The sequence below is a fragment of the Pseudomonas sp. RC2C2 genome, assembly GCF_018390435.1.
GTDB classification, from domain to species: Bacteria; Pseudomonadota; Gammaproteobacteria; order Pseudomonadales; family Pseudomonadaceae; genus Aquipseudomonas; species Aquipseudomonas donghuensis.
In genome coordinates this window covers 806265-1029452 of sequence record NZ_JAHBAX010000002.1, presented here as the reverse complement: position 1 = coordinate 1029452, position 223188 = coordinate 806265, and the positions used below count along the sequence as shown (strand labels likewise).

The 223188-nt window shown below is 62.8% G+C and carries 226 protein-coding genes, 2 pseudogenes and 2 riboswitches (2 of these 230 running past the window's edge); of the genes and pseudogenes, 118 read left to right on the top strand and 110 right to left on the bottom strand.

Annotation, left to right across the window (positions count from 1 at the left end; all coding sequences use genetic code 11):
• Positions 1-199: the end of a site-specific integrase gene (locus KHO53_RS23470; RefSeq protein ID WP_010220464.1), read on the top strand. It extends 761 nt beyond the left edge of the window; the window shows 199 of its 960 coding nt (coding positions 762-960); its start codon lies off the left edge, out of view; its stop codon occupies positions 197-199.
• Positions 200-222: 23 nt separating this feature from the next.
• On the opposite strand, the gene KHO53_RS23465 is transcribed toward KHO53_RS23470, so the two are convergent.
• Together KHO53_RS23465 and KHO53_RS23460 are read right to left on the bottom strand one after the other, a co-directional pair.
• Positions 223-1386: a glycerate kinase gene (locus tag KHO53_RS23465; RefSeq protein WP_100783265.1), complete on the bottom strand. Its 1164-nt coding sequence runs from the start codon at positions 1384-1386 to the stop codon at positions 223-225.
• Between the two features lie 110 nt (positions 1387-1496).
• Positions 1497-2597, bottom strand: coding sequence for a sugar diacid recognition domain-containing protein (locus tag KHO53_RS23460; RefSeq protein WP_213570982.1), 1101 nt, complete (start codon positions 2595-2597; stop codon positions 1497-1499).
• Positions 2598-2758: 161 nt separating this feature from the next.
• On the opposite strand from KHO53_RS23460, the gene KHO53_RS23455 reads away from it, so the two are divergent.
• Positions 2759-4093, top strand: a complete 1335-nt coding sequence (locus KHO53_RS23455) for an MFS transporter (protein ID WP_036995653.1) — start codon at positions 2759-2761, stop codon at positions 4091-4093.
• Between the two features lie 143 nt (positions 4094-4236).
• Positions 4237-5244: an aldo/keto reductase gene (locus tag KHO53_RS23450; protein ID WP_036995654.1), complete on the top strand. Its 1008-nt coding sequence runs from the start codon at positions 4237-4239 to the stop codon at positions 5242-5244.
• Here KHO53_RS23450 and KHO53_RS23445 read toward each other — a convergent pair.
• The 3 genes from KHO53_RS23445 to KHO53_RS23435 all read right to left on the bottom strand — a co-directional run bounded on the left by KHO53_RS23445 (position 5222) and on the right by KHO53_RS23435 (position 10302).
• Entirely contained in the window at positions 5222-7801 is a 2580-nt protein-coding gene (locus tag KHO53_RS23445; protein ID WP_213570980.1) for a hybrid sensor histidine kinase/response regulator, read from the bottom strand. The two genes, KHO53_RS23450 and KHO53_RS23445, sit on opposite strands and share 23 nt — an antisense overlap.
• Positions 7731-8894, bottom strand: coding sequence for a nitric oxide-sensing protein NosP (nosP, locus tag KHO53_RS23440; RefSeq protein WP_010220471.1), 1164 nt, complete (start codon positions 8892-8894; stop codon positions 7731-7733). The genes KHO53_RS23445 and nosP overlap by 71 nt, the downstream gene beginning before the upstream one ends.
• Positions 8895-9120: 226 nt before the next feature.
• Positions 9121-10302: a porin gene (locus tag KHO53_RS23435; RefSeq protein WP_010226532.1), complete on the bottom strand. Its 1182-nt coding sequence runs from the start codon at positions 10300-10302 to the stop codon at positions 9121-9123.
• Positions 10303-10653: 351 nt separating this feature from the next.
• Between KHO53_RS23435 and KHO53_RS23430 the strand changes: the two genes are divergently transcribed.
• Together KHO53_RS23430 and KHO53_RS23425 are read left to right on the top strand one after the other, a co-directional pair.
• The gene (locus KHO53_RS23430) at positions 10654-11724 is read left to right on the top strand and encodes an enoyl-CoA hydratase/isomerase family protein (protein ID WP_036995660.1); all 1071 of its coding nucleotides are present in this window, start codon (positions 10654-10656) and stop codon (positions 11722-11724) included.
• Positions 11725-11740: 16 nt separating this feature from the next.
• Complete coding sequence (locus tag KHO53_RS23425; RefSeq protein ID WP_159388637.1) at positions 11741-12892, top strand: acyl-CoA dehydrogenase family protein; 1152 nt, start codon at positions 11741-11743, stop codon at positions 12890-12892.
• 84 nt (positions 12893-12976) lie between these two features.
• Here KHO53_RS23425 and pedF read toward each other — a convergent pair whose 3' ends face one another.
• Entirely contained in the window at positions 12977-13414 is a 438-nt protein-coding gene (gene pedF / locus KHO53_RS23420) for a cytochrome c-550 PedF (RefSeq protein ID WP_010226528.1), read from the bottom strand.
• 260 nt (positions 13415-13674) lie between these two features.
• Here pedF and exaA point away from each other — a divergent pair, with 260 nt between their 5' ends.
• Complete coding sequence (gene exaA / locus KHO53_RS23415) at positions 13675-15546, top strand: quinoprotein ethanol dehydrogenase (RefSeq protein WP_026001516.1); 1872 nt, start codon at positions 13675-13677, stop codon at positions 15544-15546.
• Between the two features lie 111 nt (positions 15547-15657).
• Positions 15658-16296 carry a pentapeptide repeat-containing protein gene (locus KHO53_RS23410; RefSeq protein WP_213570978.1) on the top strand — a complete coding sequence of 213 codons (639 nt, stop codon included), beginning with the start codon at positions 15658-15660 and terminating at the stop codon, positions 16294-16296.
• On the opposite strand, the gene KHO53_RS23405 is transcribed toward KHO53_RS23410, so the two are convergent.
• A complete protein-coding gene (locus KHO53_RS23405) occupies positions 16293-16919 on the bottom strand; it encodes a response regulator transcription factor (protein WP_010226522.1) in 627 nt (208 codons plus the stop codon). The two genes, KHO53_RS23410 and KHO53_RS23405, sit on opposite strands and share 4 nt — an antisense overlap.
• Positions 16920-17081: 162 nt before the next feature.
• On the opposite strand from KHO53_RS23405, the gene KHO53_RS23400 reads away from it, so the two are divergent.
• The 12 genes from KHO53_RS23400 (at position 17082) to KHO53_RS23345 (ending at position 30530) form a co-directional block, all read left to right on the top strand.
• Positions 17082-17747: a response regulator transcription factor gene (locus KHO53_RS23400; protein ID WP_213570975.1), complete on the top strand. Its 666-nt coding sequence runs from the start codon at positions 17082-17084 to the stop codon at positions 17745-17747.
• A 548-nt stretch (positions 17748-18295) separates the two neighbouring features.
• Positions 18296-19357 carry a 3-deoxy-7-phosphoheptulonate synthase gene (locus KHO53_RS23395; RefSeq protein ID WP_100783269.1) on the top strand — a complete coding sequence of 354 codons (1062 nt, stop codon included), beginning with the start codon at positions 18296-18298 and terminating at the stop codon, positions 19355-19357.
• Between the two features lie 111 nt (positions 19358-19468).
• Positions 19469-19750, top strand: a complete 282-nt coding sequence (locus tag KHO53_RS23390; RefSeq protein ID WP_010226518.1) for a peptidylprolyl isomerase — start codon at positions 19469-19471, stop codon at positions 19748-19750.
• 94 nt (positions 19751-19844) lie between these two features.
• Positions 19845-21698, top strand: coding sequence for an extracellular solute-binding protein (locus KHO53_RS23385; protein WP_213570973.1), 1854 nt, complete (start codon positions 19845-19847; stop codon positions 21696-21698).
• A complete protein-coding gene (locus KHO53_RS23380) occupies positions 21695-22753 on the top strand; it encodes a microcin C ABC transporter permease YejB (protein ID WP_213570971.1) in 1059 nt (352 codons plus the stop codon). The genes KHO53_RS23385 and KHO53_RS23380 overlap by 4 nt, the downstream gene beginning before the upstream one ends.
• A complete protein-coding gene (locus KHO53_RS23375; protein ID WP_159388635.1) occupies positions 22753-23775 on the top strand; it encodes an ABC transporter permease in 1023 nt (340 codons plus the stop codon). The genes KHO53_RS23380 and KHO53_RS23375 overlap by 1 nt, the downstream gene beginning before the upstream one ends.
• A 30-nt stretch (positions 23776-23805) precedes the next feature.
• Positions 23806-25197: a sigma-54 interaction domain-containing protein gene (locus KHO53_RS23370; RefSeq protein ID WP_213570969.1), complete on the top strand. Its 1392-nt coding sequence runs from the start codon at positions 23806-23808 to the stop codon at positions 25195-25197.
• A 278-nt stretch (positions 25198-25475) separates the two neighbouring features.
• Complete coding sequence (locus KHO53_RS23365) at positions 25476-26867, top strand: GntP family permease (RefSeq protein ID WP_010226512.1); 1392 nt, start codon at positions 25476-25478, stop codon at positions 26865-26867.
• A gap of 10 nt (positions 26868-26877) precedes the next feature.
• A complete protein-coding gene (gene hbdH, locus KHO53_RS23360) occupies positions 26878-27648 on the top strand; it encodes a 3-hydroxybutyrate dehydrogenase (RefSeq protein ID WP_213570967.1) in 771 nt (256 codons plus the stop codon).
• A gap of 56 nt (positions 27649-27704) precedes the next feature.
• Positions 27705-28184 (top strand): serine protease inhibitor ecotin, encoded by a 480-nt coding sequence (eco, locus tag KHO53_RS23355; RefSeq protein WP_010226508.1) that lies wholly within the window; start codon positions 27705-27707, stop codon positions 28182-28184.
• A 73-nt stretch (positions 28185-28257) separates the two neighbouring features.
• Positions 28258-30219: an acetoacetate--CoA ligase gene (locus KHO53_RS23350; RefSeq protein WP_213570965.1), complete on the top strand. Its 1962-nt coding sequence runs from the start codon at positions 28258-28260 to the stop codon at positions 30217-30219.
• Between the two features lie 35 nt (positions 30220-30254).
• Positions 30255-30530 carry a peptidylprolyl isomerase gene (locus KHO53_RS23345; RefSeq protein WP_007932676.1) on the top strand — a complete coding sequence of 92 codons (276 nt, stop codon included), beginning with the start codon at positions 30255-30257 and terminating at the stop codon, positions 30528-30530.
• On the opposite strand, the gene KHO53_RS23340 is transcribed toward KHO53_RS23345, so the two are convergent.
• Complete coding sequence (locus tag KHO53_RS23340; RefSeq protein WP_036995672.1) at positions 30527-30787, bottom strand: DUF1652 domain-containing protein; 261 nt, start codon at positions 30785-30787, stop codon at positions 30527-30529. The genes KHO53_RS23345 and KHO53_RS23340 overlap by 4 nt on opposite strands.
• 274 nt (positions 30788-31061) lie before the next feature.
• Between KHO53_RS23340 and KHO53_RS23335 the strand changes: the two genes are divergently transcribed.
• The gene (locus KHO53_RS23335; RefSeq protein ID WP_213570963.1) at positions 31062-33407 is read left to right on the top strand and encodes an autotransporter family protein; all 2346 of its coding nucleotides are present in this window, start codon (positions 31062-31064) and stop codon (positions 33405-33407) included.
• Here the strand turns inward: KHO53_RS23335 and KHO53_RS23330 are convergent.
• Complete coding sequence (locus KHO53_RS23330) at positions 33404-34030, bottom strand: LysE family translocator (protein WP_036995674.1); 627 nt, start codon at positions 34028-34030, stop codon at positions 33404-33406. The genes KHO53_RS23335 and KHO53_RS23330 overlap by 4 nt on opposite strands.
• A 142-nt stretch (positions 34031-34172) precedes the next feature.
• On the opposite strand from KHO53_RS23330, the gene KHO53_RS23325 reads away from it, so the two are divergent.
• Together KHO53_RS23325 and KHO53_RS23320 are read left to right on the top strand one after the other, a co-directional pair.
• The gene (locus tag KHO53_RS23325; protein ID WP_213570961.1) at positions 34173-34991 is read left to right on the top strand and encodes an AraC family transcriptional regulator; all 819 of its coding nucleotides are present in this window, start codon (positions 34173-34175) and stop codon (positions 34989-34991) included.
• 79 nt (positions 34992-35070) lie between these two features.
• Positions 35071-35697 carry a LysE family translocator gene (locus KHO53_RS23320; RefSeq protein ID WP_159388628.1) on the top strand — a complete coding sequence of 209 codons (627 nt, stop codon included), beginning with the start codon at positions 35071-35073 and terminating at the stop codon, positions 35695-35697.
• Here KHO53_RS23320 and KHO53_RS23315 read toward each other — a convergent pair.
• Positions 35675-36370 carry a metallophosphoesterase gene (locus KHO53_RS23315; protein WP_100782740.1) on the bottom strand — a complete coding sequence of 232 codons (696 nt, stop codon included), beginning with the start codon at positions 36368-36370 and terminating at the stop codon, positions 35675-35677. The genes KHO53_RS23320 and KHO53_RS23315 overlap by 23 nt on opposite strands.
• A gap of 85 nt (positions 36371-36455) precedes the next feature.
• Here KHO53_RS23315 and KHO53_RS23310 point away from each other — a divergent pair, with 85 nt between their 5' ends.
• Both KHO53_RS23310 and KHO53_RS23305 read left to right on the top strand, forming a co-directional pair.
• The gene (locus KHO53_RS23310; protein ID WP_213570959.1) at positions 36456-36980 is read left to right on the top strand and encodes a DUF3016 domain-containing protein; all 525 of its coding nucleotides are present in this window, start codon (positions 36456-36458) and stop codon (positions 36978-36980) included.
• A gap of 73 nt (positions 36981-37053) precedes the next feature.
• Positions 37054-37335: a hypothetical protein gene (locus tag KHO53_RS23305; protein ID WP_010226486.1), complete on the top strand. Its 282-nt coding sequence runs from the start codon at positions 37054-37056 to the stop codon at positions 37333-37335.
• 10 nt (positions 37336-37345) lie between these two features.
• On the opposite strand, the gene KHO53_RS23300 is transcribed toward KHO53_RS23305, so the two are convergent.
• The 7 genes from KHO53_RS23300 to KHO53_RS23270 form a co-directional block, all read right to left on the bottom strand.
• The gene (locus KHO53_RS23300) at positions 37346-37873 is read right to left on the bottom strand and encodes a DUF2867 domain-containing protein (RefSeq protein WP_213570957.1); all 528 of its coding nucleotides are present in this window, start codon (positions 37871-37873) and stop codon (positions 37346-37348) included.
• 12 nt (positions 37874-37885) lie between these two features.
• Positions 37886-38311: a bleomycin resistance protein gene (locus tag KHO53_RS23295; protein ID WP_010226483.1), complete on the bottom strand. Its 426-nt coding sequence runs from the start codon at positions 38309-38311 to the stop codon at positions 37886-37888.
• Positions 38312-38448: 137 nt separating this feature from the next.
• Positions 38449-39438 carry a fimbrial protein gene (locus KHO53_RS23290; protein WP_213570955.1) on the bottom strand — a complete coding sequence of 330 codons (990 nt, stop codon included), beginning with the start codon at positions 39436-39438 and terminating at the stop codon, positions 38449-38451.
• A gap of 26 nt (positions 39439-39464) precedes the next feature.
• Positions 39465-40193: a fimbrial biogenesis chaperone gene (locus KHO53_RS23285; protein ID WP_213570953.1), complete on the bottom strand. Its 729-nt coding sequence runs from the start codon at positions 40191-40193 to the stop codon at positions 39465-39467.
• A gap of 114 nt (positions 40194-40307) precedes the next feature.
• Positions 40308-40514 carry a YceK/YidQ family lipoprotein gene (locus KHO53_RS23280; protein ID WP_026001512.1) on the bottom strand — a complete coding sequence of 69 codons (207 nt, stop codon included), beginning with the start codon at positions 40512-40514 and terminating at the stop codon, positions 40308-40310.
• Between the two features lie 71 nt (positions 40515-40585).
• Positions 40586-40993 (bottom strand): acyl-CoA thioesterase, encoded by a 408-nt coding sequence (locus tag KHO53_RS23275; protein ID WP_010226479.1) that lies wholly within the window; start codon positions 40991-40993, stop codon positions 40586-40588.
• A 4-nt stretch (positions 40994-40997) separates the two neighbouring features.
• Positions 40998-41903 (bottom strand): LysR family transcriptional regulator, encoded by a 906-nt coding sequence (locus tag KHO53_RS23270; protein WP_036995680.1) that lies wholly within the window; start codon positions 41901-41903, stop codon positions 40998-41000.
• Positions 41904-42019: 116 nt separating this feature from the next.
• On the opposite strand from KHO53_RS23270, the gene KHO53_RS23265 reads away from it, so the two are divergent.
• The 4 genes from KHO53_RS23265 (at position 42020) to KHO53_RS23250 (ending at position 46352) form a co-directional block, all read left to right on the top strand.
• On the top strand, positions 42020-42439 hold the full coding sequence (locus KHO53_RS23265) for an ester cyclase (protein WP_010226477.1): 420 nt from the start codon (positions 42020-42022) through the stop codon (positions 42437-42439).
• 3 nt (positions 42440-42442) lie between these two features.
• The gene (locus KHO53_RS23260; RefSeq protein ID WP_213570951.1) at positions 42443-43486 is read left to right on the top strand and encodes an SDR family oxidoreductase; all 1044 of its coding nucleotides are present in this window, start codon (positions 42443-42445) and stop codon (positions 43484-43486) included.
• A 314-nt stretch (positions 43487-43800) separates the two neighbouring features.
• Entirely contained in the window at positions 43801-45177 is a 1377-nt protein-coding gene (locus KHO53_RS23255; protein ID WP_036995681.1) for a pyridoxal-phosphate dependent enzyme, read from the top strand.
• On the top strand, positions 45174-46352 hold the full coding sequence (locus tag KHO53_RS23250; protein ID WP_010226471.1) for a cystathionine gamma-synthase: 1179 nt from the start codon (positions 45174-45176) through the stop codon (positions 46350-46352). Before KHO53_RS23255 ends, KHO53_RS23250 begins: the two co-directional genes overlap by 4 nt.
• A gap of 51 nt (positions 46353-46403) precedes the next feature.
• Here KHO53_RS23250 and KHO53_RS23245 read toward each other — a convergent pair whose 3' ends face one another.
• Both KHO53_RS23245 and KHO53_RS23240 read right to left on the bottom strand, forming a co-directional pair.
• Positions 46404-46640, bottom strand: coding sequence for a PLD nuclease N-terminal domain-containing protein (locus KHO53_RS23245; RefSeq protein WP_213570949.1), 237 nt, complete (start codon positions 46638-46640; stop codon positions 46404-46406).
• Positions 46641-46835: 195 nt separating this feature from the next.
• Positions 46836-47249 carry a CBS domain-containing protein gene (locus tag KHO53_RS23240; protein WP_036995683.1) on the bottom strand — a complete coding sequence of 138 codons (414 nt, stop codon included), beginning with the start codon at positions 47247-47249 and terminating at the stop codon, positions 46836-46838.
• 626 nt (positions 47250-47875) lie between these two features.
• On the opposite strand from KHO53_RS23240, the gene KHO53_RS23235 reads away from it, so the two are divergent.
• Positions 47876-48241, top strand: coding sequence for a hypothetical protein (locus KHO53_RS23235; protein ID WP_213570947.1), 366 nt, complete (start codon positions 47876-47878; stop codon positions 48239-48241).
• A gap of 109 nt (positions 48242-48350) precedes the next feature.
• Here KHO53_RS23235 and KHO53_RS23230 read toward each other — a convergent pair whose 3' ends face one another.
• Positions 48351-48560 carry a DUF2158 domain-containing protein gene (locus KHO53_RS23230; RefSeq protein WP_010226463.1) on the bottom strand — a complete coding sequence of 70 codons (210 nt, stop codon included), beginning with the start codon at positions 48558-48560 and terminating at the stop codon, positions 48351-48353.
• A gap of 176 nt (positions 48561-48736) precedes the next feature.
• Here KHO53_RS23230 and KHO53_RS23225 point away from each other — a divergent pair, with 176 nt between their 5' ends.
• The gene (locus KHO53_RS23225; RefSeq protein ID WP_213570945.1) at positions 48737-49165 is read left to right on the top strand and encodes a hypothetical protein; all 429 of its coding nucleotides are present in this window, start codon (positions 48737-48739) and stop codon (positions 49163-49165) included.
• Positions 49166-49200: 35 nt separating this feature from the next.
• Here KHO53_RS23225 and KHO53_RS23220 read toward each other — a convergent pair whose 3' ends face one another.
• On the bottom strand, positions 49201-50724 hold the full coding sequence (locus tag KHO53_RS23220; RefSeq protein ID WP_213570943.1) for an MFS transporter: 1524 nt from the start codon (positions 50722-50724) through the stop codon (positions 49201-49203).
• Between the two features lie 192 nt (positions 50725-50916).
• On the opposite strand from KHO53_RS23220, the gene KHO53_RS23215 reads away from it, so the two are divergent.
• The 5 genes from KHO53_RS23215 to KHO53_RS23195 all read left to right on the top strand — a co-directional run bounded on the left by KHO53_RS23215 (position 50917) and on the right by KHO53_RS23195 (position 55347).
• Positions 50917-51798: a LysR family transcriptional regulator gene (locus KHO53_RS23215; protein WP_213570942.1), complete on the top strand. Its 882-nt coding sequence runs from the start codon at positions 50917-50919 to the stop codon at positions 51796-51798.
• A gap of 133 nt (positions 51799-51931) precedes the next feature.
• Positions 51932-52153, top strand: a complete 222-nt coding sequence (locus KHO53_RS23210; RefSeq protein WP_010226457.1) for a hypothetical protein — start codon at positions 51932-51934, stop codon at positions 52151-52153.
• 231 nt (positions 52154-52384) lie between these two features.
• Complete coding sequence (locus KHO53_RS23205) at positions 52385-52801, top strand: hypothetical protein (protein WP_213571274.1); 417 nt, start codon at positions 52385-52387, stop codon at positions 52799-52801.
• Between the two features lie 91 nt (positions 52802-52892).
• Positions 52893-53822: an AraC family transcriptional regulator gene (locus KHO53_RS23200; protein ID WP_213570941.1), complete on the top strand. Its 930-nt coding sequence runs from the start codon at positions 52893-52895 to the stop codon at positions 53820-53822.
• A 481-nt stretch (positions 53823-54303) separates the two neighbouring features.
• Entirely contained in the window at positions 54304-55347 is a 1044-nt protein-coding gene (locus tag KHO53_RS23195; RefSeq protein WP_213570940.1) for a fimbrial protein, read from the top strand.
• Positions 55348-55375: 28 nt separating this feature from the next.
• On the opposite strand, the gene KHO53_RS23190 is transcribed toward KHO53_RS23195, so the two are convergent.
• From KHO53_RS23190 to KHO53_RS25730, 7 genes are all read right to left on the bottom strand, one after another.
• Complete coding sequence (locus KHO53_RS23190) at positions 55376-55585, bottom strand: hypothetical protein (RefSeq protein ID WP_213570939.1); 210 nt, start codon at positions 55583-55585, stop codon at positions 55376-55378.
• Positions 55586-55705: 120 nt separating this feature from the next.
• On the bottom strand, positions 55706-56134 hold the full coding sequence (locus KHO53_RS23185) for a hypothetical protein (RefSeq protein ID WP_213570938.1): 429 nt from the start codon (positions 56132-56134) through the stop codon (positions 55706-55708).
• Between the two features lie 93 nt (positions 56135-56227).
• Positions 56228-56794, bottom strand: a complete 567-nt coding sequence (locus tag KHO53_RS23180; RefSeq protein WP_502937712.1) for a lysis system spanin subunit — start codon at positions 56792-56794, stop codon at positions 56228-56230.
• The gene (locus KHO53_RS23175) at positions 56791-57339 is read right to left on the bottom strand and encodes a glycoside hydrolase family 19 protein (protein ID WP_213570937.1); all 549 of its coding nucleotides are present in this window, start codon (positions 57337-57339) and stop codon (positions 56791-56793) included. The genes KHO53_RS23180 and KHO53_RS23175 overlap by 4 nt, the downstream gene beginning before the upstream one ends.
• A gap of 176 nt (positions 57340-57515) precedes the next feature.
• Positions 57516-58370, bottom strand: a complete 855-nt coding sequence (locus KHO53_RS23170) for a hypothetical protein (RefSeq protein ID WP_213570936.1) — start codon at positions 58368-58370, stop codon at positions 57516-57518.
• A gap of 9 nt (positions 58371-58379) precedes the next feature.
• A complete protein-coding gene (locus KHO53_RS23165) occupies positions 58380-59423 on the bottom strand; it encodes a hypothetical protein (protein WP_249684649.1) in 1044 nt (347 codons plus the stop codon).
• Positions 59424-59427: 4 nt separating this feature from the next.
• The gene (locus KHO53_RS25730) at positions 59428-60075 is read right to left on the bottom strand and encodes a DUF1983 domain-containing protein (RefSeq protein WP_349628588.1); all 648 of its coding nucleotides are present in this window, start codon (positions 60073-60075) and stop codon (positions 59428-59430) included.
• A gap of 146 nt (positions 60076-60221) precedes the next feature.
• Between KHO53_RS25730 and KHO53_RS23155 the strand changes: the two genes are divergently transcribed.
• On the top strand, positions 60222-60683 hold the full coding sequence (locus tag KHO53_RS23155; protein ID WP_213570935.1) for a hypothetical protein: 462 nt from the start codon (positions 60222-60224) through the stop codon (positions 60681-60683).
• Positions 60684-60764: 81 nt separating this feature from the next.
• The gene (locus tag KHO53_RS23150) at positions 60765-61061 is read left to right on the top strand and encodes a hypothetical protein (protein WP_213570934.1); all 297 of its coding nucleotides are present in this window, start codon (positions 60765-60767) and stop codon (positions 61059-61061) included.
• Positions 61062-61080: 19 nt separating this feature from the next.
• On the opposite strand, the gene KHO53_RS23145 is transcribed toward KHO53_RS23150, so the two are convergent.
• A complete protein-coding gene (locus KHO53_RS23145) occupies positions 61081-62067 on the bottom strand; it encodes a fimbrial protein (RefSeq protein ID WP_213570933.1) in 987 nt (328 codons plus the stop codon).
• Between the two features lie 217 nt (positions 62068-62284).
• Between KHO53_RS23145 and KHO53_RS23140 the strand changes: the two genes are divergently transcribed.
• The 3 genes from KHO53_RS23140 to KHO53_RS23130 are packed head-to-tail and all read left to right on the top strand — an operon-like array spanning position 62285 to position 63515.
• Positions 62285-62473, top strand: a complete 189-nt coding sequence (locus tag KHO53_RS23140) for a hypothetical protein (RefSeq protein ID WP_213570932.1) — start codon at positions 62285-62287, stop codon at positions 62471-62473.
• A 50-nt stretch (positions 62474-62523) separates the two neighbouring features.
• Positions 62524-63087: a Mu-Gp12 family protein gene (locus KHO53_RS23135; protein ID WP_249684648.1), complete on the top strand. Its 564-nt coding sequence runs from the start codon at positions 62524-62526 to the stop codon at positions 63085-63087.
• Between the two features lie 14 nt (positions 63088-63101).
• The gene (locus KHO53_RS23130) at positions 63102-63515 is read left to right on the top strand and encodes a hypothetical protein (protein ID WP_213570930.1); all 414 of its coding nucleotides are present in this window, start codon (positions 63102-63104) and stop codon (positions 63513-63515) included.
• A gap of 27 nt (positions 63516-63542) precedes the next feature.
• Here the strand turns inward: KHO53_RS23130 and KHO53_RS23125 are convergent, their stop codons facing one another.
• Positions 63543-63779 carry a hypothetical protein gene (locus tag KHO53_RS23125; RefSeq protein ID WP_213570929.1) on the bottom strand — a complete coding sequence of 79 codons (237 nt, stop codon included), beginning with the start codon at positions 63777-63779 and terminating at the stop codon, positions 63543-63545.
• 104 nt (positions 63780-63883) lie between these two features.
• Between KHO53_RS23125 and KHO53_RS25725 the strand changes: the two genes are divergently transcribed.
• Together KHO53_RS25725 and KHO53_RS23115 are read left to right on the top strand one after the other, a co-directional pair.
• Complete coding sequence (locus KHO53_RS25725; RefSeq protein ID WP_249684647.1) at positions 63884-65218, top strand: DNA methyltransferase; 1335 nt, start codon at positions 63884-63886, stop codon at positions 65216-65218.
• Positions 65219-65310: 92 nt separating this feature from the next.
• The gene (locus KHO53_RS23115) at positions 65311-65700 is read left to right on the top strand and encodes a hypothetical protein (protein ID WP_213570928.1); all 390 of its coding nucleotides are present in this window, start codon (positions 65311-65313) and stop codon (positions 65698-65700) included.
• A 62-nt stretch (positions 65701-65762) separates the two neighbouring features.
• Here KHO53_RS23115 and KHO53_RS23110 read toward each other — a convergent pair whose 3' ends face one another.
• Complete coding sequence (locus KHO53_RS23110; protein WP_213570927.1) at positions 65763-65984, bottom strand: hypothetical protein; 222 nt, start codon at positions 65982-65984, stop codon at positions 65763-65765.
• A 124-nt stretch (positions 65985-66108) separates the two neighbouring features.
• Between KHO53_RS23110 and KHO53_RS23105 the strand changes: the two genes are divergently transcribed.
• From KHO53_RS23105 to KHO53_RS23090, 4 genes are all read left to right on the top strand, one after another.
• The gene (locus tag KHO53_RS23105) at positions 66109-66321 is read left to right on the top strand and encodes a hypothetical protein (protein WP_249684646.1); all 213 of its coding nucleotides are present in this window, start codon (positions 66109-66111) and stop codon (positions 66319-66321) included.
• 73 nt (positions 66322-66394) lie between these two features.
• On the top strand, positions 66395-67345 hold the full coding sequence (locus KHO53_RS23100; protein WP_249684645.1) for a tyrosine-type recombinase/integrase: 951 nt from the start codon (positions 66395-66397) through the stop codon (positions 67343-67345).
• 71 nt (positions 67346-67416) lie between these two features.
• On the top strand, positions 67417-69003 hold the full coding sequence (locus tag KHO53_RS23095) for an ABC-F family ATPase (RefSeq protein ID WP_010226270.1): 1587 nt from the start codon (positions 67417-67419) through the stop codon (positions 69001-69003).
• 150 nt (positions 69004-69153) lie between these two features.
• On the top strand, positions 69154-70344 hold the full coding sequence (locus tag KHO53_RS23090; protein WP_159388541.1) for an MFS transporter: 1191 nt from the start codon (positions 69154-69156) through the stop codon (positions 70342-70344).
• Here KHO53_RS23090 and KHO53_RS23085 read toward each other — a convergent pair.
• Together KHO53_RS23085 and KHO53_RS23080 are read right to left on the bottom strand one after the other, a co-directional pair.
• Positions 70338-71369: an alpha/beta hydrolase family protein gene (locus KHO53_RS23085; protein WP_213570926.1), complete on the bottom strand. Its 1032-nt coding sequence runs from the start codon at positions 71367-71369 to the stop codon at positions 70338-70340. The genes KHO53_RS23090 and KHO53_RS23085 overlap by 7 nt on opposite strands.
• 140 nt (positions 71370-71509) lie before the next feature.
• On the bottom strand, positions 71510-72121 hold the full coding sequence (locus KHO53_RS23080) for an FMN-dependent NADH-azoreductase (RefSeq protein ID WP_010222058.1): 612 nt from the start codon (positions 72119-72121) through the stop codon (positions 71510-71512).
• A gap of 128 nt (positions 72122-72249) precedes the next feature.
• On the opposite strand from KHO53_RS23080, the gene KHO53_RS23075 reads away from it, so the two are divergent.
• Together KHO53_RS23075 and KHO53_RS23070 are read left to right on the top strand one after the other, a co-directional pair.
• Positions 72250-73158, top strand: a complete 909-nt coding sequence (locus KHO53_RS23075) for a LysR substrate-binding domain-containing protein (RefSeq protein WP_036995812.1) — start codon at positions 72250-72252, stop codon at positions 73156-73158.
• A complete protein-coding gene (locus tag KHO53_RS23070; protein WP_010222055.1) occupies positions 73151-73510 on the top strand; it encodes an MmcQ/YjbR family DNA-binding protein in 360 nt (119 codons plus the stop codon). The genes KHO53_RS23075 and KHO53_RS23070 overlap by 8 nt, the downstream gene beginning before the upstream one ends.
• Here the strand turns inward: KHO53_RS23070 and KHO53_RS23065 are convergent.
• Positions 73503-73949, bottom strand: coding sequence for a DUF1294 domain-containing protein (locus KHO53_RS23065; RefSeq protein WP_213570925.1), 447 nt, complete (start codon positions 73947-73949; stop codon positions 73503-73505). The two genes, KHO53_RS23070 and KHO53_RS23065, sit on opposite strands and share 8 nt — an antisense overlap.
• 1 nt (position 73950) lies before the next feature.
• Positions 73951-74781: an undecaprenyl-diphosphate phosphatase gene (locus tag KHO53_RS23060; RefSeq protein ID WP_036995815.1), complete on the bottom strand. Its 831-nt coding sequence runs from the start codon at positions 74779-74781 to the stop codon at positions 73951-73953.
• Between the two features lie 300 nt (positions 74782-75081).
• On the opposite strand from KHO53_RS23060, the pseudogene KHO53_RS26080 reads away from it, so the two are divergent.
• Both KHO53_RS26080 and KHO53_RS26075 read left to right on the top strand, forming a co-directional pair.
• A pseudogene (locus KHO53_RS26080) lies at positions 75082-75858 on the top strand (cache domain-containing protein); the annotation flags it as partial.
• A gap of 123 nt (positions 75859-75981) precedes the next feature.
• A complete protein-coding gene (locus KHO53_RS26075) occupies positions 75982-76716 on the top strand; it encodes a methyl-accepting chemotaxis protein (RefSeq protein WP_374045277.1) in 735 nt (244 codons plus the stop codon).
• 79 nt (positions 76717-76795) lie between these two features.
• On the opposite strand, the gene KHO53_RS25820 is transcribed toward KHO53_RS26075, so the two are convergent.
• Complete coding sequence (locus KHO53_RS25820; RefSeq protein ID WP_257792413.1) at positions 76796-76930, bottom strand: hypothetical protein; 135 nt, start codon at positions 76928-76930, stop codon at positions 76796-76798.
• Positions 76931-77166: 236 nt separating this feature from the next.
• On the opposite strand from KHO53_RS25820, the gene pnuC reads away from it, so the two are divergent.
• The 8 genes from pnuC (at position 77167) to fapF (ending at position 84055) form a co-directional block, all read left to right on the top strand.
• Entirely contained in the window at positions 77167-77733 is a 567-nt protein-coding gene (gene pnuC, locus KHO53_RS23050; RefSeq protein ID WP_010222050.1) for a nicotinamide riboside transporter PnuC, read from the top strand.
• Complete coding sequence (locus KHO53_RS23045) at positions 77730-78254, top strand: AAA family ATPase (protein ID WP_159388538.1); 525 nt, start codon at positions 77730-77732, stop codon at positions 78252-78254. Before pnuC ends, KHO53_RS23045 begins: the two co-directional genes overlap by 4 nt.
• A gap of 325 nt (positions 78255-78579) precedes the next feature.
• On the top strand, positions 78580-79017 hold the full coding sequence (fapA, locus tag KHO53_RS23040; RefSeq protein WP_213570924.1) for a functional amyloid chaperone FapA: 438 nt from the start codon (positions 78580-78582) through the stop codon (positions 79015-79017).
• Between the two features lies 1 nt (position 79018).
• Positions 79019-79591: a fibril amyloid subunit FapB gene (gene fapB, locus KHO53_RS23035; RefSeq protein ID WP_010222047.1), complete on the top strand. Its 573-nt coding sequence runs from the start codon at positions 79019-79021 to the stop codon at positions 79589-79591.
• Between the two features lie 52 nt (positions 79592-79643).
• Positions 79644-81197, top strand: a complete 1554-nt coding sequence (gene fapC / locus KHO53_RS23030) for an amyloid-like fimbrin subunit FapC (protein WP_036995819.1) — start codon at positions 79644-79646, stop codon at positions 81195-81197.
• A gap of 64 nt (positions 81198-81261) precedes the next feature.
• A complete protein-coding gene (gene fapD, locus KHO53_RS23025) occupies positions 81262-81942 on the top strand; it encodes a fibril amyloid maturation endopeptidase FapD (protein WP_010222045.1) in 681 nt (226 codons plus the stop codon).
• A gap of 33 nt (positions 81943-81975) precedes the next feature.
• The gene (fapE, locus tag KHO53_RS23020; RefSeq protein WP_010222044.1) at positions 81976-82728 is read left to right on the top strand and encodes a fibril amyloid subunit FapE; all 753 of its coding nucleotides are present in this window, start codon (positions 81976-81978) and stop codon (positions 82726-82728) included.
• A gap of 46 nt (positions 82729-82774) precedes the next feature.
• A complete protein-coding gene (fapF, locus tag KHO53_RS23015) occupies positions 82775-84055 on the top strand; it encodes a fibril amyloid transporter FapF (protein WP_010222043.1) in 1281 nt (426 codons plus the stop codon).
• A gap of 49 nt (positions 84056-84104) precedes the next feature.
• Here the strand turns inward: fapF and KHO53_RS23010 are convergent, their stop codons facing one another.
• From KHO53_RS23010 to KHO53_RS23000, 3 genes are all read right to left on the bottom strand, one after another.
• On the bottom strand, positions 84105-85430 hold the full coding sequence (locus tag KHO53_RS23010) for a sigma-54 dependent transcriptional regulator (protein ID WP_010222042.1): 1326 nt from the start codon (positions 85428-85430) through the stop codon (positions 84105-84107).
• A gap of 232 nt (positions 85431-85662) precedes the next feature.
• Entirely contained in the window at positions 85663-86022 is a 360-nt protein-coding gene (locus KHO53_RS26070) for a carbohydrate-binding module family 14 protein (RefSeq protein WP_189638163.1), read from the bottom strand.
• Between the two features lie 50 nt (positions 86023-86072).
• A complete protein-coding gene (locus KHO53_RS23000; protein ID WP_213570923.1) occupies positions 86073-86378 on the bottom strand; it encodes a hypothetical protein in 306 nt (101 codons plus the stop codon).
• 192 nt (positions 86379-86570) lie between these two features.
• Here KHO53_RS23000 and KHO53_RS22995 point away from each other — a divergent pair, with 192 nt between their 5' ends.
• Entirely contained in the window at positions 86571-86837 is a 267-nt protein-coding gene (locus KHO53_RS22995) for a DUF1652 domain-containing protein (protein ID WP_100782718.1), read from the top strand.
• A gap of 111 nt (positions 86838-86948) precedes the next feature.
• Here the strand turns inward: KHO53_RS22995 and KHO53_RS22990 are convergent, their stop codons facing one another.
• The 4 genes from KHO53_RS22990 to cobW form a co-directional block, all read right to left on the bottom strand.
• Positions 86949-87518 carry a vWA domain-containing protein gene (locus KHO53_RS22990; protein WP_397386664.1) on the bottom strand — a complete coding sequence of 190 codons (570 nt, stop codon included), beginning with the start codon at positions 87516-87518 and terminating at the stop codon, positions 86949-86951.
• A 95-nt stretch (positions 87519-87613) separates the two neighbouring features.
• Complete coding sequence (locus KHO53_RS22985; protein ID WP_213570922.1) at positions 87614-88615, bottom strand: magnesium chelatase ATPase subunit I; 1002 nt, start codon at positions 88613-88615, stop codon at positions 87614-87616.
• 1 nt (position 88616) lies between these two features.
• A complete protein-coding gene (cobN, locus tag KHO53_RS22980) occupies positions 88617-92378 on the bottom strand; it encodes a cobaltochelatase subunit CobN (protein WP_213570921.1) in 3762 nt (1253 codons plus the stop codon).
• Positions 92379-92381: 3 nt separating this feature from the next.
• Positions 92382-93449: a cobalamin biosynthesis protein CobW gene (cobW, locus tag KHO53_RS22975; protein ID WP_010222033.1), complete on the bottom strand. Its 1068-nt coding sequence runs from the start codon at positions 93447-93449 to the stop codon at positions 92382-92384.
• A gap of 96 nt (positions 93450-93545) precedes the next feature.
• A riboswitch (cobalamin riboswitch) is annotated at positions 93546-93743 on the bottom strand.
• Between the two features lie 59 nt (positions 93744-93802).
• Positions 93803-94031: riboswitch (cobalamin riboswitch) on the top strand.
• 98 nt (positions 94032-94129) lie between these two features.
• Here cobW and KHO53_RS22970 point away from each other — a divergent pair.
• The 6 genes from KHO53_RS22970 (at position 94130) to KHO53_RS22945 (ending at position 97269) form a co-directional block, all read left to right on the top strand.
• Positions 94130-94315 carry a CbtB domain-containing protein gene (locus KHO53_RS22970; RefSeq protein WP_010222032.1) on the top strand — a complete coding sequence of 62 codons (186 nt, stop codon included), beginning with the start codon at positions 94130-94132 and terminating at the stop codon, positions 94313-94315.
• Positions 94316-94326: 11 nt separating this feature from the next.
• A complete protein-coding gene (locus tag KHO53_RS22965; protein ID WP_213570920.1) occupies positions 94327-95019 on the top strand; it encodes a CbtA family protein in 693 nt (230 codons plus the stop codon).
• Between the two features lie 2 nt (positions 95020-95021).
• Positions 95022-95423 (top strand): cobalamin biosynthesis protein, encoded by a 402-nt coding sequence (locus KHO53_RS22960; RefSeq protein WP_159388533.1) that lies wholly within the window; start codon positions 95022-95024, stop codon positions 95421-95423.
• 27 nt (positions 95424-95450) lie between these two features.
• Positions 95451-96197 (top strand): precorrin-4 C(11)-methyltransferase, encoded by a 747-nt coding sequence (cobM, locus tag KHO53_RS22955; protein WP_213570919.1) that lies wholly within the window; start codon positions 95451-95453, stop codon positions 96195-96197.
• A gap of 43 nt (positions 96198-96240) precedes the next feature.
• Positions 96241-96486 carry a DUF1272 domain-containing protein gene (locus tag KHO53_RS22950; protein ID WP_036995828.1) on the top strand — a complete coding sequence of 82 codons (246 nt, stop codon included), beginning with the start codon at positions 96241-96243 and terminating at the stop codon, positions 96484-96486.
• A gap of 117 nt (positions 96487-96603) precedes the next feature.
• Positions 96604-97269, top strand: coding sequence for a TenA family protein (locus KHO53_RS22945; protein ID WP_010222026.1), 666 nt, complete (start codon positions 96604-96606; stop codon positions 97267-97269).
• Between the two features lie 20 nt (positions 97270-97289).
• On the opposite strand, the gene KHO53_RS22940 is transcribed toward KHO53_RS22945, so the two are convergent.
• A complete protein-coding gene (locus KHO53_RS22940; RefSeq protein WP_010222025.1) occupies positions 97290-98204 on the bottom strand; it encodes a site-specific integrase in 915 nt (304 codons plus the stop codon).
• Positions 98205-98385: 181 nt separating this feature from the next.
• Positions 98386-99177, bottom strand: coding sequence for a hypothetical protein (locus KHO53_RS22935; RefSeq protein ID WP_213570918.1), 792 nt, complete (start codon positions 99175-99177; stop codon positions 98386-98388).
• A 132-nt stretch (positions 99178-99309) separates the two neighbouring features.
• On the opposite strand from KHO53_RS22935, the gene KHO53_RS22930 reads away from it, so the two are divergent.
• The gene (locus tag KHO53_RS22930; RefSeq protein WP_036995830.1) at positions 99310-99957 is read left to right on the top strand and encodes a DUF1345 domain-containing protein; all 648 of its coding nucleotides are present in this window, start codon (positions 99310-99312) and stop codon (positions 99955-99957) included.
• Here the strand turns inward: KHO53_RS22930 and KHO53_RS22925 are convergent.
• Positions 99883-101139, bottom strand: a complete 1257-nt coding sequence (locus tag KHO53_RS22925) for a pyridoxal phosphate-dependent aminotransferase (RefSeq protein ID WP_010222022.1) — start codon at positions 101137-101139, stop codon at positions 99883-99885. The two genes, KHO53_RS22930 and KHO53_RS22925, sit on opposite strands and share 75 nt — an antisense overlap.
• A gap of 308 nt (positions 101140-101447) precedes the next feature.
• Between KHO53_RS22925 and KHO53_RS22920 the strand changes: the two genes are divergently transcribed.
• Entirely contained in the window at positions 101448-101708 is a 261-nt protein-coding gene (locus KHO53_RS22920) for a DUF1652 domain-containing protein (RefSeq protein WP_010222021.1), read from the top strand.
• Here the strand turns inward: KHO53_RS22920 and KHO53_RS22915 are convergent, their stop codons facing one another.
• From KHO53_RS22915 to KHO53_RS22875, 9 genes are all read right to left on the bottom strand, one after another.
• A complete protein-coding gene (locus tag KHO53_RS22915; protein ID WP_159388529.1) occupies positions 101709-103793 on the bottom strand; it encodes a putative bifunctional diguanylate cyclase/phosphodiesterase in 2085 nt (694 codons plus the stop codon). It abuts the gene before it with no gap.
• A gap of 286 nt (positions 103794-104079) precedes the next feature.
• Positions 104080-105570, bottom strand: coding sequence for an efflux transporter outer membrane subunit (locus KHO53_RS22910; RefSeq protein ID WP_100782708.1), 1491 nt, complete (start codon positions 105568-105570; stop codon positions 104080-104082).
• Positions 105567-108674, bottom strand: a complete 3108-nt coding sequence (locus KHO53_RS22905; RefSeq protein WP_036995836.1) for an efflux RND transporter permease subunit — start codon at positions 108672-108674, stop codon at positions 105567-105569. The genes KHO53_RS22910 and KHO53_RS22905 overlap by 4 nt, the downstream gene beginning before the upstream one ends.
• Before the next feature lie 118 nt (positions 108675-108792).
• Positions 108793-111888 (bottom strand): MdtB/MuxB family multidrug efflux RND transporter permease subunit, encoded by a 3096-nt coding sequence (locus KHO53_RS22900; RefSeq protein WP_213570917.1) that lies wholly within the window; start codon positions 111886-111888, stop codon positions 108793-108795.
• A complete protein-coding gene (locus KHO53_RS22895) occupies positions 111885-113168 on the bottom strand; it encodes an MdtA/MuxA family multidrug efflux RND transporter periplasmic adaptor subunit (RefSeq protein WP_036995838.1) in 1284 nt (427 codons plus the stop codon). Before KHO53_RS22895 ends, KHO53_RS22900 begins: the two co-directional genes overlap by 4 nt.
• A gap of 253 nt (positions 113169-113421) precedes the next feature.
• On the bottom strand, positions 113422-113922 hold the full coding sequence (gene tpx, locus KHO53_RS22890) for a thiol peroxidase (protein ID WP_010222015.1): 501 nt from the start codon (positions 113920-113922) through the stop codon (positions 113422-113424).
• A gap of 160 nt (positions 113923-114082) precedes the next feature.
• The gene (locus KHO53_RS22885; protein ID WP_010222014.1) at positions 114083-115360 is read right to left on the bottom strand and encodes a serine/threonine transporter; all 1278 of its coding nucleotides are present in this window, start codon (positions 115358-115360) and stop codon (positions 114083-114085) included.
• A 221-nt stretch (positions 115361-115581) separates the two neighbouring features.
• Complete coding sequence (locus KHO53_RS22880; protein WP_213570916.1) at positions 115582-116775, bottom strand: amino acid aminotransferase; 1194 nt, start codon at positions 116773-116775, stop codon at positions 115582-115584.
• A 198-nt stretch (positions 116776-116973) separates the two neighbouring features.
• Positions 116974-117999: an Ldh family oxidoreductase gene (locus tag KHO53_RS22875; RefSeq protein ID WP_213570915.1), complete on the bottom strand. Its 1026-nt coding sequence runs from the start codon at positions 117997-117999 to the stop codon at positions 116974-116976.
• A 150-nt stretch (positions 118000-118149) separates the two neighbouring features.
• Here KHO53_RS22875 and KHO53_RS22870 point away from each other — a divergent pair, with 150 nt between their 5' ends.
• The 7 genes from KHO53_RS22870 to KHO53_RS22840 all read left to right on the top strand — a co-directional run bounded on the left by KHO53_RS22870 (position 118150) and on the right by KHO53_RS22840 (position 124759).
• Positions 118150-119019 carry a MurR/RpiR family transcriptional regulator gene (locus KHO53_RS22870; protein WP_010222011.1) on the top strand — a complete coding sequence of 290 codons (870 nt, stop codon included), beginning with the start codon at positions 118150-118152 and terminating at the stop codon, positions 119017-119019.
• 31 nt (positions 119020-119050) lie between these two features.
• Complete coding sequence (locus KHO53_RS22865; RefSeq protein WP_213570914.1) at positions 119051-119809, top strand: transporter substrate-binding domain-containing protein; 759 nt, start codon at positions 119051-119053, stop codon at positions 119807-119809.
• Between the two features lie 104 nt (positions 119810-119913).
• Complete coding sequence (locus tag KHO53_RS22860) at positions 119914-120633, top strand: ABC transporter permease (protein WP_010222009.1); 720 nt, start codon at positions 119914-119916, stop codon at positions 120631-120633.
• Entirely contained in the window at positions 120630-121340 is a 711-nt protein-coding gene (locus KHO53_RS22855) for an ABC transporter permease (protein WP_213570913.1), read from the top strand. The genes KHO53_RS22860 and KHO53_RS22855 overlap by 4 nt, the downstream gene beginning before the upstream one ends.
• A 25-nt stretch (positions 121341-121365) precedes the next feature.
• Entirely contained in the window at positions 121366-122607 is a 1242-nt protein-coding gene (locus tag KHO53_RS22850) for an NAD(P)/FAD-dependent oxidoreductase (protein WP_213570912.1), read from the top strand.
• A gap of 18 nt (positions 122608-122625) precedes the next feature.
• A complete protein-coding gene (locus KHO53_RS22845; RefSeq protein WP_026001246.1) occupies positions 122626-123414 on the top strand; it encodes an amino acid ABC transporter ATP-binding protein in 789 nt (262 codons plus the stop codon).
• A gap of 199 nt (positions 123415-123613) precedes the next feature.
• Positions 123614-124759 (top strand): acetyltransferase domain-containing protein, encoded by a 1146-nt coding sequence (locus KHO53_RS22840; RefSeq protein WP_213570911.1) that lies wholly within the window; start codon positions 123614-123616, stop codon positions 124757-124759.
• Between the two features lie 38 nt (positions 124760-124797).
• Here KHO53_RS22840 and KHO53_RS22835 read toward each other — a convergent pair whose 3' ends face one another.
• Positions 124798-125091, bottom strand: a complete 294-nt coding sequence (locus KHO53_RS22835) for a hypothetical protein (protein ID WP_010222003.1) — start codon at positions 125089-125091, stop codon at positions 124798-124800.
• Positions 125092-125252: 161 nt separating this feature from the next.
• Positions 125253-125675: a homoprotocatechuate degradation operon regulator HpaR gene (hpaR, locus tag KHO53_RS22830; RefSeq protein ID WP_010222002.1), complete on the bottom strand. Its 423-nt coding sequence runs from the start codon at positions 125673-125675 to the stop codon at positions 125253-125255.
• 366 nt (positions 125676-126041) lie between these two features.
• Between hpaR and KHO53_RS22825 the strand changes: the two genes are divergently transcribed.
• Positions 126042-126857, top strand: coding sequence for a gamma-glutamyl-gamma-aminobutyrate hydrolase family protein (locus tag KHO53_RS22825; protein WP_213570910.1), 816 nt, complete (start codon positions 126042-126044; stop codon positions 126855-126857).
• Positions 126858-126941: 84 nt separating this feature from the next.
• On the opposite strand, the gene KHO53_RS22820 is transcribed toward KHO53_RS22825, so the two are convergent.
• On the bottom strand, positions 126942-127646 hold the full coding sequence (locus KHO53_RS22820; protein WP_213570909.1) for an MOSC domain-containing protein: 705 nt from the start codon (positions 127644-127646) through the stop codon (positions 126942-126944).
• Between the two features lie 144 nt (positions 127647-127790).
• On the opposite strand from KHO53_RS22820, the gene KHO53_RS22815 reads away from it, so the two are divergent.
• Positions 127791-128177: a hypothetical protein gene (locus KHO53_RS22815; RefSeq protein ID WP_213571266.1), complete on the top strand. Its 387-nt coding sequence runs from the start codon at positions 127791-127793 to the stop codon at positions 128175-128177.
• A 28-nt stretch (positions 128178-128205) separates the two neighbouring features.
• Here the strand turns inward: KHO53_RS22815 and KHO53_RS22810 are convergent, their stop codons facing one another.
• Positions 128206-129150, bottom strand: coding sequence for a DMT family transporter (locus KHO53_RS22810; protein ID WP_100782705.1), 945 nt, complete (start codon positions 129148-129150; stop codon positions 128206-128208).
• 150 nt (positions 129151-129300) lie between these two features.
• Between KHO53_RS22810 and gcvA the strand changes: the two genes are divergently transcribed.
• Positions 129301-130170, top strand: coding sequence for a transcriptional regulator GcvA (gcvA, locus tag KHO53_RS22805; RefSeq protein WP_213570908.1), 870 nt, complete (start codon positions 129301-129303; stop codon positions 130168-130170).
• A 39-nt stretch (positions 130171-130209) separates the two neighbouring features.
• Here the strand turns inward: gcvA and KHO53_RS22800 are convergent, their stop codons facing one another.
• The 4 genes from KHO53_RS22800 to KHO53_RS22785 form a co-directional block, all read right to left on the bottom strand.
• Positions 130210-132684, bottom strand: a complete 2475-nt coding sequence (locus KHO53_RS22800; RefSeq protein ID WP_502937706.1) for a TonB-dependent siderophore receptor — start codon at positions 132682-132684, stop codon at positions 130210-130212.
• A 54-nt stretch (positions 132685-132738) separates the two neighbouring features.
• The gene (locus KHO53_RS22795; protein ID WP_213570907.1) at positions 132739-133713 is read right to left on the bottom strand and encodes a FecR domain-containing protein; all 975 of its coding nucleotides are present in this window, start codon (positions 133711-133713) and stop codon (positions 132739-132741) included.
• On the bottom strand, positions 133710-134216 hold the full coding sequence (locus KHO53_RS22790; RefSeq protein WP_026001245.1) for a sigma-70 family RNA polymerase sigma factor: 507 nt from the start codon (positions 134214-134216) through the stop codon (positions 133710-133712). The genes KHO53_RS22795 and KHO53_RS22790 overlap by 4 nt, the downstream gene beginning before the upstream one ends.
• Before the next feature lie 104 nt (positions 134217-134320).
• On the bottom strand, positions 134321-135682 hold the full coding sequence (locus KHO53_RS22785; protein ID WP_010221992.1) for a M16 family metallopeptidase: 1362 nt from the start codon (positions 135680-135682) through the stop codon (positions 134321-134323).
• A gap of 201 nt (positions 135683-135883) precedes the next feature.
• Here KHO53_RS22785 and KHO53_RS22780 point away from each other — a divergent pair, with 201 nt between their 5' ends.
• Positions 135884-136162 (top strand): DUF7693 family protein, encoded by a 279-nt coding sequence (locus tag KHO53_RS22780; RefSeq protein WP_010221991.1) that lies wholly within the window; start codon positions 135884-135886, stop codon positions 136160-136162.
• Positions 136163-136235: 73 nt separating this feature from the next.
• Here the strand turns inward: KHO53_RS22780 and KHO53_RS22775 are convergent, their stop codons facing one another.
• The 3 genes from KHO53_RS22775 to KHO53_RS22765 all read right to left on the bottom strand — a co-directional run bounded on the left by KHO53_RS22775 (position 136236) and on the right by KHO53_RS22765 (position 138248).
• Complete coding sequence (locus KHO53_RS22775) at positions 136236-136823, bottom strand: hypothetical protein (protein ID WP_213570906.1); 588 nt, start codon at positions 136821-136823, stop codon at positions 136236-136238.
• A 17-nt stretch (positions 136824-136840) separates the two neighbouring features.
• Positions 136841-137452, bottom strand: coding sequence for a hypothetical protein (locus KHO53_RS22770; RefSeq protein ID WP_010221989.1), 612 nt, complete (start codon positions 137450-137452; stop codon positions 136841-136843).
• An 85-nt stretch (positions 137453-137537) separates the two neighbouring features.
• The gene (locus KHO53_RS22765) at positions 137538-138248 is read right to left on the bottom strand and encodes an SDR family oxidoreductase (protein WP_159388521.1); all 711 of its coding nucleotides are present in this window, start codon (positions 138246-138248) and stop codon (positions 137538-137540) included.
• Positions 138249-138430: 182 nt separating this feature from the next.
• Here KHO53_RS22765 and KHO53_RS22760 point away from each other — a divergent pair, with 182 nt between their 5' ends.
• Positions 138431-139018: a LysE family translocator gene (locus KHO53_RS22760; RefSeq protein WP_036995850.1), complete on the top strand. Its 588-nt coding sequence runs from the start codon at positions 138431-138433 to the stop codon at positions 139016-139018.
• On the opposite strand, the gene KHO53_RS22755 is transcribed toward KHO53_RS22760, so the two are convergent.
• The gene (locus KHO53_RS22755) at positions 139007-139792 is read right to left on the bottom strand and encodes an AraC family transcriptional regulator (RefSeq protein WP_036995851.1); all 786 of its coding nucleotides are present in this window, start codon (positions 139790-139792) and stop codon (positions 139007-139009) included. The genes KHO53_RS22760 and KHO53_RS22755 overlap by 12 nt on opposite strands.
• Positions 139793-139797: 5 nt before the next feature.
• The gene (locus KHO53_RS22750; protein WP_010221984.1) at positions 139798-140334 is read right to left on the bottom strand and encodes a helix-turn-helix domain-containing protein; all 537 of its coding nucleotides are present in this window, start codon (positions 140332-140334) and stop codon (positions 139798-139800) included.
• 159 nt (positions 140335-140493) lie between these two features.
• Here KHO53_RS22750 and KHO53_RS22745 point away from each other — a divergent pair, with 159 nt between their 5' ends.
• The 3 genes from KHO53_RS22745 (at position 140494) to KHO53_RS22735 (ending at position 143886) form a co-directional block, all read left to right on the top strand.
• Positions 140494-141276: an aldolase gene (locus KHO53_RS22745; RefSeq protein WP_010221983.1), complete on the top strand. Its 783-nt coding sequence runs from the start codon at positions 140494-140496 to the stop codon at positions 141274-141276.
• A 36-nt stretch (positions 141277-141312) separates the two neighbouring features.
• On the top strand, positions 141313-142197 hold the full coding sequence (locus KHO53_RS22740) for a dihydrodipicolinate synthase family protein (RefSeq protein WP_010221982.1): 885 nt from the start codon (positions 141313-141315) through the stop codon (positions 142195-142197).
• A 159-nt stretch (positions 142198-142356) separates the two neighbouring features.
• Positions 142357-143886 (top strand): catalase, encoded by a 1530-nt coding sequence (locus KHO53_RS22735; RefSeq protein WP_010221981.1) that lies wholly within the window; start codon positions 142357-142359, stop codon positions 143884-143886.
• Here the strand turns inward: KHO53_RS22735 and KHO53_RS22730 are convergent.
• A complete protein-coding gene (locus KHO53_RS22730) occupies positions 143855-144886 on the bottom strand; it encodes an AraC family transcriptional regulator (RefSeq protein ID WP_010221979.1) in 1032 nt (343 codons plus the stop codon). The genes KHO53_RS22735 and KHO53_RS22730 overlap by 32 nt on opposite strands.
• Positions 144887-145056: 170 nt before the next feature.
• On the opposite strand from KHO53_RS22730, the gene KHO53_RS22725 reads away from it, so the two are divergent.
• From KHO53_RS22725 to KHO53_RS22715, 3 genes are read left to right on the top strand one after another with little or no spacing between them, the layout of a single operon-like run.
• The gene (locus tag KHO53_RS22725; RefSeq protein ID WP_036995856.1) at positions 145057-146241 is read left to right on the top strand and encodes an acetyl-CoA C-acyltransferase family protein; all 1185 of its coding nucleotides are present in this window, start codon (positions 145057-145059) and stop codon (positions 146239-146241) included.
• A gap of 14 nt (positions 146242-146255) precedes the next feature.
• The gene (locus KHO53_RS22720; protein ID WP_010221977.1) at positions 146256-147104 is read left to right on the top strand and encodes a 3-hydroxybutyryl-CoA dehydrogenase; all 849 of its coding nucleotides are present in this window, start codon (positions 146256-146258) and stop codon (positions 147102-147104) included.
• 11 nt (positions 147105-147115) lie between these two features.
• Positions 147116-147709, top strand: a complete 594-nt coding sequence (locus KHO53_RS22715; RefSeq protein WP_010221976.1) for a TetR/AcrR family transcriptional regulator — start codon at positions 147116-147118, stop codon at positions 147707-147709.
• Between the two features lies 1 nt (position 147710).
• Here KHO53_RS22715 and KHO53_RS22710 read toward each other — a convergent pair whose 3' ends face one another.
• From KHO53_RS22710 to KHO53_RS22685, 6 genes are all read right to left on the bottom strand, one after another.
• A complete protein-coding gene (locus tag KHO53_RS22710) occupies positions 147711-147959 on the bottom strand; it encodes a PAAR domain-containing protein (RefSeq protein WP_145959295.1) in 249 nt (82 codons plus the stop codon).
• A gap of 81 nt (positions 147960-148040) precedes the next feature.
• Positions 148041-148418, bottom strand: coding sequence for a response regulator (locus tag KHO53_RS22705; RefSeq protein WP_213570905.1), 378 nt, complete (start codon positions 148416-148418; stop codon positions 148041-148043).
• A 53-nt stretch (positions 148419-148471) separates the two neighbouring features.
• Positions 148472-149698, bottom strand: coding sequence for a hybrid sensor histidine kinase/response regulator (locus tag KHO53_RS22700; protein ID WP_010221974.1), 1227 nt, complete (start codon positions 149696-149698; stop codon positions 148472-148474).
• Positions 149692-150267 carry a chemotaxis protein CheB gene (locus KHO53_RS22695; RefSeq protein ID WP_036995859.1) on the bottom strand — a complete coding sequence of 192 codons (576 nt, stop codon included), beginning with the start codon at positions 150265-150267 and terminating at the stop codon, positions 149692-149694. The genes KHO53_RS22700 and KHO53_RS22695 overlap by 7 nt, the downstream gene beginning before the upstream one ends.
• The gene (locus tag KHO53_RS22690; protein WP_213570904.1) at positions 150264-151085 is read right to left on the bottom strand and encodes a CheR family methyltransferase; all 822 of its coding nucleotides are present in this window, start codon (positions 151083-151085) and stop codon (positions 150264-150266) included. Before KHO53_RS22690 ends, KHO53_RS22695 begins: the two co-directional genes overlap by 4 nt.
• A complete protein-coding gene (locus tag KHO53_RS22685; protein WP_213570903.1) occupies positions 151082-154564 on the bottom strand; it encodes a response regulator in 3483 nt (1160 codons plus the stop codon). Before KHO53_RS22685 ends, KHO53_RS22690 begins: the two co-directional genes overlap by 4 nt.
• Positions 154565-154860: 296 nt before the next feature.
• On the opposite strand from KHO53_RS22685, the gene KHO53_RS22680 reads away from it, so the two are divergent.
• Both KHO53_RS22680 and KHO53_RS22675 read left to right on the top strand, forming a co-directional pair.
• Positions 154861-155232, top strand: coding sequence for a response regulator (locus KHO53_RS22680; RefSeq protein WP_010221970.1), 372 nt, complete (start codon positions 154861-154863; stop codon positions 155230-155232).
• Positions 155233-155284: 52 nt separating this feature from the next.
• Positions 155285-156604, top strand: a complete 1320-nt coding sequence (locus KHO53_RS22675; RefSeq protein ID WP_213570902.1) for a glycosyltransferase — start codon at positions 155285-155287, stop codon at positions 156602-156604.
• On the opposite strand, the gene cobF is transcribed toward KHO53_RS22675, so the two are convergent.
• Positions 156570-157319: a precorrin-6A synthase (deacetylating) gene (gene cobF, locus KHO53_RS22670; RefSeq protein ID WP_010221968.1), complete on the bottom strand. Its 750-nt coding sequence runs from the start codon at positions 157317-157319 to the stop codon at positions 156570-156572. The two genes, KHO53_RS22675 and cobF, sit on opposite strands and share 35 nt — an antisense overlap.
• A 72-nt stretch (positions 157320-157391) precedes the next feature.
• On the bottom strand, positions 157392-158681 hold the full coding sequence (locus tag KHO53_RS22665) for an OprD family porin (protein ID WP_010221967.1): 1290 nt from the start codon (positions 158679-158681) through the stop codon (positions 157392-157394).
• 365 nt (positions 158682-159046) lie between these two features.
• Between KHO53_RS22665 and KHO53_RS22660 the strand changes: the two genes are divergently transcribed.
• Together KHO53_RS22660 and gloA are read left to right on the top strand one after the other, a co-directional pair.
• Positions 159047-159406, top strand: a complete 360-nt coding sequence (locus KHO53_RS22660; protein WP_036995862.1) for a histone-like nucleoid-structuring protein, MvaT/MvaU family — start codon at positions 159047-159049, stop codon at positions 159404-159406.
• Between the two features lie 216 nt (positions 159407-159622).
• Entirely contained in the window at positions 159623-160144 is a 522-nt protein-coding gene (gene gloA / locus KHO53_RS22655; protein ID WP_010221965.1) for a lactoylglutathione lyase, read from the top strand.
• Between the two features lie 273 nt (positions 160145-160417).
• Here gloA and KHO53_RS22650 read toward each other — a convergent pair whose 3' ends face one another.
• Positions 160418-161830 (bottom strand): purine-cytosine permease family protein, encoded by a 1413-nt coding sequence (locus KHO53_RS22650; RefSeq protein ID WP_036995863.1) that lies wholly within the window; start codon positions 161828-161830, stop codon positions 160418-160420.
• Positions 161831-162154: 324 nt separating this feature from the next.
• Between KHO53_RS22650 and KHO53_RS22645 the strand changes: the two genes are divergently transcribed.
• The 3 genes from KHO53_RS22645 to KHO53_RS22635 all read left to right on the top strand — a co-directional run bounded on the left by KHO53_RS22645 (position 162155) and on the right by KHO53_RS22635 (position 164132).
• Positions 162155-162640, top strand: coding sequence for a flavin reductase family protein (locus tag KHO53_RS22645; protein ID WP_036995864.1), 486 nt, complete (start codon positions 162155-162157; stop codon positions 162638-162640).
• A 94-nt stretch (positions 162641-162734) separates the two neighbouring features.
• Positions 162735-163778, top strand: a complete 1044-nt coding sequence (locus tag KHO53_RS22640) for an LLM class flavin-dependent oxidoreductase (RefSeq protein WP_213570901.1) — start codon at positions 162735-162737, stop codon at positions 163776-163778.
• Between the two features lie 105 nt (positions 163779-163883).
• Positions 163884-164132 carry a hypothetical protein gene (locus tag KHO53_RS22635; protein WP_010221961.1) on the top strand — a complete coding sequence of 83 codons (249 nt, stop codon included), beginning with the start codon at positions 163884-163886 and terminating at the stop codon, positions 164130-164132.
• Positions 164133-164148: 16 nt separating this feature from the next.
• On the opposite strand, the gene KHO53_RS22630 is transcribed toward KHO53_RS22635, so the two are convergent.
• Complete coding sequence (locus tag KHO53_RS22630) at positions 164149-164364, bottom strand: DUF3079 domain-containing protein (RefSeq protein WP_010221960.1); 216 nt, start codon at positions 164362-164364, stop codon at positions 164149-164151.
• 174 nt (positions 164365-164538) lie between these two features.
• Here KHO53_RS22630 and KHO53_RS22625 point away from each other — a divergent pair, with 174 nt between their 5' ends.
• Genes KHO53_RS22625 through KHO53_RS22610 form a run of 4 tightly spaced genes read left to right on the top strand, consistent with a single transcriptional unit; the run spans position 164539 to position 167631 of the window.
• The gene (locus tag KHO53_RS22625; protein ID WP_213570900.1) at positions 164539-165069 is read left to right on the top strand and encodes an iron transporter; all 531 of its coding nucleotides are present in this window, start codon (positions 164539-164541) and stop codon (positions 165067-165069) included.
• Positions 165070-165390 carry a cupredoxin domain-containing protein gene (locus tag KHO53_RS22620; RefSeq protein WP_213570899.1) on the top strand — a complete coding sequence of 107 codons (321 nt, stop codon included), beginning with the start codon at positions 165070-165072 and terminating at the stop codon, positions 165388-165390.
• A 19-nt stretch (positions 165391-165409) separates the two neighbouring features.
• Positions 165410-166264 carry an FTR1 family iron permease gene (locus tag KHO53_RS22615; RefSeq protein WP_036995867.1) on the top strand — a complete coding sequence of 285 codons (855 nt, stop codon included), beginning with the start codon at positions 165410-165412 and terminating at the stop codon, positions 166262-166264.
• Positions 166252-167631 carry a 4Fe-4S binding protein gene (locus KHO53_RS22610; RefSeq protein WP_213570898.1) on the top strand — a complete coding sequence of 460 codons (1380 nt, stop codon included), beginning with the start codon at positions 166252-166254 and terminating at the stop codon, positions 167629-167631. The genes KHO53_RS22615 and KHO53_RS22610 overlap by 13 nt, the downstream gene beginning before the upstream one ends.
• On the opposite strand, the gene KHO53_RS22605 is transcribed toward KHO53_RS22610, so the two are convergent.
• From KHO53_RS22605 to KHO53_RS22550, 12 genes are all read right to left on the bottom strand, one after another.
• Positions 167628-169247, bottom strand: coding sequence for a methyl-accepting chemotaxis protein (locus tag KHO53_RS22605; protein ID WP_213570897.1), 1620 nt, complete (start codon positions 169245-169247; stop codon positions 167628-167630). The two genes, KHO53_RS22610 and KHO53_RS22605, sit on opposite strands and share 4 nt — an antisense overlap.
• A 12-nt stretch (positions 169248-169259) precedes the next feature.
• On the bottom strand, positions 169260-169955 hold the full coding sequence (locus KHO53_RS22600; RefSeq protein WP_100782692.1) for an anaerobic ribonucleoside-triphosphate reductase activating protein: 696 nt from the start codon (positions 169953-169955) through the stop codon (positions 169260-169262).
• On the bottom strand, positions 169952-170119 hold the full coding sequence (gene nrdD, locus KHO53_RS25815; protein ID WP_010221953.1) for an anaerobic ribonucleoside-triphosphate reductase: 168 nt from the start codon (positions 170117-170119) through the stop codon (positions 169952-169954). The genes KHO53_RS22600 and nrdD overlap by 4 nt, the downstream gene beginning before the upstream one ends.
• Positions 170120-170151: 32 nt before the next feature.
• The gene (locus tag KHO53_RS22590; protein ID WP_010221952.1) at positions 170152-172164 is read right to left on the bottom strand and encodes a ribonucleoside triphosphate reductase; all 2013 of its coding nucleotides are present in this window, start codon (positions 172162-172164) and stop codon (positions 170152-170154) included.
• A gap of 172 nt (positions 172165-172336) precedes the next feature.
• Entirely contained in the window at positions 172337-173329 is a 993-nt protein-coding gene (gene moaA / locus KHO53_RS22585; protein ID WP_036995871.1) for a GTP 3',8-cyclase MoaA, read from the bottom strand.
• 10 nt (positions 173330-173339) lie between these two features.
• Entirely contained in the window at positions 173340-174257 is a 918-nt protein-coding gene (locus KHO53_RS22580; RefSeq protein ID WP_159388516.1) for a peptidylprolyl isomerase, read from the bottom strand.
• Between the two features lie 10 nt (positions 174258-174267).
• Positions 174268-174948 (bottom strand): respiratory nitrate reductase subunit gamma, encoded by a 681-nt coding sequence (narI, locus tag KHO53_RS22575; protein WP_100782690.1) that lies wholly within the window; start codon positions 174946-174948, stop codon positions 174268-174270.
• Positions 174941-175696 carry a nitrate reductase molybdenum cofactor assembly chaperone gene (gene narJ, locus KHO53_RS22570; protein WP_159388515.1) on the bottom strand — a complete coding sequence of 252 codons (756 nt, stop codon included), beginning with the start codon at positions 175694-175696 and terminating at the stop codon, positions 174941-174943. The genes narI and narJ overlap by 8 nt, the downstream gene beginning before the upstream one ends.
• Before the next feature lie 2 nt (positions 175697-175698).
• Positions 175699-177237: a nitrate reductase subunit beta gene (narH, locus tag KHO53_RS22565; protein WP_010221946.1), complete on the bottom strand. Its 1539-nt coding sequence runs from the start codon at positions 177235-177237 to the stop codon at positions 175699-175701.
• 11 nt (positions 177238-177248) lie between these two features.
• Positions 177249-181016, bottom strand: a complete 3768-nt coding sequence (locus KHO53_RS22560) for a nitrate reductase subunit alpha (RefSeq protein WP_213570896.1) — start codon at positions 181014-181016, stop codon at positions 177249-177251.
• Positions 181017-181086: 70 nt separating this feature from the next.
• The gene (locus tag KHO53_RS22555; RefSeq protein WP_036995877.1) at positions 181087-182484 is read right to left on the bottom strand and encodes a NarK family nitrate/nitrite MFS transporter; all 1398 of its coding nucleotides are present in this window, start codon (positions 182482-182484) and stop codon (positions 181087-181089) included.
• Positions 182471-183766 carry an MFS transporter gene (locus tag KHO53_RS22550; protein ID WP_010221942.1) on the bottom strand — a complete coding sequence of 432 codons (1296 nt, stop codon included), beginning with the start codon at positions 183764-183766 and terminating at the stop codon, positions 182471-182473. Before KHO53_RS22550 ends, KHO53_RS22555 begins: the two co-directional genes overlap by 14 nt.
• A 316-nt stretch (positions 183767-184082) precedes the next feature.
• Between KHO53_RS22550 and KHO53_RS22545 the strand changes: the two genes are divergently transcribed.
• The 3 genes from KHO53_RS22545 to KHO53_RS22535 all read left to right on the top strand — a co-directional run bounded on the left by KHO53_RS22545 (position 184083) and on the right by KHO53_RS22535 (position 187301).
• The gene (locus KHO53_RS22545) at positions 184083-185885 is read left to right on the top strand and encodes a HAMP domain-containing protein (protein WP_010221940.1); all 1803 of its coding nucleotides are present in this window, start codon (positions 184083-184085) and stop codon (positions 185883-185885) included.
• On the top strand, positions 185882-186529 hold the full coding sequence (narL, locus tag KHO53_RS22540) for a two-component system response regulator NarL (RefSeq protein ID WP_010221939.1): 648 nt from the start codon (positions 185882-185884) through the stop codon (positions 186527-186529). Before KHO53_RS22545 ends, narL begins: the two co-directional genes overlap by 4 nt.
• A gap of 94 nt (positions 186530-186623) precedes the next feature.
• Positions 186624-187301: a Crp/Fnr family transcriptional regulator gene (locus tag KHO53_RS22535; RefSeq protein ID WP_010221938.1), complete on the top strand. Its 678-nt coding sequence runs from the start codon at positions 186624-186626 to the stop codon at positions 187299-187301.
• 21 nt (positions 187302-187322) lie between these two features.
• Here the strand turns inward: KHO53_RS22535 and ubiT are convergent, their stop codons facing one another.
• From ubiT to norR, 7 genes are all read right to left on the bottom strand, one after another.
• A complete protein-coding gene (gene ubiT, locus KHO53_RS22530; protein WP_010221937.1) occupies positions 187323-187793 on the bottom strand; it encodes a ubiquinone anaerobic biosynthesis accessory factor UbiT in 471 nt (156 codons plus the stop codon).
• Positions 187787-188677, bottom strand: coding sequence for a U32 family peptidase (locus KHO53_RS22525; RefSeq protein ID WP_100782687.1), 891 nt, complete (start codon positions 188675-188677; stop codon positions 187787-187789). Before KHO53_RS22525 ends, ubiT begins: the two co-directional genes overlap by 7 nt.
• Positions 188678-188687: 10 nt before the next feature.
• Positions 188688-189683, bottom strand: coding sequence for a ubiquinone anaerobic biosynthesis protein UbiU (gene ubiU, locus KHO53_RS22520; protein WP_010221935.1), 996 nt, complete (start codon positions 189681-189683; stop codon positions 188688-188690).
• Between the two features lie 132 nt (positions 189684-189815).
• Positions 189816-191051 (bottom strand): molybdopterin molybdotransferase MoeA, encoded by a 1236-nt coding sequence (locus KHO53_RS22515; protein WP_213570895.1) that lies wholly within the window; start codon positions 191049-191051, stop codon positions 189816-189818.
• Positions 191048-191602 carry a molybdenum cofactor biosynthesis protein B gene (gene moaB / locus KHO53_RS22510; protein ID WP_213570894.1) on the bottom strand — a complete coding sequence of 185 codons (555 nt, stop codon included), beginning with the start codon at positions 191600-191602 and terminating at the stop codon, positions 191048-191050. Before moaB ends, KHO53_RS22515 begins: the two co-directional genes overlap by 4 nt.
• A 90-nt stretch (positions 191603-191692) precedes the next feature.
• Positions 191693-192340, bottom strand: a complete 648-nt coding sequence (pdxH, locus tag KHO53_RS22505; RefSeq protein WP_036995879.1) for a pyridoxamine 5'-phosphate oxidase — start codon at positions 192338-192340, stop codon at positions 191693-191695.
• Positions 192341-192421: 81 nt separating this feature from the next.
• Positions 192422-193942, bottom strand: a complete 1521-nt coding sequence (gene norR, locus KHO53_RS22500) for a nitric oxide reductase transcriptional regulator NorR (RefSeq protein WP_213571262.1) — start codon at positions 193940-193942, stop codon at positions 192422-192424.
• A gap of 174 nt (positions 193943-194116) precedes the next feature.
• Here norR and KHO53_RS22495 point away from each other — a divergent pair.
• Positions 194117-194557: pseudogene (locus KHO53_RS22495) on the top strand (hemerythrin domain-containing protein); the annotation flags it as partial.
• 132 nt (positions 194558-194689) lie between these two features.
• Here KHO53_RS22495 and KHO53_RS22490 read toward each other — a convergent pair.
• On the bottom strand, positions 194690-195127 hold the full coding sequence (locus KHO53_RS22490; protein ID WP_010221927.1) for a CopD family copper resistance protein: 438 nt from the start codon (positions 195125-195127) through the stop codon (positions 194690-194692).
• A 17-nt stretch (positions 195128-195144) separates the two neighbouring features.
• The gene (locus KHO53_RS22485) at positions 195145-196335 is read right to left on the bottom strand and encodes an NnrS family protein (RefSeq protein ID WP_213570893.1); all 1191 of its coding nucleotides are present in this window, start codon (positions 196333-196335) and stop codon (positions 195145-195147) included.
• Between the two features lie 358 nt (positions 196336-196693).
• On the opposite strand from KHO53_RS22485, the gene KHO53_RS22480 reads away from it, so the two are divergent.
• Both KHO53_RS22480 and KHO53_RS22475 read left to right on the top strand, forming a co-directional pair.
• On the top strand, positions 196694-197377 hold the full coding sequence (locus tag KHO53_RS22480; RefSeq protein WP_100782683.1) for a Crp/Fnr family transcriptional regulator: 684 nt from the start codon (positions 196694-196696) through the stop codon (positions 197375-197377).
• Complete coding sequence (locus KHO53_RS22475) at positions 197374-197565, top strand: hypothetical protein (protein ID WP_010221924.1); 192 nt, start codon at positions 197374-197376, stop codon at positions 197563-197565. Before KHO53_RS22480 ends, KHO53_RS22475 begins: the two co-directional genes overlap by 4 nt.
• On the opposite strand, the gene KHO53_RS22470 is transcribed toward KHO53_RS22475, so the two are convergent.
• The 6 genes from KHO53_RS22470 to KHO53_RS22445 form a co-directional block, all read right to left on the bottom strand.
• Positions 197562-199400 (bottom strand): nitric oxide reductase activation protein NorD, encoded by a 1839-nt coding sequence (locus tag KHO53_RS22470; protein ID WP_213570892.1) that lies wholly within the window; start codon positions 199398-199400, stop codon positions 197562-197564. The two genes, KHO53_RS22475 and KHO53_RS22470, sit on opposite strands and share 4 nt — an antisense overlap.
• A 75-nt stretch (positions 199401-199475) precedes the next feature.
• A complete protein-coding gene (locus tag KHO53_RS22465; protein WP_010221922.1) occupies positions 199476-200903 on the bottom strand; it encodes a cbb3-type cytochrome c oxidase subunit I in 1428 nt (475 codons plus the stop codon).
• Between the two features lie 3 nt (positions 200904-200906).
• On the bottom strand, positions 200907-201347 hold the full coding sequence (locus KHO53_RS22460) for a c-type cytochrome (protein WP_010221921.1): 441 nt from the start codon (positions 201345-201347) through the stop codon (positions 200907-200909).
• A 90-nt stretch (positions 201348-201437) separates the two neighbouring features.
• Positions 201438-201674, bottom strand: a complete 237-nt coding sequence (locus tag KHO53_RS22455) for a cytochrome C oxidase subunit IV family protein (RefSeq protein ID WP_036995882.1) — start codon at positions 201672-201674, stop codon at positions 201438-201440.
• Positions 201675-201683: 9 nt separating this feature from the next.
• On the bottom strand, positions 201684-202262 hold the full coding sequence (locus KHO53_RS22450; RefSeq protein WP_213570891.1) for a cytochrome c oxidase subunit 3: 579 nt from the start codon (positions 202260-202262) through the stop codon (positions 201684-201686).
• A complete protein-coding gene (locus KHO53_RS22445) occupies positions 202246-203040 on the bottom strand; it encodes a CbbQ/NirQ/NorQ/GpvN family protein (protein WP_036995884.1) in 795 nt (264 codons plus the stop codon). Before KHO53_RS22445 ends, KHO53_RS22450 begins: the two co-directional genes overlap by 17 nt.
• 199 nt (positions 203041-203239) lie before the next feature.
• Here KHO53_RS22445 and KHO53_RS22440 point away from each other — a divergent pair, with 199 nt between their 5' ends.
• From KHO53_RS22440 to KHO53_RS22390, 11 genes are all read left to right on the top strand, one after another.
• A complete protein-coding gene (locus KHO53_RS22440) occupies positions 203240-204928 on the top strand; it encodes a nitrite reductase (protein WP_010221917.1) in 1689 nt (562 codons plus the stop codon).
• A 24-nt stretch (positions 204929-204952) separates the two neighbouring features.
• Positions 204953-205267 carry a c-type cytochrome gene (locus KHO53_RS22435; protein WP_010221916.1) on the top strand — a complete coding sequence of 105 codons (315 nt, stop codon included), beginning with the start codon at positions 204953-204955 and terminating at the stop codon, positions 205265-205267.
• A 19-nt stretch (positions 205268-205286) separates the two neighbouring features.
• Positions 205287-205610 (top strand): c-type cytochrome, encoded by a 324-nt coding sequence (locus tag KHO53_RS22430; RefSeq protein WP_010221915.1) that lies wholly within the window; start codon positions 205287-205289, stop codon positions 205608-205610.
• Positions 205607-206785: a cytochrome D1 domain-containing protein gene (locus KHO53_RS22425; protein WP_213570890.1), complete on the top strand. Its 1179-nt coding sequence runs from the start codon at positions 205607-205609 to the stop codon at positions 206783-206785. The genes KHO53_RS22430 and KHO53_RS22425 overlap by 4 nt, the downstream gene beginning before the upstream one ends.
• Before the next feature lies 1 nt (position 206786).
• The gene (locus KHO53_RS22420; protein ID WP_213570889.1) at positions 206787-207245 is read left to right on the top strand and encodes an Lrp/AsnC family transcriptional regulator; all 459 of its coding nucleotides are present in this window, start codon (positions 206787-206789) and stop codon (positions 207243-207245) included.
• A complete protein-coding gene (gene ahbB, locus KHO53_RS22415; protein ID WP_213570888.1) occupies positions 207242-207751 on the top strand; it encodes a siroheme decarboxylase subunit beta in 510 nt (169 codons plus the stop codon). The genes KHO53_RS22420 and ahbB (KHO53_RS22415) overlap by 4 nt, the downstream gene beginning before the upstream one ends.
• The gene (locus KHO53_RS22410) at positions 207744-208187 is read left to right on the top strand and encodes an Lrp/AsnC family transcriptional regulator (protein WP_100782680.1); all 444 of its coding nucleotides are present in this window, start codon (positions 207744-207746) and stop codon (positions 208185-208187) included. Before ahbB (KHO53_RS22415) ends, KHO53_RS22410 begins: the two co-directional genes overlap by 8 nt.
• A complete protein-coding gene (gene ahbB / locus KHO53_RS22405) occupies positions 208162-208662 on the top strand; it encodes a siroheme decarboxylase subunit beta (RefSeq protein WP_213570887.1) in 501 nt (166 codons plus the stop codon). Before KHO53_RS22410 ends, ahbB (KHO53_RS22405) begins: the two co-directional genes overlap by 26 nt.
• Positions 208663-208677: 15 nt before the next feature.
• Positions 208678-209856 carry a heme d1 biosynthesis radical SAM protein NirJ gene (gene nirJ, locus KHO53_RS22400; RefSeq protein ID WP_010221909.1) on the top strand — a complete coding sequence of 393 codons (1179 nt, stop codon included), beginning with the start codon at positions 208678-208680 and terminating at the stop codon, positions 209854-209856.
• 72 nt (positions 209857-209928) lie between these two features.
• Complete coding sequence (gene cobA, locus KHO53_RS22395; RefSeq protein WP_213570886.1) at positions 209929-210759, top strand: uroporphyrinogen-III C-methyltransferase; 831 nt, start codon at positions 209929-209931, stop codon at positions 210757-210759.
• On the top strand, positions 210756-212240 hold the full coding sequence (locus KHO53_RS22390) for a nitrite reductase (RefSeq protein ID WP_213570885.1): 1485 nt from the start codon (positions 210756-210758) through the stop codon (positions 212238-212240). The genes cobA and KHO53_RS22390 overlap by 4 nt, the downstream gene beginning before the upstream one ends.
• Here KHO53_RS22390 and hemN read toward each other — a convergent pair.
• The 3 genes from hemN to KHO53_RS22375 all read right to left on the bottom strand — a co-directional run bounded on the left by hemN (position 212237) and on the right by KHO53_RS22375 (position 215475).
• Complete coding sequence (hemN, locus tag KHO53_RS22385; protein WP_213570884.1) at positions 212237-213622, bottom strand: oxygen-independent coproporphyrinogen III oxidase; 1386 nt, start codon at positions 213620-213622, stop codon at positions 212237-212239. The genes KHO53_RS22390 and hemN overlap by 4 nt on opposite strands.
• Entirely contained in the window at positions 213609-214943 is a 1335-nt protein-coding gene (locus KHO53_RS22380) for an oxygen-independent coproporphyrinogen III oxidase (protein ID WP_051636777.1), read from the bottom strand. Before KHO53_RS22380 ends, hemN begins: the two co-directional genes overlap by 14 nt.
• A gap of 88 nt (positions 214944-215031) precedes the next feature.
• The gene (locus tag KHO53_RS22375) at positions 215032-215475 is read right to left on the bottom strand and encodes a CopD family copper resistance protein (RefSeq protein WP_010221903.1); all 444 of its coding nucleotides are present in this window, start codon (positions 215473-215475) and stop codon (positions 215032-215034) included.
• Positions 215476-215658: 183 nt separating this feature from the next.
• Here KHO53_RS22375 and KHO53_RS22370 point away from each other — a divergent pair, with 183 nt between their 5' ends.
• From KHO53_RS22370 to KHO53_RS22350, 5 genes are all read left to right on the top strand, one after another.
• The gene (locus KHO53_RS22370; protein ID WP_010221902.1) at positions 215659-216084 is read left to right on the top strand and encodes a DUF1810 domain-containing protein; all 426 of its coding nucleotides are present in this window, start codon (positions 215659-215661) and stop codon (positions 216082-216084) included.
• Between the two features lie 185 nt (positions 216085-216269).
• A complete protein-coding gene (locus KHO53_RS22365; protein ID WP_010221901.1) occupies positions 216270-218009 on the top strand; it encodes a dipeptidase in 1740 nt (579 codons plus the stop codon).
• Between the two features lie 45 nt (positions 218010-218054).
• On the top strand, positions 218055-218789 hold the full coding sequence (locus KHO53_RS22360) for a hypothetical protein (protein WP_223253864.1): 735 nt from the start codon (positions 218055-218057) through the stop codon (positions 218787-218789).
• 157 nt (positions 218790-218946) lie between these two features.
• Positions 218947-221550, top strand: a complete 2604-nt coding sequence (locus KHO53_RS22355; protein WP_213571260.1) for an autotransporter family protein — start codon at positions 218947-218949, stop codon at positions 221548-221550.
• A complete protein-coding gene (locus KHO53_RS22350) occupies positions 221547-222473 on the top strand; it encodes an alpha/beta fold hydrolase (RefSeq protein ID WP_502937794.1) in 927 nt (308 codons plus the stop codon). The genes KHO53_RS22355 and KHO53_RS22350 overlap by 4 nt, the downstream gene beginning before the upstream one ends.
• Positions 222474-222601: 128 nt before the next feature.
• Here KHO53_RS22350 and KHO53_RS22345 read toward each other — a convergent pair whose 3' ends face one another.
• On the bottom strand, positions 222602-223188 hold the 3' portion of the coding sequence (locus KHO53_RS22345) for a carbohydrate kinase family protein (protein ID WP_036995895.1). Its footprint extends 322 nt past the window's final position; 587 of the gene's 909 nt are visible here — the last part of the coding sequence; its start codon lies beyond the right edge, outside the window; the stop codon is at positions 222602-222604.

The window sequence follows — 223188 nt, the reverse complement described above, 5'->3', positions numbered from 1 at the left end:
ATATACCGGTCACTCGCTACGCCGCGGGTTTGCCACCTGGGCCAGCAGCAATGGCTGGGAGCTCAAGGCGCTGATGAGCTATGTCGGCTGGAAGGATGCCAAGTCGGCGCTGCGCTATATCGATGCCTCGGTGTCGTTTGGCGAGCTGGCGCTGCTCGAAGGTGGCAGCACCGCTGGGCTACTGACGGATCAGGCTTAAAACAGAGAGTGAAGGTGCTGGCCTCATCGCGGGTCAAGCCCGCTCGCACAGGTCTTGCGGGCGCAATTCCACAGGCGGGCAATGTCGCGGGCCCGCGCCTGGAGCAAGGCTGGTGCATTGGCACAGGCCGCCTCCAGGGTCATCGGCCCGCTGGTCAAGGCAAATGCGGCGTCGATGCCGTGGGCGTACAGCTGTTCGTAGCCATCCCCCAGCGTGCCGGCGATCACCACCACCGGCACGGCGTGGCGCCGCGCCACCCGGGCCACGCCGAACGGCGTCTTGCCGCGCAGGGTTTGCGCGTCGAAACGGCCTTCGCCGGTAATCACCAGGTCAGCCCCCTGCACCGCCGCCTCCAGCCCGGCCAGTTCCGCCACGACCTCGATCCCCGGGCGGAAGGCGGCCTGCATGAACGCCTTGGCGGCAAAGCCCATGCCGCCGGCCGCGCCACATCCGGGAAAATCCCGCACGTCGGTGCCCAGCAGTTGTGCGCAGTGATCGGCAAAGTGCCCAAGGGCCTGGTCCAGGGCTTCTACCTGCTCGGGGCTTGCGCCCTTTTGCGGGCCGAAAATCGCTGACGCGCCATTGCTGCCACACAGCGGGTTGTCAACGTCCGCGGCGACTTCCAGCTGTACATCAGCCAGACGCGAGTCCAGCGCGCTGGCGTCGATCCGGGCAAGCCGAGCCAAGGCCAGGCCGCCGTCGGCCAGCGGCTGATGATCAGCATCGAACAACCGCAGGCCCAGCGCACGCAGCATGCCGCTGCCGGCGTCATTGGTCGCACTGCCGCCGATGGCCAGGATGATCCGCCGGGCACCGGCATCCAGTGCCGCGCTGATCAGCTGGCCGGTGCCGAAGGTGCTGCTGCGGCACGCATCGCGCTGATCGAGGCGAAGCAGTTGCAAGCCGCTGGCGGTGGCCATTTCGATGATCGCCGTGTGGCTCTCGGCCAGCCAGCCCCAGCCCGCCTCCACCGGCTCACCCAGCGGCCCGCGCACCTGCAGGCTGCGCAACTCGCCAGCACAGGCGGCAACGATGGCCTCCATGCTGCCCTCACCGCCGTCGGCCATCGGGCACTGGACCAGTTGCGCCTGCGGCAATACCTGGGCAATACCTGCGGCAATGGCCGCAGCCACACCTTCAGCGCTGAGGCTGTCCTTGAACGAGTCGGGGGCGATGACGATTTTCATGGGGGTCTCCTGATCCAGATGCCTGCATGCTGACAGCTGGGCCTTCATCGGGCGTCGGTCGAATGCACAAAAACCGCCGCGCTTTGTTTGGCACTTGGCCAAAGCCGGTGTCAGCTACCGGCCGGCAGCAACTGCAAGCCCAGGTACAAGCTGAGCATCCCTTCCAGCCGCAACGGGTCGACCTCGCTCAGCTCGGCGATGCGTTCCAGGCGGTAGCGCAGGCTGTTGCGGTGAATGCCCAGGGCGTCGGCACAGGCCTGGCTCTGGCCATCATGGGCGCACCAGGCGCGCAGGGTGGCCAGCAACTGGCCGCTGTTGTCCTTGGCGCGGATGCGCTGCAGCGGTTCGAGCACTTCGTCCAGGGCGTCATCGTTGCGGTGGCGCCACAGCAGGGCCGGCAGCCGATAGCGGCTCAGGGTCAGCACGCGCTCCGCCGGCAGCACTTCACGCCCATAGGCCAGCAGATCACGCACCCGGCGGTAGCCGCGGCGCAATTGCTCCAGGCTTTGCGTCGCCGTCCCAGCGGCCAGGCCCTGGACCTGCCAGCCGTGACGCTGCAGCCGCTCAAGCAATTTCAACTCATCCAGGGCGACGCTGGCGGGCCGGCACCATAACAGCGATTGGCGTGCCGGGCTGACGCACCAGCTGTCTGGATAGCGGCTCATCAACCAGCTGGCCAGCGCTTCAGCGGGAGGCCCGGCATCCAGTTCGAACAGGCAGGGAATGCGCGGCAACTGCGGCTTGAGCCCGAGCTGCCGGGCTTCATCGACCAAGCGCGGCGAGTCGCCAGAGCCTCCCAGCAACAAGGCCAGCAAGTCATCACAACGTTGCCGCCGCCACTGTTGCTCGACCTGCAGATGACGCTGGGCCAGGAGCATTTCGGCGGTCATGCGCACCAACTCGCCATAGGTACGCAACTGCTGCGGATCACCGGTCAGGCCAAGTACGCCGATCAGCCGCCCGTCGAGAAACAGCGGCAGGTTGACCCCGGGCTGCACGCCCTTCAGGCACTTGGCCGCGTCCACGTCGAGCTCGACGATACGGCCGTTGGCCAACACCAGCTGCGCACCCTCATGGCGGGTGTTGATGCGCTCCGGTTCGCCGCTGCCCAGGATCAGGCCCTGGCTGTCCATGACGTTGACGTTGCACGGCAGGATCGCCATCGCCCGCTCGACGATGTCTTGTGCCAGGTCATGGTCCAGTTCGAACATGGGAGGATCCTTGTTGTCGCAATGATTGGTCCGGGGCACAGCAGGCCAGGCGAAATGCTGTGCAAAAGCACAAAGACAGCCACGGCCCGCTCACCGAGACTCGTCGCAGCAGCCGCCTTGACGCAGGTTGCGGCGATAAACATAACAACAGAGAGAGAATCATGTCATACAGCCCTGCCCCTGACCAAGGCCAAGACGTCACCCGCAATGCGCTGTATCGGCGCATTACCCTGCGGCTGATTCCGTTCATCTTCATCTGCTACCTGTTCAACTATCTGGACCGGGTCAACGTCGGCTTCGCCAAGCTGCAGATGCTCGATGCACTCACGTTCAGCGAAACCATCTACGGCCTGGGTGCCGGGATCTTCTTCATCGGCTACGTACTGTGCGGCCTGCCCAGCAACCTGGCACTCAATCGCTTCGGCCCACGGCGCTGGATCGCGCTGATGATGATCGCCTGGGGCACGCTGTCGACCTGCCTGCTGTTCGTCACCACGCCGATGGAGTTCTATGTGCTGCGCCTGTTTACCGGCGCTGCCGAAGCGGGCTTCTTCCCCGGCATCGTGCTGTACCTTTCGCGCTGGTTCCCGGCGGCCCGTCGCGGGCGGATCATGGCCCTGTTCATGTCGGCGATCCCGGTATCCGGGCTGCTCGGCGGGCCGTTCTCGGGCTGGATTCTCAATCACTTCGCCGCCGGTCAGCATGGCCTGGCCGGCTGGCAGTGGATGTTCCTGATCCAGGGCCTGCCCACCGTGCTGCTGGGCTTTCTGGCGATTTTCCTGCTCAGCGATGGCTACGCCAAAGCTACGTGGCTGAGCCCGGCCGAGCGCCAGATGATCGAGGCCGACCTCAAGGCCGATGCCGCCAGCAAGCCGGTGACGAGCAGCGACAGCCTGCTGTCGGTGTTCGCCAATCCGCTGATCTGGACCTTCGGTTTCGTCTACTTCTGCATCCAGAGCGGCGTCTACGCGATCAACTTCTGGCTGCCGTCGATCATCAAGAACCTGGGCTTCAGTGATGCCTTGCTGATCGGCTGGCTGAGTGCGATCCCCTACCTGCTGGCCGGGGTGTTCATGCTGCTGGTCGGACGTTCGGCAGACCTGCGCAACGAGCGGCGCTGGCATTTGGTGGTGCCGATGCTGATGGGGGCACTGGGGCTGCTGATCGCAGTGAACTTCGCTCACAGCCCGGTGATCGCCATTATCGGCTTGAGCATCGCCACCATGGGCGCCCTCACCGGCCTGCCGATGTTCTGGCCGATGCCGACCGCCCTGCTCAGCGCCGGCACTGCCGTGGCGGGCCTGGCGATCATCAACTCGGTCGGGCAGATGGCCGGCTTTCTCAGCCCCTACCTGGTCGGGTTCATCAAGGACCAGACCGGCTCCACCGATGCCGCGCTGTATTCGCTGGCGGGGTTGATTGTGTTTGGCAGCCTGGTGGCGTTGCGGGTTTCGCGGGTGCGGGCTTCCGGGACGGTGGCTGAGCCGGCGAACTGATCAACTGCGCGGCGCTGCTATCGCTGGCAAGCCAGCTCCCACAGGTTCCGGTGATGTGGGAGCTGGCTTGCCAGCGATGCTTTTAATCCCTCGGCGAACTGTGTAAAACAGATCGAATTCCAACCGCGAAGGGACTTTCGATCATGATCTACCGTCCTCTGGGCCACAGCGGCCTGCAGGTGTCAGCGCTGACCCTGGGCAGCATGATGTTCGGCGAGCCGACCAGCACCGAAGACTCGCTGCGTATCATCGACAAGGCCTGGGACCAGGGCATCAACTTCATCGATACCGCCGACGTGTACAACGCCGGGCGTAGCGAAGAAATCGTCGGCGAGGCCATCGCCCGCAACCGCCAGGGCTGGATCCTCGCCTCCAAGGTCGGCTTCGGCCCCGCCGAGGGCCTGCCCAACCGCAGCGGCCTGAACCGCAAGCATATTTTCAATGCCATCGACGCCAGCCTGACCCGGCTGGGCACCGATTACCTGGACATCTATTACCTGCACCGCGAAGACCATAGCACCCCGCTGGAGGTCAGCGTCAGCGCCATCGGCGACCTGCTGCGCCAGGGCAAGATCCGCCACTGGGGCGTGTCCAACTTCCGTGGCTGGCGCATCGCCGAAATCTGTAACCTGGCCGAGCGCCTGGGCGTGGCCAAGCCTGTGGTCAGCCAGCCGCTGTACAACATCGTCAACCGCCAGGCCGAGCCCGAGCAGCTCACCGCCGCCGCTTACCATGGCCTGGGCATCGTGCCGTTCAGCCCGTTGGCCCGTGGCGTGCTCAGCGGCAAGTACAGCCCCAATTCCAACCCCGATGCCAACAGCCGCGCCGGGCGCCAGGACAAGCGCATCCTGGAGACCGAATGGCGGCCCGAATCGCTGGAAATCGCCCAGAAGATCCAGGCCTATACCCAGGCCAAGGGCATCGGCATGGTCGAGTTCGCGATTGCCTGGGTGCTCAACAACCAGCTGATCAGCTCGGCCATTGTCGGCCCGCGCACCGAAGCCCAGTGGGACACCTACAGCGGCGCCCTGGCGGTGAAGATCACGGCTGAAGACGAAGCCTTCATCGATTCGCTGGTCACTCCGGGCCACGCCTCGACCCACGGCTACAACGATGCCGCGCACTTCGTCAGCGGGCGCCTGGCGCGCTAAGTTCGCTGCCGAGCAGGTGGCTGATGGCAGCCTTGAGCCTCATCGGCCGCACCGGCTTGTGCATCAGGGTGTGGCCCTGCTCGCGCACTTGCTGCTTGAGCTCGTTGCTGTAGTTGGCGGTGATCATCAACGCGGCCAGCGGCACACGCCGTTGGGCGTTGATCGCCGCCACCGCATCGACGCCATTGCGGCCGTTGTCCAGGTGATAGTCGGCGATCAACAGGTCGGCGTCGGCGCGGTCGGTCGCCACCTGACGCGCCAGGTCCTGTTCGCTCAAGGCAGTTACCACCTCGCACCCCCACTGCTCCAGCAAGGTGCGCATCCCCGCACAGATCGCCGCGTCGTTATCCAGCACCCAGATGCGTGCACCCTCCAGGCGTTCGCGCAGCGGCTCACTGAGGTCAGGCTCCACCGCTCTTTGCGGTGCCCGTTGGCTTTGCGGTACGCCAATGGCAAACACCGAGCCCTTGCCGGGCACTGAACGCAACTGCAGGCGATGACCGAGAATACCGGCGATTTTGTCGACGATCGCCAGGCCAAGCCCCAATCCGCGATCCTGGTCCGGACGCTGGATATCACCACGCTTGAACTCCTGGAAGACTTCCTCACGGCGGTCCTCGGCGATACCGATGCCGGTGTCCCAGACTTCGATCCACAGCGTCGCGCCACGACGCCGGCAACCAAGCAGCACGCGTCCACGCGGAGTATAGCGAATGGCATTGCTGAGCAGGTTGCGCAGGATCCGCGCCAACAACTGGATATCGCTGTGCACGCTCAGGCGGCACGGCACGTAGTCCAGGCGCAGGCCTTCACTGGCGGCGGCATGGGCATATTCGGCGGCGAGGTTGTCGAGCAGGTCACTGACCGCGAAAGTCGCAAGGTCCGCCTTGATCACCCCGGCATCGAGCTTGGAGATGTCCACCAGGGTGCCCAGCAGGTTCTCGACATCATCCAGCGAGTTGCTGACGTTGCGCACCAGCGCCGGGTTGGCGCTGCTTTGTTCGAGCAAAGCGCTGGTGAACAGCCGCGCGGCGTTCAAGGGTTGCAGCAGGTCATGGCTGACGGCGGCGAGAAACTTGGTCTTCGACAGGTTGGCCTGCTCGGCCTCCTGTTTAGCCTTGCTCAGTTCGGCGGTGCGTTCACGCACTCGCACTTCGAGGTTCTGGTAAGCCTGGTGCAAGGCCACGGCGGTGCGCCGGCGCTCGGTAATGTCGCGGATCAGCACGAAGATCCCGACCACCTCGCCATTGGCCAGGCGATTGGGCACGTAGGAGCGCAGCATGTAGCGTTCCTGGCCGTTGACATGGGTTTCGGCGCATTCGAACGTCACGCTTTCGCCGGCCAGGGCCCGCTGGATGTAGCCCTCCAGGCGCTGATAGTGCTCCGGGCTGTGCACCTCGCGCAGGCTCTGCCCAAGCATCACCCCCGGCGGCCAGCAGTACCACTGCTCGTACACCTTGTTGGTGAACTCGTAGACCAGCTCGGCATTGAGGTAAGCGATCAAGGCCGGAACATGGTCGGTGATCAGGCGGATCCAGCGCTCGCTTTCGCTCAGCGCTTGCGCGTGCTGGTAACGCTCGGTGATGTCGGTGAAGGTGTTGACGAAGCCGCCGGTGGGCAGCGGGTGGGTGCGGATCTCGAGCATGCGGCCATCGAACAGGCGTTGTTCCCGTTCATGCACGCAACGGCCATTGCCGTCGCGACTGGCCGGGGTCAGCAGGGCCAATTCGCTGTCGGCGATCACCTCGGCAAAACTGCGGTGCGCAGCGATTGGCGCCAGGCCGCTGAGCTCGAGAAAGCGCCGGTTCCACAGTTCCAGCACGCCATCGGCATTGACCATGGCCACGCCCTGGGAAAGGTTGTCGACCGCCCGTTGCAGCAAATAGGATTTCTGCGCCACCGCCTGCTCACGGCGCCGGGTTTCGCTGTGCTTGACCTCGGTGATATCGGTGAACAGCATCACCCGCCCGCCGTCGCGGGTCGCCCGCTCGCTGACCTGCAGCCAGCGTCCGCCTTGCAATCGGTACAGCAGGTGATCGTCATTGGCGCCGCGTTGCTCTTCGCTGAACAGGCCGCTGCTGTGCATCAGGCGCTTGACCTCGGCCAGGCGCATGCCGCTGATGATGCGGATACGGCTGCCTGCCCAGAACGCCTTGAAGCGGCTGTTGAACAGCACGATGCGCAAGTCCGGATCGAACAGCACGAAAGCGTCGGAAATACTCTCTATGGCATCGACCAGGTACTGGTGAGCGGTCTCGGCGCGCAAGCGCGCATCGCTGAGCAGGTGGTTGCTGGCCTTGAGTTCGACCAGGGTCTGGTTCAGGGCATCGGTGCGTTCACGCACCTGTTCGGCCAGCACCACCGAATGCTGAAACGCCGCATAGGAATCGTCCGGCCGCGCCGCCCCCGACTCCAGGCGTTCGATCAGTGCGGCGTTGATCCGCAGCAGCTTATGGTTGGCCCGCTGCAGCTCGGCCAAGCGCAGGTCACTGCTGTCGCTGGCCACGGGGCCGTCCGATGGCAACGCCGGTGAAGGTCTGGTTGATGTGCATGCCATTGAACTGTTCTCCATAGGAGTTAAAGCCCAGCACCCGCTGGCGGCGCAGGAAACTGCCGACTTCGGCCAGGCTGTCGCTGCCTTCCAGCTCCAGGCGGCGCAGGAAGCAATCGCAGCCGATGGCCAGCAACAGCGGCCCGAGGCGCTCACGCAGCCCGTCGAACAGGCCTTCAAGGTTGGGCAACAAGGGGCCGGGACGCATGGCGGTGAGGACGATGCCGTTCTCTACCGCGCAGTAGAAGCTCAGGCTCAGGTCCTCGTGGACCTGCTGAATGGCACGTACGTAGTAGCGCTCGTTGATGCGCACCGCCAACGGGTGGGCGGCGAAGGTACGGTGGTTGATCTGGCTGACCGGCACACCGATCAGTTGCGCGTATTCCAGCGCGGCAGGCTCGGCATTGAGCTCGTAGACCCGGCGCAGGTTGCGGTCGGCGCGGGTGACCACCAGTTTCTCCGTGCGAGGTTCGATGTGATGGGTGGTGAACACCTCGAAGTCCAGCCAGGTATTGACCAGCAACACCACGGCGGCGCCGCTGCGAAAAGCACCGTCGAAATAGACGTGGGTGTGGTTGAGGTAATTGTCATCGCCTGCCGAGCCGCCAAAATGCGGAATATCGCCCAGCGCCGCACTGAGCGCCGCCAGGACCATCTCCTCGCGGCTGGACAAGCCGTCGAGCAAGGTCAGGGCAAAGCTGTGGCCCTTGATCGGTGCCAGGGTATTGCTGCGGCACTCGCCCACCAGCCGCTCGACCGTGGCTTGTGCCTGGATCAGGCTGAACGCCGGCATGGCGTCGATGAGTCCGGCGGCAATCGAGAACTGGCGGTGATCGAAGCCCAGGGCGGTGATGCAGCCCCGGCCATAGCCGTCGGGGGTCAGTTCGCCGGCGCTGGTGCAACCGGCCAGGCGAATGCCGCCAAAGCTCTGTTGCAGCGCCTGGGCCAGGGCCGGCAGATCGTACTCGGCGGAGCAGAAGAACAGCACGAAGCCCAGGTGCGGGTGCAGCAGCTGGCTGGCCAGCTCCTGGGCGGCGAGCTCGGCGGCGCTGGCCCGCGACACGGCACTGATCACCCCCTCGGCTTGAAACTGCTGCATGGCTGCCTCCTGGGTGGGCATTGATGGATGCAGGCAGTTTATGGAGGCTCGGGAGCGGGCCGAATGCTACTTGGGTACTGGGTGTGGGTGGCATTGGTTGTAGAACGGAACCTGTGGGAGCTGGCTTGCCATGCACATAACGCGGCGCCTGGATTACGACCGCTGCGCGCTCGATCGCCGGCAAGTCCGGCTCCCACAGGATTGGCAGTGCTCCCAGGCCTTGTGTTTACCAGGTCAGCACCGCCCCCACGGCAAAGGTATCGGTATCCTCGTTCTGCGCATCGCCCTCATGCCCGTCGATCTCGAACTGGTTGTACTCGGCCACCAGCTTGAGGTTGTCGTTGATGTCATGAAACAGCGCGATACCGCGGGTTTCATAATCGGCGCCGGTGTTCACTGCGCCGTTGCCGTCATCCTTGGTCTTGCCGTAGGACAGCGCCACACGGTTCTTGCCGACCTTGTACGAGCCCTGCAGCAAATAACCCTTGCTGTCGACTTCACGCAACGTGGCCTCACCGGCGTTGTTGGTGAAAAACGGGTTGATGCCCTTGGCGGTAAAACCCGAGCCGGTCAGGGAAAAGCCACCCACCTTGGCCTGCACGCCATAGCCCAGGCCTTTGGAGGTGACCGAATCAACCCGGCTGTCGGTGTTGTCCGAGGTCTGGTAGGTGCCGTTGAGCCAGCTGTAGAGCTGCACCCCGCCCAGGTCGAACTGGTAGGTGATCTCGCTCTCGGTACGCGGGTTTTCCTGGTAGGCCTTGCCCACCGCGCTGTCGTCGTTGGTATCGACCGGGTCCATGATCCCCACGGCAATGCGCAGGCCTTCCATCACCGGTGTGCGGTAAGTGATCTGCGAGGTCGGGAACGGGTACGGGTAACCGCTGCCGATGTTGCCGAACGACACGCCGCCGCCATCGACCAGGCCCAGGGTGTCACTGACCTGGCCATAACCTGCGAGCAGCTCATCAAGGAGGATGTTGGAGCGGGCGAACAGGCCGAAGTCCTTGCCGATCAGCACCTCGCCCCACTCGGGGTTGGCCACGGTGCCGTAGAACTGGCGCACGTCGATGGCGGTGTCGGTGCCGTTGGTTTCGCTGTCATTGATGGTCACCCAGAACGAGGCGCGGCCACCGAGCTTGAGGTCATCCACCTGGCGGGTCATGTTGAAGCCCAGGTAGTTGGGCAAAAAGCCCATTTTCACCCGCGACTGTCGACGGTCGTACTGCTCCCCCGCCCGATCGACGTCGCTGTTGACGTAGAAGGCGTTGATATAGCCGTCGGTGGAAAAGGTCGTCTGCTCCTTGTCGTAGAGCATGATTTCGGCATCGGCCAAGGGGCTCAGACTCAAGGCGACAAGGCTGGTCAGCAAGGGCAGGAAACGGCGATTGGCATTGTTATTGTTGTGCATGGCGCTCTCCGCAAACGGGGGGACGAATGTCGGAGGCGATTATCGAAACCCTCGCCAGGCAGCCATACGCTGCCTTGGCACCGGCCGGGTGCTGCTTTGGCGGCGCGGGCCTGGCTCCCCGCAGGCGGAACTACTCCTCTGGCCTAAGCCCTTGCCCACCGGTGCCACAAGGCTAAAGTGGCAAGACCCGGTGCGTTAGGCGCAATCGGCCATGCAAAAATGCAGACTCAGCCTGCAGATTTACGGATTGTATTGGGCAATTTTGCACTGATAGGATCCTTCGATCCTCTAGCGCCTATCCAGACCGTGTTAAAACACGTGGAAAATCAATAACAAAGCAGGGAGACAGCGATGACCGCGCACGCTCAAGCGCCAACCGACGCCCATGTACTGGCCGAGGTTCGCAACCATATCGGTCACTTGACCCTCAACCGCCCCGCCGGCCTCAACGCCCTGACCCTGGACATGGTGCGCAGCCTGCAACGCCACTTGGATGCCTGGGCCAGTGACCCGCAGGTGCAGGCCGTGGTGCTGCGTGGCGAAGGCCCGAAAGGTTTCTGCGCCGGCGGCGACATCCGTTCGCTGTACGACAGCTACAAGGCCGGCGACAGCCTGCACCGGGATTTCTTCGTCGAGGAATACGCCCTCGACCTGTGCATCCACCATTACCACAAGCCGATCCTCGCCTTGATGGACGGCTTCACCCTCGGCGGCGGCATGGGCCTGGCCCAGGGGGCCGATCTGCGCGTGGTCACCGAGCGCAGCCGCCTGGCCATGCCGGAAACCGCCATCGGCTACTTCCCGGATGTCGGCGGCAGTTATTTTCTTTCGCGCATTCCTGGCGAGCTGGGCACCTACCTGGGGGTCAGCGGCGTACAGGTGCAGGCGGCCGATGCGCTGTACTGCGGCCTGGCCGACTGGTACCTGGACAGCAGCAAGCTGGCCAGCCTCGATGAACGCCTCGACACCCTGAGCTTTGGCGAACACCCGCTCAAGGACCTGCAAAGCGTGCTGGCCAAGCTTGGCACCCAGGTGCTCGAAGACGCGCCATTGGCCAGGTTGCGCCCGGCCATCGATCACTTCTTCGCCCTGGCCGATGTCGGCAGTATCGTAGAGCAATTGCGGGCAGTCACCGTGGCCGACAGCCACGAATGGGCGGTGAAAACCGCCGACCTGCTGGAAAGCCGCTCGCCTTTGGCCATGGCCGTGACCCTGGAGATGCTGCGCCGTGGCCGCCACCTGGGCCTGGAAGACTGCTTCGCCATGGAACTGCACCTGGACCGCCAGTGGTTCGAGCATGGCGACCTGATCGAAGGCGTGCGCGCACTGATCATCGACAAGGACAAGCAGCCACGCTGGAACCCCACCACCCTCGCCGGCCTCAACCGCCAGCGCGTGGATCAATTCTTCGAAGGCCTGTGAGGCCTGGAGTACGCAGATGCAAGACCTGGAACTGACTGAAGAACAGATCATGATCCGCGACATGGCTCGGGATTTCGCCCGCGGCGAGATCGCCCCCCATGCCCAGGCCTGGGAAAAGGCCGGCTGGATCGATGATGGCGTGGTGCAGAAGATGGGCGAGCTGGGCCTGCTCGGCATGGTCGTGCCCGAGCAATGGGGCGGCAGCTACACCGACTATGTCGCCTACGCCCTGGCGGTCGAGGAGATCGCCGCCGGCGATGGCGCCACCGGCGCACTGATGAGCATCCACAACTCGGTGGGCTGCGGCCCCCTGCTCGCCTACGGCAGCGCCGAGCAGCAACAGACCTGGCTCGAACGCCTGGCCAGCGGGCAAGTGATCGGTTGCTTCTGCCTGACCGAACCGCAGGCCGGCTCCGAGGCCCACAACCTGCGCACCCGCGCCGAACTGCAGGGCGATCACTGGGTGATCAATGGCGCCAAGCAGTTCGTCAGCAATGCCCGCCGCGCCGGGCTTGCCATCGTCTTCGCGGTGACCGACCCGGAGCTGGGCAAAAAAGGCATCTCAGCGTTTCTGGTGCCCACCGATAACGAAGGCTTCGTGGTCGATCGCAGCGAACACAAGATGGGCATCCGCGCCTCCGACACCTGCGCGGTAACCCTGAACAACTGCCGTATCCCCGCCACCAATATGCTCGGCGAACGCGGCAAGGGCCTGGCCATTGCCCTGTCCAACCTCGAAGGCGGCCGTATCGGCATTGCCGCCCAGGCCCTGGGCATTGCCCGCGCGGCGTTCGAGGCGGCGCTGCTGTACTCACGCGATCGCATCCAGTTCGGCAAGCCGATCAACGAGCACCAGAGCATCGCCAACCTGCTGGCCGACATGCAGGTGCAGATCAACGCCGCGCGGCTGTTGATCCTCCACGCCGCGCGCCTGCGCAGCGCCGGCAAGCCGTGCCTGAGCGAGGCTTCACAGGCCAAGCTGTTCGCTTCGGAGATGGCCGAGCGGGTGTGTTCCAAGGCGATTCAGGTACACGGTGGCTATGGGTATCTGGAGGATTATCCGGTCGAGCGCTATTACCGCGATGCGCGCATTACCCAGATCTACGAAGGCTCCAGCGAGATTCAGCGCATGCTGATTGCGCGGGAGTTGAAGCACTACACCCTGTAATCACGACCTACTGTAGGAGCGGGCTTGTCCCGCGATAGCGATTCAACAGTGATATCGCATCGCGGGACAAGCCCGCTCCTGCAGTCACTCTTCGACATGCACGCTGTCGAGGTAGCTGCGCACCGCCCATAGTGCTTCCTGGCTCAGGTAGTCGGCCATCTTCGGCATGTACACCCGGCCATCGCGTACCGCGCCGTTGCGCACCCGCTCGACGAACCACTCATCACCGGCAGCGCCTTCGTCAAGCAAGCGCAAATCCGGGGCGATGCCACCGGACTTGGCCTCCAGGCCGTGGCAGGCGGCGCAGTTCTGGTTATAGGCCGAAGCGCCGATCGACACCGCCTCGTCATGGTCCTTGCTGTTGCGGTAAGGGTTTTCTGCGCGCCACTGATCACCGAGCTTTTCCAGGTTACCGGTATTGACCGCGGTCGGCGTGACGTTGCCATGGGCGAAAGCCCCGGCGCTGCTCATCAGGCCGACACCGACGATCAGGCTCAACCAGGCGTGTTTTGCTGTTTTCATTGTTCTGCCCTCGACTGCTGTTTGCACGCAAGAACCTCTCGGCTGAAAGGTTGTGCCGGCATCTTAGGAAGGCCCTGGCAAGGGCCCCATGCTGCTTTGGTGGTCGCAGCCTCCTCCCTTGGTAGTAGCGCTTGTGGGGTAGTGCCAAATCATGCCCGGATTGGGAAGTTTTCCCGCTAAGACCGGGAGTTTTTCCGTATCGATCGCGCCCTTGGCGTTCCAGTCTATGCAGGCCAAAACCTTCATTGGGAACTCCAACCATGACAATAAGATCGTTACCCGCCGCGCTTTCTCCGCTGTCTGCCGCCGTGCACACCGTCCTCCTGCTGGGCAGCCTGGCCCTGACCCCGCATGCCCTGGCGAAACCGGTGAGCTGGGAAGACATCGCCGACGACCACAAGAGCACCAGCAACGTGCTGCAGTACGGCATGGGCACCAATGCCCAGCGCTGGAGCCCGCTGGCCCAGGTCAACGACCAGAACGTGTTCAAGCTGACCCCGGCCTGGTCGTACTCCTTTGGCGACGAGAAACAACGCGGCCAGGAGTCCCAGGCCATCGTCAATGACGGGGTGATCTACGTCACCGGCTCCTACTCGCGGGTATTTGCCCTCGATGCCAAGACCGGCAAGCGCCTGTGGACCTACAATCATCGCCTGCCGGACAACATTCGCCCGTGCTGCGACGTGGTCAACCGCGGTGCCGCCATCTATGGCGACAAGATCTACTTCGGCACCCTCGACGCCCAGGTCATTGCCCTGAACAAGGACACCGGCAAGGTGGTGTGGAAGAAGAAGTTCGGCGACCACAGCGCCGGCTACACCATGACCGGCGCCCCGACCCTGATCAAGGACCAGAAGAGCGGCAAGGTGCTGCTGATTCACGGCAGCTCCGGCGACGAGTTCGGCGTGGTCGGCCAGTTGTACGCCCGCGACCCGGAAACCGGCGACGAGGTGTGGATGCGTCCCTTCGTCGAAGGCCACATGGGCCGCCTGAACGGCAAGGACAGCACCCCCACCGGCGACGTCAAGGCACCGTCCTGGCCGAACGACCCGAGCACCGAGTCCGGCAAGGTCGAGGCCTGGAGCCATGGCGGCGGCGCCCCGTGGCAGAGCGCAAGCTTCGATGCCGAGACCAACACCATCATTGTCGGCGCCGGCAACCCGGGCCCCTGGAACACCTGGGCGCGCACGTCCAAAGACGGCAACCCGCACGACTACGACAGCCTTTACACCTCCGGCCAGGTCGGCGTCGACCCGAGCACCGGCGAGGTCAAATGGTTCTACCAGCACACGCCCAATGACGCCTGGGACTTCTCCGGCAACAATGAACTGGTGCTGTTCGACTACAAGGACAAGGACGGCAAGCAGTACAAGGCCACCGCCCATGCCGACCGCAACGGCTTCTTCTACGTGGTCGACCGCACCAACGGCAAGCTGAAGAACGCCTTCCCGTTCGCCGACAACATCACCTGGGCCAGCCATATCGACCTCAAGACCGGCCGCCCGGTAGAAAACCCCGGCCAGCGCCCGGCCAAGCCCGAGCCAGGGCAGACCAAGGGCAAGCCGGTGGAAGTGTCGCCGCCGTTCCTCGGAGGCAAGAACTGGAACCCCATGGCCTACAGCCAGGACACCGGCCTGTTCTATGTGCCGTCGAACCAATGGAAAGAGGAATACTGGACCGAGGAGGTCAACTACAAGAAGGGCTCGGCCTACCTGGGCATGGGTTTTCGCATCAAGCGCATGTACGAGGACCACGTCGGCTCGCTGCGCGCCATGGACCCGACCACCGGCAAGATGGTCTGGGAGCACAAGGAACGCCTGCCGCTGTGGGCCGGGGTACTGGCGACCAAGGGCAACCTGGTGTTCACCGGTACCGGTGACGGCTACTTCAAGGCCTTCAATGCCAAGACCGGGGAGGAGCTGTGGAAATTCCAGACCGGCAGCGGCATCGTCTCGCCGCCGATCACCTGGGAACAAGACGGTGAGCAATACATCGGCGTGACCGTCGGCTACGGCGGCGCGGTGCCGTTGTGGGGCGGCGACATGGCCGAGCTGACCAAGCCGGTGGCCCAGGGTGGCTCGTTCTGGGTGTTCAAGATCCCCGCCTGGGACACCAAGACGGCCCAGCGCTGATTTGACGCCCTCTCGCCGGCAAGGCCGGCTCCCACAGTGGATCGGTGCATACCAAACCCTGTGGGAGCTGGCTTGCCAGCGATTGCTATCGCCCAGCCCCAGGAGATCCCCATGAAATACCTCCCGCTACTGCTCACCCTGGCCTGCACCCCTGCCCTCGCCGACGACGACACGCCCTTGACCATCAACGGCTGCACCATCGCCCAGGAAAGCCAATGCCCCAATGCCAACCTGCGCAATGCCGACCTCAGCAACCAGGACCTGCGCAAGATGAACCTGGCCGGTGCCGACCTGCGCGGGGCGAACCTGCGCCATGCGCGCCTGGACCTGTCCAACCTGGAAAAAGCCCAATTGCAAGGCGCCAACCTCACCCGCGCGAGCCTGCAGCAAAGCAACCTGCGCCTGGCCGACCTGCGCGACGCCAAGCTGGTTGCGGTACAGGCCTGGGGCATGTTCGCCCAGGGCGCCAACTTCGAGAACGCCGACTTGAGCGCCGCCTACCTGGAATTCGCCCGCCTCTCCGGGGCCAAACTGCACCGCAGCAAGCTGCAGGCCGCCGACCTGGAAATGACCTGGTTGAGCAAGGCCGACCTCAAGGGCGCCAACCTTGCCGATGCCAACCTGCAAGAAGCCAAGTTCGGCGAAAGCAATCTGGAGCAGGCCGACCTGCGCGGCAGCCGCCAGCATTACGCCAACTTTCAGGACAGCAACATGGAAGGTTGCCAGGGTTGCCCGAAAACCTGGGACTAAGCGGCGATACGCAGCAGGCCCGCCTCAATCGCCAGGTGCACCATTTCGGCGTGTGAGGCGACCTGCAATTTGCTTTTGAGCAGGGTCAGGCAGTTGGATACGGTCTTGGCGCTGATGCACAACTGCTCGGCGATCAGCCGGGTCGGCATGCCCTTGGCCAGCATCAGGAAAATTTCGGTTTCGCGCAGGCTCAAGCCTTGCAGGCGCGTACTGCCCCCCTGGCAGGCCAGGTCGGTGGCCAGCGCCTGCTCGATGTAGGCATGCCCGGACAGCACCCGGCGTACCGCTTCAAGCAACACCGCAGGCCCCGCCGCCTTGGACAGAAAGCCACAGGCGCCCGCCGCCATGGCCTGACGTACCAGGCCAAGATCACTATGCTCGCTGAAAAACAGCACGCGCAGCTGCGGCCAGCGCTGGCGCAGGCGCCGGGTGGTTTCCAGGCCGCTGATGCCGGGCAGGCCGAAGTCCATCAGCACCAGCCCCGGCAACTGCTCGCCAACCTTGTGCAGGGCCTCTTCACCACTGGCCGCTTCGATGATCGGCATGCCGTCCAGGCCCTGTTGCAGCGTAGCGGCCAGCCCCAGGCGCAGCATGGGGTGATCGTCGACCAGCAAAATGGCCATGGCGTGGTGCTCCTGCAGTTTTATCCCATGCTAGAACGCACGCCTGGGCGCTCGACTACTACTTTGGTACTGTTTTACTTGTCGATGGTCGCATTCCCAAAGCGTTGCACCTGGCCTGTAATGAAGGGGTGCAGCACAACCACAACAATAAGGTGCAAAGCCATGTACAAGATTCTGATCGCCGACGACCACCCGTTGTTTCGCGAGGCCATCCACAATGTCATCAGCGATGGCTTTCCCGGCAGCGAGGTGATGGAAACCGCCGACCTCGACAGTGCCCTGGCGATCACCGGCGATCACGATGACCTCGACCTGATCCTGCTCGACCTGAACATGCCCGGCATGCACGGCCTGGGCGGGCTGATCAACCTGCGCAACGAGGCACCGACCATCCCGGTGGTGATCGTTTCGGCCGAACAGGACAAACAGGTGGTCCTGCAGGCCATCACTTACGGCGCCGTCGGCTTTATCACCAAATCCTCGCCGCGCTCGCAGATGACCGAGGCCATCGAGCAGATCCTCAACGGCAACGTCTACCTGCCGCCAGACATCATCCGCACCCAGAAGAGCAGCCACCGGCGCAGCCAGGGCGAACACCATGGCTTTGCCCCGGAACTGCTGCAGGCCCTGACCCGCAAGCAATTGCTGGTGCTCGAACGCATGACCAAGGGCGAGTCGAACAAGCAGATCGCCTACAACCTCGACATCGCCGAAACCACGGTCAAGGCTCACGTGTCGGCGATTCTGCGCAAGCTCAATGTGCACAACCGCGTGCAGGCGATCCTCAGTGCCGGCGACATCGACTTCACCGCCTACCTGCGGCGATAGCCCTGGCATATCGCATTCATGCAAATTAGCCATTGAAACCACGGTAACGCCTGAAGTAAGCTCGGGAACATCAACTGGAGAGTCACATGTCGCACACACCCCTCACTCACGCTTGCAGCACCGGTCGCTTGTCGCGCCCTGTGGCGGCTGTCGAGTGCGCGACGGCCTCACCGGCTCGATTTTATTTTGGGTATTGGTTTAGCCACAGGCGCCGCTGATACCCACACCGGCGCCCACACTCAAGGGGCCGCCGAACACGAGAATACTCAACCCCCGGTCGGCTCCCCGACCGGGGGTTTTGCGTTTCAGGCCCCCGGCAACTAGCGAATCACATTGAGGAACAGTACATGAACTACGTCACCTACCACCCTTACCCAAGCTTTAGCGCCTGGCGATTTAGCCAATCCCGTTCGGGCCAGCCTGCCGCCTCCGATCGGTCACTTGTTGGTGGCACGCACACACATGACGCCAATCCGGCCATCTGTCGAACACCTCGATAGGGCCGACAGCGCGGGCCAGACCCCGCCATCCGCCCAGGGAACCAGAACATGCAATCGTCCAACCTCGCTCTGCCACTGTCCGAACCCACTGCTGCCAACAGCGCCGTCAGCCAACGCCTGCCGAGCCCGCTGCTGCTCAAGCAGCAAATGCCGCTTACCCCTGCCCTCACCGCCCAGGTCGAAGCCCATCGCCAGGCCGTACGTGCCATTCTCGATGGCGAAGATCAACGCCTGCTGGTGATCGTTGGCCCCTGCTCGCTCCATGACCCCCGTTCGGCCCGCGAATACGCCCAGCGCTTGGCGCGCCTGGCCATCGACGTCAGCGACCAGATGCTCCTGGTAATGCGCGCCTACGTCGAAAAGCCGCGCACCACCGTCGGCTGGAAAGGCCTGGCCTACGATCCGCACCTCGATGGCAGCGACGACATGCACGGCGGCATCGCCTTGTCCCGCGGCCTGATGCTGGCCATGCTCGAGCGCGGCCTGCCGGTTGCCACCGAGCTGCTGCAACCCATGGCCGCCGGTTACTTCGATGACCTGCTGAGCTGGGCGGCGATTGGCGCACGCACCACCGAATCGCAGATTCACCGCGAGATGGTCAGCGGCCTGGGCCTGCCGGTCGGCTTCAAGAACGGCACCGACGGCGGCGTTGGCATTGCCTGCGATGCGATCCGCAGCGCCGCGCACAGCCATCGGCATTTCGGCATGGACGTGCAAGGCTACCCGGCGATTGTCGAAACCCTGGGCAACCCTGACACCCACCTGGTGCTGCGCGGCGGCAACAAGGGCCCGAACTACGACCGCCAAAGCCTCGCCCTGGCCCGTCAGGGCCTGGCCAAGGCCGGTGTGACGCCGCGGATCATGGTCGATTGCAGCCATGCCAACAGCGGCAAGGACCCATTGCGCCAACCGGCGGTGTTCAACGAAGTACTCGAGCAGCGCCTGCAGGGCGACACCTCGCTGGTCGGCATGATGCTTGAAAGTCACTTGTTCGATGGCTGCCAGGCGCTGGGCGCGCAACCGCTCAAGTACGGTGTGTCGATTACCGATGGTTGCCTGGGCTGGGATTCGACCGAACGCTTGCTGCGTGAGGCGGCCGAGCGCTTGTGAGCCGCCCACAACGGTAGGAGCGGATTCATCCGCTCCCACTCCAGGCCGTCGGTGGTGCGGCGACACCGCATTTGCGTTAGGCTTGGGGTTTTACCCCAAGGAGCCACTCCCATGGCCAAAGCCACTGCCCGTCACATCCTGGTTGCCACCGAAGACAAGTGCAATGAACTGAAAGCCCAGATCGAAGCCGGCGCCGATTTCGCCGAGATCGCCAAGGCCAACTCCACCTGCCCGTCCAGCCGCCAGGGCGGTGACCTGGGCTCGTTCGGCCCGGGCCAGATGGTCAAGGAGTTCGATACCGTGGTGTTCAGCGCACCGGTCAACACCGTGCAAGGCCCGGTGAAGACCCAGTTCGGTTATCACCTGCTGGAAGTGACCAGCCGTCAGGACTGATCGCTGCTGTACAAACCGGCCCCCCAGGGCCGGTTTGTTTGCCCAGGTGACCTGCTAAGCTTCAGCCACAGTCGTGGTTCAGGTGGTCAGGCGCATGCGAATTGCTCCCTTCCCCTTGCTGTTGTTGATCTTCGGCCTGGCCCTTGCCTGGTCGTGCGCTGCCATGTCAGCCCCTGGTCACGCCTTGACCGTCTATGATGAAGCGCCACGCTACCCGGCTGGCTTCCAGCACTTCAGCTACGCCAACCCCGACGCGCCCAAAGGCGGCAGCCTGCGCCGCTCGGCCATCGAGATCGGCCAGTTCGACCACCTCATTCCCTATATCGACAAGGGCATCGGCGTTGCCGAGGTCGATGGTTGGCTGTACTCGCCGCTGGCCGTGCGCTCGCAGGACGAGCCCTACACGGTGTATGGGCTGGTGGCGCAAAAGCTTGAGCGCGATCCCGACGGGCACTGGCTGCGCTTCTATCTTGACCCTCGAGCGCGCTTTGCCGATGGCCAGCCGATCCGCGCCGAGGATGTGCGCTACACCTTCGAGCTGTTCATGCGTGCGGGCAATCTCAGGTACCGTACCCAGTTCGCCGACGTTGATGGGGTCAAGGTAGAAAACCCGCGGCAGATCATCTTCCACTTCAAAAGCAACCAGAACCGTACCCTGGCCCTGGACCTGGCGACCTTGCCGGTACTGCCCGAGCACTGGTGGAAAGACCGCGACTTTGCCAATGGCGCAGGCTTCGAAGCACCGCTGGGCAGCGGCCCGTACAAGGTCGGCCGGGTCGACAACGGCCGCAGCATCACCTTCGAGCGCGACAAAAGCTGGTGGGCCCGCGACCTGCCGGTCAACCGCGGCCGCTACAACTTCGACCAGTTGCGCATCGAGTACTTCGGCGACACCGAGGTGGCGCGTCAGGTGCTGCGCGGCGGCGGTTTCGATTACAACCGCGAGTTCTCCGCCACCGCCTATACCCTCGGCTACGCCAGCCCGGCGCTGGACGATGGCCGCCTGCAGCGCGCGCACCTGGCCAAGGATGCACCGCAGGCCGCCCAGGGTTTTGTCTTCAACCTGCAGCGGCCGGTGTTCAAGGACCGTCGGGTGCGTCAGGCGCTGGCCCTGCTGTGGGACTTCGAGTGGAGCAACCGGCAGATGATGCGCAACCTGTACATTCGCCAGCAGAGCTTTTTCGCCAACAGTGACCTGGCGGCGCGCAGCGTGCCCGATGTGCAGGAGCTCAAGTTGCTCGAACCGTTGCGCGGGCAGGTGCCCGACGAGGTCTTCAACCAGGTGTTCGAAGCGCCGCGCACCGACGGCTCGGGGCTGATTCGCGACAAGCAACTGCAAGCGCTGGCACTGCTCGAGGCGGCTGGCTGGAAACCCCAGGGCGATCAACTGGTCAACGCCCAGGGTGAACCGCTGACGTTCACCTTTCTCAATGGCCAGGCCGGTTTCGAACGCCTGCTGCTGCCGTGGAAGCGCAACCTGGCGCAGATCGGCATCACCCTGGAAATCCGCCGTATCGACGCCTCGCAGTACGTCAACCGCCTGATGGCCCGCGACTATGACCTGATCGTCAGCGGCTATCCGGTATCACCGTCGCCCGGGCTTGAGCTGTACAACTATTTTGGCTCGGCGGCGGCCAGCGACCCTGGCTCGAACAACTACATGGTCTTGCAGGACCCGGCCGTGGACCGTCTGCTCGACGGCCTGGTCAAGGCGGCGAGCAAGGCTGACATGCTGCGTCATGCCCATGCCCTGGACCGGGTGCTGAGCTGGAACTACTACTGGATTCCCAACTATTACCCACCTGGCTCATCCACCGTCTGGTGGAACCGCTTCGGCCTGCCCGAGGTGCAGCCGAGCTACGACGAAGGCCTGGACAGCTGGTGGGAAGTCAGCCCGACGCCGCTGACCAACGCACAGATGGCCGAGCGCCTGGGGAGCCCGCCGTGATCGGCTACATCCTGCGCCGTCTGCTGCTGATCATCCCGACCTTGTTGATCATCCTGCTGGTCAATTTCGTCATCGTCCAGGCCGCGCCGGGCGGCCCGGTCGAGCAGGCGGTTGCACGCCTGCAGGGGATCGGCGGCGGTGCGCCCGGGGCCAGCGCCGAAACCCTGCACACCAGCTCACGCGCCAGCCGCGGCCTGGACCCCAAACTGCTGGAAGACATCAAGCGCCAGTACAGCTTCGACAAGTCGGCGCCCGAGCGCTTATGGCTGATGCTCACGCAATACGCCCGGCTGGACTTCGGCGCCAGCTTCTTTCGCGGTGCCAAGGTCACCGATCTGATTCTGGAGAAGATGCCGGTGACCTTGTCGCTGGGCTTCTGGGCCACCCTGATCACCTACCTGGTGTCGATCCCCTTGGGGATTCGCAAAGCGGTGCGCCACGGCAGCGCCTTCGATGCCTGGAGCAGCAGCCTGATCGTCATCGGCTACGCCCTGCCCTCGTTCCTGTTCGCCCTGCTGCTGATCGTGCTGTTCGCTGGCGGCACTTCGCTGAACTGGTTTCCGGTGCGCGGGCTGGTCTCGGAAGACTTCGACCAGCTCAGCCTGCTGGGCAAGCTCGCCGACTACTTCTGGCACCTGGTGCTGCCGGTCGGCGCGCTGGTGATCGGCGGCTTTGCCACCCTGACCCTGCTGACCAAGAACGCCTTTCTCAACGAGATCACCCGCCAATACGTGATCACCGCACGGGCCAAGGGCCTGAGCGAGCAGCGAGTGCTGTACGGGCACGTGTTTCGCAATGCCATCCTGCTGGTGGTGGCCGGCATCCCCCAGGCCCTGATCAGCGTGTTCTTTGCCGGCTCCCTGCTGATCGAGGTGATCTTCTCCCTCGATGGCCTGGGGCGCATGAGCTACGAGGCGGCGGTGTCGCGGGATTATCCGGTGGTGTTCGGTTCACTGTTCATCTTCACCCTGTTTGGCCTGCTGGTACGGCTGATCGGTGACCTGTGCTACACCCTGGTCGACCCGCGTATCGATTTTGCCACGAGGGCACGCTGATGCTTCGCCTGTCGCCGGTTTCACTCAGGCGCCTGCAGCGTTTTCGGCGCAACCGTCGCGGCTGGATTTCGTTGTGGCTGTTCGGCCTGCTGTTGCTGGTGAGCCTGGGGGCCGAGCTGGTGGCCAACGACAAGCCGTTGCTGCTGGGTTATCAGGGGCAGCTGTATTTCCCGGCGTTCAAGCGCTATACCGAGCAACAGTTTGGCGGTCAGTTGCCGTTCCAGGCGGATTACCGCAGCCAATACGTACGCCAACTGATCGAGGGCCAGAACGGCTGGATGCTGTTTGCACCGGTGCCCTTTAGCGCCGATACGCCGAACTACGATTTGCTGGTGCCCACGCCCAGCCCGCCGTCCACGGTCAATTGGCTGGGCACCGACGACCAGGCCCGGGATGTGCTGGCGCGAGTACTGTATGGCACCCGGGTGTCGATTCTGTTTGCCCTGGCGCTGACCGCCATCAGCACGCTGATCGGCATCGCCGCCGGCGCCTTGCAGGGCTATCACGGCGGTTGGGTCGACCTGATCGGCCAGCGCCTGCTGGAGGTCTGGTCGGGCCTGCCGGTGTTGTACCTGCTGATCATCCTCAGCGGTTTTGTTGAGCCGAACTTCTGGTGGTTGCTGGGGATCATGGCGCTGTTTTCCTGGCTGGCGCTGGTGGATGTGGTGCGCGCCGAGTTCCTCCGTGGGCGCAACCTCGAGTACGTGCTGGCCGCCCGCGCCCTGGGCCTGCCCGACCGCGGGGTGATCCTGCGGCACATTTTGCCCAACGCCATGAATGCCACCCTGACCTACCTGCCGTTCATTCTCACCGGTGCCATCACCACCCTCACCGCCCTGGATTTTCTCGGCTTCGGCATGCCCGCCGGCAGCGCTTCGCTGGGCGAGCTGGTCACCCAGGGCAAACAGCACCTGCAGGCCCCCTGGCTGGGCTTTACCGCGTTTTTTGCCCTGGCGCTGATCCTGTCGCTGCTGGTGTTCATTGGCGATGCCTTGCGCGAAGCCTTCGATCCACGGGCATAATCGCAGCCTTTACCCCCGGCGGAGCGGCGCATGCAGGACAGTGACAGCCTCAAGGACTACCAGCAGGTGCGCCTGTTGGCGATTCGTTCGCTGTTCGAAATCATCGAGCAGTCCAGCGAAGGCACGATCATCGTCGACCGTGATGCGCGCATCGTCTGGATGAACGAGCGCTATGCCCGGCGCTTTGGCCTGGACGACGCCAGCAGTGCGATCGGCCAACCGTGCGAGAGTGTCATCCCCGGCAGCTTGATGCGCGAGGTGGTGAGCAACGGTCGGCCGATCCTGCTGGACATGCTCGACACCCCGAAAGAGCCGCTGGTGGTGATGCGCCTGCCGGTGCACGACAGCAGCGGCAAGCTGATCGGTGCCATCGGTTTTGCCCTGTTCGACGAATTGCGCAGCCTTTCGCCGCTGCTCAAGCGCTACGCCAGCATGCAGCAGGAGCTGGCCTCGACCCGCTCGTTGCTGCGCGCCCGCCAGGCCAAGTACAGCTTTGCCCAGTTCATCGGCACCAGCGCCGCCAGCCTTGAGGTCAAGCGCCGCGCCCGGCGTGGCGCCAGCAGTGATTCGCCGGTGTTGCTACTGGGTGAAACCGGCACCGGCAAAGAGCTGCTGGCCCATGCCATCCACGCGGCCTCGGCGCGGGCGCACAAAGCGTTTGTCAGCATCAACAGCGCGGCAATCCCCGAGACCCTGCTTGAAGCCGAATTTTTCGGCACCGCCCCGGGCGCCTTTACCGGCGCCGAGCGCAAGGGCCGCCCGGGCAAGTTGCAGATTGCCGAGGGCGGCACGCTGTTTCTCGACGAGATCGGCGACATGCCCTTGCCACTGCAGAGCAAACTGCTGCGCGTGTTGCAGGAGAAGGAGTACGAGCCGGTCGGTTCCAACCAGGTGATCCACAGCGATGTGCGGATCATTGCCGCGACGTCCACCGACCTGCAGGCGGCGATGGCCCGTGGCGAGTTTCGTGCCGACCTGTACTACCGGCTCAATGTGCTGCCGATCCAGGTGCCGCCGTTGCGTGAGCGGCTGGACGACCTGCCGGCCTTGAGCGAGGCGATTCTTGAAGAACTGGGCAGCCAGCACGAACTGGAGGACCCGGCCCAGGCACTGCTGGCCCGGCATGCCTGGCCGGGCAATATCCGCGAGCTGCGCAATGTGCTGGAGCGGGCGACCTTGCTGGCGGATCAGCCGCGCTTGAGCGTGGGTGATGTACAGGCGGCGTTGGGCGCCCTGGCGCCGCTGCAGGTCCAGCTGCCACCGCTGAGCTACAAGCAGGCCTGTGCCGATTTTGAGCGCCAGCTGCTGGAGAACACCCTGGCGCGCTGTGCCGGGAATGTGCCGGAGGCCGCGCGGCAGCTGGGGTTGGGGCGCTCGACGTTGTACAAGAAGTTGCTGGCGCTGGGGATAAAATCTCATTAAATAGAATTGTGTCTCCATATAGAGACGAACACCTCTCCCCATGGGAGCCGGCCTTGCCGGCGATGCAAGGCGTAGCCTTGCCAGGTTTTGGGCTGCTTTGCAGCCCATCGCCGGCAAGGCCGGCTCCCACAAGACCTGTCTCCATACAGAGACATACTTATTGAAACCCATTCAGAAATTAAATTTATACGTTTAAATTCAATAACTTATAAACATGGCACGATTCCCGCTATCTCCTTCGCACCAACAAAAACAAGATGCACCCAAGGAGACACTCGATGAGTGTGATCATCGCCCTGGCAGCCCTGGCGCTGCTGATGCTGGCTGCCTACCGTGGTTATAGCGTTATCCTCTTCGCCCCCATTGCCGCCCTTGGCGCGGTGCTGTTGACCGACCCTGCGGCGGTCGCCCCGGCCTTTACCGGGGTGTTCATGGAAAAGATGGTCGGCTTTATCAAACTGTACTTTCCGGTGTTCCTGCTGGGCGCCGTGTTCGGCAAGCTGATCGAGCTGTCGGGCTTCTCGCGCTCGATCGTCGCCGCCGCGATCCGCCTGCTCGGCACCCGCCAGGCCATGCTGGTGATCGTGCTGGTCTGCGCGCTGCTCACCTACGGCGGCGTGTCGCTGTTCGTGGTGGTGTTTGCGGTGTACCCGTTTGCTGCCGAAATGTTCCGCCAGAGCAACATTCCCAAACGCCTGATCCCGGCGACCATCGCCCTGGGCGCGTTTTCCTTCACCATGGACGCCCTGCCCGGCACCCCGCAGATCCAGAACATCATCCCCAGCACCTTCTTCAACACCACCGCCTGGGCCGCGCCCTGGCTGGGCCTGATCGGCACCCTGTTCGTGTTCTGCACCGGCATGCTGTACCTGCAGCGCCAGCGCAACAAGGCCCAGCGCACCGGTGAAGGCTATGGTTCGGCGCTACGCAACGAGCCGGAAACCGCCGCCGACCTGAAGCTGCCCAACCCATTGCTGGCGCTGTCGCCGCTGCTGTTGGTGGGGGTGATGAACCTGCTGTTCACCCACTGGATTCCGGCCTGGTACGGCAAGACCCATACCTTGAGCCTGGCGGGCATGAGCACGCCGGTGCAGACCGACATCGCCAAGCTCACGGCGATCTGGGCGGTGGAGGCGGCCTTGCTGCTGGGTATCCTGCTGGTGCTGGTGACAGGCTTTGGCGCGATCAGAAGCCGTCTGGCCGAAGGCAGCAGAAGCGCGGTCAGCGGCGCCTTGCTGGCAGCGATGAACACCGCCTCGGAATACGGCTTCGGTGCCGTCATCGCTTCACTGCCAGGTTTTCTCGTGCTCGCCGACGCCCTGCGCGCGATCCCCAACCCACTGGTTAACGAGGCGATTACCGTCACCCTGCTGGCCGGTATCACGGGTTCCGCCTCCGGCGGCATGAGCATTGCCCTGGCGGCGATGTCCGACAGTTTCATCGCCGCCGCCAATGCCGCCAACATTCCCCTTGAAGTGCTGCACCGGGTCGCGGCCATGGCCAGCGGCGGCATGGACACCCTGCCGCACAACGGTGCGGTGATCACCCTGCTGGCCGTCACCGGCCTGACCCACCGCGAAGCCTACAAGGATATTTTCGGCATTACCCTGATCAAGACCCTGGCGGTGTTCGTGGTGATTGCTACGTTCTATGCCACCGGTATCGTCTAAGGAGCACCCTATGCGTCTCAACAGCAAGACAGCAGTAGTCACCGGATCGACCAGCGGCATCGGCCTGGGCATTGCCCAGGCATTGGCCAAGGCCGGCGCCAACCTGATCCTCAACGGCTTTGGCGATGCCAGCGCGGCCATCGCCGAAGTGGCCCGCTTCGGTACCCGGGTCGGTCATCACCCGGCGGACCTTGGCGACGTTAAACAGCTCGAAGCGCTGTTCGCCTATGCCGAGCGCGAGTTCGGCGGCGTCGATATTCTCGTCAACAATGCCGGCATCCAGCATGTGGCGGCGGTTGAAGACTTCCCGGTGGAGCGCTGGGATTCGATCATCGCCGTCAACCTCTCGGCCGTGTTCCATGGCACCCGCCTGGTGCTGCCGGGCATGCGCGCGCGCAACTGGGGGCGGATCGTCAACATCGCGTCGGTGCACGGCCAGGTCGGCTCCACCGGCAAGGCCGCCTATGTCGCCGCCAAACACGGGGTGGTGGGCCTGACCAAGGTGGTGGGGCTGGAAACCGCCACCAGCAATGTCACCTGCAACGCCATCTGCCCGGGCTGGGTACTCACCCCGCTGGTGCAGAAACAGATCGATGACCGCGCCGCCAACGGTGTTGATCCGCAGCGGGCCCAGCATGATCTGCTGGCCGAGAAGCAGCCGTCGTTGGCCTTCGTCACTCCCGAACACCTGGGTGAGCTGGTATTGTTCCTCTGTAGCGAGGCTGGCAGTCAGGTTCGTGGCGCTGCCTGGAACATCGATGGCGGCTGGCTGGCCCAGTGACGGGCAGCCTCAACACCTGGCTGCCGCATCGTCTTTTTTACCTGCAAGGAGGCCTTATGCGCCCACTCTCCCTCACCGCGTTGTTCACCCTGACCCTGGCTGCCGCTACTTCGCTACAGGCCGCCAGCCTCAAGGATGTTGCGCCCTACCCCGAGGCCGAAAAAGGCTTTACCCGCCAGGTGATCCAACTGCCAAAGCAGGCTGACGAGTCGGCCTACAAACTCGAAGTGCTGGCTGGCAAGCAACTGGAAGTCGACTGCAACCGTCAGCACCTGGGCGGTAACCTGGAAGAACAGACCCTGCAAGGCTGGGGCTACAACTACTACCGCCTGGAAAAAGTCTCGGGCCCGGCCTCGACCCTGATGGCCTGCCCTGACGGCAAGAAAAAACAGGCTTTTGTGCCCGTGGTCGGCGATGGCTTCCTGCTGCGTTACAACAGCAAGCTGCCGGTGGTGGTGTATGTGCCGGAAGGCGTTGAAGTGCGTTACCGCGTCTGGTCGGCTTCGAACAAAGTGAAAAAAGCTACAGTGGAATAAGGCACTGCTGATCGCTGGCAATGCCGGCGATAGGGTGCGCAGCAGCCCTGGCCAACCGCAAAAAGGAACGCCCATGAACGAAGTGCTCTGGCGCCCGAGCAAGGCGCGTATTCAGGCCAGTCGGATGGATGCCTTTCGCCGGCAGGTCAATCAGCAGTTTGGCCTGGCGCTGCGCAATTACGCCGACCTGCACCGCTGGAGCATCGAACAGCGTGCCGCGTTCTGGCAAACCCTTGCCGACTATTTCCAGGTGCGCTGGCAGCAGCCGGCCACTCAGGTGCTCGACGAAGGCCCGCAGATGCCCGATGCGCGCTGGTTCGCTGGCGCCACCCTGAACTTCGCCGAACACCTGCTACGGCGCCGCGACAACCATCCGGCGTTGATCGTGGTGCGCGAAGACGGCGAGCGACGGGTTATCAGCCATGGCGAACTGGCCGAACAGGTGGCCGGCCTGCAGCGCAGCTTCCAGGCCGCCGGCATCGGCGTCGGCGACCGGGTTGCCGCCTGCATGCCCAACACCTGGCAAACCCTGGTGGCGATGCTGGCCTGCACCAGCCTCGGCGCTATCTGGTCATGTTCTTCGCCGGAGTTCGGCACCCACGGCATCATCGACCGCTTCGGCCAGATCGAGCCAAAGCTGTTGATCGTCTGTGCCGGTTACCCGTACGCCGGCAAACAGACCGACCAGGTCGACAAGATCAACCAGGTACTGGCACAACTGCCAAGCCTGCAACACCTGCTGGTGGTGCCTTACACCCGCACGCACACCGCCAGCGACGAATTCATCTGCCAGGCCCGGGTCAGCCTCTGGGACGATTTCTACCAACCCGGCGGCGAACCGCAGTTCACCCCGCTGGCGTTCAATCACCCGCTGTACATCCTCTATTCCAGCGGCACCACCGGCGTGCCCAAGTGCATCGTCCACGGCGCCGGCGGCGTATTGCTACAGCACCTCAAGGAGCACGGCCTGCACAATGACCTGGGCTCGGACGACGTACTGTTCTACTACACCACCTGCGGCTGGATGATGTGGAACTGGCTGGCCAGCGGCCTGGCCGTGGGGGCCACCCTGGTGCTGTACGACGGCTCGCCTTTTCATCCGGGCCCCGAACGCCTGCTCGACCTGATCGACAGCGAGCGCATCAGCGCATTCGGCACCAGCGCCAAGTACCTGGCAGCCCTGGAGCAAGCCGACCTGCGCCCGCGCCTGAGCCATTCACTGGACTCGCTGAAATTGCTGCTGTCGACCGGCTCGCCGTTGTCGCCGGAAAGCTTCGACTACGTCTACCGCGAATTCAAGCGCGACCTGTGCCTGGCATCGATGTCGGGCGGTACCGATATCGTCTCCTGCTTCGTCATCGGCAACCCGCTGCTGCCGGTGCGCCGCGGCGAGATCCAGTGCAAGGGCCTGGGCATGGCCGTTGAGGTCTGGGATGACGATGGCCATGCGCTGATCGGTGAAAAAGGCGAGCTGGTCTGCACCCGGCACTTTCCGGCCATGCCCCTGGGCTTCTGGAATGACCCGCAGGGCGAGCGCTTCCAGGCGGCCTACTTCAGCCAGTTCCCCGGGGTCTGGGCCCAGGGTGATTACGCCGAGGAACGGGCCGAGGGCGGCATGCTGATCCACGGTCGCTCGGACGCGGTGCTCAACCCCGGCGGCGTGCGTATCGGCACGGCGGAAATCTACCGCCAGGTCGAGAAGGTGCATGAGGTGGTCGAAAGCGTCGCCATCGGCCAGCGCTGGCAGCATGATGTGCGGGTGGTGCTGTTCGTGCGCCTGCGCGACGGCCTGCAGCTGGACGACGCCTTGCAGGCGCGAATCCGCCAGGTAATCCGCAGCAACACCACGCCTCGGCATGTGCCGGCGGTGATCGCCGCGGTGACGGATATCCCGCGCACCATCAGCGGCAAGATCGTCGAGCTTGCGATTCGCAACGTGGTGCACGGGGAGCCGGTGAAAAATACCGACGCCCTGGCCAACCCCGAGGCCCTCGAGCAATTTCGCGACCGCCCGGAGTTGCGCAATCAGGCATAATGCGCGGTTTTAGCGCTTTACGAAGGTACGTTGAGATGAAAGCACAGGCCCGGCATATTCTGGTCAAGACCGCCGAAGAAGCCGAACAGCTCAAGCAGCGCATCGCCAAGGGCGAGGCGTTCGATGTGCTGGCCAAGAAATACTCCACCTGCCCGTCAGGCAAACGCGGCGGCGACCTGGGTGAAGTGCGCCCGGGGCAGATGGTCGGCGCCATCGACCAGGTGATTTTCAAAAAGCCGCTGCGCACCGTGCACGGCCCGATCAAGAGTAAATTCGGCTATCACCTGGTGCAGGTGTTCTACCGCGATTAAAGGCTGTCGCGGCGCCGCTGCGAGCGCAGGTTGCGCTGATCCTCCAGATCATTGCGCAGGCCGACGATCAGGTTGGAAATCGCCCGGCTGCTGGTCAGTTGCTCGGTGCTGATGCCGGTGACCAGCAGGTCGACCCGCTCGCAGCTGCGGTCGAACACCCGTACGGTCAGCGAACGGTCGGCCGCCAGGGTGCACTGGCAGCGGGTGGGTAAAAAACTGCTTTCTATGATGTTGCGCAACTCCAGGGTCGAGAGCATCGGTACGTCTCCTTGGCAGGTGGCGGACAGCGGTTCCTGTTGCCCGATCCAGCTCCAAGCCTAGGTCATATTCCTTAATTGAATCAGACCCTTTCACTATAAGCAGCGCAGGCTTTGGCCGGCCTCCGGGCAGTGGAAGCAAGTGGCCACCTAGCATTTTTGTCAGTTGTCGATATTTCTGATTGCTCTATACATCAGGGCACGACCCTCCAGTGCTCGCAGGAAAGCTGGAGCCGCAGTGGTCAATGCCCTGTATGGAAATGGAGCCCGCCTGATGCGCACCTCGCTTATCGTGGTACTCAGCGCCCTGCCTTTCACCGCCATTGCCCAGAACGTGGTGGTCGGGCCCGGCGATACCCTCGGCGCCGTGCTACAGACGCCGTTTATCGATGACTTCCTGATGACCGGCGGCACACTGCAGTCCCTGGCCCAGGGCGATGCCCGCGATACATTCAACATGTCCGCGGGACGGATCATCGGTGCCTTCGAAGACGGTGACGTGGCGTTCTTCTCCGGTGGCAGCATCGGCCGGGTCGACATGAAGCTGGACAACAACATTTTCAGCATGTCCGGCGGCACCATCGTCGGCAACCTGGTCACCGGCTTTGGCAACGACCAGATCTTCCTCAATGCCGGTACCATCGGCGGCAACATCAGCACCAGTGGCGGAACCGATGTTTTCGTGATTACCGGCGGTACGCTGCAAGGCAACCTGCTGGCCAGCTTTGGCAATGACTCGCTCAAATGGCAGGGCGGCGTTATTCGCGGCACTGTCGACATGGGCGGTGACGATGACGTGGCAGTGCTCAAGGACCTCGCCAGCCCGGTGCTGAACATCACCGTCAACGGCGGTGCCGGCGTCGACAGCCTGACCTTCGATAACAGCCAGCCGGTGGGGGGCGAGCGCTACACCAACTGGGAAAGCGTCAGCCTGATCAACGCCAGTGTGTTCAAGCTGGACAATACCCTGACCCTGGGCGATGCCAGCGCCGTTGCGGCGCCCACTCGCCTGAACATCGACCGCAGCAGCTCGCTGGTCTCGCGTTCCGGGACGATCAGCCCCTTCACCGCCGGCCAGCCGCTGACTGTCAACAACAGCGGGCGTATCGACCTGAGCAGCGGCGGCGACGCCCAAGGGCGGCTGACCATCAACGGCAGCTACGCAGGCAACGGCGGTACCCTGAAACTCAACAGCGTACTGGCCGGCGACGGTGCAGCGTCCGATCGCCTGGTAGTCAGCCGGGGCACAATCGCCGGCAGCACCAACCTGCAGATCAGCAACTTCGGCGGCGCCGGTGCGGTGACCCGCCAGAACGGCATCCAGGTGGTTGAAGCAATCAACGGAGCGACCAGCAGCAACACCGCCTTCGTCCAGACCCAGACCTTGTCGGCCGGCGCTTTTGACTATCGTCTGTTCAAAGGCGGGGTGACTGCTGATAGCGTCAATAGCTGGTACTTGCGCTCCACCGTGATTGCACCGGTACCACTGCCTGGGCCGCAGCCTGAGACGCCGGACCCGGTTACGCCTGTGGACCCGGTTGATCCCGTGACACCCGTCGATCCCGTTACTCCCGTTGACCCAGTGGTCGTGATACCGCCCCCCACCCCGGGCCCAGCCCCCGGCCAGCCTGACCTGCCACCACCGGCGCCCGGCGTGAGTATCCCCCTGTACCGGCCGGAAGTTGCTGTTTACGCCGCCGCGCCACGGGCTGCGGCGTTGATTGCGCGCTCGGCGCTGGGCACCTTTCATCAACGCCAGGGCGACCAGAGCCTGCTGAGCGAAAACGGCGCGGTATCGGCCAGTTGGGGACAAGCCTACGGCAACAGTTTCCATCAAAGCTGGTCGGGCACTGTCAGCCCCAGCCTGGATGGCAGCCTGTACGGCTTCAAGGTCGGCCAGGACCTGTGGGCCTGGCTCAACGATGAAGGCCTGCGCCAGCATGTTGGCCTGTATGTCGGTCACAGCCGCTTGAACGGCGATGTAAAGGGCTTCGCCCTGGGCGTCGAGGACAGCAAGGTCGGCGACCTGAAACTCGACAGCGACAGCGTCGGCGCCTACTGGACCCTGATCGGCGCGCAGCAGTGGTATGTCGATGCCGTGCTGCAATACTCGGACCTCGACGGCCGGGCGAAATCCGATCGAGGCGACAAGCTCGACCTCAACGGCCACGCCTGGAGCGCGTCGCTGGAAACCGGCTACCCGATTGCCCTGTCGTCGCAATGGTTCCTGGAGCCCCAGGCACAGATCATCGCTCAGAGCGTCTCGCTGGACAGCGCCGAAGACAGCGTTGCCCATGTCAGCTACGACGCCCAGACCGAGTTGACCGGGCGCCTCGGCGTACGCCTGGAAGGCAACTTCAAATCAGGCGCAGTGCCGTTGCTGCCCTACCTGCAAGTCAATATCTGGCACGGTGACGGTGGTCGCGACACCCTGACCTTCGATGACCTTGACCAGATCAAGACCGACTACCGCTACACCTCGATGGACATCGGTACCGGCCTGGTCGCGCAGATCAACCGGAACTTCAGCGTGCATGCCGGTATCGACTACGCCAGCAACCTCGATGCCCACCAACAGGAGCGCGTCGGCGCCAACCTCGGGATACGCCTGAGCTACTAAGCCCGCCGTGCTGCCAGCAAGCCGACCCCGGCGCAGCCGAGCAGCGTGGCACTGACCCGATTGAACAGCCGCCGCGGGCCGGGCTGGTTGAACCAGCGCTGCAGGTAGGCGCCCAGCCAGCCGTAAATGGCAATGGCCAGCCATTCCAGCAACAGGAACATCCCGCCCAGCCAGGCGAACTGCTCGGCCACCGGCAACGGGCTGCCGACGCTGATGAACTGCGGCAAAAAAGCGGTGAAGATCAGAATCGCCTTGGGGTTGCCGGCCGCCACCCAGAACTCCTGGCGCGCCAGGCGCAGCGTACCGCGGCGACGCTCACTGAGCACGGCAGCCTCGGCCACTGGCGCCCGCCACAGCTGCCAGGCGATGTAGAACAGGTAGGCGGCCCCCAGCACCTTGATCACCAGGAACAGGTATTCGCTGGTGTGCAGCACCGCTGCCAGGCCCATGGCCGCCAGCACGATCATCCCGGCAAAGGCGAACAACCGGCCAATCCCCGCCACACAGGCCGTTCGCAGGCCATACCGGCTGGCATTGTTCAGCGACAACAGGTTGTTCGGCCCGGGGGCCATGTTCAGGGCAAAGCAGGCCGGGATGAACAGGGCCAGGGTGGTCAGGTCCATGGAGGCGCTCCGGTGGCGAAAAACCCAAGGTTCCCCTCGGCGCTGTACCCGCGTCAAGGTACAGCTGGGCGACAAAACTGTGCAGCCCTTGGCGGGCCGTGCAGTGATAGACTTCTGGCCACGTTTTCATCGGCCCCTGCACATGCCTCAGCCAACTGACGCCGCCCGTACAGCGTTCTGGCGCGACCCGGCCTTGCCCTATGTCGAAAGCCGCCGCGCCTGCGACAGCCGTGCCTGCTACAAGGCGCACAGCCATCCAACGTTCTCCATGGGTGCGGTCGATCAGGGCTGCAGTGTGTTTAGCGGTGCGAGCAAAGCGCAAACACGCCTTCACCCTGGCACCCTGGTGTTCGTTCCGGCGCACTGCGTGCATGCCTGCAACCCCGAACCCGGGCTGAGCTGGAGTTACCAGATGATCCATCTGGACGCCGCCTGGCTGCAGACCTTGCGCCTGGAATCGGCACTGCTGGCGCAGGTAGAGGGAACGCCGGCGCACGTCACGCGCAACCGGTCGACCTACGCCAGTTTTACCCGGCTCAACGATCTGTTGTTCTCTGCGGCCAGTACCCATGAGAAAGAAGCCGCCTTGATCGCGTTCATTGGCGATCACCACAACCCGCCAACCCAGACTTTGTCGCAGCCACCGCAACGCCTTGAGCGCAACCTTGAAACGTTGCTCCAACGGCTTGCACAGGACGACGCCGGCAGCCTGTCGCTGGGCGAGCTGGCGGACAGCGCCGGCATGGGCCGTTATCAACTGATCCGCGCGTTCCGTGCCGCGACCGGCTTTACCCCTCATGCCTGGCAGTTGAACCAGCGCATCAACCGCGCGCGCCAGTGGTTGCGCAAGGGCCAGGACATGGCTGACATCGCCTATCGCCTGGGCTTTGCCGACCAGAGCCACTTCCAGCGCGTGTTCAAGGCCCACACCGGCGTAACGCCTGGGCTGTACCGCGGCTGAACCCGCAATTTTGTTCAATACAGGCTCCTTGCACGGCACCGACAATCAGCCCCCCTATCGCTGAAGAAGTCCGTCATTCATGGAGCAGTTTCTGATCGTGGCGGCAGCGCATTTTCTTGCCCTGCTGTCGCCTGGCCCTGATTTTTTCCTGGTTGCCCGTACGTCGATGAGCGCCGGCTGGCTCAAGGCGACTGGCGCCTGCCTGGGTATCGCCCTGGCCAACGGCGTGTTCATTGTTGCCGCCTTCAGCGGGGTCTCGGCGCTGCACCCGGACAGCGCGCTGTTCGTCGCCCTCCAGCTGGCCGGCTGCGCCTACCTGCTGTACATCGGTGTGCTGTTCATTCGCCATGCCGGCGCAAGTTCGCTGACCCAGGTCAGCGTTCGGGCCAATGCCTTGAACAGTCCCTGGCTTCAGGGCCTGTTGATGGGCTTTCTGTCTGCAATCCTCAACCCGAAGAACGCCCTGTTCTATGTCAGCCTGGCCAGCATGGTCAGTGGTAGCCAGACCAGCGCAGGCTGGAAACTGACGTACGCAGTGTGGATGTTCAGTGCGGTGTTGCTGTGGGACATGCTGGTGGCCGCAGCCATCGGCAATCTGCACGTGCGCCGGCGCTTTGCGCGACTGCTGCCATGGCTTGAACGGGTTTCGGGCGCAGTGCTGATACTGTTGGCGCTGGGGGTGCTCACTCACCTGGCCTGGCGTTGAGCAGGCTCAGGCTGCCCAGGTCGAGCAGGCTGAACTGGCCGCTGGCCCAGCCGCCGGTGTCGATATGCCAGATGTTGCCCAGCACCCGCACCTCGCGCTGCGGGGTATGCCCGACGATCAACGCTCGCAGCCCCTCGACGGGCGTAGCATCGCCGCTGTACAAGCGCTGGCGCGACCATTGGCAAACCTCCTGGACCTCGCTCGGTGGCGTACTGGCCAGCAGCTCACGCAACTGCGCCCAGTGGCGAAACGGACAATCGGCATGCAACAGGCCGATCAGACCGTCCGCGGTTTCTACCTCCAGCGCCAGCGGCAGGCGCCGAAAGCGCTGGGCAAACCGCGCCTGTTCATCGGCGCTCAGGGCCAGGAACCAGCCGCCGCCAGCGGCGCGGTACTGGCCATAGTCGAGCATACCGCCGTCGACATGGGTGACCGCCAGGGCTTCATGGTTGCCTTGCACGGCATGGAACCAGGGTTTGTCCAGCCAATCCAGCGCCTGCGGGCACTCCGGGCCACGGTCGACCAGGTCGCCAACGCTGAACAGGCGATCTACCGCCGGATCGAAGCCTATCGCCGTCAGCCGCTGCTGCAGGCGCGAAAAATGCCCGTGGATGTCCCCCACGGCAATGTCCCGCCCATGCCGGTTGGCTGTAAATCGTTCGATCCTGCGCACTGCCGACTCCTCTGCTTTCAATCATCACAGGCGTACAATGAAGCCTGTGCAGCGAACTGCGCAAGGCTGCACCCGGAGGTGAATCATGCGCCCTGCCCTGACCCTGGCCACGCTCAGCCTGCTGGCATTCAACAGCCTGGCGCAAACGCCGGCCAGCCCCAACGTCGAAGTCACCTTCGACAAACCCGAGCACTTTCGCGACGCCAGCCTCGACAGCAACGGCTACCATCGCGGTGCCGACGCCTATGTGATGAAGGAACTGAGCGCCTACCTGGTCAAGCTCGGCCAGCGCTACCTGCCCGCCGGTCAACGCCTGCGCATCGACATCCGCAATATCGACCTGGCCGGCCAGTACGAACCGTGGCGGGCCAATGCTTACTCGGTACGGATCATGCGTGACGTTACCTGGCCCAGTATCGACCTGCACTATGCCTTGTCGCAACAAGGCCAGACCGTAAGCCAGGCTGATGCGCACCTGACGGACAAGTTTTACCTGCAACGCCCGGGGCGGCGCGACGACACCGACCGCCTGTATGCCGAGAAAGCCATGCTTCAGGAGTGGTTTGGCAAGCAGTTCAGCGTACAACGGCAGACCTCGGCCCAGCCCTAGCGGCGAACCGAGCCCATGCCTGAGAGTCGAAGTCTTTAACAGGCTTGCCATCAACGGTGGCGAGGAGTATCCCATGGTCACCCACTACAGGACCGCCGGCCACCTGGCCTGCGGTCGCCACGGTAAAAACCTGATCGCCACCAGCGAGCTCAATCGGGTCAAATGCCGCAGCTGCCGCAACACCGAGGCGTTCAAGGCCGCACGCAAGGACCAGCGCAATGCCGCGCGGCGCGCGCGCAGGGCCAACACTCACCCCACCGGCAACGACTGGCGCAGCGCCTGGATCGAGCGCCTGAGCGCCCTGCCCGGCCGCCAGCGTTTGCCGCGCGGATTTTACGGCCAGGGCTTCGTATGAGCCCAGGCCTTTATCTGACGTTGATCAGGCGCTTGAGCGCATTCGGCGCGATGAATCGGTGAAATGGCGCGACCGGCAGCATGTACAAACGCCCGAGACGATTGTGGGTGTGCACCACCGTGGACACCACAATCTCGCGACGGTTGTCGGCGCCCAAGGGTAAGCGCAGCAGCGAGATATACACGTCCAGGTGCTTGTCGCGGTCGACCAACAGTACTTCATCCGGGCTATTGCTGATCAGGGTGAAAATACCGACCCGTTCATTGACCTGGTAAGACGCCTCGTCGCGCTGAAGGTCGATTCTCGACAAGCGCCCCAGGTCTTTCAGGCCAAACAGCTGCACCGCGCGATTGCGCAGCACCATCAGGTTGTCGATCCAGCGGGGCATGCTGCTCATCAGCAACAGAAAATGGCCGAGCGCCGAGCGTTCGGCGTTGATCACCGGCGCTCGGTGCGCATCGACGAAATCGGCACCGGCCAATTGCACATGGATCTGCGCACTGCCCGGTACCGCACAGCGTGTGATGGGGGTGTTCATCTGCAGGTTTCCTTACGAGCAGGGACGGACGCCGAGGTCTTCAAAGAAGCGCAGCAAGTAACCATCCGGGTCCTGGATGAGGAAGTTGCGCTGGCCTACTTGCTTTGCTTCGCTGCGGTACCAGTGGTCTTCCACCCCGCGGCGCAAGGGATAGCCTGCGGCCTCGAACGCACCGGCCAGCGCATTGGCATTTTCACACAGGATCTGCAGGTTCAGGCCACGCCCGAACGGCGCCTGCAGCGGGCCGACGCGCCATGGCGACTCGCTGTGCCAGTCCTGTTCGAGCATGATCTGGCTGTGGCCAAGCGAGAGGAATGCAAAGTTGTCCTCCGTGCGCTGGTACTCCACGGAAAAACCGCCCGTGGCGCAATAAAACCCCAGGCTGCGCTGCAGGTCGGTGACGATCAGTTCCGGCACCAGTGCGTTCATCTTGAACATAGGGATATCCATACAGAGTAACGACTGATCTCGCCTCGGTGCTCGCAGCTGAGCACGTGGTCACCGTCAGGTCGATGACCGGCACATTCTTGCCATTGCAAGCTGGCAAGGCGCCGAGTCTACAACAGGGCGGCAACTTACTTGTAGAAAATATCCAGGGTCGCACCGGCGTTGAACTCGCCAAAGCTCGGCGTCGCGGTCATCCACTTCAGGCGCGCGAGGAAGTTGTGCGAGTTGGTGGTCGACGTGGTTTTTGGCGTCAACACGAATTCTTTCTTGAACAGCAAGGCGCGCTGGTCATCTTCGTTGATCAGGCTGATCCCCACCGATTTGTTATCGGTCGGGATCAGGGTGTCCTGGCTGCTGGACAGTGTACCTGTCAGCGGCTCCAGGTAACCGCCCAGCCCATAGGCGGCATTGCAGGTGCGTTCGGTGATGGTGAACGGTACGTCCTTGATCGTCGCGCCGACTTTGGCGCCAGAGGTGCGGATCGCACCGAAATCGATCACGCTTGGCTGGATGTTGATCGACGATTCACACGGCAGGTAGCGGAACTTGTTCAGGCCTTTGACGGTGACGTTGTAACTCACCCCTGGGCGCACCCCGCCAACGCCGTCGAACTGGAACGCCCGGTAGTCACTCAGTGAGGTAATCGGCCCCTCCTTGTTATCACCGGCAGGCGACTTCTTCACGAAAAACAGCGAGTAAGTCATGGCCTTGCTTTCTTTTTGCCAGCCGCAGTTGTCGTTGGCCGGACAGCCGTTCACCCACCATCCGATATTGAGCTTGCCGCCGGTAAGCGAAGAATAGAGATAGTCCTTGCCTTCATAGGTGACACCGATTTCGATGTCCTTGCCCAGGTCCACCCGGTTCGGGTTCATGTAGAAGTAAATGTTCTCGCCGGGGCTACCCTGAATGTCCACCCAGCACTGGACATTGATGCGTTGCGTCGGTTGCCGCCAGAGGACCGTGCCGGCGGGCAATGAATTGGGAATGGCGGTGGTATCGGTAATGGTTGTGGTGTCATTGATCAGCCCCGAACTGGTCTGCTGGCATTTCAATGCGTAGCTGTGGGGGATGCTCAGGAAGAACAGAAAACCGACAAAGAACAGCTTCTTGGTAAACATGACAATGCCTTCTGAGGTAACCAGGGTCACAAGTTGCTGCGCCGCGCATGGCTTAGCCCGGCGTCGCTGATAAATGCATAAGCCACTTGGCTGACAGGCCTGTCACAGCCTTTCACGTTCAATGAATAGGACGAAAACGGCGCGATCATCAGATGATCGATGGCCTGGCCGCAGGCGACGCCTGATTGATCAAGCAAAGCGACCTCGGTCAGCGTCAGGTAATAGGGCGAGTCGTTGCGGGCCCGATAACGGCCTGCAGCAGCCGGCGACCAGTGCAGTTGTTCAACGCCAGCACTGACTGAGCCTGGCAATGGCGGCCGGTAGAACAGCTTGAGGTTGTGCTGCAAGGCAATCGCCATGGCGTTGCTATCGACGTTTTTTTTCGGAATCTGCAGCACTTTCAACAACAGGAAGGACTCCCTGTCATCCGGCAGGCCCACCCCCTGGTAAAGGATGTCGGTCGATGCCTTGCTGTTGGCGGGAATCAGCAGCAATGGCTTGGAAACAGCCATGGGCAATTCACCGGTGCCCTGCTTGTCACCCCAGTCGAGCTTGACCTGGACCAGCGCCGGTTGGTTGCCCTGGTTGACGATAATCACCGGCAATTGCTTCTGCTTGCCCTCGAAGATAAAGCGCGTGAAACCGTCGAAGGTGATGTCGGCGCGTGCCGTTGTGCTGAACAGCAAGGCCAGGAGGATGCCGATGCCGGGCAGCAGCCGGCAACGAGTGTGGCGAACGCTAATGTCGAATTTCATTCGCCGATTCTGGCGTGGCCCAGGCCCGTCACCTATCAGACGATTCCTAAAGACTGGTACGCCAGAAACTGGAGCCCGGCAGCGTCAACGGCCTGGGCATCCAGCATTGATCGATTACAGGCACGCCGGAAGGGATAACGTGTCTGCCACCACGGTGAAGGGTAAGTCGAGAATGATGAACGGCCCAATCAACGGCATCATCTCCTTGAACTCAAGCTCTGTGCCTTCAAAGCAAGAAGCAGGCCCGTAAGAGTTTGCAACAAACCAGGCGCAGCCGCTCAACTGCGAAATGGCCAGGATCAACATGAGTTTACGTAGCACGTAATGTCCTTATTACTTTCCATTGTCTGCTGCATAGACGTTGGCACGAAAAAGCAAGTCACCCGCGGCGCTCAAGCCTGGAGTAGCGCCCTCAGCGGCTCAGGAACTTCAATAACGGCTCGGGTAACCGGTGAGATGCAAACCTGTGTGAGGCTGGCGGTAAAGGCCACAACCTCTGAGGCTAAACGACCTTCGACAAGAAATGTGAACGAGTGACGCCCGACACGGGCAACACTTACCTTCATGGAAAGTTCATCATCCCACGTGACCGGATGAAGAAACTCTAGCGAAAATGCCCTTGCCGGAGGCAGTAGATCAAAACCCAGCAGGGTTCTTAATCCAGGACCGGACAGCCAGACTGCAAGTGCCTCATGGACGGCCTCAATAACGAAATACGAAAACCTCGGGGTATAGACAATCCCCTCGGGATCACAGTCACCAAACAATACTGTTCTCTTGACAATCACTGCAGTCGGCACAAGATCAATCCTTAATAGTGAGAGGCACAGCGTTAACATCCCCGTTTTTAACGCCAAGGGTTTGTACCATCACCTGTTCCAGGATGGCATAAAAAGTTTTGATATGGATCTGCTTCAGGGCCTGCGGCCGCGTCACCATGTACACATCCATGTCGGGGATGTGCAGCTCAGGGAACAACTCGATCAAGCCGTTTGCCAACATCCGAGGCAGCACGGCCACGCCAATGCCTCGCCTCACCGCTTCGAGCTGCGCAGCGAAGGAACTTACGCTGACCTGCGCGCGGTCCAGGCTCGCCGCCTTCGCTGCACGCATCTGCGGCAACATATCCAGCGGCGCAAGCAAGGCAATACTGTCGGCGATGGCCGGCGTCACGTGTGGAAATCGCTTCAGATAGCTTGCATCGGCAAAGACACCGTACGCGAGTTTGCCTACTGAGCGATAAATCAGCGACGGCTCACCCAAATGAGCGGTGCGTACGGCAATGTCAGCCGCGCCGCGCACGATCTTGTGGAAATCGGCTGTGACCTGCAACTCCACGGAGCAACTCGGGTGCAAGGACGTGAAGCGCGCCACCGCCTCCATAATGCAAGAAGAGAACCCTTCTCCGGCGCTCACCAGAACCCGCCCGGATAACGCCGAACTCGACCCGGGCACAGTGACAGTCTTTCCCCTCAAGCCTGCTTCCGCGGCCAAGGCAACTTCCACCAGCGATTGTCCTCTGGAGGTCAACCAACAGCCTTCAACGCCCCTTTCGACCAGTGGTTCGCCCAGGGCGGCTTCAAGTTGGGTTAATCGGCGTGACACGGTAGACGCCGCAAGCCCCAGCAACTGGCCCGCTTGAAGAAAGCTGCCACGCCGCGAAACGGCCAGTAACAGACGAAGATCATCCCAATTTGCGTGCATCGCCATATGCCATCTCTTCCCTGTTTTGCATAAATGCAAAGCCATTATGCAGCAGTCGCTGTTTTTCGGTGGATGCCTTGAGGGTATATCTGCAAGCCCTCCGAACAATTGGCATGGAACAAATGACTACAGGCCCTACCGAATACGCAGATCGAGCCGCTAATGCATTCAATCGCCGTGATGTAGAAGCGATGCTTGCGCTGGTTCACGAAGACTTCGTTTACCTTGATGCCATGGGGATACAAAAAGGCCGGGAGTCCATGCGCAGACGTGAAATCGCGCTTATCGACGCATTTGCTGATGCCCACGTGATCTTGACCCCATTCGTTGTCACTGAGGATCGCCTGGCGCTGACGGCCATACTGACCGGCACCTTCTCGGCCCCATTGGTACTGCCAGACCGGGTAATCCCAGCCCATGGCCGAGCTATCTGCGTGCACTACGCGGCGCACTTCACCTTCAAGGATCGACTGGCCATCCGCGAGGAGGTTTTTTTTGACACGGCAGTGTTGATGCCGTTTGCACAACAGGGTGAGGGTTGAACCATGCGCAGCGCATTCGTTACCGGCGCCACCGGTTTGTTGGGCAATAACCTGGTTCGCGAGTTGGTTGCACGTGGCTATGCGGTTAAAGCCCTGGTCCGCTCAAGAGCCAAAGGTCAACTGCAGTTCGCCGATCTGCCCTCTGTCGAGTTGGTCGTTGGGGATATGGCCGACGTCACGGCATTCGCGCCGTCGCTGCAAGGCTGCGATACGGTGTTTCATACAGCAGCGTTCTTTCGCGATAACTACAAGGGCGGCAGCCACTGGAAAACACTCGAAAAGATCAACGTCGCGGGCACGCACGAGCTGATCCACCAGGCTTATCGTGCGGGCATACGGCGGTTCATCCATACGTCTTCAATTGCCGTGCTTGACGGCGCACCTGGCAGCCCCATCGATGAGACGTGCCTGCGGGCCGAGGCCGACGCGGATGACTACTACCGCAGCAAAATACTTGCTGATCGGGTTGTCCTGGCGTTTTTGCAAGCACATCCCGAGATGCATGCCTGCATGATCCTGCCAGGCTGGATGTGGGGGCCTGGCGACATAGGTCCGACCTCCTCGGGGCAATTGATCAAGGATGTTGTGAACAGAAAACTGCCCGGATTGATCCCGGGTACCTTCTCCGTGGTCGATGCCCGTGATGTGGCATTAGCGCATATAGTCGCGGCGGATAAAGGGCGCAGAGGCGAGCGCTATCTCGCGGCAGGTCGGAACATGACCATGCGCCAGCTGGTACCCATTCTTGGACGAATCGCAGGCGTTAAGACGCCTGTTCGGCAACTCCCGCTGCCCGCGTTATACCTCCTGGCGACCGTGCAGGAGCTCTATGCGCGCCTTACCGGCAAACCCATTTTGCTGAGCATGGCGACATTGCGCCTATTGATTCGGGAGGAGCACCGTACCTGTTTTGACCATCGCAAGAGTGAGGAAGAGCTCGGCCTGACGTTTCGGGGAGTTGAGCGGACCATCACAGAGACCATAGCGTGGTACCGAGAACACGGCTGGATTGAAAAAAGCACCGCGCGCGAACCTCGCGAAACATAGTGGTCAACCGATCCCGGACGCCGTGTCAGGTTGTCCTCGGCCACGGCGGGCGCCAGCCCGCCGTTGCACTGACGCCAATCAGCGAGCGGTGGGATTCGGGCTTCGCTGCGGATCAACCCGATCAGCGACGATCGCAACTGTCTACTTCCGGCCAGCATCAGCCATCTCGGCATCGCTACCGGCTGGCTGCGGACGGTTGCGGAGGGTGCAATCCAGGCCTATGTTCCAAGCGAGGCTTTCCCTGCGACTGACACGCAACGCTTCAGCGCAGGTTACCGTCCATCCAGTGCGAATTCCCGCAGCGAGGTGACGACATGCCGAACGACTCCCGCCCTGCCGTGCTCGAACTGATCGGCAATACGCCGCTGGTGCGCGTCAGCCGCTTCGATACCGGCCCCTGCACACTGTTCCTCAAGCTCGAATCGCAAAACCCCGGAGGTTCGATCAAGGATCGCATCGGCCTGGCGATGATCGACACCGCCGAGCGCGATGGCCGCCTGCGACCCGGCGGCACCATCGTCGAGGCCACCGCCGGCAACACCGGCCTGGGCCTGGCCTTGGTCGGCCGCGCCAAGGGTTACCGGGTGGTGTTGGTGGTGCCGGACAAGATGTCCACCGAGAAAGTCCTGCACCTCAAGGCGATGGGCGCCGAGGTGCACATCACCCGCTCTGACGTCGGCAAGGGCCATCCCGACTACTACCAGGATGTTGCTGCGCGGCTGGCGCAGGAGATTCCCGACGCCTTCTTCGCCGATCAGTTCAACAACCCGGCCAACCCGTTGGCCCACGAGTGCAGCACCGCTCCGGAGATCTGGGCGCAGACCCAGCATGATCTGGATGCTATCGTCGTCGGCGTCGGCTCGGCCGGCACGCTTACCGGGCTGACCCGCTTCTTTCGCCGCCTGCAGCCGAACCTGGCCATGGTGCTGGCTGATCCGATCGGGTCGGTGGTCGCCGAATACAGCCGCAGCGGCACCCTCGGTACGCCCGGTTCCTGGGCTGTGGAAGGCATCGGCGAAGACTTCATTCCGTCTATTGCCGACCTTTCCAGTGTGCGCCAGGCCTACTCCATCAGCGACGAGGAGAGCTTCGATCACGCCCGCCAACTGCTGCGCGCCGAAGGCATTCTCGGCGGCTCTTCGACCGGCACATTGCTGGCGGCGGCACTGCGCTACTGCCGCGAGCAAACCGAGCCCAAGCGGGTCGTCAGCTTCGTCTGCGACACCGGCACCCGCTACCTGTCGAAGGTCTACAACGACCAGTGGATGACCGATCAGGGCTTGCTTGCGCGCAAGCGTTATGGCGATCTGCGCGACCTGATTGCGCGGCGTTTCGAGGATGGCCGGGTGATCAGCGTGGGCCCGGACGACACGCTGCTCACCGCCTTTCAGCGCATGCGCCTGGCTGATGTGTCGCAACTGCCGGTACTGGTGAATGGACAGCGCCTGGTCGGCGTGATCGACGAGTCCGATATTCTGCTCGGCGTGCACCAGGACGCTTCGCACTTTCATCTGACCGTGGCCAGCGCGATGACCGACAAACTGGAAACCCTGCCGCCCAGCGCCAGCCTGGCCGAGCTGCAGGCTGAGCTCGACCGTGGGCTGGTGGCGATCATCGAAGACGCTTCGGGCTTCCACGGCGTGATTACCCGCGTTGACATGCTCAATCACTTACGCAGGTCCCTACCATGAGTCAGCACGATGAAACCGGCGCGCCACGCGCCTTCGCCACCCGAGTGATCCATGCTGGACAGGCGCCGGACCCTTCGACCGGGGCACTGATGCCGCCGATTTACGCCAACTCCACCTATGCGCAGCAAAGCCCCGGTGTGCACAAGGGCCTTGACTACGGGCGCTCGCACAACCCCACGCGCTGGGCGCTGGAGCGTTGCGTGGCGGACCTTGAGGCCGGAACCCAGGCCTTCGCCTTCGCCTCCGGGCTGGCGGCGATCGCCACTGTGCTCGAACTGCTCGACACAGGCTCCCACATCGTCTCTGGCAATGACCTGTACGGCGGTACTTTCCGGCTGTTCGAACGGGTGCGCCGGCGCAGCGCCGGGCATCGCTTCAGCTTCGTCGACCTGACTGACCTGGCGGCATTCGAAGCGGCGCTGCAGGACGACACGCGGATGGTCTGGGTCGAGACACCGAGCAATCCCTTGCTACGCCTCACTGACCTCGCCGCCGTCGCGCGCACCTGTCGCGAGCGAGGCATCATCTGTGTGGCTGACAACACCTTTGCCAGCCCGTGGATTCAGCGTCCGCTGGAACTGGGCTTCGATATCGTGCTGCACTCGACGACCAAGTATCTGAACGGCCACTCCGACGTGATCGGCGGCATCGCGGTGGTCGGGCAGAACCTCGAGCTGGCCGAGCGCCTGGGCTTTCTGCAGAACGCGGTGGGTGCTATCGCCGGGCCGTTCGACGCTTTCCTCACCCTGCGCGGCGTAAAGACCCTGGCACTGCGCATGGAGCGCCACTGCAGCAATGCGCTGGAGCTGGCGCAATGGCTTGCACGTCAGCCGCAGGTTGCGCGGGTCTATTATCCGGGCCTGGCGTCGCACCCGCAGCACTCACTGGCACAGCGGCAGATGCGCGGGTTCGGCGGGATGATTTCCGTTGACCTGAACAGCGACCTGGACGGCGCCAAACGCTTCCTCGAAGCGGTACAGATATTCGCCTTGGCCGAGAGCCTTGGCGGGGTGGAAAGCCTGATCGAACACCCGGCGATCATGACCCACGCCAGCATCCCCGCACCAACCCGCGCGCAACTGGGCATCGGTGATGCGCTGGTGCGTTTGTCAGTGGGTGTCGAAGATGTCGAAGACCTGCGCGCCGACCTGGCCCAGGCATTGGCGCGGATTTAAGCGGTGGGTCGATAGCTGCTCGTGGTCGGACAAGAGCACGTTTGCACGCTATCACTTGCTGTGCTCAGGCGATCCAGACCCTGACCCTGACCCAGGCTTGATACCGCGAGGTCCGAACAGTCCCCAGACAATCAGGCCAAGCACAGGGAAGATCACAATCCCCAGAAGCCACAGGACCTTGACGCCATCACTCTTATCACTACCCAAGATGTTGATGATCGCCCAAAGGTCGACAAGAACGATGACCGCCGCGACGAACATCCAGAAATAGCTGACTGGATCTGACATGGCTGCTGCTCCCTAAAGGGTTCATACAGGGTTGGCAGCATACCTGCGGCAGGGTTCAAAATTTCGCGAGCGCCTGTCCATTGCACCCACTCAGGCATGCGCAAAGGCCGAAGCACAACGCATGCTTCGAGCCTTTATTCACGCAGACTGGATTGATCGGAGTGGCGCTGGGTGAGGATCGCCATTTTTTTGAGCTTAATGGGGTCTGGCCACGCCTTGAAGTACTTCACCACTTACGGTGTTTTGATGGGCGCTCGCTATATTGGCAAGCGAAACAATCCCCACCAAACGCTTCTGACTGTTTACAACGGGTAGTCGGCGCTTTTCTATGTCGGCCATATTACGTGCCACCGCTTCCAGCTCATCACTTTCCGTGCAGTAACAAACACTTTTTGACATGACATCACCGACCTGAGCATCCATTGACCGGCCTTCTGCAACAGCACGAAGAACGATATCGCGGTCAGTCACTATTCCTACCATTCGATCGTTTTCACCGACAACCACCGAACCAATATCCTCGGCTTGCATCATGCGCGCCACTTCTTGAAGTGTCGCCTGGGGGCGAACGGTTTTTACATCACGGCTCATAATTTCGGAGATTTTCATCTAAATTCCTCCATTCTATCCGAACAGGTCGCCGCCCAGTGTTTTCGGCGCTGGCGGCGAGGTCGCATTTATTCACGACTGGCTTCAGTCGTCACCGTGGCTTTGCGCTTATGGCTGTGTACGTAACAACTGACGCCAAACAACCCGAGGAGTTTTGTATACTCGACAAGCGGTGCTAAATTTCTCTCTTCATTACTTTTCGTGCAAACGATAGCTTGCGAAAAAATAAGGTTCTTCACGGAATTCCGGGGGCTGTGATCCTGAGGCTGGGATGGAGAGGTCAAGGTCGTGAATGGATAAACTCGCAGCCTCAACATCCCATCCCAAGGATCATAGTCCCCGAGATTCCGTGAAGAACCAAAAATAAGACCTTAACCTTTTGCACGCAAAAAGTTCGAGCACACGATATTCAGATCATCACCGCCCCCCATCGATAACGGCCCTGCCTGCTGATGGGCCGAACGATCACGCCTACCCAACGGGGGCCCACTCTACATGGCCGGTTGATCTGAAAGGGCCGAGGCCGTACTTTTCGATACAGGGCAGCTCTTCGTCGCGTTTGAGCGCAAGGGCGCTGAACACCTGACAGCACGGCTCAGCCGGGCACTGGATAATGGGTATACATCATGATGGACCGGGAATTGCTGGAGCTGGCGGCTAAGGCTGCTGGGTATGAATTCATCGAATGGACGGACTTGTGGCAAGGCGATCCTGGGCACCCGAGGGTCTGTGAAGAGGGCTTTCTAATGCTCGTTGACGAAAGTAGAGCGCTCTGGAATCCACTGGTAAATGATGGCGACGCGCTGCGCCTGGCGGTGAAGCTTGGTCTTCATATCGATTGCGCGTTTCTATGCGCAATGCCCAAAGATCTTTTTGGAAAGAACCCGGACGACTGGTCTGAGGGCGCGGATATCGATAGCGATGACGAGTGTGAATTGATGCGCCGCGCCATTGTCCATGCTGTCGCCAAGATCGGAAAATCTATCCCTTGATATCTACGACACCGGCCGTGCTGGTAGCTACGCCAGAGCGCCCCGGCCACCAGCGCCATCGACACGACTGCACCGATCGTGCATGGTGATCATCCCTATCCCGCTTGCCTCAAAGGGTTGAGCCTTTAAGCCGACCGTCCCCTTTTGCAATCATCTCAGCGTTAAATGTAGCCGTGTGATGCTGCTCTGCTTTATCAAACCAATCACAGGTCACTTGCACGCTGTAACCTTCGCTTATGTCATTATCAACATACCTGACAGTCATGACAGGGCCACCACTGTTCAAAACCACTAGATCGCCCTTCTCGAAATTCGACATGGCCTGGCTCCCTGGTTGGTTGACCCCCCTCATGGGTTGCGGCAAACCTAAGCGCAATTACCCTTGGAGAGCCCTGATCTGCGTCTGCCTCAGTATATTCTCAAACCTACGATTTCACCCGCCGCAACCGCTTGCAGGGTGATTCCTCGCCGCCGGTTCAGTTCGTAAGGGTAAGCATGGATAGCATCATCAAACTCCGTATTGGCTTAATCATCGGAGCACTCTTCGGCCTGCTACCGATCACCGTTCTTTTCTCAGTGACCCTGGTGGCTATTTTCATCCATCCCCCCTTCGTTCCCGAGGTCCCTTCGCGCACCATTCCTTTCACGCTCATCGCTTCTGCAATCTCGATGTTCGGAATCTGGTCAGGCTGGAAAATCTTCAGCATTGCAATGTCGAGCACACCCGCACTGAAAAACAAGCCACTGCTCGTCGTTGGGGTAATTGTTACCACCCTATGGGGTCTAACAATCGCCGCCTCCTTCAAGGCGTTCATCCCGCAAATTTATTGCTTCTTTCTCACGCCAGGGATCACATCAACCGTGATGCTCGTGATCGCGTGCAAGAGAGCGGCACTGACCGCGAACGAAATACCAGGTCGATAGACCGAAGACCTTCGGATTACAGTCACAACTAAGGCTTAACGGGCTTTGCTCGAACGAAAGACCCAGTAGCTCGCCGCCACTAGCACCCATGCAGCAATACCGCCATACAGCATCACCCAGCCAAACCCATGCGCCAACGCTGCATTGGCGACATCGACCGCAATCGCAGTCCCTTGGCCAGCCTGCGCCAACTCGGCAGTGTTGCCGGCTGAAATTTCCTCCGCCAGCAACCTCAGTTGCACATCATCGGGTGCGCCAGATAACTGGTCGCGCAGGGAAGACAGGATGCCTTCCACCAAGATGAATCCCATCAGTGCGATATTAATTGCAAGGCTGATCATACGAGCGCTGATATCAATGCCCGATGCCATGCCAGCACGCTCACTGGGCACCGATCCGGTGGTGGTATTGGTAACAGGCGTATTGGTCAACCCGAGTCCAATCCCGGCGATCAGGCAGCCTGGAAGCATCGTCAGCCAGCTGGCATCCGTGACGCTGCTGCCCCAATTCATCAGCAGGAACCCCAGGCCTATGGTGAACAAGCCCGCCGGGATCACGACCTCCGGCCGATAGCGCAGCGCCAGCCGTTCGCCTAACGGGGGGACAACCAACGTCGGCAACGTGTAGGCCAGCAGTGCCAGGCCGGTGCCGACACTGGCGTAGCCTAGGCCATTTTGAAAGTACAGAGGCAGGTAAATCATGAATGGCCAGAAGCTGAAGTTCATGCCGGCCGAGCCTAACAAGGCACCCGAGAAGCGGCGGATGCGCAATACAGAGAAATCGAACATGGGATCGGCATTGCGGCGCTGCGCGACGACAAAGACGATGAAGCTGACCATTGCCACAACCAGACTGGCCAGACTGGCGATGGCCAAAGCGCTGGAAAAACCTGGCGCCGCTCCCTGAGTGATGAACCAGGACAGGCCTAACACTGCCAGCGACAGCGAAGTAATGCCCAAAACATCCAACTTGCGACGCTGCGGATCGCGTGATTCATCGACACCGGCGATCACCAGCAGCAGCGCGAGCACGGCGATTGGCGCATGCACCAGGAACACCCATTGCCAATTCGACAACGCCACGATCATTGCGCCGATAATCGGACCGAACCCCAAACCGATACCGAACACGATCCCCCAAGCACTAAAAGCTTTGCCGCGTGCAGCGCCTGACTGGAATCGGTGAGACAGCACTGCCACCTGACAGATCAGCATGGCCCCGCCGGACATACCTTGCAGGAATCGGTTGACGATCAACACGCTGGCGCTTTGCGCCCATCCACAGCCCAGTGAGGTAATGCCGAAAAGCACCAGGCTAATGACGAACACACGCTTGCGCCCATACCGATCCGCCAGCGTGCCGGTGGCCATCAGCACCGTGGTGCAAGCGATGGTGTAGGCATTCATGATCCACTGCATCTCTTTGAAATCGCTGCGCAGAACCGATTCAAGCGTGGGCAGGATGGCCGGCACGCTTGAGATTTCCAGGCCGAACATCAGCGAGGCCAAGCAAACGGCGGCTATGGCGAACACATCTTTTTGCGAAGAAGAGAACTGCATTGTGATCTTCCAGATCAAGTTGATGGGGCCTGGCAAGACTGCTCTGAACGCTGTCAGGGGGCAGACGCAATAGCCTCGCCAGCGTCACCGGGCAAACGTCCAGGTGACCGCCCGCATTCTGGAAGTAATTAAAAAATGACAGAAATGATTTAATTTCGTAAGTTTCATGAGCACCCGTCATGAGTTGACTTAATGGACTTCGACCCAGCGTTATTGCGTGCTTTTGTCGCGATCAAGGAAACCGGCAGTTTCACCCGTGCCGCAGAGCGGCAGCACGTGAGCCAGTCAGCGATCAGTCATCAGATCCGGCGTTTGGAAGAACAGGCCGGTACCAGACTGCTGGTACGCACCACCCGACGTTTGACACTGACAGAAGATGGCGAAGACTTTCTGCGCCATGCCGAACAAGTCCTCAGAGCGCAGGACGCCCTTTCCCGGCGTTTCGAAGCGTCATCGATATCCGGGGCTGTGCGTTTCGGTGTACCCGAGAACTTTATCGGCGACGGCCTGCCGCCGTTACTGGCTCGGTTCGCCAGGCAATTTCCCGCAGTACGTCTGGATGTAACCGTTGGCACCTACCTCGATCTGCGCGCGCTGGTTGATAGCGATGGGCTCGATCTGGCCGTGGTCATGGCATTGCCGGACAGTCAGGCCGGCGGTACCGTGCTGCGCGAAACCCGGTTTGTCTGGGCTGCGGCGCACAGTTTCGACTTTGCCGGCGATGGCCCATTGCCGCTGGCGTTTGCCCCAGCACCCTGCGTGCACCGCCAGGTGGCCGTAGAGGCACTGAAGCGTTCCTCCGTCGAGTGGCGGGTCGCCTTTACCTCTCCTAGCCAGCAAGGGCTGCGGGCGGCGGTATTGGCGGGGCTTGCCGTCACCGCGCTACCGCTGGGCGATCTAGAGCCCGGTATGGTGGTGATTGACGGGCAACATGGCTTGCCAGCGCTGGTGGATGCTGATTTCAGACTGATATGGAGCGCCACGGGAAAGACGCCTGCGGCCAACGCATTTGGGCAACTGCTGGTGGAGATGTCTGAGTCGCCATCAATGCCGATTCCAACACTCAGCCCCTGAAGGCAAAGCGGTCCTGTAGCCATGAACAGCGCGAATTCGCCGGATTGGATGCTTGTCCTGGCCCGCGCATCAGCCCGCTTCGGCGGGCTTTTTGTTGCCTGCTATCCTGTCGTGACCTTTGGAGGATCAGCCCATGGTCACCGACAAACTCACTCTTGCCCTACTCTCCCGGCTGGCTGATGCGCAGCTTGCCTTGGCCACCTCCATGAAAGGGGTTACTCCGTCAAGCCAGGGCTATCCTGAAAAGCCCCTTCAAAGCATCGCCGAAGCCTTGGCGGTCATTGAGGCCGCCTTGGTGGAGATTGGGTTATTCAGCGATGGCGGCGATTCAAATGAGCACACCAAGCTACACTGAACTGGCCGAGAGCTCTCCCCTTTTACTGCGCTCGGCATCAGCCCGCTTCGGCGGGCTGTTCATGCGCAGCAGAACACTACCTCATTCCACGCCACTGTTCCCCTACGCGTGAGGAATACACCGCGCTCGCGTTTCAGCATAAGCGCTCACACCTTCCCTGTTTGCAACGGCTAGCGTTGTTGGTCAATCCCGATATCATGCAGGGTGTAGAACATGGATGTAGATACCGCTATGCCAAGATTGTCATTCGCCGTCAGAGTTTTGTTTGCCTGCTGTCTTCTCATCGCAACCGCTAATCATATTCGTGCAGACGTTGCACATGGATTGCTCTGGGACTATGGATACGGGCCTAGCGCTTACTTGGCTAGTCGGGTGTTCTGGGGGGCGCTTACGTTTCTTGACCCACTTGCAGCACTGCTGCTTTTCATCAAGCCAAGAGCCGGAATCGTGCTGACGGCAGCGATTATTTTGCTCGACGTAACCCACAACAGTTTTTACGTAGCATTGAAGCAACAGTGGCTGGAGCCGTTCTACCTGTCTCAGGTGGCATTCCTTATCGCCGTATTGCTACTCTCACCTATCGCTTGGAATGGCCCTATTCGGGACCTGGCACTCACCCATCGTAAGCGCCTGTGCTCGAAATATTGAGCCTCTGCTTTTTGATATCTGAGAGTATTGTGTCTGCACCATGACGACCGAACCTACCGCTCACGCATCACGTGCTGAGTACACGCGGCGCATGAACCGTGTACTCAACTACATCGATGCTCACCTGGAGCATCCGTTGGAGGGCGCGGAATTAGCCGACGTCGCCAACTTCTCGCGCTTTCATTTTCATCGGATCTTCGCCGCCTGGATGGGCGAGACACTGGGCAGCTACGTCCGGCGAAGACGGCTCGAGAAAGCGGCACTCCGTCTGTCCTGCGGCAGCCATGAAACAGTACTTGAAACCGCCCTGGCCACCGGCTTCAACTCGGGTGAAGCATTCGCGCGGGCCTTCAAACTCAAGTTTGGATGCACGCCATCAGACTGGCGTGCCAATACGCCACAGCGACTGGCAGCGCTGGCGGCCGCCATCGGCCAGCGCCCTGGCAAGCAGGAGAGCAATCCTGATCAGGTCTTCGGCAATACCGATCAGGCACACGAAACCGCGTTCGGTGACTCTGACGTCTCTTATCTATCGACGAAGGAGACCACCATGCATGTACGCATCATCGACTTACCCAAAACGCGAGTCGCCTACCAACGTTTGATCGGCCCGTACGGCCCTGCGATCGGCGAATTCTGGCGCAGTACAATGGCGCCATGGATGCACTCGAATGGCTTCAGCGAGGAAGCTTGCTACGGCATAGGTTATGACGATCCATCTATCACGCCAGCCAACAAGTGCCGCTATGACGCTTGCGTTGAAGTGCCAGCAGATTTTGTCGCCAGCGGTCAGGCAGACACTCAAACCCTACCGGGCGGCCGCTATGCGGTGTCGAGCTTCAAGGGGCGAGTAGAGAACATAGCTGACGCCTGGACGCGGCTGATGCGCGAATGGATGCCGTCCAACGGCCTGCAATGCGACGACCGGCCATGCTTTGAGATGTTTTATGCAGCGACGGCATTTAACCCTGAAACGGGTGAGTTCAGCTGCGATATCTGCATTCCTGTGAAAGCCCTGTAGTAGGACTTCCTTGCGGTTGGCGGAAATGTTCGGCCTATTCGACCCACAAAGAATAACCCCGCAGACGTTAATCTGCGGGGTTTTCATTAATGGAGGCCGAGGGCGGAGTCGAACCGGCGTAGACGGCGCAGCTGGGTGGTTGCTCGCCAATCTGGGGAGACATGCCGTCCAAGGCCTAGAGCCTGTGGCGACAATGAGAATCGTCTGATTCCGAATGGGGGGAGCAGAAGGTAACTTCAAATATTCCCTTCAGCCAGCATGAATCATGCAATGAACGATGAAGATAAAAAATTGGAATTAACGCCAAGCAAGCAAGCAATTATAAGCTAAAACTAAGCGTTATCGCAAGCGCTTTTACTGCACTTTCTGGATGCACTACAGCTTCGCAGCATGATATAGAACAAAAACATTTTAACGAGTATTACTACAACAAACTAAAATCCGAAAACCCTGATTATCACTGGGAATTTATTGAGAGGTCATGCAACCAATGACACTCAATAAACATCGACACCCGCATAAGACACGAACTTCAAACGGCGCTTCAGAAATCAATTATGCCGTCGGGACGAGGCGTTTTTTGCTAGCTCTGTTACTTCAAAGCGCCAGCCTTAATGCGATGGCGGCTTGCAGCTTTAGCACAGGGAACAGCGCAGTCACCCTAACGGTAAGCGTACCCTCAACTTTGCCTTTCCCTCGAGACACTCCAGACAACACTGTCCTTTATGAGTCAGCGACTGTCACTGCTACAGGGCCGACATTCGGGTGCACTACGGATACAAAATGGGGTGTAAAAAATAAGCTAGGGACAGACTCCCCCACGAGCAAGACATTCCCGATCGGTGACACGGGTATCTCATGGCAGTGGATATATAAAGAAAGTCCACTATCCGGCGATGGAGGAACGTCATTACCCAAGGACACCTATTCATTCGCTACTACACCACATGCGCTTCGCCTGCTGAAAACAGGAACAGTAAAAAGCAACACTACAATTTCTTCAGGGGAGATCGGAAACATTAAAGTAGGCACAATTTACCCAATCAGCTTGAAGATTAGCAACGAGTTGAAATTCATAGCTCAATCATGTGAAACTCCAGACGTTAAAGTCGAAATGGGACAGTACGATCTTGGCATTTTTTCCGAAATCGGCGACACTTCAAAAGCAACGTCCTTCAATATCTTGTTTCACAACTGTCCAAGCGGGATAAAAAAGGTCATGTACACCTTAGCTCCGAACCCAACCACTCCAGCCTGGAATGCTGCCCTGGGAATCATAGAGCTCAATAAGAGCTCTACTGCAAAAGGTATTGCATTACAAATACTGGACAGCAATCAAACCCCTCTAGAACTTAACAAAGATTACGTATTCAGCGACTACACATCTACGGGGGGAAGTTTCCGGATACCACTGAGCGCACGATATTATCGAACACTTCCAGCGAGCAACGGAGGCAAGAATGACTTGGGAGTTAGGCCTGGAACGGCTAATAGCGAGGTGTCATTCGTTATGAGCTATTTATGACCCCCCCTTCAGCGGGCCTGCATGACACTCAATGCAGTGAACGTGTCGGCCCGCCGAGCGACCGCAATTGATATTCGGTGACAGCCTGGTACAGCGACTCGGCCTCCAGGCGCAAGCGCTCGACTTCCTTTGTCGGTCGACCAGCATCCTGGGCTGCCTGGTAGCGTCGCTGCGCCTCGATGGCTTGCCGAATCAGCGGCTCGCCAGCCTCGACAACTCCCGCCAGGGTCTTCTTCACGCTACCGCTCCGCCTGTTTGATCAGCGCAGTATAGGACCTATTGCGGAGCCACCGTTCGAGTTCGACCCAGAGGGGCTGAAGTGAGGGGCACCTATTGTTAGATGCCCCACGCCAGTTCCTTACTGCTTTGGTGGTGGGCAATCAGCCTGCAGAAAGGTCATCGAGTAGGTGAAGTGCCTGTCGAAAGAAAGAGGCGGAGTGCCAGGGGCGGTCCATTCCGAATAGTTGCCAGTCATGGTGGTAGGGTTATCCAGCTTGCCCATCGCCATGCTCGCAACATTACCAACCTGTGCGATAGGGATGCTTCCGTACCAACGGACCTCTTTTTCGTTCTTGAACCAACTGCCATTCCAATGTGGCTGGCTGGTGGAGTACCAGGTTTTATCGGCCTTCAAGCAGACCGTCTGATTGGCCGCCACAGATCCGCCTGGGACATTGAACGACGTCATTTGCCACAGGCCAACAGGCGAACTGTCAGCTTGAGCTGCACCAATAGATCCAGCAACGATACCGAGCACAAGAGCAAAACGGGTAATACTTCCTTTCATAAACTTCTCCATAAAGACGCGTTGTATTGCATAGCGCTGAGCGAAATCTCAGCCCCAGATAACTGTACATGCATACAGTACAATTGCGCAATCTCATTGTGTTAGAAAGGCCAGCGGCGCTTTAGGCTGGGGACTCTCCCTCTCCAGCGCCCGCACAAAACCCTGGCACGCCTGTAAGGCAATCAATCCCTGGTCACCGGCATCGGCGATGGCGACAATTCGTTGAGCAGCCGCTGGGTCAAGTTCGCCTCTCGCGGCTCCATGAACCATGCCGCCGGCGCTGGAGGCGGCTGGCACCCCACAGCCACTACCCGCGCCTGGGGCGGCGAGTAGGACTGACAGCCGGAGATCAGAAGTAGCGAGGCGATCGCGCAGGCGAGCCTGGGTTGCTTGAGCATTGGTCAGCTCCTGGTGGTGGGTTTTGTCGTTGGCCTGCAGTTGATCTTCAATGGCACGGCGCCGGGCCTGCTCTGCGTCCTGCCAGTTGATCACCGCTACAGCAGCAGCTTCTCGTTCAAGCTGGAAGTCATTGGCCTGCTTCGCGCTCTTGGCCTGCCACTCGGCATCCATGGTCGAGCGGCCGTGCTCGTAGGTGCCCCAGAAGGCCCAGGCCGCCAGCGCCAGCGACACCGCCGCGCCGATCGTGCGCGCATTGATCACACCAACACCTCCAGCGCTCGGTTGTACAGCTTCAGCCGATCCTCCCAGCCATTCAGGCCGCCGTTGATCCGGCGGGTGATCGTCTCGAACTTGCCCGCGTCGGCCAGGTCATTGAGCTTGGCCCGGGACCAGTACCAGCCGGCGGACATTGCCGCCCACTCTGGCTGTTCCAGCAATTCAGGTTGCTCGAGCAGTGGCAGCCCCAGAGCCGCGCCAGCATCTCGATAGTTGGCTCGGCCGGTGATCTGGATGAGGCCGCGGCCACGGTACTTCTGCCCGTCGCCGTCGGCCTCTGGCGTATTGCCCAGGCGCTGGGCCAGCGTGCCGGTGTCGTACTTGGCCAGGTAGGCGTTGCTGCCCAGCTCGCGGACATAGCGGAACTGGCCCGATTCATGGCCGACCTGGGCCAGGAACGCGGCCACGCGCACCCGACTGTCGATCTTGTAGCGCGCCATGGCCCGGTTCAGTGCAGGCAAAAAAATGCCCGCGACTGGGCGGGCTTTGGGGAGGATCTGCAGCAGCTGCTGCTCGGTCAAAGGGGGCATGTATTTCTCCAGGCAAAAATAAACCCGCTCGATGGCGGGTGTCGTTGTTTGGTGTGGATTGGCCAAGTTCGTGCAAGAGGTGCTTGCTCAGCGAGGCCTGTTACTTCTCTTCGGCCGCAGGGGGCTTTCATCACCGAGAGCTAAAACCAGCCCAGCATGGGAAGGTGTGATGATCACTAGAACCACCGTCCATAGGCAGTAAGGCTCAGGTACACATACTTGCTCGTCAGGTTTGAATTTCGAGCAGCAACACTGGCCGCAGAAGTGGACGGAACATCACCGAGCCCCGCGTTAATGTCGTAGCCACCGCCGCCCACAGTGCCAGCTGTTACGCTGACTACTGGGCCAGCTGCAAACACCGCAGGAAAATACCAAGTCCCACCATTGACCGCGTTGGGGGCCACCTCCCCCAAATCTAGGTAGTAATAACAAACCATGGTCCCGTCAGCGTACTTGATGAACCTGTTGGTTGGGCCGCCCGCACTACCTTGCTCCATAATCGCACCGGTTGGGATTCCAGCGGATTGTGAAACCGCGCCCACAATGTCAGCTACTGCGGCTCGCTTCAGCCCTAGGCCTGTGCGGGCTGCAGCAGCAGTCTTGCCCCCGGTGCCGCCCTGCTCCAGGCTAAGCGCCGTAGTCATGCCGTAAAGTGCGGTGATATCACTGTTGCCGCCCGAGGCCGCAGCGCTGATGTTCGAACGCAGCGTGGGTACATCTGTCGCGTCCCCAAACAGCGCCAAGGTGCCACCGAAGTCCAGCAGCAGATTGTTGATGCGGTCCAACAGATCCTTGGCATAGCCGTTGATTGGCTTGATGCCGTAGGCCGCGCCGGAGACTGACGGCCCCATGTACGCCGGGAGGATCGATAGCACCGTCTCGCTGGTGACGTTGACGATTTCGTACCCGCGCCCGTCCGGGCCTTGGAATTCATCGCCTACCCGCGAGTTGGCCGGGAAGTTGGTACCGCTGCCGGTGACCACAGTCTGGCCGGCGGTAATCGCCACTGTGCCTGTTCTGTACCAAGCCATGGAGGCTCCTCAAATTGGTTTCATTGGGCGCGCCGCAAACAGAGTGCGGCCGTTGGCGGTCAGCGGATTGATGCCTGAGCCGTTGTCGACGTACATCTGCAAGATGCCTCTGTTGCCAGGCCAGAAGCCGCCAAAGTTCGTCCGGATAGGCTGCGTGGTTTGCACGATGTTCGTGCAGGAGAACAGCGCGTTAGCCAGCACGTAGTCGTCGAAACTACCGGTCCAGGGCATTTGCTGGCTGGGCGCGTAGTAGGCGCCCGCCCCGGTGAGCGGCGGGCCAGCCGTCACGAACGAGTTGCTGAAGGGCTGGCTGTTCAAGCTGGTGATGTTCGTCGCTGTGGAGAAAATTAGCGCTCCGTTGGCATCTCTGACCCTGGCGCCATACTGCCCCTGTGTGTCGACGCCGACCATGTAGCTGGAGCAGAACCACTTGATGGTCATGTACTGCGTCCAGGCAGCTCCATGTATTGGGTTGGGCCAAGCCTTGAGCCTGAATCCCGTCCAAGCCCCGGGCGCCCCCCTCACCGAGAAGTTGCCCACCATCATGTAATCAACCGCGTTCAGAAAGACCATCGGCCTTTCAATCGTGGTGATGACTGTGGGGAAGTTGATGTCCACCCACTGGATGAGGTTGCCGCCCTGCTGGCCGCACTGGAAGGTGCCGCTGGAGTGAACAGAAAGCACCCTGTTCACCGAATCGATCTGCGTGCGGATGGCGTTGTTTGTGGCCCGGATGCCATAGGAGCCAGGAGCGGAGAAAGGCTCCCCACCCTGTGACAAGATCATCACCTGCCAAGTCTTGGACAGCGGCTGCCGGAGGTGAAGTTGCCCGGTGGAGTACCAGGCCTGCGGCGTGTAGGTGAGATCGCCCTGGTACTCCAGCGTGTCGACCACCACAAACGACTGGGCCTGAATCTCGGGAATGGAGATGTACTGATCAAAGCTGCCATTCCCCACCACGGTCATCATCTTGAGCGAGCGAATCGGCGTGACGGACGTGTCGAGCGTAACAGCACCAGAAGCATCTCGGGTTCTAAGTCCATACAGATCCATCAGTTCACTCCCACATCCCACTGCTGGCCATGTAACTCAAGCTATAGACATAGGGCCCCGTCAGGCGCCCTATTGCCGTCCTCTCTACGCCGTTCACGTCATACGTGTAGATGCCGCCGTTGTTCAGCAGCGTGTATCCACTCGCATCCTGGCCCCGCACAGTGAAGGCGCCAGTGACCATGTTGAGCTCAATCAGCGGTCGCCCCTGGGAGTCGACTGCTTGAGACCGGAGCGTCATGCCCAGCACAATCTGCTGGATGAAAGCCGTGTTGATGAACGCCTGATTGATGAAGACCTGGCCGTTCTGCACCACGAACGGGGTAGAAAGCGTGCCATTGATCCCGTTCACAACAGCAAAGCGGTCAGCGCTGACCAGGAACTGGCTCTGCACCACTCCAGCGTTTGACCCGATCCCTAAGGCAATCCCGGCTGGCACAATCTGTCCATTGGAGTTCACCTCCATCTTCACCGCCCACATGGTGGACGCCTCCCCCTCGAAGTCCGCCTGTGCCTTCGAGACCTCCTGAATGGTGGCGCTATTGCCGTCCACCGAGACCTGGAGCTGATTCAGTCGGCTGGCCGTGGCCTGCTGGTTGGTGGCCACCACCGTTTCCAGGTTGGTGATACCGGCCGAATTCTGCCCAACCTTCACGTCCAGACAACCAACCTCAGCTCCTACCGCGCGGCCCCGCCACCGGCACGGAGCACGCGGATCGATCCGGAAACCGTCCTGGTGCGCAAACGCCGCCGGCCAAGCCCATCTGATCGCGCCACGTTGCGCCGCATGGCGGAGGCATTATGAGCAAGCGAAAGCCCCATAACATGCGCCTGCGCATTGAACGGTCGTGCCGTGCACTTCTGGCCACCAACCGTGTCGCCGTAATTAACATTGACCCCAGCGGACGCCAAGGCCTGATCAACTGGAAGACCTGCAAGAACATCTGCAGCCGTCAGGTGGTGGACGCAATGTGCGACATCCCGCACCGGTGGACGATCTACATCGCCAGCCTCTGCATCGGCCAGGCTGGCGAGGAGTACGTCAAGTCGCTGGAAATTTGTCCGGACGGCATCCACCTGGCCGAGAAACTGACCGACGTGATCGAGCACTTCTACAAGCAGGTCAGCGACGAGTGCAACCCGAACCATCGCATCGCCATGGCCTGGCTGGCGATTCCCAGCATCGTGTCAGTCGATGAGGCTCAGGCCGCCGCGGTGTTCAAGGCAGTCGGCGCCTGGAATCAGGAAAAGGTCGCCGCATGAGGCGCATCAACAACCGGGTGCAGCAACGCCGCCGGCAGCTGCATGTTCACTTGCCGCCCAGCGGTTTAAAGGAGGCGTCATATGGCGATGGACCAGGCCGAGCGCGTCCGGCTTCTTCAGCTGTCAAAGGCGCACCTGATCACGCCCTTGGTCAGCAGCACCGAGCGCAGAGCCCGGGCAGAGGCGAAGAAGAAGCGCGATGAGCAGCGCGCCAACCACGGCGAGCAGGTTAAGGCCTTGGCCGGCACCGGGGTAACCCGAAACCAAGTGGCGCAGAAGCTTGGCATCAGCTACGGGTACATGATCCTGTTGGTGAAGGATAACGCCATAGAACTCCTCGCTAGAGGAACAAGACATGACCTCCATTTAAATCTATGAATCAAGAAAATCTGAAATTTTATTTGTAAAAAACATCCAAGGTTGCGCCCGCATTGAATTCACCAAACTCTGGCGTCGCACTCATCCACTTCAAGCGCGCGAGAAAATTATGTGAGTTGGTAGTCGAAGTAGTCTTGGGCGTCAGCACAAACTCTTTCTTAAATATTAACGGGCTTTGGTCAACTTCGTTGATCAAGCTAATCCCCACCGATTTGTTGTCGGTCGGAATTAGGGTATCCTGTGCCGCAGACAATGTAGCGGTTAACGGTTCCAGATAACCGCCCAGGCCATAGGCGGCATTACAGGTTCGCTGTTCGGTTATAGTGAATGGCACTTCCTTGATCGTCGCGCCCACCACCGCCCCCGACGCGCGAACTGCACCGAAATTGATGACATTTGGATGGATTTTTATCAACGACTCACATGGTAGATAACGAAATTTATTCAAGCCAGAGATAATTACGTTGTAGCTAGATCCGGGACGCGCACCACCAGCCCCATCAAACTGGAACGCTCTATGGATTGCGAACGGGGCAATTGGCCCCTCCTTATTATCTCCGGCAGGTGACTTCTTAACGAAAAACAACGAGTAGGACATACTTTTTGTTTCTTTCTGCCAGCCACAGTTCTCGGTGCATCCGTCAACACGCCATCCGATATCCAGTTTGCCACCGGTCAAGGATGAGTATAAATAGTCTTTGCCCTGGTATGTCACGCCAATTTCAATATCTTTACCAAGGTCAACTCGACTTGGATTCATATAGAAATAAATATTCTCTGCCGGCCTACCGGCAATATCCACCCAACATTCAACACTAATTGTTTTAGTCGCTTGACGCCAGAGCACGGTACCCGCGGGCAAAGAGTTCGGGACAGCTATAGTTTCATTGATACTTTCCTCAACATCAATCCGGCCGGTACCAGCCTCTTGGCACTTCAATGCATAGCTTGGAGCAACCTGCATAAAGAATAAACAAACAATAAAAAGCAGCTTCTTGGACAACATGATGGAGCCTTCTGGAGTAGACGGGCAATGCCAGTACAAGGAGTAATCCTTTGAGATGTAGCTTCGCTGGAAACCGATAATGCTTCCATGAGAGCCCAGCCAGTATCAGACGATTCCTAAAAGTTGAAAGTGCGATAGGGACCCGAGCATGCCCGGTGCCAGCAATGGATCAACTTGCCGCCCAGCGGGCTGGAAGCACTTCAAGGAGACGCGACGCATGAGAGTCGACCTTCCGGGCCAATTCGACCTGCCTATCCAGGTTGCCCATCACCCGCCGGCGGCTCTAACCGGTAGCAAGGAAGAGCTGGCCGAGCGGATCGCCAAGGCCTTGGTCAAGTACGAAGCGCGGCCTTCGTCGGCGCTCTGGATCGAAATCCAGGCCTGCGCCCGCGCAATCCTCAAGTAATCAAAATGCCGCATCCGGCCACGGAGGGCGGCGCATGCATGGAGAAAGCCATGAGCACCAGCTACCACTACAAGACCTCATCCCCCGCCGTGCTCGAAGCGGTGCGAGCCTGGAATGAAAAACTCAAGGCCTTCCACGCCAAGCGCGAAAAGTTGGCCGAGATCTTCGGCGGCGCCGGCTCGCCCATGTACAGCGGCAACGACAAGTACGTCGGCGGCGTGAAGATCAGCGCCAGCCGGGATTTGGATGTGCACTGGTGCCGTCCTGACGATTACGGGTACCGGTCACTGCGTACCGCAGCGAAGATCCCCAAGGGAACGGAAAAGGAAGCGCGTGCCGAGCTGAAGACGGAGCACGCGCGACTGCAGGCGCTGTGGGTCGAGCACTGCCCGGCACGCATCAGCGCAGATGACACCTGGAAGGCCATCGGCCTGGACTGGGGAGCCATCTGGTTCAGCGGTGGGGTCTACTTCGAGCTAGACGGCGCCGTGTACCTGCACCTCGGGTTCAAGCTCAGCGATGACGCCGACCAGGTCGAGGGCGCCACGGAGATCATGGCGAGCGAGCTTGAGGCGGCACGCCAGCTGGTTCTTCAGCAGCGCAAAGCTGCCTGATCAAGGAGAGACCCATGAGCAACTACAACTGCGACTACGTTCGCCGCCACTACGACGTGCCAGCCGAGATCGGGCGCCGGGTGATCGCCAATGGTGAGCCCGGGGTAATCATCGCCGACCGGGGCCATTACATCGGCGTCATCCTCGACAGCGACCCGAAGAAGCGCATCCGCAACTACCACCCAACCTGGGAAATGCAGTACGGCGAAATGGCCGAGAAGCTGCCGCTCAAGCAATGGGAGGTGCTCACCAATGGCATGTACGACTGGGATGACGTGCGTTACATGCTGGGCGATGCGCGCCATAACGTGCGGCGCATTTGGGCAGCCACTCGCAGCCAGGCCAAGTACCGGGCCTATCAAGAGCTGGCCGAGTGCTTTAACGACGACGCCACGGCCATGCTGACCTTCAAGGTTCGCGCGGCCTGACCCTTCCGACGGCCCGCTAGCAGCGCCTCACTCATTGTCGTAGTCAAAATCGCTATCGGTGAGCTCCTCCCGGAGGATCAAGAGCGTCTTCGATGGGGAAAGCTTACCGGCGACCGCTGGATCGCTCTCAGCCGAAACCGCGAAATATACAACCCAATCCCCGGTGCGTCGCTCGAAAATTATATCCTCCAGATAGCGCTCGACCTGCTCCTCAGTTAGCCCAGACCTTTCAGAAATCAGCTTGTTGCTCGGTTTACGTCTCACCTGACTCTCCTAAACCAGGTAGATGCTGGATTCAATATCAATACGCCCCTTAAACGAATCACGCCACCCCGGCGAGGGCGGCGCCTGCACGCCTGGAGCCTGCCATGACGTACACGCTTCACCTTGGCGACTGCATCGAGGCGATGCGTGCCATGCCTGAAAACTCGGTAGACAGCATCGTGACTGACCCGCCCTACGGGCTCAGCTTCATGGGTAAGCGCTGGGATTATGACGTGCCCAGTGTAGAAATCTGGGCTGAATGTCTTCGCGTGCTCAAGCCTGGCGGCCACCTACTGGCCTTCGCCGGAACCCGCACCCAGCACCGCATGGCCGTACGCATTGAAGACGCCGGGTTCGAGATCCGCGACATGATCGCCTGGGTGTATGGCTCGGGTTTTCCCAAGTCGCACAACCTGGGCGGAGACTGGCAAGGCTGGGGAACCGCACTAAAGCCGGCGCTGGAGCCGATCACCGTGGCGCGCAAGCCCCTCATTGGCACTGTGGCAGCAAATGTAGCTGAACACGGAACTGGAGCCATCAATATCGATGCTTGTCGAGTCAAGGCGATCGACGCCGCCAAGCTGGCCAAGCATTGGGACCGCGTGACGACTACTGACATGCGCGGAGGTAACTTCGTCGGAGGGCGATCGGGTGGAGTACTCCGGACCACAGAAGCATCGGCCCTGGGTCGGTGGCCCGCGAACCTAGTGCACGACGGTAGCCCTGCAGCTGACCTTGCACTCAAGTTGATTGCCCGCAATCTCGAAACCGTGGCCAACGACTCAGCTAAGCGCCGCAATGAGAAGGCTGGCCTGGCGTTTCGGTCTGCCCTTCTCGCCCAGCCAGCCGCCCAGCACCAGGGCGAGCCGATCCTGATTCAAGCTGTGGCAGTCACCCGCAAGGATGACGATGAAGGCCTGCGCCTGGAGTGGCTGCTTGAAGGCGGGATCGCTGAAATGGAGTTTGCTGGCCAGGTGCTGTTTGCAATGCCTGAAGTCAACGACCTGTGCGACGAAGACGGAAGCGCCGAAGTCTTCCTCCACCCTCCAACCTCCGACGGTTTCAGTGCTGGTGATATGGCCGACCAGGGTGCCAAGGCTTTCGCTGCGCGTGATCCGGAAGTTGAGGCGCTGCGCTCTGCCCTGCAGTTCTACGCCGATCGAGATCACTTCTCGGAAGACTTGGGCGGCGATTGGGACAACGTGAGCGGCGAGCCAGCGAACATCCTCTGGCATGAGTCCGAGGCATGGTTTGTTGAAGACGGCTCTATCGCACGGGCAGCTCTGTCTGGAAGTGCTGCGCCGGCTGTTGAATATGGCCCAACCCCAGGCTGCAAGCAGTGCGAAGAGGCAGAGGCCTGCGGACTTACCGATTGCCCGGAGTGCGACGCTCAGCTGAGCGAAGACGTAAATGGCGACGGCGTGCGGCCCGACGCCTGACCTCCACCAAAAGAGTACATCTGTACTCCATTCCGCTTTAACCCCTCTCCCCTCTATTGAACAGCCGCGATATGGCGGCCAAGGACGAAGTCATGCCTCAACAAAAACAACGGCCCGCACCGAAGGCATGCACCTTCCAGCGCGGCACCTGGGAGTGTCGTGGGGACGGCTATCTATGGGATACGGATAGCGATGGCTGGGACCCCAGCGAAGCAGATAATCCCTGCCCATGCTGCAACACGCTCGAATACCTGGAGCGTGCAAAAGAAGAGGCCGAGAGTTGTAGCGCTTGGTCGAATGGGCATTCCTCAGGCACGGGCGAAGATATCTGGCTCAATTGCTTGAGCTGGGCGGAGGCGGCAAACCCTGAAGGGCTTCCGGCGATCCTCCAGCAGATCGGCCCGGTAGAAGCCCTGGTCAGTGATTCAGGGTCGCCCGACGGCTACTTTGTCCGCACCAACAATGCTGAGGTGCGCCCATGACCCGTCTCGCCCTCTGCCTCCTGCTGCTGGCCACCGGCGATTACTACTAAGTGTTCGCTATTTCAGCGACTGGCAGCGTGGCCCAGCGCTTTCGCGGCCGCAGCCTTCACTTCAGCGGCTACTGTTGAGCTTCCGTTAATTACTTTTATCAAAGCTTCTCTTGCGAGAGTCCCGCCCGCGTACCCAAGCCCTTCAGCAGCTGCGGCTTTAATTTCGTTCGAGATCGTTGAGGATCCGTTCATAGTTTTGATCAATTGCTGAACTGCTTCATGCGGAGTTGCCATACATCTTCCCTCTTGGCACAAATTAAGAATCCTGAACCCTAGGCGATTACGCTGACTCTAGCAATCCCTCCTGAACCCCCTACAACTCAAGCCTGCCGGTAGGTGGGCATGGAGAGCTATTGCCATGACGAAAGAAGAACTAGCCGGCCTGCCAGAGAAGGTGCAGATCGCCGTCGAGGCTGGCAAGGCCGCGGCGGAGGCCTGCGACAACGATGGCGGGAGCGCCAACTGCGACCGGGTCGTGATCCCTGTCCCTGGGCTGCGCGCCAGCCAACTGCCAAGCCTGCCGGGCTACGTGCAGAAGAAGAGTCGCTACCACCAACAGCCGTCTACGTGATCAAGTAGTCAACCTCATCAAACACGGCCTGCTGGATGACGAGAAGTACGCCGACCTGTTCCCCGGGTCGGACTTGGCGCTCTCGGCCCAGGCCGCGATACCGAGCTTTGGCGAGTACGCCCAGCTCTGGCTGAACAGCCGCCACATCGTTGGCGGCACCCGCAACAACTACAAGAGCAGTTTCAACCTCTACTGGATGCCGTACCTGGGCCTGCGCCGGATCGACATGATCACGCCGACTATGCTGCGCGGGATCATCGCCAACATTGAGTGGTCCTCCACCGGCGTGAAGCGTAATGCAATCATCAAGCTCGCCAGTGTGTTCAAGACAGCGGTGCTGGATGGGCTAATCGCGAAGAATCCCACCTCATCGCTCGATAAGCCAAAAGCAGTGAAGAAGGTGGTTGACCCCTACACCAGGGATGAAGCCGAGCGGATTATTGCCCACCTATATAAGACGCTGCACAAGTACTCGCAGATCTATGCGCCCTTCTTCGAGTTCGCTTTCTTCACAGGGCTGCGACCAGGTGAGGCCATGGGCCTGCAGTGGGATGACATTGACCTGGAGGCGAGAACCGCGAACATCCGGCGCATTATCGTCGATGGCCAACCGGAAGACCGGACCAAGACGAAGCATCACCGGGTCATCCTGCTCAATGAGCGCGCCCTCCACGCCCTGGGCCAAGCCCGGCGCCTGGCCGATCTTCGTCGGATAGCTTCCAAGTCCGCCACTCCCACCAGCCCATTTGTGTTCCAACCGGGCAAAGGCGGGATGTGGATCAGAGAGCCAAGTGTTACAATCAAGCACTTCAAGCTCGCGCTCAAGGCGCTGGGCATCCGTGAACGTCGGCAGTACGACACGCGCCACACCTACGCAACCATGTGCCTAATGGCTGGGATGAACCCCGCGTTCATCGCGAACCAGCTCGGCCATAGCGTCGAGATGTTGCTCTCTACTTACGCAAAATGGATCAGCTCCTCCTCGGATTGGAGGGAGCTGGAGAAGCTGCCGGCTAGAGTCTGATTGGCCCAAAATTGGCCCAAATCAGGCGACGGCACCTAAACACACCTCTGGAACCCCCGCAGGATAAGCACTTGATTTCTACCGCTAACATCACCATGCAGTTCGGCGCCAAGCCCTTGTTCGAGAACGTCTCGGTCAAGTTCAACAACGGCAACCGCTACGGCCTGATCGGCGCCAACGGCTGCGGCAAGTCGACCTTCATGAAAATCCTCGGCAACGATCTGGAGCCGTCCGCCGGCCAGGTCATGCTCGAGCCGAACGTGCGCCTGGGTAAACTGCGCCAGGATCAGTTCGCCTACGAAGAATTCACCGTGATCGACACCGTGATCATGGGCCACGAAGAGTTGTGGAAGGTCAAGGCAGAGCGCGATCGCATCTATTCGCTGCCGGAAATGACCGAAGAAGACGGCATGGCCGTCGCCGAGCTGGAAACCGAGTTCGCCGAGATGGACGGCTACACCGCCGAATCCCGCGCCGGTGAGCTGCTGCTGGGCCTGGGTATCCCGCTGGAACAGCATTTCGGCCCGATGACCGAAGTCGCTCCAGGCTGGAAGCTGCGCGTGCTGCTGGCCCAGGCGCTGTTCTCGGACCCGGAAGTGTTGCTGCTCGACGAGCCAACCAACCACCTGGACATCAACACCATCCGCTGGCTGGAAAACATTCTCACGGCGCGTAACAGCACCATGATCATCATTTCCCACGACCGGCACTTCCTCAACAGCGTCTGCACGCACATGGCCGACCTGGACTACGGCGAGCTGCGCCTGTTCCCGGGCAACTACGACGAGTACATGACCGCCGCGACCCAGTCGCGCGAGCAATTGCTGTCGGACAACGCCAAGAAGAAAGCCCAGATCGCCGAGCTGCAGACCTTCGTCAGCCGCTTCTCGGCCAACGCCTCGAAAGCCAAGCAGGCCACCTCGCGCGCCAAGCAGATCGACAAGATCCAGCTGGCCGAGGTCAAGCCTTCGAGCCGGGTCAGCCCGTTCATCCGCTTCGAGCAGACCAAAAAGCTGCACCGCCAGGCCGTGACCATCGAGAAGATGTCCAAGGGTTTCGACGGCAAGACCCTGTTCGAGAACTTCAGCTTCACCGTTGAAGCGGGCGAACGTGTGGCGATCATCGGCCCCAACGGTATCGGCAAGACCACCCTGCTGCGCACCCTGGTCGGTGAACTGAGCCCGGATGCCGGTGCGGTGAAATGGACCGAAAGCGCTGAACTGGGCTACTACGCCCAGGACCACGCCCACGACTTTGAAGAAGACCTCAGCCTGTTCGACTGGATGGGCCAGTGGACCCAGGGCGAGCAAGTGATCCGCGGCACCCTGGGGCGCATGCTGTTCTCCAACGACGAGATCCTCAAGTCGGTCAAGGTGATCTCCGGTGGTGAGCAAGGCCGCATGCTGTTCGGCAAGCTGATCCTGCAAAAGCCCAACGTACTGGTGATGGACGAACCGACCAACCACCTGGACATGGAATCGATCGAGGCGCTGAACCTGGCGCTGGAAAACTACCCGGGCACGCTGATCTTCGTCAGCCACGACCGTGAGTTCGTGTCGTCGCTGGCCACCCGCATCATCGAGCTGAGCCCGAGCGGTGTGGTGGACTTCAGCGGCACCTACGATGACTACCTGCGCAGCCAGGGTGTGGTGATCTGATCCAGACCTGATCGCGGGGCAAGCCCGCTCCTACAATCCTGTAGGAGCGGGCTTGCCCCGCGATGCTTGAAATCCCGTTAGCCTGCTTTCTTTTCTCCTCGCACCCGGCGATCATGGGCCCTCTCCCACCGCCCGCCAGCGAACGAGCTCATGTCCGCGCAACAACCCGCTCCCGTCGACACCGGGTCGATCACCCGGCAAATCCTTTCAGTTGTCTTCTACACCTTCATCGCCTTCCTCTGCATCGGCCTGCCGATCGCGGTGCTGCCCGGCTATGTGCACGATCAACTGGGCTTCAGTGCGGTCATTGCCGGCATCACCATCGGCCTGCAATACCTCGCCACCCTGCTCAGCCGGCCGTTTGCCGGGCGCGCGGCCGACAGCCTGGGCAGCAAGCGGGCAATTATCTATGGGCTGCTGGGGATCGCCGCCAGTGGCGTGCTGACCGTTGCCTCAGCCTTGACGGTGAGCCTGCCGCTGCTGAGCCTGCTGGTACTACTGGCAGGTCGCGTGCTGCTGGGGATCGCCCAGGGGTTGATTGGCGTGGGCACGTTGAGCTGGGGGATCGGCTCGCTCGGCGCCGAACAGACCGCGCGGGTGATTTCCTGGAACGGTATCGCCTCCTATGGCGCCATCGCCATCGGCGCGCCGCTCGGGGTCATGCTGGTTGCCGAGATCAACTTCGCCACCTTGGGCCTGGCCTTGAGTGCGCTGGCGCTGCTGGCGTTGCTGGTGATCCGCAACAAGCCCTCAACACCGATAGTGCGTGGCAAACGCCTGCCCTTCTGGGCCGCATTCGGCCGCGTGGCGCCGTGCGGCGTCAGCCTGACCCTGGCATCGATCGGCTATGGCACCCTGACCACCTTCGTCACCCTGTTCTATCTGGAACAAGGCTGGAGCGGCGCCGCCTGGTGCTTGAGTGCCTTTGGCATGTGCTTCATTGCTTCGCGGCTGCTGTTCGTCAACGCCGTCAACCGCTTTGGCGGTTACCCGGTGGCGATGGCCTGCATGGCCACCGAAGCCCTGGGCCTGGCCTTGCTGTGGCTGGCGCCCAGCCCACTGCTGGCACTGGTAGGCGCAGGGCTTGCCGGTTTCGGTCTGTCGCTGGTGTACCCGGCGCTGGGCGTGGAGGCGATCAAACAGGTGCCCAGCTCTAGCCGTGGTGCCGGCCTGGGCGCTTATGCGGTGTTCTTCGACCTGGCCCTGGCAATTGCCGGGCCGTTGATGGGCGCGGTGGCCCTGCACCTGGGCTATGCCTGGATCTTCTGTGTGGCGGCCTTGCTGGCGCTGCTGGGTGTCGGCTTGACCCTGCTGCTGTCACGGCGCCCCCGCGCTTACTGATCAGCCATGTGCAGCCCGCTTTGTTGCCGGGTAGCCAAGGTGTGGTTGAAAAAACGCGCGGCCTCGGCCTGCAAGGACAGGTGAATATCCTCACGATCGACGCCGTCCGGGTCGTTGCACAAGGCCGCCATCTTCTGCCGCTGTTCGTCGTCGCAGGGCGCCATGAAGACGAAATGCCCGGCACCCGCGAGCAGTGTGTAGTTGGGCGTGAGCGGCAGCTTGCGCGCCAGGGCCTGGGCGTTTTTGTCGATGGCCAGCAACTGGTCCTTGTCGCCACTATAGATAAGCGCCGGGACCCTGACCTCGGCCAGGGCGTGGCGGCCGAACATCAGGCTCAAGGGCGCCATCAACAGCAACGCCTTGACCCGTGGATCAGGCGCGGCGCGCAGGTCGGCGCGATCAGCGATCAGCACCCCCTTGGTCTTGCAGGCATCGGCATCCTGCGGCCGCTCCTGGCAGTAGCGCCGCAGACGCTCCAGGTCCGGTTGCGCGCCCGACAGGATCAGCGCCGTCTCGCCACCGGCCGAATAGCCAATCACGCCCACCTGCGGGCCGTTGATGTACGGGGCGAGAAACCCATCGTCGAGGCTGGCGCTGATCGCCGCGCTGATCTGCAAGGGGCGGCCGTAAAGATTGCTCAGGGTTCCCAGGCGGCTGTGGTCACGGGCGTTGTCACCCGGATGGGTCACGGCGACAACGATAAAACCGCGCCGCGCCAGGGCCGTGGCCAGATCGTGCAAGGCCAGGGGCGTGCCGGTGTTGCCGTGGGAAAGCAGCAACAGCGGATAACGGCCCATGACCATGGGCGCGCCTTCCCAGGCCTGGACCCGATAGCCGTCGATACGGCTGCTGCGCTCGGGTCCGCTGGACGGATAGAACGCCAGTGCCTGCACCGGTTGCGCATCCAGCGGATCGGCGAAGCTCAGCCGGTGCACACCGACACTCCAGTGCGCAGCCGGCTCGGCGTGCACCGTCAGCGGGCCGCCCAGCAGCACAAGCAGGAATAACGCGCCAAGACGCCGCATCGTTTTGCACCTTACCCAACGCTGTCGATCAATGCTGACCGTGCGCAGCATAGAACGGGCCGGATCGGCGCAGATGAAGACTCCATGAAAAAACCGACTGCAGGCCATGCCTGCAGTCGGTCTGGGTGACGCTAGCGCTATCAGGCCGCGGCGAACAGGTCGTTGCTGATCTGCAATTGCGCGGCGTTCAGGGCCTTGACCCGGTGCTCATCGCCGTAGGCCAGGCCATGGGCGCGGACGATTTCCAGGTCGGTGATGCCGATGAAACCGAGGAACACCTTGAGGAACTCTTCATGGCCGACCGCCGTTGGCTGGCCAGCGTGCAGGCCGCCTGCGGTCGATACCAGGATCACTTTTTTGTCGCCGCACAGGCCTTCGGGGCCGGCTTCGGTATAGCGGAAAGTCTTGCCGGCAACTGCGACGCGGTCGATCCAGGCCTTGAGCTGGGTCGGCACGGTGAAGTTGTACATCGGTGCGGCCAGTACCACGGCGTCGGCGTCGAGGAACTCCTGCAGGGTTTCGGCGCTGAGCTTGGCTTCATGCTGTTGCGCGGCATCGCGCAGTTCTTCCGGGGTGCCCGCAGCGACCAGGGTCGCGGCCGAGAAGTGGCTGATGGCGTCGCCAGCCAGGTCACGGTAGGTCACCTGCAGCGATGGGTCGGCGGCTTTCCAGGCTTCAACCACGCTGCGGCTCAGCTGACGGGAGGCGGAATTGTCGCCCAGGATGCTCGAATCGATATGCAACAGTTTCATGGGACTCTCCTGAATGAAGACCGCGAGTGGGCGATCACGATGGAGAGAATCCTACCCGGATGACGAATAGCTGATAAGTCAGCAAAAATGCGTTAGTTTGTCCTACTGGCAGGACAATGGTGACGCGCATGCAAGACCTCAACGACCTTTTCTACTTTGCCCGAGTGGTCGAAGCCGGCGGTTTCGCCGCCGCTGGCCGCTTGCTCGGCATCCCTAAATCACGCCTGTCGCGGCGTATCGCCGAGCTGGAAGAACGTCTGGGCACGCGCCTGCTGCAACGCACCACCCGGCAATTGAAGCTGACGGCCGTGGGCGAGCGGTACCTGCGCCACTGCCAGGCGATGCTGCTGGAGGCGGAAATGGCTGACGAAGCGGTCGCCAGCATGACCAGCGAACCACGCGGGCGCTTGCGGGTGTCGTGCCCGGTGGGCCTGGCCCATGAATTTCTGCCCGATGTGATCAGCCGCTTCCTGCAGCAATACCCGCAGGTGCAACTGGACATGATCCTGCTCAACCGCCGGGTCGACCTGATTACCGAAGGCGTCGATGTTGCCCTGCGCGTGCGTGACCTGGGTGATGAAGACCCAGCCCTGGTCACCCGCCGCCTGCGTCAGGCGCAGATGTTCCTGGTGGCCTCGCCGCAATTCGCCGCCGCGCAAGCGCTCGATCATCCGCAAGACCTGGCCAGCCTGCCGGTGCTCGGCGCGGTGGATGCCGACCGCCTGGTCCACCTGCGCCTGCTCGATGCCCAGGGCCATAAGCATGAACTGGCGCTGGAGGCGCGCCTGGCCATCGACGACTTTGTGGTGCGCAAGGCCGCCGCCGTTGCAGGCCTGGGCTTTACCGCGCTGCCGATCATGCACTGCGAAGCGGAACTTGCCCGTGGCGAGTTGGTGCGCGTGCTGCCAGACTGGTCGTTGCCTGGCGGTTATCTGCAGGCGGTCTACCCCCATCGGCGTGGGCTATTGCCGGCGGTACGGGTATGGATCGATCATCTGGTGGCAGAATTCGCCCAATGCGGGGAGCGTTATGTCTGAAGGGAAAATCACCGAAACCCAGGTCGCGGCCTTCTGCCTGAGCCTGCCGGGTGCGCGGGAAGACTACAAATGGGGCGGCGTGCGGGTGTTCTCGGTGGCCGGCAACAAGATGTTCGCGGTGCTTGACCTGGCCGGTGCCGGGCTTTCGTTCAAGGTCGACAACGAGCTGTTTCTGGGCTATGCCGACCGCCCCGGCGTGCGCCCGGCGCCCTACCTGGCGCGGGCCCACTGGATCAGCATGGCGCCGCCCTACCCCATGGGCCGGGCTGAACTGACCGAGCTGCTGCAGCGCTCGCACCAACTGGTGGTGCGGCGTCTGCCCAAGCGCCTGCAGCCGGGGCTGCTTATCTGAGCACGGGCGCCAACGCCGCCCCCAACCAGCGGCCACCCAGCAGCAGGTGGTCGACCCAGAACAGCTGGTGCACAGCGACAATGGCCCAGAAACTCAGCTGGAACGACAGCTTGCGGGTCTTGTGCCGAAAGCGTTGCTGGGCCAGCAAGGCGCCCGGCCAGCCGCCACACAGCTCACTGGCGTGCAAAACCTTCTCCGGCGTGCGCCAGGCCTGATTGCGGGCCTGCTGCTTGTCGCGCCAATACAGCACAAAGCTCAACAGGCTGGCCAGCGGGTAGGCCAACGCCGGCACCCACGACTGGCCGCTGAGCAGCATCTGCAGCGCCCCACCCACGGGCAGCAGGCACAGGGCGACAAAAACCAGCAGCTTGCCGCGCGGGTTTTGGATCGCGCCGCTGGCAGAGGCTGCGCGGCGCTGTTGGCTCTGGCTACGGCTCATCTCAACCGTGCGCCGTGGTCCAGTCGACCCAACCGAACAGCCAGGTGCCGAGAATGATCAGGCCGAACCCGATGCGGTACCAGGCGAAGGCCGCGTAGCTGTGGTTGGCGATGAACTTGAGCAGGCCGCGCACGGCGATCATGGCGAAAATGAACGACACCACGAAGCCGATGGCAAATACCGGGAAGTCGTCGGGCTGGAACAGCTCGCGGTATTTGTAGCCCGAGTACACGGCGGCACCGACCATGGTCGGCATGGCCAGGAAGAACGAGAACTCGGTGGCCGCCTTGCGCGACAGGCCGAACAGCAAGCCGCCGATGATGGTCGAGCCGGAACGCGAAGTGCCCGGGATCATCGCCAGGCACTGGGCGCAACCAATCTTCAGGGCGTCGGTCCAGCGCATGTCATCGACCTGGTCAACGCGGATCACATGCTGGCGGCGCTCGGCCCAGAGCATGATCACGCCACCGACCACCAGGGCGGCGGCCACGGTGATGGGGTTGAACAGGTATTCATGGATCAGGTCGGCGAACAGCACGCCGAGCACCACCGCCGGCATGAAGGCGATCAGCAGGTTGACGGTGAAGCGTTGTGCTTCGCGCTGACGCGGCAGCCCCACTACCACGTCGAAGATCTTGCGACGAAATTCCCAGACCACCGCCAGGATCGCGCCCAGCTGGATGATGATGTTGAAGGCCATGGCCCGCTCACCACCGAAGTTGATCAGATCGGCGACGACGATCTGGTGGCCGGTACTGGAGATCGGCAAGAACTCCGTCAAGCCTTCGACAATACCTAGAATGACAGCCTGCAGGCCGGTCCAAAGATCCATGCTTCCCCCGTGGGGCGATGCCTGCGGCATGCCCCTTTATAGTCTTTTGATTGCCAATGGCTGTTCAGCGCCTGGCCGTTTTACAGCGACAGCTGGTCGCAAAGCCAGCAGAAAAGTTCACGCGGCCTTCAGGTTTACCCCGTTGAGGCCGAAATCCTATCAGACCTCTCGGATAAACGCTGCTGGGACGACGCAACAGACCTCAACGAATCAAGCACTTAGCCCTTGGTCGAGTAGGTTCGGGGGGCAAAGCATGCTTGGATGTAGGCAACAATAAAAAGAATTCGGGGTAAGCAGTCCATGAAAACTCTTCGCAGTATGTCGATCAGCCGGCGCTTGTGGCTGATCCTGGTGGTGGCAGTGGTGATGCTGGTAACCCTGGGGCTGCTGATGCTGCGCCAGATCCACGGTGACCTGTACCAGGCCAAGGCCGAAAAGACCCGCCACGTGGTCGAGACCGCCGCCGGGGTGCTGGCGTATTACCAGGGCCTGGAAGCGGCCGGTACCCTCAGCCGCGATGCCGCCCAGCAACAAGCCTTGAGCGCGGTGCGCGGCCTGCGTTACGACCAGAATGACTACTTCTGGATCAATGACCTTGGGCCGAAGATGATCATGCACCCGACCAACCCCAAGCTCGACGGCCAGGACCTGTCGGCGATTCGCGACCCGGACGGCTTTGCCCTGTTCAACGAGATGGCCGCCCTGGCCAAGGCCAAGGGTGCCGGCAGCATCGATTACCGCTGGCCGAAGCCGGGTGCCAGCGAGCCGGTGAAAAAAACCTCCTACGTTCAGCTGTTCAAGCCGTGGGGCTGGGTGATCGGCTCGGGCGTCTACATCGACGACATGCAGGCCGAGTTCATCCGCCAGTTGCGCGATGCCTCGATTCTCGGCCTGGGCATCGCCCTGGTGATGACCCTGCTGGTGGTGCTGATCGCCCGCAGCATTGCCCGGCCGCTGCAGGAAGCGGTCGACGCGATGGCCACCATCGCCAGTGGCGAAAGTGACCTGACCCGGCGCCTGGATACCCATGGCAGCGATGAAGTCACTCAGTTGGGCAGCCACTTCAACAGCTTCACCGGCAAATTGCAGGGCGTGGTCAGCCAGTTGCAGGGCGCGGTGCATGCCTTGGGGCAATCGGCCACCGATGTTGGCAACAACGCCGGCCAGGCCCAGCAACGCAGCGAGCAGCAGTCGCAGCAAATGGAACAGGTGGCCACGGCGATCAACGAAGTCACCTATGCGGTGCAGGATGTGGCCAAGAATGCCGAACAGGCTTCCAGCGAGATGCGCGATGCCCAGTTGCGCGCCGAACAAGGCCAGCAGAGTATCCATGGCAGCCTGCAACGTATCGACCAGCTGTCGGCGACCATCGATGAAGCCGTGCAGGTCATTCGCGCCCTGGCCGGCCAAAGCACACGCATTGGCAGCGTGCTTGAGGTGATTCGCTCGATTGCCGAGCAGACCAACCTGCTGGCCCTCAACGCGGCCATCGAAGCGGCCCGCGCCGGCGAACAAGGCCGCGGCTTTGCCGTGGTGGCCGACGAAGTGCGCCTGCTGGCCCAGCGCACCCAACAGTCCACCGCCGAAATCCAGAGCATGATCGAACACCTGCAAGGCCAGTCCGAAGCGGCCGTCAAGGCCATCGACGCCAGCAGCGAGGCCTCGCGCCAGACCGTCGAGCAGGCCAGCGAAGCCGGGTTGAGCCTGGATGCCATCAGCCAGGCACTGCACAACCTGACGGCGCTCAATGCCTCGATTGCCAGTGCCACCTTGCAGCAGTCCCATGTGGTCGAAGAGATCAACCGCAACGTCACCGAAACGGCGGACCTGTCGCAGCAAACCGCCCTGGCGGCGCAGCACTCCAGCGACTCGGGCAAAGCGCTTACACGGTTGAGCACGCAGCTTGAGCAACTGCTGCGGCAATTCCGGGTTTAACGCAAATCATGTAAAACTTCTGCCAATAGACTGCCTGACGAAATTGCCCCTAAGGTAAAGCCTCCCCCATGGAAGGAGGCTACACCCATGCACAAGTACCCCTTGGCACGCCCGTGTCATAGCCGCTGACCGGCGTCACCGAGGCGAACAGCGACAGCGCAGGCAGCTCGCTGGTGGTCGTGGATTCGATGGTATCGGTTTGCAAGTCATTCATGGCAGACAGCCTCGGTAGCAGGGGGGAACAACGTTTCGGCCCTGCGTGCATACCGCCATGAAAAAGGGCCGACCTGGTTAAAGTCGCCCCTTATTCAATACCTCGTTATCGAGGCCAACAACTGACAAAAATGCTAGGTGGCAGTCCAAACCTCATGCCTGTGCGTCCCTCGCGTATGCCAGAAGTAGCGCCAACAGGTACAATCGCGCCTTTGCGCACACTACCAAGGAACGCCGATGTCCGGCCTCGAACTGTTCGCCGCCGTGCTCGGCGTTATCGCCGTCTGGCTCACTGCCAAGCAGAACCCCTGGTGCTGGCCGATTGGCCTGGTGATGGTGCTGCTCTACACCTGGGTCTTCTATGACGTGAAGCTGTATTCGGACATGCTTCTGCAACTGGTCTATGCCGTGCTGCAACTCTATGGCTGGTGGCAATGGACGCGTCCGGACAGCGTGCGCGAGGCGCGCCAGGTCAGTCTGTTGCCGACGCATTCGGTTGCTTTTGGCCTGGGTATCGGCTTGCTCGGCAGCCTGGGCCTGGGTGCGGCCATGGCCACCTGGACCGACGCCGCCCACCCATGGCTGGACGCCGCCCTGACCGGTTTCAGCCTGGTCGCGCAACTGTGGATGGCGCAAAAGCGTCTGCAGTGCTGGCCGCTGTGGATCGTCCTCGATGTGATTTTCGTTGGCCTGTTCCTGTACAAGGCCATGTACCTGACTGCCGCGCTCTACGCGCTGTTCACCCTGATCGCGGTGCAGGGCTGGCGCGATTGGCGGCGTGACCCGGCGCTGGCCTACGCATGAAGGTCTTGGTACTCACGGGCCCTGAATCCAGCGGCAAAAGCTGGCTCAGCCATGAAATCCAGGCGCACTTCGGTGGCGAGCTGGTGGGCGAGTTCGTACGTCACTTCATTGACGAACAGGCACGCGATACCTGCTATGCCGACATCCCGACCATCGCCCGCGGGCAGTTGGCCTGGGAAGACGCGGCCCGCGCCCGGCAGCCGCATCTGCTGATTCTCGATACCCACCTGTTGAGCAACATGCTCTGGAGCCGCACGTTGTTTGGCGATTGCCCGGCGTGGCTCGAAGCGGCCTTGTTGGCGCGCCATTATGACGTGCACTTACTGCTCAGCCCCGAGTCAATTGCCTGGCACGACGACGGGCAACGCTGCCAGCCGCAACTGGCCGAACGCCAGGCGTTTTTCCAGGCTACCGCTGACTGGTTGGCGCTGCACCAGCTGCCATATCAGGTGGTGCAAGGCGACTGGGAGCAGCGCCGGTGCGCGGCATTTGCAGCGGTAGAGCGCTTGCTCAAGGCCTGAATGGCCGCCCTCTGCAGCCAAATGTCCATTCCTGAAACACTGGTCACTGCACAAACCCGCGATCTAAAGCGGCCCCAGTGCGCGTACGCAACAGTGTTAAACACCTGAAACAGCCACGGTCCGGGCCCCTTGATGAGCGCAGGCGCGCGCTGGATCCATGTTTGTACGCCATCTGCGTCTCAATGGCGTTACACGAAATTTTCACAATTGCGCTCAATAAACTCAAACCGTTGTTTTTCCGCGACAAATTGAAACCGGCACACCTTCTGCTCTCTTCCTCGCACCGCTAAGTACGGCCTGCGCACTCGAAGAAGGAATTGCCATCGTGGGAAAGATTGATAAGGGTATTTATCGCCTCCTGCTGGTCGGATGTGCATTGGGGTCAAGCTTGAGCTGGCCCGTCCAGGCCGAGAACGGGATCATCGTGATTACCCGCGATGTGCAACCACGCAACGCCATGCGTCCCCCCCTGGCTCCCGACCCCTACCCGACCACCGTCAATACCAACCCGTCGGCACACGTTCTCAAGCAAACCAACGAGTTGAGCGATGGCGACTTTGCCTCGATCAGCAGCGGTGCCGGCATCAATGTCCTGGTCACGCAACAGACCAATAACCTGGGCGGCAACATCAACAACCAGACCCAACTGCCCAACCTGGCCGGCGGACGTTCCGGCAACGCCGGCAACGGCATCTCCAACATGGTCAATTCAAATATGCAAAAAGGCCTGGCGCCCCTGCAGATCCTGACCGGAGGCCAATGAGATGAAGCACTCGCTGCTGATTCTGGCCATGTTTTGCAGTGCCCCGGCCTTCGCCCAGCCCCCAGTGATCAACAACGCCACCATCGACAGTTCCGGCACGCATTACCAAGGCAACCTCACAGTCAACCAGGCTGCCGGCGATCAACAGCAACAGGCCAACGCCCGGGCCTTCGCCATTGGCCATGGCGCCAGCGCAAACACCCAGATACGTCAACGCCTGCGCAGCCCTGGCGACCCCGCGATCGCAGCCCAAGCCAACATCCAGGGCAATGCCTTCAGCCAGGGCAGCGGCGCACTGGGGGTCAACCAGAGCGCCGGTGCCAGTACCCAGCAAGCCAACGCACTGCGTATCAGCATCAGTGCGCAGCCACAAAGTATCGACGACAGCGTCCTCATGCAGCAAAACGTGGCGCTGCTCAACAACTCCGATCCAGCTGACGCTGCACCCGGCTATCGCCAGGTCACCACCAGTGACCAGGCCTTCACCGGTAGCCGTGGGGTGATTCAGTTGAATCAGAGTGCAGGGGTGGGAAACCGAACGGCCAACACCCTGAGCATACGGGTCGCGGACTGACCCAAATAGTTAGGAACAACACTTAACCTAAAATAAAGTACGGAGAATCACCATGAAACCCTCGATGGCACTCAAGCCTCTGGTGTTCGCAATTGCTGCGGTCATGGCTGTTGCTGTACAAGCTGGGCAGAATGATCGGCGTGGCAATGACCATCATCACAATGGTCACCACAACAACGGTCACCACACCCCTCCTCCAACCAAGATCCCTGTCTATGCGACTGCCAATGCCAATGATAGCCAGCGCAGCACCGGCAACCGCATCCACAACGAAGGGACCGAGAACTCAGCCGAGATGACCGATTCCGCCGAAGGCTCGAGCGGCAACGTCGGTGTCAACGTGGCGGCCGGTAACGGCAACCAACAAGACAACGCCGCGGCCATCGCCAACGCTCAATCCGAATCGAGCGTTGACAACACCTTCGTCTTCGGTACTGCCGAAGCTACCGCCCGCGTCACGCAATACAGCAACAACAACAAGGTCAACAACTGGTCGACGCAAAACTCTGCGGTCATGAGCGGATCTGCCAGTGGTGCCAACGGCAACGTCGGTATCAACATTGCGGGTGGCGACCTTAACCAACAGAAAAACACCATGGCCATTGCCAATACCAATGCGCCACTCGGTAACGCAAGAGCCACCGCCTCTGCCAATCAAAACGGTCCTGGCCTGACTGTCAACAACTACGCCGATCGGGAAACCCGTCTGGATACGCTGACCTTTACCAAAACCATCAGCGGTTCGTCTTCTCGCGAAGGCACCTTCGACGCCAGTGTTGATAAGAGCGCTTCGTCGAGCTCCAGTGCCAGCGGTTCGCGCAGCTCTGAGGCCAGCGGTTCGAAGAGCTGGAGTGCCAGCGGTTCCAACAGCATGACTGCCAGCGGTTCCAACAGCTCGAGTGCCAGCGGCTCCAACAGCTCGAGTGCCAGCGGTTCGGGCAGCTCGAGTGCCAGTGGTTCCCACAGCTCGAATGCCAGTGGTTCCAACAGCCGCGATACCAGCGCAACCAGCAGTGCTTCTCTGGACGTCGCACTGAACGCCGCCGCCGAGGCTGCCCGGTCCGTTACCACGGATGATGGCCGTCGCGAACGCACCCGCAGCCAAGAAGCCAGTGCATCGCTTGATGTAACGCTTAATGCATCGTTCGATGCATCGCGCGAAACTTCGTTCGACTCTTCGTTCGACAGATCGCGCGACTCGTCGTGGGATAAATCGCGTGACTATGCGTACGACAAATCGCGTGATTCTTCCTACGATAGATCCCGTGATTCTTCTTACGATAAGTCCCGTGACTCTTCTTACGATAAGTCCCGTGAATCTTCGTACGATAAATCGTCGTCCTCCTCGTTCGAGAAAGCCTACGAAAAAGCTTCTGAGTCTTCGAGCTCCATCTCGAAAAGCTACAGCGAAGCCGACTCGTTTGAGCTGAGCAACAGTGTTTCCTTCCAAGTGCTGACTCCAATTGGCTGGGCAAACCCTGTGACCAACACTGCAACCCTGAACGGTTCGGTTAATGGTGGCAGTGGCAACCTGGGCGTCAACGTAGCTGCTGGTGTGGGCAACCAACAAAGCAACTCGCTGGCCATCTCCAACACCTCGATGTAATTGCCGTGGCCTGGAGGCCCCCTTCGGGGGGCCTTTTTTCACTACCAGCAGGGGGGTGTCGAACATGCGCATTATCGTCTTGGCGTTTTTTCTTTGCCTGGCCAGTCTGAGTGAAGCTGCACAAATGCCACTTTCCGTGTTGCCGGGTGGTGCGGTGATATTCAAGCCCATCCAAAGCGTACGCGAGCGCAAATTCGCCGACCTTGTGCAACAGAAAACCGACTTCAGTTGCGGCGCCGCTGCCCTGGCGACCATATTGCGCCAGGCCTATTGGCTGGACGTGAATGAAGAACAGATTATCGAAGGCATGCTGGCCCACGCCGATCAGGACCTGGTCCGTGTCCAGGGCTTCTCCATGCTCGACATGAAGCGTTATGTCGAAAGCCTGGGCATGCGTGCCCGCGGTTACCGGGTAGCCGTCGAGACCTTGCACACCATCCGCATTCCGGTGGTGGTGCTGATGGACATCCGTGGCTACAAGCATTTTGTGGTCATGCAAAAAGTTCACAACGGCTGGGTATACATCGGTGATCCGGTGCTTGGCCATAAGCGCTTCAAAGTCGACGATTTTGTCAAAGGCTGGAACGGCATCATCTTTGCCATCATCGGCCAGGGTTACGACAAGACCAATGCCCTGCTCGACCCGCCGCTACCGCTTACCGCCAAGAACCGCATCAACACCTTCACTCCGGTGCAAGACGCCGAGCTGATGGATTTCGGATTCATCCCAAGCGACTTCTTCTAATGACAAGGGAGCACGAAGCTCCGGGAGCATCCAATGAAGACTTCAATCTGGCTCGCCGTGCTTTGCCTGGCCACCAGCCTGCCAACCCAGGCGCAGACGCTCAAACCCATTGAACTGAAGGATCAGGAACTGGCAAACCTGCGAGGCCGCTTTGTCATGCCGGGGCGGATCATCAGCTTTGGCATTGTCATGAGCAGCACCTGGCAAAATGCCAATGGTGAAGTCATCGGCGCAACGTCCTCGATGCACATTCAACAGTCGACCATCACGCCACAATTCTATGTGTCAATGATCGACGAAAAAGGCACGGGCTCGGCGCGTTCGCAAAACACCGGGACCGGCACCGTCACCGGTGGCAGCGGCCTCAGCAGCACCGAAGGCGTGACGCAGATCGTGCGTGCTGCCGGTGACAACAACAGCGCCTACAACAACGTTGATATCAACGTCACCAGGGCCAACCAGGCGCCAGCAACCGCAACCCAACCACAAGGCCAGGCACTGGCCGCAGGCTCGACGCTGGTCGGCGCCAACGGCGCAGGCTCGCTGAGCATTTCGTCCACCGGCAGCGGTGTGCAACTGAACATCGTCGCCAGCAACAACCAGGGCAGCACCGTGCAGCGCCTGGCTCAGGGCGGGCTGATGCAGAACACCACCTTGCTCGGCGCTGGCAACCAGGTCAGCAACCTCACCTCTCTGAATGTCGTGCTACGTGACAACGTGCCGACCGCCGGGGCGCTGAACGGCAACCTCGATCAGCTCAAAGGCCTTCGCACGCTCGGATTCTGATCTACGCTCAGTCTCACCATCCGAATGCAGAAGGGACGGCTAACCCATGCACCGATCGATGACGTTCAGGGCTATCGTCTGTTTGAGTAGCCTGGCTCCAGCCACATTGCTCTACGCAGCCGCCGACCCCCAGGTCGAAGCACTAAAACAAGAACTCATGGAGTTGAAACAGCGTTACGAAGCACAGCAGCAAGCGCTGATGGTCCTCGAACAACGCGTTCGCCAGGTTGAAGAAGCACCTGCCACACCTGCCCCCAAACGTCTGACTAGGTCCCCTGCCGAGACGGTCAAGGGTGGCCAGACCGTGGCATCCGGTGCGCCGGGTACCACCGGCAGCTCCTACGGCCAGTCGCTCAAAGACGATTCGGAGCCTGCACAAAGCGTTTCCAACCTGTATGACGAAGCCAGCGGCTTTTTCGGTGGCGGCAAGTTCAGCGTCGAAACCGGCCTGACCTACACCCACTACGATACTCGGGCATTGGTCCTCAACGGTTTTCTGGCACTGGACTCGATTTTCCTCGGCAACATCAACCTCGACCGCATCAAAGCGGACAACTGGACCCTGGACCTGACGGCCCGCTACAACCTGGATCAGCGTTGGCAGTTCGACATCAACGTCCCCGTGGTCTACCGCGAATCCACCTACTCCTCTGGCGGCGCAGGTGGCGCCGGCCCGGTTTCATCCGAAGCGACCGTCAGACGCGATCCCACCATTGGCGATGTCAACTTCGGCGTTGCCTACAAGTTTCTGGATGAATCGGAAAACCTGCCCGACGCAGTCGTCACCCTGCGGGTCAAGGCCCCCACCGGCAAGGAGCCTTATGGCATCAAGCTGGTCAACGACCCCACCAACGACAACTTGTCGGTGCCCGAAAGCCTCCCCACCGGCAATGGTGTCTGGGCGATCACACCAGGTATTTCGCTGGTCAAGACCTTCGACCCTGCCGTGCTCTTCGGCAGCCTGTCCTACACCTACAACATGCAAGACTCGTTCAGCGATATCAGCCCGACGATCAACACCAAAGTCCCGGGTGACGTGAAGCTTGGCGACTCCTGGCAGATCGGTGCCGGTATTGCCTTTGCCTTGAACGAGAAAATGAGTATGTCGTTTTCGTTCTCCGACCAGTTTGCCAGCAAAAGCAAGATCAAACCCGATGGCGGCGACTGGCAGTCGGTTCCCAGCAGCGACTACAACGCGGCAAACTTCAACATCGGCATGACCCTTGCCGCTACCGACAACCTGACCATCGTCCCCAACCTGTCCATTGGACTGACCGACGACGCGCCAGACTTCTCCTTCAGTCTGAAGTTTCCGTACTACTTCTAATCCTCGCGCCCACGAAAAAGCCCGCTTCAGCGGGCTTTTCCAGCGGTGCTCAACGAATTTGATGCTTATGCAACAGCCGGTAGAACGTAGGCCGGGAAACCCCCAGTACCTTGGCGGCAATACTCAAGTTGTCGCTGTGCCGGTTGAGCACATCGCATAAAGCCTGGCGCTCAGCCCGGTGCTTGTAGTCTTCAAGGGTGCCCATGCTCGGGACGAAAGCATGCGGGCTGAGCAGCCCCAGGTCCTGAGCCTCGATCTGCCGGCCCTCGGCCAAAACCAGACCTCGCCGGACCCGATTGGCCAGTTCACGTACATTGCCCGGCCAATCGTGCTTGCCCATCGCCACCAAGGCATCCTCGCTGAAGCTGCGCGGGCGTCGCCCGGTTTCCAGGCTGTAGAAATGCGAAAAATGGCTGGCCAGCATCGACAGATCGCCGTGGCGGTCTCGCAGCGGCGCGGTGACGACCTGCAGCACATTGAGGCGGTAATACAAGTCTTCGCGAAAGCGCCCGCTGTCGATGGCCTTTTCCAGGTCGACATGGGTGGCGGCCAAAACCCGCACGTCCACGGCAATCGGCTGGCTGCCGCCCACCCGCTCGATATGCTTCTCCTGCAAAAAACGCAGCAGGTTGGCCTGCAGCTCCAGTGGCAGATCGCCGATTTCATCGAGAAACAGGGTGCCGCCGTTGGCCGCTTCAATACGGCCGATCTTGCGTTGATGGGCGCCGGTAAAGGCGCCTTTCTCATGGCCGAACAGTTCGGACTGGATCAGGTGTTCGGGGATCGCGCCGCAATTGATCGCCACGAAGGGCTTGTCGTGGCGCTGGGACTGGCGATGCAGGGTCCGCGCCACCAACTCCTTGCCGGTACCGCTTTCGCCGCGGATCAGCACCGGTGACTCGGTGGGCGCCAGCTTGCTCAGCAGCTTGCGCAGCTCGCGGATCGGATGGCTATCGCCCAACAGTTCATGCTCGGTCTCGTCGACATGCACGTTGCCCTTGCCTCGCAGGCGCGCCATGCCAAAGGCCCGGCCGAGGGTGACCTGCACCCGCGAGACATCGAACGGCAAGGTATGAAAGTCAAAAAACCATTCGCAGACAAAATCGCCGACATTCTGCGCCCGCAGCTCTTCGGCGCTCAAGACCGCGATCCATTCGGTGTTGCTGCGGCTGATCAGGTCCTTGACCGCATCCGGGGGCTGCAGGTGCGAAGCCTGCAAGCGCAACAGGCCTACGTCGCAGGGATGCTCAAGGGCCGAAGACAAGGTACAGCTATGCACATCCCAGCCCACACTGCGCAAGCCTGGCAACAGGCGATGACAGTCATCGCACGGATCGACGATCAGCAGGCGGCGGTTGGATGCAGGCTCTAGCATGACCTTTTCCTTGGCGCCAATAGTTGAAATTTTAAGTAGAAACAGTGTGTTGGCAGGCCCGTTTTAACAGTAGCAACGATGCGTCAATATCCCACTACCGTCTGTCTGTTGGGAAGGCGCGTTGGTCGCGGATTTCGGGTCAAAAGCGGCGCCGCAACGAGCTGGATACCGGGGCGGTATCACTGCGGCCACCGTGGGGGATTATGCAGTCAAGCGCATGGGCATTCCGTACTCAGCGAACCAGCTGCCGGCGCTCGGGCAAGGCGGGGTCCAACTGGCCAGTTGCAGGTTGGGCCGCATTTGGACAACTGGAGGCGACAGCACATTTCCGAGCCGAAACGGAATAGAAAGCACCGGCCGGGCAAGTAAAAGAGAAGCGATACCATTTACCGTCTTTAAATAAACAGTTGTAGTATCGCGTACAGTCGGTTGGATTAGGATGGTTTCCTGCCCCGGCCGCGGCACAGTCCACCTGAACTTGCTCATTGCTAATCCCCCCAGACGAACTGCAGCCAGCCAACCAGGCGAGAGCTGATACCGCGATTAGCCGACCCAGAGTACGGTATGCGGTGTTGCGCGAACGGTATGACATGATGCACCTCATTGCTTCGTGGATGTTCGTTTCAATCTCACTGACTTGATTCAGCCGGCAGGCTTTGTGCGTGTCAGAAACCAACCGCCAGCATTGATAGTGTTGTAATCACAACGAAACGTGTTGGCCGAACCCACCTCATAAATACGCACGGCGCCGGGGCATTGGCCAAGCTGGTTGGCGGCCATTTTCGGGTAGGCAGGAATCCGCACCGTCGCACGCTCAAGGGTATCGGCGAGGTTATTTTCCACGGCTTCGAGAACTGAAGGTGACGGCAATAGCTGCTTCGTTGATATACCTTGGCTCATCCCGCCCCCTGTCATGAGTGCATGAGCACTCTGGCTGGCCTTATTCAACGCCCCTTCCTAATTGGCCGCTACTGACAAAAAGTGCCAGGTAGCCAACATGGACCGATGAGCGGTATTAAAATATTTTCAAAAGAAGTGTGACTTGCCCCCCGGTCGGGTGCATCAGTACAAGTAACTCACCGCGGCGCAAACAGGCGCGCGGGTTTATTCCATGTTTGGGCCCACAGAGAGACCGAACCCATGAACGCCCCGCTGCGTGTCAACGAAGCCCTGCTGATTGCCGACCACGCCTTTGAACCTTTCCAGTGTGTTGCCTGGGATGTACCCAACGGTACCGGCGAGTTGAGCCTGGCAGTCATCGACCGGACCAGCACCCGCATTGGCAGCAAGCAAGTTCCTTGCAGCACCTACTCCGACCCTGCGCAACTGGCTCATTTGATTGAAGAAGTTCGTGCCGAGTTGAGCGAGAAAGGTTATGCGCTGCAGCCTTGGTCGATGCCCAAGTAAAGAGTGTTTAATTGCCAAAGGCGCTGTATTCGCGCACGCCTTTGGCAACGTTGCTATAACTCGCGGGACAAACTGCGACACGTGGCCGCAATTGTTTTTATTGATGCCAGGTTATCCACCGAGCACCGCCAGTGTCTCCAGGTGCTGGTAATCGGCATGCAGTTGTTGCGCAAGTAACTGTGCCCTTCCCAGCTTGACCGGCGAACTTTCGATATCCACCAACAGCGATTGGCAAGGCAGCGGCTGCAGCGCCTGCCAAGCCTTGAGCCGGCCATCCGTCACGATCAGGCATCGCTGCAGTTCTGCCGGATAGCGTCGTTGACGCGCCTGCAGCCAGTCCCGTGCCTGCTCCAGTGCCGCCAGCAATGGCGTACCGCCGCCCGCCCCCAACGCCTCCAGCCACGGCTGCAAGCTCGCCGATGCTTTCAGCCCGTGGCGTTGCCAACGCGGCGCGTTACCGCTGGCGGTGAGCAGGGTCAGCCGCGCACGACGGCGGTAGGCCTGATCAAAAAACTCGCCAAGCATGCCCTTGGCCCGGCTCAGGGCCTGGTGGCGGCGGGTTGACGCCGAAGCATCGACAATCACCAGCCACAACTCATGGGCGCTGGCCGTGCGCTGTTGCCAGCACAGGTCGGTGCGCGTGCGCGGGCGGCCCTTGAGCAAGGTCGCGGGCCAGGCCACCGCGCCGGATGCAGCCTGCTTGCCACGCCCACGCGGGCCTGCGGCAAGTGCTCCGGGTCGGGGTTTGGCATCCGCGCTGGTGTGCCGGCGGATGCTCAGGGCTTTTTTGCCCAGCTCGGTACCTCGCGCCGGGCGCCGCTCGGGGTGGCTTGTGGCGCCAGTTCGCCCCATTGACCCTGGCCTTGCTGGCCGGCCGATGGCGGCATCGCCGCACCGTTTTCTGGCGCTTGCGGTTGTGGCGCGGGGGCTTCACGGCGGCGATGGCGCAAGGCGAATTCGGCCACGGCATCGATATCCTCGGCTTCGATCGCCGGCGCACCACGCCAGGCCGCGTGGGCCCGGGCCGCCCGCAGCCAGACCAGGTCGGCGCGCAAGCCATCGACGCCAGCGGCAAAGCAGCGCTCGGTAATCTGCGCCAGGGCCTGGTCATCCAGGGCAATCTGCGTCAAACGTTCGCGAGCACCGTGACAACGCTCGCGCAGGGCCGCCTGAGCGGGCGCCCACTGGGCACAGAACGCCTCGGGATCACTGTCGAAATCAAGGCGCCTGCGAATGATCTGGCCACGGGCTTCGGGCAACGGCTGGCCTTCGAGCACGACATTAAGGCCGAAGCGGTCGAGCAGTTGCGGGCGCAACTCGCCCTCCTCCGGGTTCATGGTGCCTATCAGCACGAAACGGGCGCTGTGGCGGTGGGAAATACCGTCGCGCTCGACCCGGTTGGTGCCACTGGCAGCCACGTCCAGCAACAGGTCGACCAGGTGATCCGCCAGAAGATTGACTTCATCCACATAAAGCACGCCGCCGTCGGCCTTGGCCAGCACACCGGGGGAGAATTGCGCCTTGCCTTGGCCCAGTGCCGCATCCAGGTCAAGTGTGCCAACCAGGCGCTCCTCACTGGCGCCCAAGGGCAAGGTCACGAACGGCCCCTCGCCGAGCAAATCAGCCAGGCCCCGGGCCAGGGTGCTCTTGGCCATGCCGCGCGGCCCTTCGATCAGCACGCCGCCGATCTTCGGGTCGATGGCGGTCAGGCACAACGCCAGCTTCAGCTGATCGGCGCCAACCACGGCGGCCAGGGGGAAGTGTGCAGGTTCGCTCATCTCAATTCTCTTCTTCGCCGTCCAGCAGCTGTTCTTCCAGGGCTTCGCGGTACTCGCCGGGCTCCTGCCAGAGCCCGCGCTGCTGGGCTTCGAGCAGGCGCTCGGTGATGTCGCGCAGCGCCTCGGGGTTGTGCTGGCGGATAAAATCGCGGGTCGGCCCATCGAGCACGTAGGCGTCGGCCAGCGACTGGTAATGGTGGTCGTCGATCAGGTGCGTGGTGGCATCGAACGCGAACAGGTTATCGACGGTGGCGGCCAGCTCGAAGGCACCTTTGTAGCCGTGGCGCTTGGCCCCGTCGATCCACTTGGGGTTCAGCGCCCGGGCACGGATCACCCGGTTGAGCTCTTCCTTGAGGGTGCGGATGCGTGGCCGGTCGGGCTGGCTGTGATCGCCGTGGTAGCTGGCAACGTTGTTGCCGCTCAGGCTTTCCACGGCGGCGAGCATGCCACCCTGAAACTGGTAGTAGTCGTTGGAGTCGAGCAGGTCGTGCTCGTGGTTGTCCTGGTTCTGCACCACCGCCTGCACCTGGCTCAGGCGCAGGGCAAAATGCGCGCGCGCCGGCGTGCCGTCATCGGCTGCACCATAGGCATAGCCACCGTGATTGAGGTAGACCTCGGCCAGGTCCTGGCGCTCGTTCCACAGGCGCCCGTCGATGGCATTCTGCACACCCGCGCCATAGGCGCCCGGCTTGGCCCCGAACACCCGCCAGCCGGCCTGACGGCCCGCCTGTTCGGCGTCCAGGCCCTGGGCCAGCAACTCGGCGCGCTCGCTGCGCACCTTGGCCGCCAGGGGGTTGAGGTCATCCGGCTCATCCAGCGCCGCCACCGCCTGCACAGCAGCATCGAACAGTTTGATCAGGTTGCCGAAGGCATCGCGGAAGAACCCCGACACCCGCAAGGTGACGTCCACCCGGGGGCGGTCGAGCAGGCTCAAGGGCAGGATCTCGAAATCGTCGACGCGCTGGCTGCCGCTGGCCCATACCGGCCGCACGCCAAGCAGGGCCATGGCCTGGGCAATATCGTCGCCGCCGGTGCGCATGGTCGCCGTGCCCCACACTGACAGGCCCAGCTGGCGCAGGTGATCGCCATGGTCCTGCAGGTGACGCTCGAGAATCAGGTTGGCCGAGGCAAAGCCGATGCGCCAGGCGGTGGTGGTCGGCAGGTTGCGCACATCGACGGTATAAAAGTTGCGCCCGGTCGGCAGCACGTCCAGGCGCCCGCGACTCGGTGCGCCACTCGGGCCAGCGGGCACGAAGCGCCCGTCCAGGGCCGCGAGCAGGCCATGCATTTCTGCCGGGCCACAGCCATCCAGTTGCGGTGCGACCTGATGCTCCAGCGCCTCGACAATGGCCTGCACCTGCACCCATTCGGGGCCGCCGGCAAGCTGCACGCTGCCATCGAGGGTCTGCTCGATCAGCTGGCTGGCATACCGCTCCAGGCGCTCGCGGGTATCGCCTGCGGTACGCCACAACGCCGCATCGAGGTCGGCCAGCAGCGCCGGGCGCGGGCCCTGCCAGGGCTGGCCAAGGTCGCAATCGAGCGGATCGAAGCCCAGCTTCAGCGCCCTGGCCAAGGCCCGCAACAGGCTACCGTTGGCCCCGCGCCCATCGCCCCGCTCAACCCGCAACAGGGCCAGCAAGGTGTCGATGCGCAGGCGTCCGCTCGGGGACTCGCCGAACACATGCAGGCCATCGCGGATCTGCGACTCCTTGAGGTCGCACAGGTAGGTGTCCAGGCGTGGCAGCCACACCGCCGCGTCGTCCAGCGCGCCTTCGATCTGCAGTTCACGGTCGATATGGTTGTCGCGTACCAGCGCGAGGATATCGCGCTGCAACTCCCGAGCCCGGCGCGGGTCGAGCAGTTGCGCCTCGTAGTACTCGTCGGCCAGCAGCTCCAGGTTGCGCAATGGCCCGTAGGTTTCGGCGCGGGTCAGCGGCGGCATCAGGTGGTCGATGATCACCGCCTGGGTGCGGCGCTTGGCCTGGGCACCCTCGCCCGGATCATTGACGATAAACGGGTAGATGTTCGGCAGCGGCCCGAGCAAGGCGTCCGGCCAGCAGCTGTCGGACAGGCCGACGCCTTTGCCGGGCAGCCATTCCAGGTTGCCGTGCTTGCCGACATGGATCAGCGCATCGGCGGCAAAGCCGTGACGCAGCCAGAAGTAGAACGCCAGGTAGCCGTGCGGCGGCACCAGGTCGGGGTCGTGGTAGACCGCGCTCTGGTCCAACTGGTAACCCCGTGCCGGCTGGATGCCGACGAAGGTCAGGCCGTAGCGCAGACCGGCGATCATCATCCGCCCGCTGCGGAACATCGGGTCCTGGCTCGGCTCGCCCCAGCGCTCGCGCACAGCCATCTGGTTGGCCTCGGGCAAAGCGGCAAAAGCCGCCAGGTAATCGTCCAGGGCCATGCTCTGCATGCACGGGCGCAGGTCAAGGCTGTCCAGGTCGTTGCTGACGCCGCCGAGCAGGGCCTGGATCAGCGCCGTGCCGCTGTCGGGCAAGGGTGCCACGGGATAGCCCTGAGCCTGCAAGGCGCGCAGGATGTTCAGCGCGGCGGCCGGGGTGTCGAGACCCACGCCGTTGCCAATGCGGCCATCGCGGGTCGGGTAGTTGGCGAGGATCAGCGCCACGCGTTTCTGCGCGTTGGGTAGCTGTGCCAGGTCGCACCAACGCCGCGCAAGCTCGGCGACAAAGTCCATGCGCTCGGGCTGGGCCCGGTAGCAAACCACATCGCACTGGCTGCGCTCACTGCGCCAGGCCAGGTCCTTGAAGCTGATCGGCCGGGTGATGATGCGCCCGTCCAGCTCCGGCAAGGCGATGTGCATGGCCAGGTCGCGGGCGCCCAGGCCTTGCTCGCTGGCCTGCCAGGCCGGCTCGTTGTCCTGGGCGCAGATCGCCTGCAACACCGGGATATCGCGGCGGAACGGGCGCAGGTGCGGCTGCTCGGGGCTGGACTGGGCAAAGCCTGTGGTGTTGATGATCAGCGCCGCGTCAACCTGGTCCAGCCAATCCTCGACCTGTTGCAGGCAACCTGCCTCCTTGAGGCTGGCCACGGCAATCGGCAAGGGGTTGAGGCCGGCCCGTTGCAAGCGCTGGCAAAAGGTATCGATAAAGGCAGTGTTGGCCGCCTGCAGGTGCGAGCGGTAGAACAGGATCGGCACCACCGGCTGCTCGACCTGCCACTCGTCGAACCAGTCCTCCAGCACCGCAGCGGCCTTGCGCGGGTGATACACCGCAGTGCGCGGCAGCTGCTGCGGCTCGCTCCAGGGGTAGTCGCCCTGCAGGTACTGGCTGGCCAGGCAGTTGAACAGGTTCAAGGCGTTGGCCTTGCCGCCCTGGCGCAAAAAGTGCCAGAGCCGTTCGGCCTGCTCGGCCGGCACCGTGCTCAGGCGGGTCAGTTCCGGGTCCGGCCGGTCGTCGCCCGGCACCAGGATCAGTTGCACGCCACGGGCGGTCAGTTCCAGCAGTTGCTCGACACCATAGCGCCAGTAACCGACGCCGCCGTGCAGCGACACCAGGATGACCTTGGCATGGCGTAGCACCTGGTCGACATACAGGTCGACCGAGGCGTGATTCTGGACCTGCATCGGGTTGGCCAGACGCAGGCTGGGGAACGCCTCGGGCAGCTGCTGGGCGGTTTCGGCCAGCAGCGCCAGGTGCGAGTCACCGCTGCAGAGGATTACCAGCTCGGCCGGGGTCTGGCCGAGGTCGGCAATACTGTCGTCCGGTACAAAGCCACCGGGCTGGGTCCGCAGCAGGTGCATGGGTCAAGCGCCCAGAGCGGCGCGCAGGCGCGCTTCCAGTTGTGCCGCATCCAGTTCCTGGCCGATCAGCACCAGGCGTGTGGTGCGTGGCTCTTCGCTGCGCCAGGCGCGGTCGAAGTGCCTGTCGAAACGGGTCCCCACGCCCTGGATCAGCAGGCGCATCGGCTTGCCCGGGATCGCCGCAAAACCTTTGACCCGCAGGATGCCATGCTGCACCACCAACTGGGTCAGGGCATCGAGCAGCAGGCTTTCGTCGGCTTGCGGCAGCTCGATGGAGATCGAGTCAAAGGCGTCGTGGTCATGGTCGTCGTGATCGTCGCCATCGTGGTGCGAATCATGGTGAGTACGGCGGCCATCGATGTGCGCCTCGGACTCGGCGCCCAGGCCCAGCAGCACCTCCAGCGGCAGGCGGCCGCTGCTGGCTTCGATCACCTTGACTGCCGGTGGCAGCTCTTCTTCGACTTCGGCGCGCACCTTGGCCAGGTCACCGGCGGCAATCAGGTCGGCCTTGTTCAGCACCACCAGGTCGGCGCTGGCCAATTGGTCGGCGAACAGCTCATGCAACGGCGATTCGTGGTCCAGGTTGGGGTCGAGCTTGCGCTGGGCATCGACCTGCTCCGGGTAGGCGGCAAAGGTGCCAGCGGCGACGGCCGGGCTGTCGACCACGGTGATCACCGCGTCGACGGTGCAGGCGTTGCGAATCTCCGGCCACTGAAAGGCTTGCACCAAGGGTTTGGGCAGGGCCAGGCCGCTGGTTTCGATGAGGATATGGTCCAGATCGCCACGGCGGGCCACCAGCTCGCGCATCACCGGGAAGAATTCTTCCTGCACGGTGCAGCACAGGCAGCCGTTGGCCAGCTCATAGACACGGCCGTTGGCTTCTTCTTCGGTGCAGCCGATGCTGCACTGCTTGAGGATTTCGCCGTCGATGCCCAGTTCGCCAAACTCGTTGACGATCACCGCGATACGCCGCCCCTGGGCGTTGTCGAGCATATGCCGCAGCAGCGTGGTCTTGCCCGAGCCGAGGAAGCCGGTAACGATGGTGACGGGGAGTTTGGCCAGTGTTTTCATGTCGATGCCCTTGGCAGGATGGCGGGCATGCGGGACGAGCGCCAACGGTGTCACGCACCTGGCCTGTTCGCCACCGGATCACCCCGCCCGGTTGAATGTCGGAAACTGTCCGAGGCAGGTCTCCTGGCTTGCATTGCACCGGCGCCCGGGCCAGTCGAACGACGCCTTCCCGCAGGGTTGCAGTGGCTGTGTCGAACGCTTCAATGCTTACAGTTGCGGGGGCAGCCGCGGCTTGAACCGCGTTCCCGTCTTAGCTTCGGCCAGCGCCGAAGAACCTCGAAGCGGCTAGGCTACGCAGTGCCCGGTGAGCGGTCAACTGCTGTCACGATTGACGCCTGCCCGCGCCCGTGATTTGCTAAGGCCATTCGATTGGGTGCCCCTTGAGGGTGAAACTGGGAAACCGGTGCGTCATATGCTTCTTTATTGAGGCGCATGACAAGTCCGGTGCTGCCCCCGCAACGGTAAGTGAGAAAAGCGTCAGAACCACTGTGCCCGCTGTTTGGCATGGGAAGGTGACGCCTGTGGTGTGGCCACCTGCCCACCCTCACCAGCCCGGAGACCGGCCCAACGTTTGACTGAACAAACCCGCGGTGGGCGGGCGCTGTTGCAACCCCTGGGCGAACCTCGTGCAGGGGTTTGCTGCGCTTGCCTGTTGCCGACAACACCAAGAGGAAAGCGCCATGCGTACCAGTACCGTCAGTAATGAAGCCGTTACCCCTTCAAGCCTCAGCCAGCGCCTGCTGGTTGCCGTCGGTGCCTCGCTGCTGGGCCTGTGCCTGGTGTACTTCGCCGGCTTCTCGCACATCGAAGCAGTGCACAACGCCGCCCACGATACCCGCCACAGCGCCGCCTTCCCTTGCCATTGAGTGCTGCCCCGATGATCAAGCGTATTGCCAGTACCGCAGGCTTTACCGGCCTGCTGGCCGCCCTGCTGCTGACCCTGCTGCAAAGCTTCTGGGTCGCGCCGCTGATTCTCCAGGCGGAAACCTATGAAAGCGCCGCGCCTGCGGTCGAGGCGCCCCATGAACATGCCGCCGGTACCGCCGAGCATCATCACGACAGCGAAGCCTGGTCGCCGGAAGACGGCTGGCAGCGAGTGCTGTCGACCACCGGCGGCAACCTGGTGGTGGCGGTCGGTTTCGCCCTGATCCTCGCCGCGCTCTACACCCTGCGCGCACCGAAGACCGTGATCAGCGGCGCGCTCTGGGGCCTGGGCGGCTTTGCCGTGTTCTGCCTGGCGCCGACCCTGGGCCTGCCCCCGGAGCTACCGGGTACTGCTGCCGCCGACCTGGCCCAGCGCCAGGCCTGGTGGGTCGGCACGGCTGCCGCTACCGCCGTCGGTCTGGCCTTGATCGTGTTCGCCCACAACTGGCTGCTGAAGATAGTCGGCGCAGTGTTGCTGGTAGTCCCGCATGTGCTTGGCGCGCCACAGCCCGAAGTCCACCAGATGCTCGCCCCAGAAGCCCTGGAAGCCGAGTTCAAGGTCGCCTCGCTGCTGACCAACGCCGCGTTCTGGCTGGCCCTGGGCCTGATCAGCGCCTGGCTGTATCGCCGTTCGAGCCAGCCCTGAGGATGCAGCTGTACCTCGGCCTGGGTTGCCGTCGCGGCTGCCCGGTCGACGCCCTGAGCGCCCTGCTCACGCGTACTCTGCTCGCCCATGACCTGCCGCCCGGCGCGGTCGTGGGCCTGGCCAGCATTGACCTCAAGCGCGACGAACCCGGCCTGCATGAACTGGCCCGGCGCCTGGACGTGCCGCTGGTGTTTTTCAGCGCGGCGCAACTGGCCGCCTTCGAACAGCGCCTGAGCCACCGCTCGGCCGTGGCCTACCAGCACAGCGGTTGTTACGGCGTCGCCGAAAGCGCCGCCCTGGCCCTGGCCGAACAGCTCGGCAGCCCGGCCCGCCTGCGGGTACCGCGCAGCCTGCAGGCCGACGCCAGCCTGGCATTGGCCTGCGCCACCGATTTTCGCCGATAATCGGCACTTTCCCAGCAAGGACTCTCCATGACCGTCTATTTCATCGGCGCCGGCCCCGGCGATCCGGAGCTGATCACTGTCAAGGGCCAGCGCCTGATCCATCGCTGCCCGGTGATCATCTACGCCGGCTCCCTGGTCCCGGCCGCAGTGCTGGAAGGCCACCGCGCCGAGACGCTCATCAACAGCGCCGAACTGCACCTGGCGCAGATCATCGACGCGATCAAGCGCGCCCATGACCAGGGCCAGGACGTGGCCCGGGTGCACAGCGGCGACCCGAGCCTGTATGGCGCGATCGGCGAGCAGATCCGCTACCTGCGCGAGCTGGGCATTCCCTACGAGATTGTCCCCGGCGTCACCGCCGCCGCGGCCAGCGCCGCCCTGCTCGGCTGCGAGCTGACCTTGCCGGACATCGCCCAGAGCGTGATCCTCACCCGCTACGCCGACAAGTCACCGATGCCGGCCGGCGAGCAACTGGCCGATCTTGCCCGCCACCAGACCACCCTGGCGGTGCACCTGGGGGTCAAACACCTGGCGAGGATCGTCGAAGAACTGCGCCCGCACTACGGCGATGACTGCCCGATCGCCGTGGTGCACCGGGCGACCTGGCCGGACCAGGACTGGGTGCTGGGGACCCTGGAGACGATTGTCGAGCTGGCCGCGGCCAAGGATTTTCGCCGTACCGCGCTGATTCTGGTAGGCCGGGTGCTGGGCAACGATACCTTCTCGGAGTCGGCGCTGTACCGCGCCGGCCACGCCCACCTGTATCGGCCCTGAGCGTATACACTGACGATTTCCCCCTGCCTGCGAGGACCTGAGCATGCTCGAACTGCGCCCGAACTGTGAATGCTGTGGCTCTGATTTACCCGGCGATAGCCCGGATGCGTTGATCTGCTCGTTCGAATGTACCTTCTGCCGTGATTGCGACGAGCGTCAGCTCAAGGGCCAGTGCCCTAATTGCGGCGGTGAACTGGTCAAGCGCCCGGCCCGCTCGGCGGCCAAGCTGGTGAACAACCCGGCGTCGACCCAGCGCATCGTCAAGGAACAGGGCTGCCCGACACATTGAGGTGAGCCTGATTGGCAAGGCATGGCCTTGCATCGCCGGCAAGGCCGGCTCCCACAGGATCGGCAAGCACCGACGTCCTGGCCTTGCTGTATGGATTCGACCACCAAGGGGTAAACCGTGGATATCTTCGAGCGCCTGAAACAGGCCGCCAGCGCCGATTGGCACAGCTATGTCGAACACGACTTCGTTCGCCAGATGGGTGCCGGCACCCTGGCGCAGCCAGCGTTTCGCACGTACCTGGTGCAGGATTACCTGTTCCTGATCCAGTTCGCCCGCTCCTGGGCCCTGGCCGCCTACAAGAGCCGCACCCTCGCCGATATCCGCGCCGCCCAGGCAGGGCTGGCGGCAATCCTCGACGAAACCGAGCTGCACGTGCGCCTGTGCGAGCGCTGGGGGCTGTCGCCCGCGGACCTCGCGGCGACCCCAGAGCACCAGGCCACGGTAGCCTATACCCGCTTCGTGCTGGACTGCGGCGCCGCCGGCGACCTTCTAGACCTGCACATAGCCTTGGCGCCGTGCGTGATCGGCTACGCCGAGATTGGCCGCAACCTGACGCCGAACGGTGTCCAGGCGCTGGGCGATCATCCTTATCGCGAATGGATTGGCGAGTACGCCGGTGCCGGTTACCAGGGCGTGGCCACCGCTGCCCGCGCGCATCTGGATGAGCTGGCGGCCCGGACCATGACCGAACGGCGATTCGAGGAACTGGTCAAGGTCTTCGCCCAGGCCTCGCGGCTGGAAGCGGACTTCTGGCAGATGGGGCTGGAGGCGGCTGGGCAGTAATCTAGAAGCAACTCCACAGGTCAGTAATCGTAGCGATCCACCGCCCTGCGCCGCTCGTTGTCATCGCGCATGTCGTAGTTGGCGGTGGTCTGGATGTTGGTGTGGTGGGCAAGCTTTTGCGCGATCGACAGGTCATGCTCCTCGATCACCCGGGTGATGAACGAGCGGCGAAAATCGTGGGGCATGATCTTTACCCCGACCTGGGTGCCGCGCTGGCGGGCGATGTAGTAGATCGCGTGCTTGGTGATGCGCTCGCGGGTAATGTGGCTGCCACGGCGGATCCGGTTGAACAGGAACTCATCGTCGGCCTGCCCTTCAGGCAACTGCTCGCGGCGAAACGCCAGCCAGGCGTTGAGCTTTTCAAAGGCCCAGGGCGGTGCGTACTTGATCAGTTGCTTGTTGCCCTTGCCCAGCACCTGCAGGCTGCGCTCATCAAAGTCCACCTGGCTCAAGGTCAGATTGACCGACTCGGACTTGCGCATGCCGGTGCCATACAACAAGGCAATCACCGCCGCATCGCGCAGGCCCTGGGGCCGCGGGTCGGCGGCGCAGGCGTCCATCAGTTCGCGGATCAGGCTGCGCTTGAGGTTGCGCCCGACCGGCAATCGAGCGCCTTGGGTTGGCTTGACCGTGCGGATCTTGAGCAATTGCTCCTGGCTGATCAGGCTCAGGCGCCAGGCCTCGTTCATCACCCCGCGCACCGCGTTGACGTAAAGCGACGAGGTGTTCGGCGCATAGCCGTCGGCGCGCAAGGCCGCTACCAGCGCGGTGACATGCCCGGGCTCAAGCTGGTGCCAGGGCACCTCGGCGATGTCGCAATCCTCGAAGCCCAGGCGGTCGGCGGCATCCTGGAGGATGTACTTCATGGTCAGCTGGCTGGACGGCGCCAGGCGGGCGAGGTATTGCAGCAAGGGGTTTTGCAGTGAATCGGACAAACCGGGAATCCTGTAGAGCGCAACAGAGGTCAGGGGCTTGCAACGGGCCAGTCTGACTCGTGACAGCGCCGCGGCCACTGACCTGCATCACGATCAGGTCTTTGATTGGCAAGTCTTTTTGGCCACGGCAAGAATCCCGATAGTACCTCATCGACGCCCTTGGAATCGATTGAGGGCAATTTCATGGCACCGGCTCATCCAGGTACAACTGCACGGTCTCCGGGGTCAGCGACAGGACTTCATGGGTCAAGCCGTCGTAATCGGTCTCGCCCCGCTCCAGGTAGCCATCGCGGCGCTTGACGATGTACGGCACATAGCCGCGCGGTTTACCGGTGTCGGTATCGATCATCTGCAGGCGCTTGCCGTACAGCGGCACAAGCTCGATCTGCGGTACCAGGGGCGGACGACCGGCATCCACCTGGTAGGGAACCCACTCCGGCAGCCGGTCGCGGTGCTTGGCCACTTCGCTGAGCACCTGGGCGACTGGCAGTTGCATGGTTTTCGAGTAGTAGGCGTTGTAGGGGAAGGCGGTGATGCTCAGCTTGCAGGGGATGCTGGTCTTGCCCGCCAGCAGGCGATGGATTGCCGGCTTGAGCAGCGCCGTCTCGGTGCTGCGGTCCGGGGTGGTCTTGTTGAAACGTGCCCAGACCACATAGTTGTAGCCCCGGACTTCGGAGATGCCCTCGAAGTCCACCCCGCCGCCCAGGTTGTAGATCATGGCATGACCGACGGTGAAGTCCTGGTCGTCATCCAGGGCGCACTTGAGCCACTCACCGATCTGCCCGTCGCCGGTGTGCCGTTTGAACAGGCTGACAATCTCTTCATCGCTGCGAAAGCGCAGATAGTAGGAGCCGTCGTGATAGGTGAACGAACTGAATTCCAGCGGCATCGATTCGATGCCATGGCTGCAACCGCCGAGCGACAGGGCAGCGCCCAGGGCGCAAGCGGCCAGGCGTAGAGAGGGGGCAAACAAAGGCGGCGTCATCCATGAGCATACAAGGCGCGCAAGAATGCCCAAGGCCACGCCTGCCAGCAAGCATTTCCGTGTCCGGTGGCCGAGGCGATGGGCTACAGTTGCCCAGATACCCTCCCGACCTGAGGCCCCATGGCTTTCCATCGACTGACCCGCACCCACCCGCGCCTGAGTTTTTCTGCCGTTGTCGGCAGCCTGAGCGGCTGGCTGATCCCGGCCGATGGCCTGGTTCAGCACATCCTCACCGGCTGGAACATCGGGGTCTGGCTGTACCTGCTGCTGGTGCTGTGGCTGACGCTGCGCGCAAGCCCCGAGAAGGTGCGCGAAGTGGCCTGCATCGAGGATGAAAACGCGGGGCTGGTGCTGTTCACCGTCAGCATCGCGGCAATCGCCAGCCTCGCCGCAGTGACCCTGCAACTGGCCGCCAGCCGTGGTCTTGTCGGCGGCTCGCAGATGCTTCACTACGTTTATACCGGCTTCACCGTCGCCGGCTCCTGGCTGATGATCGGCATGATTTTCAGCCTGCACTACGCCAGGCTGTTCTACACCGCCGGCAGCAAGGAGCCGCTACTGCGCTTTGCCGATGGCGAGCTGAACCCCGATTACTGGGATTTTCATTATTTCTCCTTCACCCTCAACGTCGCCGTGCAAACCTCGGACGTGGGCGTGGCCGACCGACAGATGCGCCGCATCGTCCTGGCCCATTCACTGGTAGGTTTTGTTTTCAACACCGCGATTCTGGGTTTTACCATCAATATTGCCGCCGGCCTGCTGAACTGACGGCACACCTTCGAGCACCTCGGCGGCGCAGCGGGCAATGCGCTGGCAGGCCTGCTCCAGGCGCTCGCTGTCGAGTACCAGGCCAAAACGCAGGTGCCCGGCGGCGCTGGGGCCGAAGGCATCGCCAGCCAGCACCGATACCCCATGTTCCTCCAGCAGGCGCTCGGCAAAAGCCTGGGCACCCATGCCGGTCTCGCGGATATCGACCATCACGAACATGCCGCCATCGGGCTTGTGCACGCGGATGCCCGGGCAGCCTTCAAGGCTGGCACAGACCCGGTCACGCCGCTCGCGGTAGGTGTCGCGCATTTGCCGCACCTCGGGCAGGTCTTGCTCAAGGGCCACCTGGGCGGCGTTCTGGATAAAGTCCGGCAGGCCATAGAGCATGCACAGGGCCAGGTTGCTCAAGTGCTCGGTCAACAGCTGCGGGCCGATCACCCAACCGACCCGCCAACCGGACATGGCATGGGACTTGGACAGGCTGTTGATGGTCGCGCTGCGCTCGGCCATGCCCGGCAGGCTGGCCGGGCTGAAATGCTTGCCCTCAAACAGCAGCTCGCTGTAGACCTCATCGGAGATCAGCCACAAGTCATGTTTGATGCACAGGTGCGCCAGGCGCTGCCAGGTGGCCTTGGGCAGGCTGGCGCCGGAGGGGTTGTGCGGGCTGTTGAGCAGCAAGGCGCGCGTGCGCGGGGTAATCAGCCGAGCGACATCATCGGCGTCGACCCGAAAGCCCTGCTCCGGGCGCACCGGCACCGGTACCACCCTGGCTGCGCAGGCGCCAAACACTGCCTCGTAGGTCACGTACATGGGCTCGGCGACGATCACCTCATCGCCCGGGTCGAACAGGCACTGGGCCACGCCATACAGCGCACATTGCGCCCCGGCCAGCACCACCACTTCCAGCGGGTCGACCGGCTGCCCGCTATGACGGGTGTGGTGAGCGGCAATGGCACTGCGCAAGGCTTCGCTGCCGCGCACATCGGAATAATGGGTATGGCCGGCGCGCAGGCTGTCGATGGCGGCATCGACAATCGGCTGAGGGGTATCGAAATCCGGGTCGCCAATCGACAGCAGGATGATGTCCCGGCCCTGGCCTTGCAGTTCGACGGCACGGTAGTGGATGTTCCAGGCTGCAGCACCGTCACCGGCGATACGTTGGGTGAGCGCGGAATAACGCATGGACGGTCTCCTTGACTGAACCCGGACGCGCCATTGGTCTGAAACTCCCTGGCAAGCATCCCAGCCGACTGCCGGTAAAAATAGCAGAACAGCGCAACAGCACGCGGTGAAATATTGCCGGCAAACGTTTGCCGGGAAAGGGAAAGTGTCCGCCCTGCCCTCCAGTGAGCGTGACCTGGATCAAACAATCGGAAAACCGTCATGATCGGCGCCGGACACTGGCGCCAGTGATGCTATGTTTAGGTTTCCCGTCGGGTCCCACCGACCCGCCCACTCTTGCGTGAGGTTCACCGTACACGGAGGCCGGCATGAACAAGCTGACGTTCCCCAACGCCTGCCAGATGATGCGCTGGCATTTTCATCCGCTGGGCTTCGAGGCCAGCATGGACGCCCCGCGCAGCATGGTGGCGCGCCTGTTCGACCGGGCCACCGGCGAAACCTTGCTGGCGGTTGCCGGCATTCCCTGTGCCACGCTGATGCCTGCGGCTGACGTCGAACGCATCATCGAGGCGGTGGAGGCGGAACTCGACGCCTTCCAGACCTCCTGCAACCTGCGCGCCGCCGGCTGATTAGCTGGCGGCCAGGGGCTCGCGCCCTCGCTCGATATCGGCAATGAAGCGCTCGGCCGGCTGTGGCTGGCCGAGCAGATACCCTTGCAACGAGTCACACCCCAGCCGGGTCAGGAAACTCTGCTGGCGATCGGTCTCGACCCCTTCGGCAACAATCCGCAAGCCCAATGCCTGGCCCAGGGCGACGATTGCCGAGACGATGGCGGCATCGTCGCTGTCCTGCTCCAGGTCGCGAACAAAGCCTCGGTCGATCTTCAGCTCGTTGGCCGGCAGGCGCTTGAGGTACATCAGGCTCGAATAGCCGGTACCAAAGTCGTCAATGGACAGGTCCACGCCCATGTCCGATAGCCGCTGCAGCACCTGCATGCTGGCATCGGCGTCGCGCATGGCGGTGGTTTCGGTGATTTCCAGGGTCAGGCTGTTGGCCGGCAACTGATGCCGCGCCAGCACCTTGGCCACACTCTCGACCAGCCCTGTGTGACAGAACTGGATGGCCGAGAGGTTCACCGCGATGCGCCAGTTGCTGTGGCCTTGATCGATCCAGATGCGCATCTGCCGGCAGGCCTCGTCCAGCACCCATTCGCCGATCGGGATGATCAGCCCGGTCTTCTCCGCCTGGACGATAAAGCGGTCCGGCAGCATCAGGCCATGCTGCGGGTGCTCCCAGCGCAGCAGTGCCTCGGCGCCGATCGGCTGGCAGTTGTGGGCATCGAACTTGGGCTGGTAATACAGGCAGAACTGCCCCTGCTCCAGGGCCACGCGCAAATCCTGCAGCAGTTGCAGTTGCAGGCGCGCGTTGCTGTTCATCGACACGTCGAAGAAGCTGTAGCCGTTCTTGCCAGCGCTCTTGGCGTGGTACATGGCCGCGTCGGCGTTGCGCAGCAGCTCATGCTGGTCGATGCCATTGCCCGGGTACAGGACGATACCGATGCTCGCCGAAATCTGCAGGCTCTGCTCGGCGACGCGAAAGCTGCGCGAAATCAGGTTGACCTGCTTGGCCGCCACACCCACGGCGTCATCGGCTTCCTGCAAGTCGACCAGCAGCACGAACTCATCGCCGCCGATTCGCGCCAGGGTATCCTGGCTGTGCAGATGGCCGCGCAGGCGCAGGGCGACTTCCTTGAGCAACTGGTCGCCCATATGGTGGCCGAAGGCGTCGTTGACCGGCTTGAAGCCGTCCAGGTCGATGAACATCAGGGCGAAACAACCACCCTGCTCGGCCACCTTGCTGATCGCCTGCTCGATACGGTCGGCCAGCAGCGTACGGTTCGGCAGGCCGGTGAGCGTGTCATGCAGGGCCAGTTGGGTCAGTTCCTGGTTGGCCAGGGTCAGCGAGCGCGCAAGCTCGGCTGTACGGGCTTCCAGGCGGGCATCCAGTACCGAGGTCAGCAAGGCTGCGGCCAGCACCGCCAGGGTAGTGATCAGCACCAGGTAATCCAGGCCGTTGCCACTCAGGCCCTTGCCCAGCGCTGCGCAGTAGCTGCCTTCAGGGAAGTTCGCCGCGGCCATGCCGGTGTAATGCATGCCGACGATCGCCATGCCCATGATGATCGCCGCGCCGCCACGAATCTGCCGCACGTACAGGGTTTGCTGGCGCAGGCGGAAGGCGATCCACAACGCTGCCGCCGAAGCACCGACTGCAATCAGCAACGAGGCGCTGAACAGCGTGGGGTCGTAGTCGATGCCCGGCGCCATGCGCAGCGCCGCCATCCCGGTGTAGTGCATGCAACTGATGCCGCTGCCCATGATCAGCGCACCGAACCCCAGTTGCAGCCAGGGCAAGGTCGGCTGGCTGACCAGCCACAGGGCAAAGCCCGACGACAGCCCGGCGATCAGCAGCGACAACAGGGTCAGGGTAATGTCATAGCCCAGCTCGATCGGCAGGCTCAGGGCGAGCATGCCGATAAAGTGCATCGACCAGATTCCGGTCCCCATGGCCAGGGCCCCGCCGCAGATCCACAGGTACACCGCACGGCCCTTGGCGGTGGTGATCCGGCCGGTCAGGTCCAGGGCGGTATACGAAGCAAGGATGGCCACACACAGCGAAATCAATACCAGCGAAGAGGAATAACTACCGATCAGCATGAGGCCTTCCACAACCCGTAGGCCGGGCACTGGCAAGGCCCGGGTAAAAGCCGATGATTGTACTCAACCTTTGGCGAAACGCACGGAGTTTTCGGTGGAAGATGGCAATAGCGAATCATCGCCATCTCAGGCAATTTCTAGAATATAAACTCCATATAAAACAATGCCTTAATATATATAGTTAAAGTCATATAACGATAAACAGTGCAATCTGCACCGGAGGCTTCTAATCCGAATAGATAACCTTAACAAAGCTATCTATCCACTTGTTTTATAACACTTTATATCAATCACTTTGTTCAGAAAACGCTGCCTGTGAGTCCCACCCACCGCCCAACGCCGCGATCAACTGCACGCTGGCCACCAGCCGTCCCTGCAGCAGGTTGAGCACGCTGCGCTCGTTGCTCAGGGCGGTGGTCTGCACGTTGACCACGTCCAGGTAGGCAATCAGCCCGGCCTTGTACTGGTTGTTGGTCAGGCGCAGGGATTCGCGGGCCGAGGCCAGGGCTTCGCTGCGCACCCGCGCTTCGTCCTCAAAGACCTTGAGCTGCACCAGGTAGTTTTCCACTTCCTTGAAGCCGTCGAGCACAGTCTGGCGGTACTGGGCCACGGTCTGGTCGTAGACCGCTTCGCTGCGATCGACTTCGGCGGCGCGCTGGCCGCCGTCAAACAGGGTCATGGCCAGTTGCGGGCCGACCGACCAGAAGCGGTTCGGCAGGCTGATCCAGTCGCTGAAACTGCTGCTGCTGTAGCCGCCGCTCATGCTCAGGGTCAGGTCCGGAAAGTAGGCGGCGCGGGCCACGCCGATGCTGGCGTTGGCCGACATCACGTTGCGCTCGGCCTTGGCGATGTCCGGGCGGCGCTCAAGCAACTGCGAGGGCAAGGCCACTGGCACCTGCGGCAGCGCCGGGATGGCCTTGCTGTCGGCCAGGGCGAACTCGGCCGGCGCCTTGCCCAGCAGCACGGCGATGGCGTTTTCCAGTTGCGCGCGCTGCCACACCAGGTCGATCAGGTCGGCCTGGGTGCTTTTCAGCTGGGTCTGCGCCTGGGCTACCGCGTCCTTGCCCGAGACCCCGGCACGGTACTGGTTCTCGGTCATCTTCAGCGAACGCTCGTAAGCCTCGACCGTCGCCTCGAGCAGGCGTTTCTGCTCGTCGATCACCCGCAACTGCAGGTAATTCTGCACCAGCTCCGATTGCAGGCTCAGGCGGATCGCCGCCATGTCGGCGAGGCTGGCCTCGGCGCTGGCCTGGTTGGCGGCCAGGCCGTCACGCAGCTTGCCCCACAGGTCGGCTTCCCAGCTCACCCCCAACTGGGTGCTGTAGGTGTTGCGGATGCCGCTGCTGTTATTGCTCAGGCTCGAGCTTGAGCTGCCGGTGCCCTGGCTGGAGCGGGTCTTGCCGGCCGACAGGTCGAGGCTTGGGAACAGTGCGCCACGGGCGCTGCGCACCAGGGCCTGGGCCTGGCGGTACTGGGCGGCATATTGGGCGACGGTCTGGTTGCTGGCATTGAGCTGCTCGACCAGGCCATTGAGCTGGGCATCGCCGTACAACTCCCACCAGGCACCGCGGGCGATGGCGTCCGAGGGGTTGGCTTGGGTCCAGCCTTCGGCGTGCTTGAACGCTACCGGCGCCGGGGTTTCCGGCCGGTGGTAGTCCGGGCTCAGGGTGCAGGCGCTGAGCATTGCCAGGCTCAGCGCGCAGGCCAGCAGGCGCGAGCCGCGGGCGGCCAGCAACGGCTGCAGCGAACGGTCGGAAAGAAACGGACGTCGGGTCATAGCGGGGTTTCCAAAGCAGCATCGGTACGCACGCCGCGCCAGTGGTTGAAGCGATGGCGCAGGCGGTCCAGATAGAGGTAGACCACCGGGGTGGTGTAAAGCGTGAGGATCTGGCTGAAGACCAGCCCGCCGATGATGGTCAGGCCCAGCGGTTGACGCATCTCGGCGCCCTCGGCATGGCTGAGCAGCAGCGGCAAGGCGCCAAGGATGGCCGCCAGGGTGGTCATCAGGATCGGCCGCAGACGCAGCAGGCAGGCGCGGCGGATCGATGCCTCCGGGCTCAGCTGCTCATGGCGCTCCAGCTGCAGGGCCAGGTCGATCATCATGATTGCGTTCTTTTTCACCACGCCGATCAGCAGGAACAGCCCGAGCAGGGAAATCAGGCTGAACTCGCTGCCGACCACGTAGAGCGTGAGCAAGGCCCCTACCCCGGCCGATGGCAAGGTCGAGAGGATGGTCAGGGGGTGAATGTAGCTTTCGTAGAGAATGCCCAGCACCAGGTATACCGCCAGCAAGGCACCGAGAATCATGAACGGCTGGCCCTTCTGACTTTCGGCGAAGGCGTCACCGGTGCCGCCGAGCTTGGCGATCACGTCCTCGGGCAGGCCGACCTTGGCCACCGCCCGCTCGACCGCGGCCATGGCCTGGTCCTGGCTGTAGCCTTCGGCGATGTCGAAGTTGATGCTCTCGGAGGCGAACTGGCCCTCGTGGCTGACGCGGTCGTCGGCCAGGCTGTTCTCGTAATGGGCGAAGGTGGCCAGCGGCACCCGGGTGCCGTCGGCGGTAATCACCTGCACCTGCTCCAGGGTCCGCGGGTCCTGGGCGTACTTGGGGTTGATCTCCATCACCACCTGGTACTGGTTGAGGCTGTCGTAGATGGTCGAGATCTGCCGCTGGCTGTAGGCGTTGTTGAGCACCGAGGTGACCATGCTCATGTCGATGCCCAGGCGCTTGGCCTGTTCGCGGTCGACCACCAGGGTGATCTGCTGGGTACCGCCGCCCTCGCGGGCGTCGATGGCGGTCAGCTCCGGCAGGGCCTTGAACGCAGCGACCACCTTCGGGTACCACTCGCGCAGGGCCGACAGCTCGCTGCTTTGCAGGGTGTAGAGGAACTGCGAGCTGCTCTGGTCGCGGCCACCGCCGAACTGCAGGTCCTGGTCGGCCATCAGGAACAGCCGTCCGCCGGGCACCTTGGGCAGCTCTTTGCGCAGGCGCTCGATGATCTTCTGCGCCGACACCTTGCGCTCGCCGATCGGCTTGAGGCGCACCAGCACCATGGCGTTGTTGGTGCCGCTGTTGCCGCCGATGAAGCCGGCCACGCTTTGCACCGCAGGGTCGGCGAGCAAGGCGCGGCGGTAGATTTCCATCTTCGGCTGCATCACCTGGAACGACAGGCCGTCGTCACCACGGACAAAGCCTATCAACTGGCCGGTGTCCTGCTGCGGCAGGAAGGTCTTGGGCACCATCACATACAGGGCGATGTTGACCGCGATGGTCACCAACAGGCTCAGCAGGGTCAGGCGCCGATGGCGCATGACCCAGTCCAGGCTGCGCCCATAACCGGCCATCATGCGTTGGTTGAGCTGCTCGCTCCAGCGTTGCAGGCGGGTCTGCTCGCCCTCCGGCTGGGCCTTGAGCCAGCGCGCGCAGAGCATCGGCGTGAGGGTCAGGGACACCAGCAACGACACCAGGATCGCCACCGCCAGGGTGATGGAGAATTCGCGAAACAGCGAACCGACGATGCCGCCCATGAACAGGATCGAGACAAACACCACCACCAGCGACAGGTTCATCGACAGCAGGGTGAAGCCGACTTCCTTGGAGCCCAGGTACGCGGCGCGCATCGGCGGCACGCCCTCGTCGATATGCCGGGAGATGTTCTCCAGCACCACGATGGCATCGTCGACCACCAGGCCCGTGGCGAGGATCAGGGCCATCAGCGACAGGTTGTTCAGCGAGAAGCCGCACAAGTACATGACCGCGAAGGTGCCAACCAGCGACACCGGCACCGCCAGGGTCGGGATCAGCGAGGCGCGCAGGTTGCCAAGGAACAGGAACACCACCAGGATCACCAGCACCACGGCGATGATCAGGGTGTGCTCGGCTTCCTTGAGGGTCGCCTTGATCACCGGCGAGCGGTCCATGGCCACGTCCAGCTTGACGCTGGCGGGCATCAGCGACTCCAGGGCCGGCAGTTGCTCCTTGATCCTGTTCACGGTCTCGATGATATTGGCGCCGGTCTGGCGGTTGATCACCAGCAACACCGCGTCCTGGTCATTGAAAAAGCCGCTGTTGTAGCGGTTCTCCACCGCGTCGCTGACCTTGGCCACATGGCTCAGGCGCAGCACCGCGCCGTCCTGGTAGCGAATCACCAGGGGCTCGTAGTCCTTGGCCTTCTCCAGTTGGTCGTTGGCCTGCACCTGCCAGTTGCGCTGGCCGTCCTCGATAAAGCCCTTGGGCCGGCGCTGGTTGGCATTGGCGATGGTCTGACGCACGTCATCGAGGGCCACGCCATACTGGTTGAGCAACTGCGGTTCGAGCTCGACGCGCACCGCTGGCAGCGAACTGCCGCCGATCTGCACCTCCCCTACCCCCGGCACCTGGGACAGGCTCTGGGACAGGATGGTCGAGGCGAGATCGTACAACTGGCCCTTTTGCAGCACGCTGGACGTCAGCGCCAGGACCATGATCGGCGCTTGCGACGGATTGTATTTCTTGTAGGTCGGCATGCTGCGCATGCCGCTGGGCAGCAGGTTGCGCGAGGCATTGATCGCCGCTTGCACTTCACGCGCCGCCGCGTCGATGTCACGGCCCTGGTCGAAGCCGAGGATCACCCGGGTCGAGCCCTGGCTAGAGCTGCTGGTCAGGGTGTTGACCCCGGAGATGGCGCCCATGGAGCGTTCCAGCGGCGTGGCCACGGTCGAGGCCATGACCTCGGGGCTGGCGCCCGGCAGGTTGGCCTGGACGACGATGACCGGGAATTCGATCTGCGGCAACGGCGCCACCGGCAACAGGCCGAAACTGACGCCACCGAGCAGCATGATTGCCAGGCTCAGCAGCATCGTCGCCACTGGGCGGGCGATGAAAGGCGCGGACAGGTTCATGGACGGTAGCTCCAAGCTGCAAGCTTCAAGCTGCAAGCAGTTTGAGGTGACCTCTGCAACTGCGGTCCTACACCAGACCACTTGCAGCTTGTAGCTTGCAGCTTGTAGCTGGCGCCGATCACACCAAGTCTCCAGTCAGGCCACGGGAGCGAAGGCGCCTCGACAACCGATCAAAGTACAAGTAGATGACAGGCGTAGTGAACAGCGTCAGCACCTGGCTGACCAGCAGCCCACCGACCATGACCAGGCCCAGCGGCTGGCGCAGTTCGGCGCCGGAACCGGTGGCAAGCATCAGCGGGATGGCGCCGAACAGCGCCGCCAGGGTGGTCATCAGGATCGGCCGGAAGCGCAGCAGCGCCGCCTGGTAGATCGCCGCTTCAGGGGCCATGCCCTGGTTGCGCTCGGCCTCCAGGGCGAAGTCGATCATCATGATCGCGTTCTTCTTGACGATACCGATAAGCAAAATGATGCCGATGATGGCGATCATGCCCAGGTCGTTGCCGGAGAGGATCAACGCCAGCAAGGCGCCCACCGCCGCCGACGGCAGGGTCGAGAGGATGGTCACCGGGTGGATGTAGCTCTCGTACAGCACACCAAGCACGATGTACATGGTCACCACCGCCGCCAGGATCAGCAGCAAGGTGCTCGACAGCGAGGCCTGGAAGGCTTCGGCCGCGCCCTGGAAGCGGGTTTGCACGCCCACCGGCATGCCGATGTCCTGCTGCACCTGCTCGATGACCTTGACCGCTTCACCAAGGGCCACACCCTGGCCCAGGTTGAACGACATCATCACCGCCGGGAACTGACCGATATGGGCAATCGCCAGTTGCGCCTGGCGCTGCTCGATGCGCGCCAGGCTCGACAGCCGCACCTGGCCGCCGTCGCTGGCCTTGACGTGAATCTGCTCAAGCACTTGCGGGCCGATGCTCGACGCCGCCTCGGCCTGCAGCACCACGCGGTACTGGCTGGCCTGGGTGTAGATGGTCGAAATCTGCCGCTGGCCGAAGGCGTCATACAGGGCATTGGTGATGTCGGCGACGTTGATGCCCAAGCGGCTGGCGGCGTCGCGGTCGATCACCAGAAACACCTGCAGGCCTTTGTCCTGCAGGTCGCTGGCAACATCGGCAAGCTCCGGGCGCTGCTGCAGGGCATCGACCAGTTTGCCGCTCCACTGCGCCAGCAGCTCGGCATCGGGCGATGACAGGCTGAACTGATACTGGGTGCGGCTGACCCGGTCCTCGATGCTCAAGTCCTGCACCGGCTGCATGAACAGGCGGATGCCGAGCAGTTTGTCGACCTGCGGCTGCAGCCGGGCAATCACCTGGGCAGCGGTAAGGTCTCGCTCGCCATGCGGCTTGAGGTTGATCAGCAGGCGGCCACTGTTGAGGGTGGCGTTGTCGCCATCGACGCCGATGTAGGACGACAGGCTCTGTACCGCCGGGTCCTTGAGGATCACCGCGCTGAGCTCCTGCTGACGCTGGCTCATGGCGGTGAACGACACCGACTGCGGCGCCTCGGAAATGCCCTGGATCACCCCGGTGTCCTGCACCGGGAAGAAGCCCTTGGGCACCACCAGGTACAACAGCACGGTCAGCCCCAGGGTTGCCACCGCCACCAGCAGGGTCAACGGCTGGTGCTTGAGCACCCACTGCAGGCCACGGCCATAGTAGTCGATCATCCAGTCGATCCAGGCGCCGCTGGCCCGGTAGAAACGGCCCTGCGCCTCGATCGCCGGCTCGCGTTTGAGCAAGCGTGCACACATCATCGGCGTCAGGGTCAGCGACACCACCAGGGAAATCAGGATCGCCACCGCCAGGGTAATGGCGAACTCGCGAAACAGCCGGCCGACCACGTCAGCCATGAATAGCAGCGGGATCAGCACCGCAATCAGCGAGAAGGTCAGCGAGATCAGGGTGAAGCCGATTTGCCGGGCGCCCTTGAGCGCGGCCTGCATCGGCGTCTCGCCCTCCTCGATATGCCGCGAGATGTTCTCCAGCATGACGATGGCATCGTCGACCACAAAGCCGGTGGCGATGGTCAGGGCCATCAGGGTCAGGTTGTTGATCGAAAAGCCGGCCAGGTGCATGACCGCAAAGGTGCCGATCAGCGACAGCGGCACGGCCACCGACGGAATGATGGTAGCGCTGAAGCGGCGCAGGAACACGAAAGTGACCATGACCACCAGGGCAATGGCGATCAACAGCTCGTGGCGTACGTCCTTGACCGAGGCGCGGATGGTCTGGGTGCGGTCGGTGAGCACGCTGACGTCCAGGCCCGCCGGCAGGTTGTCGGTGATCGACGGCAGCATGGCCTTGATCCGGTCGACCACTTCGATGACGTTGGCCCCGGGCTGGCGCTGGATGTTCAACAGTACCGCCTGGTTCTGGTTGGCCCAGGCGGCCAGGCGCTCGTTCTCGGCGCCGTCGACGATCTCGGCGACGTCCTTCAGGCGCAGCGGCGCACCGTTTTTGTAGGCGAGGATGAGGTTGGCGTATTCCTCGGGCGAACGCAGCTGGTCGTTGGCGTCGAGCATCGAGACCCGGGTCGGGCCGTCGAAGTTGCCTTTGGGTTGGTTGACGTTGGAAGCGCCGATCAGGGTGCGCACGTCGGCCAGGTTCAGCCCGGCCGAGGCCAGGGCGTCGGGGTTGACCTTGATTCGCACCGCCTGGCGCTGGCCACCGGCGATGCTGACCATGCCGACGCCGCCGATCTGGGCAATCTTCTGCGCCACCCGGGTGTCGACCAGGTCGTTGAGCTTGGGCAGCGGCATGGTTTTCGACGAAATCGCCAGGGTCAGCACCGGGTTGTCGGCCGGGTTGACCTTGTTGTACACCGGCGGCGCCGGCAGGTCGTTGGGCAGCAGGTTGCTGGCGGCGTTGATCGCCGCCTGGACCTGTTGCTCGGCGACGTCCATGTTCATGTCCAGGCTAAAGCGCAGGGTCAGCACCGAGGCACCGCCGGAGCTGGTCGAGGCCATCTGGGTCAGGCCGGGCATCTGCCCGAATTGACGCTCAAGGGGTGCGGTGACCGCGCTGGTCATCACCTGGGGGCTGGCGCCGGGGTAAAGGGTCATGACCCGGATGGTCGGGTAATCGACCTGGGGCAATGCCGCCACCGGCAGCATCTTATAAGCCATCAGGCCGGCCAGAACGATGGCCAGCATGCTCAGGGTGGTCGCCACCGGGCGCAGGATGAACAGCCGCGAGAGGTTCATGCGCCGGCCTTGCCCTGAGCGCCGGTCGCGGCGGAAGCATCTTTGTTGTCCTGGCCCTGCAGGTGCTGGCCTGGGGTGACGGGAACGTCGGCGCTGTCGTTAACCACTTCGACGTCGCTGCCATCGCGCAGGCGGTCGGTGCCTTCGAGCACCACCCGCTCGCCTTTGGCCAGGCCTTCGGTGACCACGGTGAGGTCGCCGTCACTGGCACCCAGCTTGAGCTGGCGGATGCGCACCTTGTTGTCGCCTTCCATGACATAGACGAACGAGCCGTCGGTACCGAACTGGATTGCCGCCGAAGGCGCCAGCACCACGCCCTTCAAGGTGTCGGCCAGCAGCCGCACATTGACGAACTGGTTGGGGAACAGCGCTTCGTCCTGGTTCTCGAAGAAGGCCTTGAACTTCAGGGTGCCGGTGGTGGTGTCGATCTGGTTGTCGAGGCTGCGCAGTACACCAACCGCCTGCTGCTTGGCATCGCTGCGGTCCCAGGCCTCGACCGGTAATTGTGCGCCACTGCGGTAGCGCGCCAGCACCGTGTTGAGCTCCGATTCGGGCAAGGTGAAAGCCACGCTGATCGGCTGGGTCTGGGTGATGACCACCAGCGCGGTGGTGTCGTTGGCCGCCACCAGGTTGCCGACGTCGAGCTGGCGCAGCCCCAGACGGCCATTGATCGGCGCGCGGATGCGGGTGAATTCGAGGTTGAGTTTGGCGTCACCTACCGCCGCCTGGTTGGTCTTGATCGTCCCCTGGTACTGGCCGACCAGCGCCGCCTGGGTGTCCAGGGTCTGCTTGGCGATGCTGTCTTCGGCGTACAGGCCTTGATAGCGCTGCAGGTCGATCTGGGCGTTTTTCAGTTGCGCCTGGTTCTGCGCCAGGGTGCCTTCGGCCTGTTGCAGGGCGATCTGGTAGCTGCGCGGGTCGATCTCGGCCAGCAGGTCTCCGGCCTTGACCTTCTGCCCTTCCTGGAAGTTGACCTTGACCAGCTCGCCACCGACCCGGCTGCGCACGTTGACCGTGTTGGTCGCCGTCACCGTGCCCAGGGCCTTGAGGTACACCGGGAAGTCGCCAACCGTCGCCGGCTCGACCCGCACCGGCACCGGACCTGCGAACGCGCCAAAGCCCGGCCGCCCACCCTTGCCACCCGGCGCAGCAGCGGCCTTTTGCGCGACCGGCGACGGCCACAGCCACCAGCCGAGGCCAGCGACCAGCAGCAGGATCAGCAGGCCGACAAGCCAGCGACGGGAGGAACGGGAACGAGAAAGCATGGGTTGATCGACCATTGTGCGGGAAAGAATTCTTTTGAGGAGGCTGAACGATAAGCACTGAAGACGGATAAGCAAAGCGCCTTTACCGGCACTTTACCTTGAGCTTACGTAGCTAAAGTAATGAACTATAAATAAAAACGGCCTGGACGAGGGCCAGGCCGCAACAACTCTTAGCAATTATTAACAATAATCGCGTCGCCCTCGCCGCTCCTTGTGGGAGCTGGCGTTGCCAGCGATGGGCTGCGCAGCAGCCCCGGCAGGGTCGCTATTACTTCAGGACTGCCAGAGCAGCCTCATAGTTCGGCTCTTCAGCGATTTCGCCGACCAGCTCGCTGTGCAGCACCTTGTCGTTCTCGTCCAGCACCACCACGGCACGGGCAGTCAGGCCGGCCAGCGGGCCGTCGGCGATAGCTACGCCGTAGTGTTCCTTGAACTCGGCGCCGCGCAGCAGCGACAGGTTCTGCACGTTCTCCAGGCCTTCAGCGCCGCAGAAGCGCGCTTGCGCGAACGGCAGGTCAGCGGAGATGCACAGTACGACGGTGTTGTTCAGCGTGCTGGCTTGCGCGTTGAACTTGCGCACCGAAGTAGCGCAGGTCGGGGTGTCGACGCTTGGGAAGATGTTCAGCACTTTGCGCTTGCCGGCCAGGGAGGCCAGGGTCACGTCGGCCAGGCCAGCACCAACCAGGGAAAACGCAGGCGCCTTCGCGCCGACTTTCGGCAGTTCGCCTTTGACCTGAACCGGGTTGCCTTTAAGAGTCACTTGAGCCATGAACGAAGTCCTTATGCGGGGGATGAGTAAAGGACCAGAGTTAAGCATGAAAGTGCCCGTCTACCTATGGGCCGATGTTAAATTGTTGAATTGCCAGACAACTTTTGTGGACAATTTTTAGTCATTCGGGAGCCGATTGCCGGCTCCCGAATCCATAGGTTCAGCTCAGCAGCGAGTAAACCAGCGCCGAAATGGCCACCAGGCCCACGGCGACGACGAAGACGTTGGACATCTGCCCGCGGTACTTGCTCATGGCCGGCACCTTGCGGATGGCGTACATCGGCATCAGGAACAGGATCGCAGCGATCACCGGGCCACCAAGGGTCTCGATCATGCCGAGAATGCTCGGGTTGAGGGTGGCGACAATCCAGCAGATCACCAGCATGAAGGCCGCGGTCATGCGGTCCAGGGCCTTGGCGCCCGGACGCTTGCCGGTCTTGACGATCAGGCCCTTGAGGCCTTCGCTGGCACCGATGTAGTGGCCCAGGAACGACTTGGCGATGGCGATGAAGGCAATCAGCGGCGCGGCAAAGGCGATGGTCGGGTTGCTGAAGTGGTTGGCCAGGTACGACAGGATCGACAGGTTCTGTGCCTTGGCTTCGGCCAGTTGCGCCGGGGTCAAGGTCAGTACGCAGCTGAACACGAAGAACATCACCATGGCCACCATCAGCAGGTGGGCGCGGCACAGGATCTGCCCGCTGCGCTCGTCGGCGTGCACGCCATAGCGACGTTTCTGGTCAACAGCGAACGCCGAAATGATTGGCGAATGGTTGAACGAGAAGACCATCACCGGGATCGCCAGCCACAGGGTGTGCAGGAACGCCGAACCCGAAGGCACTTCAGTGGCGGTAGTGAGGATGCCGCCGCTCCAGTGCGGGATCAGGAACACCGCCAGGAACGCCAGGGCAACGATGAACGGATAGACCAGCCAGCTCATGACCTTGACCGTGGCCTGCTCGCCGCAGCGCACGATGGCCAGCAACCCGAGGATCAGCACGAAGGACAGCACCGCGCGCGGTGGCGGCTCGATGTGCAGCTGGTGTTCCATGAAACTGCCGACCGTGTTGGTCAGCGCCACGCTGTAGATCAGCAGGATCGGGAAGATGGCGAAGAAATACAGCAGCGTGATCAGGGCACCGGCGCTGAGGCCGAAATGCTCTTCGACCACGTCGGTGATGTCGGCGCCATCGCGCCCGGAGAGCACGAAGCGGGTCAGGCCGCGGTGCGCATAGTACGTCATCGGAAAAGCCAGCAGCGCCAGGACCAGCAGTGGCCAGAAGCCGCCAAGGCCGGCGTTGATCGGCAGGAACAGGGTCCCGGCGCCAATCGCCGTGCCAAACAGGCCCAGCATCCAGGTGGTGTCCTGACGGGCCCAGCTGCCGAGGGCGGCGGGGGTTGATTCAAAGCGTTGTTCAACGCTTGGGGCCTGCTCATTCATCCGGGTGCAACTCCACTCGCAAGACTGCAACAGGGCTGAGAGTGGCGAAACAGAGGCCTCGCCTCTCTCAACCATATAAAGAGGGGCGCGATTGTGCGCCGTTTGGTTGCACTTGCAAAGCCCTGGCCGAGGAGTGGTTGCACCTTGGGCTAAAAGCATCGCGGGTCAAGCCCGCTCCTACGAATGGTGTAGGAGCGGGCTTGACCCGCGATAGGTTTTGCTTACTGAACCGCAGCGAAGGCCTTGGCCACCTGCTGCAGGTTGTCCGGACGCAAGCCGGCCATGCACACCCGGCCACTGTCGATCAGGTACACACCGAACTCGTCACGCAAGCGGCGCACCTGCTCGACGCTGAAGCCGGTGTAGCTGAACATGCCGCGCTGGCGCAGGAAGAACTGGAAGTCCTGGCCCGGCAGCAGTTTGGCCAGGGCATCGACCAAGGCCTGGCGCATGTCGAGGATACGCAGGCGCATCTGCTCGACTTCCGCTTGCCATTGGGCGTTGAGCTTGGCATCACCGAGCACCGCCGCCACCAGTTGGGCACCGAAGCTTGGCGGGCTGGAGTAGTTGCGGCGCACGGTGGCCTTGAGCTGGCCGAGCACGCTTTGCGCGGTATCGGCGTCATCACAGACCACCGACAGGCCGCCAACCCGCTCGCCATACAGCGAGAAGATCTTCGAGAACGAATTGCTCACCAGGCACGGCACACCGGCACGGGCGGCTTCGCGGATGGCATAGGCGTCTTCGGCCAGGCCTTCGCCAAAGCCCTGGTAGGCGATGTCGAGGAACGGGATCAGGTTGCGCGCCTTGACCACTTCGATCACCTGTTGCCACTGCGCCTGGCTCAGGTCGACCCCGGTAGGGTTGTGACAGCACGGGTGCAGCAGGACGATGCTGTTGCTCGGCAGGCCCTGCAGGGCGCTGAGCATGCCGTCGAAATCGACGCCACGGCTGGCCTGGTCGAAGTACGGGTAGGTGTTGACCTTGAAGCCTGCGCCTTCGAAGATCGCCCGATGGTTGTCCCAGGTCGGATCGCTGACCCACACCTGCGACTCGGGGAAGTAGCGCTTGAGGAAGTCGGCACCGACTTTCAGCGCACCGGAGCCACCGACGGTCTGCACGGTGGCCACACGGCCGCTCTCGACAGCAGGATGCGCGGCGCCAAACAGCAGTGCCTGGATCGCCTGGCGGTAGCTGTTCAGACCTTCCATCGGCAGGTACATCGAGGCTTCGTGAGGCTGGGCGGCAAAGCGTTGCTCGGCCTCGCGCACCGCAGCCAGCTGTGGCACCACGCCTGCGGCATCGTAATACAGACCGATACTCAGGTTGACCTTGGCGGCACGCGGATCGGCCTTGAAGGTCTCCATCAGGGAGAGAATCGGATCGCCGGCATAGGCATCGACATGTTTGAACACAGCGCACAGCTCCTTGGGTCAGGACAATTCGGACTAAAAGCTGTGTCGAGGATACCTGTACTGTGGGCCAAGGAACATTACCCTTGGTGCAACTGATCAGTGCATGTGTGCACAGTAATCGCTGGCAAGCCAGCGCCCACAATGATCAGCTAAAACCCTGTGGGAGCTGGCTTGCCAGCGATAGCGTGCTCAAGTTCACTATTGGGCCAAACGCTGCAACTGCTCAAGTTCCGCCACTGTCAGCGTCACGCCCTGCTTTGCCGACTGTTCACGCTCGCGGAACCGGCGCTCGCCCGGCAGGCGCTGCAAGCCCACTGCCTGCATCTGCCGCACCAGGTCGCGGCTGCGTTCGGCAAAGCGATTACCCACCGACTTGACCGGGTCGATGACGATGATCAACTGGCCGGTCCAGGGCGTTTTCGCACCCGGGTGCTGTGACCAGTCGAACTCGAACGAGAAGTTGCCGCCGGTCAGTGCCGCCGCCAGCAGCTCGACCATCATCGACAGCGCCGAGCCCTTGTGCCCTCCGAACGGCAGCAAGGCGCCGCCATCGAGAATCGCTTGCGGGTCGCGGGTCGGTTGGCCCTGGTTGTCGACGCCCATGCCTTCAGGCAGCAGTTCGCCCTTGCGCGCAGCAATCTGCACATCGCCGTGGGCGATGGCGCTGGTGGCCATGTCGAAGACAATCGGGTCGCTACCGGCGCACGGTGCGGCGAAGGCAATCGGGTTGGTGCCGAACAACGGCTGCTGGGCGCCATGGGGCACCACGCAGGTCATGCTGTTGACCACGCTCAGGGCCACTAGGCCTTCATCGGCAAACGGCTCGACGTCCGGCCACAAGGCCGCGAAATGGTGCGAGTTATGGATCGCCAGCACGGCAATACCGGCGCTGCGGGCCTTTTCTACCAGCAGCGCACGGGCCGCCGCCAGGGCCGGCTGGGCAAAGCCGCCGTTGGCATCGACGCGCACAAAACCGCTGGCAACGTCTTCGACGTAGGGCACAGCCTGGCCATTGACCCAGCCACTGGCCAGGGTCGAAACATACCCGGGGATACGGAACACACCGTGGCTGTGAGCGCCATCGCGCTGGGCGCTGGCGCAGTTGAAGGCCAGGGCCTGGGCCACCGCTGCGCTGCAACCATGACCGAGGAAAATTCGCTGCAACAAGGCCTGCAGGTCGGCAAAGGCAATCTGCGCGACAGCAGTGTCGGGACGTGCGGACATCTGTAGCTCCCTTATTGGATTTGGAATGGGCGACAGCGATGGGCAATGGCCAGACTTTCCCCCAGTGACAGCAAACTGTCAAATATTGACTTGATGACAGAAAACATTCATTTTCTGTTTCAACGTGTCGCCGCCTTCGAGAGTCGCCCTGTGAGCCAACCGATCAAACAGCGCCTGGAACACAGCCTGCACAACGCCGCAGCGTCCGGGCGCAAGATCGCCAGCTACATGCTCGCCCACCTCACCGACCTGCCCTTCGAAACCTCCGCCAGCCTTGCGGCCAAAATCGGCGTCAGCGAGTCGAGTGTCGGGCGCTTCTGCCGCTCGCTGGGCTACGAGCACCTCAAGGCTCTCAAACATGACCTCAAGGACGATCTGGGTGAAGGCCCGTGGCTGGTCGGTGATCGTCTGCAAGAATTTCGCCAGCAGCACGGCAAGGATGCCGCCGGCCTTGCGCGCAGCCTTGAACAGGAAGTTGGCGCGCTGGTGCGGGTTTACGAATACAGCCGCACCCCGGCGTGGGACACCGTCAGCCAGCGCCTGGCACAGCGACGCAAGGTATTCGTCGCCGGCTTTCAGACCGAGCGCGGCATCGCCCAGTGCATGGCCCACCTGCTGCAATACCTGCGCGATGGCGTGCAGGTGGTCGATGGCAGTGCCGGGCATTTTGGCGAGGTACTGCTCAGCGCTCCGGCCGATTGCGCCCTGGTGGTGTTCGAGGCGCGCCGCTATTCCCGCCATGCCCTGACCCTGTGCCGCAAGGCGTATGCGGCAGGCATTCCGGTAACCCTGGTTACCGACACTTTTTGTGACTGGGCCGATGCCAACGCCAGTGAGGTGTTTCGCATCCCCACCGAATTCAATCTGTTCTGGGAGTCCACCGCGACGATGCTGTCGTGGGTACACCTGATGGTCAACGAGGTCTGCAAGAAGCTAGGACCGGATGTTGAAAAACGCTTGGAAGCAACTGCAGCTCTACACAACGAATTCGTTGGCTACACGTCAACGAGCAAACAATAGCAAGAGTGCAAACAACAGATCGAGGTGTGTCATGAAACCCGTTATCCGCTTCGCAGGGGCTTGCGCCCTGCTGCTCGCCGGCTCGACCCTGGCCCAGGCCGAAACCCTGAAGATCGCCACCGAAGGCGCTTACCCACCGTTCAACTACGTCGATTCGGATAACAAGCTGCACGGCTTCGACGTCGACATCACCCACGCCCTGTGTGAGCAGATGAAGGTCGAATGCACCCTGGTGGCCCAGGACTGGGAAGGCATCATCCCGGCCTTGATGGCGAAGAAATACGACGCGGTGGTGGCGTCGATGATCAATACCGAAGAACGGCGCAAGAAGATCGCCTTCACCAACCACTACTACAAGACCCCGTTGTCGGTGGCCGTGGCCAAGGACAGTGAAATCACCGACGCGCAAACCGACTTCAAAGGCTACACGGTCGGCGCGCAATCTTCCTCGACCCAGGCTATCTATGCCGAGGACGTCTACGGCAAGGCCGGCGCCGACGTCAAACTCTACCCGACCCTCGATGAAGCCAACGCCGACCTCGCCGCCGGGCGCCTGGACGGGGTGATTGCCGACAAGTTCCCGCTGACCGAATGGCTGGGCAAGGCCGGCAAGGACTGCTGCAAGATCCTTGGCGACGTCAACGGCACCAAGGCCGACGCCTCGATTGCCGTGCGCAAGGAAGATGAAGCCCTGCGCGAGCGCCTGAACAAGGCCCTGGACGCAATCGTCGCCAACGGTACCTACCAGAAGATCGCCAGTCGTTACTTCGACTTCGATATCTATCAGTGACTGATCGCGGGTCAAGCCCGCTCCCACAAACTCTGTGGGAGCGGGCTTGACCCGCGAAGAGGCCCTCCAAAGCACCATCACTCTTGAACCGAGAGGGTTCGCCCATGCTCGAACAACTGTCACTGCTTTCCTTCGCCAGCGGCGGCTGGGGCCAGGCATTACTGGCCGGCGCCCTGGTGACCATCTCCCTGGCCCTGGCCTGCCTGCCCATCGGCTTGCCACTGGGCCTGGGCGTGGCCCTCGCCGCGCGCTCCTCCAAGCGCTTCCCGCGCGCCGCGGCGACGGTGTTCTCCACGGTGTTCCGTGGCCTGCCGGAATTGCTCACCCTGCTGATCATCTACTACGGCTGCCAGATCGCCGCGCAGAAAATCCTCCTGGCCATGGGCTATGAAGGCGAGGTGCTGATCAACACCTTCCTGGCGGCGATGATCGCCTTCAGCCTGGTGTTCGCCGCATTCTCCAGCGAAATCTGGCTGGCCGCGTTCAAAACGGTCGCCAAAGGCCAATACGAAGCATCGGCCGCGCTGGGCCTGAGCAAGGCCACCACCTTTCGCAAGGTGGTGTTCCCGCAACTGGTGCGCATTGCCCTGCCGGGCCTGTCGAACAACTGGCTGTCGCTGCTCAAGGACACCTCGCTGGTGTCGACCATTTCCCTGGTCGACCTGATGCGCCAGACCAATCTTGCGGTCAGCGTCACCAAGGAGCCGATGTTCTTCTACGGCGTCGCCTGCCTGGGCTACCTGCTGTTCTCGGCGCTGTCGGGACGGGTGTTCACTTTCATCGAGCGGTACTTCAGCCGCCATCTGCGGGGGGCACGGACATGAGTTTCGATCAATTGCTGGCGCTGGTGCTCGACCCCGACCTGCTGGAACGCTACGGCCCGCGCTTTATCGACGGCCTGCTGGTAACCGGCAAGCTGGTGGCGCTGTCGTTCACCCTCGGCGCCCTGCTCGGCATGCTCCTGGCCCTGGCCAGGTTGTCGAGCAACCTGATGCTGCAACGTCTGAGCGCTGGCTACATCTACTTCTTCCGTGGCTCGCCACTGCTGGCCCAGCTGTTCTTGCTGTACTACGGCCTGGGTTCGCTCAAGGGTTTCTGGCAGGACGTCGGCCTCTGGTGGTTCTTCCGCGACGCCTGGTACTGCACGGTCCTGGCTTTCACCCTCAACACCGCCGCTTACCAGGCGGAGATCTTCCGTGGCAGCCTGCTGGCGGTCGCCCCCGGCCAGTACGAGGCCGCCAAGGCCCTGAGCCTGAAGCGCTCGACCACGTTCTTCAAGGTGATCCTGCCGCAATCCTTGATCGTTGCCATCGGGCCGTTGGGCAACGAGTTGATCCTGATGATCAAGGCCAGCGCCATTGCCTCGCTGGTGACCATCTACGACCTGATGGGGGTCACCAAGCTTGCGTTCTCGCGCAGCTTCGACTTCCAGATCTACCTGTGGGCCGCCGTGCTCTACCTGCTGATCGTCGAGATCGTGCGACGCAGCCTGAAACACATAGAAGCCCGCCTGGGCCGCCACCTGCGCTGATTGCCTGCTTGTGAGGACCGTTCCAATGCATTGTCAAACCATCGTTCTGGGTGCCGGCATCGTCGGCGTCTGCACGGCCCTTCATTTGCAGGCACGCGGGCGCAAGGTGATCCTCATCGATCACCAAGAGCCTGGCAGCGGCACCAGCCACGGCAACGCCGGGCTGATCGAGCGCTCCAGCGTCATCCCCTATGCCTTCCCCCACGAGTTGTCGAGCCTTTTGCGCTATGGCCTGAACCGTCAGCCCGACGTGCGCTACAGCTTCACCTACCTGCCGAAGATCAGCCCATGGCTGTTCAAGTACTGGAAAAACTCTTCGCCAGCGGGCCTGGCCGTGGCCACCCAGGCCATGCTGCCGCTGGTGCAGCGCTGCGTCGAAGAGCACGACGCGCTGATCGAAGCAGCGGGCCTCGGCGAGCTGGTCAAGGCCAGCGGCTGGATCGAGGTGTACCGCAATGAAGACGCCTACCAAAAAGCCGTGGCCGACGCCCATGCGCTGCAAGCCTATGGCTTGAAGTACGAAATCCTCGATCGCCAGCAACTGCACGCACGCGAAGTGGACCTCAGCGACAACGTGGTCGGCGGCATTCACTGGCTCGACCCCAAGACCGTCAGCAACCCCGGCGGCCTGACCCGCGGCTATGCGGCGCTGTTCGTCCAGCGTGGCGGCCAGTTCATCCACGGCGACGCCCGCACCCTGCGCCAGATCGGCAGCGAGTGGCAGGTCGACAGCCGCCAGGGGCCAATCACCGCACCCGAGGTGGTGGTCGCCCTCGGGCCACAGTCGGCCGAGCTGTTCAAGCCGCTGGGTTATCGCATTCCGCTGGAGATCAAGCGCGGTTATCACATGCATTACCGCGCCCGTGACGGCGCCGAGCTCAAGCATTCGATCTGCGATGCCCAGGGCGGTTACGTGCTCGCGCCCATGGCCATGGGCATCCGCCTGACCACCGGCATCGAGTTCGCCGCCAGCACCGATGCCGCCAACCAGATCCAGCTGCAGCGCTGCGAAGCCTTGGCGCGCAAGGTCTTCCCGCTGGGTGAGCGGGTCGATGCTGAGCCCTGGCTGGGCCGCCGCCCGTGCCTGCCGGACATGCGCCCGGTGATCGGCCCGGCCGCTCGCCACAAGGGCCTGTGGTTCAACTTCGGCCATGCCCACCACGGCCTGACCCTGGGCCCGGTGACCGGACGCCTGCTGGCGGAGCTGATCACCGGCGAAACGCCATTTACCGATCCTGCGCCTTATCGCGCGGACCGCTTCAACTGATCGCGGGAGAATAACAACATGACCGCTTCACTGAGCCTTGCTACCCCAACCCCTGCCCCTCAGGCCGACCCGCGCAAGGTCGTGGTGACCATCGAGGGCCTGAACAAGCACTACGGCGCCTTCCATGTGCTACGCGACATCAACCTCAACGTGCGCGAGGGTGAGCGCATCGTCCTGTGCGGCCCTTCCGGTTCAGGCAAATCGACGCTGATCCGCTGCATCAACCGCCTGGAAATTGCCGAACAGGGCAACATCCGCGTCAACGACACCGACCTTTCCCTGACCACCCGCCAGGCCGCCGAAGTGCGCAGCGAAATCGGCATGGTGTTCCAGCACTTCAACCTGTTCCCGCACATGAGCGTGCTCGACAACTGCACCCTGGCGCCCATGAGCGTACGCGGCCTGTCGCGCAAGGAGGCCGAAGAACGCGCGCGCTTCTACCTGAACAAGGTGGGCATCGAAAGCCAGGCCGGCAAGTACCCCAGCCAACTGTCCGGCGGCCAGCAACAACGGGTAGCGATTGCCCGGGCGCTGTGCATGAAGCCGAAGATCATGCTGTTCGACGAACCGACCTCGGCGCTGGACCCGGAGATGGTCGCCGAAGTGCTGGACGTGCTGGTGAAACTGGCGGACACCGGCATGACCATGCTCTGCGTCACCCACGAGATGGGCTTTGCCCGCCAGGTGGCCGAGCGGGTGCTGTTTCTCGATGGCGGCCAGATCATTGAAGACGCCAGCCCCGAGGCGTTCTTCAACAACCCGCAGAGCGCACGGGCCAAGGGCTTCCTGGCGCAGATACTGCACTGAGGCCTTTGGGCAAGGCTTCGCCTTGCATCGCTGGCAAAGCCAGCTCCCACAAGTTCTGAGCAGTTCCCAAGGCCAGCGCCAATCCTGTGGGAGCTGGCCTTGCCGGCGATGGGCTGCACAGCAGCCCTAGTTTGCTTGCGGGAAATACTGGTTATGTTATAACGCATCAACCAATCACTCCACGACCGCTACCTCACCCATGCCACTCGCCAACCAACGCCTGCTCTGCATCGACGCCCTGCGCGGCCTGGTCATCGTCTTCATGCTGCTCGACCATGTGCGCGAAACCTTCTTCCTGCACCGCCAGGTCAGCGACCCGATGGACGTCGCCAGCACCGACCCCTGGCTGTTTCTCAGCCGTACCCTCGCCCATTTGTGCGCACCGGTGTTCGTCCTGCTCACCGGCCTGTCGGCCTACCTGTACGGCGAAAAGCATCAGGGCAAAGCCGCGGTCTCGGCCTTCCTGTTCAAACGTGGCCTGGTGCTGGTGTTGCTGGAATTCACCCTGGTCAGCCTGGCCTGGACCCTGGAGTTGCCGCCGAAGGTGATCTACCTGCAAGTGATCTGGGCCATCGGCCTGAGCATGATCGCCCTGGCCGGCCTGGTGTGGTTGCCGCGGCCGCTGCTGGTGGTGCTCGGTGCGCTGATCGTCATTGGCCACAACCTGCTCGATCCGCTGCACTTCGCGCCAGGTTCAGCGCTGCACCTCCCGTGGGCCGTGCTGCATGATCGTGGCTGGATCGACCTGTCGGGCAGCCTGCGCCTGCGCACTTCCTACCCCCTGCTGCCATGGATCGGCGTGATTGCCCTGGGTTATGCCATGGGCCCTTGGTTTGGCCGTGATGCCAACGCGCGGGCCCGCCAACGCAAGCTACTGCTCAGTGGCACTGGCGCCCTCGTGGGCTTCCTGCTGCTACGCCTGCTCAATGGCTACGGTGAGGCGCCGTGGCAAGTGGCGCAAACCACGCTGCGCACCCTGATGAGCTTTTTCAACATTACCAAGTACCCACCTTCGCTGCTGTTTCTGGCCCTGACCCTGGGCGTCGGCCTGTTGCTGCTGCGCAGGCTCGAGCAGCTGCAAGACAGCCGTGCGATCCAGGTGCTGAGCGTGTTCGGCGCCGCGCCGATGTTCTTCTACCTGCTGCATTTATATGTGCTGAAGCTGCTGTACCTGATCGCCGTCACCTGCTTTGGCCTGAACCAGGGCAACTACTTTGGTTTCGACGGGGTCTGGGCAGTGTGGCTGACAGCAATCGTCCTGAGCGTTGCGCTCTATCGGCCGGTGCGCTGGTTCGCCGCGCTCAAGGCGCGGCGCCGCGATATCAGCTGGCTGAAGTACTTCTGAACAGGCCTGCCCCTGCCAGCAGGGGCAGGCCGGGTATATTACTGAGGGTGCATTTTCGACTTGATCAGGCCGGCGATGAAGGTGAGCACCGCGCCCCCCGCACCGCCACCGACAATACTGCTGATCAGTGCCGGCAGGTCCAGCGAACCGCCCGCGGCCACCGCCGCACCGGGTTCACCGGTAAAGGCTGCGAGTATCTGCCCGACAATCACCCCACCCACTCCACCGAAGATCGAGTTGAGTAACGGGCCCATGCTCTGCTTGCTCATACCGGCTGCGTTGCCGCCCACCACACCGGCAACAATCTGAATGATCAGACTGACAATATCCATGATCCAACCCCTTTGTAGCGTTATGAATTGACGACTCGCGTCCTGCTACTTCAGAAAGTCACGACCACGGGAACAGAGACGCCTGGCTCCGGTCAACGACGGCACGCTGTTGCGGATGGGCACAGTATAGGTAGCAAGCGGCCAGTGCGCCAAAACGGCGCTCAGGGCTTGATGTTTTTCAGGCTGTTGAGCAGGCCCAGCAGTGCTTGCAGTTTGTCTTCGCCGAACTGTTCGAGGATGCGCTGATAGTTGTGTTCCATGTCTTCGCTCATGTCGACGAAGCACTGCTGGCCCTGTTCGGTCAGGCCCACGAACACCCGGCGCTGGTCCTGGGTCGACTTCTTGCGCCGCACCAGGCCGTCACGCTCCAGGCGCGCCAGCACGCCGGTCATGCTTGGCTTGAGGATGCAGGCCTGCTCGGCCAGTTGATGGCTTTCCAGTTCGCCTTGTTGGCGCAGGATGCGGATCACCCGCCATTGTTGTTCGGTCAGGCCATGGGCATTGAGCGAGGGGCGGAAGAAGGCCATGGCGGCTTCGCGGGCTTGCAGCAGGGTCAGGGTCAGGGACGGTCTTGGAGTGGGCATGGTTCAGGCTGGTAGTCATCGGTGACAGCCAGCTTAAGAGAAACCGCGCGATGCAGCAAAGCCGCGCAGGCGCTGCTTCGGCCATTCACCGGACCTTGTTAAATATAATGAACTGGCCGCACCAGGCGCCATGCCAGTTACCGGGGCCTGCAGGCCGATAATTGCATCCAGGCAATCTCAAGCTTCGCCCATGCAATCTGAAGTCGTTTGACATATTAAACGGCTCTGGCAAGCTATATGACAGGTTTCGACCGGATACAGCCCCTTGCTTGGCGTACCGGCAGTGCTCGAAACCTCAGGCAGCGCAAAGGTTTCAGCAGCGCGCCTGCACAATAATGACAGGCTGCGCCTGTCCCAAGGTGACATATGCCCAACAGCAACATTGGCAATAAGAATCAAACCCCTCGCAAACCCGTCGTGCTGATGACCATGGGCTCCCAGGAGCGCAAAGGCCACGACTATCAAGTCATGACCCACAAATACATCATACCGCTGGTTGAACACGCCGGTTGCGTACCTGTGCTGGTGCCAACCTGCTTCGGCACCGACGACCTCGAAGCCTACCTGGACATGGCCGACGGTGTTTACCTGACCGGCGCCGGCAGCAACATCGACCCGGCCCTGTACGGCCAGGAGAACGAAACCCCGGGCAAGGCCCAGGACCGCGACCGCGACCTGTTCGACCTGCCGCTGGTACAACTGGCTATCGCCCGTGGCCTGCCGATCTTCGGCATTTGCCGTGGCATGCAGGAAATCAACGTCGCCCTGGGTGGCGACATCTACCAGAAGGTCTACGCCGAGCCAGGCTTCAACGACCACCGGGAAAACCCGGACGATCCGGTCGATGTGCAGTACAGCGCGGTTCACAGCGTCAAACTGGAGCAAGGCAGCTGGCTGCACAAGCTGCTGCAGAGCGATGAAATCCGCGTCAACTCGCTGCACGGCCAGGGCCTGAAAAACCTCGGCGAAGGCATCGAGCCCCTGGCCCGCGCCGAAGACGGCCTGGTCGAAGCCATCCACGCCCCGAGCCTGTCGCCTTTCCTCTTCGCGGTGCAATGGCACCCGGAATGGCAAGCGGCGAAAAACCCGGACTCGGTAAAGATGTTCCAGGCCTTTGGCGACGCGTGCCGCAAGCAGGCCGTCAAGGGTCAGGTGGTGAAGCAGCTGGGTACGGCTGCCTGATTGCGATCGCCGGGCAAGCCCGCTCCTGCCTTGTAGGAGCGGGCTTGTCCAGCGATGGCCGACTGACTAGTTGCCCAACCCCTTTCAAGATCTTTCGACGCCCGGCCCTTGCAGCCGCGGTGCCCAGTCCTCGACTTCGGCCTTTTCCAGACGCCGCGAAAGCGTCCGGCGCCAAGAGGCAGCCAACGGTAGTTCCAGGCACTGGCGAATGACCTCGAGATCGACCTGCTTGTCGAACAGCACTGACGACAAGCACGCCACCGACCACTGCGGATGCGGCCGAGCGATCAGCTCGATACTCATCCCGGCGGCCAGCACGCCCTCCTCCAGCACCCGGTAGTACCAGCCGGTGCGACCGCTTTGCTGCACCCGCAGGGACATGTCCCCGACCCCGAAACGGTCGTTGAGCTTCCAGCACGGCATGCGCCCCTGGGAGATCTCCAGCAAGGCCGTGCCGGCGCGAAAACGATCGCCCAGGCATACGCTCTGCTCGGTCCAGCCACAGGTGCTGAGGTTTTCGCCGAAAGCACCCGGTGCCTGCAGCAGGGGATGTTCGCCCAGCTCCGCCGCCCAGGCAGCATAGTGTTCACGTGGATAGTGATGGATGGCCTTTTCGATCCCGCCATGCACCCGCAAGTCGCCTTGCTCGTCGCCGGCCAGGCCCAGTTCGGTCACGGCCACCTCGCCGTCGCGTGGGGCCTTGGCGATGGCGCTGGCTGAACCCGGGCGGGTAAAAGGCACGGCGCGGCCGGTCAATACACTTTGCAGTTGCAGTTGCTGTCCCAGCATGAGCGATTCACTCCTCTACACATTCGGCCAGCTCAAACACGTCCGGCGGCCTCAAGGTGGCGAGCGTATCGGATAAATACGCTACCGACAAAGCGCTGCACCGAGCCCATGGCAGAGGGCGCTGGATTCGCTATGCTGCAAGGCATGAACGCCACCCTGCCCACCCGCCCCCCCTGCCCGCCCGGCGCCTGTGATTGCGGCCGCGAGACGCTGCAGGACCCGCGCATCCTGCTGCTGACGCGCCAGGAAGAAAAGCGCCTGCTCGAGCGCCTGGAGAACCTGCAGAGCCTGTCGGAGCTGGAGCACATGCAACGACGCTTGTATGAGCAGTTGGGCATTCGCGTGCAGATCACTCCGAGCTTCAATGAAGTGCGGACCATGCGCGGCATCAACATTCAGATCGAGGACCTGCCGGGCTTGTGTCGCAAGACCCGGCAGAATATTCCGGCGGCGATCCGCCGGGCGCTGGAGAAGCAACCGGAGATTGCCTACCGGTTGCTCGATGCCCATGACCTGTTGCGCGATGCCTGACACAGCAGCGCGGCAAGCTGACTGCGACCTAAATATCCCGGCCGATAAAACTGTCCGGATCCTCCGCCGCCACCCGCCGCCACTTCAGCAAGCGCCCGTCGATCGCCGCCAACCCCAGGGCAATCAGCCCCATACCGATAAAGTGCCTGGTCTCCAGACGCTCCCCCAGCACCAGCACGCCAAGCACGATGGCACTGAGCGGAATCAGGAAGGTCACCAGCATCAGGTTGGTCGCCCCGGCCGTGGCCAGGATACGAAAGAACACCACATAGGCCAGCGCGGTGGAAAGCAACACCAAACCGGCCACCGCCGCCCAGGTTGCCAGGCTTGGCGCGGCCAGCGTCCAGGGTAGGTCGATCAGCAACGCCAGCGGCACCAACAAGATGGCCGACGCACTGATCTGTCCGGTGGCAGTGATCAGCGGCGCCACCCCCATGACCTTGAAGCGCCGCCCGTAAACCCCGGCCACGGCGTATGACAAGGCCGCCGCCAACACCGCCAGTTGTGCCCACAGGTTGCCGTCCAAGCCGGACCAGGCCGCCGAGCCGATCATGATCGCCACGCCGACAAAGCCCAGCGCAACACCGGCCAACTTGTTGACGCTGATGTTTTCGTCCTCGGTCAGCAGGTGCGCAACGATCACCGCAAACAGCGGCGTGGTGGCATTGAGGATCGAGGCCAGGCCGCTGCCGATGCGGGCCTGGCCCCAGACGATCAGGCAGAATGGCAGCAGGTTGTTGAGCAGTCCCATGGCCAAAAACGCCCGCCAGATCCGCCACTCGCGCGGCATGTACAGCCCCAGTAGCCGTACCAGCGCAAGCAGTACCAGCGCCGCCAGCCCCACGCGCAGCATCACCAGGGTGAAAGGCGGCAGTTCCTTCACGGCAATGCCATTGAAGAAGAACGAACCGCCCCACAGTATCGACAGGGCAATCAACAGGCCCCACTCCCTCAGGCTCATGACTTTATTCATCGTGGCTAACTCCTCAAACGGGCGATCGAGATTGAGCTCTGCTAAGGTCAATCGGCAGCCTCTGGAGCTCTTCAATGCCAGTATTCATGGGCACCAGCACCACGACAAACGAGCATTTTTCGCCAGATGATTGAGGTGAATTAAAGCATCATGACCCTACCCTCACTCAGCGCCTTGCGCGCCTTCGAAGCCGCCGCCCGGCATGTCAGTATCACCCTTGCCGCCCGCGAGTTGTGCGTCACCCCCGGTGCGGTCAGCCTGCAGATCAAGGAACTGGAAGCGGCCCTGGGCGTGCAGTTGTTCGTCCGCCGCCCGCGCAGCCTCAGCCTCACCCCGGAGGGCGAGGACTATTTCGCGACCCTGCGCAGCGCCTTTCGCATGATTCGTGAGGCCACCAGTGCCCTCACTACGCACGCCAGACAGCAGGTACTGACGCTCAGTTGCACACCCGGGTTTGCCGTACAGTGGCTGCTGCCACGGCTAGGCGGTTTCGAGGCGCAGCAGAGCGGTGTCGATGTACGCATCAGCGCCTGCAAGCGCCTGGTGGATTTCGCCCGCGACGGCATCGACCTGGCGGTGCGTCATGGCTATGGCCGCTATGACGGGCTGGTCGCCGAACGCTTGCTGGATGATGATCTGGTGCCGGTGTGCAGCCCGCACTTGCGCAACATCCACGCCCTGCACCAACCCAACGACCTTGCCAGCGTGCACCTGCTGCACGATGAGCACCGCCACGACTGGCGGATGTGGCTGGATGCAGCCGGGGCGCCACAGGTGGAGGCCAGTGGCGGTACCTTGTTCGTAGACAGCAACGGCGCGATTGAAGCGGCCAAGGCGGGGCTGGGCGTGGCGCTGGTGCGCCGCGGCTTCGTGCAGCGGGAGCTGGATGAAGGCATGCTGGTGACGCCCTTTGCACAGGGCATCGCCAGTGAACTGGCGTATTACCTGGTGTACCCGGCGACGGCACTGGAACGGCCGCAGGTGGCCGGGTTTCGTCAGTGGTTGCTGGCTTGTCGCTAGCAGGGATTGCTTTGCAGCCCATCGCCGGGCAAGTCGGTCTTACCAGTTATAGGTCAGGTCAGTGGTAAGGGTCCGCCCTTCGCCGTAGTAGCAATCCACGTCGCTGGTGCAACGGCTGACATACACCTTGTCTTCCAGGTTCTGCAGATTGACCTGCAACTTCACCCCTTTCAGGCGCAATGGCGACTGCTGCAAGTCGTAGGAGACCATGCCGTCGTACACGGTATAGGACGGGATGCTGAAGTGGCCATCGGCAAAATCGGTGCCGTCACTGCCGCGCACATAACGTGCACCCAGACCCATGCCCAGGCCGGCAATCGGGGTATCACCGGTGAAGTGATAGTCCAGCCACAGCGATGCGGTCATCGGCGGGGTGCCCGACGGATGACGACCTTCACGGCCATCGTTGTCCTTGGTGTAAACCGCGTCGTTGCGCGATACCGAAGCGATCAGGCCCAGGTTATCGGTGAGGTTGGCCTTGCCTTCAAGCTCGACGCCACGCGAGCGCAGTTCGCCAACCTGGCTGTTGAAGCCGGGGTTGCCGACGTCGGCGGTGAGGATGTTCTGCTGGTTGATCTCGTACACCGACAACTGAATGAAGCTGTCCTGGCCAGGCGGTTGGTACTTGATACCCGCCTCGACCTGCTTGCCGGTGGACGGCTCGAACGCCTTGCCCGCGTAGTCGGCGCCGCTCAGCGGCAGGAACGACTCGGAGTAGCTGACATAAGGCGTCACGCCATTGTCGAAGGCATAGCCAAGCCCCGCGCGGCCGGTGAACTTCTCGTCCTTGACGGTGGTATGGGTGCCAGCGATCGGCTCCTTGTTATCGGCCTCGGCCCAGTCGTAGCGGCCACCGAGGGTCAGGAACCAGTTGTCCCACTTGAGCTGATCCTGCACGTACAGGCCGGTCTGATTGATGGTGCGGTCCCATTTGAACGGCTGGCCGAAGTTCATTGGCTTGCCGTACACCGGGTTATACAGGTCGATGACCGGCGGATTGCGGTCGTACAGGCCGAGGAATTTGGAGTTGGAGTGGTAGTAATCAACGCCGATCAACAGGGTGTGGGCGACGTCGAAGGTGTTGAACTTGGCCTGGGCCATGTTATCGATGCCAAACACCTTGTTGCGCTGGGCCCAGTCGACCCCGTAGCGGGTCATCGCGCTCTGGTCGTCGGCCCCGGTGACCGGGTTGGGCACGAAGGCGTAGCCGTGCAGCGGCGCCCGGTATTTGTCATCGACGTAGGCGTAGCGGGTGTTCTGCTTGAGGGTCCAGACGTCGTCCAGCTCATGACTGACTTCATAGCCAAAGGTGTACTGCTCGCGATCGTAGGAGTTGACCCCCGGCTCGCCGATGAAACGGCTGCGCTTGATCCGCCCATTGGGGCTGGCAAACACCGTGCCCACCGCCGGCAGGCCCTGGGCTTCCGGCACGCCGTTGTCGCGCTGGTAGTGGCCGTAAACGGTCAGGCGCGTCTGCTCGTTGGGGCTCCAGGTCAGGCTCGGGGCGATCATGTAGCGCTGCTGTTCGACGTAGTCGGCCTCGCCGTTCTTGTCCAGGCCCATGCCGGTCACGCGGTACTGGTACTCACCCTGGTCATCCACCGGGCCGGCAAAGTCGAACGCGCCGTAACGCCGGTCCTGGCTGCCGCCACCGAGTTTGACTTCATGCAGCGGCGTCGCGGTCGGGCGCTTGGAGACCATGTTGATCAGGCCACCTGGCTGGTTCTGGCCATAGAGCACCGAGGCCGGGCCCTTCATCACCTCGATACGTTCCAGCGCGTACGGATCGATCTGCAGCGCACCGCCAGTACTGCCGCCGCCATAAGGCAGGTGCAGGCCGTCCAGGTACAGCGGCGTCGGGCTGAAGCCGCGGGAGGTCGGCTCGTCGAAAATCCCGACCCGGTCGGAGAAACCACCGCCGGTGATACCCGGGGTGTAGCGCAGGGCCTGGGTGACCGTCTGCGAGCCGAGCGCCTTGATTTCATCCTGGGTGATGACGTTGATGGTCTGCGGTACTTCCAGCACCGAGGTGTCGGTCTTGGTCGCAGTGCCGGTGCGCTTGGCCACATAGCCCTGAACCGGCCCCCAGGCATCTTCGCCGGCGTTGGAAACGATCTGGGTCAGGCCCAGTTCCAGCGCCCCGCTCTGCTCGGCCGGCACCAGGTTCCAGGTGCCGCCGGCGGTGATGTTGAGATTAAGGCCGCTGCCATTGAGGGCCTGGGTCGCCGCTTGCTCGGGAGTGAACTGACCGCTGACCGCTGCCGAGCGCTTGCCCTGCAACAGTGCCGGCTTGACCGACAGCACTCGGCCGGACTGGCGGGCAATGTGGCTCAAGGCTTCGCCCAGGTCCCCGGCCGGGATATCAAAACGCTGGCTGGCGCTGACGCTGCTGTCGGTTTGCGCCTGCGCGTACAGCGGCGCACTGCTGCCCAGGGCGATGGCAAGGGCCAGCAGGCTGGGGCGGATCATGGAGTCGGGCATGGAGGTGTTGGCTCGTTCGAGGTTGTTGTCCATAACGAGGACACGCCAGTAACCGAACCCCCTCAGCGAAATCTTAATTATTTTTATTCAGACCACATCGATACGGGTCAGCCAGCCGCCAAAGCTGTCGACCCGGATCGGCAGGGTCTCGGCCAGGGAGCGCAAGGTACGCTCGCTGTCATCCAGCGGGAAGCTGCCGTAGACGCGCACCTGCGCGGCCTGCGGGCTGATGCGCAACAGCCCGGCGCGGTACGGGCGCAAGGCCTCGATCAGCTCGCCCAGTGGCTCGTCGCGGACATCGATGCGGCCATCGGCCCAGCTCGCACGGGTGTGTAGTGAGGCCGCCACAGGCTGGCTGCCGTGGCCATCAAAACGGAAGGCCTGGCCCTCTTCCACGCGCTGGGCTGGCGCACTGCCGCTGCTGAGCATGACGCTGTGCTGTTGTACCGAAACCAGGCTCTGGCGCTCTTCCTGGCGCACGCTAAAGCGCGTACCCAGGGCTTGCACCTGGCCTTCGCGGGTAGCGACGATAAAGGGTCGGCCCGGTTCTGCGGCCACATTGGCTTGCAGCTCACCGTCGCGCAGCAGCACCAACCGCTGCCCGGCGCTGAAACGCACATCCACCGCGCTGCGCGCGTTCAGGCACAGGCGCGAACCATCGGCCAGGGTGAAGGTACACCGTTCACCGGTGCCGGTGCGCAGGTCGGCAAGCAAATCGCCCAGCGGCGCCACCCGATTACCAATTGCACCGGCGCCCAGCCCCAGCAACAACATCGCCAGACCGCCGCCCAGCGCTTTGCGCCGCGACGGCGAAGGCAAGGCACGCAAACTGCGGCTGGCCATGGCCAACTGGCCGGGGTTGCGCTGTTCGGCTTGCTGCAGATCGGCCAGGGGTTCGCCAAGCAAGGCATTGACCCGCTGCCAAGCGGCCTGGTGGCCGGGAGACTGCTCGAGCCAGCTGTTGAACGCCACCAGCAACGGGCTCCCGGCAGGAACATTCTCCAGCTTGAGCAGCCAGTCCACTGCTTCGTGGGTGGCGCGGTCCAGTGGTGTGTTGCTCATTCCGGCCTCGCGCTCAGGCAATGCACGAAGGCCCGGCGCAGGTCGCGCTCGACCGTGGCCAGCGACACCCCCAGATGCTCGGCAATGCTCGGCTGGTTCATGCCTTCGAGGCGATGCAGGATAAAGGCGTGACGCACCCGCACCGGCAGGCCATCGAGCACGCGGTCGATTTCGGCCAGCGCTTCACGCACCAGCACCACGTCTTCGGCCGAGGGCATGCAGTGTTCGGGCAGGCACGCCAGCTCGTCGAGGTAGGCCTGCTCCAGCGCACGACGGCGGAACAAGTTGCTCAGCAGGCGGCGGGCGACGGTGGCGAGAAAGGCGCGGGGTTCTTCAAGGGCGGGCAAGGCGCTGCTGGTCATGGCCCGGACGAAGGTGTCCTGGGCCAGGTCCGCCGCATCGTGCGGGCAGTTCAGCCGGCGGTACAGCCAGGCGCGCAACCAGCGATGATGGTCGCTATAGAGGTGGGCGACGATAGCCTTGGAGTCGACAGAGCTCGGCACGAGGGTGATCACACATTAATGGTAATTACTCTCATTATCATGATGCGTGGGAAATTTCACAATCCCCTTTTCGCGGGGCAAGTCGGATCGCCGCACCGCCGCTCCTACAGATCTTGCCCCGCCACTACGGTCGCCAGCTTCTGTGGCTGAACGACGCGTTTGAACGCCGCCTTGACTTGCGCAGGCGTCACCGCCTCAAGCTGTTGGCGCCAGGTCACCAGGGTATCGTCCGGCAAGCCGTTCAAGGCGATCTGCGCGACATGCTCAAGCAGGCGGTGGCGGCTGGTGCCGGCAAAAAGCTCGAGTAGCCGCGCCTTGGCCTCAGCCAGTTCCTCGGCGCTCGGGCCCTCGCTGACAAAGCGCGTCAACGCCTGATGGGCCGCCTTCTGTGCCTGCTCCTGATGCCCGGCAGGGACTTCCAGCGAGATCACGAAGGCCCCGGCCTGTTGGCCCATGGCGAAGTAGCTGGCCGATTCCCAACTGACATCGCCGCCAAGCTCAGCGCCCACGGCCCGATTGAGCCGCGTCGGCCAGTGCTCGCCACCGAGAATGTCGCTGCCCAGCAGCAACGGGAAAAAGTCCGGGTCGCTGCGTGGCACTGCCGGCTGGCCGATCTGTATCCAGATCGTACCCTGCTGCGGTTCCAGTTGCTGGCGGCTGGCCTGGCTCAACGCCTGCACTTTGGGCAGCGCTGGCAACGCTGGGCAATGACCGCTCGGCAAGCGCCCAAGCACTGCATTGGCCACGGCATCGGCCTGAGCCCGGTCAAGATTGCCGACCAGGCTGACCGTGGCCCGGCATGGCAGCATCATTGCACTGTAATGCGTGCGCAAATCTTCCATGCGGGTGCGCTCGACCATGGCCGGGGTCAGGGCATAGCCGAACGGCAGCGCGTACTCGTCCAGGTCGATCTGCTTGTTGCGCTGCAGTCCCGGGCGGGTCAGCTCGCGGCCATAGGGGTGGTCGCCATACACCGCCTGGGCAAAGCGTTGCCCTACCCCGGCAAAACGCCGGGTGGTTTCGCCGTTGACCTGGCGAATGTAATACGGCTTGGCCCGGAACCAGATGCTGCCTGCAAAGGCCGGTTCGGCAATCTGCCGACCTAGCAACGCCGTGGCCTCGGCCTGGCGCTGGGCACTGGTGTCGGTGATTTTCAGGATGTAGCTGAAGCGGTCGGCATCGACCTGGGTATTCAGTTCACTGTCCAGGCGCATCCAGGCCATTCGCAGCGCGTTGCCGTTCAGCTCCGGGGCATCGCCCTGGGCATGGACACCTTCCACCGCAAGCGCTGCGCCGAGCACCGCCAGGCCCGGTTGATCCAGTGGGTCGCGGCGGCTGCCGGCATCGAAGTCAACCTGGATCTGCAGGTCGCTGGCCTGGCTTTGAGGCAACAGGTAGACCCGCGCGCCGCTGGGCTGGGTCCAGTGTTGAATAGCCAGGTTGTCGGCAGCCAGGGCCGGGGCCATTGCGCTCAATCCAAACGCGCAGGTGAAGAGTCGTTCCATCAGGGTCATAACCGATACTCAAAAGACCAAGGTGCGCACGCTACCCACTAGACCGCTGCAGATCAAGCCTGGACAACGGCTGACAGCGGCGCCGGCACGCACTATGCTCAGCGTCCTCGCGACCCCGTCGCCCAGGCCATGTACCTTGAGAGCGAGAAATAGATGCCAGCCCTGAGTGCCCGTGAGGTGTGCCAGCAACTGCGTGATGCCGCCCTCGGCGTTCGTCCGTTGCGGCGTGTCGGCGTTGAGGTCGATATCGACGGCTGGCGCCTGAGCCTGGATTTCGACGGAACCCACCTGCACCATTGCCTCACGTGCCGCAGCAGCGACGGCCGCGAAGGCACGCTCGAGTGCTGGCAATGGGGCACCGATCCGGTGAGTTTGCTCAGCACCTGGGAGCTGGCGCAGGTCGAGCGATTGTTGTGCGGGGCTACTGCGTAGCCCATCGCCGGCAAGGCCGGCTCCCACAGGGTTGGTGCAGGGCCTGTAGGAGTTGGCTTGCAGCAATGAGGCCTTACAACAACTGACGCTTGACCGCCTCGTCCAGCGTGCTTTGGGTCAACTGGCGGACCAGTTCGCTGGTGTCCTGCTGGAAGGGAATCCCGACGATCAGCACCAGGTGCATCCAGGTGCGTACCGACTCGCTCTTGCTGATGCGCCCCAGTTCCTTGCCGTCCTTGTCCTTGAACACCGTATCAAGGGTGAAGGTGTTGCGCGCCGTGGACGGGATGATGAAGAAGGTCGCCCCGGTGATGATCGCCGACGCCACGTTGTACTGTTCGTGGTTGGTCAGGGTCGATTCGGCGTAGATATCCGCCGTGACCTTTTCCGTGCTCACCCGGGCAAAGCGCCCGGACTGCTTGTAGGTGTCGACCAGTGCCTGCTCCCAGGCCTCGGCCGGCTTGCCGGCGGTGGCATTGGGCTGGCCGCGATTGACCTGGTATTGCGCGGTGGCGCGCACATAGGCGGTCGGTTTCACCGCCTGGGCTTGCGCCTGTGGCGGCCAGCTCTGCACTGGCGCCAGTTCGTGTTGCGAATAGGAGACGCAGCCGGTCAGCAACACAGCGCCGAGCAGCAGGTTGGCTTTGATGATACGCAGCATGGGAATCGTCCTTGTCGTTACTGTTTGGCCAGTTTCAGCGTGGCGTCGTCGAGCAGCTTGGCAACCACTTCATTGAGCTGCGGTGCCCCCAGGGTCGGCGCCCAGTATTCACGGCGGTAGAGGCCGACGTTGCGCTCAAGCTTGAGTTCCTGGCGGGAGCTGGCCAGGGCCTTGCCGTTACGGTCCTCGATCACCAGGTCACCGGCGACATCGAAGGTGTCGACGTAGATCGGGCCGTTGACCCAGATCCACACGGTCAGGGTCAGCAACGCGCCCGGCACATAGCCCGGATGGGGGCCGCGATGGCCCTTGAGCGAGGTCATGTTGAATTTGAGCATGACGTCCTGCTCATCCAGGCGTGTCGGGTATTGGCTGACCTGTTTGAAGTACTTGCCGGCCTCGACGTACTGGTCGAGTTGCGCAGTCAGCGAGCGGCTGATGGCCTTGCGCGTGGCCTCGTCGATGCCTGGTGCCGAGACCGCCACGTCAGCGACCTGCGCCGTACGTGGGCTGGTGGTGGCGGCTGGATGTTGCGGAGCGCCCAGAGGGCCGGTGACGTTGTAGGACACACAGCCGGTCATCGACAGGGTGGCGATGATCGCGGTGGCCTGGAGCAGCTTTTTCAACATGGGATGTCCTGATATATGGCACAGTGCCATATTGCTTCGGCAGCAGGTCGTGAAACTTGAGCACGACCTGCGCCCGCTCATCGGCTCACAACAGCCCACCGCCGTCGATATCGACAATGCTGCCGGTCATGAAGCCGTTCTCCATGGCCAGGATAAAGCCCGCGGCGACCTCATCGGCTTGCCCCACCCGCCCAACCGGCAACCCGGCCGCGGCGCGGTCAAACATCGCCACACGCTGCGCGGTATCCATCGCCGCGTACGCTTCGGTATCGGTCAGCCCGGGGCTGATGACGTTGACGCGACGCGGCGCAAGCTCCTTGGCCAGTTGCTTGCCCAGAGCCTCGAGAGCGGCGTTGAGCGTGGTCTTGATCAACTGCCCGGGGACGAACTTGCGCGACAGCAACCCCGACGTCAGGCTGATGCTGGCGCGTGGCGAAAGGTAGGGCAGCGCCGCCTGGACCGCCTGCAAGGCGCCCCAGAACTTGACCTCGAAGGCCTCGCGGGCCCGTTGCAGGTCGCTTTGCGCCAGGGGCTTGGCCTGTACCGCAGGCCCGGCGCTGATCACCAGGTGATCGACCGTGCCAATGTCGGCAAACAGGGCGTGCAACGCCCCGGTATCGGTGATATCGAGCGTCACTGCTTCGATACCTTCGCCAACCGGACCTGGCTGGCGACTGGCGACAATGACCCGTGCGCCACGGTCTCGGGCCTGGCGCGCGACTGCCGCACCGATACCGCTGGCACCGCCGAGCACGACGACGGTCTGGTTCAATAAGGACGGATGAGGGTTGTGCATGACGATCACTGCCTGTGGTTGAAAGTGATTGCATGCTGATCGGTTATCAATAAAAGAAAAACAGCGAACCCGGCACAACACCTGTAATTTTTACTTGAAAATAATCAGGGTAATTTTCTTCAATACGCGCCCGCTCCCGCCCCTTAGTCTGTGCCGGTTCCCCACTACCGGATACTGATCCCATGAGCCTGATGCTATCGATGGCCGCCTTCGCGCTGGCCGCTTCCATTTCCCCTGGCCCGGTCAATATCATTGCCCTGGGCGCTGGCGCCCGCCATGGCCTGCGCGCCAGCCTGCGGCATGTCGGCGGTGCAACCCTGGGCTTTGGCGTGCTGCTGGTGCTGATCGGCCTCGGCCTGCACGAGCTGTTGCGCTATTGGCCGGCACTGACTCAGGTGCTGCATTGGGCTGGCGTGGCATTCCTGCTGTACCTGGCCTGGAAACTGGCCAGCGACGGCGGTGAGCTGGCCGCAGCAGGCAACCAGAATGCACCGTCGATGCTTGCCGGCGCCGCCCTGCAATGGCTCAACCCCAAGGCCTGGCTGGCCTGCGTGGCCGGGATCGGCGCCTATGTCGACAACGGTGAATCCCGTCTGCTATGGCAGTTCACCGGCATCTACCTGGTTATCTGCTATCTCTCGATCGCCACCTGGGCCTGGGCTGGCAGCAGGATCAGCCAGCACCTGGGCAATCCACGGCGCATGCGGCTGTTCAATCGCAGTCTGGCGTTCATATTGCTGGCCAGCGCCCTCTACCTGCTACTGGCCTGAACGGTAATGCCCCGGGGTCGCAGCCAGATGCTGTTTGAAGGCGCGTTGCAAATGCGCCTGATCGGCAAAACCGGCCTCCAGCGCCACCTCGGCAATCAAGCGCCCGCGCCGCAACTGGGCACGGGCATATTGCACACGCTGGTCGAGCAGATAACCATGAGGGGTGAGACCGAACTGCTGCTTGAAGGCCCTGATCAGGTAGGACGTCGACAACCCGGCGGCCCGGCTGATGGCCTCAAGGCGCAAAGGCTCGGTGCAATGCTCGCGAATAAAGGCCGCAGCCGCCAGCAAGCGCGGGTCAGGTTGCTGCGCCGAGCACTCGAAACCGCCAAGGCGCTGGCTGAGCCCGGCGAAAAACAACCGCAGTGCGGTCTCTTTGCGCGCGGCCGGGTATTGCGCATCCAACAACACGTCAAACAGCCTGAGCACCTCGTCGAACAACGACGCCGAAGTACTGCTGATCGCCGCCAGTGGCGAGAAGCCCAACGCCTGTAACCACGGCCAGTCGACATAGAGCATCAGGTACGACCAGGGCTGACCGTCGATGGGATTGCAGGTATGCACCACACCAGGATTGATCAAGACCACGGTGCCAGCCGCCACCTGCTGGTGGCGCTCGCCGCTGACATAGGTACTGCGTCCGCCAGTGATCGCGCCAAGGGAGAAGCTCTCGTGCGAATGCGCCGCATAACAGACCTTGCGGCCATCGGCGACGCGACGTGCTTCGATGAAGGGTAGCGCCGGGTCACGCCAGAAGCGGGAGTGTGCATCCATGGGGATCAGCTCTCGGTGTCGTGCACCACGACCAGCAACTGGGCCTGCAACTCGCCCAGCGAACGCAGGCGGTGTGGCGTCTGGGCGTTGAAATACAGCGCATCGCCACGTTCGAGAATGACCCGTTCATTGCCAAAGTCGACCTCCACCTGGCCTTCATGGACGAACAGGAACTCTTCGCCCAGATGCTCCTTGAACGAGGCATCGCTGAATTCCGGCGGCGGGCTGATGATGAAAGGCAACAGGCTGCGGCTGCCGATCTGCTTGGCCAGCACCGTATAACCCGGCGCCTGCCCCACCACCGCCTGGCGCTCGCCGCTGCGCACCAGGCTGTAGCGCGCATGGCCTGGCTGGTCTTCGGCAAACAGTTCCTCGACATTGACATTCAAGGCGCGCGCCAGCTTCAACGCGGCGGCAATCGAGGGGGTATTCAATCCGCGCTCGACCTTGGACAGATAACTCTTGGTCATGCCGGAGCTTTCAGCCAGCGCATCCAGGGTGATACCCAGTTTTTTTCTTAACAATTTCAATCGAATAGACATGCGACGCGGTTTTCCCAATGCCATGGGCAAGTTTTTTCTTGCTAATGACACTTTGTGTCATATAGCCTTGATTGTGTCATCAGCTTGACCGCCCCGTCACCTTCCAAGCAACCGGGGTGGTCAGCCGTGACAACCCATCACGCCACCGAGGATAGCCCCATGGCCAAGACAATGGCACTCCCCAAGGACCAGCTGATTCAGCAGGCCCTTAAGCAGATGCAAGGCTCGCTTGCCGATAATACGTGGACTGTGCGCGAAAAGCTGGCATTGACCTGCCGGATTCTGTTCGACAACGGCCACGACTCCGGCCTTGCCGGGCAAATCAGCGCCCGCGGTCCGCAACCGGGCACCTTCTACACCCAGCAACTGGGCCTGGGCTTCGACGAAATCACTGCCAGCAACCTGTTGCTGGTCAACGAAGACCTGGAAGTGCTCGAAGGCCAGGGCATGCCCAACCCGGCCAACCGCTTCCACAGCTGGGTGTACCGCGCGCGGCCGGATGTGAACTGCATCATCCACACCCACCCGACCCACGTCGCCGCCCTGTCGATGCTGGAAGTGCCGCTTGAGGTGTCGCACATGGACCTCTGCCCGCTGTACGACGATTGCGCGTTTCTCGAAGCCTGGCCCGGCGTGCCGGTGGGCAACGAAGAAGGCGAGATCATCAGTGCAGCCCTGGGCGACAAGCGCGCCATCCTGCTCTCGCACCACGGCCAGTTGTCGACCGGCGCCAGCATCGAGGAAGCCTGCGTGATTGCCCAGTTGATCGAGCGCGCCGCCAAGCTGCAACTGCTGGCCATGGCCGCCGGCAGCATCAAGCCGATTGCCCCTGAGCTGGGCCGTGAAGCCCATGACTGGATCTCCCGGCCCAAACGCCACAGCGCTGCCTTCAACTACTATGCGCGCCAGTGCCTGCGGGTGCATGGCGACTGCCTGAACTGATCCGAGCTTTTTTACTTACCTTGCGGAGTAGATTTCATGTCCAAGACTTTTCACGGCATCATCGGCTACACCATCACCCCGTTCAGTGCCGACGGCGAGCAGCTTGACCTCGACGCCCTCGGCCGCTCGATCGACCGCCTGATCGACGGCGGCGTGCATGCCATCGCCCCCCTCGGCAGCACCGGCGAAGGCGCCTACCTGAGCGACCTGGAATGGCAACAGGTGGCCGCGTTCAGCCTGCGCCACATTGCCGGGCGGGTACCGACCATCGTCAGCGTCTCCGACCTGACCACTGCCGGCGCCATTCGCCGTGCGCGCTTTGCCCAGGAACACGGCGCCGATGCGGTGATGGTGCTGCCGGCGGCCTACTGGAAGCTCACCGAAGCGGAGATTTTCGAGCACTACCGAGCCATTGGCGCCAGCATCAAGCTGCCGATCATGCTCTACAACAACCCGGCCACCAGCGGTACCGACATGTCGGTGGAGCTGATCCTGCGCATCGTGCGCGAGGTCGAAAACGTGACCATGGTCAAGGAGAGCACCGGCGACATCCAGCGCATGCACAAGCTGCAGTTGCTCGGCGAGGGCAAGGTACCGTTCTACAACGGTTGCAACCCGTTGGCCCTGGAGGCATTCGTGGCCGGCGCCAGCGGCTGGTGCACCGCCGCACCGAACCTGATCCCCGCGCTGAACCAGCAGCTGTACCAGGCCGTGCAGGCCAACGACCTGAACGCGGCCAAGGCGGTGTTCTACCGTCAACTGCCACTGTTGGAGTTCATCCTCAAGGGTGGCCTGCCGGCGACCATCAAGGCCGGGCTGGGCATGACCGGCTTGCCGGTGGGTGAACCGCGGCGGCCGGTATTCGCCCTCGACACTGCAGGCCAGGCGCGCTTGCAGCAGTTGCTCAAGCAAATGCCGTAGAGGCGCTGCAGCAACCCGGCACTGAGGCAGTGTCGGGTCCCCCCATAGTCGCCAGCGAGTTCCGGAGAAGTCTGACGCCGCGTAATGAAAACCCATCTGGGTACACTGTCCCGTCGTTTCTATCATCGGCTGCTCCCCTTCCATGACAGGACAGTCATCATGAGTACCCGCAGTTTTTCAGGCTACACATTGGGCATACTCGCCTCGGCCGTGCTGATTGCCAGCAGCGCCCTCGCCGCTCCGCTGACCCGCGACAATGGCGCCCCGGTTGGCGACAACCAGAACTCGCAGACTGCCGGCGGCACTGGCCCCGCCCTCCTGCAGGATGTGCAGTTGATCCAGAAGCTTCAGCGCTTCGACCGCGAGCGCATACCTGAGCGTGTCGTTCATGCCCGCGGTACCGGTGCCCATGGCGAGTTCATCGCCTCCAGCGACATTTCTGAGCTGACCCGGGCCAAGGTGTTCACCCCGGGGGAGCGCACCCCGGTATTCGTGCGTTTCTCTTCGGTAGTACACGGCCTGCATTCACCGGAAACCCTGCGCGACCCGCGCGGCTTCGCCACGCGGTTCTACACCGCCGATGGCAACTGGGACCTGGTCGGCAACAACTTCCCGACCTTCTTCATCCGCGATGCGATCAAGTTCCCCGACATGGTCCACGCCTTCAAGCCCGACCCACGCACCAATCTGGGCAACGACGCGCGGCGCTTCGACCTGCTCTCGCACATGCCCGAAGCCACCCGCACCCTGACCCTGCTGTATTCCAACGAAGGCACGCCACTGAGCTATCGACACATGGACGGCAACAGCGTGCATGCCTACAAGTTCGTCAACAGGGACGGTGAAACCACCTACGTGAAGTTCCGCTGGAAAACCTTGCAAGGCCAGAAGAACCTCACCCCTGGCGAGGTGGCCAAGATTCAGGGGCATGATTTCAGCCACATGACCAGCGACTTGGTCAATGCCATCAACCGCGGCGACCATCCGAAGTGGGAGCTGTACATCCAGACCCTCAAGCCCGAGCAACTGGCGGGTTTTGACTTCGACCCCCTGGACCCGACCAAGATCTGGCCAGGGGTACCTGAACGAAAAGTCGGGCAGATGGTGCTCAACCGCAACGTCAGCAACTTCTTCCAGGAAACCGAACAGGTGGCGCTCGCGCCTGCCAACCTGATTCCGGGCATCGAGCCCTCGGAGGATCGCCTGCTGCAGGGCCGGCTGTTCTCTTATGCCGACACCCAGATGTACCGGGTTGGCGCCAATGCTGGCGGCCTGCCGATCAACCAGCCCAGGGTCAAGGTCAACAACGCCAACCAGGATGGCGCCCTGAATGCCTCACGCACGGTTGGCGGGGTCAACTACGAACCCAGCCGCCTGATGCCGCGCCCCTCGACCGAGTCGGCGCGCTACAGCCGGCTACCCTTGAGCGGCAGCACCCAGCAACAGGGCATCGAGCGCCAGCAGAACTTCAAGCAAGCCGGTGAACTGTTCCGTTCTTACGACAAGAAAGACCGCCGCGACCTGATCAACAGCTTCGGCCAGTCATTGGCCAGCAGCGATGACGACAGCAAGCACATCATGCTGTCGTACCTGTACAAGGCCGATCCTGAATATGGCAAGGGCGTGGCCAAGGTAGCCGGTGGCGACCTGGTCAGGGTCAAGCAACTGGCGGCGCGGCTGCAGGACTGAGCATGCGCTGACGATAGCTGCCGGGGCTTTCGCCAGTCCACTTCTTGAACGCCCGGTGAAACGCACTGGGCTCCTGGAAGCCCGTGTGCTCGGCGACTTCGGCAATACTCAGGTGCGGCTGGCGCAGGCATTCAAAAGCCATGGCCCGACGCACCTCGTCCTTGATCTGCTGGTACGAGCGGCCTTCACGCTCCAGTTGGCGGCGAAAGCTGCTGGGGCTCAAACCCTGGCGCTCGGCCATGGCCAGCAGGGTCGGCCACTGGCCGTACTGGCGGGCACGCAGGTAGCGATACACCTGGGCCACCTGGCCATTCTGGTTGCGGTAGCGGATTACCAACCATTGCGGGGCGCTGCGCAGGAAGGTCTTCAATGCCGTCAGGTCCTGGACCACCGGCAAGCGCAGGTATTCAGCCGCAAATTCGATCTCGGTGTGGCCACTGCCCAGTTGCACGTTGGCGCCCCAGAGTAACGGATCATCCTCCTGGGCCGGGCGCCTGTCGGTCAGCGCCGTGCGGTCAATCACGATTCGCCGCCCCGCCAGCCAGCACAGCAGGCTGATCACCAGCGCGAGGAAGGTTTCTTCGGCATACACCCGTGTCAGCGGGTCGTCGATGGCGGTGCGCAGGCTGATCACCGCGCGTGCGCCCCTGACCGTCAATTGCCCGCGAATATCGCGCAAGAACAGCGCAAAGTTGTTCAGGCACTGGCGCAGGGCCTTTTCCAGGGTTGGCTCCTGGATCAGGCCGCGGCAGATCAGGGCAAAACTGCCCTGCGGCATGCCATGGCTGTCGAGGTTGAAAAACTCATCGTTCAGGGCCTCGATCAGTAACAACCACAAGCGCGCAAAGGTCGGCGCCGGCACACGCGCGGCGGGCGCTTGCAGCACTGCCGGATCGATACCGGCTTCGACCAGCAGCGCGACGGCCCGCTCAGGCTGGGCGCGCAGGGCATGGAGCATGGTATGGACGAAGTAAACGGCGACTGTATCGTTTTCCCGCATGGCGGTTTCCGCAAGGGTGTGGCAAAAAATACCAGTGTCACTGGACAGTTATGGCATAGGCCCGCCCGCAGGCTTTGCCTAGACTCAAAGCCAACCTGAAGGTGGCCGTGGGCAGCATTCTGGCAGACGCCAGCCCCGCCACGCCACGCTTTCGCACACTGGAGTCGATCATGAATACCCCGGACATCTACGTAGTCAGCGCCGTACGCTCGGCCATCGGCAGCTTCGGCGGCGCCCTCAAGGACCTGCCCCTGGCGGATCTGGCCAGCAGCGTGACCCGCGCCGCCATCGAGCGCGCCGGTGTGGCACCCGAACAGATCGGCCATGTGGTCATGGGCAACGTCATTCCGACCGAGGCGCGCGACGCTTACCTGGCCCGGGTCGCGGCGATGAACGCCGGTATTCCCAAGGAAACCCCGGCCTTCAATGTCAACCGTCTGTGCGGCTCGGGCCTGCAGGCCATCGTTTCAGCCGCGCAAAGCCTGCTGCTGGGCGATGCCGAAGCGGTTGTCGCCGCTGGCGCCGAATCCATGAGCCGCGGCCCTTACCTGCTGCCGCAAGCCCGCTGGGGTGCGCGCATGGGTGATCTGCAGGGCGTCGACTATATGCTCGGCATCCTCCACGACCCGTTCGCCGGCTTTCATATGGGCATCACCGCCGAGAACGTTGCCGAGCGCAATGGCATCACCCGCCAGATGCAGGATGAACTGGCCCTGACCAGCCAGCGCCGCGCCGCCCGCGCCATCGCCGAAGGCCGCTTCGCCAGCCAGATCGTGCCGATCGAGATTCCCAGCCGCAAAGGCCCGGTACGCTTCGAGGTCGACGAGCACGTACGCGGCGAAGTAACCGCCGAGCAGCTCGCTGGCATGAAGGCCGTGTTCAAGAAAGACGGTACCGTCACCGCCGGCAACGCCAGTGGCCTGAACGACGGTGCTGGGGCACTGGTGCTGGCTACCGGTGACTTCGTCAAACGCCATAACTTGCAGCCTTTGGCGCGCCTGGTAGCCTACGCCCACGCTGGCGTCGAGCCCGAACTGATGGGCCTGGGCCCGGTACCGGCAACCCGCAAGGTGCTGGACAAGGCCGGCCTCAGCGTCGCCGACCTCGATGTGATCGAGTCCAACGAAGCCTTCGCCGCACAGGCCTGTGCAGTCGCCGGTGAACTGGGCTTCGACCCGGAAAAGGTCAACCCCAACGGTTCGGGCATTTCCCTGGGGCACCCGGTCGGCGCCACGGGCGCTATCATCGCCACCAAGGCCATCCATGAACTGCAGCGCATTCAGGGCCGCTACGCTCTGGCAACCATGTGCATCGGTGGCGGCCAGGGCATCGCCATCGTCTTCGAACGCGTTTGAGCAAGGAGTTTAAGTTGAGTATTGAAAATATTGCCGTGATCGGCGCCGGCACCATGGGCAACGGTATTGCCCAGGTCTGTGCGCTGGCCGGTTACCAGGTCACCCTGATCGATGTGACCGACGCGGCCCTGGAGCGCGGCGTCGCCACCTTGCGCAAGAACCTCGAGCGCCAGGTCAGCAAGCAGACCCTCACCGCTGAAGACGCCGAAGCGGCGCTGGTGCGGATTCGCACCAGCACCGACTACGGGCAGCTGCAGCAGGCCGGGCTGGTCATTGAGGCCGCCACTGAAAACCTCGAGCTCAAGCTGCGCATCCTTAAGCAGATCGCCGCCAGCGTCAGCGACCAGTGCGTGATTGCCACCAACACCTCGTCGCTGTCAATCACCCAACTGGGCGCGGCGGTCGGCCTGCCTGAGCGCTTTATTGGCGTGCACTTCTTCAACCCGGTGCCGATGATGGCCCTGGTCGAGATCATTCGCGGCCTGCAAACCAGTGATGCCACCTACGCCAAGGCTCTGGCCCTGACCGAGAAAGTCGGCAAGACGCCGATCAGTGCCGGCAACCGCCCGGGCTTTGTGGTCAATCGCATCCTGGTGCCGATGATCAACGAAGCGATCTTCGTCCTCCAGGAAGGCCTGGCCAGCGCCGAAGACATCGACACCGGCATGCGCCTGGGCTGCAACCAGCCGATCGGCCCGCTGGCCCTGGCCGACCTGATCGGCCTGGACACCCTGCTGGCAATCATCGAAGCCTTCCACGAAGGCTACAACGACAGCAAATACCGCCCTGCTCCGCTGCTCAAGGAAATGGTTGCCGCCGGCTACCTGGGGCGCAAGAGCGGTCGCGGTTTCTTCACCTACTAGGGAGCCCTGCCATGGACGCCGCTTTGCGCTGTGCGAACTTTGAAGAGCGGCGTGACAAGGCCCTGGAGTTGTTCGCCGAGAAGGGGTTCGGCCAGGTCAGCATGCGTGAACTGGCCGCGCACCTGGGGCTGACGGCAGGCTCCTTGTACCACCACTTTCCGAGCAAACAGCACTTGCTGTTCGATCTGATCGAAGAGCTGTTCGAGGAGTTGTTGGCCACGCTCAACCCGGGACGTCGAGCCCAGCAGCAGACCTTGGGCGAGGTGATTGCCGCCCACTGGGGCTTGCATGCCGAGCGGCCGCTGCAGTTTCGTCTGGCCGAGCGTGACTTGTGCTGCCTGAGTGCTGAGCAACAGGTTCACATCGGCCAATTACGTCAACAGTATGAAAGCGCTCTGCTGCGTCTGTTAGTGCCCAAGGCAACCTTGCGCGGCAAGGCACTTGAAGTCACTGCCCATGTCATCGCCAACTTGCTCAACAGCCTGCCTGGCTGGCTGCAAGCCTCGCAACTGCCCCAGGCCCAGGGCCTGGCGCTGATGGAAAGCATGCTGTTGGGCGGGATCGAGCGGACCTTGCGCGGTGAAAGCCTGAATTCGATGGCATGAGTCACCAGGCGCTGTAGGGAATGCCATGGGCGTCGATGCAGGCTTGGGACTCGGGTTCCAGTGGCAGGTAGCTGTCTCCCGATGGCACGATGCGACCGACAGCGCGGGCAATAGACGGGTCGCCGATTCGTGCAATGGCCCGACCACCTAGCGGATGTTGTGTACAACCACCACGTGCCTCACCACCGGTACTGGTGGCGTCCCCCTGCCGGACGATAAAGCGCAGCGCCTGTTCCCTGTGGCGATTCACAAGGTAGCTATCGGACGCTTTTTGCACGGTGAGGGAAATCAGCCACCTGTGAGGGATAGCGTGGGAAGTGTCACCAGGACACTAGCGCAACAGCTCCTGAATCTGGTCACGCAGGCTGTCCAGGTCAAACGGCTTGGCCAGGATTGGCGCCGTGAAGGCGATCGGGCTGCCTGATTCGCGGATTTCTGCCGGGTAACCGCTGATGAAGATCACCTTCAAGTCCGGCCTCAGTTTGACGGCGGGCTCGGCGATCTGTACCCCGCAGATCCCGCCCGGCAAACGCATGTCAGTGACGATCAGGTCCAGGTGCGGCTTGCGCGCCAGAATATCGAAGGCCTGCTTGCCGTCTTGCGCCACCAGCACGTGGTAACCCTCACCCTTGAGGTAGTCCTCGAGAACCATGCGAATCACCGGCTCGTCTTCGACCACCAGTACGACGTCCTGCGCATCTTCACTCATGCCAATGCCTTGCTCTCTAAAATGCTCGATAACATCGCCATACGACCCTGGCCTCAGGCAGAGGTTGCCTGCGACCGGCCATTTTCACGCAATGCCTGCGGCAGCGGCAGACGCACGGTAAAGGTCGCGCCCTCACCCTCGACGCTGTGCACGCCGATGCTGCCGCCATGGGCCAGGACGATCTGCTCGGAAATATACAGGCCAAGGCCCAGCCCCGCGCTGCTCTGGCTGGAGGCGACCCGTTCGAACTGCTGGAAGATCCGCTGCTGGTTGTGCTCACTGATGCCGATGCCATGGTCGCGCACCTCCACACAGGCCATGCCGCCCTGCTCGAAGGTGCGCACCTGCACCGGTTTTTTCGCCCCGTAGCGCAGGGCGTTGGTCAGCAGGTTGGCGACCACCTGCTCGATCCGGAACTCATCCCACATCCCCGCCAGCGTGACACCCGCGTTGAATTCGAGCTGCGACTCGGCGGCCACGGCCTGGGCCTGGAAGTTTTCGATCAAGCCGCCGACCAATTGCCCCAGGTCGAACTGGCCAGGGCGTATGGAGAGCTTGCCGGTGCGGATCCGCGAGACGTCGAGCATGTCTTCAATCAAGCGGATCAGGCTGTTGATCTGCCGCTCGTCACGCTCGACCATGGCGCGCAGCTTGTCCAGGGTGAAGGCATCGGCGTTGCCCTTGGCCAAGTGCAACTTACGCAGCTGGGTTTCCAGGATCAGGCCGTTCAACGGCGTGCGCACTTCATGGGAGACGATCGACATGAAGTCATCGCGCATGCGCACAGCATGTTCGAGCTCGCGGCGGGTGACCTGCAACTGCGCCAGCAGCTGTTCCTGCTCCTCGCGGCTGCGCTGCAGGGCTTCCAGTTGCTGACCAAGGGCCTTGCGCTGGCGGAACAGGTCGACGAACACCGTCACCTTGCTTTTGACCGCCAGGCTGTCCAGGGGCTTGTGCAGAAAATCCACCGCGCCACTTTCATACCCTTTGAAGGCGTAGTTCATCTCGCGCCCGGCGGCGCTGACAAAGACAATGGGAATGTTCTTGGTCTTCTCGGTGCCGCGCATCAGCTCGGCCAGTTCGAAGCCGTTCATTCCGGGCATTTGCACATCAAGGATCGCCAGGGCGAACTCGTGTTCGAGCAACAGCGCCAGGGCCTGGTCGGCAGACTGGGCCTGGTGCACCTCGCGGTCTTCGCCTTTGATCAATGCCTCCAGGGCCAGCAGGTTCTCTGGCAGGTCATCGACGATCAGCAGTTTTGCTTGTATGTGCCTTAGCATTCAGGGGCTTCCAGGCTGGCGAGCAATTGCCCGATGCCATTCAAGGGGAGTATGTAGTCGGGCTGGTGCAACGCCAGCGCCGCACGCGGCATGGTCGACGCTTGCGCCTGCGAGGGGTCCTGCACGACAGTGCGCCCGCCCTGTTGCTTGATCCGTGCCAGGCCGTGGGCACCGTCTTCATTGGCGCCGGTCAGGAGCACCCCGAGCAGGCCCGGGCCGTAGGCGTCGGCCGCCGACTCGAACAACACGTCGATCGACGGCCGGGAAAAATGCACGCGTTCTTCCTGGCTCAACGACAGGCTGTGGTCGCGTTCCACTGACAGGTGATACCCCGGCCCGGCGACGTAGAGGGTGCCGGGAGCGATGTCCTCCTTGTCACGGGCTTCATGCACCGGGCATTTGAGCCTTCGGCCAAGAACCTCGGCCAGGTGGCTATGGCGGTCGTCCGGCAGGTGCAGCACACATAGCATCGGAATGCGAAACGCTGGCGGCAAGGCGTGCAACACCGTGAGCAAGGCAGTGACGCCCCCTGCCGAGGCGCCAAGGGCAATCGCCTGGACCCCGTTCATGATTTGCGGTAGATCCGTTCGGGCTTGACCAGCGCCTCGAACTTGTCGGAATAGGCCGAGAAGTCCAGTGTTTCCTTGCTGCCCAGCACCAGGAAGCCGCGATGACACAGCGACTCGTGGAACAGGCCGAAGGCGCGGTCCTGGAGGGTCTTGTTGAAGTAGATCAGCACGTTGCGGCAGGAGATCAACTGGGTTTCGGAGAACACGCTGTCGGTCGCCAGGCTATGGTCGGCGAAGGTCACGTTGTCGCGCAGGCTGCTGTCGACGATGGCGTTGCCATAGGCCGCGGTGTAGTAGTCGCTGAGCTCGCCCCGCCCGCCTGCCTTGCGGTAGTTTTCGGCATACAGGCGCATGTTCTGCATGCTGTAGATGCCCTGCTTGGCTTTCTCCAGGGAGCTGGGGTTGATGTCGGTGGCATAGATGATGGTGCGTTCCAGCAAGCCCTCCTCACGCAGCAGGATGGCCATCGAATAGACCTCCTCGCCGGTACTGCAGCCAGCGATCCAGATCTTGATCGACGGCCAGGTGCGCAGCAGCGGCACCACTTCCTGGCGTACCGCGAGCAAGTGCTCGGGGTCGCGGAACATCTCGCTGACCGGGATGGTCAGGAACTGCAGCAACTGCATGAACATGCCCGAATCGTGCAGCACCCGCTCCTGCAGGGCCGAGACGGTCTTGCAGTCGAACTGACGCAAGGCGTACTGGATCCGGCGCTTGATCGAGGCGCCGGAGTAATCGCGAAAGTCGTAGCTGTACTTGAGGTAGATCGCCTCGATCAACAGCCGGATTTCAATATCGGTGTTGCGTTCAATACTCAAATTCGCTCCAGTTGCGGCAGCCAGACACGGATCAGCGAGAACAGGCGGTCCAGGTCGATGGGCTTGGCCAGGTAGTCGTTGGCCCCGGCTTGCAGGCAACGCTCCTGGTCATCCTTCATCGCCTTGGCGGTGACGGCGATGATCGGCAGCTTGCGCCAGCGCGGGTCCTTGCGGATCAGGCGGGTGGCTTCATAGCCGTCCATCTCCGGCATCATCACGTCCATCAGCACCAGGTCGATGTCCTCGTGCAGCTCCAGGCGCTCGATGGCTTCGCGGCCATTGCGCCCGATCTCGACAATCGCCCCCTTGTGCTCCAGGGCGCTGGTCAGGGCAAAGATGTTACGTACGTCGTCATCCACCAGCAGCAGCTTGCGCCCTTCGAAGACCTTGTCGCGGCTGCGCGCGGTCTTGAGCATGCGCTGTCGCTCATGGGACAACGTGGATTCGACTTTGTGCAGAAACAGCGTCACTTCATCGAGCAGGCGCTCAGGCGAGCGCGCGCCCTTGATGATGATCGAGCGCGAGTACTTGAGCAGGTCGGCCTCTTCTTCGCGGGTCAGGTTGCGCCCGGTGTAGACGATCACCGGCGGGAACGCGCGGATGTCGTCGTCGGACATGCGCTTGAGCAATTCGTTGCCGAGCATGTCCGGCAGCTTGAGGTCGATGATCATGCAGTCGTAGATATTCTCGCGCAGCAGGTCCAGGGCTTGCTGGGCCATGCCCACGGCGGTGATCTCGATGTCTTCGTCGCCGATCAGGCGGGCGATGCTCTCGCGCTGCAGGTCGTCATCCTCGACCAGCAGGATGTGCTTGAGCTTTTGGGTCAGCTTGGCTTCAAGGCGGGCGAACACCTGCTTGAGTTCTTCACGGGTGGCCGGTTTTACCGCGTAGCCAATGGCGCCCATGTGCAGCGCTGCCTCGACCCGGTCCTCGACCGAGATCACATGCACCGGAATGTGCCGGGTACTGGCCTGCTCCTTGAGCCGCTGCAGCACGGTCAGCCCGGAATGATCCGGCAGGCGCATGTCCAGCAACACCGCGTCGGGGATGAAGCTTGCCGCCAGCTCAAAGCCCTCGTCGGCAGCCTGGGCGACCAGGCAGCTGTAGCCCAGCTCATGGGCCAGGTCGTAGAGGATGCGGGCAAAATTCGGCTCGTCCTCGATCACCAGGATGCAGCGGTTGCTGAACGGCGCCTGGTCGCGGTCGTCGGCAAAACCCGGCGCCTGGCATGACGCTGGCTCAACTTCAGGCGCGGGGGCGGCGACCACCACGGCTGGCTGATGCACGATCACCGCCGGGCCTTGATCAACAATCGGCTCGTAACGCTCCGGCAGGGTCAAGCTGAACACGCTGCCCTTGCCCAGGCTGCTGTCGACGCTGATCTGGCCGCCAAGCAGCTGCGCCAGGTCCCGTGAAATGGACAAGCCGAGGCCGGTGCCGCCATAGCGGCGGTTGGTGGTGCCGTCGGCCTGGTGGAACGCTTCGAAAATGCTCTGCTGCTGATCGGCGGCAATCCCGATGCCGCTGTCGCGCACCGAGAAAACGATACCCGCGCCGGCCTGCCAGCCAACACTCAGGCTCACCTCGCCGCGCTCGGTGAACTTCACGGCGTTGGACAGCAGGTTCTTGAGGATCTGCTCCAGGCGCTGGCGGTCGGTGTACAGGGTCGGCGGCACCTGCGGCTCGACCGAGACGGTGAAGCCCAGCTGCTTCTCATTGGCCAGCGGCTCGAACAGCGTGCGCAAGCCTTCGGTCAGTCGCGCCACGTGGGTGGTTTCCGGACGCACTTCAAGCTTGCCGGCCTCGACCTTGGCGATATCGAGGATGTCATTGATCAGGTTGAGCAGGTCATTGCCCGCCGAATAGATCGACTCGGCAAACTTGACCTGCTCGTCGGTCAGATTCTCTTCGGCGTTCTCGGCCAGCAACTTGGCCAGGATCAGTGAACTGTTGAGCGGCGTACGCAGCTCGTGGGACATGTTGGCGAGGAACTCGGACTTGTACTTGCTTGAGCGCTGCAGCTCTTCGGCGCGCTCCTGCAGCTCGACCTGGGCCTCGTTCAGCTCGCCGTTCTTGCGATCCAGGACATCCCGCTGTTCGGCCAGCGCTTCGGTGCGCTCGGCCAGTTGCTCGTTGGTCTGTTCAAGCTCGGCCTGTTGGATTTCCAGGTGGGCCTGGGACTCTTTGAGTACCCGCGACTGTTCTTCAAGCTCCTCGTTGGCCGTTTTCAGCTCTTCCTGCTGGACCTGCAACTCTTCGTTGAGCTGCTGGGTTTCAGCCAGCACCTCTTGCAGGCGCTGGCGGTAGCGCGCGCTTTCGATCGAGGTGCCCAGGTTGCCGGCAACCAGCTCGAGGAACTCCAGCTCGCGCTCATCCAGGCTGCGCAAAAAGCCCAGTTCGACCACGCCATTGACTTGCCCGTCGTTGCGGGTCGGGATCACCAGCACGCTACGTGGCAAACCCTCGCCCAGGCCACTGCTGACCTTGAAATAATCAGCCGGCAGATCGTCCAGGCGCAGCAGGCGCTCCTGAATCACTGCCTGGGCCAGAATACCTTCCTGGCTGCCGACGACCTGATCCTGCGCAGCCTGTTCGGCTGACAGCCCGTAGCTGGCCATCCGGCGCAACCCACCGTGCTCGTCGCGGACATACAGGGCACCCACGGCGCTGCCCAGGTAACCGGCAAAGAAGCGCAGGATATTGTTGCCGAGCATCGGCAGGGTCAACTGTCCCAGTACCTGGCCGGCCAGCTCGGTCTGCCCGGTACGCAACCAGGCCTGGCGCTCCAGGCGCTGGTTGGCACGTTGCTGCGACTCAAGGCTGCTGGCATAGCGGCTGGACAGCGCCAACAGGTCGCGGCGGCCCAGGTAGGCCAGCAGGGCGCTGAGCAGGATGACAAACACCAGGTACACGGAGATCGACACCAGGGTGGTGGTATTGACCTTGTCGTTGCGTGCCACCCGCAACTGTTGCTCCATGGCAATGAACGCGTCGAATTCCTTGCGGATCTGATCAGTCAGGCGCTTGCCCCGCCCCGAACCGATAGCCTGGCGATAATTGCCGTTGTCACGGCGCAGGCTGATCATCGTGTTGGCGAAGGCGTTCCATTCTTCCTGCAGGCCCAGCACACGTTCCAGGCGATCGACCTGTTGCGGGTTGTCAGCCACCAGTTGCTCCAGGCCTTTGATCCCGACCATCACCTGCGGCTTGGCCACTGCATAGGGGTCCAGGAAGCGCTCTTCGCCGGTGAGCAGGAAGCCGCGCATGCCGGTTTCCATGTCGATCGAGAGCTTGATCGTCTCGTTGGCATTGTTGATCACCCGGTCGGTATGCTCGACCCGTTGGATCGCCGACAACAGGTAACTGATGATGGTCACGAACACCACGGCACTGAGCAGTCCAACCCCCAGGGGCAGGCCGATGTTGCGGGCCAACAGTTTACGGAAGCTACGCTGATCGATTGAGGCTGGTTGAATCATCTCAAGACGCCCGAGCAAAGGAAGCAAACGAAAGAGTGTGGTGGATTTTCGAATAATCGTTCTGTTTTCCGCTGGAGAGGCCACTCTGCCAGCCTTTCCTACTCCGAGTCTAAACGCCTTTGGCCATTCTGGTAGGGCATTTAGCCAGCATTTGAGCGGTACCTTGCGCAAACGTTCCCTGCTTTCTGATAGACCGCTATGCTGCTCATTCGGGAAGCTTTATCCAGCGTAGAGGGAACCTCAAGGCGTGCCCGGCTTACAGATAATGCACAGACTTTTTGTACAGGAAACCCACCATGGCGCAGACACCCCAGCCCCTGCTCGTCGTCGAAGATGACGCTATCGTGCGCATGCTGACGGTCGAGGTGCTGGTAGAGCTTGGCTATCAGGTGCTCGAAGCTGCCGATGCTCAAGCGGCACTGAAGACATTGAAAGATCTGCAACAACCGTTGGCGTTGCTGATGACCGATGTCGGCCTGCCGGACATGGACGGCAAGGCCTTGGCCGTCGAGGCCCGGAAGTTGCGCCCGGCATTGCCGGTGCTGTTTGCCAGTGGCTATGGCGACAACCTGGAGGTGCCGGCTGGCATGCACCAGATCGCCAAGCCGTTCAGCATTGATCAGTTGCGTGACACAGTGCAGGGCATTCTCCCGGCAGTTCAAGGATAAGTGGAGGTGGAATCTGCTTTAATACGCGCTTTTGCCAAGGTCCCCGATCGCCATGCTCACCCGCGCCCTCAACGTCCTGGTCATAGGCTACGTCTGGCCCGAGCCACGCTCATCAGCTGCCGGCTCGCACATGATGCAGATCCTTGAAAGCTCCGTGCAGCGCGGCTGGCGCATTACCTTCAGCAGCCCCGCAGCCATCGGCGAGCACAAGGCCGACCTGGCCAGCCTGGGCATTGCCGAACAGGCCATCGCCCTCAACGACAGCAGCTTCGACCGCTTTGTCAGCGAACTGGCCCCGGACGTGGTGCTGTTCGACCGTTTCATGATGGAAGAGCAGTTCGGCTGGCGCGTCGAAAAACACTGCCCCAACGCCCTGCGCGTGCTGGAAACCTCCGACCTGCAAAGCCTGCGCGATGCCCGTCAGCAATTGCTGCGCAGGCGCCTGGTCGAGGGCCTGGACCCGAATGACTTTCGCGCGCTATTCAACACGTCCGGCCCCGACCTCTATCGGCAGATGGCCAGCGCCGACCTGACCTTGCGCGAACTCGCCGCCATCTACCGCAGCGATCTGAGCCTGATGATCTCCGATGTCGAGATCGACCTGCTGCTCAATGGCTTCGGCGTGCCCGAGCACCTGCTGCACTGGTGCCCGTTGATGCTCGATGCGCCCAGCGAGCCGTTCAAACCATTCGCCGAGCGTGCGCATTTCCTCAGCATCGGCAACTTTCGCCATGCACCGAACTGGGATGCCGTGCTGTGGATGAAGAACAGCCTGTGGCCGATGATCCGTCGGCGCCTGCCGCAAGCGCAGTTGCATATCTACGGCGCCTACACTCCGCCCAAGGCCACCGCCCTGCATAAACCGGGCGAAGGCTTTCACATCATGAACTGGGCCGAAGACGCCCTGCAAGTGATGAGCAACGCGCGCATCTGCCTGGCACCGCTGCGCTTTGGCGCCGGGATCAAGGGCAAGCTTACCGATGCCATGCAATGCGGCACGCCCAGCGTCACCACCCCCATCGGCGCCGAAGCCATGCATGGCGCCCTGCCCTGGCCTGGGGCGATCGCCGACACCGCCGAAGGCCTGGCCGAAGCCGCAGCAACGCTGTACAGCGATGAAACGCGCTGGAACCAGGCTCAGCAGGACGCGCGCCGCTTGCTCAGCGCACGCTACGACCGACGCCAGCACGCCAGCGCCCTGGTCGAACGGATCGAATACGCCCTGGCCGACCTCGACCAGCACCGGCTGTTCAACTTCACCGGCGCCATGCTCCGTCACCACCAGCACAAGAGCACCCAGTACATGGCCCAGTGGATCGAGGCCAAGAACCGCCTGGCTACAGCGGCCGACGCAGCAGATAAGTGTCCATGATCCAGCCCTTGCGCGCCCGCGCCTGTTCTCGGGCGGCGAGGATCTGCGCCTTGACCGCAAGCAACGGCCCGGCAATCAGGATCTGGTCGGCGGTGCCCAGGTAAGCGCCCCAGTAGATGTGCAACTGCGGGTCATCCAGCGCCGCAAAGGCACACTGGCCATCGAGCATGACCACCAGGTTGTCGATGCGTGGCTGTTCAGCCAGGCGCCGCCCGGGCAGCACGGTCAGGGGTTCACCAATACGGTTCAAGGGGATGCGGTGAGCGGCGGCCAGGGCCTGGACGCTGCTGATGCCGGGGATCACTTCAAGGCTCAGCGGCAAGCCTGCGGCCTGTACCAACTCAAGAATGCGCAGGGTGCTGTCATACAGCGTCGGCTCGCCCCAGAGCAGGAAAGCGCCGCATTCGCCGTCAGCCAGTTCGTTGTCGATCAGGTTGGCATACAGCGCTGCACGCTGCTGGTGCCACGCCTGCACCGCGCCGACATAGTCGCTGGCCGCGCCATCGCGCAGCGGGTCGTCGACCTGCACCAGGCGGTACCCGGGCCGATCGACAAAACGCTCAAGGATGTTTTTGCGCAGTTGCAGCAACTCATCCTTGACCGCGCCCTTGTCGAGCACGAAGAACACCTGGGCACGGTTGAGCCCGTCGATGGCTTCAAGGGTGATCTGGCGCGGATTGCCCGGCCCGATCCCAATCAACAGCAGTTGTTTCATCGCACGTCGTTTCCATGGCCCGGCCAGCCCCTATAGTCGGCTGGCCGGCGCGCAATGGCAACGTACTGTTGGTTAGAAGATCGAGAAGTTGTAGCTGACGATCACCCGGGTTTCGTCCATGTCACGGGCATACTTCTCGTAGTTGCTGCGGTAGGTCGAGTTACGCAGGCGTACGCTGACATCCTTGAAGGTGCCGCTCTGGATCTGGTACTTGAGCTCGCTGTCGCGTTCCCACTCCTTGCCCTCGGCCAGGCTGCCCGGGACCTTGATATGGTCGCCGTTGATGTAGCGGGTAAAGAAGCTCAGGCCCGGTACACCCATGGCCTTGAAGTCGTAATCGTAGCGCAGCTGCCAGGAACGCTCCTGGGCCGCAGCGAAGTCGTTGACCTGGGCATAGTTGACCAGGTACGGGTTGCTGCCATCCAGGTATGGCATGGCATTCTCGCCGTACATGCGCTGCCAGCCGGCGCTGATCTTGTGCCCGCCCAGGCTATAACCGAGCATGCCGCTGAAGGCGCGGTGATCGATATCGCCGGCACGCGCGCGGCCGATGTCATCGCTCTTGATCAAGCGCAGGTCTGCCGACAGGCTGCCGACACTCAGCGGCTGGCTGGCGACCAGGCCAAAGAAGTGCTGACGGTAGATGTTTTCAAGTTTGGCCACCTGATACTGCGCACTCAGGCGATCGTTGAACTTGTAGTCGACGCCGGCCATGTCGAAATGATCGGCCGTGGTATCGCAGGCGTAGCGTTTGTTCTTGCAGTGAACACGAATGTCCTGGCGGTCGGTAGAGTCCCGGGCGGTGTACTTGTCCAGGCGCGCCACGGTGAACTTCAGGTCCTTGAACTCTTCCGAGGTCAGCATCGCGCCCTGGAACATGGTCGGCAGCAAACGGCCGTCGTTGTACTTGAGCAACGGCATGTCCGGCAACATCGAACCGACCTTGAGCACGGTCTGCGAGTAACGCATCTTGCCGGCCACACCCATCTTCGCGTACTGGTCTACCGAACGACGCGGATCGTGCCCGCTGGACGGCAACAGACCACTGTTACTGTCGGCCGGGCTGGAGTCGAGTTTAAACCCGAGCATACCCAATGCATCAACACCAAATCCTACAGTGCCTTCGGTATAGCCGGACTGTACATTCAGAATAAAGCCCTGGGCCCACTCTTCACGTTTCGATCCGCCCTGATTGGAACTGGTATGACCATCACGGAAGTCACGGTTGAAGTAGACGTTGCGTGCTTCGACTTTGGCGCTGCTGTCTTCTAGAAAACCAGCGGCCTGAGTCGAGACAGCAGCAAACATCGCGAGCAGGCCAACAAGGCTGCGCCCGGGCGCGAGAGGGTATGGGGCAAACATGAGAAGCGAAATCCGAAAGAAAGGCAAAAAACAGCCGGCGCAGATCCCGGCGCCGACAATGCTCCCAGCGCCGACGACAGTCGACGTTGACCGTTCATCATCTCGCAACCGCTCTGGAACGGGCCATTGGACCATGGTCTAAGGCACCAACCCCAGCACCCACTAGTTCTTTACGCGGGGAGGAGGCGTAATTAAGAAAGTTCCATAACCAGCAATATAAAAGTTTAATGTTTACCCGCTGCGCACCGACTACTACACTCTTAATTAGTGCGATGTTGTGCCCAACCCGGTGGCGGCTGCGTTATACAGAATGTTGCTGATCTTCACGCATGCCGGGCCACTGCAGACTTAAAGGAGTGATGACAGTGTCCAGACTTGCAGAGTTCCGCGCAGCCGAAAAGGCCCTTCAGGAACAAATGGCGCAATTGGAGGCGCTGAAAAAGGACGCCGGCCTCAAGCGTGAAATCGAGTTCGAGAAAAAACTTGTCGACCTGATGAAACACTACGACAAGGGCCTGCGCGATATTATTGCCATCCTCGACCCCAAAGCCGCCCATAAAGGCTCGGTCAGCGCGCCCAAACAGCGTCGCGCACGGGTGGTAAAGGTCTATGAAAACCCGCACACCGGCGAGCTGATCGAGACCAAAGGCGGCAACCACCGCGGGCTGAAAGCCTGGAAGGAACAGTACGGTGCCAAGACAGTCGACAGCTGGTTGCGCAAGTAGAAAACACCTTCACACATTTTTCACATCGACTGGATCAGGATGAAGGCTGCTAACGGACTAGCGCCCCATACGCCCGCTTCGGCGGGCTTCTAATTCTTGCGCCCCGCCCCACAAAGGCGGGGCGCAAATCGTTTGCGCAATCGCTTCAGTTCCGTATCATGACGCCCTGACTGTTTTGCTGGCAGCGCTGTTGCCAGCCTCAAATGCGGAGAGCCCATGAGCCTGAACCATCTCGACACCCTCCCCGGTGTCACCGCGCAACCGGATGCCGCGACCCACAACTTCGTTTTCAACCACACCATGCTGCGAGTCAAGGACGTTGCCAAGTCCCTGGACTTCTACACCCGCGTCCTGGGCTTCAGCCTGGTGGAGAAGCGCGACTTCCCGCAAGCCGAGTTCAGCCTGTACTTCCTCGCCCTGGTCGACAAGGCGCAGATTCCGGCGGATGCTGCCAAGCGCACCGAGTGGATGAAGTCGATCCCTGGCATCCTCGAGCTGACCCACAACCACGGTACCGAGAACGATGCCGACTTTGCCTACCACAACGGCAACACCGACCCGCGCGGTTTCGGCCATATCTGCATCTCGGTGCCGGATATCCGTGCAGCGTGCGAGCGTTTCGAGCAACTGGGCGTCGCCTTCCAGAAGCGCCTGAGCGACGGCCGCATGAAGCACCTGGCATTTATCAAGGACCCGGATGATTACTGGGTCGAGATCATTCAGCCGACCGAGTTCTGATCAAGGCCTTTCGATACTGGCTCCCACAGTGGATATGTGTACGCCGGACTTGTGGGAGCTGGCCTTGCCAGCGATCGAGCGCGAAGCGGTCGTAATCCAGGCAACACTTGATGTGCTGGCTGTACTGGCCTCATCGCTGGCAAGGCCAGCTCCCACAGAGGTCGTAATCCAGGCAACACTGATGTGCTGGCTGTACTGGCCCCATCGCTGGCAAGGCCAGCTCCCACAGAGGTCGTAATCCAGGCAACTCCTGATGTGCTGGCTGTATTGGCCTCATCGCGGGTCTAGCCCGCTCCTGCATTGGATCTGTACCAGCTGACCCCGCCCCCGGGTCGCCAGGCAGTAATACAACGGGCACGTCACCAGCAGCCCGATCAGCCACGACAAGTCCGCACCCTCCACCAGATTGGCATACGGCCCGACATACAACGACGTATTGGCAAACGGCAGTTGCACCACAATCCCGCAGGCATACGCGATGATCGCATGGGCATTGAAGCGCCCGTAGACTCCACCATCGGCACGAAAGATCGAGGCAATGTCATAGTTGCCGCGCTTGATCAGGTAGAAGTCGATGAGGTTGATCGACGCCCAGGGCACCAGTACCAGCAGTAGTGCCAGGATCAGGCCGATGAACTGGCCGATGAAGTCCGCCGAGGCGCTCAACGCTACCAGGCAGCAACCCAGCAAAATCACACTGGCCAGCACCACTCGCAGTTTGATGCTCGGCGTCCAGCGGCTGGCAAAGGTCTGGATCGAGGTCACGATCGACAGCACCGCGCCATACAGGTTAAGGGCGTTGTGGCTGATGATGTTGAGCAGGAACAACACCATCAGGATCGGCCCCAACCAACCGGTGGCCTGCTCCACCGCCGCCATCGCCTCGGTCCCCTCTGGCACGGCCAGCACAGCAACGACACCAAAGCCGAACGACAGGATGGTGCCCAGGGTCGCGCCAAAATAGGTAGCCCAGAACGGCCGTGCGATGCCCACTTCACGCGGCAGGTAACGTGAATAGTCGGACACGTAAGGGGAAAAGCTGATCTGCCAGATCACCCCCAGCGACAGGGTTGCGACCCAGCCCGACAGGTTGAAACCGCCACGGCTGAAGAAGTCGGCCGGCAGCTCCTGGGCGAAGATCATCAAAAAGCCCGCCAGCAATGCCGAGCCCATCACCCAGGTACCGATGCGGTTGAGGGTATGTATGAAGCGATAGCCGATCACACCGATGGCCGTGGCACTCAGGGCGCCGATGACGATTGCCGCCGGCATCGGCACGCTCGGGGCAATGCCGTGGATCGACTTGCCAGCCAGGACGATGTTGGAAATAAAGAAACCGACATAGATGATGGCGGCAAAGAACACAATCAGCAGCGCGCCATAGCGGCCGAACTGCCCGCGGCTCTGAACCATTTGCGGGATGCCCATCTGCGGCCCCTGGGCCGACGCCAGGGCGATGACGATGCCCCCGAGCAGATGCCCCAGCACGATCGCCAGCATTCCCCAGAAAAAGTCGAGCTGGAACACCTGGACCACCATCGCCCCGGTGACAATCGGCAGCGGCGCGATGTTGGTGCTGAACCACAGGGTGAATAGATCGCGCGCCTTGCCGTGGCGCTCGGTGGGCGGTACGTAATCGACCGTATGGTTTTCGATCAACTGATGTTGCGAAGACGGCTGGGACATGGGCAATAAGCTCGAAAGGTTCTGTTTTTATCTTTGTAGGAAACCGCTTGCGGAGTGTTCGAAACGGCCTCTCAGCTGCGAACCATATTATGGTATTCCATCTTTTCCACAAGACTGATCCGGCTATTTTGCCTGCAACTGATCTGATCTTGACCTCGCCATTTTCCTTTGAAAAACGCTGTAAGCCCCGTGTTTACTGGCCTTTAGCGTAATCCTGGGCCACTCGTCGCGACTTAAAATTCCACTTGCAAATCAGGTATTACGGTATACCATCAGACACATCAAACAAAAACGCGGACCACCGCTGCTTCCGAGGACCACGCCATGATCGACGCAACCGTCTACAAGAACGTCCTGGGCTCCTTCCCGTCCGGCGTCACGGTGATAACCACCCTGGACGACGACGGCCAGGTCGTCGGCCTGACCGCCAGCGCCTTCAGCTCGCTGTCCATGGAGCCGCCGCTGGTGCTGTTCTGCCCCAACTACAGCTCCGACTCCTACCCGGTGCTGATCCGCAACAAGCGCTTCGCCATCCACTTGCTGTCCGGTGCCCAACAGGCCGAAGCCTATGCCTTTGCGCGCAAAGGCAAAGACAAGGCCCAGGGCATCGACTGGACCCTGAGCGCACTGGGCAATCCATTGCTGGCCAACGCCACGGCAATCATCGAATGCGAGCTGTGGCGCGAATATGAAGGCGGCGACCACGCGATCATGGTCGGCGCGGTGAAAAACCTCATCGTCCCCGAGCAAGCCCCCAGCCCGCTGGTGTACTGCCGCGGCAAGATGGCCGAACTGCCAGCCTTCGCCTGAGCCGCACTATTCTTACGACAGGCGCAGGGCGCAGGTCGAGAGTCATGCCGCCTGATCCGACAGGCGACCTACAACAAGATCCGAGGAATGCGTTATGAAATTTTCGTTGTTCGTACACATGGAACGTTGGGATGAACAGGTCAGCCACCGCCAGCTGTTCGAAGACCTCACCGAACTGACCCTGATGGCCGAAGACGGCGGTTTCAGCACCGTATGGATCGGCGAACACCACGCCATGGAATACACCATCTCGCCCAGCCCCATGCCGCTGCTGGCCTACCTGGCGGCGCGCACCAGCACCATTCACCTGGGTGCCGGGACCATCATTGCGCCGTTCTGGCACCCGTTGCGGGTGGCCGGTGAATGCGCCCTGCTTGATGTGATCAGCAACGGGCGCATGGAAGTGGGCCTGGCCCGCGGCGCCTACCAGTTCGAATTCGACCGCATGGCCGCTGGCATGCCGGCGTCCGAAGGCGGCCAGGCCCTGCGGGAGATGGTGCCGGTGGTGCGCGCCTTGTGGCAAGGCGACTACGCCCACGATGGCGAGATCTGGAAATTCCCCACCTCGACCTGCGTGCCCAAGCCGATCCAGCAGCCCATGCCTGCGATGTGGATCGCCGCGCGCGATCCGGACTCGCACAACTTCGCAATCAAGCACGGCTGCAACGTCATGGTCACGCCATTGATGAAAGGCGATGAAGAAGTCCTGGACCTTACGAACAAGTTCGAGGCAGCCCTGGCCAACAACCCCGAGGTACCGCGCCCGCAATTGATGGTGCTACGCCACACCCACGTGCATGCCGCGGATGACGCCGACGGCTGGAAAGTCGGCGCCCAGGCCATCTCGCGTTTCTACCGGACCTTCGATGCCTGGTTCGGCAACAAGCAGGTACCCAACAACGGCTTCCTGGCACCAAGCCCGGAAGAGAAATTCAAGGAACGTCCGGAGTTCGAACTGGACAACATCCGCAAGAACACCATGATCGGCACCCCGGCAGAAATCATCGCGCGCATCCGCTACTACCAGGAGCTGGGGGTCGACGAGTTCAGCTTCTGGTGCGACAACAGCCTGCCCCATGCCGAAAAGAGAAAGTCCCTGGAACTGTTCATCAACGAAGTGGTGCCGGCGTTCCGCTGACGGTCACGTTCGTCGGCCCGGATCCAGCCGCACGGCTGCTGTGGTATACCCGAAAAAGCGCCCTGACTGGTGCGCTTTCGATACCACAGCAGCGAGGTAAGGACGATGAAGACCCTTCAATGCGTGCATCGCAACCACACCATCACCGCCAGCGTCGAAACCCACCCGGGCATCCCCACGCCCTACAACGCCGGATGCCTGATTACCGATCCCGAGGGCCACACCAGCCGGCGCTTGTCGCTGCCGGTGAAGATGGCCTACCTGGCCGACCTTGATAACGCCCAGCACGCATCACTGGCGCACGGCAAATGGCTGGTCGACCAGCAACTGGATAAGCGTCAACAGCTGTTTTGACTGAACAACAGTGCACCTATGTGGCCCCCTGATCCTGAGCGGGGCCCTGCTGCTCCGGCAACGCCAGCCCGTAATCACCTTGCTCGTTCCAGTCCTCACCGAACACTTCCGCCGGGTGCATGGTGCGGTCGGCGCCGTTGCCGCAGGCCAGGGCGTTGGCCGCGCAGTAGCGATCGCACCCCCAGCAGATGCGCTCGGGGTGCTTGGGGCTGATGGGAAAGGGCTTGGCCATGAAATGCCTCAGGCAGGCAATGGGCGAGCCTCCACGCTACTGCGCGGGTCAGGCATTGCCCTTGATGCAGATCAAGGACGCTGACCGATATCCCGTAAAATTGATAATAATCATTATTGTTCGCACAGAAGCTTCCTAGACTCGGGCTCCCATTGCTCAGCCCTGGACGTCATCATGCGTAGCGCCCTTTCGCTCCCTCTTGCCTTGCTCCTGATCGCCCCGCTTGCCCACGCCAAGGAATACCCCATTGGCGAGCCGCAATTGTGCCCGGGCCTTGAGGTCGGTGCGGTGTACCTGCAGCCGATCGAAATGGCCCCGGCCGGGATGATGCGCGCCACCGCCGATTCCGACATCCACCTGGAAGCCGATGTACGGGCCACCGAAAACAATCGCCAGGGCTTTCAGGAAGGCAGTTTCGTGCCCTACCTGAGCGTCGCCTTCAGCCTGCAAAAGCAAGGCAGCGACACACCCATCCGCGGCGATTTCCACGCCATGGTCGCCAACGACGGGCCGCACTATGGCGACAACGTCAAGCTCCAGGGCCCGGGCAAGTACCGGCTGACCTTCACCCTGCTGCCACCGGCTGGCCATGGTGCATTGGGCCGCCATACCGACAAGGAAACCGGGGTCGAGCCGTGGTTCGAACGCTGTGAACTGCACTACGAGTTCGTCTATGCCGGGATCGGCAAGAAAGGCGGTTACTGAATGAAAGCCCTGGCCCTGTTGCTCGCCTGTGCGGCCTTGCCGCTGAGCGCCGCGCCGTTGCCGAGCTTCGAGCTGATCCTGCGCGACGGCCACTTCACCCCCGCCCTGCTCGAAGTGCCAGCCGGGCAGCGTTTCAAGATCGTCCTGAAGAACCTCGGCGAAGGCCCGGCGGAATTCGAAAGCACGCCGCTGCGGGTCGAGAAAGTACTGTCGCCCGAGGTGACCAGCTTTGTCGTCATCCACCCGCTGCGCCCCGGCCACTATCCGTTTTTCGACGAGTTCAATCCGCAGTTGCCCGAAGGCGGCATCCTGGCCAAATAACCCGCGTGCAGGAGGCTTCATGAATCAAGCACTGTTCATCGTCTGGCGCGAAAGCGTCGAGGCCTTGCTGGTGATCGGCATTCTCCAGGCCTGGGCCGGCCAGCAACAAGGCGCCCGGCGCCTGTTCAATTTTCTCTGGGTGGGCGTGGCCCTGGGCGTGCTGCTCTCGGGCCTGCTGGCGGTGCTGATCCTGTACGCCGGCGAGACCATGAGCGGCGCCGCCAACGAATGGTTCCAGGCCGGCCTGGCGCTGGTCGCGAGCCTGCTGATGGTGCAGATGGTCGGCTGGATGCATCGCCATGGGCGTACGCTCAAGGGCCAGTTGCAGCGCCAGGCCGACCGGCAACTGACGCGTCAGGGCGGCCTCGGCCTGTTGCTGCTGGCAATGCTTGCGGTCAGCCGCGAAGGCAGCGAAACCGTGGTCTTCCTGTATGGCGCCGGCGCCCGTCTGCAGGGGCCACAACTGGGCCTGTTTGCTATTGGCGGCATTGCCGGGCTGGTGCTCTCGGGCCTGACCATCGCCCTGTTGCAGGGCAGTCGCCGATGGATGTCCTGGCAACGCTTCTTTGCCCTCAGCGAGGGCGTTCTGCTGTTGCTCGCCGCCGCCTTGCTGGTCAGTGCCAGCGAACGCATCAGCGGCCAGTTACTGGCCATGGACCTGCCGGAAATGGCCTATACCCTGGTCGGTGATGCGCTCTGGGACAGCAGCCTGTGGCTCAGCGACAGCCATGGTGTCGGCGGTTTTCTCGCAGGTATAGCCGGCTACCGGGCCAGCCCCAGCGCCCTCACCCTGCTGGTGCTCTGCGGCTACTGGCTGAGTGTCGGCTGCTGGCTGCTGCAACGCAGAACAGGCGCCCAAGCATGTCCGGCCTGAGCCTGGGCAACCGCTGGCTGCAGCGCCTGGGCGATGGCATGCGGCGCAACGCCGGGGTGATTCGTACGCTGCAATGGACGGTAGTGCTGTTCTATGCCCTGCTGCTGGTGCTGCCGGCGCTGCTGCCCTTGCCGGATAGCCAGGCGCGGATGCTGGACAACCTGACGCTGTTCGCCCAGTTCCTGTTCTGGGGTATCTGGTGGCCATTCGTGCTGCTGTCGATCGTGCTGTTCGGCAGGCTCTGGTGCGGCGTGCTCTGCCCCGAAGGCGCGCTGAGCGAATGGGCCAGCCAGTATGGCCGGGGCATGGGCGTGCCACGCTGGCTGCGCTGGGGTGGCTGGCCGACCCTGGCGTTCTGCCTGACCACCCTCTACGGCCAATTGATCAGCGTCTATGACTACGCCCAGGCGGCGCTGCTGATTCTCGGTGGCTCGACCCTGGCGGCGGTGCTGGTCGGTGTGCTGTTCGTGCGCGGCAAGCGCATCTGGTGCCGCTACCTGTGCCCGGTCAGCGGGGTCTTCGCCCTGTTGGCGCGGCTGGCGCCGGTGCACTTTCAGGTCGATGAACAGCGCTGGCAAGCCAACGCCGGGCCACGCCTGCCACCGCCCAACTGCGCCCCGCTGCTGGACATCCGGCGGATGCGCGGCGCCCGTGATTGCCATGCCTGTGGCCGCTGCAGCGGGCAACGCGGCGCGGTGCAGCTGATCGCCCGTTCCAGCAACCAGGAGATACTTGAAGCGGCCACCCACACCCCCTCGCCCTGGGACACCCGCTTGCTGCTGTTCGGGGTGATCGGCCTGGCCATGGGCGCCTTCCAATGGACAGTCAGCCCCTGGTTCATCACCCTCAAGCAATGGCTGGCCAACTGGCTGGTGGAGCATGAGCTGCTCTGGCCGCTACAGGACAACGCGCCCTGGTGGCTGCTGACCCATTACCCGCAACTCAACGACAGTTTCAGCTGGCTCGACGGTTTCTGCATCGTCGTGTACCTGTGTGGCAGTGCCCTGCTGCTCGGCGGCGGGCTGCTGATCCTACTGCGCCTGGCCGCGCGGCTGGCGGGCAATCCTGCCCTGTATTGGCCCCTGAGCCTGTGCCTGACGCCCCTGGGTGGTGCGGGGCTGTTCCTTGGCTTGTCGGCCACCACGGTGAAGTTGCTGCGCTTTGAGGGCTTGCTGCTGGACTGGGTACAGCCGGCCAGGGCCACGTTGTTGATCGCGGCCTTGGGCTGGAGCCTGCTGTTGGCGAGCAAGCTGCTGGCAGCGCAACACATCCGTGGCTGGCGCCGTTGCGGCGCCAGCGCTTGCCTGCTGTTGGCCATCGCCGCCGTGGGCCATGGCTGGTGGTTGCAGTTCTGGGGCTGGAGCTAGACCTTGAAGCGCGCCACGGTCTGGCTCAGGCTGCCGGCCATCTGCGCCAGGTCATGGCCGGCGGTGTCGGTGTGTTGCGCACCGAGCAGCACCTGTTCGGACAGGTTGCGAATGCCCACCAGGTTGCGGTCCACCTCGCGGGCCACCAGGGCCTGCTCTTCGGTGGCGCTGGCGATCATCATGTTGCGCTCGTTGATCTGCGAGATCGACTGGGTGATCGCCTCCAGCGCTTCACCGGCACGCTGCGCCACCTCCAGGGTGCTGTGTACCAACTCGCTGCTGCTGAGCATGGCGGTCACCGCCTGGCCGGTGTCCTGACGAATATTGCCGATCATCTGCTCGATCTCCTGGGTCGAGACCTGGGTGCGATGGGCCAGGGCCCGCACCTCGTCGGCGACCACGGCAAAACCGCGCCCGGCATCGCCGGCGCGGGCCGCTTCGATGGCGGCGTTGAGCGCCAGCAGGTTGGTCTGCTCGGCGATGCTGCGGATCACATCCAGCACCGTGCTGATGTCCTGCACGCGCCCGGCCAGTTGCTGGATGCGCCCGGAGGTATCGTTGACGCCGTCGGCCAGCGTAGTGATCGAGGCGACCGTCTCGCGCACCTGCTCACGGCCACGCTGGGCGGTTTGCTCGGATACTTTCGAGGCCTCGCTGGTGCTCACCGCGTTGCGCGCCACCTCGTCCACTGCGGCGGTCATCTCGTTGACCGCCGCAGCCGCCTGTTCGATTTCCAGGCCCTGCAACTGCAGGCTGCTGCTGGTCTGGCTGCTGACCGCGCTGAGCTCTTCGGAGGAGCTGGCCACCCGCTCCACCGAGGCGGCGATATGCTTGACCATGCTGTTCAGGCTCTGCTGCATGTGGTGCATGTTGAGCATCACGCTGCCGTCGGCGCTGGCGTGGGTCGGCACCTCGATGGTCAGGTCGCCCTGGGCGATCTGGCTGAGCACCCGCGCGGCGGCATCCGGCTCGCCGCCCAGTGGCCGGGTAACGCTGCGGGTCACCAGCAACGCGGCGGCGATCACCGCCAGCAGGCACAGCACGAACAGCCCGAGCATGTTCAGCCGGGCATCGTTGTACAGGGACTGGGCGGCCTGCTCGCGCTCGACGAAGATCTGCCCCTGCAGGGCCATCAGGCTTTCCAGGTTCTTGTAGACCTCATGCTCGGCGGGCACCACCTGCTGCTTGAGCTGGGCCATTGCCGCCTGCGCGTCGCCCTGGCGAATCAGCGTCTGCACCTGGGTGAACGCCGCGACATAGGCTTCGCGGCTGGCTTTCAAGGCGGCATAGGCGGCCTTGCCTTCGGGCAGGTAGAACAACGGTTCGAGCGTCGCCAGGGCCTGGGTGATGCGCTGCTTGGTGGTGTCGATGGCCTGCTGTACTTGCAGGTTGTCCTTGTCCAGCAACAGGTCGCGGGTGTTGCGCGCGTTGTCGCGCACACCGGTGGCGATGACCATGATCGGCTCGATCTTCGGCCAATCCTGTTTGACGATCACTACCGCCTGCTCCTTGAGCGTGGCCAGGTCGTGCAGTGCATAGAAGGCCAGGCCCAGGAGCGCCAGGGGCGCGATGGCAAAGCCGATGAGGATACGTTGTGCTGTGGTCAATCTGGTCATTTCAAAGCCTTACTAGTCGCGTACTTCGAACGCGGGAAACAGCGCGTGGAGGGTGCCCCACAGCTCAGGCAGCAAGCTTTGTGCCGAAGCACTGGGCAATTGCGCATCGAGCATGCGTGCCGTGCGCACCAACTGCACGACGAAGCGTTTGACCCCGAGCGCGTTCAAGCGCCGGGCCAGGGTGATGAGTCGGGGGGGATCGATCAGGTGCCAGTGCACCGTGGTGCGGCATTCGTAGTCGACGCCGCTGGCCAGCAGGTAGTCGAGGCTGCGCCAGTTGGCCTGGCCACTGCCGCGCACGCCGGTGACCGCCTGGCCGTCCTCGGCCAGCGCCTTGACGTCAAAGCCCACCCAGTCGGCGCCGGGCAGCACCCGGGCAAAGGCCTCGGGCTTGATCCCGGCACTGTGCAGGCCGATGGCAAAGCCCATGGCCCGCACTTGGGCCATGGCCTCGGCCAGGCTGTCTTGCAGGGTCGGTTCGCCGCCGCTGAACACCACGGCGTCGAGCAGGCCCTGACGCCGCTGCAAAAATCTCAGCACCTGCGCCCAGGGCAGCTCATCGCTGCCCCGGGGCGGAATCAGTTGCGGGTTGTGGCAGTAACGACAGCGCCAGGCGCAGCCCTGGCAGAACAGCACACAGGCCAGCCTGCCGGGGTAATCGAGGGTGGTCAGGGGCACCATGCCCCCGACCCGTAGCGCTCGATTCATGGATGCCCGGCCGTTGCCGCACCCTCATTGAAGTGCAGCCGCTCGTGGTGCTCGGACTGTTTGCCGGGGTTGAACGCCGACACCGGGCGGTGATAGCCCATGACCCGGGTCCAGACTTCGCACCGTTGGCGTTGCGCCACGGCCGGGGTTTGCTGTGCAGTCATGATGAAGCTCCTTGCGGTTTGAGGGTAAGGGGTCAGTGCACGCTGCCCTGCTGCTGGGCCAGCAGCAGCGCTTCGTCGCACTTGGGGCAGAACTCGTGTTCGCCATCCAGGTAGCCGTGTACCGGGCAAATCGAGAAGGTCGGGGTGATCGTCAGGTACGGCAGGCGAAAACGCTCCAGGGCCCTGCGCACCAGTTGCTTGCAGGCCTGGGCCGAGGAGATCCGCTCGGCCATGTACAGGTGCAGGACGGTGCCGCCGGTGTATTTGCATTGCAGCTCGTCCTGCAGTTCCAGGGCCTCGAACGGGTCGTCGGTGTAGCCCACCGGCAGCTGCGAGGAGTTGGTGTAGTACGGCGCCTGGCTGCAGCCGGCCTGGAGGATGTCGGGGAAGCGCTTGAGGTCTTCCTTGGCAAAGCGGTAGGTGGTGCCCTCGGCCGGGGTGGCCTCAAGGTTGTACAGGTGGCCGGTTTCTTCCTGGAAACGCACCAGGGTGGCGCGCACGTGGTCCAGCAGGTTCAGGGCGAAGCGCCGGCCCTGGGCGGTGTGCAGGCCCATCTGGTCATCGCTGAAGTTGCGCAGCATCTCGTGCAGGCCGTTGACGCCGATGGTCGAGAAGTGATTGCGCAAGGTGCCCAGGTAACGCTTGGTGTACGGATAGAGCCCGGCATCCATATGGTGCTGGATGACCTTGCGCTTGACCTCAAGGCTCTCCATGGCCAGCTCCATCAGCGCGTCCAGGCGTTGCAGCAGGCCACTGATGTCGCCCTTGTACAGGTAGCCCAGGCGCGCGCAGTTGATCGTCACCACGCCGAGCGAGCCGGTCTGCTCGGCCGAACCGAACAGGCCGCCACCGCGCTTGAGCAACTCGCGCACATCCAGCTGCAGGCGACAACACATCGAGCGCACCTGGTTGGGCTGCATGTCCGAGTTGAGGAAGTTCTGGAAGTACGGCAGGCCATAGCGGGCGGTCATGGCGAACAGGCGCTCGGCGTTGTCGCTATCCCAGGGGAAGTCATGGGTGATGTTGTAGGTCGGAATCGGAAAGGTGAATACCCGGCCCTTGGCGTCGCCAGCCTGCATCACTTCAATGTAGGCGCGGTTGAGCAGGTCCATTTCGGCCTGCAGCTGGCCATAGGCAAAGGGCATTTCCTCACCGCCGATCACCGGGATCTGCTCGCGCAGGTCCTGCGGGCAGACCCAGTCGAAGGTCAGGTTGGTAAAGGGGGTTTGCGTGCCCCAGCGCGACGGCACGTTGAGGTTGTAGATGAACTCCTGGATGGCCTGGCGCACCTCTTCAAAGCTCAATTGATCCTTGCGCACATAGGGCGCGAGGTAGGTGTCGAACGAGCTGAAGGCCTGGGCCCCGGCCCACTCGTTTTGCAGGGTGCCGAGAAAGTTGACCATCTGCCCCAAGGCGCTGCTCAAGTGCTTGGGCGGCCCGGCCTCGACCCGCCCCGGCACGCCATTGAGGCCCTCGTGCAGCAAGCTGCGCAGCGACCAGCCGGCGCAGTAGCCAGCGAGCATGTCGAGGTCGTGGATATGCAGGTCGGCCTCGCGGTGGGCGCGGCCGATGGCTTCACTGTAGACCTCGTCGAGCCAGTAGTTGGCAGTGACCTTGCCGGAGACATTGAGTACCAGTCCGCCGAGGGAGTAACCCTGGTTGGCGTTGGCCTGCACCCGCCAGTCTTCGCGGTTGAGGTACTCGTTCATCGAGGTGGCCACCTCGACCAGGGTCTTGCGATCGCGGCGCAGGCGCCCGTGCTGTTCGCGGTAGACGATATAGGCGCGTAGCGAAAGGAAATGGCCGGCGTCCATCAATACCCGCTCGACCCGGTCCTGGATCTGTTCGACGTGCAGTTTCGAATAGCCCTCCAGATGGGCGAGCACGGCATCGAGTAAACCGTCCGCCTCGGCTTCGGCGTATTCGCCGGTGGCCTTGCCGGCGGCGATCAACGCCTGGCGGATCTTGTCCGCGTCAAAGGCCACCAGGCTGCCATCGCGCTTGTGCAACCGGTTATGCCCTACCCTGATCAGCGTGCTGTGCATTTGCCCTCCAGACACTACATATAGGTGTTTATTTATTTAGAAACACAATATGCAGTGAAGGCTACGGGTAAAGCGGGTGGAAGAAATTGATCGATATCAAGAATCGCGGGGCAAGCCCGCTCCTACAGGGTGGGAGCGGGCTTGCCCCGCGATGAGGCCCTGACGGCCACCCTCACCCGCCGCTCATGTTCATGAACCGCAAGATCTGCACCTCCCCCTGCGGGTTGAAATCATGGCGCAAGGGTTTGCGCCGCAACGCCTGTTGCAGCGCGCTGACAATCGGCTGGTCATCCAGCGGATAGCGGCGCAACAAGCCGCGTAAATCCAGCGAGTCCTCCTGCCCCAGGCACAGCAACAAGCGCCCTTCCACCGTCATCCGCACCCGGTTGCAGCTGGCGCAGAAGTTGTGGCTGTTGGGCGAGATAAAACCGATGCGGGTCGCCGGGTGCTGCGCCAGACGCACGTAGCGCGCCGGCCCGCCGCTGTGCTCGGCGCTGTCGAGCAGGGCATGGCGACTGGCAATCAGCGCCCGCACCTCGTCGCTGGCGCAGAACGACTCGCCGCGCGAACGGCCGACGTCGCCCAAGGGCATCTCCTCGATGAAGGTGATGTCGATGCGCTGGTCGATGGCGTACTGCACCAGGGGCAATACTTCATCGAAGTTGCGCCCTTTCATCACCACGCAGTTGAGCTTGACGCCCTCGAAGCCGGCATCACCCGCCGCCTCAATGCCGCGCAGGACCTGATCGAGATCGCCATTGCGGGTAATCGCCCGGAAGCGTTCGCCGTCCAGGCTGTCGAGGCTGATGTTCATGCGTTTGACCCCGGCGTCTACCAGCGGCCGGGCCAGGCGCTGCAGTTGCGAGCCATTGCTGGTCATCACCAGTTCGCGCAGGCCCGGCAAGGCACTCATGTGACGGCACAGCTCGACGATGCCGGGGCGAATCAGCGGTTCGCCGCCGGTCAGGCGGATCTTGCGCACACCCTGGCCAACGAACAGCGTGGCCAGGCGCTGCAACTCCTCAAGGGTCAGCACCTGCTGGCGCGGCAGGAAGGTCATGTGCTTGGCCATGCAGTACACACAGCGAAAATCACAGCGATCGGTCACCGACATGCGCAAGTAATCGATCTGCCGCCCGAAGCCGTCCTGCATCACAGTGCTCATCACCGTCCCCTTATTGCACCAGCGGTGAGTCGGCGCCCTGCAAGCGGATGCCGCGAATATCGGCGGCACCGATCAGGGTTTGCAGGTACTGCACCAACGCCTTTTGCCACACGCCCTGCTGCAACTGGGTGCGAATCGCCGTGGCCACTGCCTCGTACGGCAAGGCCTGGCCTTCGATGCGCTGGTCGACACTGACCAGGTGCCAGCCGTAGCGGCTTTCCAGCGGCTTGACGGCCAGCCCCGGCGCCAGGGTGAACAGTTGGCGTTCCAGCTCCGGCACGGTCTGGCCCTTGCTGATCTGTCCCAGCTCACCGCCCTGGGCCTTCGACGGGCAGGCCGAGTACTTCTGCGCAAGCTCGGCGAACTGCTCGGGGAACTGCATCAGGCGCTCATGGAGAATCTCGGCCTGCACCAGCGCCAGGCTGCGCGCCTCGGCATCGTCCGGCGCGCATTCGAGCAGGATGTGCCGCACCGCCAGCAGCGGTGCGCTGTGAAAGCGCCCGCGGTTGCTGTCGTAATAACGCAGGCAGGTGGCCTCGTCACACACCGGCACCTGCACTTCGCGCTCCAGCAACAGGCGCGTGGCGGCTTCCTCTTGGTTCTCGCCGGCGCCAACCTGCACCGACAGCCCCAACTCGGCAATCCGCTGCTGCATCAGCTCGCGGATCACCAGGGCGCGGGCGGCCATGTACATGGCCTCCTCGCGATCGACCGCCGGGTGGTACTGCAGCTCCTGGGCCAAGGCCTCGGGGCCGATGGCGACGCCATTGACGCTGATCACCGGCCACTCCTGCTCGCTGCTGGCGATCAGTTGCGCGGGCACCTCGACCGCCACCGCCTGCTCGCCCGCCTCGGGCACATGCGGCGTCGACGAAGCGCAGCCACCGCCACCACCATTACCGCCACCACATCCGCATCCGCTAGTCATGGCAACCTCCTCAGGCTTTCTGCCGCACGATTTGATAACGCCGGCCCAGGTACCACACTGGTGCGCTGACGATGTGCACCAGGCGGGTGAACGGGAACAGCACGAACAGGGTCAGGCCCAGCAGCACGTGCAGCTTGTACACCAGGCTTACCGGGGCAATCGCCGCCGCCGCGTCCACCGGCCGCAGCAACACGGTGTTCTGCGCCCAGTCGGCGAGCATGACCATGACCGAACCATCCATATGGCCGGTGGAGGCAACGATGGTCAGCAGGCCGAGCACCAGCTGCGCCAGCAACACCAGCAGGATGAGAATGTCCGAGGTGCTGGAGGTGGCGCGTACCCGCGGCTCAGTCAGCCGCCGGTGCAGCAGCATGATCAGGCCGATCAGGCACAGCAGGCCGAAGAAGCCACCGGAGACCATCGCCAGCAGTTGCTTGTGCTCGGTGCTGATCACATGGTGATAGACCGACGCCGGGGTCAGCAGGCCGACAAAATGCCCCGCCAGCACGAACAGCACGCCGATGTGAAAGAAGTTGCTCGCCACGCGCATGCCGCGCTTGTCGAGCATCTGGCTGGAGCCGGCCTTCCAGCTGTATTGCGAGAGGTCAAAGCGCGCCCAGCTGCCGAGCAAGCAGATGGCCAGCGCCACGTAGGGATAAATCCCGAACAACAACAGGTTCCACTTAGACATTACCCACCTCCCCGGCCGGCGCGCCGGCCTGGCCTTGATGCTGAAAATCGACCCAGTGCAGCGGTACCGCGCTCTCTTCGCGCGCCTTGCCCGGGGCACTTGGCATTGAGCTGCAACGCTCCTGCTGTTCGGCCTTGAGAAAGTCCACGGCCTCTTCCTCCCAGATCTTGTCCAGGGCTTCGAGGGAGTCGTCGCGTTGCTCGGCGGCCACCTGCTCGCGCAGGTCGGCCACCGCCTGGTGCGGCTCAGCGCCGGCAATCTGCAGCAGCGCCCGGAAGCAACTGGCGTAGGCGCTCTCGCGCTCCTCCAGGCGTGCGGCAAGCAGCGCCAGCAGGTGCGCGACATCGGCCAGGCCCTCGCGGGCCTCGAGGTCTTCGCGGGTCGAGAGGTATTCCAGGTACAGCGGAATGTAGTCCGGCAGCTCCTTGACGCCGATGGCAAAGCCCGCGTCTTCATACTGGGCGAGCATGTCGACCATGGCCTGGCCGCGGTCGCGGGACTCGCCATGCACATGCTCGAACAGCAACAGCGACAACGAGCGGCCACGGCCGAACAGCGCGCCGTAATGTTCCTGGCCATCCATCAGGTCGTTGTTGCAGATCAGCTCCAGCAACTCGAACAGGGCGCCGCGCTGGCGCGGGCTGATTTCCCGCGCCTGGATGATCGCCTGCTCCAGCTCGTCGCGGCCGGCCACCAGGGTTTCGCTCGGGTAATCGAGCAGCAGCGAAATCACTTTAAGGATGCGCATGCTCAGTCCTCCCACAGCTGTACGGTTTTGAGGATGTCGCGGCGGTTGGCCTTCTTCGCCCCGAACATGTTGGTGTCCGAGCTGCCACTGCAGCCGCTGCCGAAACTGAAGCCGCAACCGGAGCGCTCGGCGAAGGCATCGCTCATGGCTTCTTCGCGGTGGGCACTGGGTACCACGTAGCGGTCCTCGTAGTTGGCGATGGCCAGGTAGCGGTACATCTCCTCGACCTGGTTGACGCTCAAGCCGACGTCGCTGAGCACCTTGAGGTCCTGCACGCCTTCGACCTGTTCGGCGCGCTTGTAGGCGCGCATGGCCAGCAGGCGCTTGAGGGCGCGTTTCACCGGTTTTTCGTCGCCGGCGGTCAGCAGGTTGGCCAGGTAGCGCAGCGGAATGCGCAGGCTGTCGACATCCGGGATCACCCCGTTCATGCCCACGGTGCCAGCGGCCGCAGCGTTCTGGATCGGCGACAGCGGCGGTACGTACCAGACCATCGGCAAGGTGCGGTATTCCGGGTGCAGCGGCAGCGCCAGCTTCCAGTCGACGGCCATCTTGTACACCGGCGAGCGTTGTGCGGCGTCGATCACCGACTGCGGCACGCCGTCTGCCAGGGCCTGGCGGATCACCGCCGGGTCGTTGGGGTCGAGGAAGATTTCCAGCTGCTTCTCGTACAGGTCGTGCTCGTTGGCGGTGCTGGCCACCTCGCTGATGCGGTCGGCGTCATACAGCAGCACGCCGAGGTAGCGGATACGGCCGACGCAGGTTTCGGCACACACGGTGGGCATGCCCGCTTCGATGCGCGGGTAGCAGAAGATGCATTTTTCCGACTTGCCGCTCTTCCAGTTGAAGTAGATCTTCTTGTACGGGCAGCCGCTGATGCACATGCGCCAGCCGCGGCATTTTTCCTGGTCGATGAGAACGATGCCGTCCTCCTCGCGCTTGTAGATCGCCCCGCTCGGGCAGGACGCCGCGCACGCCGGGTTCAGGCAGTGCTCGCACAGGCGCGGCAGGTACATCATGAAGGTGTTTTCGTACTCCCCGTAGATGTCGGCCTGGATCTGGTCGAAGTTCTTGTCCTTGCGCCGCTTGGCGAACTCGGTGCCGAGGATTTCTTCCCAGTTCGGGCCCCACTCGATCTTCTCCATGCGCTTGCCGGACACCACCGAGCGCGGCCGCGCCGTCGGTTGGTGCTCGCCCAGCGGCGCGGTGTGCAGGTGCTGGTAGTCGAAGTCGAACGGCTCGTAGTAGTCATCCAGGCTCGGCAGGTCGGGGTTGGCGAAGATGTTCGCCAGCACCCGGAACTTGCCGCCGATGCGCGGGTTGATCGAGCCGTTGGCGTTGCGCACCCAGCCGCCCTTCCACTTGTCCTGGTTTTCCCACTCTTTCGGGTAGCCGACCCCGGGCTTGGATTCAACGTTGTTGAACCAGGCGTACTCCATGCCTTCGCGGCTGGTCCAGACGTTCTTGCAGGTGATCGAGCAAGTGTGGCAACCGATGCATTTGTCCAGGTTCAGGACCATGCCAATTTGTGAACGGATCTTCATGACAGCACTCCTCATTCCATCTCGGTCGGCAGCGGACCTGGCAGCTCATCGCCGCGCGAACCGTCGAGCCAGTCGACCTTGGCCATCTTGCGCACCACGACGAATTCGTCGCGGTTGCAGCCGACCGTGCCGTAATAGTTGAAGCCATAGGCCTGTTGGGCATAACCGCCGATCATGTGGGTCGGCTTGAGCACCACGCGGGTGACCGAGTTGTGGTGGCCGCCGCGGGTCTTGGTGGTCTCGGCGCCTGGCACGTTCACGATCCGTTCCTGGGCGTGGTACATCATCACCATGCCTTCCTTGACCCGCTGGCTGACCACCGCCCGCGCGGTCAGCGCGCCGTTGGCGTTGAAGCACTCGATCCAGTCGTTGTCCTCGATGCCGGCCTTCTTCGCGTCGATTTCCGAGAGCCAGACGATCGGCCCGCCGCGGCTGAGGGTGAGCATCAGCAGGTTGTCGCTGTAGGTGCTGTGGATGCCCCACTTCTGGTGCGGGGTGATCCAGTTGAGAACGATCTCGGTCTCGCCGTTGCTGCGCTTGCCTTTCACCCCGGCGATAGTGCGGGTGTTGACCGGTGGCCGGTAGCTCATCAACTGCTCGCCGAACGCCTGCATCCACGGGTGATCCTGGTAGAACTGCTGGCGGCCGGTGATGGTCCGCCACGGGATGTTCTCGTGAACGTTGGTGTGGCCGGCGTTGTAGCTGACATGATCATCCTCGAGCCCCGACCAGGTCGGGCTGGAGATGATCTTGCGCGGCTGCGCCTGGATATCGCGAAAGCGGATCGCTTCGTGGGCCTTGGACAGCGCCAGGTGGCTGTGGTCGATGCCGGTGAACTGCGACAGTGCCGCCCAGGCCTTGACTGCGACATGGCCGTTGGTTTCCGGCGCCAGCGAGAGGATCACCTCGGCGGCGTCGATGGCGGTGTCGATCTTCGGCCGGCCCTGGCTGATGCCCGCCTCCACTTCGCGGTAGTTCAGCTCACCGAGGAACTTCACTTCCTCATCGGTGTTCCAGTTGATGCCCTTGCCGCCGTTGCCGAGTTTTTCCAGCAGTGGGCCAAGCGAGGTGAACTGCTTGTAGATGTTCGGGTAATCACGCTCGACCACCTGCAGGTTCGGCGCATTCTTGCCCGGCTGCGGAGCGACACCGGCGGTTTTCCAGTCGGTGCCGCCAAACGGCTGGGCCAGTTCGCCGACGCTGTCATGCATCAGCGGTACGGTGACCAGGTCCTGCTCGATGCCCAGGTGCCCTTCGGCCATGGCCGAGAAGGCCTTGGCGATGCCTTTGTAGATCTCCCAGTCCGAACGCGATTCCCAGGCTGGGTCAATCGCTGCCGACAGCGGGTGAATGAAGGGGTGCATGTCCGAGGTGTTCATGTCGTCCTTCTCGTACCAGGTCGCGGTCGGCAGGACGATGTCGGAATACACGCAGGTCGAGGACATGCGGAAATCCAGGGTGGTGACCAGGTCGAGCTTGCCGATGGCGCCCTCGTCGACCCATTCGGCCTCTTGCGGCTTGCAGTCGCCGACCTGGCCGATGTCTTCGTTCATCACCCCGTTGCGGGTGCCCAGCAGGTACTTGAGCATGTACTCGTGGCCCTTGCCCGACGAGCCCAGCAGGTTGGAACGCCAGATGAACATGTTGCGCGGGAAGTTGACCGGGTTGTCGGGCTGTTCGCAGGCAAAGCGCAGGCTGCCTTCGTGCAGGCCCTTGACCACGTAGTCCTTGGGCGCCATACCGGCCGCCGCAGCGTCACGGCAGATGTGCAACGGGTTGGTGTTGAGCTGTGGCGCGCTGGGCAGCCAGCCGGCGCGTTCGGCGCGGATGTTGTAGTCCAGGGCGTGTTCGGGGAACTGGCGCTTGTCGGCCAGTGGCGAGAGCACGTCGTGCATGCTCATCTTCTCGTGGCGCCATTGCGAGCTGTGGGCATAGAAGAAACTGGTGCCGTTCATCTGCCGTGGCGGCCGGCTCCAGTCCAGGCCGAAGGCCAGGGGCAGCCAGCCGCACTGCGGGCGCAGTTTCTCCTGGCCGACGTAGTGGGCCCAACCGCCACCGGTCTGGCCGACGCAACCGCAGAGCATGAGCATGTTGATCAGCCCGCGGTAGTTCATGTCCATGTGGTACCAGTGGTTCATCGCCGCCCCGACGATGATCATCGAGCGGCCACGGGTCTTGTCGGCATTGTCGGCAAACTCGCGGGCGATCTGGATGGCCTTCTCGCGGCTGACACCGGTGATCTGCTCCTGCCAGGCCGGGGTGCCGGGCACGCTGGCATCGTCATAGTCGCGGGCGACGTTGGCGCCACCCAGGCCACGGTCGATGGCAAGGTTGGCCGCCGACAGGTCGAACACGGTCGCCACCTTGACCTGGCTGCCGTCGGCCAGGGTCAGGCTGCGCACCGGCACGCGGCGGTACTGCACCGCATCGCCGGCGACATGCTGGAAGTGCTCCTGGCTTTCACCGGCGAAATACGGGAAGGCCACTTCCGCGACATCGCCGCCAATCAGGCTCAGGGTCAGGTCGATCTCGCGGCCCTCGCCGCCTTCACGGGCCAGGATGTTCCACTTGCCCTGCTCGCCCCAGCGATAGCCGATCGAGCCCTGGGGCGAGACCAGCTCGCCGCCGGCATCGACGGCGATGGTTTTCCATTCCGGGTTGTTGTCCTGGCCGAGGTTGTCGGCCAGGTCCGAGGCGCGCAGGAAGCGGTCCGGCTGGTAACCGTTGCCCGGTGCGGTACCGAGCATCGGCTTGAGCAGCACCAGCACCGGCAGGTCGGTATAGCGCTTGGCGTACTCGGTGAAGTAGGCGCTTGGCTGGTCCAGGTGAAATTCTTTGAAGATCACATGGTTGAAGGCCTGGGCCAGGGCGGCGTCAGTGCCCTGCTTGGGGTTGAGCCAGAGGTCGGTGAGCTTGGCCACTTCCGAATAGTCGGGGGTGATGGCCACGGTCTTGGTGCCCTTGTAACGCACTTCGGTAAAGAAGTGCGCGTCGGGGGTGCGGGTTTGTGGAACGTTCGAGCCCCAGGCGATGATGTAGTTGGAGTTGTACCAGTCGGCCGACTCCGGCACGTCGGTCTGTTCGCCCCAGACCATTGGTGAAGCCGGCGGCAGGTCGCAGTACCAGTCGTAGAAGCTCAGGCAGGTGCCGCCCAGCAGCGACAGGTAACGGGCACCGGCGGCGTAGCTGACCATCGACATCGCCGGGATCGGCGAGAAGCCCACCACCCGGTCGGGGCCGTACTGCTTGATGGTGTAGACGTTGGCGGCGGCGATGATCTCGGTGACTTCATCCCAGCTGGAGCGAATGAAGCCGCCCATGCCGCGCTTGCTCTTGTAGCTGTCAGCCTTGGCCTTGTTCTCGACGATGGACGCCCAGGCCTCGACCGGCGCCATGCTCTGGCGCGCCTCGCGCCACAGCTTGAGCAGCGGCTTGCGGATCTTCGGGTACTTCAGGCGGTTGGCGCTGTAGATGTACCAGCTGTAGCTGGCACCGCGCGGGCAACCGCGTGGCTCGTGGTTGGGCAGATCGTTACGGGTACGCGGGTAGTCGGTCTGCTGGGTTTCCCAGGTGATCAGGCCGTTCTTCACGTAGATTTTCCACGAGCAGGAGCCGGTGCAGTTGACCCCGTGGGTGGAGCGCACGATCTTGTCGTACTGCCAGCGCGAACGGTAGACGTTCTCCCAGTCGCGCGACTCCTTGCGGGTCTCGCCATGCCCCTGGGCAAACTCGCCTTGCTTGCGGTTGAAGAACCGCAGTTGATCCAGTAAATGACTCATGGTGCTTTCCTCTCAGGCTTGCTGCGGGGTTCTGTGCCCCGCCCGTGCAAGATGTGAATTCGGGGTCATGTCAGCAGGGCGTCGCGGCGCCTTTACGCGCGTACCACCACCAGGTCACGACGATGCAGCTCAGGTAGAAGCCGACGAACATGTAGAAGGCCATCTGCGGGCCACCGGTCAGGGCCATGGAAGAGCCAAAGGTCTTGGGAATGAAGAACGCGCCGAAAGCGCCCATGGCCGAGCTGAAGCCGAGCACCGCGGCCGACTCCTTGCCGGCGTCCTTGAGCGCTTGTTCGCGGGCGGCGGCGCCTTTGCCGCTGGCGGCTTTTTCGTGCAGGGTGCGGAAAATCACCGGGATCATGCGAAAGGTCGAACCGTTGCCGATGCCGGTGGTGATGAACAGCAGCATGAACATGCCGAGAAAACCGTAGAAGTTGCCGCTCTCGCCCTGCGCGGGGATGAACGCCAGCACACCGAAGACCATGACGATCATCAGCACGAAGTTCCACAGGGTCACCCGCGCACCACCGAGCTTGTCCGCCAGCCAGCCGCCCAGCGGGCGTACCAGGGCGCCGACCAGCGGGCCTAAGAAGGCAAAGGTCAGGGCGTTGACCTGCGGGAAGGCGGTCTTGATCAGCAGCGGAAAGGCTGCCGAGAAGCCGATGAACGAGCCGAAGGTGGCCAGGTACAACCAGCACATCAGCCAGTTGTGCTTGCGCTTGAAGATCACCGCCTGCTCGCTGAACGAGGCCTTGGCGCTGGACAGGTCGTTCATGCCGAACCAGGCCAGCAAGGTGACCAGGATAATGAACGGCACCCAGATGAAGCCTGCGTTCTGCAGCCACAGTTGGCCACCGTCGGCGAGCGCCTGCGGCTGGCCACCGAACGCACCGAACAGGCCGAAGGTGATCACCAGCGGCACGCAGAACTGCATCACCGAGACGCCGAGATTACCCAGGCCGGCGTTCAGGCCCAGGGCGGTGCCCTGCTGCGACTTGGGGTAGAAGAAGCTGATGTTGGACATGCTCGAGGCGAAGTTGCCGCCGCCAAAGCCGCACAGCAGCGCAATCATCACGAACACGCTGTAGGGCGTGCCCGGGTCCTGCACGGCAAAGCCCATCCACAGCGACGGCGCCAGCAGCGAGGCGGTGCTCAGGGCGGTCCAGCGGCGGCCGCCGAAGATCGGCACCATGAACGAGTAGAACACCCGGAAGGTCGCCCCCGACAGCCCCGGCAAGGCCGCCAGCCAGAACAGCTGGTCGGTGCTGAAGCTGAAGCCGATGGCATTCAGGCGCACGATCACCGTGCTCCACACCATCCACACGGCAAAGGCCAGCAGCAGTGCGGGGATCGAGATCCACAGGTTGCGGGTAGCGGTCTTTTTGCCGCTACGGCCCCAGAACGCGGGATCTTCCGGGCGCCAGTCGTGAATCACCGGGCCTTTGTCAGGCGTGTTAAGAACCGACATGGTCTTCTCCTTGGGCAATGCTGGAAAACGGGGACGCGGTCGCTGGAGGCTGTTTGCCCAGCAGCGGGCGCTTGCGGATTTCGCTGAAGTACATCCAGGTGAGCGACACCCAGACCACGCCGTACATCAACATGAAGCAGGAGGAGCGCACGCCGGTGAGGTCGACCAGCGCGCCGAACAGAATCGGCAGGATGAAGCCGCCCAGGCCGCCGGCCAGGCCGACGATGCCGGACACCGCGCCCATGTTGTGCGGGTAATCGTTGGCGATGTACTTGAACACCGAGGCCTTGCCGAAGGCGAAGGCGATGCCCATGACGAACAGCAGCACGGTGAACAGCGCCGGGTTCAGGCCGATGTGAAAGTCCAACGGGCCGTTGATGGTCTGCACCTGCAGCTGGGTTTGCGGGTACGACAGCAGGAACAGGCAGATCCAGCTGACCCACAGCACCCACCAGGTCACGCTCTGCGCGCCCCAGCGGTCGGACATCCAGCCACCGACGGCGCGCAGCACCCCGCCCGGCAGCGAGAAGCAGGCGGCCAGCAACGCCGCGCTTTGCAGGCTGAAGCCGTATTCCTGGACGTAGTACTTGGTCATCCACAGCGCCAGGGCCACGTAACCGCCGAAGACGATCGAGTAGTACTGGCAGTAGCGCCACACCGCAGGCTCGGCCAGGGCCTTGAGCTGTTCGCCCAGGCTCGCCCCCGAAGCGCTGCGGTGGGCCTTGTTGTCGGCACTGAGAAACCAGAACAGCAAGGCAGTGATGAACAGGATGGCGCTGAACACCTTCGGTACCAGTTGCCAGCTGCCGGCGGCAATCAACGCCGGGGCGAGGAACTTGGTCACCGCCGCCCCGGCGTTGCCGGCGCCGAAGATGCCCATGGCCAGGCCCTGGTTGTCCTGCTCGAACCACTTGGCGACATAAGCGATGCCGACCGAGAACGAGCCACCGGCAAGCCCGACGAACAAGCCCAGGACCAGGAACTGCCAATAGGCGCTGGCGTGGCTGATCAGGTACAGCGGCAGCACGCAGGCCAGCATCAGCAGAAAGAACACACTGCGCCCGCCGAAGCGGTCGGTGAGCATGCCCAGCGGCAAGCGCACCAGCGAGCCGGTCAGCACCGGGGTGGCGGCCAGCAGGCCGAACTGGGTTTCGTTGAGCTGCAGCAGTTCCTTGATCGGCACGCCGAGCACGGCAAACATCATCCAGACCATGAAGCAGACGGTGAAGGCCAGCGTACTCATGCCCAGCACCAGGCCTTGGCGTATTCGCGGTTGAGTCATCTTGGGTCTCCAGTCAGGTAGCCATGGCCGGCAGACTAGAGAGGCAAACCCCGAGAAAACTTGACCCCGATCAAAGAAGCCCTGGCACCCCTGGGCCTATGCTTGTACTGCCTACCTCCAACGAGGTAGCACCGAAAAACCTCTAAACCCTTTGTTTATCAGGGTGTTGCCAGTTTCCCACCGGGCTTGGCGGTAAAACTGGCGGTTGAAAACTCTTTAGAGGTAGAGCGCCAGGGACAGGCTGCGAAACGATCAGTTGCAACACCCTGGAGTGCTCCATGTACCGTTTTCCCCTCCTCACCCCTGGCCCGCGTCCATGATCGGCTGGCTGCGCAGCTCGTTGCCCGCGCGCGCGGGCCTGGCGGTGATTCTGATCGCCGTGCTGGCCCTGGCCAGTTCGCTCAGTGCCGGCCTGATCGCCTGGTTCAGCCAGGGCGATGCCGCCGCCATCAACACCGCCGGCTCCGTGCGCATGGAGACCTACCACCTGAGCTGGAAGCTGGCCGCCGGCGCCGAGCGCGCCGACCTCGAACGCATTCGCGACAGCCTGCAGCAGCGGCTCAACAGTCAGGCGCTCATAGCCGTGCTCGAAGACGGCAACAACCTCGAGCTGCAGGCCAGCTACCAGCAATTGCAGCAGTACTGGCAGCAGACCCTGCTGCCGGCCTTGCAACGTGGTGACGCCACGGCTTTTCAGGCCAGTACCCTGCCCTTCGTCAACCAGCTCAATCAGTTCGTCAACCTGCTGCAGCGCCAGAGCGAACACAAGCAGGGCTGGCAACAGGTGATCCAGGGCGCGGCGCTGTTCACCACCATGATCGTCCTGCTGTTCGGCCTGTACGAGCTGCAATACAACGTCATCACACCGTTGAAAGAGTTGGTGGACGCCACCCAGCGCTTTCGCCGCGGCGAGTTCCAGGCGCGGGTCAACCACCAGTCCGAGGACGAGCTCGGCGAGCTGGCCACCAGTTTCAACGCCATGGCCGAGACCATCGAACAATCCCACCGCACCTTGGAAACCCAGGTCCGGCAAAAAACCCTCAACCTGCAGCAGGCCAACGCCGCCCTCGAGCTGCTGTACCAAAGCAGCCGCAGCCTGGCCACCCGGCTGGCCAACGCCGAGGGCCTGGATGAGCTGATCCGGCGCTTTCAGCAACGCTTGCCGGGCCTGCGCCTGTCGCTGTGCCTGCAAGGCCAGTTACAGGCCCCGGCCCAACAACTGCTGGCCCTGCATGGCGCCGACAGCCGCAAGATCTGCGCCAGCAGCGATTGCGCCAGCTGCCAACGCCACCAGCGCACCCACCATCACACGTTCAGCATCAGCAACCAGGGCAGTACCCTCGGTGAGCTGAAGGCGCACTTTATCGACGGCCACGAGCCGCAAGCCTGGGAGACCGAGCTGATCCAGGCCCTGGCCAACCTGATCGGCACCTCGCTGTCGCTCAAGCGCCAGCGTGAACAGGACCACCGCCTGGTGCTGCTCGAAGAGCGCGCGATCATCGCCCGCGAACTGCACGATTCCCTGGCCCAGGCGCTGTCGTACATGAAGCTGCAGGTCAGCCGCATGCAGACGTTGATGCGTCGTGGCGAGCCGGTGGCGACCCTGGAGAACGTCACCGCCGAGCTGCGCGAAGGCCTGAACAACGCCTATCGCCAGTTGCGCGAACTGCTCACCACCTTCCGCCTGCAGATTCACGACGCCGGCCTTGTGCAGGAGCTCAAGGACACCGCCGAGGAGTTCTCCCGCCGTGGCGAATTCCAGGTGCACCTGCACGTCGACAGCCTGGCCTTCGAGCTGTCGGCCAGCGAGCAGATCCACATCCTGCAGATCACCCGCGAGGCGCTGTCCAACTGCCTGCGCCATGCCCATGCGCAGAACGCCTGGCTGCAATTGCGCCAGTATGGCGAAACCGTCTGCCTGTCGATCGAGGACGACGGCCGTGGTTTCAGCGGCACCCACGACCTGCGCGAACACCACGGCCTGAACATCATGGACGAGCGGGCCCGCAGCCTGCGCGGCCAGTTGCAGATTGTTGGCCGGGAGCCGCAAGGCACCCGGGTACAGATGGAATTTCGCCCGGAGTTTCTCGGGCACCTGACAGAAGGTAACCCTGCATGACCCCCTCCCCGCGCTACCGAATCCTGCTGGTCGACGACCACCCGATGATGCGCCGCGGCATCCGCCAGATGCTCGAACTGGAAGACGACTTCGAGATCGTCGGCGAAGCCGGCCACGGCGAAGAAGCCCTGGCCCTGATCCCGGCGCTGCAACCGGACCTGGTGCTGCTGGACAACAACATGCCGCAGATGAACGGCATCGAAACCCTGCGCCATCTGCGCAGCCAGGGCTTTGCCGGCAAGGTGCTGCTGTTCACCGTGTCCGATGCCGAGGACGACATTCGCGACGCCCTGCGCCTGGATGCCGACGGTTACCTGCTCAAGGACATGGAACCGGAGCTGTTGATCCAGTATATCCGCGACGCCATGAACGGCGCCCTGGTGATCAGCCCCGGGCTGACCCGGGTGATGGCCCAGGCCCTGCGCTCACCGCCGCGCCAGCCGGAGGTGGAGCTGACCGAGCGCGAGCGCCAGGTGCTCAAGACCATCGCCAGCGGCTACAGCAACAAGGTCATCGGCCACAAGCTGGGCATCACCGAGGGCACGGTCAAGGTCCATGTGAAAAACCTGCTGCACAAGCTCGGCCTGCGTTCGCGGGTAGAGGCGGCGGTGTGGGCCATGGAGCATCTGCGCCAAAGCGCCTGAGCCCCTGTTGCAGATGCCCCTTTGGAGGTAGACCGGCGGAGGCATAGGCCGCCGGCGTCGGGGGTTTTACCATAGGCGCCAGCGGAGGTACGCCATGCTGACCCACCCTTCTACCGTTCTGGTTTTACGTCGTCATCACTTGTTCAGCCAACTGCCGGACAACGTTTTCGAAGCCGTCTGTGGCCTGGCCATGCTCCGGCGCCTGAGCTGCCATGACACGCTCATGCACCAGGGCGACCCGGCCAAGCGCTTCTTCTTGCTGGTCAGTGGCCAGATCAAGCTGTACCGGCTCAGCGCCGAGGGCCAGGAACATCTGGTGGAGATCATCCAGCCGGGCCAGACCTTTGCCGAAGCGCTGCTGTTCAGCCAGGCGCGCAGTTACCCGGTGACGGCCACGGCGCTCAAGGACTGCGTGTTGATCAGCATCGATGGCGCCCATTACCGCAATGCCCTGGAAGACCAGCCACAGGTGTGCCTGGCCATTCTGGCGAGCATGAGCATCCACCTGCACCAGCGTCTCAGGGACATCGACACCCTGACCTCGGCCAGCGCCAGCCGCCGGGTGATCAACTTCTTGCTGCAGGAATGCGACCCCGACAGTGGCCGGGTCGAGTTGCAGGTGTCCAAGCGCCTGGTGGCCTCCAAGCTGGGCATCCAGCCAGAGACCTTTTCGCGCACCCTGCACCGTCTGGTGGAACGCGGCCTGATCGCCATGGAACGGCGCAGCATCCACATCCTCGCCGCCGATGAGCTGGCCGGTTACTCGGGTTAGCCCCAGTAGCCGGCCCTGCCCTCAACTGGCCGCCAAGCCCTTGCCGGCTCTTTCCAGGTTGCGCCACAACCACACCGGCAACACCTCGGGGTCGAGGCTGTCGATCAGGTTCTTCAGGGTCAAACCCAGCTCGGTGTCGCCCTCGATCACCAGGCGGCGGCGGAAGAACAGCGTGTCCGGGTCCTCCTGACGGCTGGCCAGCAAGAGAAACTCGCGCCAGTTGCCGCGAATGGTGACATCGGCCTTGGCCCGCTCGGCGATCTGCAGGCCATCGCGGTTGCGGGTCAGGTACCAGGCCAGGTCCAGGTCGGGAATCCGCAGGCACAACCAGCGCCCGCGCAGCAGGTCGAACTCACCGTCGCGCAGGGGCTCGGCCAGGCAGCGATTAAGCGCCTGCTGCAAAGCAACCCGCTGAATCACGAACGGCACCCGACGGATCAGCGGCAGCACCCGGTCGGCACCTTTCAACAGCCATTGCGTGCGGTTCAGCACAGGCCCACCTCCTCGACCCGCAACATGCCCGCCTGGCCGTGCCAGTAGCCGTTGCAACCTTCGACAAACAACGGCGGCGCCTCGCCCTGGCGCACCCGGGCAAAGGCCTGAACCACCTCGACCATGCCCTGGGCCCGCGGGCTCAGGCGCAACAGGTCGGCGCCGCAGGCCTCAAGCCCCGGGTAGTCGGCCAGCAAGTTGGTGACCTCGGCCGACATGGTCTGGATGCCGTTCAGGGTGAACAGCGCCTGGCCTTCCTGGCTACTCAGGGCCAGGCCGTCGGGGTAGTTGATGCAGCAGAACTGGCAGTCGTCCTTGGGCCGGTTTTCGGCACGGGCGGTAAAACAGCGCGCCGAGTAAGCCAGCGGCAGATGCCCATAGGCAAAGACTTCAACCTCAGGCAACTCACGGTTCAACTCAACGGCCTGGTCGAGCACCGCGCGGATCAGTGTGGCCGAACACTCCACCGGCGGCACCCAGCGGATCATCCCGCAATCGAGCAGCTTAGCCAACGCGTGGCCGTTGTACAGGTTGAGCGCGGGGCCGGCCACGAACGGCAGCTTGCGCTCGGCCAGGTACTGCACCGCACCCATGTCGTTGGCCTCCACCAGCAGCTCGCCGTTGTCGCACAAGCGGCGCAGGCTGGAGAGCTCGGAAGCGGCTTCGATCAGGGTCAGGCTCGACAACACGATCTGCGCCGGGCTGCAGGCCTGCAGCTCGCGGCCCAGACCAAGCCAGTGATCGAGGTTCATGGCCCGGCGTTTCGAGCACACGGTTTCCCCCAGATAAATCACATCCAGGGGCAAGGTCGACATCTCGCTGTAGAAACGCCCCAGTTGTTCCTTGTCCCAGTAATACAGGACGGGTCCCAGGCTGAGCTTCATGTCCAGTCCCTCATTGCCATGATCGATGGTAAGCACCCAGGGTGGTCTGGCTGCCTTCGGACAAACCGGCCAGCACCTGACGCCACTGGTCCTTGACCGTGAAGCGTTGCGGTGCCAGGCGATGGGCGTCGAGCGCGGCACGCCAGACCTGGGTGACCTGCTCGACATAGGCCGGGCTGCGCTGGCGGCCCTCGATCTTCACCGCCTCGACGCCCATGGCGGCGAGTTCCGGCAGCAGGTCGAGGGTGTCGAGGCTGGTGGGCTCTTCCAGGGCATGGAAGCGCTTGCCATCCACCAGGAAACGGCCCTTGCACAGGGTCGGGTAACCGGCCGGCTCGTCGGGTTGATAGCGGTCGATCAGCACTTCGCTCAGGCGTGCACTCAAGCCCTCGGCGTCTTCGCTCCAGCGCACCGCCTTGGCCGGCGAACAGACGCCGCACAGGTTCGGCGACTCGCCGGTGATGTACGACGACAGGTGGCAACGCCCTTCGGCCATGATGCACAGGCTGCCGAAGGCAAAGACCTCGATGGGCACCGTGCTGTTGGCTGCCACCTGGCGTACCTGGGCCAGCGACAGCACCCGTGGCAGCACGGCGCGGCGGATGTTGTAGTGCTGGGCGTAGAACGCCAGGGCGCTGGCGTTGGTGGCCGAGCCTTGCACCGAGAGGTGCAGGCTCAACTGCGGGTGGCGCTGGGCCGCATAGCCGAGCACACCCGGGTCGGCGGCGATCAGGGCATCGACACCATGGTCGGCGGCACGGTCGACCGCGCGCTGCCAGCGTTCCCAACCCTGGGGTTGCGGGTAGGTGTTGACCGCGACATAGAGCTTGCGTTGGTGTTGGCGGATATGGGCAACAGCGGCGTCGAACTGCTTGTCGTCCATGTTCAGCCCGGCGAAATGCCGGGCGTTGGTGTCGTCGCGAAAACCGACGTAAACAGCATCGGCGCCTTGGCGCACCGCGGCTTTAAGCGCAGGCAGGTTGCCTGCCGGGCAGACCAGTTGCATGGGGTTTCCTCATCAAAGAAGCTGCTGCCATGCGCCTGCGATGCACAACACGAGCAGGCTCGGAGCAATCGAAAAAAGCGCTGCCAGTCTAGCCACAGTGCCCGGCAGGACCTTGACGGCAATCAAGGTCGCTCACTGCATCAGCTGCGCGAAAGAAAGGAACTGCACGTTGTCGTGCTTGTGCAGCTGTTGCTCGCATTCCACCACCGCCAGGCCATCGGCCCAGCAGGCAGCGCTGAGCATTGCCGAGCTTTGTTGTGGGTGCAGTTGTACGCTGGACTGGCCGTTGGCCTCGGGCAACAAGCGGGCCCGCAGGTACTGGCGGCGCTTGTTGCGTTGCAGCCAGTCGAAACCGGCTGGCAGCGCCAGCGGTCGGGGCAACACATCGCGCACGCCCTGGGCGCGCAACAGGAACGGCCGTACCACCACCAGCGCGGTAATCAGCGCCGCTGCCGGGTTGCCGGGCATGCCGATCCACGGCCGGCCCGCCACCTCGCCAAAAGCCAGAGGCTTGCCCGGCTGGATCGCCAGACGCCAGAAGTCGACACTGCCCAGGTCCTGGATGGCCTGCTTGAGGTGATCTTCCTCACCCACCGAGACGCCGCCGGAGGTCAGCAGCAGGTCGCATTCAGACGCGGCCAGATTCAGCGCGTGCTTGCTGGCCGCCAGTTCGTCGGCCATCACCCCGTAGTCGTGCACCTCCACGCCCCAGCCTTGCAGCAAAGCCATCAGGCAATAGCGGTTGCTGTTGTAAATCTGCCCAGGGGCCAGGGGTTGACCGGGTTCGCGCAGTTCGTCGCCGCTGCTCAGCAAACCGACGCGCAAGGGCCGATGGACCTCGACCCAGGCCACGCCCGAAGCGGCCAGCAGGCCCAGCTCCTGGGCACGCAGGCGCTTGCCGGCCTGCAGCAACAGATGGCCTTCGCGCACCTCCTCGCCAGCCTTGCGCACGTGGTCGCCAAGGCCGGCGGCGGGTAGCCAGACCTGCTCGCCTTCCACCCGGCATAGCTCCTGGGGCGCTACCGTGTCGGCACCCGGCGGCAAGGGTGCACCGGTGAAGATCCGCACCGCCTGCCCAGGTTGCAACGCGGTGCTGGCCTGCTGGCCGGCGGCGATGCGCCCGGCCAGGCTCAGGCAACCGCCAGCAGCTGGCAGGTCGGCCACCCTGAAGGCAAAACCGTCCATGGCGCTGTTGTCCCAGCCCGGCAGACTGCGCGGGGCATGGATATCAACCGCCAGCACCCGGCCCAGGGCTTTGTCCAGCAACGCCATCTGCGCAGCCGGTGGCGGTGGCGCCTGCTCGAGCAAATGGCGGATGGCCTGGTCGACCGGGATCAACTTGCCGCTGTCGCATACCCGCCCGCTCATGGCCGCGCCCCACAGGCCTCAATGGCCTGCCCGGCCTGGGCCTTGAGGTGCGGGGCGAAATTGCACGGGCCGGTACGGCTGTCGAGCTGGCCATGCAGGATCTGCGTCCAGGCGGTGCGACAGGCGCCGGGCGAACCCGGCACGCAGCACACCAGCACGCCATTGCTCATCCCCGCCAGGGCACGAGACTGCAGGCTGGACATGCCGATTTCGGCCAGCGACACCTGGCGGAACAACTCGCCAAAGCCTTCGACGTGTTTATCCAGCAATGGCTGCACCGCTTGCGGGGTGTTGTCGCGGGCGGTAAAACCGGTGCCGCCGGTGGTCAGCACCACCTGTACCCTGGGGTCGGCGATCCAGCGCGAGAGGGTCGCGCGGATCTGGTAGATATCGTCCTTGACCAGGTCGCGCTCGACCAGCACATGCCCTGCTGCTTGCAGCAGGTCGATGAGGGTCTGGCCGGAGCTGTCGGTGTCGTAGGTGCGCGTGTCGCTGATGGTCAGCACGGCGATGTTCAGGGGTTCAAACGTGCGTTGTGCCAAATGGGCCATGGCCTGGGCTTCCCGTGAAAGGTGGATGGGCCCAAGCCTGAACCTAAAGCCTGGACGAACCTATTCCTCCTTGGAGGTATCTCTTCGGGCTCACGGCGCCAGGCGCTGGCGCGTCCACTGCCCACCCTGGCAGCGATAATCGAGACGGTCATGCAGGCGATCGGCGCGGCCCTGCCAGAACTCCATGCGTTCAGGCCTCAGGCAATAGCCGCCCCAATGCTCGGGGCGACGCAGCGGCTGCTCGACGAAGCGGCGGATGGTCTGCGCCAGCAGCGCCTGCAGTTCGCCGCGGTCGGTCAACACCCGGCTTTGTGGTGAAGCCCAGGCGCCCAGGCGACTGGCTTCGGGACGCGAATCGAAGTAGGCATCGGATAACTGCGGATCGAGCCGCGTCACCGGCCCCTCAATTCGTACCTGGCGCTCCAGCCCCGGCCAGAAGAAGGTCATCGCCGCATAGGGGTTGGCCGCCAGTTCCTGGCCCTTGGCACTCTGGTAGTTGCCGAAGAAGGTAAAGCCCTGCTGGTCAAAGCCCTTGAGCAGCAGCACCCGGCAGTGCGGCCTGCCCAGGCTGTCGACGGTGGCCAGGTGCATGCTATTGGCCTCCACCGGCTCGCGCTCGGTCTCGCGGGCCTGTTGCAGCCACTGCGCAAACAGCGGCAGCGGTTCGAGCGGCGCCGCCTCCTCCTGCAGGCCACCGAGGGTGTAGTTACGGCGCATCTGGGCAAGGGACAGCGGCATGGCAGTGATCTCCTGGGAAGTTGTACGCAGTCTGTAAGCTGCGACACCGGCAGGCCTTGATCACCATCAACGCTCCGAGTGTTACTTGAGGCGCAAGCGCCTGGCCAGTTTGTGCAGGTTGCTCGGGTCGACCGCCAACAGCCGCGCGGCACTGGCCCAGTTATCCCCGCTCAGGCGCAGCGCCTGGGCAATGGCCTGGCGCTGGCAGGCATCGACGGCGTCGCTCAGGGAGGGATGCGCCAAGCTGGCGGCAACCGGTTGATCCGCCAGCGGCGCCACTGCCGGCGCGCTATCGAGGTCGAGCACCTCCGGCTCCAGGGTAATGATCAGGCTACGGCTGCCTTCGCGGCTCAATTGCTTGAGCGCGGCGCGGCTGATCACATGCTCAAGCTCACGCACGTTGCCCGGCCAGTGGTAGGCCAACAGCGCCCGCTCGGCCGCCGTCGACAGGCGCAAACCGCGCAGCCCCAGACGGGTGCGGTTGAGTTCGAGGAACTGCCCGGCAATCATCAACACATCGTTGCCGCGCTCGCGCAACGGTGGAATCGGTAGCGGGTACACCGACAGGCGATGGTAGAGGTCGGCGCGAAACAGGCCGTCGCGAATGCTGTCGGGCAAATGCCGGTTGGTCGCGGCGATGATGCGCACATCCACGTGCAGCGGCTTGTCGGCGCCCAGGCGCTGGATCTCGCCGTTTTGCAGGGTGCGCAACAGTTTGGCCTGTACGCTCAGGGGCAGCTCGCCGACTTCATCGAGAAACAACGTACCGCCATTGGCTGCATCGAAGCGCCCGGCGCGGTCGCTGCTGGCGCCGGAGAACGCGCCTTTGACATGGCCGAACAGCTCGCTCTCGGCCAGCGACTCGGGCAAGGCCGCGCAGTTGACCTGGATCAGCGGCTTGTGGCTGCGTCGCGACAGGCGATGCAGGCGGCGGGCGAACAGCTCCTTGCCGACCCCGGTCTCGCCCAGCAGCAATACCGGCAGATCGGCGTCGGCCAGTACTTCAATCTCGTTGAGCAACTGCTGCAACACCGCACTGTGACCGAGGATCTCGCCCTCTTCCACAGGCCTGCGCAGGTCCTGGGGCTCGCTGCGCGACAGGCGCAGGCTGCGGTTCTCCTGCTCCAGGCGGGTGACCCGCAAGGCAGCCTCGATCTGCAGGGTGCAGCGCTTGAGTTCATCGCGGGCATCGCTGCCGAAGGTCCCGGCCTTAAGCGCATCGAGGGTGATCGCGCCCCAGACCTGGCCTTCCACGTAGAGGCTGACGCCCATGCAGTCGTGAACGGCCAAGGGCTCATGCAGCGCGGTTTCGAGCAGGCCATCGTAGGGGTCCGGCAGGCGGCTGTCGGGCTCGAACCAGGTCGGCTCGCGCGAGGCCATGATCGCTGCCAGGCGCGGATGCTGGGCGATCACGAAGCGCCTGCCGAGGGCTTCGTGGACCAGGCCGACACAGGCCAGTGGCCGCAGGCTGTCGCCTTCGAGCCGGAGCAGGCCGACGGCACCGCAGTTGAAGTATTCGCGCAGCGTCTGCACCAGACGCTGCAAGCGCACGGCATTGGGCAGCTCGACGATCAGGTCGGCGGCAAGGCTTTCACGCAGCATGGTAGTCATCACCCTCTGTGGTTATCGCTACCCTGAGGTATTCGGGTGAATTTCACCACATCCACAGCAACGGCCCTTGATTTCGGGCAATTAAAGCTGGCATGGGCGATGCAATGGCCCTGGGGAACCTTTGCCAACAGACCAGGAGCCCTGATGAACCCGACACTCTCCCCGGCCGAACTGATTGCCTACATCCTCTCCCGCTACCACGACCGCCACCGCCAGCAGTTGCCGGAACTGATCCGCCTGGCCCGCCGTGTGGAGCAGGTCCACGGTGGCCATGACCATTGCCCCAACGGCCTGGCCGATCACCTGCAGGACATGCAGCAGGAACTTGAAGGGCACATGCTCAAGGAAGAACAGGTGCTGTTCCCCTTGCTGCAACGGGGCATGGGCCGCCAGGCCGGTGCGCCGATCCAGGTGATGCGCCTGGAGCATGATCAACATGGCCAGGCGCTGGAGCGCTTGAGCTTGCTGACCAACGAAATAACCGCGCCGGAGGGCGCCTGCAACACCTGGCGCACCCTGTACCGCGGGCTGGAGGAGTTTCGCGAGGATCTGCTGCAGCATATTCATCTGGAGAACGATGTGCTGTTCGTCAACGCACTGGCTTGATGGCTGGCCTTTGTGGGAGCTGGCCTTGCCCGCGGCCGTAATTCAGACGCCACTTGATGTGCTGGCTGTACCGGCCTCATCGCGGGTCAAAGCCCGCTCCTACAAGTAGTGCCCGCCTTAGTACGGCGCAGGCTAGTGCCAATAGAACATCGCCTTGGCCAGGATCACGATCACCAGCATATGGCCAAGAATGCTGCAGCGGATCCAACGCGCCCGCCCCTGGCTCAAGCGTCCGCGTTTGAGCCAGAACGCCAGCAACAGGTAATGACCAATGATGCTCAGGGCCAGGACGATCTTCAGGCTCAGCAGGCTGGCAAAGCTGCTGGCCAACGGCTGGCTCAAGGCCGCGCGGTGATGCCAGGCCAGGCCAACACCGGCGCCATACAGCAGCAACACCACGCCATGCAGCACCTTGCGCGAACGCACCGACAGCGCCTGGTCGACCCCGGCCTGCGCCGCAACCGGCACATGCCGGCGCGCCGCTTGCCAGATGAGCACTTCGAAAAACAGCGTGCCGATAAAGGCGATGGCCGCCAGTAGATGAATCACCAACAAATACGGATACAACATCCTTCGCCTCCAGGCGCTTAACCAGGATGCCCGTCAACCCGGGCGCGCAGCAGCATCGGTGCATAGCGCCAGGTATACACGGCAAACGCCAGCCCCCAGCACGCCCCGGCCAGCCACAAGCCCGCCATCGGCATCCACGGCACCAACAGCACCCGGCTGAGCGCAGCCAGGTTGAGCAGAGCGAACGCCAGGGTCATCCCCGCCGGCGGCTGCAACGCCCGCCCGGTATGACCCAGGCTGACCCGGGCAATCATCGCCAGGATCAACCCGGCCATGGCGCCGATAGTCAGGCAATGCACCGCCAGGCTCGGGTTCAACGACACGCCGAAATGCCACAGGGCCATGCCCAGGCAGGCCAGGGCCAACCAGCCGTAGGCCAGGTGCAACGACCACAGCAGCGGCACCTGCCAAATCCCGCGATCGTGCCAGCGCCACAGGCGCACTACATGCCCGAGCGCCAGGGCGGCAAACAGCAGGCCGACCCCGGCATTGGCCGTCAGGGCAGGCCCTGCCGCATACAGCACCGCTACCAGCGCCGACCCCGCCAGCAACAGCCAGTCGAGCCAGGGCCAGGGCACTACCGCCTCGGTCCGACCCAAGCCGCGCTGGGTGAAGAACGGAATCACCCGCCCGCCAATCAGGCCCATCATCGCCGCCACCAGCCAGATGCCGCCGAGCACGCCCTTGCGCTGCCAGCCATCGTGGCCTTGCACCAGGCCATACACCGCCAGGCCATCGACCGCCGTCAACAACAGCAAGACCATCACTATCGGGTAGTTGCGCTTTTGCCGTACCTGCCACAGGGTGCTGCCCATCAACACCGCCACCAGCAACGGGAAGCCCAGTTCCAGCAGCGCCAGCAACGGCCAGGGCGCATTCGCCAGCCACGCCACCCGCCCGGCCAGCCACAGTAGCGCCAGGCCCGCCAGCGGCTTGCCACTCAGCCCCGGTTGCCCGGTCCAGGTCTGCACCGCCGTAAGCAAAAAGCCGGCGATGATCGCCAGGCCGAAACCGAACACCAGTTCATGCCGGTGCCAGGCCAGCCAACCGCCGGCCGGCTGCCAGGTGCCAAGGGCGCCGTTCAGCGCCGCCAGCCACAGCGGTATCGCCAACACTGCCAGCGCACAGCCAGCGAGGAACAACGGCCGGAACGCCAGGCGCAAGAGTGGCACGATGGCCAGCGCTTTACGGCGATCAAGTACTTGCATCAAGCCTCTCCTTACCTTGTTGCCGGGTCGTACTGAGCCCGGCCTCATCATCTGCCATCGGCAGGCTGCCACCCTTGTCGCACGTCAAGGCGCGCGGCGTGCAACGGCGTAGGCTGCCAATCGCTGTTGAATACGCCAGTGCAAGGGTTGTGCCCTGGCGTGATTGCGGGCTGAAGCAGGAGAAACAAGGGTAAAAATAACCCTGTAACGGTCAATTTCACCCAGGCGCCGTGGGTATTTTTCACCCTCAAGTATCAGCACGCCATACAACCCGGGGCTTGCCGCCTGGCCCGGCTCTTGCTCGACGCCTACATCCAGGTTCGAGCCCCACCCCTTTTCCGCTTGAGGATGAAATGCCATGGTGCTTCACCGCGTCCACCACCAGATCCTGCGTACTCACCACCTGTTCGAGCCCTTGAACGACGAGCAGCTCGATGAATTGATGGGCAGCAGCCAACTGCTCAGCGTCGACAAGGGCGAGCCGCTGTTCCGTCAGGGCGAGCCGGCCGAGGCGTTCTACTTCGTGATTGCCGGTGCGGTGAAGATCTACCGTTTGACCCCGGACGGCCAGGAGAAGGTCTTCGAAGTCATCGGCCCGCGGCAGACCTTCGCCGAAGCGATGATGCTGATGGACACGCCCAATTATGTCGCCTCGGCCGAAGCGGTCGGGCAAACGCAGCTCTATCGGCTCTCGACCAGCACCTACATGCGCCTGCTGCAGAGCAACAGCCGGCTGACCTTCGCCCTGCTCGGCAAGCTCTGTGTGCGCCTGCACCAGCGGGTCAATGAAATCGAGACGTTGTCGCTGAAAAATGCCACCCACCGGGTGGTGCGCTACCTGTTGACGCAACTGATGCACGCCGAGCCGGTGCAGCGCCAGTTCGAACTGCCGATGGCCAAGCAACTGATAGCCGGCCACCTGTCGATCCAGCCGGAGACCTTTTCAAGGATCATCCGCCGCCTGATCGATGAAAAGATCATCACTCAGGACGGTCGGCGCATCGCCATTCTCGATCGGCCGCGGCTGGAGCAATTCGAATGAATGCCCTGCCGGTATGCCTGTACTGCGAACACACCAATCCCGCCAAGGCCAGCACCTGTGAGCACTGCGGCATGCCGCTGCCCGCTACCGCAGCATTGGCCGGTGCGCGACAACAGTTGCGCTTCCTGTGGTTCTGCATCGGCCTGACGCTGTTCTGTGTGGCAATGGTGTTCTGGTTGCCGCGCTAAGGCTGGGTCAACTGCCGATACAGCTGCGGCAAACGCTGCGGCAGTTGCTCAGGCTGGTGTATCAGGGCGTAGCCGTTGCTGCCGAACATGTACGGCAGGTAGGCACCGGCCTTGCGGTCGATGGTGATGCAAAAGGGTGTCAGGCCCAGGCGCCGGGCTTCACGCACCGCTTCGCGGGTGTCTTCAACGCCATATCGGCCTTCGTAAAGGTCCAGGTCATTGGGCTTGCCATCGCTGAGCAGCAGCAACAGCTTGCGCTGTCGCTTACGGCCACCAAGCACTTGGCTTGCCTGGCGAATCGCAGCGCCCATGCGCGTGTAGTAACCCGGTTTGAGCCCCTGGATCTTGCCGCGCGTGACATCGTCATAGCGCTGATCGAACGCTTTGAGTTGCTGCATGCGCACCTGCTGGCGACGCAACGAAGAAAACCCGTACAGGGCAAACTCATCCCCCAGCGTCGACAGGGTTTCGCCGAACAGCAGCAGGCTGTCGCGGATCACGTCGATCACCCGCTGCTCATCGTTCAAGTGGGCGTCGGTGGACATCGATACATCAGCCAGCAACAGGCAGGCAAGATCGCGGAGAACGCGGCGCTGCTCCAGGAACAGGCCACGCTCGGCGCACTGCCCATGCACACGTTCGACATGAAAATCCAGCCAGGCCTGCAGGTCAGGTTCGCTGCCCTGGGGCTGCTGACGCAACCACTGGCGATCCGTGCGCAGGTGCTCGAACTGCCGGCGCAGGCGCCGTGCCGGGCCTTGCAGCCGCGCCGGTAGCGGTTGGGGCATGCAATCACGCGGTTCGAGCAACTGCAGGTTGACGAAACCGGCTTGCAGGCGGCCTTGGCGATAGTCCCATTCCGGCAACTTGATGCCTGCACCCAGGGGGATGTCGTCGACGTCCGCCGGCGGCAGGTCCAGGTGCAGTTTCAGGCCACCACCCTTGCGGATACGGGTGCGCGACAGGGTCAATTGATCGAGGTCTTCGGCCACCCGGGCAGCGTCCGGGTCCTGGCTATCGTCCTCCCAGCGGTCGAGGTCGACGTGTTCGGTCCAACTGAACAGGTTCTCCAGGCGCACGATCAACAGGCCGCCCTTGGCCGGGCTGTCATCGACACGGCTGGCGCGTTTGCGTCCGCCCTGCTGCTGGCCGGGGGTGTTGGGCAGCTCGTTTTGCGCGTCTTCAAGGTCACCCGCCTGAGGGCTGGCAAGGTGCAGCGGCGGATACAACCACAGCGGCAGCGGCCAGGCCGCCCGTTCACTGCGCGGAAACACCTCGACGCTGCCCGGCTCGCGCAGGGCCTGGCGCAAGGCGCGTTCAAGCAGCGCAGCATCCGGGCTTAGCGAGGCCGGATCCGGGCGCAGTTGCAGGTGCGCATCGACCAGCCGTTGGTAGCGGCCCGCCAACCCCGGAAAGCGTTGCAGCAGCTCACGCGTCCAGCGCTGGTTGTCCCGCCCCCAGTGGCGCATCGGCCCCGATTGCGCCGCGAGCAAGGCCAGCCAGCGATACAGCTCTTCGTTCAAGGCAGCGTCGGGGAACACTGCCAGGTGCGCCGGCAAGCGCACGTTGTGCGCGTCACACCAGGCCAGCGGCGCCTGCTTGCAGGTGCCGGCGATCTGCTGCAACAGGCTGCGGCGCAGCAGCAGGTCACGCTCGCTGGCGGCCTCCACACCGATGCCGCCCGCCCCGCCCATGGCCCTGAACAACAGCGCCAGGCGCCGTTGCCTGGGGGCCAGTTCGACCCCTGCCTCGGGGAAATCGACACTCGCCCGGCGGGTAATGAAACGATGCCAGAGACTGCCGACCCATTCTTCCAATTCGACCGTGAAGGCCATGCTGCCTCCTGTGTACAACGCAGAAAGCGACCCGCTGCATCAGCCGGGCCGCAGGTGTTCAAACACTAATGCCGTTCACGAAGGCACTACCCTGGCCGGTGCGCGCAAGGCGGCGCGGCCACGCTGGCGAAAACTCAGCAGGTAGCACAACAGCCCCGCGAGAAAGCCCACGCCGCTGACCAGCCGCGCCCAGAACAGCCCGCGCAACTGATCGGTGGTGGACATGAACGGCAAGGCGCTGCCATCTTCGGCCCAGCGCTGCAACAGCACCTGGACCACGCCGGCGGCGGTGAGCAGCAAGGTGATCATCACCATCGACAGGGTCATCAGCCAGAAGCCCCACACCTCAAGGGTCTGCGAGCGCTCATCGGCGGCCTCGCCGAGCCCGCGCAGGCGCGGCATGGCATAGCTGATCAAGGTCATGACGATCATTGCGTAGGCGCCGTAGAAGGCCAGGTGGCCATGGGCGGCGGTGAGCTGGGTACCATGGGTGTAGTAGTTGACCGGCGCCAGGGTGTGCAGGAAACCCCAGACGCCGGCGCCGAAGAACGCCGTGACCGTGGTGCCCTTGGCCCACAGGGTGGCGGCGCGGTTGGGGTGCTGGCGGCGGCGGTTTTTCACCATGCTGAAGGCGAACATGACCATGGCCAGGAACGGCAGCGGCTCCAGTGCCGAGAAGATCGAGCCGACCCACAGCCACACCTCGGGCGCACCGATCCAGAAGAAGTGGTGGCCGGTACCGATGATGCCGGTAATCAACGCCATGGCGATGATCACATACAGCCATTTTTCCACCACCTCGCGGTCAACCCCGGTGATCTTGATCAGCACGAAGGCCAGCATCGAGCCCATGATCAGCTCCCACACGCCCTCGACCCAAAGATGCACCACCCACCACCAGTAGAACTTGTCGCGGGCAAGGTTGCCGGGGTTGTAGAAGGAGAACAGGAAGAACACCGCAAGGCCGATCAGGCCGGTCATCATCACCATGCTCACGGTGGTCTTGCGGCCTTTGAGCAGGGTCATGCCGATGTTGTAGAGAAAGCCCAGGCAGACCACGACGATGCCCAGCTTGGTGATGGTCGGCTGCTCGAGGAACTCGCGGCCCATGGTCGGCAGCAGCTCGTTGTGGGTCAGCCGCGCAAGGCCGGCATAGGGCACCAGCAGATAGCCGAGGATGGTCAGCACACCGGCGGCGGCGAACACCCAGAACAGCAGGATCGCCAGCCTTGGGCTGTGCAGCTCGCGGTCAGCTTCTTCCGGCACCAGGTAATACGCCGCGCCCATGAAGCCGAACAGCAGCCAGACGATCAGCAGGTTGGTGTGCACCATGCGCGCCACGTTGAACGGAATGGCCGGGAACAGGAAGTCCCCGATCACGTATTGCAGGCCCATGATCAAACCGAACAGCACCTGGCCGAGGAACAGGATCAGGGCGAACACGAAGTAGGGTTTGGCAACGGCCTGGGAGGCAAATTTAAGATGCGGATTGGCAACGTTCATCACTCAGCCCTCCTGGTTTGGCGGCCAGCCATTGGTGTTGATGTTCGAGCTCCATTTGAGGAATTCGGCGATGTCGTCGACTTCCTGTTCGCTCAGGTTGAACTGCGGCATGGCCCGGCGGCCGGGCACGCCCAGCGGCTGCATCTTCATCCAGGCATGCATGAACGGCTTGAAGCCTTCTTCGCCGCCACGGCGCTTGAACACATTGCCCAGCTCCGGCGCAAAGTACGCGCCCTCGCCCAGCAGCGTGTGGCAGCCGACGCAGTTGTTCTGCTCCCAGACCGTCTTGCCGCGCACCACCGCGTCGGTCAATTGCGCGGCGTTGCTGCGTTCGGGAAAGGTCTGTTCGGTGTGGTAGGTCAAAGCCAGGAATATCAGGAAGAAGAACACGCTTCCCCCGAAATAGATGTTCCTGGCCATGCCCTTGGTGAAGGTCTCTGACATGGTCGCTTCCTCATTGCTTGGCCTGGCCATGATAGAAAGCGCGGGGTAAAAACCTGCTTGATGGCGATCAAGAAACGCCGATGGTTTTACTCAGGTATTAGCGACCAGGCTCAGGCCCACCAGCGCGGCCAACACCAGGGCCCAGCTCAGCAGCAACCAGCGCCAGCGCTGCGGACCGTGGCGCAGTTCCATGAAGCCATCGGTGATCAACCAGGCCTTGGCCACCGCCAGCAGCAGGATCAGCGCGCCCTGGCCGAGCATCACCGTGCCCAGGCTCAGGCATGTCAAGGCAAGCCAGCACAGCAGCAGGAATATCGATGTCGGCATGCGCCCTCCTCACCCGAGCAGGTAAACCAGCGGGAACAGCAACACCCAGACCAGATCGACCATGTGCCAGTACAGCACCCCGGATTCAAAGCCGCTGCAGGTGCCCGGGCCAAGGCTGCGACGCCAGGCCATCTGCGCCAGCCAGGCCAGGATCAGCATGCCGAGCAGGACATGGAGAAAGTGAAAGCCGGTGAGGATCCAGTACAAGGTGAAGAAAGTGTTGTGCTCGATGCCCAGCCCGGCGCCGAGCAAGTGGCGGTATTCGCCGAGCTTGAGCGCCACATAGACACTGGCCACCAGAAAGGCGGCCAGCAGCAACACTGCCGCCCGCCGCGACCGGTGCTTGCGCACCTGCACCTGGGCCAGCGCCGCCAGCAGCCCGGCGCTGAGCAGGCTCAGGGTCATCGCCAGGCCGGTGGAGCTGTCGAGCAAGGCGCGGCTGGTGGCGAACAGCTGCGGCTTGAGTTGCCGGGTCACGGCAAAGGCCAGGATCAGGATGGCGAACACCGAAAGCTCGGCGAGGATGAACAGCCACATCGCCAGGTCGCCCGGCAGTTGCCGGGGCATTGGCTCAAGGGAAGTGGACATCGACCACGTCCATCAACGCCGCGACCGTCAGCGGGTCATCGGTGAGCGGCTCGGCCAGGCAGGCCAGGCACGCTTCTCGCGGGTGCATGCCGGCAGCGATCATGCGCGCGGTAAAAATCAGCAGGCGGGTCGAGGCCACCTCTTCCAGGTCGTGTTGGTCCAGGCGGCGCAGCGCCTGGCCGAGCTTGACGATCTGGTTGGCCAGGGCGCCATCGACCCCGGCCTCACGGCGTACGATGTGCGCTTCTTCGGCTGCGGGCAGGTAGTCGAAGCGCATCGCCACGAAGCGCTGGCGGGTGCTGGGCTTCATACCCTTGAGCAGGTTCTGGTAGCCGGGGTTATAGGACACCACCAGCATGAACGACGGCGGCGCCTGCAACACTTCGCCGGTGCGTTCGAGAAACAGCTCGCGGCGGCCATCGGCCAGCGGGTGCAACACCACCACCGTGTCCTGACGCGCCTCGACCACTTCGTCGAGGTAGCAGATGCCGCCTTCGCGCACCGCACGGGTCAGCGGGCCGTCCTGCCACCAGGTGCCCTGGGCGCCGATCAGGTGGCGGCCGACCAGGTCGGCGGCGCTGAGGTCATCGTGGCAGGCCACGGTGTGCAGCGGCAGGTGCAGGCGCTGGGCCATGTGCTGGACGAAGCGGGTCTTGCCACAGCCGGTGGGGCCTTTGATCAGCACCGGCATGCCGTGGCGCCAGGCCTGTTCGAACAATGCCCGTTCGTTGCCGTGCGCTTGATAGAAGGGTTCGCAGCGAGGTTCTGTGAGGTCCATGGCTTACCTGGGTAGACAGCGGGTTCGACCACCACGCTAAGAGCCCCTGCGACAACCTGGCAAGCACCATGGCCGGCAAACTTGATCGCCGTCAAGCGGTCCGCGGCCTGCTCCGGCATAGCCTTTCCCGGCACCAAGAACCTGCGCTCTGTCCTGGCGTTCCAGCACATCGCAAAGGTCTAGCCTGAGGAGAGAAGGAATGCTGATCAGTAATCGAAAAACCTTTGCCCTGAGCCTCGCCAGCCTCTGTTCGGCGCTGGCGCTGGCGTTGCCCACCAGCGTCGGCGCCGAGCAGAAAAGCGCTGCCGCGCAACCGGCCATGGTCACCACGGCCGGCGCGCCGGACATGACCCAGGCCGATTTCGATGCCGCCAAGGAGATCTACTTCCAGCGCTGCGCCGGTTGTCATGGCGTGCTGCGCAAGGGCGCCACCGGCAAGCCGCTGACCCCGGACATCACCCAGGCCCGTGGCCAGGCCTACCTGGAAGCGCTGATCAGCTATGGCTCGCCAGCCGGTATGCCGAACTGGGGCACCTCCAACGCGCTGACCAAGGCGCAGATCACCAGCATGGCCCAGTTCATCCAGCACACCCCGCCAACGCCGCCGGAGTGGGGCATGGCCGAAACCCGCAACACCTGGAAGCTGCTGGTCAAGCCCGAAGACCGCCCTACCCGCCAGCTGAGTACGCTCAACCTGCAGAACCTGTTCTCGGTGACCCTGCGCGATGACGGCAAGATCGCCCTGATCGATGGCGACAGCAAGCAGATCGTCAAGCTCATCGAGACCGGCTACGCCGTGCACATCTCGCGGATCTCGGCGTCCGGCCGTTACCTGCTGGTGATCGGCCGCGACGCGCGCATCGACATGATCGACCTGTGGCCCAAAGAGCCGACCAAGGTCGCCGAGATCAAGGTCGGCATCGAGGCGCGCTCGGTGGAGACCTCCAAGTTCAAGGGCTTCGAAGACAAGTACACCATCGCCGGTTCCTACTGGCCGCCGCAGTTCACCATCATGGACGGCGAGACCCTGGAGCCCAAGCAGATCGTCTCGACCCGCGGCATGACCGTCGACAAGCAGGAGTACCACCCCGAGCCACGAGTGGCGGCGATCATCGCCTCCCACGAATGGCCGGAGTTCATCGTCAACGTCAAGGAAACCGGCAAGGTCATGCTGGTCAACTACGAAGACATCAAGAACCTCACCATCACCAGCATCGACGCGGCGCCGTTCCTGCATGACGGCGGCTGGGACAGCAGCCACCGCTACTTCATGACGGCGGCCAACAACGCCAACAAGGTCGCGGTGATCGACTCCAAGGAGCGCCGCCTGACTGCCCTGGTCGACGTCGGCAAGACTCCGCACCCCGGCCGTGGCGCCAACTTCGTGCACCCGCAGTTCGGCCCGGTGTGGGCCACCAGCCACCTGGGCGATGCCGGCATCTCGATGATCGGCACCGACCCGCTCAAGCACCCGCAGTACGCCTGGAAACAGGTCGGCTCGCTCAAGGGCCAGGGCGGCGGCTCGCTGTTCATCAAGACCCACCCCGACTCGCGCCACCTGTACGTCGATACCACCCTCAACCCGGACGCCAAGCTCAGCCAGTCGGTGGCGGTGTTCGACATCGACAAGCTCGACGCCGGCTACAAGGTGCTGCCGATCGCCGAGTACTCGGGGATCAAGCAAGGCGCCCTGCGCGTGGTCCAGCCCGAATACAACAAGGCCGGTGACGAGGTGTGGTTCTCGGTATGGAACGGCCAGACCGAAGAGTCGGCGCTGGTGGTGATCGACGACAAGACCCTGGCGCTCAAGCAGGTGATCAAGGACAAGCGGCTGATCACGCCAACCGGCAAGTTCAATGTCTACAACACCCAACACGACATTTATTGAGCTTCATCAACGCAAGGAGTCGTCATGAAAAATACCCTGCTGTCACTGTGCACCCTGGCCGCTGCGTTGAGCCTGCAAACGGCCCTGGCCGATGACGGGCTGGCGCTGTTCCAGAGCAAGTCCTGCGTTGCCTGCCATGCCGTCGACGCCAAGCTGGTAGGCCCGGCGCTCAAGGACGTGGCGGCCAAGAACGCCGGCGTCAGTGGCGCCGCCGACACCCTGGCCAGCCATATCAAGAACGGTACCCAAGGCAACTGGGGGCCGATCCCGATGCCGGCCAATGCGGTCAGTGATGATGAAGCAAAACAGTTGGCCAACTGGGTCTTGAGCCTCAAGTAACCCACCCAAGGAGGGCGTCATGAAAACTCACCGCGCTGTTATGTGCCTGGCGGCCCTCCTGCTCTGCCCCCCCGTTTTCAGCGCGCCTGACGCCCTGCGCCAGGCGCAGCTCAAACACCTGCTGGCCCAGGACTGCGGCGCCTGCCATGGCCTGCACCTGACCGGCGGCCTGGGCCCGGAACTGACCCCGGCGGCCCTGGCCGGCAAACCCCGTGACGGCCTGATCGCTACCGTGCGCCTGGGCCGCCCCGGCACCGCCATGCCCGCCTGGGAGGCGCTGTTGAGCGCCGACGACATCGGTTGGCTGGTCGATCACCTTGTGCAAGGAGCCCCCGCCCCATGATCCGACGCGTACTGATACCCGCCACCTGCGCACTGCTGGTGTCCGCCTGTACCCAGGCGCCGCCGCGCGGCAGTGGCGACCTGGGCCTGGTGGTGGAGCGCGCCAGCGGTAGCGTGCAAATCATCGAAAGCACCGCGGGCAAGGCCCTGGCGCGGATCGACGGGCTGGGCGATTTGTCCCATGCCTCGGCGGTGTTTTCCCGCGATCAACGTTATGCCTACGTGTTCGGCCGCGACGGCGGCCTGAGCAAGCTCGACCTGCTCGAACAACGCATCGACAAACGCCTGATCCAGGGCGGCAACAGCATCGGCGGTGCGATCAGCCAGGACGGCAAGCTGATCGCGGTGTCCAACTATGTGCCCGGCGGGGTCAAGATCTTCGATGCGCACAGCCTGGAACTGGTCGCGGACATTCCCGCCACCCTGCTCGCCGACGGTAAAAAGCGCTCGCGGGTGGTCGGCCTGGTGGACGCGCCCGGCCAGCGCTTCGTGTTCAGCCTGTTCGACAGCGGCGAGATCTGGAGTGCCGATTTCAGCCTGGGCAACACGCCGAAGATCACCCGCTTTGCCAATATCGGCCAGCAACCCTACGACGCGCTGATCAGCGCCGATGGCCGCTATTACATGGCCGGCCTGTTCGGCGAAGACGGCATGGCCCAGCTTGACCTCTGGCACCCTGAGCGCGGGGTCAAGCGCGTGCTCGGCGACTATGGTCGCGGCCAGGAAAAACTGCCGGTGTACAAGATGCCGCACCTGGAAGGCTGGGCGCTGGCCGACAACCAGGCCTTCGTCCCGGCGGTGGGACGCCATCAGGTACTGGTGATGGATGCCCGCACCTGGCAGCAGACCGACGCCATCGCCGTCGCCGGGCAACCGGTGTTTGTCACCGCGCGCCCGGACGGACGCCAGCTGTGGGTCAACTTTGCCTACCCGGACAACGACCGGGTGCAGGTCATCGATACCGAGAGCCACGCCCTGGTCGCCGACCTCAAGCCAGGCCCCGCCGTGCTGCACATGGAGTTCACCGCCCGCGGCGACCAGCTGTGGCTGTCGGTACGTGACGGCAACCAGGTGCAGGTCTGGGACCCGTACAGCCTCAAGCGCCTCGCCACCCTGCCGGCCGCGGCCCCCAGTGGCATCTTCTTTAGCAGCCGCGCCCAGCAGATGGGGTACTGAGATGCCGCTACTCGCCCTTGAACAGCGCCTGATCGAACGTTTCCAGCATGGCATGCCGATCTGCGCCGAGCCCTACCTTGAGATGGCCCAGGTGCTGGACTGCAGCGAAGCGCAGGTGATTGCCTGCCTGCAGCAGATGGCCGAGTGCGGCAGCCTGTCGCGCATCGGCCCGGTGTTCGATCACCACCGCGCCGGCGCCAGCACCCTGGCTGCCTTGGCCGTGCCTGCCGAACGCCTGCAACAGGTGGCCGAACGCGTCAGCCAGTACCCCGAGGTCAACCACAACTATGCCCGCGAGCATCACTACAACCTCTGGTTCGTGCTGACCGGGCCGGACCGCCCGCACCTGCAGCGGGTGCTCGACGAACTGGAAGCCGACACCGGCCTGACCCCGCTGGACCTGCCGATGCTCACCGCCTACCGCATCGACCTGGGCTTCGCCCTGGGAGACGCACCATGAGTTGCCCGCTCGATTCCACGCAGCGCCTGGCCCTGCGACGGTTGCTCGAAAGCGGCCTGCCGTTGCTGCCCCGGCCTTACCAGGCCCTGGCGCAGCAGATCGGTGCCCAAGAGCAGCAGGTAGTGGCGCAGCTCGACCAGTGGCAGCAGCAAGGCCTGTTCCGCCGCCTGGGCCTGGTGCTCAATCACCGCGCCCTGGGCTTTACCGCCAACGCCATGCTGGTGCTGGACATCCCCGATGCGCTGATCGACGAAGTCGGCCAGCGCCTGGGGCGCGAGCCGCAGGTCAGCCTCTGCTACCAGCGGCCGCGGCGCTTGCCGCAGTGGCGCTACAACCTGTTCTGCATGGTCCATGGCCGCCAGCGCGAGCGGGTCGAGGCGCAGATCGCAGGGTTGCTCGAACGGCACCAGCTCAGCGACCTGCCCTATCAACTGCTGTTCAGCACCCAGGCGTTCAAACAATGCGGCGGCCGCTTCGCCCCTGTTGGAGCCCGCCCCCATGGATGAACTCGACCGTCGCCTGATCAACCGCCTGCAACTGGGCCTGCCGCTGGTGCCTCAGCCCTGGCAGGTGCTGGCCGAGGAGCTGGGCAGCAGCAGCGAGCAGCTGCGCGAACGCCTGCAACGCCTGCTCGACGACGGCACCCTGACCCGCTTTGGGCCGATGTTCGACATCGAGCGCCTGGGTGGTGCCTTTACCCTGGCGGCGCTGAAGGTCCCCGAGGCGCGCTTCGAGGCCGTCGCCGCGGTACTTGCGGCCATGCCTGAAGTCGCCCACAACTACCGACGCGAACACCCCTGGAACATGTGGTTCGTGCTCGGCTGCGCCAGCCTCGAAGCCCTCAACGACGCGCTACGGCGCATCGAACAGGGCACCGGCCTGGCCCCACTGAACCTGCCCAAGGAGCAGACTTACCATGTCGGCTTGTACTTCCCGGTCTGAACAGGCCCTGGCCCTGCGCCTGGTGGAACTGACCCAGGCCGGCCTGCCGCTGGTCGACGACCCATGGGCCTGGCTGGCCGAACAGTTACAGCTGAGCGTCGAGGCGACCCTGGCGCTGCTCAAGCGCCTGCAGGCCGACGGCGCCATTCGCCGCATCGCTGCCGTGCCCAACCATTACCGCCTGGGCTATCGCTTCAACGGCATGACCGTCTGGGATGTCGACGACGCGCAGATGCCCCGCCTGGGCCGGCTTATCGGCGCCCAGCCCTTCGTCAGCCACTGCTACCGGCGCCCGCGCAGCGGCGACTGGCGCTACAACCTGTTCGCCATGGTCCATGGCCGCAGCGCCACCGAAATCGACAGCTACCGCGAACACCTGCGCTACCTGCTGGGCGATGCCTGCCGGGCCGACGACATGCTGGTGAGCAGCCGCATTCTGAAAAAAACCGGTTTACGCCTACCCACCGGCCCCTGAACCAAGGAGCGTTGCATGTTGAGGATCAGCCACTACCTGCGCACCCTGGCCGGCCACAGCCCGGCCCCTCGTACCAGCCCGGCGGGCAGCACGCGCCCGCCGGTGGTGATCTGGAATCTTCTGCGCCGTTGCAACCTGACGTGCAAGCACTGCTACGCCACCTCGGCCGATAGCGCGTTTCGCGACGAGCTGGACACCGAAGCGGCCCTGCAGGTAATCGACGACTTGGCCGAGGCCGGGGTCAAGGTGCTGATCCTCTCCGGTGGCGAGCCGCTGCTGCGCGGCGACCTGTTCCTGCTCAGCGCCCATGCCCGCGACAAAGGCATGTTCGTCGCCCTGTCGAGCAACGGCACGCTGATCGATGAAGGCAACATTGCCCAGGTACGCGCGGCCCGCTTCGATTACGTCGGCATCAGCATCGATGGCCTTGAGGCCACCCACGATGCCTTTCGCCAGCTCAACGGCAGCTTCGCCCGTTCACTGAAGGCTATGCGCCTGTGCCGCGAACACGGTATTCGGGTCGGCATGCGCACCACCCTGACCCAGGACAACCACGCGCAATTGCCGCAGCTGCTGGCGTTGATGCGCGACTGTGACGTGCACAAGTTTTACCTCTCGCACCTGAACTACAGCGGCCGCGGCAAGCGCAGCCGCAAGCTCGACGCACTGCAGCAGATGAGCCGCGAGGCGATGAACCTGCTGTTCGACCAGGCCTGGGATGATATCCAGCACGGGCGCGACAGCGACTTCGTCAGCGGCAACAACGATGCCGATGCCATCCTCTTGCTGCAATGGACCGCGCGTCGCCTGCCCGAACACTACGCGCAACTGGAACAGATGCTGCGCGCCTGGGGCGGCAATGCCTCAGGCTGCGCCATCGCCAATATCGACAACACCGGCGAGGTGCACCCCGACACCTACTGGTGGCAGCACTCGGTGGGCAATGTACGCCGCACGCCGTTCCGCACCCTGTGGCTGGAACAGCCCGACCCTCTGCTGCTGCGCCTGCGCGAGCATCCCCGGGCGGTGACCGGGCGCTGCGCCGCCTGCCGCTGGCTGAGCATCTGCAACGGCAACACCCGCACCCGCGCCTGGGCCGCCGGTGACCTCTGGGGCCAGGACCCCGGCTGCCACCTGAGCGATGAAGAAATCGGCCTGCCGCCGCCCTCCTGCATTCCTTGCGTCACGCATTGACAACCTGACCGGGCAAGCCGCCGACACAGGCGACAACCCGGCGCCCCTGATGATGGATCAAGGAACGCCCTCATGCATTGTGCCTCCGTTCTACCTGCCGCCCTGCACTCGCCCTTCAACCCCGGGGAAGTCGCCCTGGTCGGCGCCGGGCCCGGTGACCCGCGCCTGCTTACCCTGCGCGCCTGGAGCCTGCTGATGCAGGCCGATGCCGTGGTGTACGACCGGCTGATCAGCGGCGAACTGCTGGCGCTGATCCCTACCGCCTGCAGCCGCCACTACGTCGGCAAGATCAGCGGCTACCACAGCCTGCCCCAGGCACAGATCAACCAGTTGCTGGTCGACCTTGCGGCCCGGGGCCAGCGGGTGGTGCGGCTCAAGGGTGGCGACCCGTTCATCTTCGGCCGTGGCGCCGAAGAGCTCGATCACCTCCTGCAGCACGGCATCGATTGCCAGGTGGTGCCGGGCATCACTGCCGCCGCCGGCTGCAGCGCCTATGCCGGCATCCCCCTGACCCACCGCGACCTGGTCAACTCCTGCCGCTTTATCACCGGCCACTTGCAGCACGACGGCGAACTCAACCTGCCCTGGCATAACCTGGCCGACAGCAGCCAGACCCTGGTGTTCTATATGGGCCTGTCCAACCTGCGGCTGATCGCCGAGCAATTGATCGGCGCCGGGCTTGCCGCCGACACGCCGGCGGCGCTGATCAGCCGGGGCACGTGCGCCGATCAGCAGGTGCTGCGCGGCAGCCTGGCGCAGTTGCCAATGCTGGCCCGCCAATGCCCCGCCGCCACGCCGACGCTGACGGTGATCGGCCAGGTGGTCGGGCTGTTCGCCGAGCAGGCGCTGCGCTACCCGGCGCAATTTGCCGGTGCCGCGCTGGCCGCCGAGGTCGCGCCATGAAAGCCCTGGCCCTTGTCCCATGGTTATGGATGGCTTCGGCCCAGGGCGGCCCGGCCCTTGACCAGGCCGCCGCGGACTACCAACAACATTGCCAGCAGTGCCATGGCACCCATCGCTTCGGTGCCAGCGGCCCGGCCCTGCTGCCGGAGAGCCTGAGCCGGATCAAACCCGCCGAGATCCGCCAGGTGATCACCGGCGGTCGCCCGGCCAGCCAGATGAACGGTTTTGCCCAGGTATTGAGCGCAGCCCGGATCGACGACCTGGTGGCCTACCTGCAACGGCCTCCGGCCACGCCACCGACCTGGAGCGACAGCGAGATCCGCGCCAGCCACCAGGTGTTCAACGCTATCGACAGCCTGCCCGGCCCCCCCCAGCACGGCGCCGACCCGCTGAACCTGTTCGTGGTGGTCGAAGCCGGCGACCATCACATCAACATCCTCGACGGCGACCGCTTTACCGTACTGGCCCGTTTTGCCTCGCACTTTGCCGTGCATGGCGGGCCGAAATTCTCCCCTGACGGGCGCTTTGTCTACTTCGCCTCCCGCGATGGCTGGGTCAGCCAGTACGACCTGCACAACCTCAAGCTGATCGCCGAAGTGCGCACCGGGCTCAACACCCGCAACCTGGCGGTGAGCAAGGACGGGCGCTGGGTGCTGGTGGGCAACTACCTGCCGGGCAACCTGGTGCTGCTCGATGCCCGCGACCTGAGGCCGGTGAAAACCATCGCCGCCGTTGGCCAGGACGGCACGCCTTCGCGGGTCAGCGCGGTGTACACGGCGCCGCCGCGAGACAGCTTCATCGTTGCGCTCAAGGACGTGAAAGAGGTGTGGGAACTGTCCAGCGCCGGCCAGCCCAACTTCGTGCCGCGGCGCATTGCCGCCGAGGATTTTCTCGACGACTTCTCCTTCTCGCCGGACTACCGGCAGCTGCTGGCCACCTCACGCAAGGCCAACGGCGGCCAGGTGATCGACCTCGACAGCGGCCAGGTGCTCAGCCGCATCGCCCTGCCCGGCATGCCGCACCTGGGCTCCGGCACCTGGTGGCGACGCGGCGGCGCCTGGGTGTTCGCCACACCGAACATCAGCAAGGGGCTGATCTCGGTGATCGACCTCAAGACCTGGAACGTGATCAAGGAGATCCCGACCCTGGGCCCGGGCTTCTTCATGCGCAGCCACGCCAACTCGGCCTATGCCTGGACCGATGTATTCTTCGGCCCCGACAACGATGCCATCCACCTGATCGACAAGCAGACCCTGGAGATCGCCCACACCCTGCGACCGGTACCGGGCAAGACCGCCGCCCACGTCGAGTTCAGCCACGACGGCCGCTACCTGTTGCTGAGCATCTGGGCTAACGACGGCGCGCTGATCGTCTACGACAGCCAGACCCTCAAGGAGCTCAAGCGCATCCCGATGAACAAGCCCTCGGGCAAGTACAACGTCGGCAACAAGATCGAGTTCGCCGAAGGTACCTCGCATTAAACCGTGCGCGAGAACTGGCCTTTGCGCCCACCGCCCAGGTAGGCGTCAAAGGCCATGGCGGTGTTGCGCATCATCAAGTGGCCCTGGGGCAGCAACTGCAAGGCGTGCCGGTCAAGCGCCAGCAACTGGTCATCCACCTGCTCGGCCAACTGCTCCAGGGCCTCGGCGAAGTAGTCGTTGAAGCGGATGCCATGGGCCGCCTCGAAGGTGGCGAAATCGACACGGCCATGGCACATCAACTGGTTGATCACCTCGCGGCGCAACAGGTCGTCGGCGTTCAGGCGGTAGCCGCGCTGGATCGGCAACAGGCCCTGGTCGAGCCGCGCATAGTACTGCGACAGCAGCTTGACGCTCTGGCTGTAACTGTCGCCGACCTTGCCGATGGCCGACACGCCCAGGCCGATCAGGTCGCAGTCGGCGTGGGTCGAGTAACCCTGAAAATTACGCTGCAGGGTGCCCTTGGCGCGGGCCAGGGCCAGTTCGTCGTCCGGCAAGGCAAAGTGGTCCATGCCGATGTACACGTAACCGGCTTCAGTCAGGCGCTGGATGGTCAGCTCCAGCAGCTCCAGCTTGCGCTCCGGCGGCGGCATGTCTTCGCGGCGGATCATCCGCTGGGCGCGGACCTGCTCGGGCAGGTGGGCGTAGCTGTAGGCGGCAATGCGGTCCGGGCGCAGGGCGATGATCTTTTCCAGGGTCACGTCGAAGCTCTGCACCGTTTGCAGTGGCAGGCCATAGATCAGATCGACGCTGATCGACTTGAAGCGCGCGTGGCGCGCGGCGGCGACCAAGGCGTAAATCTGCGCCTCGCTTTGCCGGCGATTGACCGCGGCCTGCACTTCGGCATCGAAATCCTGCACGCCGAAACTCAGGCGATTAAAGCCCAGGCCGCGCAGCATCTGGATTTGCCCGGTACTGACGGTGCGCGGGTCGACCTCGATGGAAAACTCGTGCTCGTCGCTGTCATCGAGGTTGAAGGCCTGGTGCAGGCAATCCATCAACTCGGCCAGTTGCGCATTGCTCAGGTAGGTCGGCGTGCCGCCGCCCAGGTGCAGCTGTGTCAGCTTGCGGCTGCGCTCGAACAGCGCGCCCTGCAAAGCGATCTCCCGCTTCAGGTAGCCCAGGTACTCGGCCGCGCGGTGTGTCTTGCGGGTGATGATCTTGTTACAGGCGCAGTAATAGCAAAGGCTCTGGCAGAACGGGATATGGATATAGGCCGACAGCGGTTTGGCCATCGGCGCCTGGTTGCTGGCCTGCACCGCCTGCAGGTAGTCATCGAGGGCAAAGGCCGGGTGAAACTGCGGTGCGGTCGGGTACGAGGTGTAGCGCGGGCCCGGACGGTCGTACTTTTGCACCAGGGCGCGGTTGAATTCAAAGGCTGGCATCGTGATCGACCCATTGCTGATGGAGGGAAAGCCCCGGGCTGCTCTGTTCGAACAACTGGCAGATGGCATCCACTTCCACTCGGCCTGCGGGCAATATGCTGATGTAACCTGCGCCCAACTCGACCAGCCCGGCGCGGCTCATGGCCTCCAGCTGGCGCCAGGCGCTGGCGAAGTGCTGGCGAAAGTCCAGGCCATAGCGGCTTTCGATGGCCTGGATATCCAGCTCCAGATCACAGGCCAGGCGTTCCATTACCCGCTGGCACACCTGGTCGTCGGCCTCGCAGCGCCAGCCGCGGCAGGTGGCCAGCTGGTCGTTGCCCAGCTGTTGCAGATAGTGCGCCAGGGTTAGCGCATTCTGCGCATAGAGCGCGTCGAACTGGCTGATCGCCCCCAGCCCGAAGCCGACATGGTCACAGTAACCATGGCGGGTAAAACCCTGACAATTGCGGCGCAGTCGCCCGCGCTCCTGGGCGATGGCCAGGTCGTCGTCGGCGCGCACGAACTGGCCCAGGCCGATGGGCTGGTAGCCCGCCTGTAACAGTTGCTCAAAACAGATGCGCCGCATCTGCGCCTTGTCCTGCTCGCTGCAGGGCGCTTGCCGGGCACTGCGGGCATAGCGTGGCGGCGGTTGGCTGTAATCGAACACCTGCAGGCGGTCGGGCTCAAGCTCGATCAGGGTGGCGAGCTTGCGGGCGAAGCTGTCCGGGGTCTGCCAGGCGTGGCCGTAGCCCAGGTCGACACTGACCGAGCGAAAATCAAAGGTCCGCGCCGCATCGATCAGCGAGTGAATCGGCGCCGGGTTCTGCCAGCGCGCGGCCGACAGCGCACCGTCCGATGTGCAATCCGGCACGCCGATGCTGACCTGGTTGAAGCCCAGCTCACGCAACAGGCCCATGCTCGCCCAATCGGTGTGCTGCAGATCGACCTCGACGCCGTAGTCACCGAGCTCATGCTCAAGGAAGGTAAAGCGCCTGCGCAGGTGCGCCATCAATTGCTGCAACGCTGCAGCGTCCAGCCGGGTAGCGCTCAGCTGGAACTGCTCGACGCGCTGCTCGGCACTCAGGTGACAGCCCACCAGGGCGATTTCCCGCCGCAGGCAGTGCAGATAGCGCTCCTGCTCCAGATTCTCGAGCCCGGCCGGCACTTGCAGGCTCAAGGACAACGGGCGCAGTTGCTGGCGGCTGGCACGCAGCGCACGCAATACGTCCAGCGAACCGATCCCGGCGTGAAACCTGCGGGTATCGGCATGCCCCCTGGGCTCGCTCGGCCACTGCCCATACGGGGGTATCTGCGCGGGGTAGCGATGAAGAGTATCGAGCATTGCAGGGCTCCGAGACAGGCTGCGGAACCTGAGTGTCTGCCCAGAGCGGCCGGGGGGCCTTGATTTGCATCAAGCGCCGTGCGACTGGCTACCAGGTCAGGTAGAACATGGCCTTGGCCAGCACCAGAATCAGCAGCAGATGCGCGAAAACGCTGTGATGAATGAACTTCACCCGGCCGCTGCTCATCTGCCCGGTCCTGAACAGCAGCATGGCAATCAGAAAATGCACCAGTACGCTACCGGCAACGATGACCTTCACCAGCAGCAAGGTGCCGAACGACGAGCTCAGCGGCGCGGCCAGCACCGGCAGGTAACGCTGCCAGACCATCCCCACCCCGGCGCCGAACAGTACCAGCAGCACCCAGGGCATCAACTGCCGGGCGCGCTGGCCGATGGCCTGTTCGAGCAAGAGCATGAGTTTGGCCGGCAGCTGTTTGCGGATGTGCTCCAGGAACAACAGCTCGAAGAACACCGTACCGATGAACATCACTGCGGCGAACAGGTGCAGGGTTAACAGCAGCGGGTAAAGCATCGGGGCCTCGGCGCGAGTGTGGTACTGGGCTGGAGACTAGCGCGGCGGGCAGTAGCCTGCGTTGATGGCAATCAACAAAGCGCAGCCAACGTTCATTGCCGGCCCCCACACAAGAAATGCAATCTGCCCTGCTCTATGCTGACCTGTGTGAGTGCACATTCAACGCTGCAAGGGAGCGACAACATGGCTGATCCCTTCAATCTCTCTCGTTTCGTCGACGCCCAGGAGCCGGTGTATGAGCGGGTTATGCAGGAGCTGCAGGCGGCTCGCAAGACCAGCCACTGGATGTGGTTCATCTTCCCGCAGCTGCGGGGCCTGGGGCACAGCGAAACCGCCGAGCGCTACGCCATCAGCGGCGCCGAGGAAGCCCGGGCTTACCTGCAGCATGAACTGTTGGGGCCACGCCTGGAGCGCTGCGTTGCAACCCTGCTGCAGCACCCGGACAAAAGCGCGTTGCAGATCCTTGGCCACCCCGACGAACTCAAACTGCGATCCTGCCTGACCCTGTTTGCCCGGGTAGCGCCCGAGCCGCTGCTGTTCCAGCGGGCGCTCACGCAATTTTATGACGGCAAGACGGACACCCGGACGTTGGCGCTGCTCGGCGACTGAACAGCAGCCACAGCCGACAAGCGTCCTCCCCCTGGGCTTTTTGCGTTTCTGCGCCGCTTTTACATTTCTGTGCGACACATCCCACTTCAGGGACTCCCGTACCAGGCCCTCATGGTGGTAGCTTGGAAATGTTTTGTTGCACCTATCCTTTCTCATTATTTGCCTGCAAAGGAATGCCCCCCGCAATGAATTTCGCCCTGAAAAAACTGGCTGCGGCCACCCTGATGCTGGCTGGCCTGGCATCCATCACTTCGCCTGCCCATGCCAACATCACCGCGCAGCAGAGCGCGGCCATTCTCAAGCGCTTCAGCGACGCATCGGTCAAGGATTTCCGTCAGTTCCTCGCCAGTGTGGCGAAAAGCGAACTCGGCAAGGCCGACAAGCTCGACCAGAGCATCGCCGCCTTCCTCGGCAACAAGCAGCTGACAGCTGAACAACAGAACGAAATCCATCGCCTGCTGGGTATCTATGCGCGGGTGAAGTACGGCGATGCGGCCACCCAGACCTTGCGTGAACTGGTAGCCATTCCGACCTTTCGCGTCGACGGTGTTGCCCAGCACGACAACCCCGAGTTCATCAAGATCGCCGACAAGATCAAGGGCCTGGCCCAGGCCTTCAACCTGAACTTCCGTAACATCGACAACCGTGTCTATGAAATCTCCCTGGAAGGCCAAGGCGATGAAGTGGTCGGCATTCATGCCCACGCCGACGTGGTGCCGGTGACGCCGGAGAACTGGGTACTCAAGGACGGCACCCGCCTCGACCCGTTCAAGGTCACCCTGATCGGTGATCGCATGTACGGCCGTGGTACCGAAGACGACAAAAACGGTATCGTCGTGGCGATGTATGCGATGAAGATCATCAAGGAAGAAAAGCTGCCGCTGGCACGCAACTTCAAACTGCTGGTCGACACCACCGAAGAGACCACCGGCGACGCCATCCCCTATTACTTCGAGCGCAACCCGACGCCCAACTACAACCTGGCGCTGGACGGTGGCTACCCGGTGGTGATCGCCGAGAAAGGTTATGGCACGGTCATGGCCAGCTTTGCCCGGCGCGCAGGCGAAGGCAAAGGCGCTGAAATCATCGCGCTGACCGGCGGCCTGGCCACCAACCAGATCCCGTCCACCTCGGTGGCGACCCTGGTGACCGACAAGCCCGCCGAATTGGCTGCCAGCCTGCAAAAAGCCGGCGCTGAGTATGCCAAGGCCAATGGCGGCAACTTCGAGGTAAGCGCCAAGGTCGACGGCAAGGACGTCAAACTGACCGTCACCGGGGTCTCGGCGCACTCCTCGGAGCCGGAGTCCGGGGTCAACCCGGTGGCGCGGATGCTCGACTTCCTCAACAGCCTCGAAGGCAAGGTCGCGCTCAAGCACAACCACATCACCGACGCCGCCCGCTACGCCGCCGACAACTGGGGCCTGGACTACCTGGGGGGCAAGCTGGGAGTCGGTTTCGCGGACACATTCATGGGCCCGCTGACCACCTCGCTGACCTACGTCGGCCTCGACGACAAAGCCTTGAAGCTGGCGGTCAACCTGCGTGTGCCGAAGGGCAAAAGCCCGCAAACCCTGAAGAGTGAAATCGCTGGCAAGCTGGATGCGTGGAGCAAACAGAGCCACATCACTCCGACCTTCGACTACTCGATCGCCGAGCCGATGTACCGCAACCCCGAGGGCGAATGGGTCAAGGCGCTGCTGGCAGTCGCCAGCGAGAACCTGGGGATGAAGCACGAGTTCGGCACCTCCGCTGGCGCCACCTCGGTGCATGAACTGCCCAATGGCGTGCAGTTCGGCCTGGCCATGCCCGACGTCAAGTACACCGGGCATAACGACAACGAGTTCAAGACCGTGGAGCAGTTCCTGCTGGACCTGCAAGTCGTGACGGAAATGATGGGGCGTGTGGGGCAGATGCCCAAGCTTTGACGCGCCTGGCAGGCCCGCTGTGGTGGCGGGCCTGCCTTGTTGACGGTGTTGCGCAGTTTCTTCAGCGATGTCGCCGTGCTGCAGGTTATGATCCCCACCCCACCATGGAATGGATCAAACATGCAAAAGACCTCGCCCCGGCCAAGGTTGCTCAGGGCCACACTGTTGGCATTGGCTGCGCTGACCAGCGCCAGCATCAGTGGCTGCCTGACCAGCGCGCTGTATAAGCCGCGGGCCAGCGATGAAGTCTATACAGAGCAGGTTGGCCAGCTTTATGTCACGGCTGACCAGAAGAGCCTTGTGGTGCTGGGCAAAAAATACCACTACGTCATCCTGGTCGAACCCGAACTGTTGCAGGCGATCCGCTCAGGGCTGCATGCAAAGATGCAAGCTGAGTTTCTGCCGGTCCACGTCGGCATGTTTAAAACCCTGGATGGCGAGTTCGTACTCAAGATTCCCGGGCTTGGGCAACTTGATCCACACGAGCTCAACGAGGCACAAGCGCTGGGCTTCGTTGCGTCGGCGCAGCAGGACGCCCTGCTGCATCGCTACAGAATCCGCGGCAGCCGGTTTGAGTCCGCCAAGGACATCACGGGTTTTCAGGGCAATACGCTGAACAGCACGTACACCCTTCAGGTGTCGGCCTACAGGGAAAAGAGCAAGGTTACCCAGGTACTGCTGACGCCGGTCACCGTCACCGCTGATGGCGTGTTGATGATCCTCGCCGCACCGCTGTTGCCGGTGGCGTTCATGGTGGCTCAACCGTTCCGGGTCAAGTAGCGGTCACGCAATCAAATAATATCATTTTGACATCAACTCATTTACCATCGCCGCGCTCTTCTGCGTGGCCCCACCTTTTTTGTCGCAACGAGGTCCAGCCCCGCACGGAAGCGAAGCACCCAAAACGCCGTTAAAGGAATGAACCGTGACCCCCGTGATGTTTCGCAAGACCCTGCTCGCCCTGGCCGTAACCACCACTGCCCTGCCCGCCTTCGCAGACACTGTCCAGCTGACCAACGCCGGCTTTAAAAGCGAGCACCAGCACTACAGCGGCAATCTCGAGATCACCGGCGCCTACAACGGCCGCAGCGCTGAAGATGCCATCGAACTCAACGGTTCGAGCATCGAGAAAGACCTGATTCTCAATGCCACCATCAACAGCACCGGCGACTTCGCCGGCGGCGTCGACATGGACGTGTGGGAAGGCACGCAGCCGTGGGTCGCCAACAGCGTTGGTGGCGACGTGATCAACAAGGGCAGCATTTCTGCCATTGGTGGCGGCGCCAACGCGCTGATGATCGACCCGGCGAAGATCGGCGGCAGCGTCATCAACGAAGGCCTGCTGTACGCCGAAGGTGCGCCATTGAGCGACGACGGCGGCCGCGATGTCGCCCGCGCCGTGGATTTCTCCGGCTCTTCGGTGATCAAGGGCGACCTGCTCAATGCCGCCAGCGGCAAGATCATCGCCAAGGGTGAAGATGCCAAAGGCATTAACCTTGAAGGCGGCGAGATCGTCGGCAAGGTCATCAACCGTGGCCTGATCGAAGTCACCGGCGCAGGCGCCACCGGCATCGACGCCACCACCAGCGGCTCGGGCGCGTACACCGACATGGTCGACCTGGCCGGCATCGAGAACCACGGCACCATCATTGCCAACGGCGACGACGCCGAGGGTATCCGCATCGACGGCGCCAGCTTCACCGGCATGAACAACCACCTGGTCAACACCGGCACCATCCGCGCCGAAGACGCCGCCATCGCCATCGGCTTCAGCGACTTCGACAGCCCGGGCGCCCAGCCCTGGTACAAAGAAGAAGGCGATTTCAACATCTTCAACAGCGGTTCGATCATTTCTGCCGACGAGGCCATCGACGCCTCGGAAAGCAACCGCCCGGTCGAGCTGATCCTGCGCAAAGGCAGCGTGATCGTCGGCAACCTGATCGACCTGAGCAATATCGAGATCGAAGGCGACACCTCGTTCACCGGTACCGACAGCCGGGCTGACGGCGCCAACATTCGTATGAAAGACGGCGGCTGGATCGATGTCGGCAGCGTCAGCGACAACCTGAAAACCACCCTGACCTTCGAAGCCCCGCACACCAGCATCGACGGCAACCTGTACGTCGCCGGCAATTCGGCCCTGGGCCTGAACCTGAGCAGCGCCACCGACGCCAACACAGCTGTGCTCAAGGTCAGCGGCACCACCCAGTTCGGCCAGGGCGCCCAGGTGCAGCTGGCGGCCAAAGGCGAAGACTTCAACGCCAACGGCAGCACCTACAAACTGATCGAAGCCGGCCAGATTGAGCTGCTGGGCGCCGACGGCGAAAGCGTCGACCCGAACGGCAAACTCAACCTGGTCAGCAGCTCGGCGCTGCTCAAGGTCGACAGCTTCACCGTCGACAACAATCAGGTGGTGGCCGTGGTCACCGGCAAGGGCAAGGAAGAAGTCGAGCAGATCATCACCAACCAGGGTGGTTCGGCCAACAGCCAGAAAGCCCTGGGCAGCCTGACCGCCGACGGCATGATCGGCAAGCTGGCCAACAACGACCCGTTCAAGCAGGCATTGCTCAACGCCGATGAAGCCCAGGTCGCCAAGCTGGCCTCGGAACTGACCCCGGAAACCAACGGCGGCGCGACCCAGGCCGCCACTACCAGCCAGAACCTGGTGAGCAACGTCACCGGCAGCCGCACCAGCTCGCTGCGCGGCGCCTCCTCGGGCGAGGGTTTCAAGGAAGCCGGTGTCTGGGTCCAGTCGCTGTACAGCGATGCCTCGCAAGACCTGCGCGACGGCGTGGCCGGCTACAACGCCTACAGCCGCGGTATCGCCGTGGGTGCCGATGGCAAGCTGAACGACAACCTGACCCTGGGCCTGGCGTACAGCTTCATCAACACCGACGTAAACGGCAAAAGCGGCAACCAGACCGAAGTCGACAGCCATGCCTTTACCCTCTACGGTGGGTTCGAGCAGGGTAACTATTTCGTTGATGCCAGCCTGACCTACGGCTTCAACGACAACGAAAGCAAGCGCAACATTGCCGGCACTCGCGCCAAGGCTGACTACGACAGCGACCTGCTGGGCCTGAACCTGATCGGTGGCTACACCTACCGTATCAACCCGCAGGTACTGCTTGAGCCACGCCTGGCCGCACGCTACAGCCTGGTGAACATCGACGGCTACCGCGAGAAAGGCTCTTCGGCAGCACTGAAGGTCGAAGATCAGCGTTACGAAGCCATCGAGCTGGGTGCCGGCCTGCGTGTGGCGGGCAGCTTCGCCCTGGGCGCCGGTACCCTGGAGCCGCAAGCCAAGCTGATGGCATATCACGACTTCGCCGCTGACGAAGCGAAAAGCACCTCGACCTTCCTGCTCGGCAGCACGCCGTTCGTGACCAGCGGTGCCAAGGCAGCACGCAACAGCTACGAAGCCGGCGTGGGTGCCGACTACAAGCTGGGCGCGGTGACCCTGGGCGTCAACTACGACTACATCGGCAAGTCGGGCTTCGATGCCGACGTGTTCTCGGCGAAAGTCCGTTACGACTTCTGATGAGCAACCGCCTTGCCGGCCCACGCCCGTGGGCCGGCGTCTGTCGAACCGTGGGGGCGCTGCTGGTCAGCGCCCTTCTCTGTGCCTGCCAATCCTCCTTTCAAACGCTGCAGCAACTGGCTGAACAGCACGGTCGACACCTAGAGGTAGTACCGGGACAGCCATTTCCGCTCGCCATGCTGGCACCACCTGAAAAGCGTGCAACCGAGCGTCTGCGGGTGTACCTGGAAGGCGACGGCCATGCCTGGGCCACGGCGACTCAGCCCAGCCTTGATCCGAGCCCGCGCAACCTGCTGGTGGCACGACTGGCGCTTGAGGACCCGACCCCGAATGCCTATCTCGCACGGCCTTGCCAGTTCGTCACCGCAGCAGGCTGTAGCTCTGCGCTGTGGACTGATCGGCGCTTCTCCCAGGAAGTGGTCAGCAGCCTCAGCCAGGCGCTGGACCGGCTCAAACAGCGCTTCGGCAATCGCGAGTTCGAGTTGGTGGGGTATTCAGGTGGCGCGGCGTTGGCGGTGCTGCTGGCCGGGCAACGGGACGATGTCACGCAGATCCAGACCATCGCCGGCAATCTTGATCCAGGCTTATGGGTACAGCTCAAAGGCTTGTCGCCGCTGAACGGTTCGCTGGACCCGATGGCCTATCGGGACCGGGTGAGATCATTGCCCCAGCGGCATCTGCTGGGAGGTCGCGACCAGGTGATTGCGGGTGAGATCGCCGCCAGCTTTCGCGGCAATCTGCGTTCGAGCGACTGCAATCAACGGGTGATCATCCCTGGCGCAACGCATGAGTCAGGCTGGGAGGCTGCGTGGAGGGTTTGGCGAAGCCAGCCGATCGACAGGTGCAACCAACACGGAAACCGCGCTGCGTCGCCGCGTGCTGAAGATCGAGACCCACCGCGGCCGGCCGGTTCAGGAGTATGACGTGTGGAACCGCTGGTTCAACCTGGTCGATCGCTCACCTGTGACTGATGATAATCCCTTCGACGACTAGCCAGCGCAGTTTGTTTATCTTGAATCTGGCCTCCCGCTTGCAGCGCCGGCAACCATGCTCAGGTATGCATTAGCAGCTTCAGCAAACCATCTACATCAGCTAGTGCAGGAGCATGGGCTCCGGCATGACGGCAAGATATGGATGCGCAAGCCGCTGAAAATCGCAGGCGCTCTTTCAAGTCTGCGATCCCCAGCATCTGCGCAGCCAGCCAACCCGCCATACAAGCATCTCCTGCGCCTACCGTGTCTTCCACTTCCACGGCAATCGCTGGCTGATCAAGTTGGCTGTCCGGGGTGTGGAGAGTCATCCCGTGTTCCCCTCGGGTAAAAAGGATCTGCGCCTGAGAATTCAGAGCACGCAGCTCATCCATTGCCTGGTATTCGGTCAGCCCTGGATAAATATGCCGGAGGTCTTCGTCGGACAGCTTGATCATGTCAGCAAGGGTGGTCATCGTAGTGAAGGTCTGCTCCCGATAATGGCGATCCATTAACGTGCGCCAATTGGGATCATAGCTAATCCGTTTACCGGCTCCCTTGGCCTCCTGAGCAATTTTAACCAGCCTGTCTGCGAGTGGTTGTCGAGCCAAACTGATGCAACTGAAGTGGCACAGCTCTGCGTGGTTGAGCCATCCTTCGGGCATCTGAT

Excerpts from the sequence above, each read along its gene's own strand:
- KHO53_RS23465 (WP_100783265.1), bottom strand. The coding sequence starts at position 1,386 with ATGAAAATCGTCATCGCCCCCGACTCGTTCAAGGACAGCCTCAGCGCT.
- KHO53_RS23460 (WP_213570982.1), bottom strand. The coding sequence starts at position 2,597 with ATGTTCGAACTGGACCATGACCTGGCACAAGACATCGTCGAGCGGGCG.
- KHO53_RS23455 (WP_036995653.1), top strand. The coding sequence starts at position 2,759 with ATGTCATACAGCCCTGCCCCTGACCAAGGCCAAGACGTCACCCGCAAT.
- KHO53_RS23450 (WP_036995654.1), top strand. The coding sequence starts at position 4,237 with ATGATCTACCGTCCTCTGGGCCACAGCGGCCTGCAGGTGTCAGCGCTG.
- KHO53_RS23445 (WP_213570980.1), bottom strand. The coding sequence starts at position 7,801 with ATGGCATGCACATCAACCAGACCTTCACCGGCGTTGCCATCGGACGGC.
- nosP (WP_010220471.1), bottom strand. The coding sequence starts at position 8,894 with ATGCAGCAGTTTCAAGCCGAGGGGGTGATCAGTGCCGTGTCGCGGGCC.
- KHO53_RS23435 (WP_010226532.1), bottom strand. The coding sequence starts at position 10,302 with ATGCACAACAATAACAATGCCAATCGCCGTTTCCTGCCCTTGCTGACC.
- KHO53_RS23430 (WP_036995660.1), top strand. The coding sequence starts at position 10,654 with ATGACCGCGCACGCTCAAGCGCCAACCGACGCCCATGTACTGGCCGAG.
- KHO53_RS23425 (WP_159388637.1), top strand. The coding sequence starts at position 11,741 with ATGCAAGACCTGGAACTGACTGAAGAACAGATCATGATCCGCGACATG.
- pedF (WP_010226528.1), bottom strand. The coding sequence starts at position 13,414 with ATGAAAACAGCAAAACACGCCTGGTTGAGCCTGATCGTCGGTGTCGGC.
- exaA (WP_026001516.1), top strand. The coding sequence starts at position 13,675 with ATGACAATAAGATCGTTACCCGCCGCGCTTTCTCCGCTGTCTGCCGCC.
- KHO53_RS23410 (WP_213570978.1), top strand. The coding sequence starts at position 15,658 with ATGAAATACCTCCCGCTACTGCTCACCCTGGCCTGCACCCCTGCCCTC.
- KHO53_RS23405 (WP_010226522.1), bottom strand. The coding sequence starts at position 16,919 with ATGGCCATTTTGCTGGTCGACGATCACCCCATGCTGCGCCTGGGGCTG.
- KHO53_RS23400 (WP_213570975.1), top strand. The coding sequence starts at position 17,082 with ATGTACAAGATTCTGATCGCCGACGACCACCCGTTGTTTCGCGAGGCC.
- KHO53_RS23395 (WP_100783269.1), top strand. The coding sequence starts at position 18,296 with ATGCAATCGTCCAACCTCGCTCTGCCACTGTCCGAACCCACTGCTGCC.
- KHO53_RS23390 (WP_010226518.1), top strand. The coding sequence starts at position 19,469 with ATGGCCAAAGCCACTGCCCGTCACATCCTGGTTGCCACCGAAGACAAG.
- KHO53_RS23385 (WP_213570973.1), top strand. The coding sequence starts at position 19,845 with ATGCGAATTGCTCCCTTCCCCTTGCTGTTGTTGATCTTCGGCCTGGCC.
- KHO53_RS23375 (WP_159388635.1), top strand. The coding sequence starts at position 22,753 with ATGCTTCGCCTGTCGCCGGTTTCACTCAGGCGCCTGCAGCGTTTTCGG.
- KHO53_RS23370 (WP_213570969.1), top strand. The coding sequence starts at position 23,806 with ATGCAGGACAGTGACAGCCTCAAGGACTACCAGCAGGTGCGCCTGTTG.
- KHO53_RS23365 (WP_010226512.1), top strand. The coding sequence starts at position 25,476 with ATGAGTGTGATCATCGCCCTGGCAGCCCTGGCGCTGCTGATGCTGGCT.
- hbdH (WP_213570967.1), top strand. The coding sequence starts at position 26,878 with ATGCGTCTCAACAGCAAGACAGCAGTAGTCACCGGATCGACCAGCGGC.
- eco (WP_010226508.1), top strand. The coding sequence starts at position 27,705 with ATGCGCCCACTCTCCCTCACCGCGTTGTTCACCCTGACCCTGGCTGCC.
- KHO53_RS23350 (WP_213570965.1), top strand. The coding sequence starts at position 28,258 with ATGAACGAAGTGCTCTGGCGCCCGAGCAAGGCGCGTATTCAGGCCAGT.
- KHO53_RS23345 (WP_007932676.1), top strand. The coding sequence starts at position 30,255 with ATGAAAGCACAGGCCCGGCATATTCTGGTCAAGACCGCCGAAGAAGCC.
- KHO53_RS23340 (WP_036995672.1), bottom strand. The coding sequence starts at position 30,787 with ATGCTCTCGACCCTGGAGTTGCGCAACATCATAGAAAGCAGTTTTTTA.
- KHO53_RS23335 (WP_213570963.1), top strand. The coding sequence starts at position 31,062 with ATGCGCACCTCGCTTATCGTGGTACTCAGCGCCCTGCCTTTCACCGCC.
- KHO53_RS23330 (WP_036995674.1), bottom strand. The coding sequence starts at position 34,030 with ATGGACCTGACCACCCTGGCCCTGTTCATCCCGGCCTGCTTTGCCCTG.
- KHO53_RS23325 (WP_213570961.1), top strand. The coding sequence starts at position 34,173 with ATGCCTCAGCCAACTGACGCCGCCCGTACAGCGTTCTGGCGCGACCCG.
- KHO53_RS23320 (WP_159388628.1), top strand. The coding sequence starts at position 35,071 with ATGGAGCAGTTTCTGATCGTGGCGGCAGCGCATTTTCTTGCCCTGCTG.
- KHO53_RS23310 (WP_213570959.1), top strand. The coding sequence starts at position 36,456 with ATGCGCCCTGCCCTGACCCTGGCCACGCTCAGCCTGCTGGCATTCAAC.
- KHO53_RS23305 (WP_010226486.1), top strand. The coding sequence starts at position 37,054 with ATGGTCACCCACTACAGGACCGCCGGCCACCTGGCCTGCGGTCGCCAC.
- KHO53_RS23300 (WP_213570957.1), bottom strand. The coding sequence starts at position 37,873 with ATGAACACCCCCATCACACGCTGTGCGGTACCGGGCAGTGCGCAGATC.
- KHO53_RS23295 (WP_010226483.1), bottom strand. The coding sequence starts at position 38,311 with ATGTTCAAGATGAACGCACTGGTGCCGGAACTGATCGTCACCGACCTG.
- KHO53_RS23290 (WP_213570955.1), bottom strand. The coding sequence starts at position 39,438 with ATGTTTACCAAGAAGCTGTTCTTTGTCGGTTTTCTGTTCTTCCTGAGC.
- KHO53_RS23285 (WP_213570953.1), bottom strand. The coding sequence starts at position 40,193 with ATGAAATTCGACATTAGCGTTCGCCACACTCGTTGCCGGCTGCTGCCC.
- KHO53_RS23270 (WP_036995680.1), bottom strand. The coding sequence starts at position 41,903 with ATGGCGATGCACGCAAATTGGGATGATCTTCGTCTGTTACTGGCCGTT.
- KHO53_RS23265 (WP_010226477.1), top strand. The coding sequence starts at position 42,020 with ATGACTACAGGCCCTACCGAATACGCAGATCGAGCCGCTAATGCATTC.
- KHO53_RS23260 (WP_213570951.1), top strand. The coding sequence starts at position 42,443 with ATGCGCAGCGCATTCGTTACCGGCGCCACCGGTTTGTTGGGCAATAAC.
- KHO53_RS23255 (WP_036995681.1), top strand. The coding sequence starts at position 43,801 with ATGCCGAACGACTCCCGCCCTGCCGTGCTCGAACTGATCGGCAATACG.
- KHO53_RS23250 (WP_010226471.1), top strand. The coding sequence starts at position 45,174 with ATGAGTCAGCACGATGAAACCGGCGCGCCACGCGCCTTCGCCACCCGA.
- KHO53_RS23245 (WP_213570949.1), bottom strand. The coding sequence starts at position 46,640 with ATGTCAGATCCAGTCAGCTATTTCTGGATGTTCGTCGCGGCGGTCATC.
- KHO53_RS23240 (WP_036995683.1), bottom strand. The coding sequence starts at position 47,249 with ATGAAAATCTCCGAAATTATGAGCCGTGATGTAAAAACCGTTCGCCCC.
- KHO53_RS23235 (WP_213570947.1), top strand. The coding sequence starts at position 47,876 with ATGATGGACCGGGAATTGCTGGAGCTGGCGGCTAAGGCTGCTGGGTAT.
- KHO53_RS23230 (WP_010226463.1), bottom strand. The coding sequence starts at position 48,560 with ATGTCGAATTTCGAGAAGGGCGATCTAGTGGTTTTGAACAGTGGTGGC.
- KHO53_RS23225 (WP_213570945.1), top strand. The coding sequence starts at position 48,737 with ATGGATAGCATCATCAAACTCCGTATTGGCTTAATCATCGGAGCACTC.
- KHO53_RS23220 (WP_213570943.1), bottom strand. The coding sequence starts at position 50,724 with ATGCAGTTCTCTTCTTCGCAAAAAGATGTGTTCGCCATAGCCGCCGTT.
- KHO53_RS23215 (WP_213570942.1), top strand. The coding sequence starts at position 50,917 with ATGGACTTCGACCCAGCGTTATTGCGTGCTTTTGTCGCGATCAAGGAA.
- KHO53_RS23210 (WP_010226457.1), top strand. The coding sequence starts at position 51,932 with ATGGTCACCGACAAACTCACTCTTGCCCTACTCTCCCGGCTGGCTGAT.
- KHO53_RS23205 (WP_213571274.1), top strand. The coding sequence starts at position 52,385 with ATGCCAAGATTGTCATTCGCCGTCAGAGTTTTGTTTGCCTGCTGTCTT.
- KHO53_RS23200 (WP_213570941.1), top strand. The coding sequence starts at position 52,893 with ATGAACCGTGTACTCAACTACATCGATGCTCACCTGGAGCATCCGTTG.
- KHO53_RS23195 (WP_213570940.1), top strand. The coding sequence starts at position 54,304 with ATGCAACCAATGACACTCAATAAACATCGACACCCGCATAAGACACGA.
- KHO53_RS23185 (WP_213570938.1), bottom strand. The coding sequence starts at position 56,134 with ATGAAAGGAAGTATTACCCGTTTTGCTCTTGTGCTCGGTATCGTTGCT.
- KHO53_RS23175 (WP_213570937.1), bottom strand. The coding sequence starts at position 57,339 with ATGCCCCCTTTGACCGAGCAGCAGCTGCTGCAGATCCTCCCCAAAGCC.
- KHO53_RS23170 (WP_213570936.1), bottom strand. The coding sequence starts at position 58,370 with ATGGCTTGGTACAGAACAGGCACAGTGGCGATTACCGCCGGCCAGACT.
- KHO53_RS23165 (WP_249684649.1), bottom strand. The coding sequence starts at position 59,423 with ATGGATCTGTATGGACTTAGAACCCGAGATGCTTCTGGTGCTGTTACG.
- KHO53_RS23155 (WP_213570935.1), top strand. The coding sequence starts at position 60,222 with ATGAGCAAGCGAAAGCCCCATAACATGCGCCTGCGCATTGAACGGTCG.
- KHO53_RS23150 (WP_213570934.1), top strand. The coding sequence starts at position 60,765 with ATGGCGATGGACCAGGCCGAGCGCGTCCGGCTTCTTCAGCTGTCAAAG.
- KHO53_RS23145 (WP_213570933.1), bottom strand. The coding sequence starts at position 62,067 with ATGTTGTCCAAGAAGCTGCTTTTTATTGTTTGTTTATTCTTTATGCAG.
- KHO53_RS23140 (WP_213570932.1), top strand. The coding sequence starts at position 62,285 with ATGAGAGTCGACCTTCCGGGCCAATTCGACCTGCCTATCCAGGTTGCC.
- KHO53_RS23135 (WP_249684648.1), top strand. The coding sequence starts at position 62,524 with ATGAGCACCAGCTACCACTACAAGACCTCATCCCCCGCCGTGCTCGAA.
- KHO53_RS23130 (WP_213570930.1), top strand. The coding sequence starts at position 63,102 with ATGAGCAACTACAACTGCGACTACGTTCGCCGCCACTACGACGTGCCA.
- KHO53_RS25725 (WP_249684647.1), top strand. The coding sequence starts at position 63,884 with ATGACGTACACGCTTCACCTTGGCGACTGCATCGAGGCGATGCGTGCC.
- KHO53_RS23115 (WP_213570928.1), top strand. The coding sequence starts at position 65,311 with ATGCCTCAACAAAAACAACGGCCCGCACCGAAGGCATGCACCTTCCAG.
- KHO53_RS23110 (WP_213570927.1), bottom strand. The coding sequence starts at position 65,984 with ATGGCAACTCCGCATGAAGCAGTTCAGCAATTGATCAAAACTATGAAC.
- KHO53_RS23105 (WP_249684646.1), top strand. The coding sequence starts at position 66,109 with ATGACGAAAGAAGAACTAGCCGGCCTGCCAGAGAAGGTGCAGATCGCC.
- KHO53_RS23090 (WP_159388541.1), top strand. The coding sequence starts at position 69,154 with ATGTCCGCGCAACAACCCGCTCCCGTCGACACCGGGTCGATCACCCGG.
- KHO53_RS23085 (WP_213570926.1), bottom strand. The coding sequence starts at position 71,369 with ATGCGGCGTCTTGGCGCGTTATTCCTGCTTGTGCTGCTGGGCGGCCCG.
- KHO53_RS23080 (WP_010222058.1), bottom strand. The coding sequence starts at position 72,121 with ATGAAACTGTTGCATATCGATTCGAGCATCCTGGGCGACAATTCCGCC.
- KHO53_RS23075 (WP_036995812.1), top strand. The coding sequence starts at position 72,250 with ATGCAAGACCTCAACGACCTTTTCTACTTTGCCCGAGTGGTCGAAGCC.
- KHO53_RS23070 (WP_010222055.1), top strand. The coding sequence starts at position 73,151 with ATGTCTGAAGGGAAAATCACCGAAACCCAGGTCGCGGCCTTCTGCCTG.
- KHO53_RS23065 (WP_213570925.1), bottom strand. The coding sequence starts at position 73,949 with ATGAGCCGTAGCCAGAGCCAACAGCGCCGCGCAGCCTCTGCCAGCGGC.
- KHO53_RS23060 (WP_036995815.1), bottom strand. The coding sequence starts at position 74,781 with ATGGATCTTTGGACCGGCCTGCAGGCTGTCATTCTAGGTATTGTCGAA.
- KHO53_RS26075 (WP_374045277.1), top strand. The coding sequence starts at position 75,982 with ATGGAACAGGTGGCCACGGCGATCAACGAAGTCACCTATGCGGTGCAG.
- KHO53_RS25820 (WP_257792413.1), bottom strand. The coding sequence starts at position 76,930 with ATGAATGACTTGCAAACCGATACCATCGAATCCACGACCACCAGCGAG.
- pnuC (WP_010222050.1), top strand. The coding sequence starts at position 77,167 with ATGTCCGGCCTCGAACTGTTCGCCGCCGTGCTCGGCGTTATCGCCGTC.
- KHO53_RS23045 (WP_159388538.1), top strand. The coding sequence starts at position 77,730 with ATGAAGGTCTTGGTACTCACGGGCCCTGAATCCAGCGGCAAAAGCTGG.
- fapB (WP_010222047.1), top strand. The coding sequence starts at position 79,019 with ATGAAGCACTCGCTGCTGATTCTGGCCATGTTTTGCAGTGCCCCGGCC.
- fapC (WP_036995819.1), top strand. The coding sequence starts at position 79,644 with ATGAAACCCTCGATGGCACTCAAGCCTCTGGTGTTCGCAATTGCTGCG.
- fapD (WP_010222045.1), top strand. The coding sequence starts at position 81,262 with ATGCGCATTATCGTCTTGGCGTTTTTTCTTTGCCTGGCCAGTCTGAGT.
- fapE (WP_010222044.1), top strand. The coding sequence starts at position 81,976 with ATGAAGACTTCAATCTGGCTCGCCGTGCTTTGCCTGGCCACCAGCCTG.
- fapF (WP_010222043.1), top strand. The coding sequence starts at position 82,775 with ATGCACCGATCGATGACGTTCAGGGCTATCGTCTGTTTGAGTAGCCTG.
- KHO53_RS23010 (WP_010222042.1), bottom strand. The coding sequence starts at position 85,430 with ATGCTAGAGCCTGCATCCAACCGCCGCCTGCTGATCGTCGATCCGTGC.
- KHO53_RS26070 (WP_189638163.1), bottom strand. The coding sequence starts at position 86,022 with ATGTCATACCGTTCGCGCAACACCGCATACCGTACTCTGGGTCGGCTA.
- KHO53_RS22995 (WP_100782718.1), top strand. The coding sequence starts at position 86,571 with ATGAACGCCCCGCTGCGTGTCAACGAAGCCCTGCTGATTGCCGACCAC.
- KHO53_RS22985 (WP_213570922.1), bottom strand. The coding sequence starts at position 88,615 with ATGAGCGAACCTGCACACTTCCCCCTGGCCGCCGTGGTTGGCGCCGAT.
- cobN (WP_213570921.1), bottom strand. The coding sequence starts at position 92,378 with ATGCACCTGCTGCGGACCCAGCCCGGTGGCTTTGTACCGGACGACAGT.
- cobW (WP_010222033.1), bottom strand. The coding sequence starts at position 93,449 with ATGAAAACACTGGCCAAACTCCCCGTCACCATCGTTACCGGCTTCCTC.
- KHO53_RS22970 (WP_010222032.1), top strand. The coding sequence starts at position 94,130 with ATGCGTACCAGTACCGTCAGTAATGAAGCCGTTACCCCTTCAAGCCTC.
- KHO53_RS22965 (WP_213570920.1), top strand. The coding sequence starts at position 94,327 with ATGATCAAGCGTATTGCCAGTACCGCAGGCTTTACCGGCCTGCTGGCC.
- KHO53_RS22960 (WP_159388533.1), top strand. The coding sequence starts at position 95,022 with ATGCAGCTGTACCTCGGCCTGGGTTGCCGTCGCGGCTGCCCGGTCGAC.
- cobM (WP_213570919.1), top strand. The coding sequence starts at position 95,451 with ATGACCGTCTATTTCATCGGCGCCGGCCCCGGCGATCCGGAGCTGATC.
- KHO53_RS22950 (WP_036995828.1), top strand. The coding sequence starts at position 96,241 with ATGCTCGAACTGCGCCCGAACTGTGAATGCTGTGGCTCTGATTTACCC.
- KHO53_RS22930 (WP_036995830.1), top strand. The coding sequence starts at position 99,310 with ATGGCTTTCCATCGACTGACCCGCACCCACCCGCGCCTGAGTTTTTCT.
- KHO53_RS22925 (WP_010222022.1), bottom strand. The coding sequence starts at position 101,139 with ATGCGTTATTCCGCGCTCACCCAACGTATCGCCGGTGACGGTGCTGCA.
- KHO53_RS22920 (WP_010222021.1), top strand. The coding sequence starts at position 101,448 with ATGAACAAGCTGACGTTCCCCAACGCCTGCCAGATGATGCGCTGGCAT.
- KHO53_RS22915 (WP_159388529.1), bottom strand. The coding sequence starts at position 103,793 with ATGCTGATCGGTAGTTATTCCTCTTCGCTGGTATTGATTTCGCTGTGT.
- KHO53_RS22910 (WP_100782708.1), bottom strand. The coding sequence starts at position 105,570 with ATGACCCGACGTCCGTTTCTTTCCGACCGTTCGCTGCAGCCGTTGCTG.
- KHO53_RS22905 (WP_036995836.1), bottom strand. The coding sequence starts at position 108,674 with ATGAACCTGTCCGCGCCTTTCATCGCCCGCCCAGTGGCGACGATGCTG.
- KHO53_RS22900 (WP_213570917.1), bottom strand. The coding sequence starts at position 111,888 with ATGAACCTCTCGCGGCTGTTCATCCTGCGCCCGGTGGCGACCACCCTG.
- KHO53_RS22895 (WP_036995838.1), bottom strand. The coding sequence starts at position 113,168 with ATGGTCGATCAACCCATGCTTTCTCGTTCCCGTTCCTCCCGTCGCTGG.
- tpx (WP_010222015.1), bottom strand. The coding sequence starts at position 113,922 with ATGGCTCAAGTGACTCTTAAAGGCAACCCGGTTCAGGTCAAAGGCGAA.
- KHO53_RS22885 (WP_010222014.1), bottom strand. The coding sequence starts at position 115,360 with ATGAATGAGCAGGCCCCAAGCGTTGAACAACGCTTTGAATCAACCCCC.
- KHO53_RS22875 (WP_213570915.1), bottom strand. The coding sequence starts at position 117,999 with ATGTCCGCACGTCCCGACACTGCTGTCGCGCAGATTGCCTTTGCCGAC.
- KHO53_RS22865 (WP_213570914.1), top strand. The coding sequence starts at position 119,051 with ATGAAACCCGTTATCCGCTTCGCAGGGGCTTGCGCCCTGCTGCTCGCC.
- KHO53_RS22860 (WP_010222009.1), top strand. The coding sequence starts at position 119,914 with ATGCTCGAACAACTGTCACTGCTTTCCTTCGCCAGCGGCGGCTGGGGC.
- KHO53_RS22855 (WP_213570913.1), top strand. The coding sequence starts at position 120,630 with ATGAGTTTCGATCAATTGCTGGCGCTGGTGCTCGACCCCGACCTGCTG.
- KHO53_RS22850 (WP_213570912.1), top strand. The coding sequence starts at position 121,366 with ATGCATTGTCAAACCATCGTTCTGGGTGCCGGCATCGTCGGCGTCTGC.
- KHO53_RS22845 (WP_026001246.1), top strand. The coding sequence starts at position 122,626 with ATGACCGCTTCACTGAGCCTTGCTACCCCAACCCCTGCCCCTCAGGCC.
- KHO53_RS22840 (WP_213570911.1), top strand. The coding sequence starts at position 123,614 with ATGCCACTCGCCAACCAACGCCTGCTCTGCATCGACGCCCTGCGCGGC.
- KHO53_RS22835 (WP_010222003.1), bottom strand. The coding sequence starts at position 125,091 with ATGGATATTGTCAGTCTGATCATTCAGATTGTTGCCGGTGTGGTGGGC.
- hpaR (WP_010222002.1), bottom strand. The coding sequence starts at position 125,675 with ATGCCCACTCCAAGACCGTCCCTGACCCTGACCCTGCTGCAAGCCCGC.
- KHO53_RS22825 (WP_213570910.1), top strand. The coding sequence starts at position 126,042 with ATGCCCAACAGCAACATTGGCAATAAGAATCAAACCCCTCGCAAACCC.
- KHO53_RS22820 (WP_213570909.1), bottom strand. The coding sequence starts at position 127,646 with ATGCTGGGACAGCAACTGCAACTGCAAAGTGTATTGACCGGCCGCGCC.
- KHO53_RS22815 (WP_213571266.1), top strand. The coding sequence starts at position 127,791 with ATGAACGCCACCCTGCCCACCCGCCCCCCCTGCCCGCCCGGCGCCTGT.
- KHO53_RS22810 (WP_100782705.1), bottom strand. The coding sequence starts at position 129,150 with ATGAATAAAGTCATGAGCCTGAGGGAGTGGGGCCTGTTGATTGCCCTG.
- gcvA (WP_213570908.1), top strand. The coding sequence starts at position 129,301 with ATGACCCTACCCTCACTCAGCGCCTTGCGCGCCTTCGAAGCCGCCGCC.
- KHO53_RS22800 (WP_502937706.1), bottom strand. The coding sequence starts at position 132,684 with ATGGACAACAACCTCGAACGAGCCAACACCTCCATGCCCGACTCCATG.
- KHO53_RS22795 (WP_213570907.1), bottom strand. The coding sequence starts at position 133,713 with ATGAGCAACACACCACTGGACCGCGCCACCCACGAAGCAGTGGACTGG.
- KHO53_RS22785 (WP_010221992.1), bottom strand. The coding sequence starts at position 135,682 with ATGGCCCCGGCCCTGGCTGCCGACAACCTGGCTATTCAACACTGGACC.
- KHO53_RS22780 (WP_010221991.1), top strand. The coding sequence starts at position 135,884 with ATGCCAGCCCTGAGTGCCCGTGAGGTGTGCCAGCAACTGCGTGATGCC.
- KHO53_RS22775 (WP_213570906.1), bottom strand. The coding sequence starts at position 136,823 with ATGCTGCGTATCATCAAAGCCAACCTGCTGCTCGGCGCTGTGTTGCTG.
- KHO53_RS22770 (WP_010221989.1), bottom strand. The coding sequence starts at position 137,452 with ATGTTGAAAAAGCTGCTCCAGGCCACCGCGATCATCGCCACCCTGTCG.
- KHO53_RS22765 (WP_159388521.1), bottom strand. The coding sequence starts at position 138,248 with ATGCACAACCCTCATCCGTCCTTATTGAACCAGACCGTCGTCGTGCTC.
- KHO53_RS22760 (WP_036995850.1), top strand. The coding sequence starts at position 138,431 with ATGAGCCTGATGCTATCGATGGCCGCCTTCGCGCTGGCCGCTTCCATT.
- KHO53_RS22755 (WP_036995851.1), bottom strand. The coding sequence starts at position 139,792 with ATGGATGCACACTCCCGCTTCTGGCGTGACCCGGCGCTACCCTTCATC.
- KHO53_RS22750 (WP_010221984.1), bottom strand. The coding sequence starts at position 140,334 with ATGTCTATTCGATTGAAATTGTTAAGAAAAAAACTGGGTATCACCCTG.
- KHO53_RS22745 (WP_010221983.1), top strand. The coding sequence starts at position 140,494 with ATGGCCAAGACAATGGCACTCCCCAAGGACCAGCTGATTCAGCAGGCC.
- KHO53_RS22740 (WP_010221982.1), top strand. The coding sequence starts at position 141,313 with ATGTCCAAGACTTTTCACGGCATCATCGGCTACACCATCACCCCGTTC.
- KHO53_RS22735 (WP_010221981.1), top strand. The coding sequence starts at position 142,357 with ATGAGTACCCGCAGTTTTTCAGGCTACACATTGGGCATACTCGCCTCG.
- KHO53_RS22730 (WP_010221979.1), bottom strand. The coding sequence starts at position 144,886 with ATGCGGGAAAACGATACAGTCGCCGTTTACTTCGTCCATACCATGCTC.
- KHO53_RS22725 (WP_036995856.1), top strand. The coding sequence starts at position 145,057 with ATGAATACCCCGGACATCTACGTAGTCAGCGCCGTACGCTCGGCCATC.
- KHO53_RS22715 (WP_010221976.1), top strand. The coding sequence starts at position 147,116 with ATGGACGCCGCTTTGCGCTGTGCGAACTTTGAAGAGCGGCGTGACAAG.
- KHO53_RS22705 (WP_213570905.1), bottom strand. The coding sequence starts at position 148,418 with ATGAGTGAAGATGCGCAGGACGTCGTACTGGTGGTCGAAGACGAGCCG.
- KHO53_RS22700 (WP_010221974.1), bottom strand. The coding sequence starts at position 149,698 with ATGCTAAGGCACATACAAGCAAAACTGCTGATCGTCGATGACCTGCCA.
- KHO53_RS22695 (WP_036995859.1), bottom strand. The coding sequence starts at position 150,267 with ATGAACGGGGTCCAGGCGATTGCCCTTGGCGCCTCGGCAGGGGGCGTC.
- KHO53_RS22685 (WP_213570903.1), bottom strand. The coding sequence starts at position 154,564 with ATGATTCAACCAGCCTCAATCGATCAGCGTAGCTTCCGTAAACTGTTG.
- KHO53_RS22680 (WP_010221970.1), top strand. The coding sequence starts at position 154,861 with ATGGCGCAGACACCCCAGCCCCTGCTCGTCGTCGAAGATGACGCTATC.
- KHO53_RS22675 (WP_213570902.1), top strand. The coding sequence starts at position 155,285 with ATGCTCACCCGCGCCCTCAACGTCCTGGTCATAGGCTACGTCTGGCCC.
- cobF (WP_010221968.1), bottom strand. The coding sequence starts at position 157,319 with ATGAAACAACTGCTGTTGATTGGGATCGGGCCGGGCAATCCGCGCCAG.
- KHO53_RS22665 (WP_010221967.1), bottom strand. The coding sequence starts at position 158,681 with ATGTTTGCCCCATACCCTCTCGCGCCCGGGCGCAGCCTTGTTGGCCTG.
- gloA (WP_010221965.1), top strand. The coding sequence starts at position 159,623 with ATGAGCCTGAACCATCTCGACACCCTCCCCGGTGTCACCGCGCAACCG.
- KHO53_RS22650 (WP_036995863.1), bottom strand. The coding sequence starts at position 161,830 with ATGTCCCAGCCGTCTTCGCAACATCAGTTGATCGAAAACCATACGGTC.
- KHO53_RS22645 (WP_036995864.1), top strand. The coding sequence starts at position 162,155 with ATGATCGACGCAACCGTCTACAAGAACGTCCTGGGCTCCTTCCCGTCC.
- KHO53_RS22640 (WP_213570901.1), top strand. The coding sequence starts at position 162,735 with ATGAAATTTTCGTTGTTCGTACACATGGAACGTTGGGATGAACAGGTC.
- KHO53_RS22635 (WP_010221961.1), top strand. The coding sequence starts at position 163,884 with ATGAAGACCCTTCAATGCGTGCATCGCAACCACACCATCACCGCCAGC.
- KHO53_RS22630 (WP_010221960.1), bottom strand. The coding sequence starts at position 164,364 with ATGGCCAAGCCCTTTCCCATCAGCCCCAAGCACCCCGAGCGCATCTGC.
- KHO53_RS22625 (WP_213570900.1), top strand. The coding sequence starts at position 164,539 with ATGCGTAGCGCCCTTTCGCTCCCTCTTGCCTTGCTCCTGATCGCCCCG.
- KHO53_RS22620 (WP_213570899.1), top strand. The coding sequence starts at position 165,070 with ATGAAAGCCCTGGCCCTGTTGCTCGCCTGTGCGGCCTTGCCGCTGAGC.
- KHO53_RS22615 (WP_036995867.1), top strand. The coding sequence starts at position 165,410 with ATGAATCAAGCACTGTTCATCGTCTGGCGCGAAAGCGTCGAGGCCTTG.
- KHO53_RS22610 (WP_213570898.1), top strand. The coding sequence starts at position 166,252 with ATGTCCGGCCTGAGCCTGGGCAACCGCTGGCTGCAGCGCCTGGGCGAT.
- KHO53_RS22605 (WP_213570897.1), bottom strand. The coding sequence starts at position 169,247 with ATGACCAGATTGACCACAGCACAACGTATCCTCATCGGCTTTGCCATC.
- KHO53_RS22600 (WP_100782692.1), bottom strand. The coding sequence starts at position 169,955 with ATGAATCGAGCGCTACGGGTCGGGGGCATGGTGCCCCTGACCACCCTC.
- nrdD (WP_010221953.1), bottom strand. The coding sequence starts at position 170,119 with ATGACTGCACAGCAAACCCCGGCCGTGGCGCAACGCCAACGGTGCGAA.
- KHO53_RS22590 (WP_010221952.1), bottom strand. The coding sequence starts at position 172,164 with ATGCACAGCACGCTGATCAGGGTAGGGCATAACCGGTTGCACAAGCGC.
- moaA (WP_036995871.1), bottom strand. The coding sequence starts at position 173,329 with ATGAGCACTGTGATGCAGGACGGCTTCGGGCGGCAGATCGATTACTTG.
- KHO53_RS22580 (WP_159388516.1), bottom strand. The coding sequence starts at position 174,257 with ATGACTAGCGGATGCGGATGTGGTGGCGGTAATGGTGGTGGCGGTGGC.
- narI (WP_100782690.1), bottom strand. The coding sequence starts at position 174,948 with ATGTCTAAGTGGAACCTGTTGTTGTTCGGGATTTATCCCTACGTGGCG.
- narJ (WP_159388515.1), bottom strand. The coding sequence starts at position 175,696 with ATGCGCATCCTTAAAGTGATTTCGCTGCTGCTCGATTACCCGAGCGAA.
- narH (WP_010221946.1), bottom strand. The coding sequence starts at position 177,237 with ATGAAGATCCGTTCACAAATTGGCATGGTCCTGAACCTGGACAAATGC.
- KHO53_RS22560 (WP_213570896.1), bottom strand. The coding sequence starts at position 181,016 with ATGAGTCATTTACTGGATCAACTGCGGTTCTTCAACCGCAAGCAAGGC.
- KHO53_RS22555 (WP_036995877.1), bottom strand. The coding sequence starts at position 182,484 with ATGTCGGTTCTTAACACGCCTGACAAAGGCCCGGTGATTCACGACTGG.
- KHO53_RS22550 (WP_010221942.1), bottom strand. The coding sequence starts at position 183,766 with ATGACTCAACCGCGAATACGCCAAGGCCTGGTGCTGGGCATGAGTACG.
- KHO53_RS22545 (WP_010221940.1), top strand. The coding sequence starts at position 184,083 with ATGATCGGCTGGCTGCGCAGCTCGTTGCCCGCGCGCGCGGGCCTGGCG.
- narL (WP_010221939.1), top strand. The coding sequence starts at position 185,882 with ATGACCCCCTCCCCGCGCTACCGAATCCTGCTGGTCGACGACCACCCG.
- KHO53_RS22535 (WP_010221938.1), top strand. The coding sequence starts at position 186,624 with ATGCTGACCCACCCTTCTACCGTTCTGGTTTTACGTCGTCATCACTTG.
- KHO53_RS22525 (WP_100782687.1), bottom strand. The coding sequence starts at position 188,677 with ATGAAGCTCAGCCTGGGACCCGTCCTGTATTACTGGGACAAGGAACAA.
- ubiU (WP_010221935.1), bottom strand. The coding sequence starts at position 189,683 with ATGCAACTGGTCTGCCCGGCAGGCAACCTGCCTGCGCTTAAAGCCGCG.
- KHO53_RS22515 (WP_213570895.1), bottom strand. The coding sequence starts at position 191,051 with ATGAGCGGGCGGGTATGCGACAGCGGCAAGTTGATCCCGGTCGACCAG.
- moaB (WP_213570894.1), bottom strand. The coding sequence starts at position 191,602 with ATGGCCCATTTGGCACAACGCACGTTTGAACCCCTGAACATCGCCGTG.
- pdxH (WP_036995879.1), bottom strand. The coding sequence starts at position 192,340 with ATGCCGCTGTCCCTTGCCCAGATGCGCCGTAACTACACCCTCGGTGGC.
- norR (WP_213571262.1), bottom strand. The coding sequence starts at position 193,942 with ATGCTGCGTGAAAGCCTTGCCGCCGACCTGATCGTCGAGCTGCCCAAT.
- KHO53_RS22490 (WP_010221927.1), bottom strand. The coding sequence starts at position 195,127 with ATGTTGTATCCGTATTTGTTGGTGATTCATCTACTGGCGGCCATCGCC.
- KHO53_RS22485 (WP_213570893.1), bottom strand. The coding sequence starts at position 196,335 with ATGCAAGTACTTGATCGCCGTAAAGCGCTGGCCATCGTGCCACTCTTG.
- KHO53_RS22480 (WP_100782683.1), top strand. The coding sequence starts at position 196,694 with ATGGTGCTTCACCGCGTCCACCACCAGATCCTGCGTACTCACCACCTG.
- KHO53_RS22475 (WP_010221924.1), top strand. The coding sequence starts at position 197,374 with ATGAATGCCCTGCCGGTATGCCTGTACTGCGAACACACCAATCCCGCC.
- KHO53_RS22470 (WP_213570892.1), bottom strand. The coding sequence starts at position 199,400 with ATGGCCTTCACGGTCGAATTGGAAGAATGGGTCGGCAGTCTCTGGCAT.
- KHO53_RS22465 (WP_010221922.1), bottom strand. The coding sequence starts at position 200,903 with ATGAACGTTGCCAATCCGCATCTTAAATTTGCCTCCCAGGCCGTTGCC.
- KHO53_RS22460 (WP_010221921.1), bottom strand. The coding sequence starts at position 201,347 with ATGTCAGAGACCTTCACCAAGGGCATGGCCAGGAACATCTATTTCGGG.
- KHO53_RS22455 (WP_036995882.1), bottom strand. The coding sequence starts at position 201,674 with ATGCCGACATCGATATTCCTGCTGCTGTGCTGGCTTGCCTTGACATGC.
- KHO53_RS22450 (WP_213570891.1), bottom strand. The coding sequence starts at position 202,262 with ATGTCCACTTCCCTTGAGCCAATGCCCCGGCAACTGCCGGGCGACCTG.
- KHO53_RS22445 (WP_036995884.1), bottom strand. The coding sequence starts at position 203,040 with ATGGACCTCACAGAACCTCGCTGCGAACCCTTCTATCAAGCGCACGGC.
- KHO53_RS22440 (WP_010221917.1), top strand. The coding sequence starts at position 203,240 with ATGCTGATCAGTAATCGAAAAACCTTTGCCCTGAGCCTCGCCAGCCTC.
- KHO53_RS22435 (WP_010221916.1), top strand. The coding sequence starts at position 204,953 with ATGAAAAATACCCTGCTGTCACTGTGCACCCTGGCCGCTGCGTTGAGC.
- KHO53_RS22430 (WP_010221915.1), top strand. The coding sequence starts at position 205,287 with ATGAAAACTCACCGCGCTGTTATGTGCCTGGCGGCCCTCCTGCTCTGC.
- KHO53_RS22425 (WP_213570890.1), top strand. The coding sequence starts at position 205,607 with ATGATCCGACGCGTACTGATACCCGCCACCTGCGCACTGCTGGTGTCC.
- KHO53_RS22420 (WP_213570889.1), top strand. The coding sequence starts at position 206,787 with ATGCCGCTACTCGCCCTTGAACAGCGCCTGATCGAACGTTTCCAGCAT.
- ahbB (WP_213570888.1), top strand. The coding sequence starts at position 207,242 with ATGAGTTGCCCGCTCGATTCCACGCAGCGCCTGGCCCTGCGACGGTTG.
- KHO53_RS22410 (WP_100782680.1), top strand. The coding sequence starts at position 207,744 with ATGGATGAACTCGACCGTCGCCTGATCAACCGCCTGCAACTGGGCCTG.
- ahbB (WP_213570887.1), top strand. The coding sequence starts at position 208,162 with ATGTCGGCTTGTACTTCCCGGTCTGAACAGGCCCTGGCCCTGCGCCTG.
- nirJ (WP_010221909.1), top strand. The coding sequence starts at position 208,678 with ATGTTGAGGATCAGCCACTACCTGCGCACCCTGGCCGGCCACAGCCCG.
- cobA (WP_213570886.1), top strand. The coding sequence starts at position 209,929 with ATGCATTGTGCCTCCGTTCTACCTGCCGCCCTGCACTCGCCCTTCAAC.
- KHO53_RS22390 (WP_213570885.1), top strand. The coding sequence starts at position 210,756 with ATGAAAGCCCTGGCCCTTGTCCCATGGTTATGGATGGCTTCGGCCCAG.
- hemN (WP_213570884.1), bottom strand. The coding sequence starts at position 213,622 with ATGCCAGCCTTTGAATTCAACCGCGCCCTGGTGCAAAAGTACGACCGT.
- KHO53_RS22380 (WP_051636777.1), bottom strand. The coding sequence starts at position 214,943 with ATGCTCGATACTCTTCATCGCTACCCCGCGCAGATACCCCCGTATGGG.
- KHO53_RS22375 (WP_010221903.1), bottom strand. The coding sequence starts at position 215,475 with ATGCTTTACCCGCTGCTGTTAACCCTGCACCTGTTCGCCGCAGTGATG.
- KHO53_RS22370 (WP_010221902.1), top strand. The coding sequence starts at position 215,659 with ATGGCTGATCCCTTCAATCTCTCTCGTTTCGTCGACGCCCAGGAGCCG.
- KHO53_RS22365 (WP_010221901.1), top strand. The coding sequence starts at position 216,270 with ATGAATTTCGCCCTGAAAAAACTGGCTGCGGCCACCCTGATGCTGGCT.
- KHO53_RS22355 (WP_213571260.1), top strand. The coding sequence starts at position 218,947 with ATGTTTCGCAAGACCCTGCTCGCCCTGGCCGTAACCACCACTGCCCTG.